General features: G+C 58.3%; 181 protein-coding genes, 1 tRNA gene and 1 riboswitch (1 of these 183 only partly in view). Of the genes, 97 read left to right on the top strand and 85 right to left on the bottom strand.

Going from position 1 to position 190,917, the window contains the following annotated elements:
* Positions 1-353 precede the first annotated feature (353 nt).
* Both katG and ACR0KS_RS12380 read right to left on the bottom strand, forming a co-directional pair.
* Positions 354-2,555, bottom strand: coding sequence for a catalase/peroxidase HPI (katG, locus tag ACR0KS_RS12385; protein ID WP_170564741.1), 2,202 nt, complete (start codon positions 2,553-2,555; stop codon positions 354-356).
* A gap of 247 nt (positions 2,556-2,802) precedes the next feature.
* On the bottom strand, positions 2,803-3,648 hold the full coding sequence (locus ACR0KS_RS12380; protein ID WP_170564737.1) for an SDR family oxidoreductase: 846 nt from the start codon (positions 3,646-3,648) through the stop codon (positions 2,803-2,805).
* A 90-nt stretch (positions 3,649-3,738) separates the two neighbouring features.
* On the opposite strand from ACR0KS_RS12380, the gene ACR0KS_RS12375 reads away from it, so the two are divergent.
* Complete coding sequence (locus tag ACR0KS_RS12375; RefSeq protein ID WP_170564734.1) at positions 3,739-4,371, top strand: class I SAM-dependent methyltransferase; 633 nt, start codon at positions 3,739-3,741, stop codon at positions 4,369-4,371.
* Here ACR0KS_RS12375 and ACR0KS_RS12370 read toward each other — a convergent pair.
* From ACR0KS_RS12370 to ACR0KS_RS12360, 3 genes are read right to left on the bottom strand one after another with little or no spacing between them, the layout of a single operon-like run.
* Positions 4,368-5,147: a carnitinyl-CoA dehydratase gene (locus ACR0KS_RS12370; RefSeq protein ID WP_170564731.1), complete on the bottom strand. Its 780-nt coding sequence runs from the start codon at positions 5,145-5,147 to the stop codon at positions 4,368-4,370. The genes ACR0KS_RS12375 and ACR0KS_RS12370 overlap by 4 nt on opposite strands.
* Positions 5,144-7,162, bottom strand: a complete 2,019-nt coding sequence (locus tag ACR0KS_RS12365) for an acetate--CoA ligase family protein (protein WP_170564728.1) — start codon at positions 7,160-7,162, stop codon at positions 5,144-5,146. The genes ACR0KS_RS12370 and ACR0KS_RS12365 overlap by 4 nt, the downstream gene beginning before the upstream one ends.
* Positions 7,159-8,319 carry an acyl-CoA dehydrogenase family protein gene (locus tag ACR0KS_RS12360; protein WP_170564725.1) on the bottom strand — a complete coding sequence of 387 codons (1,161 nt, stop codon included), beginning with the start codon at positions 8,317-8,319 and terminating at the stop codon, positions 7,159-7,161. The genes ACR0KS_RS12365 and ACR0KS_RS12360 overlap by 4 nt, the downstream gene beginning before the upstream one ends.
* A gap of 77 nt (positions 8,320-8,396) precedes the next feature.
* On the opposite strand from ACR0KS_RS12360, the gene ACR0KS_RS12355 reads away from it, so the two are divergent.
* On the top strand, positions 8,397-9,338 hold the full coding sequence (locus ACR0KS_RS12355) for a GlxA family transcriptional regulator (protein WP_170564722.1): 942 nt from the start codon (positions 8,397-8,399) through the stop codon (positions 9,336-9,338).
* Here the strand turns inward: ACR0KS_RS12355 and ACR0KS_RS12350 are convergent.
* Both ACR0KS_RS12350 and ACR0KS_RS12345 read right to left on the bottom strand, forming a co-directional pair.
* The gene (locus tag ACR0KS_RS12350) at positions 9,335-10,324 is read right to left on the bottom strand and encodes a sterol desaturase family protein (RefSeq protein WP_170564719.1); all 990 of its coding nucleotides are present in this window, start codon (positions 10,322-10,324) and stop codon (positions 9,335-9,337) included. The two genes, ACR0KS_RS12355 and ACR0KS_RS12350, sit on opposite strands and share 4 nt — an antisense overlap.
* A 13-nt stretch (positions 10,325-10,337) precedes the next feature.
* Positions 10,338-11,093, bottom strand: coding sequence for a class II aldolase and adducin N-terminal domain-containing protein (locus ACR0KS_RS12345; protein ID WP_170564717.1), 756 nt, complete (start codon positions 11,091-11,093; stop codon positions 10,338-10,340).
* 116 nt (positions 11,094-11,209) lie between these two features.
* Between ACR0KS_RS12345 and ACR0KS_RS12340 the strand changes: the two genes are divergently transcribed.
* The 4 genes from ACR0KS_RS12340 (at position 11,210) to ACR0KS_RS12325 (ending at position 15,908) form a co-directional block, all read left to right on the top strand.
* Positions 11,210-12,085: a LysR family transcriptional regulator gene (locus ACR0KS_RS12340; RefSeq protein ID WP_170564714.1), complete on the top strand. Its 876-nt coding sequence runs from the start codon at positions 11,210-11,212 to the stop codon at positions 12,083-12,085.
* 142 nt (positions 12,086-12,227) lie between these two features.
* On the top strand, positions 12,228-14,030 hold the full coding sequence (gene ade / locus ACR0KS_RS12335) for an adenine deaminase (protein WP_170564711.1): 1,803 nt from the start codon (positions 12,228-12,230) through the stop codon (positions 14,028-14,030).
* Positions 14,027-15,490, top strand: coding sequence for an AMP nucleosidase (locus ACR0KS_RS12330; RefSeq protein ID WP_170564695.1), 1,464 nt, complete (start codon positions 14,027-14,029; stop codon positions 15,488-15,490). The genes ade and ACR0KS_RS12330 overlap by 4 nt, the downstream gene beginning before the upstream one ends.
* A gap of 130 nt (positions 15,491-15,620) precedes the next feature.
* Positions 15,621-15,908 carry an HU family DNA-binding protein gene (locus ACR0KS_RS12325; RefSeq protein ID WP_068341148.1) on the top strand — a complete coding sequence of 96 codons (288 nt, stop codon included), beginning with the start codon at positions 15,621-15,623 and terminating at the stop codon, positions 15,906-15,908.
* Positions 15,909-16,059: 151 nt separating this feature from the next.
* On the opposite strand, the gene ACR0KS_RS12320 is transcribed toward ACR0KS_RS12325, so the two are convergent.
* Positions 16,060-17,268: a BCCT family transporter gene (locus ACR0KS_RS12320; protein ID WP_480693222.1), complete on the bottom strand. Its 1,209-nt coding sequence runs from the start codon at positions 17,266-17,268 to the stop codon at positions 16,060-16,062.
* Between the two features lie 180 nt (positions 17,269-17,448).
* Between ACR0KS_RS12320 and ACR0KS_RS12315 the strand changes: the two genes are divergently transcribed.
* The 3 genes from ACR0KS_RS12315 (at position 17,449) to msrA (ACR0KS_RS12305) (ending at position 19,382) form a co-directional block, all read left to right on the top strand.
* Entirely contained in the window at positions 17,449-18,327 is an 879-nt protein-coding gene (locus ACR0KS_RS12315) for a DMT family transporter (RefSeq protein ID WP_170564692.1), read from the top strand.
* Positions 18,328-18,426: 99 nt separating this feature from the next.
* Entirely contained in the window at positions 18,427-18,876 is a 450-nt protein-coding gene (gene msrB / locus ACR0KS_RS12310) for a peptide-methionine (R)-S-oxide reductase MsrB (RefSeq protein WP_170564689.1), read from the top strand.
* Positions 18,873-19,382, top strand: coding sequence for a peptide-methionine (S)-S-oxide reductase MsrA (gene msrA / locus ACR0KS_RS12305; RefSeq protein WP_170564686.1), 510 nt, complete (start codon positions 18,873-18,875; stop codon positions 19,380-19,382). Before msrB ends, msrA (ACR0KS_RS12305) begins: the two co-directional genes overlap by 4 nt.
* Before the next feature lie 19 nt (positions 19,383-19,401).
* Here msrA (ACR0KS_RS12305) and ACR0KS_RS12300 read toward each other — a convergent pair whose 3' ends face one another.
* From ACR0KS_RS12300 to ACR0KS_RS12265, 8 genes are all read right to left on the bottom strand, one after another.
* Positions 19,402-21,405 carry a hydantoinase/oxoprolinase family protein gene (locus ACR0KS_RS12300; RefSeq protein WP_170564683.1) on the bottom strand — a complete coding sequence of 668 codons (2,004 nt, stop codon included), beginning with the start codon at positions 21,403-21,405 and terminating at the stop codon, positions 19,402-19,404.
* Positions 21,406-21,477: 72 nt separating this feature from the next.
* Entirely contained in the window at positions 21,478-22,515 is a 1,038-nt protein-coding gene (gene queG, locus ACR0KS_RS12295) for a tRNA epoxyqueuosine(34) reductase QueG (RefSeq protein ID WP_170803190.1), read from the bottom strand.
* A 72-nt stretch (positions 22,516-22,587) separates the two neighbouring features.
* Positions 22,588-23,253, bottom strand: a complete 666-nt coding sequence (gene fzlA, locus ACR0KS_RS12290; RefSeq protein WP_170386802.1) for an FtsZ-binding protein FzlA — start codon at positions 23,251-23,253, stop codon at positions 22,588-22,590.
* Between the two features lie 58 nt (positions 23,254-23,311).
* Entirely contained in the window at positions 23,312-24,046 is a 735-nt protein-coding gene (gene mtgA / locus ACR0KS_RS12285) for a monofunctional biosynthetic peptidoglycan transglycosylase (RefSeq protein WP_170564677.1), read from the bottom strand.
* Positions 24,047-24,085: 39 nt separating this feature from the next.
* The gene (locus ACR0KS_RS12280) at positions 24,086-25,036 is read right to left on the bottom strand and encodes a Hint domain-containing protein (protein WP_170564673.1); all 951 of its coding nucleotides are present in this window, start codon (positions 25,034-25,036) and stop codon (positions 24,086-24,088) included.
* A 183-nt stretch (positions 25,037-25,219) separates the two neighbouring features.
* The gene (gene gltB, locus ACR0KS_RS12275; protein ID WP_170564671.1) at positions 25,220-29,752 is read right to left on the bottom strand and encodes a glutamate synthase large subunit; all 4,533 of its coding nucleotides are present in this window, start codon (positions 29,750-29,752) and stop codon (positions 25,220-25,222) included.
* On the bottom strand, positions 29,749-30,186 hold the full coding sequence (locus ACR0KS_RS12270) for a GFA family protein (RefSeq protein ID WP_170564667.1): 438 nt from the start codon (positions 30,184-30,186) through the stop codon (positions 29,749-29,751). Before ACR0KS_RS12270 ends, gltB begins: the two co-directional genes overlap by 4 nt.
* A gap of 23 nt (positions 30,187-30,209) precedes the next feature.
* Positions 30,210-31,643, bottom strand: a complete 1,434-nt coding sequence (locus ACR0KS_RS12265; RefSeq protein WP_170564664.1) for an NAD(P)-dependent oxidoreductase — start codon at positions 31,641-31,643, stop codon at positions 30,210-30,212.
* 230 nt (positions 31,644-31,873) lie between these two features.
* On the opposite strand from ACR0KS_RS12265, the gene ACR0KS_RS12260 reads away from it, so the two are divergent.
* On the top strand, positions 31,874-32,677 hold the full coding sequence (locus ACR0KS_RS12260) for an undecaprenyl-diphosphate phosphatase (RefSeq protein WP_170564661.1): 804 nt from the start codon (positions 31,874-31,876) through the stop codon (positions 32,675-32,677).
* Here the strand turns inward: ACR0KS_RS12260 and ACR0KS_RS12255 are convergent, their stop codons facing one another.
* A complete protein-coding gene (locus ACR0KS_RS12255; protein ID WP_170564658.1) occupies positions 32,678-33,661 on the bottom strand; it encodes a complex I NDUFA9 subunit family protein in 984 nt (327 codons plus the stop codon).
* Between the two features lie 197 nt (positions 33,662-33,858).
* Between ACR0KS_RS12255 and ACR0KS_RS12250 the strand changes: the two genes are divergently transcribed.
* Positions 33,859-33,945 (top strand) — tRNA-Leu (locus ACR0KS_RS12250).
* Positions 33,946-34,015: 70 nt separating this feature from the next.
* On the opposite strand, the gene ACR0KS_RS12245 is transcribed toward ACR0KS_RS12250, so the two are convergent.
* From ACR0KS_RS12245 to ACR0KS_RS12190, 12 genes are all read right to left on the bottom strand, one after another.
* Positions 34,016-34,996, bottom strand: a complete 981-nt coding sequence (locus ACR0KS_RS12245) for a hypothetical protein (RefSeq protein WP_170564655.1) — start codon at positions 34,994-34,996, stop codon at positions 34,016-34,018.
* 118 nt (positions 34,997-35,114) lie between these two features.
* Entirely contained in the window at positions 35,115-35,567 is a 453-nt protein-coding gene (locus ACR0KS_RS12240; protein ID WP_170564652.1) for an SRPBCC family protein, read from the bottom strand.
* A gap of 106 nt (positions 35,568-35,673) precedes the next feature.
* Complete coding sequence (locus ACR0KS_RS12235; protein WP_170564649.1) at positions 35,674-36,477, bottom strand: XdhC family protein; 804 nt, start codon at positions 36,475-36,477, stop codon at positions 35,674-35,676.
* A gap of 12 nt (positions 36,478-36,489) precedes the next feature.
* A complete protein-coding gene (locus ACR0KS_RS12230; protein ID WP_170564646.1) occupies positions 36,490-37,677 on the bottom strand; it encodes a VWA domain-containing protein in 1,188 nt (395 codons plus the stop codon).
* On the bottom strand, positions 37,677-38,477 hold the full coding sequence (locus ACR0KS_RS12225; RefSeq protein WP_480693225.1) for an AAA family ATPase: 801 nt from the start codon (positions 38,475-38,477) through the stop codon (positions 37,677-37,679). Before ACR0KS_RS12225 ends, ACR0KS_RS12230 begins: the two co-directional genes overlap by 1 nt.
* A 170-nt stretch (positions 38,478-38,647) precedes the next feature.
* The gene (locus tag ACR0KS_RS12220; RefSeq protein WP_170564640.1) at positions 38,648-41,065 is read right to left on the bottom strand and encodes an aerobic carbon-monoxide dehydrogenase large subunit; all 2,418 of its coding nucleotides are present in this window, start codon (positions 41,063-41,065) and stop codon (positions 38,648-38,650) included.
* Entirely contained in the window at positions 41,062-41,556 is a 495-nt protein-coding gene (locus ACR0KS_RS12215) for a (2Fe-2S)-binding protein (protein ID WP_170564637.1), read from the bottom strand. The genes ACR0KS_RS12220 and ACR0KS_RS12215 overlap by 4 nt, the downstream gene beginning before the upstream one ends.
* Positions 41,557-41,568: 12 nt before the next feature.
* On the bottom strand, positions 41,569-42,402 hold the full coding sequence (locus ACR0KS_RS12210; RefSeq protein ID WP_170564634.1) for an FAD binding domain-containing protein: 834 nt from the start codon (positions 42,400-42,402) through the stop codon (positions 41,569-41,571).
* A gap of 139 nt (positions 42,403-42,541) precedes the next feature.
* On the bottom strand, positions 42,542-43,636 hold the full coding sequence (locus ACR0KS_RS12205; RefSeq protein WP_170564631.1) for an MHYT domain-containing protein: 1,095 nt from the start codon (positions 43,634-43,636) through the stop codon (positions 42,542-42,544).
* Positions 43,637-43,783: 147 nt separating this feature from the next.
* Positions 43,784-44,788 (bottom strand): ABC transporter substrate-binding protein, encoded by a 1,005-nt coding sequence (locus tag ACR0KS_RS12200; protein WP_170564628.1) that lies wholly within the window; start codon positions 44,786-44,788, stop codon positions 43,784-43,786.
* On the bottom strand, positions 44,767-46,134 hold the full coding sequence (locus ACR0KS_RS12195) for a sensor histidine kinase (protein ID WP_170564625.1): 1,368 nt from the start codon (positions 46,132-46,134) through the stop codon (positions 44,767-44,769). The genes ACR0KS_RS12200 and ACR0KS_RS12195 overlap by 22 nt, the downstream gene beginning before the upstream one ends.
* Entirely contained in the window at positions 46,124-46,792 is a 669-nt protein-coding gene (locus ACR0KS_RS12190; protein ID WP_170386842.1) for a response regulator transcription factor, read from the bottom strand. Before ACR0KS_RS12190 ends, ACR0KS_RS12195 begins: the two co-directional genes overlap by 11 nt.
* A 108-nt stretch (positions 46,793-46,900) precedes the next feature.
* Here ACR0KS_RS12190 and ACR0KS_RS12185 point away from each other — a divergent pair, with 108 nt between their 5' ends.
* From ACR0KS_RS12185 to ACR0KS_RS12165, 5 genes are all read left to right on the top strand, one after another.
* Positions 46,901-47,884 carry a tripartite tricarboxylate transporter substrate-binding protein gene (locus ACR0KS_RS12185; RefSeq protein WP_170386845.1) on the top strand — a complete coding sequence of 328 codons (984 nt, stop codon included), beginning with the start codon at positions 46,901-46,903 and terminating at the stop codon, positions 47,882-47,884.
* Positions 47,885-47,950: 66 nt separating this feature from the next.
* Positions 47,951-48,433 carry a tripartite tricarboxylate transporter TctB family protein gene (locus ACR0KS_RS12180; RefSeq protein WP_170386847.1) on the top strand — a complete coding sequence of 161 codons (483 nt, stop codon included), beginning with the start codon at positions 47,951-47,953 and terminating at the stop codon, positions 48,431-48,433.
* A 1-nt stretch (position 48,434) separates the two neighbouring features.
* Entirely contained in the window at positions 48,435-49,946 is a 1,512-nt protein-coding gene (locus tag ACR0KS_RS12175) for a tripartite tricarboxylate transporter permease (protein WP_170386849.1), read from the top strand.
* Positions 49,936-51,123, top strand: coding sequence for a CoA transferase (locus ACR0KS_RS12170; RefSeq protein WP_170564622.1), 1,188 nt, complete (start codon positions 49,936-49,938; stop codon positions 51,121-51,123). Before ACR0KS_RS12175 ends, ACR0KS_RS12170 begins: the two co-directional genes overlap by 11 nt.
* Positions 51,120-51,893 carry a citryl-CoA lyase gene (locus ACR0KS_RS12165; RefSeq protein ID WP_170564619.1) on the top strand — a complete coding sequence of 258 codons (774 nt, stop codon included), beginning with the start codon at positions 51,120-51,122 and terminating at the stop codon, positions 51,891-51,893. Before ACR0KS_RS12170 ends, ACR0KS_RS12165 begins: the two co-directional genes overlap by 4 nt.
* A gap of 39 nt (positions 51,894-51,932) precedes the next feature.
* Here the strand turns inward: ACR0KS_RS12165 and ACR0KS_RS12160 are convergent, their stop codons facing one another.
* The 3 genes from ACR0KS_RS12160 to ACR0KS_RS12150 are packed head-to-tail and all read right to left on the bottom strand — an operon-like array spanning position 51,933 to position 55,434.
* On the bottom strand, positions 51,933-53,429 hold the full coding sequence (locus tag ACR0KS_RS12160) for a heme biosynthesis HemY N-terminal domain-containing protein (RefSeq protein WP_170564616.1): 1,497 nt from the start codon (positions 53,427-53,429) through the stop codon (positions 51,933-51,935).
* Positions 53,430-53,439: 10 nt separating this feature from the next.
* On the bottom strand, positions 53,440-54,666 hold the full coding sequence (locus ACR0KS_RS12155) for a COG4223 family protein (RefSeq protein ID WP_480693221.1): 1,227 nt from the start codon (positions 54,664-54,666) through the stop codon (positions 53,440-53,442).
* 54 nt (positions 54,667-54,720) lie between these two features.
* On the bottom strand, positions 54,721-55,434 hold the full coding sequence (locus tag ACR0KS_RS12150) for a uroporphyrinogen-III synthase (RefSeq protein ID WP_170564819.1): 714 nt from the start codon (positions 55,432-55,434) through the stop codon (positions 54,721-54,723).
* A gap of 96 nt (positions 55,435-55,530) precedes the next feature.
* Between ACR0KS_RS12150 and tsaD the strand changes: the two genes are divergently transcribed.
* From tsaD to ACR0KS_RS12130, 4 genes are read left to right on the top strand one after another with little or no spacing between them, the layout of a single operon-like run.
* Complete coding sequence (gene tsaD, locus ACR0KS_RS12145) at positions 55,531-56,628, top strand: tRNA (adenosine(37)-N6)-threonylcarbamoyltransferase complex transferase subunit TsaD (RefSeq protein ID WP_170564611.1); 1,098 nt, start codon at positions 55,531-55,533, stop codon at positions 56,626-56,628.
* Positions 56,625-57,587 (top strand): NAD(P)H-dependent glycerol-3-phosphate dehydrogenase, encoded by a 963-nt coding sequence (locus ACR0KS_RS12140; protein ID WP_170564608.1) that lies wholly within the window; start codon positions 56,625-56,627, stop codon positions 57,585-57,587. Before tsaD ends, ACR0KS_RS12140 begins: the two co-directional genes overlap by 4 nt.
* A gap of 1 nt (position 57,588) precedes the next feature.
* Positions 57,589-57,858: a YciI family protein gene (locus ACR0KS_RS12135; RefSeq protein ID WP_170564605.1), complete on the top strand. Its 270-nt coding sequence runs from the start codon at positions 57,589-57,591 to the stop codon at positions 57,856-57,858.
* Positions 57,858-58,280: an EVE domain-containing protein gene (locus tag ACR0KS_RS12130; RefSeq protein ID WP_170564602.1), complete on the top strand. Its 423-nt coding sequence runs from the start codon at positions 57,858-57,860 to the stop codon at positions 58,278-58,280. The genes ACR0KS_RS12135 and ACR0KS_RS12130 overlap by 1 nt, the downstream gene beginning before the upstream one ends.
* Positions 58,281-58,480: 200 nt before the next feature.
* On the opposite strand, the gene ACR0KS_RS12125 is transcribed toward ACR0KS_RS12130, so the two are convergent.
* On the bottom strand, positions 58,481-58,822 hold the full coding sequence (locus ACR0KS_RS12125) for a DUF2853 family protein (protein ID WP_170564599.1): 342 nt from the start codon (positions 58,820-58,822) through the stop codon (positions 58,481-58,483).
* A gap of 187 nt (positions 58,823-59,009) precedes the next feature.
* Between ACR0KS_RS12125 and ACR0KS_RS12120 the strand changes: the two genes are divergently transcribed.
* Positions 59,010-59,657, top strand: a complete 648-nt coding sequence (locus ACR0KS_RS12120; protein WP_170564596.1) for a DUF899 family protein — start codon at positions 59,010-59,012, stop codon at positions 59,655-59,657.
* 63 nt (positions 59,658-59,720) lie between these two features.
* Here ACR0KS_RS12120 and ahcY read toward each other — a convergent pair whose 3' ends face one another.
* Together ahcY and ACR0KS_RS12110 are read right to left on the bottom strand one after the other, a co-directional pair.
* Positions 59,721-61,109, bottom strand: coding sequence for an adenosylhomocysteinase (ahcY, locus tag ACR0KS_RS12115; protein ID WP_170387182.1), 1,389 nt, complete (start codon positions 61,107-61,109; stop codon positions 59,721-59,723).
* 105 nt (positions 61,110-61,214) lie between these two features.
* On the bottom strand, positions 61,215-61,529 hold the full coding sequence (locus tag ACR0KS_RS12110; protein WP_170386873.1) for a hypothetical protein: 315 nt from the start codon (positions 61,527-61,529) through the stop codon (positions 61,215-61,217).
* A gap of 205 nt (positions 61,530-61,734) precedes the next feature.
* On the opposite strand from ACR0KS_RS12110, the gene ACR0KS_RS12105 reads away from it, so the two are divergent.
* On the top strand, positions 61,735-62,328 hold the full coding sequence (locus tag ACR0KS_RS12105; protein WP_170564593.1) for an HD domain-containing protein: 594 nt from the start codon (positions 61,735-61,737) through the stop codon (positions 62,326-62,328).
* Here the strand turns inward: ACR0KS_RS12105 and ACR0KS_RS12100 are convergent.
* From ACR0KS_RS12100 to ACR0KS_RS12060, 9 genes are all read right to left on the bottom strand, one after another.
* Positions 62,325-62,696 carry a VOC family protein gene (locus tag ACR0KS_RS12100; protein WP_170554240.1) on the bottom strand — a complete coding sequence of 124 codons (372 nt, stop codon included), beginning with the start codon at positions 62,694-62,696 and terminating at the stop codon, positions 62,325-62,327. The two genes, ACR0KS_RS12105 and ACR0KS_RS12100, sit on opposite strands and share 4 nt — an antisense overlap.
* 85 nt (positions 62,697-62,781) lie before the next feature.
* The gene (locus tag ACR0KS_RS12095) at positions 62,782-63,336 is read right to left on the bottom strand and encodes an ActR/PrrA/RegA family redox response regulator transcription factor (protein ID WP_142637470.1); all 555 of its coding nucleotides are present in this window, start codon (positions 63,334-63,336) and stop codon (positions 62,782-62,784) included.
* 188 nt (positions 63,337-63,524) lie between these two features.
* Positions 63,525-64,163, bottom strand: coding sequence for a TadE/TadG family type IV pilus assembly protein (locus ACR0KS_RS12090; RefSeq protein WP_170564590.1), 639 nt, complete (start codon positions 64,161-64,163; stop codon positions 63,525-63,527).
* 1 nt (position 64,164) lies between these two features.
* Positions 64,165-64,761: a TadE/TadG family type IV pilus assembly protein gene (locus tag ACR0KS_RS12085; protein WP_170564587.1), complete on the bottom strand. Its 597-nt coding sequence runs from the start codon at positions 64,759-64,761 to the stop codon at positions 64,165-64,167.
* A 21-nt stretch (positions 64,762-64,782) separates the two neighbouring features.
* Positions 64,783-66,315, bottom strand: coding sequence for a Tad domain-containing protein (locus ACR0KS_RS12080; RefSeq protein ID WP_170564584.1), 1,533 nt, complete (start codon positions 66,313-66,315; stop codon positions 64,783-64,785).
* Positions 66,316-66,812: 497 nt separating this feature from the next.
* Positions 66,813-67,184: a cupin domain-containing protein gene (locus tag ACR0KS_RS12075; RefSeq protein ID WP_170564581.1), complete on the bottom strand. Its 372-nt coding sequence runs from the start codon at positions 67,182-67,184 to the stop codon at positions 66,813-66,815.
* A gap of 116 nt (positions 67,185-67,300) precedes the next feature.
* Complete coding sequence (locus ACR0KS_RS12070) at positions 67,301-67,813, bottom strand: toxin-activating lysine-acyltransferase (RefSeq protein WP_170564579.1); 513 nt, start codon at positions 67,811-67,813, stop codon at positions 67,301-67,303.
* Complete coding sequence (locus ACR0KS_RS12065) at positions 67,810-68,775, bottom strand: Hint domain-containing protein (RefSeq protein ID WP_170564576.1); 966 nt, start codon at positions 68,773-68,775, stop codon at positions 67,810-67,812. Before ACR0KS_RS12065 ends, ACR0KS_RS12070 begins: the two co-directional genes overlap by 4 nt.
* Before the next feature lie 181 nt (positions 68,776-68,956).
* On the bottom strand, positions 68,957-69,577 hold the full coding sequence (locus ACR0KS_RS12060; RefSeq protein ID WP_170412768.1) for an SCO family protein: 621 nt from the start codon (positions 69,575-69,577) through the stop codon (positions 68,957-68,959).
* Between the two features lie 92 nt (positions 69,578-69,669).
* Here ACR0KS_RS12060 and regB point away from each other — a divergent pair, with 92 nt between their 5' ends.
* The 10 genes from regB to ACR0KS_RS12010 all read left to right on the top strand — a co-directional run bounded on the left by regB (position 69,670) and on the right by ACR0KS_RS12010 (position 82,272).
* On the top strand, positions 69,670-71,067 hold the full coding sequence (regB, locus tag ACR0KS_RS12055; protein ID WP_170412765.1) for a sensor histidine kinase RegB: 1,398 nt from the start codon (positions 69,670-69,672) through the stop codon (positions 71,065-71,067).
* Positions 71,068-71,131: 64 nt separating this feature from the next.
* Positions 71,132-72,640, top strand: coding sequence for a PAS-domain containing protein (locus tag ACR0KS_RS12050; RefSeq protein WP_170564573.1), 1,509 nt, complete (start codon positions 71,132-71,134; stop codon positions 72,638-72,640).
* Positions 72,641-72,681: 41 nt separating this feature from the next.
* On the top strand, positions 72,682-73,155 hold the full coding sequence (tsaE, locus tag ACR0KS_RS12045; protein WP_170564570.1) for a tRNA (adenosine(37)-N6)-threonylcarbamoyltransferase complex ATPase subunit type 1 TsaE: 474 nt from the start codon (positions 72,682-72,684) through the stop codon (positions 73,153-73,155).
* Positions 73,152-74,156 carry a phosphotransferase gene (locus tag ACR0KS_RS12040; RefSeq protein ID WP_170564567.1) on the top strand — a complete coding sequence of 335 codons (1,005 nt, stop codon included), beginning with the start codon at positions 73,152-73,154 and terminating at the stop codon, positions 74,154-74,156. The genes tsaE and ACR0KS_RS12040 overlap by 4 nt, the downstream gene beginning before the upstream one ends.
* Positions 74,153-74,839, top strand: coding sequence for a nucleotidyltransferase family protein (locus ACR0KS_RS12035; RefSeq protein ID WP_170564565.1), 687 nt, complete (start codon positions 74,153-74,155; stop codon positions 74,837-74,839). Before ACR0KS_RS12040 ends, ACR0KS_RS12035 begins: the two co-directional genes overlap by 4 nt.
* A complete protein-coding gene (addB, locus tag ACR0KS_RS12030; protein WP_170564563.1) occupies positions 74,832-77,759 on the top strand; it encodes a double-strand break repair protein AddB in 2,928 nt (975 codons plus the stop codon). The genes ACR0KS_RS12035 and addB overlap by 8 nt, the downstream gene beginning before the upstream one ends.
* Positions 77,756-81,115, top strand: a complete 3,360-nt coding sequence (addA, locus tag ACR0KS_RS12025) for a double-strand break repair helicase AddA (RefSeq protein WP_170564560.1) — start codon at positions 77,756-77,758, stop codon at positions 81,113-81,115. The genes addB and addA overlap by 4 nt, the downstream gene beginning before the upstream one ends.
* 60 nt (positions 81,116-81,175) lie before the next feature.
* The gene (gene trxA / locus ACR0KS_RS12020; RefSeq protein ID WP_170386904.1) at positions 81,176-81,496 is read left to right on the top strand and encodes a thioredoxin; all 321 of its coding nucleotides are present in this window, start codon (positions 81,176-81,178) and stop codon (positions 81,494-81,496) included.
* Positions 81,497-81,562: 66 nt separating this feature from the next.
* Positions 81,563-81,913, top strand: a complete 351-nt coding sequence (locus ACR0KS_RS12015) for a Lin0512 family protein (protein WP_170564557.1) — start codon at positions 81,563-81,565, stop codon at positions 81,911-81,913.
* Positions 81,913-82,272 carry a Lin0512 family protein gene (locus ACR0KS_RS12010; protein WP_170564554.1) on the top strand — a complete coding sequence of 120 codons (360 nt, stop codon included), beginning with the start codon at positions 81,913-81,915 and terminating at the stop codon, positions 82,270-82,272. Before ACR0KS_RS12015 ends, ACR0KS_RS12010 begins: the two co-directional genes overlap by 1 nt.
* A gap of 58 nt (positions 82,273-82,330) precedes the next feature.
* On the opposite strand, the gene ACR0KS_RS12005 is transcribed toward ACR0KS_RS12010, so the two are convergent.
* Entirely contained in the window at positions 82,331-82,525 is a 195-nt protein-coding gene (locus tag ACR0KS_RS12005; protein ID WP_170386910.1) for a DUF1127 domain-containing protein, read from the bottom strand.
* Between the two features lie 197 nt (positions 82,526-82,722).
* On the opposite strand from ACR0KS_RS12005, the gene hslV reads away from it, so the two are divergent.
* Positions 82,723-83,283 (top strand): ATP-dependent protease subunit HslV, encoded by a 561-nt coding sequence (gene hslV / locus ACR0KS_RS12000; protein ID WP_170412742.1) that lies wholly within the window; start codon positions 82,723-82,725, stop codon positions 83,281-83,283.
* Here the strand turns inward: hslV and ACR0KS_RS11995 are convergent.
* Positions 83,272-84,513 carry an MFS transporter gene (locus ACR0KS_RS11995; protein WP_170564551.1) on the bottom strand — a complete coding sequence of 414 codons (1,242 nt, stop codon included), beginning with the start codon at positions 84,511-84,513 and terminating at the stop codon, positions 83,272-83,274. The genes hslV and ACR0KS_RS11995 overlap by 12 nt on opposite strands.
* Positions 84,514-84,705: 192 nt before the next feature.
* Between ACR0KS_RS11995 and hslU the strand changes: the two genes are divergently transcribed.
* The 3 genes from hslU (at position 84,706) to ACR0KS_RS11980 (ending at position 88,427) form a co-directional block, all read left to right on the top strand.
* Positions 84,706-86,013, top strand: coding sequence for an ATP-dependent protease ATPase subunit HslU (hslU, locus tag ACR0KS_RS11990; RefSeq protein WP_170564547.1), 1,308 nt, complete (start codon positions 84,706-84,708; stop codon positions 86,011-86,013).
* Between the two features lie 99 nt (positions 86,014-86,112).
* On the top strand, positions 86,113-87,210 hold the full coding sequence (locus ACR0KS_RS11985) for an alpha/beta fold hydrolase (RefSeq protein ID WP_170564544.1): 1,098 nt from the start codon (positions 86,113-86,115) through the stop codon (positions 87,208-87,210).
* Entirely contained in the window at positions 87,207-88,427 is a 1,221-nt protein-coding gene (locus tag ACR0KS_RS11980) for an MFS transporter (RefSeq protein ID WP_480693220.1), read from the top strand. The genes ACR0KS_RS11985 and ACR0KS_RS11980 overlap by 4 nt, the downstream gene beginning before the upstream one ends.
* Here the strand turns inward: ACR0KS_RS11980 and ACR0KS_RS11975 are convergent.
* Genes ACR0KS_RS11975 through ACR0KS_RS11965 form a run of 3 tightly spaced genes read right to left on the bottom strand, consistent with a single transcriptional unit; the run spans position 88,424 to position 90,701 of the window.
* Positions 88,424-89,011: a Smr/MutS family protein gene (locus ACR0KS_RS11975; RefSeq protein ID WP_170564541.1), complete on the bottom strand. Its 588-nt coding sequence runs from the start codon at positions 89,009-89,011 to the stop codon at positions 88,424-88,426. The genes ACR0KS_RS11980 and ACR0KS_RS11975 overlap by 4 nt on opposite strands.
* On the bottom strand, positions 89,011-90,045 hold the full coding sequence (gene mltA / locus ACR0KS_RS11970; protein WP_170564538.1) for a murein transglycosylase A: 1,035 nt from the start codon (positions 90,043-90,045) through the stop codon (positions 89,011-89,013). The genes ACR0KS_RS11975 and mltA overlap by 1 nt, the downstream gene beginning before the upstream one ends.
* Positions 90,042-90,701, bottom strand: coding sequence for a Tim44/TimA family putative adaptor protein (locus ACR0KS_RS11965; protein ID WP_170386923.1), 660 nt, complete (start codon positions 90,699-90,701; stop codon positions 90,042-90,044). Before ACR0KS_RS11965 ends, mltA begins: the two co-directional genes overlap by 4 nt.
* A gap of 107 nt (positions 90,702-90,808) precedes the next feature.
* Here ACR0KS_RS11965 and ACR0KS_RS11960 point away from each other — a divergent pair, with 107 nt between their 5' ends.
* Both ACR0KS_RS11960 and secB read left to right on the top strand, forming a co-directional pair.
* Entirely contained in the window at positions 90,809-91,300 is a 492-nt protein-coding gene (locus ACR0KS_RS11960; protein WP_170564535.1) for an FxsA family protein, read from the top strand.
* Positions 91,301-91,364: 64 nt separating this feature from the next.
* Positions 91,365-91,862, top strand: coding sequence for a protein-export chaperone SecB (gene secB / locus ACR0KS_RS11955; RefSeq protein WP_170386927.1), 498 nt, complete (start codon positions 91,365-91,367; stop codon positions 91,860-91,862).
* Between the two features lie 27 nt (positions 91,863-91,889).
* Here the strand turns inward: secB and dnaQ are convergent, their stop codons facing one another.
* From dnaQ to ACR0KS_RS11935, 4 genes are read right to left on the bottom strand one after another with little or no spacing between them, the layout of a single operon-like run.
* Positions 91,890-92,612 carry a DNA polymerase III subunit epsilon gene (dnaQ, locus tag ACR0KS_RS11950; protein WP_170564531.1) on the bottom strand — a complete coding sequence of 241 codons (723 nt, stop codon included), beginning with the start codon at positions 92,610-92,612 and terminating at the stop codon, positions 91,890-91,892.
* Positions 92,605-93,198 carry a dephospho-CoA kinase gene (coaE, locus tag ACR0KS_RS11945; protein ID WP_170564528.1) on the bottom strand — a complete coding sequence of 198 codons (594 nt, stop codon included), beginning with the start codon at positions 93,196-93,198 and terminating at the stop codon, positions 92,605-92,607. The genes dnaQ and coaE overlap by 8 nt, the downstream gene beginning before the upstream one ends.
* Positions 93,195-94,028, bottom strand: a complete 834-nt coding sequence (locus ACR0KS_RS11940) for a shikimate dehydrogenase (RefSeq protein WP_170564525.1) — start codon at positions 94,026-94,028, stop codon at positions 93,195-93,197. The genes coaE and ACR0KS_RS11940 overlap by 4 nt, the downstream gene beginning before the upstream one ends.
* Positions 94,025-94,624 (bottom strand): nucleoside triphosphate pyrophosphatase, encoded by a 600-nt coding sequence (locus ACR0KS_RS11935; RefSeq protein WP_170564522.1) that lies wholly within the window; start codon positions 94,622-94,624, stop codon positions 94,025-94,027. Before ACR0KS_RS11935 ends, ACR0KS_RS11940 begins: the two co-directional genes overlap by 4 nt.
* 404 nt (positions 94,625-95,028) lie before the next feature.
* Here ACR0KS_RS11935 and ACR0KS_RS11930 point away from each other — a divergent pair, with 404 nt between their 5' ends.
* The 7 genes from ACR0KS_RS11930 (at position 95,029) to ACR0KS_RS11900 (ending at position 102,418) form a co-directional block, all read left to right on the top strand.
* Positions 95,029-95,478 carry a CopD family protein gene (locus ACR0KS_RS11930; RefSeq protein WP_170564518.1) on the top strand — a complete coding sequence of 150 codons (450 nt, stop codon included), beginning with the start codon at positions 95,029-95,031 and terminating at the stop codon, positions 95,476-95,478.
* A 148-nt stretch (positions 95,479-95,626) separates the two neighbouring features.
* On the top strand, positions 95,627-96,898 hold the full coding sequence (gene rho / locus ACR0KS_RS11925; RefSeq protein WP_170412710.1) for a transcription termination factor Rho: 1,272 nt from the start codon (positions 95,627-95,629) through the stop codon (positions 96,896-96,898).
* Between the two features lie 30 nt (positions 96,899-96,928).
* A complete protein-coding gene (gene mnmE, locus ACR0KS_RS11920; RefSeq protein ID WP_170564515.1) occupies positions 96,929-98,215 on the top strand; it encodes a tRNA uridine-5-carboxymethylaminomethyl(34) synthesis GTPase MnmE in 1,287 nt (428 codons plus the stop codon).
* Between the two features lie 12 nt (positions 98,216-98,227).
* Positions 98,228-100,096 (top strand): tRNA uridine-5-carboxymethylaminomethyl(34) synthesis enzyme MnmG, encoded by a 1,869-nt coding sequence (gene mnmG / locus ACR0KS_RS11915; protein WP_170564512.1) that lies wholly within the window; start codon positions 98,228-98,230, stop codon positions 100,094-100,096.
* Complete coding sequence (gene rsmG / locus ACR0KS_RS11910) at positions 100,093-100,707, top strand: 16S rRNA (guanine(527)-N(7))-methyltransferase RsmG (RefSeq protein ID WP_170564509.1); 615 nt, start codon at positions 100,093-100,095, stop codon at positions 100,705-100,707. The genes mnmG and rsmG overlap by 4 nt, the downstream gene beginning before the upstream one ends.
* Positions 100,700-101,500 (top strand): AAA family ATPase, encoded by an 801-nt coding sequence (locus tag ACR0KS_RS11905; protein WP_170386946.1) that lies wholly within the window; start codon positions 100,700-100,702, stop codon positions 101,498-101,500. The genes rsmG and ACR0KS_RS11905 overlap by 8 nt, the downstream gene beginning before the upstream one ends.
* Before the next feature lie 24 nt (positions 101,501-101,524).
* Positions 101,525-102,418: a ParB/RepB/Spo0J family partition protein gene (locus ACR0KS_RS11900; protein WP_170564506.1), complete on the top strand. Its 894-nt coding sequence runs from the start codon at positions 101,525-101,527 to the stop codon at positions 102,416-102,418.
* Here ACR0KS_RS11900 and ACR0KS_RS11895 read toward each other — a convergent pair.
* From ACR0KS_RS11895 to rph, 4 genes are read right to left on the bottom strand one after another with little or no spacing between them, the layout of a single operon-like run.
* Positions 102,408-102,761, bottom strand: coding sequence for a YbaN family protein (locus ACR0KS_RS11895; protein WP_170386950.1), 354 nt, complete (start codon positions 102,759-102,761; stop codon positions 102,408-102,410). The two genes, ACR0KS_RS11900 and ACR0KS_RS11895, sit on opposite strands and share 11 nt — an antisense overlap.
* Positions 102,762-102,764: 3 nt before the next feature.
* Positions 102,765-103,919 (bottom strand): radical SAM family heme chaperone HemW, encoded by a 1,155-nt coding sequence (hemW, locus tag ACR0KS_RS11890; RefSeq protein ID WP_170564504.1) that lies wholly within the window; start codon positions 103,917-103,919, stop codon positions 102,765-102,767.
* Positions 103,909-104,523, bottom strand: a complete 615-nt coding sequence (gene rdgB / locus ACR0KS_RS11885) for an RdgB/HAM1 family non-canonical purine NTP pyrophosphatase (RefSeq protein ID WP_170564501.1) — start codon at positions 104,521-104,523, stop codon at positions 103,909-103,911. Before rdgB ends, hemW begins: the two co-directional genes overlap by 11 nt.
* The gene (rph, locus tag ACR0KS_RS11880; RefSeq protein WP_170412685.1) at positions 104,520-105,233 is read right to left on the bottom strand and encodes a ribonuclease PH; all 714 of its coding nucleotides are present in this window, start codon (positions 105,231-105,233) and stop codon (positions 104,520-104,522) included. Before rph ends, rdgB begins: the two co-directional genes overlap by 4 nt.
* Before the next feature lie 112 nt (positions 105,234-105,345).
* Here rph and hrcA point away from each other — a divergent pair, with 112 nt between their 5' ends.
* Together hrcA and ACR0KS_RS11870 are read left to right on the top strand one after the other, a co-directional pair.
* On the top strand, positions 105,346-106,410 hold the full coding sequence (gene hrcA / locus ACR0KS_RS11875) for a heat-inducible transcriptional repressor HrcA (protein WP_170386958.1): 1,065 nt from the start codon (positions 105,346-105,348) through the stop codon (positions 106,408-106,410).
* A gap of 10 nt (positions 106,411-106,420) precedes the next feature.
* A complete protein-coding gene (locus ACR0KS_RS11870; RefSeq protein ID WP_170386960.1) occupies positions 106,421-106,984 on the top strand; it encodes a nucleotide exchange factor GrpE in 564 nt (187 codons plus the stop codon).
* A gap of 58 nt (positions 106,985-107,042) precedes the next feature.
* Here ACR0KS_RS11870 and mutS read toward each other — a convergent pair whose 3' ends face one another.
* Positions 107,043-109,658 carry a DNA mismatch repair protein MutS gene (gene mutS, locus ACR0KS_RS11865; RefSeq protein WP_170564812.1) on the bottom strand — a complete coding sequence of 872 codons (2,616 nt, stop codon included), beginning with the start codon at positions 109,656-109,658 and terminating at the stop codon, positions 107,043-107,045.
* 160 nt (positions 109,659-109,818) lie between these two features.
* Here mutS and ACR0KS_RS11860 point away from each other — a divergent pair, with 160 nt between their 5' ends.
* Together ACR0KS_RS11860 and ACR0KS_RS11855 are read left to right on the top strand one after the other, a co-directional pair.
* Positions 109,819-112,074 carry an NADP-dependent malic enzyme gene (locus tag ACR0KS_RS11860; protein ID WP_170564498.1) on the top strand — a complete coding sequence of 752 codons (2,256 nt, stop codon included), beginning with the start codon at positions 109,819-109,821 and terminating at the stop codon, positions 112,072-112,074.
* Between the two features lie 3 nt (positions 112,075-112,077).
* Positions 112,078-112,947, top strand: coding sequence for a ribokinase (locus tag ACR0KS_RS11855; protein ID WP_170564495.1), 870 nt, complete (start codon positions 112,078-112,080; stop codon positions 112,945-112,947).
* Here the strand turns inward: ACR0KS_RS11855 and msrA (ACR0KS_RS11850) are convergent.
* The 4 genes from msrA (ACR0KS_RS11850) to ACR0KS_RS11835 form a co-directional block, all read right to left on the bottom strand.
* On the bottom strand, positions 112,944-113,615 hold the full coding sequence (gene msrA / locus ACR0KS_RS11850) for a peptide-methionine (S)-S-oxide reductase MsrA (RefSeq protein WP_170564492.1): 672 nt from the start codon (positions 113,613-113,615) through the stop codon (positions 112,944-112,946). The two genes, ACR0KS_RS11855 and msrA (ACR0KS_RS11850), sit on opposite strands and share 4 nt — an antisense overlap.
* An 88-nt stretch (positions 113,616-113,703) precedes the next feature.
* Positions 113,704-113,985: an SCP2 sterol-binding domain-containing protein gene (locus ACR0KS_RS11845; protein ID WP_170412675.1), complete on the bottom strand. Its 282-nt coding sequence runs from the start codon at positions 113,983-113,985 to the stop codon at positions 113,704-113,706.
* A gap of 77 nt (positions 113,986-114,062) precedes the next feature.
* Positions 114,063-114,503 carry a DUF1810 domain-containing protein gene (locus ACR0KS_RS11840; protein WP_170564489.1) on the bottom strand — a complete coding sequence of 147 codons (441 nt, stop codon included), beginning with the start codon at positions 114,501-114,503 and terminating at the stop codon, positions 114,063-114,065.
* Complete coding sequence (locus ACR0KS_RS11835) at positions 114,500-115,726, bottom strand: argininosuccinate synthase (RefSeq protein WP_170564486.1); 1,227 nt, start codon at positions 115,724-115,726, stop codon at positions 114,500-114,502. The genes ACR0KS_RS11840 and ACR0KS_RS11835 overlap by 4 nt, the downstream gene beginning before the upstream one ends.
* A 142-nt stretch (positions 115,727-115,868) precedes the next feature.
* Here ACR0KS_RS11835 and ACR0KS_RS11830 point away from each other — a divergent pair, with 142 nt between their 5' ends.
* On the top strand, positions 115,869-116,630 hold the full coding sequence (locus ACR0KS_RS11830) for a hypothetical protein (protein ID WP_170564484.1): 762 nt from the start codon (positions 115,869-115,871) through the stop codon (positions 116,628-116,630).
* Between the two features lie 59 nt (positions 116,631-116,689).
* The gene (gene ilvA, locus ACR0KS_RS11825) at positions 116,690-117,916 is read left to right on the top strand and encodes a threonine ammonia-lyase IlvA (protein WP_170564481.1); all 1,227 of its coding nucleotides are present in this window, start codon (positions 116,690-116,692) and stop codon (positions 117,914-117,916) included.
* Here ilvA and ACR0KS_RS11820 read toward each other — a convergent pair.
* Positions 117,913-118,242: an Hpt domain-containing protein gene (locus tag ACR0KS_RS11820; RefSeq protein WP_170564478.1), complete on the bottom strand. Its 330-nt coding sequence runs from the start codon at positions 118,240-118,242 to the stop codon at positions 117,913-117,915. The two genes, ilvA and ACR0KS_RS11820, sit on opposite strands and share 4 nt — an antisense overlap.
* A 156-nt stretch (positions 118,243-118,398) precedes the next feature.
* Here ACR0KS_RS11820 and ACR0KS_RS11815 point away from each other — a divergent pair, with 156 nt between their 5' ends.
* Positions 118,399-119,670, top strand: a complete 1,272-nt coding sequence (locus ACR0KS_RS11815) for a PP2C family protein-serine/threonine phosphatase (RefSeq protein WP_480693219.1) — start codon at positions 118,399-118,401, stop codon at positions 119,668-119,670.
* On the opposite strand, the gene ACR0KS_RS11810 is transcribed toward ACR0KS_RS11815, so the two are convergent.
* Complete coding sequence (locus ACR0KS_RS11810) at positions 119,667-120,110, bottom strand: NUDIX hydrolase (protein WP_170564470.1); 444 nt, start codon at positions 120,108-120,110, stop codon at positions 119,667-119,669. The two genes, ACR0KS_RS11815 and ACR0KS_RS11810, sit on opposite strands and share 4 nt — an antisense overlap.
* A gap of 76 nt (positions 120,111-120,186) precedes the next feature.
* Here ACR0KS_RS11810 and hslO point away from each other — a divergent pair, with 76 nt between their 5' ends.
* From hslO to ACR0KS_RS11770, 8 genes are all read left to right on the top strand, one after another.
* Complete coding sequence (gene hslO / locus ACR0KS_RS11805) at positions 120,187-121,164, top strand: Hsp33 family molecular chaperone HslO (protein ID WP_170483173.1); 978 nt, start codon at positions 120,187-120,189, stop codon at positions 121,162-121,164.
* Positions 121,118-121,753 (top strand): CoA pyrophosphatase, encoded by a 636-nt coding sequence (locus ACR0KS_RS11800; RefSeq protein WP_480693218.1) that lies wholly within the window; start codon positions 121,118-121,120, stop codon positions 121,751-121,753. The genes hslO and ACR0KS_RS11800 overlap by 47 nt, the downstream gene beginning before the upstream one ends.
* The gene (locus ACR0KS_RS11795) at positions 121,750-122,904 is read left to right on the top strand and encodes a CCA tRNA nucleotidyltransferase (RefSeq protein ID WP_170564467.1); all 1,155 of its coding nucleotides are present in this window, start codon (positions 121,750-121,752) and stop codon (positions 122,902-122,904) included. Before ACR0KS_RS11800 ends, ACR0KS_RS11795 begins: the two co-directional genes overlap by 4 nt.
* Positions 122,905-123,095: 191 nt before the next feature.
* Positions 123,096-124,934 carry an ABC transporter ATP-binding protein gene (locus ACR0KS_RS11790; protein ID WP_170564465.1) on the top strand — a complete coding sequence of 613 codons (1,839 nt, stop codon included), beginning with the start codon at positions 123,096-123,098 and terminating at the stop codon, positions 124,932-124,934.
* Complete coding sequence (locus ACR0KS_RS11785; RefSeq protein ID WP_170564462.1) at positions 124,931-126,763, top strand: ABC transporter ATP-binding protein; 1,833 nt, start codon at positions 124,931-124,933, stop codon at positions 126,761-126,763. The genes ACR0KS_RS11790 and ACR0KS_RS11785 overlap by 4 nt, the downstream gene beginning before the upstream one ends.
* A 105-nt stretch (positions 126,764-126,868) precedes the next feature.
* Positions 126,869-128,098 (top strand): RsmD family RNA methyltransferase, encoded by a 1,230-nt coding sequence (locus tag ACR0KS_RS11780; RefSeq protein WP_170564460.1) that lies wholly within the window; start codon positions 126,869-126,871, stop codon positions 128,096-128,098.
* 15 nt (positions 128,099-128,113) lie between these two features.
* Complete coding sequence (locus tag ACR0KS_RS11775) at positions 128,114-128,899, top strand: ion transporter (RefSeq protein ID WP_170483183.1); 786 nt, start codon at positions 128,114-128,116, stop codon at positions 128,897-128,899.
* Positions 128,900-128,959: 60 nt separating this feature from the next.
* Positions 128,960-129,478: a L,D-transpeptidase family protein gene (locus ACR0KS_RS11770; protein WP_170387012.1), complete on the top strand. Its 519-nt coding sequence runs from the start codon at positions 128,960-128,962 to the stop codon at positions 129,476-129,478.
* Here the strand turns inward: ACR0KS_RS11770 and ACR0KS_RS11765 are convergent.
* The 7 genes from ACR0KS_RS11765 to cysQ form a co-directional block, all read right to left on the bottom strand.
* Complete coding sequence (locus ACR0KS_RS11765) at positions 129,462-130,907, bottom strand: sulfotransferase family protein (protein ID WP_170564457.1); 1,446 nt, start codon at positions 130,905-130,907, stop codon at positions 129,462-129,464. The two genes, ACR0KS_RS11770 and ACR0KS_RS11765, sit on opposite strands and share 17 nt — an antisense overlap.
* A gap of 6 nt (positions 130,908-130,913) precedes the next feature.
* Positions 130,914-132,614, bottom strand: a complete 1,701-nt coding sequence (locus tag ACR0KS_RS11760) for a DUF5927 domain-containing protein (protein ID WP_170564454.1) — start codon at positions 132,612-132,614, stop codon at positions 130,914-130,916.
* Positions 132,611-133,597, bottom strand: coding sequence for a glycosyltransferase family 2 protein (locus ACR0KS_RS11755; RefSeq protein WP_170483189.1), 987 nt, complete (start codon positions 133,595-133,597; stop codon positions 132,611-132,613). The genes ACR0KS_RS11760 and ACR0KS_RS11755 overlap by 4 nt, the downstream gene beginning before the upstream one ends.
* Positions 133,598-133,764: 167 nt before the next feature.
* Positions 133,765-134,799, bottom strand: a complete 1,035-nt coding sequence (locus tag ACR0KS_RS11750) for a glycosyltransferase family 2 protein (RefSeq protein WP_480693217.1) — start codon at positions 134,797-134,799, stop codon at positions 133,765-133,767.
* 7 nt (positions 134,800-134,806) lie between these two features.
* Positions 134,807-135,790: a UDP-glucose 4-epimerase GalE gene (gene galE / locus ACR0KS_RS11745; RefSeq protein WP_170564451.1), complete on the bottom strand. Its 984-nt coding sequence runs from the start codon at positions 135,788-135,790 to the stop codon at positions 134,807-134,809.
* 58 nt (positions 135,791-135,848) lie between these two features.
* Positions 135,849-136,649, bottom strand: a complete 801-nt coding sequence (locus tag ACR0KS_RS11740) for a 3-deoxy-manno-octulosonate cytidylyltransferase family protein (protein ID WP_170564449.1) — start codon at positions 136,647-136,649, stop codon at positions 135,849-135,851.
* Positions 136,649-137,446: a 3'(2'),5'-bisphosphate nucleotidase CysQ gene (cysQ, locus tag ACR0KS_RS11735; protein WP_170564447.1), complete on the bottom strand. Its 798-nt coding sequence runs from the start codon at positions 137,444-137,446 to the stop codon at positions 136,649-136,651. Before cysQ ends, ACR0KS_RS11740 begins: the two co-directional genes overlap by 1 nt.
* 122 nt (positions 137,447-137,568) lie before the next feature.
* Here cysQ and ACR0KS_RS11730 point away from each other — a divergent pair, with 122 nt between their 5' ends.
* On the top strand, positions 137,569-138,390 hold the full coding sequence (locus ACR0KS_RS11730) for an ABC-2 transporter permease (protein ID WP_170564445.1): 822 nt from the start codon (positions 137,569-137,571) through the stop codon (positions 138,388-138,390).
* Here ACR0KS_RS11730 and ACR0KS_RS11725 read toward each other — a convergent pair.
* Positions 138,387-138,989, bottom strand: coding sequence for an alpha-ketoglutarate-dependent dioxygenase AlkB (locus tag ACR0KS_RS11725; protein WP_170564442.1), 603 nt, complete (start codon positions 138,987-138,989; stop codon positions 138,387-138,389). The two genes, ACR0KS_RS11730 and ACR0KS_RS11725, sit on opposite strands and share 4 nt — an antisense overlap.
* A 212-nt stretch (positions 138,990-139,201) precedes the next feature.
* Here ACR0KS_RS11725 and dnaK point away from each other — a divergent pair, with 212 nt between their 5' ends.
* From dnaK to radC, 13 genes are all read left to right on the top strand, one after another.
* Positions 139,202-141,109: a molecular chaperone DnaK gene (gene dnaK / locus ACR0KS_RS11720; protein WP_170564438.1), complete on the top strand. Its 1,908-nt coding sequence runs from the start codon at positions 139,202-139,204 to the stop codon at positions 141,107-141,109.
* 74 nt (positions 141,110-141,183) lie between these two features.
* Positions 141,184-142,332, top strand: coding sequence for a molecular chaperone DnaJ (gene dnaJ / locus ACR0KS_RS11715; protein WP_170698160.1), 1,149 nt, complete (start codon positions 141,184-141,186; stop codon positions 142,330-142,332).
* 171 nt (positions 142,333-142,503) lie between these two features.
* Positions 142,504-142,610: riboswitch (TPP riboswitch) on the top strand.
* Between the two features lie 47 nt (positions 142,611-142,657).
* Positions 142,658-143,461, top strand: coding sequence for a bifunctional hydroxymethylpyrimidine kinase/phosphomethylpyrimidine kinase (thiD, locus tag ACR0KS_RS11710; RefSeq protein WP_170564432.1), 804 nt, complete (start codon positions 142,658-142,660; stop codon positions 143,459-143,461).
* Positions 143,458-144,435: an FAD-dependent oxidoreductase gene (locus tag ACR0KS_RS11705; protein WP_480693216.1), complete on the top strand. Its 978-nt coding sequence runs from the start codon at positions 143,458-143,460 to the stop codon at positions 144,433-144,435. The genes thiD and ACR0KS_RS11705 overlap by 4 nt, the downstream gene beginning before the upstream one ends.
* On the top strand, positions 144,419-144,613 hold the full coding sequence (gene thiS / locus ACR0KS_RS11700) for a sulfur carrier protein ThiS (RefSeq protein WP_170564427.1): 195 nt from the start codon (positions 144,419-144,421) through the stop codon (positions 144,611-144,613). The genes ACR0KS_RS11705 and thiS overlap by 17 nt, the downstream gene beginning before the upstream one ends.
* 2 nt (positions 144,614-144,615) lie before the next feature.
* A complete protein-coding gene (locus tag ACR0KS_RS11695) occupies positions 144,616-145,380 on the top strand; it encodes a thiazole synthase (protein WP_170564424.1) in 765 nt (254 codons plus the stop codon).
* Positions 145,377-145,973, top strand: a complete 597-nt coding sequence (locus tag ACR0KS_RS11690; protein WP_170564421.1) for a thiamine phosphate synthase — start codon at positions 145,377-145,379, stop codon at positions 145,971-145,973. The genes ACR0KS_RS11695 and ACR0KS_RS11690 overlap by 4 nt, the downstream gene beginning before the upstream one ends.
* Entirely contained in the window at positions 145,970-146,932 is a 963-nt protein-coding gene (locus tag ACR0KS_RS11685; RefSeq protein WP_170564418.1) for a HesA/MoeB/ThiF family protein, read from the top strand. The genes ACR0KS_RS11690 and ACR0KS_RS11685 overlap by 4 nt, the downstream gene beginning before the upstream one ends.
* Before the next feature lie 19 nt (positions 146,933-146,951).
* Entirely contained in the window at positions 146,952-147,887 is a 936-nt protein-coding gene (locus ACR0KS_RS11680; protein WP_170412570.1) for an ABC transporter substrate-binding protein, read from the top strand.
* Complete coding sequence (gene tenA / locus ACR0KS_RS11675) at positions 147,884-148,558, top strand: thiaminase II (protein WP_170564415.1); 675 nt, start codon at positions 147,884-147,886, stop codon at positions 148,556-148,558. The genes ACR0KS_RS11680 and tenA overlap by 4 nt, the downstream gene beginning before the upstream one ends.
* Positions 148,555-149,280: an ABC transporter ATP-binding protein gene (locus ACR0KS_RS11670; RefSeq protein ID WP_170564412.1), complete on the top strand. Its 726-nt coding sequence runs from the start codon at positions 148,555-148,557 to the stop codon at positions 149,278-149,280. The genes tenA and ACR0KS_RS11670 overlap by 4 nt, the downstream gene beginning before the upstream one ends.
* Positions 149,277-150,011 (top strand): ABC transporter permease, encoded by a 735-nt coding sequence (locus ACR0KS_RS11665; RefSeq protein ID WP_170483221.1) that lies wholly within the window; start codon positions 149,277-149,279, stop codon positions 150,009-150,011. The genes ACR0KS_RS11670 and ACR0KS_RS11665 overlap by 4 nt, the downstream gene beginning before the upstream one ends.
* Positions 150,012-150,047: 36 nt before the next feature.
* The gene (gene radC, locus ACR0KS_RS11660; protein WP_170387054.1) at positions 150,048-150,803 is read left to right on the top strand and encodes a RadC family protein; all 756 of its coding nucleotides are present in this window, start codon (positions 150,048-150,050) and stop codon (positions 150,801-150,803) included.
* A gap of 3 nt (positions 150,804-150,806) precedes the next feature.
* On the opposite strand, the gene ACR0KS_RS11655 is transcribed toward radC, so the two are convergent.
* The 3 genes from ACR0KS_RS11655 to secA all read right to left on the bottom strand — a co-directional run bounded on the left by ACR0KS_RS11655 (position 150,807) and on the right by secA (position 156,137).
* On the bottom strand, positions 150,807-152,363 hold the full coding sequence (locus tag ACR0KS_RS11655; RefSeq protein WP_170564408.1) for a phosphate ABC transporter substrate-binding/OmpA family protein: 1,557 nt from the start codon (positions 152,361-152,363) through the stop codon (positions 150,807-150,809).
* A 26-nt stretch (positions 152,364-152,389) separates the two neighbouring features.
* Positions 152,390-153,319: a hypothetical protein gene (locus ACR0KS_RS11650; RefSeq protein WP_170564405.1), complete on the bottom strand. Its 930-nt coding sequence runs from the start codon at positions 153,317-153,319 to the stop codon at positions 152,390-152,392.
* 100 nt (positions 153,320-153,419) lie between these two features.
* Complete coding sequence (secA, locus tag ACR0KS_RS11645) at positions 153,420-156,137, bottom strand: preprotein translocase subunit SecA (protein ID WP_170564402.1); 2,718 nt, start codon at positions 156,135-156,137, stop codon at positions 153,420-153,422.
* A 176-nt stretch (positions 156,138-156,313) separates the two neighbouring features.
* On the opposite strand from secA, the gene ACR0KS_RS11640 reads away from it, so the two are divergent.
* Genes ACR0KS_RS11640 through mutT form a run of 3 tightly spaced genes read left to right on the top strand, consistent with a single transcriptional unit; the run spans position 156,314 to position 158,790 of the window.
* Positions 156,314-157,162, top strand: coding sequence for a peptidylprolyl isomerase (locus ACR0KS_RS11640; RefSeq protein ID WP_170564399.1), 849 nt, complete (start codon positions 156,314-156,316; stop codon positions 157,160-157,162).
* Between the two features lie 6 nt (positions 157,163-157,168).
* Complete coding sequence (gene argJ / locus ACR0KS_RS11635; protein ID WP_170696467.1) at positions 157,169-158,395, top strand: bifunctional glutamate N-acetyltransferase/amino-acid acetyltransferase ArgJ; 1,227 nt, start codon at positions 157,169-157,171, stop codon at positions 158,393-158,395.
* Positions 158,392-158,790 carry an 8-oxo-dGTP diphosphatase MutT gene (mutT, locus tag ACR0KS_RS11630; RefSeq protein ID WP_170412541.1) on the top strand — a complete coding sequence of 133 codons (399 nt, stop codon included), beginning with the start codon at positions 158,392-158,394 and terminating at the stop codon, positions 158,788-158,790. Before argJ ends, mutT begins: the two co-directional genes overlap by 4 nt.
* A gap of 64 nt (positions 158,791-158,854) precedes the next feature.
* On the opposite strand, the gene ACR0KS_RS11625 is transcribed toward mutT, so the two are convergent.
* Complete coding sequence (locus tag ACR0KS_RS11625) at positions 158,855-159,067, bottom strand: hypothetical protein (RefSeq protein WP_170483233.1); 213 nt, start codon at positions 159,065-159,067, stop codon at positions 158,855-158,857.
* Positions 159,068-159,324: 257 nt separating this feature from the next.
* On the opposite strand from ACR0KS_RS11625, the gene ACR0KS_RS11620 reads away from it, so the two are divergent.
* From ACR0KS_RS11620 to ACR0KS_RS11575, 10 genes are all read left to right on the top strand, one after another.
* Positions 159,325-161,268 carry an AMP-binding protein gene (locus tag ACR0KS_RS11620; protein WP_170564803.1) on the top strand — a complete coding sequence of 648 codons (1,944 nt, stop codon included), beginning with the start codon at positions 159,325-159,327 and terminating at the stop codon, positions 161,266-161,268.
* Between the two features lie 78 nt (positions 161,269-161,346).
* Positions 161,347-162,165, top strand: coding sequence for an ABC transporter ATP-binding protein (locus ACR0KS_RS11615; RefSeq protein ID WP_170387071.1), 819 nt, complete (start codon positions 161,347-161,349; stop codon positions 162,163-162,165).
* 29 nt (positions 162,166-162,194) lie between these two features.
* Entirely contained in the window at positions 162,195-163,181 is a 987-nt protein-coding gene (locus ACR0KS_RS11610; protein WP_170387073.1) for a branched-chain amino acid ABC transporter permease, read from the top strand.
* Positions 163,182-163,183: 2 nt separating this feature from the next.
* Positions 163,184-163,441, top strand: a complete 258-nt coding sequence (locus tag ACR0KS_RS11605) for a hypothetical protein (protein WP_170387075.1) — start codon at positions 163,184-163,186, stop codon at positions 163,439-163,441.
* Positions 163,442-163,444: 3 nt separating this feature from the next.
* Positions 163,445-164,521 (top strand): branched-chain amino acid ABC transporter permease, encoded by a 1,077-nt coding sequence (locus ACR0KS_RS11600; RefSeq protein ID WP_170412535.1) that lies wholly within the window; start codon positions 163,445-163,447, stop codon positions 164,519-164,521.
* 72 nt (positions 164,522-164,593) lie between these two features.
* Positions 164,594-165,874 carry an ABC transporter substrate-binding protein gene (locus ACR0KS_RS11595; RefSeq protein ID WP_170387079.1) on the top strand — a complete coding sequence of 427 codons (1,281 nt, stop codon included), beginning with the start codon at positions 164,594-164,596 and terminating at the stop codon, positions 165,872-165,874.
* A 73-nt stretch (positions 165,875-165,947) separates the two neighbouring features.
* Positions 165,948-166,781: an ABC transporter ATP-binding protein gene (locus tag ACR0KS_RS11590; protein WP_170564394.1), complete on the top strand. Its 834-nt coding sequence runs from the start codon at positions 165,948-165,950 to the stop codon at positions 166,779-166,781.
* Positions 166,782-166,800: 19 nt separating this feature from the next.
* Complete coding sequence (locus ACR0KS_RS11585) at positions 166,801-168,018, top strand: acyl-CoA synthetase family protein (protein WP_170564391.1); 1,218 nt, start codon at positions 166,801-166,803, stop codon at positions 168,016-168,018.
* A 120-nt stretch (positions 168,019-168,138) separates the two neighbouring features.
* On the top strand, positions 168,139-169,806 hold the full coding sequence (locus ACR0KS_RS11580; protein ID WP_170564388.1) for an ABC transporter permease: 1,668 nt from the start codon (positions 168,139-168,141) through the stop codon (positions 169,804-169,806).
* 72 nt (positions 169,807-169,878) lie between these two features.
* A complete protein-coding gene (locus ACR0KS_RS11575) occupies positions 169,879-170,229 on the top strand; it encodes a DUF2794 domain-containing protein (RefSeq protein WP_170387086.1) in 351 nt (116 codons plus the stop codon).
* On the opposite strand, the gene ACR0KS_RS11570 is transcribed toward ACR0KS_RS11575, so the two are convergent.
* The 3 genes from ACR0KS_RS11570 to ACR0KS_RS11560 form a co-directional block, all read right to left on the bottom strand.
* Positions 170,226-170,963, bottom strand: coding sequence for an NlpC/P60 family protein (locus tag ACR0KS_RS11570; protein ID WP_170564385.1), 738 nt, complete (start codon positions 170,961-170,963; stop codon positions 170,226-170,228). The two genes, ACR0KS_RS11575 and ACR0KS_RS11570, sit on opposite strands and share 4 nt — an antisense overlap.
* Positions 170,960-172,342, bottom strand: a complete 1,383-nt coding sequence (locus tag ACR0KS_RS11565; RefSeq protein ID WP_170564382.1) for a M17 family metallopeptidase — start codon at positions 172,340-172,342, stop codon at positions 170,960-170,962. Before ACR0KS_RS11565 ends, ACR0KS_RS11570 begins: the two co-directional genes overlap by 4 nt.
* A 64-nt stretch (positions 172,343-172,406) precedes the next feature.
* Positions 172,407-172,790 carry a hypothetical protein gene (locus ACR0KS_RS11560; protein ID WP_170483250.1) on the bottom strand — a complete coding sequence of 128 codons (384 nt, stop codon included), beginning with the start codon at positions 172,788-172,790 and terminating at the stop codon, positions 172,407-172,409.
* Between the two features lie 270 nt (positions 172,791-173,060).
* On the opposite strand from ACR0KS_RS11560, the gene ACR0KS_RS11555 reads away from it, so the two are divergent.
* The 7 genes from ACR0KS_RS11555 (at position 173,061) to ACR0KS_RS11525 (ending at position 181,101) form a co-directional block, all read left to right on the top strand.
* Positions 173,061-173,534: a phosphoribosyl-AMP cyclohydrolase gene (locus ACR0KS_RS11555; protein ID WP_170564379.1), complete on the top strand. Its 474-nt coding sequence runs from the start codon at positions 173,061-173,063 to the stop codon at positions 173,532-173,534.
* A gap of 254 nt (positions 173,535-173,788) precedes the next feature.
* On the top strand, positions 173,789-174,943 hold the full coding sequence (locus tag ACR0KS_RS11550) for a LacI family DNA-binding transcriptional regulator (RefSeq protein WP_170564377.1): 1,155 nt from the start codon (positions 173,789-173,791) through the stop codon (positions 174,941-174,943).
* Positions 174,940-176,295, top strand: coding sequence for an extracellular solute-binding protein (locus ACR0KS_RS11545; protein WP_170564374.1), 1,356 nt, complete (start codon positions 174,940-174,942; stop codon positions 176,293-176,295). Before ACR0KS_RS11550 ends, ACR0KS_RS11545 begins: the two co-directional genes overlap by 4 nt.
* Positions 176,296-176,361: 66 nt before the next feature.
* Positions 176,362-177,594 (top strand): carbohydrate ABC transporter permease, encoded by a 1,233-nt coding sequence (locus ACR0KS_RS11540; protein WP_170564371.1) that lies wholly within the window; start codon positions 176,362-176,364, stop codon positions 177,592-177,594.
* Positions 177,594-178,802, top strand: a complete 1,209-nt coding sequence (locus ACR0KS_RS11535) for a carbohydrate ABC transporter permease (RefSeq protein WP_170698156.1) — start codon at positions 177,594-177,596, stop codon at positions 178,800-178,802. Before ACR0KS_RS11540 ends, ACR0KS_RS11535 begins: the two co-directional genes overlap by 1 nt.
* Positions 178,803-178,807: 5 nt before the next feature.
* Complete coding sequence (locus ACR0KS_RS11530; protein ID WP_480693215.1) at positions 178,808-180,055, top strand: MGH1-like glycoside hydrolase domain-containing protein; 1,248 nt, start codon at positions 178,808-178,810, stop codon at positions 180,053-180,055.
* Positions 180,055-181,101, top strand: coding sequence for an ABC transporter ATP-binding protein (locus ACR0KS_RS11525; protein ID WP_170564362.1), 1,047 nt, complete (start codon positions 180,055-180,057; stop codon positions 181,099-181,101). The genes ACR0KS_RS11530 and ACR0KS_RS11525 overlap by 1 nt, the downstream gene beginning before the upstream one ends.
* A 90-nt stretch (positions 181,102-181,191) precedes the next feature.
* Here ACR0KS_RS11525 and ACR0KS_RS11520 read toward each other — a convergent pair whose 3' ends face one another.
* From ACR0KS_RS11520 to ACR0KS_RS11510, 3 genes are all read right to left on the bottom strand, one after another.
* The gene (locus tag ACR0KS_RS11520; RefSeq protein ID WP_170387108.1) at positions 181,192-182,214 is read right to left on the bottom strand and encodes an aspartate-semialdehyde dehydrogenase; all 1,023 of its coding nucleotides are present in this window, start codon (positions 182,212-182,214) and stop codon (positions 181,192-181,194) included.
* A 111-nt stretch (positions 182,215-182,325) separates the two neighbouring features.
* Positions 182,326-183,360 (bottom strand): glycosyltransferase family 4 protein, encoded by a 1,035-nt coding sequence (locus ACR0KS_RS11515; protein WP_170564359.1) that lies wholly within the window; start codon positions 183,358-183,360, stop codon positions 182,326-182,328.
* A gap of 20 nt (positions 183,361-183,380) precedes the next feature.
* Positions 183,381-184,553, bottom strand: coding sequence for an MFS transporter (locus ACR0KS_RS11510; RefSeq protein ID WP_170564356.1), 1,173 nt, complete (start codon positions 184,551-184,553; stop codon positions 183,381-183,383).
* Positions 184,554-184,695: 142 nt separating this feature from the next.
* Here ACR0KS_RS11510 and ACR0KS_RS11505 point away from each other — a divergent pair, with 142 nt between their 5' ends.
* Positions 184,696-185,838: a DUF3095 domain-containing protein gene (locus ACR0KS_RS11505; protein ID WP_170564353.1), complete on the top strand. Its 1,143-nt coding sequence runs from the start codon at positions 184,696-184,698 to the stop codon at positions 185,836-185,838.
* Between the two features lie 4 nt (positions 185,839-185,842).
* On the opposite strand, the gene ACR0KS_RS11500 is transcribed toward ACR0KS_RS11505, so the two are convergent.
* A complete protein-coding gene (locus tag ACR0KS_RS11500) occupies positions 185,843-186,613 on the bottom strand; it encodes an HpcH/HpaI aldolase family protein (RefSeq protein WP_170564350.1) in 771 nt (256 codons plus the stop codon).
* A gap of 10 nt (positions 186,614-186,623) precedes the next feature.
* Positions 186,624-188,036 carry a pyridoxal-dependent decarboxylase gene (locus ACR0KS_RS11495; RefSeq protein ID WP_170564347.1) on the bottom strand — a complete coding sequence of 471 codons (1,413 nt, stop codon included), beginning with the start codon at positions 188,034-188,036 and terminating at the stop codon, positions 186,624-186,626.
* 207 nt (positions 188,037-188,243) lie between these two features.
* Between ACR0KS_RS11495 and hpaR the strand changes: the two genes are divergently transcribed.
* Both hpaR and ACR0KS_RS11485 read left to right on the top strand, forming a co-directional pair.
* On the top strand, positions 188,244-188,690 hold the full coding sequence (gene hpaR / locus ACR0KS_RS11490) for a homoprotocatechuate degradation operon regulator HpaR (RefSeq protein ID WP_170412484.1): 447 nt from the start codon (positions 188,244-188,246) through the stop codon (positions 188,688-188,690).
* Positions 188,691-189,176: 486 nt separating this feature from the next.
* Positions 189,177-189,875, top strand: a complete 699-nt coding sequence (locus tag ACR0KS_RS11485; RefSeq protein WP_170564344.1) for a fumarylacetoacetate hydrolase family protein — start codon at positions 189,177-189,179, stop codon at positions 189,873-189,875.
* A gap of 3 nt (positions 189,876-189,878) precedes the next feature.
* Here ACR0KS_RS11485 and ACR0KS_RS11480 read toward each other — a convergent pair whose 3' ends face one another.
* Positions 189,879-190,917, bottom strand: the 3' portion of a protein-coding gene (locus ACR0KS_RS11480; RefSeq protein ID WP_170564340.1) for a DNA glycosylase AlkZ-like family protein. Its footprint extends 173 nt past the window's final position; only the last 1,039 of its 1,212 coding nucleotides appear in the window; the start codon falls outside the window, past its right edge; it ends in the stop codon at positions 189,879-189,881.

The following is a 190,917-nucleotide window of genomic DNA, read 5'->3' as shown; positions in this document are numbered from 1 at the left end:
CAATCATTCCCTCAAGATGCCCCCAGTCTCTCCTGAGCGTCTCCGCCGCTTCCGCCGCGTCCCAGCGCCTCAGCAGCGCCGGTGAGGGGGTATTTACGGATTAGGTCTGAGACCTGCAACCCCCATTTTGAAAAAACTTCACTTTTCTCGGCAGAAACTTACACACCTTAATAAAAACAACATGTTAGCTTTACAATTCCCCCTTCGGTCCCAGGAATTTAAGGTTTGAAGGGCAGTATCGAATGGCCTTTCGGTGGAATCGTACCCAATGCTTGGTATGCCCACAGGAAGTGGGCCAAGAAAATGCCGCCCGAGTCTCCCCGCGCGGCACAATCATTGTACATGGCGTGTGCTTATTTCAGGTCGAAGCGGTCGGCATTCATCACCTTGTTCCAGGCGGAGACAAAGTCGCAGACGAATTTGCCCTCTGCGTCAGCTTGGCCATAAACCTCGGCCAGCGCACGCAGTTGAGAGTTTGAGCCAAAGACCAGATCAACCCGGGTACCCGTCCATTTGACCTCGCCGCTTGCCCGGTCACGGCCTTCATAAACACCTTTGCCCGACGGCTTCCATTCTGTGCTCATGTCAAGCAGGTTGGTGAAGAAGTCATTGGTCAAGGCTCCGACGCGATCGGTAAACACACCGTGTTTGGCGTCACCGAAGTTCGCACCCAGAACACGTAGGCCGCCGACAAGCGCCGTCATCTCAGGCGCGGACAAGGTCAACAGTTGGGCCTTGTCGACCAGCAATTCCTCTGGCGAGACTGAGTAGTCGCCTTTCTGGTAATTGCGGAAGCCATCTGCGATGGGCTCCATAACAGCAAAGCTGTCGGCATCTGTCTGGTCTTGGGTCGCATCGGTGCGGCCCGGAGCGAACGGAACCTCAACGTCCTGACCTCCGGCCTTGGCGGCCTGCTCGACACCGACGTTACCTGCCAGAACAATCACATCTGCCAGCGAGACTTTCTTGTTGCCCGACTGTGCATCGTTGAACGCGGCCTGAACGCCCTCGAGCACATCCAACGCCTTGGACAGCTTCATCGGCTCGTTCACATCCCAGTCCTTTTGCGGCGCAAGGCGAATGCGTGCGCCGTTGGCACCGCCGCGTTTGTCCGACCCGCGGAAACTCGAGGCCGAGGCCCATGCAGTCGAGACCAGTTCGGACACCGACAAGCCCGACGCCGCGATCTTGGCTTTCAGGTCGGCCACATCCGCGTCGTCGATCAGGTCGTGATCCACGGCGGGGACGTTATCCTGCCAGATCAGTTCTTCGGTCGGCGCTTCCGGCCCGATATAGTTCGAGCGCGGGCCCATGTCGCGGTGGGTCAGTTTGAACCAGGCGCGGGCAAAAGCATCTGCGAATTCATCCGGGTTCTCGTGGAAACGTTTCGAGATCGGGCCATAGATCGGGTCCATGCGCATCGCCATATCAGCGGTGGTCATCATGGTTTTGACCTTCTTGGACGGATCGTGCGCTGCCGGGGCCATGTCTTCTTCTTTGACGTTCACCGGCTCCCAGATATATGCACCCGAGGGGCTTTTCGTCAGGTTCCAGTCATAGCCGAACAGCAGATCGAAGTAACCGTTGTCCCATTTGATCGGGTTCGCGGTCCATGCGCCCTCGATCCCCGAGGTCGTGGTGTCGTCGCCCTTGCCCGAACCGAACTTGTTGATCCAGCCAAAGCCCATCTCTTCGATCGGAGCGGCCTCAGGGTCCGGCCCAACCAGATCGGGATCACCCGCGCCATGGGCTTTACCAAAGGTATGACCGCCAGCCACCAGAGCGACGGTTTCCTCATCATTCATCGCCATCCGGCCAAAGGTCTCGCGGATATCCCGGCCCGAGGCCAGAACATTCGGCTCTCCATCCGGGCCTTCAGGGTTCACATAGATCAGACCCATCTGCACGGCGGCCAGCGGGTTCTCCAGATCGCGCTCACCCGAGTAACGGCTGTGCGGATTCTCTGTCGGGGCCAGCCATTCGGTCTCCGAACCCCAATAAATATCTTCCTCGGGTGCCCAGATGTCTTCGCGGCCACCGGCAAAGCCAAAGGTCTTGCCGCCCATGGATTCAATGGCGCAGTTACCCGCCAGGATCATCAGGTCAGCCCAGGAGATCTGGTTGCCGTATTTCTGCTTGATCGGCCACAGCAGGCGGCGCGCTTTATCAAGGTTGCCGTTATCGGGCCAACTGTTGAGCGGCGCAAACCGCTGGTTCCCGGTCGAAGCTCCACCACGGCCATCCGCTGTCCGGTAGGTCCCGGCGCTGTGCCACGCCATACGAATGAACAGACCGCCATAATGACCGTAGTCAGCAGGCCACCAATCCTGCGAATCCGTCATCAGCGCATAGAGGTCTTCCTTCAACGCTTTCATGTCCAGCTTCTTGAACGCTTCGGCATAGTCGAAGTCAGCGCCAAGGGGATTCGACACCGAGGTGTTCTGGTGCAAAATCGAAAGGTTCAACTGGTTTGGCCACCAGTCCCGGTTGGACCGGGTTCCAGCACCGTGCATCACAGGGCATCCGCCCGACTTAGGGTTATCACTTCCGTCCATAACGATCTCCAATCCTGGCTGGGTTCCGGCAGGTTCGCGCGGTCAAAACTCGGTCGATCAAGAACACATATAGATGACACCAACATCCGGCCCAAACGCACAGAAAGGGGCGTGCGTCTTAGGCGCGGACGATCGGCGACTCTTTGCCTTGTCATTGCAGGTTCTATCAAATTCAAACCATGCAAATAAGTTTTGTTTATGGATCGAAGCGATAAGGAAAAGCTATCACTTATCGATCAGCCATTTGCTAGCTATCGTTGATCAGAGACTCCAGCCCCACCCGGTAATTCGGATAGTGCAGCGTCACGCCAAGCTCATCTTTGATCCTGTCATTCCTGACGCGCTTGTTTTCATTGTAAAAGCTGCGGGCCATCGGGGTCAGATCGGCCTCATCAAAAGGCACTGCAGGCGGAAGGGGCAGACCTTGCAGCTCGGCCGCATAGGCGATCACATCCTGCGGCGGCACAGGCTCGTCATCGCAAACATTGTAGATCGCGCCGGGATTTGGGGCCGCCATCGACGCCACCAGCACCTGCGCAATATCTGCGACGTGGATTCGGGAAAAGACTTGGCCCGGTTTGATAATGCGACGCATCCCAACGCGTTTGAGCTTGGAAAACGGGCCGCGACCCGGTCCGTAGATACCAGCCAGGCGAAAGATATGCGTCGGCAGTCCCGGTATTTCCTGCCATTGGGACTCGGCCCGTATTCTCCACCTGCCGCGCTCGGCTGTTGGCGCAGGTGGGGTTGTCTCATCAACCCAGCCGCCCTGATGATCGCCATAGACTGCCGTGGTGGACAGATACCCGACCCATTCAAACTGCGAAGCGCGCTCTGCGATCTCATCCCGCAGGGCCGCCAGAACAGGATCGCCCTGCGCAGTCGGAGCCGTCGAGATCAGCAGATGCGTGACCCCGTTCAGGTCCGGCGTCTGACCGGGCCAGACAACAGGTTCGGCCCCCGATGCCTTCAAAACCGGTGATTGCGCAGGGTCCCGCGTGGTGCCCAGAACCCGCCAGCCCATCGGCTTCAACAGCCGGGAAACTTCCTGCGCCGAATAGCCGTGACCAAACGAAAAAAGAGTGCCTGTCATGCCGCCCTTGATGATCTGCAAACTCGGCAGATGCAAGCTTGGGTGCCGAGATACTTGATTCGAATCCCTCAATGCGCCTTTCTTTTAGGCATGAGCACCAAAACACCTGACCTGCACACCGCCTATGCGCTGGAGTCGCCAGAGGATCACAAGCGGCTTTATGCAGAATGGGCCGGCGATTACGATGAAGGGTTCGCCGCGCGCGAGGACTATCAACTGCATGTCCACACCGCGCGGGCTTTTGTCAGCACCGGAGGCCAAGGCCCGGTACTGGATGTTGGCGCGGGAACCGGGTTGTGCGGCGCCGTTCTTGCCGGTTTAGGCGTTGGCCCCATAGACGCCACAGATATCAGCGCCGAAATGCTGGACCGCGCCATGCGCAAGGATATCTACCGCGATGCGATCGAAGCTGATCTGAACAAAGGTATCCCCGTGCCGCGCGAAAGCTATTCCGGCGTCGTATCATCCGGCACGTTCACCCATGGCCACCTTGGACCAGAAGCCCTTCCAGCATTGCTGCGCGTCGCCCGCCACGCGGCGCAGTTCGCACTGTCTATCAATGCGCAGCATTATGAGAAATTGGGTTTCGCGGAAGCCCTGCACAAGATGGCGCAGGGTCAGATTCAAAACCTGACTCTGACCGAAGTCCCCATTTACGGCGATCTGGCCGCTGGCCCAAACAAGGACGACACGGCCCTGATCGCCCTGTTCGAGCGCGTCTAGCGCCCCTTCCAGACCGGATCACGCTTTTCAGCAAAGGCACGCGCCCCTTCCAGATTGTCCTCGGACCCATACAGCGTATCGACGGTCGGCAATTGCCGCCTCGTGATCCGGTTCATGACGTCCTGGAACTTGGAATCCTCGGCCTCGCGCACGATCTCCTTGATTGCCGCATAAACAAGCGGGGGACCGCTGGCCAGAAGACGCGCCAGCTCCCAAGCGCGATCCATCAACTGTTCAGACGGCACGATCTCATTGATCAGACCCCAGTTCTTTGCTTCTTCCGGCGTGAACCAGCGCCCGGTCAGCAGAAGTTCCATCGCGACATGGTAAGGGATCCGCTTGGGCAGCTTGACGCTGGCCGCATCCGCCACTGTACCGGACCGGATTTCTGGCAGGGCAAAACTTGCATGATCGGCGGCAATGATCATGTCCGCGCTCAGGGCCAGTTCCAGCCCACCGCCGCACGCGATGCCATTAACGGCTGCGATGACCGGCTTGTTCATATCGCGCAGCTCTTGCAAACCGCCAAAGCCGCCGACGCCGTAATCACCATCGACCGCATCACCGTCCGCTGCCGCTTTCAGGTCCCAGCCGGGGCAAAAGAACTTGTCTCCACCCCCCGTGACAATGGCGACCCGCAGGTCTGGGTCGTCACGGAAGTCGCGAAACACGTCCCCCATCACGCGGCTGGTGGCCAGATCAATCGCATTTGCTTTTGGCCGGTCCAGTGTGACCTGCAGGATCGCGCCCTCGCGCTTGGTTTTGACCGGGTTCATGAGCTTGCCTTTCGGATCAGAGCATCCACCGCTACCGCCCCATCGGGGCAGCAGATGAGCGGATTGATTTCAACTTCGCTGACATGGGCTGCATTGGCAATGACATAGGCTTGCACCGCATCAACCGTATCCAGAATCGACTGCATGTCCGCTGCCGGTTTGCCGCGGTAGCCCGCCAGCAAGGGTGCGCAGGCCAAATTGCCCAGCGCCTTGCGGACCGCCTGACGCGACGACGGGATCAACAAAGAGACCGAGTCCCTCAGAATTTCCGTCAGCACTCCACCCGCGCCCATCGTCAGCACATAGCCATGAGCCGGATCGCGCGTCACGCCGATCAGCAATTCAGCAACCCCGCCTGGCGCCATTTCTTCGATCAGAATCTCCGCCGTTCCAATCTCGGACGCGGCGCGGGCCACGTCCTCAGGGTTCACATTCAGCCGAACGGCCCCCTGGTCGGATTTATGCGCGAGACCGACACCTTTGACCGCAAATGGACCCGCCAATTTCTCGGCCGACTGCCGCGCCAGTTCAGGCTGCGTTACGACGCTTTTCGGCACTCGTACACCGAATTTCGCGAGGGTTCGTTTCGCCTCAGCCTCGGTCAGAATGACATCCGAGTCGGCACAGGACGGCATCAGAACAGGGTCCGCTTGGGTATCGAATGATCGGGATGCGGCTTCAACGGCCGCCAGCGCTTCGTGCAACCCTGCAAAGGGCACTACGCCTCCGTCCAGCAGCCGTTGGGCAACATCCTCGGGCATCAATTCCGGCAAAGTAGCAGTCACCGCAAACGGGCGGCCCGAGCGCGCCACGCAGTTCAAGGCAGCCTGCGTAGCGCAGTCCCAATCTGTCGAATCCGTGTGGGGATAATCGACGATTGCCATGGTCAAACCCTGCTCTGGGCCTATCATGGCGGCCCATGCCTGTGTCATGGCCTCAGTGTCGCGCCAGATATACGTGTGATAATCCAGCGGGTTCGCCAATGCCACCATTGGCCCCAAGGCGTCCCTCAGGTCGGCCCGTTGCGTCGAAGACAGCGGCGGAAAGTGCAGGTCCCGGCTTGTGGCCATATCTGCGGCAAGACTGGCCTCTCCTCCGGAACAGCTAATGGTGCTCAAGCCGTTGCTATCTAGCGGTCCGGTCACATGCAGCAGCTTGAGACACTCCAAAAAGCTCGGAATGTCGTCCAGCCGCGCGATTCCCAACCGGTCCAGCAAGGCCTGCGCACCAGCATCGCCACCAGCCAAGGACGCCGTGTGCGAGATCGTCGCTGCCTGCGCATGAGCAGACCGGCCCATCTTGAGCGCAACAATCGGTACACCCCGAACCCGCGCTTTGCTGGCCAAAGCCTCCCATTTGCGCAGATCACCGAAACCTTCGATATGCACGCCAATGGCTGTGATGCGATCATCGTCCAACAGAGCCAAAGCAATATCGGCCTGATGTGTCTGGGCCTGATTTCCGCAGGTCAGCATAAAGGCCAACGGCAGCGCGCGGCGCTGCATCGTCATGTTGATGGCGATATTGGAACTTTGCGTCAGGATCGCGACACCCCGATCCACGGGCCGCATTCCGTGCTGATCGGGCCAAACGGCCACGCGATCCAACCCGTTCACGAATCCATAGCAGTTCGGGCCAAGGATCGGCATATCCCCCGCTGCCGCGATCAACTGTTCCTGAAGGTCCGCACCTGCGTCGTCTTCGGCCTGCGCCTCGGTAAAGCCCGAGGCGAAACAGACCGCCCCTCCTGCGCCCATCGCGGACAGGACCTCAACCGCTTGAATTGTGGCATGCCGGTTGATCCCCACAAAAGCCAGATCAGGCGGTGTCGGCAGCGACTCTAGTGAACCGAAGGCCCGTTCCCCGGCAACTTCAGCCGCCTTGGGATGTACGGGCCAGATATCGCCCTTGAACCCGAACCTGCGCGCTTGCTGAATGACCGAGGCACACCACGCTCCACCCCCGATCACAGAGATGGACTTAGGGGTTAGCGCACGGGCCAGCGCTGCGGTCATGCGCCCAGTGCCCGCAGCAGATCGCGGCTGATGATGTGGCGCTGAATTTCGCTGGTGCCGTCCCAGATGCGTTCCACACGAGCGTCCCGCCAGAACCGCTCTAGCGGGTAGTCATCCATCAGACCCATGCCGCCATGCACCTGAATCGCCGCATCCGTCACCCGCGCCAGCATTTCCGAAGCATAAAGTTTGGCCGAGGCGATCTCGCGGTTGGAGGGCAGCCCCTTGTCCAGCCGATCAGCGGCAGCGAGGGTCAGCAGATCGGCGGCATCAATCTCGGTAATCATATCGGCGATCTGGAACGAGACGCCCTGAAACTTGCCGATCTTCTGGCCGAACTGTTCACGCGTGGCGGCATAGTCCAGCGCATAGTCGAACGCCCGCCGCGCGCGCCCCACGGACATGGCAGCAACGGTGATCCGCGTGGCATAAAGCCATGTGTTCATCACCTCGAACCCGCCATCGACCTCACCCAGAACCTGAGCGTCGGGTAGGCGGCAATCGTCAAAATCCAGCACCATGTTCTTGTATCCACGGTGGCTGACCGACTTGTATCCATCGCGGATCGTGAAACCGGGGGTGCCGCGATCAACCAGAAAGGCAGTGATGCGCTTCTTGGGGCCCTTGGGCGTCTGATCCTCGCCGGTTGCGATGAAGACGATGATGAAATCTGCATGCTCCGCGCCCGAGATGAAGTGCTTGGTGCCATTGACCACCCAATCGCCACCGTCCCGCACGGCCGCACATTTCATCCCCCGCACGTCTGATCCCGCACCCGGCTCGGTCATCGCCAGCGCATCCATCTTTTCACCGCGCACGGCGGGCATCAGATAGCGGTCGATCTGATCGCCCTCACAGGCCATCAGGATGTTCTGCGGACGCCCGAAGAAATGGTTCAGCGCCATCGACCCCCGCCCGAGTTCCCGCTCAACCAGCGCAAACTCCAGATGGTTCAGCCCCGCGCAACCAACACTTTCCGGAAAGTTGCAGGCATAAAACCCCAGCTCGATGGTCTTGCGCTTGATCTCGTCGGCGATCTCTTTCGGCACCTCACCTGTGCGTTCGACCATGTCTTCATGCGGGTAGATTTCATTTTCGACAAAGCTGCGAACGGTTGAAACGATCATCTCTTGTTCGTCGGACAGGCCGTATTGCATTTGGGATCTCCACATCTGAGGTTGACCATATCCTGACGCGGGTTGATCTTTTCATCGTGCGGAAATAGTCATCAGATATGCAGAAATGGACCAAATCACCCTCTGCACCGCAGCAATTCGGGGTGCTTCTGTTCGACGGGTTTTCAAACCACTGCCTCGCCAACACGGTCGAGCCACTGCGCGCGGCAAACACGATTGCCGGACAGAAACTGTATGACTGGAACTTCCTGTCGCTGGATCGTGCGCCCGTGACGTCCTCTTCAGGTTTGCAGGTTGCACCGCACCAGACCCTTCAAGACGCCCGCGGGGATATTCTGTTCGTCATGCCTTCTTACGGGTTCCGGGCGCATGGCGGGTGGCGCACCTTGGCCGGGTTGCGCGCTTCTGCTGGTCGTTATGCAAAACTGGCCGGATTGGACACCGGAAGCTGGCTGCTGGCGCTTGCGGGGTTGTTGGACGGTCATCGCGCTACGATCCACTGGGAAGAACTCAACAGCTTTACCGAGCGGTTCCCAGACATCGACACCCGGCGCGAGCGGTACGTCATTGATCGCAACCGCATCACCTGTTCCGGGGCCATGGCCGCCTTTGATCTGGTCCTGCACCTAATCGGGCAAGATCACGGGCAAGCCCTCGCGCTGGAGGTGGCGCAGTTGTTCATGACCCGCGATTCTGCACGCTCGCATTCCGGAGGCGCGGGCGCGACCAGCGGGTACGTGAACAAGGCGCTGGCATTGATGCAGGAGAATCTGGAAACGCCGCTGGCTATCACAGAAATTGCCCGCCGCGTTGGCCGTTCACACAAGGCCCTATCGGTTCGGATGCACGCGGAACTGGGCGCGGGGCCAGCGCAGGTCTACCGCCGCCTGCGCCTGAACCTTGCGCGCAAGCTGGTCGCCGAAACCGACCTGACGATTGCAGAAGTCGCTCTGCGGGCCGGCTATGACGACCCCAGCGCGCTGACCCGTGCATTCCGGGCCGAGTTCGGCGTCACGCCACGCGCGTTACGAGCCAGCTAGGTATACATCTGTTTCTTGAATGCACGCGTTCGGGTCGTCGCGTCAGCCGATCCATCATGATAGGTGCCAAACCACTTATCGAACGGGATTTCGGACGTGCCATAGTTGCACTCGAAATACCGGTGGTGGAGTTGGTGAAAGAAGTCCCCGGCACGGGCGGCATCCGTGTCTCCGGCCCTGAGCTTTTCAAACCCTGAATGCGACAGCACCGGGCTGATCTGCTGAAAATACGTATGAAACAGCAGATGCAGCGGGTGCGACGGCACGATCAGGTGAATGAAATAGGTCGTGAAGTACAAAAGGTTTTCGTACCAGTGGTTGGAAATGCCCGACCATGGCCCGATGTTCACGTTACGATGGTGAACCGCATGGACGTGTTTATATAGCTTCGGGTGATGTTCCAGCCGGTGAACCCAGTAGAAATGCAGCCCTGACCACATCGGGATGAACAGCATCCACACCACACACCAAACCGGCGCACTGGCCCATGTCACGGTCGGCACATATCCGTTCGCCATCGCCCAGTAGATCACCCACTGATAAACGGTGGCGACCGTCATCGCGCTACCCAGCGTCCACCAGATGTTATCCCAGACCTGATTGCGGAATGTGAAGTTGCCGTTGTTGCGAGTCAGGTCCCGGCGATCAAATTTCTTATACATGCCCTGCCCTTTGCGCATGTACAGCCACCAATGAAGGCCGCCCGCGACCAGGATCTGCGGCATCATGTTCAGCAACCAGATGCGAAACATCCAGCCGGGCGCGAAACTCTGCATCGTTTCCAGAGTAGGGAAGAAAAACACGTAAGCCGTCACCGCCAGAACCATGCAAAGCGTCAGCGACGTGATCTGCAGCCAAGCGCCACTATACCACTGCAAAACGGCTGCGGGACGCGGCGGCCAGTTGAATAATGGGTTCAATCCCACCGGCCCGTCAGGGTGATAGTGCCAACGGGCGGCTTCGGGGTCCTGAGACGCGTTGGTCATCGCGGCCTCCTGCTTATGTGGCGTAGTCTGAACCTTCGGCATCCAGCAGAGATTTGATCTCGCGCAGGTGCGCTTGGGCCTGATCGGGATAGTCGTCCAGCTCTTGCGCGGTCTTTTCGGCAATCTCGTCTGACAACACGCGCAAGGGCAGCCCGGTTTGAAGCGCGCGAATGTACGTTTCGGCTGCACGTTCAAAATAATAGAGTCTGTTAAAGGCATCCGCCGGGTCGCTGCCGATGACCAACACCCCGTGATTGCCCATGATCATGACCTTCTTTTTCGGGTCCGAAAGCATGGCAGCGCAGCGCTCACCTTCGCTTTCAAAGGCCAGTCCGCCGAATTCCTCATCTACCACATATCGGTCGTAGAAAGTTGCCGTGTTCTGGTCGATTGGCGGCAGGGTACTGTCAGCAAGCGAGGCGAGAACCGTCGCGAAAATGGAATGCACATGCATCACACAGCGCGCATGGGGGCAGCGTCTGTGGATAGACCCGTGCAAACCCCATGCTGTCGGGTCGGGGGCGCCGGGCTGGGTCATGACATCCGGGTCGTTTGCATCCAGAAGCAACAGGTTCGACGCCTTTATCCGAGCGAAATGCATCTGGTTGGCATTCATCAGGAACTGCGTTCCGTCTGAATTGACCGCCAGGCTGAAATGGTTGGCCACGCCCTCATGCATGTTCAACCGTTCCGTCCACCGGAAAGTCGCGGCAAGGTCAACGCGCTCGGACCAGTGGTCGATATTGGGCCGCAGATTGGTGACGCTCATGTCAGGCTCCTGTCGGGTGGCTTCGGACTGCAAAAAGCCTGCCTTCGCTGCGGAAATTTGACCAACGAAAAAAACGCAACTAATTCATTAGTCAAACTTATGCTTGAGTTATGCCAATGCAGAAATCTCTTCCTCCGCTGGGGTGGCTGCGCACGTTCGAGGCCGCAGCACGCCATCTGTCATTCACCGGTGCCGCGCGGGACCTGAACATGACGCAAAGCGCGGTCAGTCAGCAAATCAAGTCGCTCGAGGGGTATCTGGGTCAGCCCTTGTTCTTGCGAAGGCCGCGCGCACTGGAACTGACGGAAGCCGGAATAACCTACCTGCCGGTTGTGCGTGATGCCTTCCGAACTCTGGTTCGGGGTACACAGGCCGTCACCGGCACGCAGCAGAACGCAGTGCAGGTTCAGAGCAACATAACTTTTGCGGTGAACTGGCTTGCCCCGCGACTTCCGAAATTTCGGGCGCAACAACCCGAGGTTCAGTTGAACATCTTTACCGAACTCTGGGAACCGCGGGAAATGGCCGAGGGCGCTGCGGTTGAAATCCGATACTCTCTGCGCCCCTCCGACACGGTGCGCACCGAGCTGCTGAGGACTGATCACTACTATCCCGTCTGCGCGCCGGAGTATCAGGTTACGCTGGAAACTTTGCAGCAACATCCGCTGTTCGATTGCTCGAACCTGTTGTCGAATTGGGAGAGCTGGGTCGAAGAACAGGGTCTAATATGGGAAAAACCGCCCATAACTTACTCGACAACCTATCTGGTCAGCCTCTCGGTGGCGATGGCAGGCGGCGGGCTGTGCCTGTCACATGATACCATTGCCCGCAGGTTAATTGACGAGGGCAAACTCATCGCGCCCTTCGATCATCGCGCGGCAATGCCCGAAGCCTATTACCTGCTGCTGTCACCCCAAGCCGAAGAAACACCCGGTGCACTGGCCTTTGCCGATTGGGTGCGGCGCGAGATTGAGAGCGATATTCAAGCATAACGGAACGCTCCCGCCCATCGGCAATGCCCGCAAGGGGCATCTTCTCTGGTTGGGCCGGGCAGCGCTGACGCGCTGCGTGACGGTTTTATGATAGCTGTTCGGCAGGGGTTGAACCTTTCCCGGCATTCGGGAAAGTTGGGCCATGGAATACACACCTTTCCCAAGTTGGCCCGATGTCGCCCCCCGTTTGATCGCCGTCGCCGCAGGGCGCGAGGTCGCTGACCTTATCATACGCGGCGGATCGTGGGTAAACGTGCATAGCCGCGAAATTCTGCCAGATCACGACATCGCCATTGCGTCCGGGCGCATTGCCTTTGTTGGACCGGACGCTTCGCATTGCGTCGGACCCGATACCCGGATCATCGAGGCAAACGGTCGCTTTATGCTGCCCGGCCTGTGCGATGCCCATATGCATATCGAATCGGGAATGCTGACACCGGCCGAATTCGCCCGTGCAGTCATTCCGCACGGAACGACCAGCATGTTCACAGATCCGCACGAAATCGCCAATGTGCTGGGGCTGGACGGTGTGCGGATGATGCATGACGAAGCGCTGCTGCAGCCTGTGAATATCTACACACAGATGCCATCCTGCGCGCCATCTGCGCCCGGTCTCGAAACCACGGGCTATGAGATCACCACGCAGGACGTTGCCGAAGCCATGTCCTGGCCCGGCATAATCGGGCTGGGTGAGATGATGAACTTTCCCGGCGTGATCAATGGCGACCCCAAGATGCTTGCCGAGATCGCAGCAACGCAAAATGCAGGGAAAACAGTGGGCGGACACTATGCTTCGCCTGATTTAGGGCCTGATTTCGCGGCATACGTCGCAGGCGGTCCGGCAGACGATCACGAAGGAACCTGTGAAGCGGACGCAATCGCGCGGGTTCGGCAAGGTATGCGATCGATGATGCGGTTGGGGTCGGCATGGTTCGACGTGGAAAGCCAAATCACAGCCGTTACCGAGAAAGGGCTGGACCCAAGGAATTTCATCCTGTGCACGGATGATTGCCACTCGGGGACATTGGTCAATGATGGTCATATGAACCGGGTTGTGCGCCATGCCATCGCCTGCGGGTGCGATCCGTTGATCGCGTTGCAAATGGCCACGATCAACACGGCCACGCATTTCGGACTTGAACGAGAGATCGGCTCGATCACTCCGGGACGGCGGGCAGATATCATTCTCAGCTCTGACCTGACCGAACTGCCGATTGAAATGGTCATCGCCCGCGGTCAGGTTGTGGCCGAAGGCGGGACAATTACGGTGGATTGCCCGCATCTCGACTGGCCCGAGACCGCACGGAACACCGTCCATCTGGGGCATACGCTCGCCGCTGGTGATTTTGAGATCGAAGCGCCCGCCGGGGCCAATCGCGTGCAGGCCAACGTGATTGGCGTCGTTGAAAATCAGGCGCCAACCAAGGCGCTCAAGGCCGAGTTGCCGATCATCGAAGGATTGGTGGAAGGCGAAGGTGAGGTCTGCCAGATCGCGCTGGTCGAACGCCATCGCGCGACCGGAGGGGTCACGAACGCCTTTGTCTCGGGGTTCGGCTATCAGGGCAAGATGGCCATGGCGTCCACCGTGGCACATGACAGCCACCACATGATCGTTGTGGGAACCGACCGCGCTCAGATGGCCCTGGCCGCGAACCGACTGGCCGAAGTTGGGGGCGGGATCACCATATTCCGTGATGGCGCGGAATTGGCATTGGTCGAGTTACCGATTGCCGGACTGATGTCCGACAGTCCCGCCGCTGACGTGGCGGCCAAGGCTGAACAAATGGTCGAGGCGATGCAGGCCTGCGGCTGCACCCTCAACAATGCCTATATGCAGCACTCGCTTTTGGCCCTTGTCGTGATCCCCGAATTGCGGATCTCCGACCTCGGGCTGATCGACGTGCGTACATTTGAAAAAATTGACCTTCTGGAACCACTTGCATGACAATAATAAAAACACCCGACGTGCCCAGCGCCGAGAAGTTTACCGACCCTGCCGCCGCCGTCGCCCGGCTAGAGCAACTGTATGAACAGGCAACGCGCTTTCTGTGCGACAGCTTTGCCCAGGCGATGGAACAAGGCACGCCGACCGAACGGTATAGGGCTTTTTACCCTGAAATTCGGATCAAGACCTCGTCTTATGCGCAGGTCGACAGCCGTCTGAGCTTTGGCCATGTTTCCGAGCCCGGAACACATGCAACCTCGGTCACGCGGCCCGATCTGTTCCGGTCGTACCTGACCCAGCAAATCGCGCTGTTGATCAAGAACCACGATCAACCGGTGACGATCGGAGCCTCAGATACGCCGATCCCGGTTCATTTCGCGGTGGCGAACAATCCCGATCTGGTCGTTCCCCATCAGGGTGCCGCCGGTTTCACACTGCGCGACGTCTTCGATGTTCCGGACCTGACCACCACAAATGACGACATCGTAAACGGTGTTCACGATCACGAAGACGAGGACGGCCCCCTGTCTTTGTTTACGGCCCAACGGGTCGATTATTCGCTGGCGCGTCTGGCCCATTATACGGCAACCGATCCCAGCCATTTCCAGAACCACGTGCTGTTCACAAACTACCAGTTCTATGTGTCCGAGTTCGAGAACTACGCGCGCGAACAACTGGCCGATCCCGATAGTGGCTATATCAGCTTCGTATCGACCGGGAATGTGCAGATCACCACAGCGGATGGAGTTCTGGATCAGCCGCTGAAACTGCCGCAGATGCCGACCTACCACCTGAAACGAGAGGACGGGTCGGGCATTACGCTGGTCAATATCGGGGTTGGACCGTCGAATGCCAAAACCGCCACGGATCACATCGCGGTTCTGCGGCCTCATGCGTGGCTGATGGTCGGTCACTGCGCTGGTCTGCGCAACACTCAGGCCTTGGGTGATTTCGTTCTGGCGCATGCCTATCTGCGCGAAGACAAAGTGCTGGACGATGACCTGCCGGTCTGGGTCCCGATCCCTCCGCTGGCCGAGATTCAGGTGGCACTGGAACGTGCCGTGGCCGAGGTCACGGAACTTGAGGGATATGAACTGAAGCGGATCATGCGCACGGGCACCGTCGCCTCGGTCGACAACCGTAATTGGGAACTGCGGGACCAGTCCGGGCCAGTGCAACGCCTCAGCCAGTCGCGCGCCATCGCGCTGGATATGGAAAGCGCCACCATTGCCGCGAATGGCTATCGATTCCGCGTCCCCTACGGCACCTTGCTGTGTGTGTCAGACAAACCGCTACATGGGGAATTGAAGTTGCCGGGAATGGCCTCGTCGTTCTATACCACACAGGTCAGCCGTCATTTGGCGATCGGAATACGAGCGATGGAGCATCTTCGCGGCATGCCGCTGGAACGGTTGCACAGCCGGAAATTGCGTTCTTTCGACGAAACGGCCTTTCTCTGAAGCAAAAAAGCAACGTTTTCCCCATATTTTTAGGGTTTTCGGCGCTACTATTCGTTGTGTTCGGCCACAATATCCCGTTACAGTTACGCGGTGAGGCCCTATTTATCGGGCACGTTAAGGAGACCAAGAAATGGCAAAGCCTATGACAAAGACTCAGCTGGTTGCTGCTCTCGCTGAGGAAATGGGGACAGACAAGAAAGCCGCCAACAGCGCGCTTGAGGCCATCACCGGCCTGATCACCCGCGAAGTATCCGCCGGCGGCGCAGTGACCCTGCCCGGCGTTGGCAAAATCTACTGCCGCGAGCGCCCCGAGCGCATGGTACGCAACCCTGCCACCGGTGAACAGTTCAAGAAAGAAGCTGACAAAGTGGTCAAGATGACCATTGCAAAAGCTCTGAAGGACAGCGTGAACGGCTGATCCCAGCCTGTACCGCTAAGTGATTGAGGGTCGCCTGCAGGTGGCCCTTTTTCTTTGCTCTGGCCTATTTCTCAAGGCCCGTCCAACGGCACGCCCGGAAAAGAAAAAGGGTGCCCACTTGAGCACCCTTGTGACGCAGAACGGGCTTGGATCAGTGAACCGTTTCCACTTTGTGGAAGTCCAGATTGCGGTCTTCTGGCATTGCCGTGATGCTTAGCACCTCGCGCCGTTTGGCGATCAGGATATAGACCACGCAAGCCAGATAGAGGCCCACGACCACTGCTCCGATCCACTGGATTTGCAACCATTGGCTCTGGAACAACAAGGTCAGGCCGAACAGCAGTGCCACGTTTCCGCCGATATATCCCAGCTTGCCCAGACGCTGGACCGTCATGTTCAGATTGTCGGTATAGAGACGGATCAGTGAGTCCAGAGAGTTGATCACGAAAGTCACGCCAACGATTACCATCGCGATGTTGGTGATGCCTGCGGTGCTGATCTCGTTCAGGTGGTAGTAGTAAAGAACCGAGAACCAGATCGCCAGCGGGATCGACGGGAAGATCAGCAACGCCGCCAGCAACTGCCACGTAGTCAAGCCGCCCACGAAGCGCGAGGTAAACTGACCGATCATGATCGACCACGCGAACCACCAGAACAGGTAGAAGGCGTGATAGTCGGTCAGCGGCAGGACGAATTTGTGGATGTTGGCAAAATACGCACCGATATTGCTGCTGGTTTCCAAGAAACCCGATACACCCATACCCGCCGCGGCCCACATACCAAGGATCAGCGCAAGGAACAGAAAGGTCGAGCCGACCGACAAAATGCGGACGTATTTCAGGTCAGTCGAGGAATAGGCCGCCGCCAGGATCACCGCGAAAACAACCGCATAGAAGGCCGGGATGACTGTTTCACCGTCGCCGATCTCGGGGATGTAGCCGGGCAGGTAGATCAGGAACAGGCTGGCCGTGAAGGCGCAAGTTCCGATGATCACCACGTTGTTGATAAGTTTGACCAAGGGGATTTCAAAGAACTGCACACGAGGTTCTATGACGCAGAAATAGAACGCGGTCAGGAAGTAGAACGCCCAGATCAAAAAGCCCCAGAACCCGAACTCGATCGCCAGGGGGTTGGCAAAGGCGTAGGCCGGGTCCTCGGCATAGCCGCCGAACTCGGTCAGTGGAAACATGATCAGACCTACGTCCAGGCCGGACGTGAACAGGATCGCGATGAAGGTGAACAAATGCACCGGTGTCACACCAACGATCCGCAGATTCCACCACTTTACCACAAAGAACGCGACCAGACCCAAGGCCAGCAGGACGCCGAACGACAGTATGTATTCCAATAGCACCAACATATCTCCCTTGATGTGTCAGGTTTGGATGCTGCTATCTTTTATTGGCTGGTCAATCAACAAAAACGACACCTCTGAAAGTGGCGCGACATGGCTGTGTCTTTTTTAACGCAAGAAGTGGCGCTTGTTGCAGCTTTCGACAAATTGGGGAACAGTGCTCGAAAATAGATGGAAGGGGCGGCGATGGACCTGCGCGCCATGGCCATGGGGCTGACATTTGCGTTTATCTGGTCGTCGGCCTTTACCTCGGCGCGGATCATTGTCGTGGACGCTTCGCCTTTGTTTTCCCTCGCGCTGAGGTTTCTGATTTCAGGGCTTATCGGCGTCATGATTGCAAGGGTCATGGGCCAAAGCTGGCACCTGACCCGGTCGCAGTGGTACGCCACCATATTGTTCGGAATTTGCCAAAATGCCCTTTATTTGGGTCTGAACTTCTACGCCATGCAAACGGTCGAGGCATCGGTCGCCGCGATCATCGCCTCGACCATGCCCCTATTGGTCGCGCTCGCGGGCTGGCTGCTGTTGGGCGAACGGCTACGACTCATGGGTATCGCGGGCTTGTTTGCCGGATTCGCCGGAGTCGCCCTGATCATGAGCAGCCGCATCAGCGCCGGTGTGGATATGTTCGGTGTCATGCTCTGCGGTCTCGGCGCACTGGCGCTGACTTTCGCTACGCTTGCTGTTCGCGGTGCGACTTCGGGTGGAAACTTCATGATGGTTGTGGGGTTGCAGATGCTGGTTGGGTCCGCTGTCTTGTTTGTGGCAGCACCGGTTTTTGAAACGATCTACATTCATCCAACGATACCGCTGGCGCTGGCCTTTACCTACACGACGCTATTCCCCGGTTTGCTTGCGACCTTGATCTGGTTTCTGCTGCTGGACCGGATCGGAGCAACGCGGGCTGCCACGTTTCATTTCCTCAACCCCGTCTTCGGCGTCACAATCGCCGCGATATTACTGGGTGAGAAATTGGGGCCACTGGATGCAGTTGGCGTTGGCGTGACCACGTTGGGAATTCTGGCCGTACAGCTTTCCCAGCAACCCGCGCCAAAACCCGGCTGATACCCGCACATCTGCGCGAGGAAGGCAAAACCCCCTTTGCTTTCGTCGTTCAAACCCCATTTATTAGGCCAAAGCTATTTCCACACGTCCCGAGGACCAATGACCCGCTATACCAAAGACCCCGAGGCGATCGCTGCCCTGTCACCCGAGGAATACCACGTCACGCAGAACAGCGGGACAGAGCGCCCCGGAACCGGCAAGCTGCTGAACAACAAGGAACCGGGGATTTACGTCGACATCGTTTCGGGCGAACCGCTGTTTGCCTCGACCCACAAATACGAATCCGGTTGCGGCTGGCCCAGCTTTACAAAGCCCATCGTGCACGAACACGTTGAGGAGTTCACCGACCGAACACTGGGTATGATCCGAACCGAGGTCCGGTCGAAACACGGGGACAGCCATCTTGGGCATGTGTTCCCCGACGGCCCGCGCGAACATGGCGGGCTGCGCTATTGCATCAACTCGGCCTCCTTGCGGTTTATCCATCGCGATAACATGGAGGATGAAGGCTATGGCGAATACCTGATTCATGTGGAGGACACCCAATGACCGAACAACGCGCCGTTCTTGCAGGTGGCTGCTTTTGGGGCATGCAGGATCTGATCCGCAAATTGCCCGGCGTATCCAGTACCCGTGTGGGATACACCGGCGGTGACGTACCAAACGCCATCTATCGCAATCACGGCACCCACGCCGAAGGGATCGAGATTTTCTTTGACCCTGCGCAGATCACTTTTCGCGACCTGCTTGAGTTCTTTTTCCAGATTCACGACCCGACCACGGTCAACCGACAAGGCAACGACATCGGCATGAGTTACCGGTCCGCCATCTACTTTGTGGATGATGACCAGAAACAGGTCGCTCTGGACACGATTGCCGACGTGGACGCCAGTGGCATCTGGCCCGGCAAGGTCGTTACCAAAGTCGAACCCGTAGGCGATTTCTGGGAGGCTGAGCCGGAACATCAAGATTATCTTGAGCGTATCCCGAACGGCTATACCTGCCATTTCCCGCGCCCCGACTGGGTTCTGCCAAAACGCAACGCGGCCGAATAGTGGTTGGCCCCAACCTGGGCTAACCTGACGCCACCCGCGGGCGGCCGCTGGCTTCGACCGTTACGGTTGCTTCAACAAAAACGTCCCGAGCCTCAATTCGCGCGGTCCGGATATCGCGGTCCACGATCACCCGGATATCTTCTGCACCCGCCTGACGGATTTCGCTTTCGGCCTCGTCTTTCAGGGCGGCCTGCAAAACCTTCAACGCTTCTTGGGATTCGGTGAAATCCTGCGGCCCGGTCTCAAGGTGCACCCTATAGCGCCCCTCTGACGGTGACGTTACGGTCCCTGATCGGCGCAACGTCAGCCGACCCACCACAGCCCCGATCGCATTGGCCACGCCGGTGTGTTCGGGCAGGATCATTTTGCAATGCAGCCGCTCTCCTACCGCTGGGTAATAGCTGGGCGCCGACGCCCCAAGGCCGATCACATCCACATTCAGGGCCGCATCCAGTGCCAGCAAACCGCGGTGCCGATCCAACCCTTTTTGCGTCAGAACATGGCGAGCCAGGTCTGTTGCAGACAGCCCAAAATCCTCAGCTTCTTCTGCAAAAGCAGTCTCTAATAAGGTCAAAGAGGTCTGCTCGGTCAACTGAGTCACGATCATCTCGGCCAATGCTTCCGGTGTTGCAGCCAAGACATCCCCGGTTCCAACTCGCTTGCGCGCCATCAACTCCAGCGCTTTTCGCGCCGCCTCAGTGTCCCACGAGGTCAGTCGACCAAGCACATGGGACGCATCAGACGGAGTGACGCCACTGACCTGAACGATCCCGCGATCCACAAGCCGCGTCAGCGCGCCGCTTTCCATCCGGGTTTTCAGCAAGTCCGACAATGGCACAACCCGATCCCCGAGCCTTTCCAAAATCGCGTCTTCCCGTGGCCCCAGACCTTCGGCATGAAGGCCCGGAACGCGACGTGCAAAGCGCGTGTCATGCTCACCCACCGTTGTCGCGCGTAGTTGTGCATCAAGAACCGGGTGAACAATTTCGGGATGCTCAGCCGCAATCAGCGAGACAGGTAAAACCCGCCGCGGTCCAAGGAACACGCCGCCTGCCAAGCCTTCGGTCCTCACATGCACCTGACTGTCACCGCCCAGCCCATGCGTCCGCATGGCCACGGCCTCGACCATTGTGCGAAATCCGCCCACCTGCGCTCCGGCCGGGTTAATCGCCGGCTTGCCATCCCGGATCAACGCAATATCCGTAGTCGTACCCCCGATGTCCGAGACCAAAGCGCTCTCGGCCCCGGTCAGCCAACTCGCCCCTACAATCGACGCGGCAGGCCCACTCAGAATGGTTTCAATCGGCCTGTCCCGGGCCTGTTCCGCGCTCATCAAGGCGCCATCACCGCGCACAACCATCATTGGCGCCGAAATACCAAGCTCTACCAGTTGATCCTGCGCGCGCCCGATCAGCCGGTCGATCATTCCAATCAACCGGGCATTCAACACGGCGGTCACGGCGCGTTTTGGGCCATTCAGCTTGGCGGACAGATGATGCGAACACGTAACCGGCGCGCCTGTCTTTTCTGCAATGATCCGCGCGGCCTCAAGCTCATGCGCCGGGTTCCGCGTCGCAAACTGCGCCGCCACCGCAAACCCCGACACACCTGTATGTGAGTCTAAAAAGGACAAAAGCGCCTCGGTATCCAGAGGGGCAGCCTCAGCCCCGGCATGCGTGTGACCCCCGTTCAGTACCACGGCCGGATCACCTTTCAAGGCATCCTTCAGCCCGTGCCTGTCCAGATCTGACTGTTTGAACCCGATGTAAACAAGCGCAACGCGCCCACCCTGCCCTTCGACAAGGGCATTAGTGGCCAGCGTCGTGGACAGTGACGCCATCGAGATCTGATCCGGCGAGACCTGCGCCTGTTCCAACACGGCCGAGATCGCTTTGCCCACACCGATCGCCAAATCCGCCCGTGTGGTCAGAGATTTGGCCGAGGCTATCACATCCTTTTCGTCCCGAATAAGGACTGCATCCGTATAGGTTCCGCCTGTATCCACCCCCAAAGCCAACGCCATCGGGACCTCCTCACTGTTCGCTGAAGATCGGTGTAGCGGTTCGCAGCGACACGTCCACCCCGTTTGCGGCACTCAAGCCAGTTGTTTCACCGCCCAACGCGCGGCATCGGCCACGGTCGGATCGGGATCGTCGACCAGCCGCGCCGCAACTGGCCTTAATTCCGGCAATCCGGAATTTCCGATTGCATATAGAACATTCCGCACAAAGCGATCCCGCCCGATCCGCTTGATGGGCGACCCCGAGAACTTTTCGCGAAACGCCGCGTCATCCAAACCAGCCAGTTCCGCCAAGGGCGGAGACTTCAACTCGGGACGTGCCGCATATCTCAGATCGCTTACGGCGACGGCAAACTTGTTCCAGGGACACGCGGCTAGGCAATCGTCGCAACCATATATTCGATTTCCCATTTTCCCGCGCAGCTCTTCATCAACCGGACCCTTGTGTTCGATGGTCAGATAAGAAATGCAGCGCCGCGCGTCCAACTGATACGGCCCCGGAAAAGCGTCAGTCGGGCACACATCCAGACAGGCCCGGCATGATCCGCAATGATCAACTTCCGACATATCTGATGGCAAATCCAAAGTGGTGAAAATAGACCCTATGAAAGCCCAATTCCCCCAGTCTCGGCTAACTAGATTGGTATGTTTCCCCTGCCATCCCAGCCCGGCCGCATGGCCCAGCGCCTTTTCCGGCACCGGTGCGGTATCGACAAACACCTTCACCTCTCCTCCGGCTTCGGCGATCAACCACCGCGCCAACCGTTTGAGGCGTTTTTTGACCAGATCATGATAATCTTTGTTCTGCGCATAAACAGAAATCGCCCCGCGTTCCGCGTACTGCAATACCTCGGTCGGATCATGTTCGGGCGTATAACTTTCGGCCAGCATGATCACCGAGCGCGCCTCGGGCCACAAAGCTGCCGGATCACCGCGCCAATGGGTCCGCTCGGCCATCCAACCCATCTGACCGTGGTACCCGGCATCCAAAAACGCCTTCAACCGAGCGGGCACCTCGGGTACATCCCAAGGGCGGCAGATACGACAGGATACAAACCCCTCACTTAGGGCCTGCGCCACCAGCTTTTCCTTTAAACCCGATCCGTTCTTCATCTGGCCAAAAATATCCTCGGGGGGAATCGCGCCCCGGCGCGATGGGGGGCAGACAGCCCCCCTGCTACCCTATCAGAAATCCAGATCAGCGTAATGAGGCGGTGGCCGGAAACCCGGCACCTGATCCGCCAGAATCGACCGAAACGCAGGGCGTGACTTGATCTTGGCGTACCAATCCTTCACCGCCGCGGATCGGTTCCAATCCACGTCCGAGATATAATCCAGCGCCGACAGATGCGCAGCCGCTGCAAAATCCGCCAGCGTCATCTGATCTCCGGCCAGCCAGCGGCGATGATCCAACAGCCAGGCCATGTAATCCAGATGATACTTGATTGCCTTGGCACCTTCCTTGACGTTCTTGCTGTCCGGATAGCCCTCGCCGGTAACCTTCTTGTTCACCCGCTCATACAATAGCTTCGAGGTGACCTCCTGGTGAAACTTGTCGTCAAACCACGCAACCAGACGCCGAACCTCATACCTGTCTTCCGGCGTCTTAGGCAAAAGCGCAGGTTCCGGTCGTGTTTCTTCGATATACTCGCAGATGGCTGTGCTCTCGGACATGATCTTTCCGTCCAGCCGTAGAACCGGAACTTTCCCCGCCGGGTTTCGGCGTAGGAAGTCCGGGTCTTTTTCCCAGTACCTCTCTTCCACCAGCTCTACTTCGATCTTCTTTTCCGCCAGAGACAGGCGAACCTTGCGACAGTAAGGGGACAGGGGAACGTGAAACAGACGCGCCATGATCTTCCAATCGAACCAGTGAATACTCTTCTGCTTTAGCCTTGCGAGGCCGTGGGTTTCAATCCTCGAAACAATTTGCGCGACCATCTGCGCGAATGGTGGCCGCTCCATCCAGGATCGCAGCAGCGCGGCGGCGCGTCCGAACCGAGGGGTCCGTGACCGACTTGTTGCGCGGCGAAGGCAGGATGGCGGCTATACGGGCGGCCTGCACCGGAGAAAGGCGCGAAGCTGGTACATTAAAGTTTTTCTGGGCTGCCGCCTCTACGCCAAAGACCCCATTTCCGGTCTCGGCCACGTTCAGGTAAACTTCGACAATTCGCTGCTTGCTCCAAAAGATTTCAACGACCGGGGTGATCGTGGTTTCCAGCGCTTTGCGGACCCAGCTTCGCCCCTGCCAAAGAAAGACATTCTTCACCACCTGCTGAGTGATCGTCGACGCCCCGCGCGTACCGCCATCTTCAAGCGCATCGCGAATGGCTTCTACGTCAAAGCCCCAGTGCAGGCAGAAATTCGCATCCTCAGCCGCCACAACAGACCGCACCATGACCGGAGAGATGTCTTCAATCGGCACCCAGTCTCTTTCAACTTTGCCCAAACGCCGCCACTCAGACCAAATCGTATGCGTGATCGGCGGATTGACCACAGAATAAAGCAGCACCAAAGCCACCATGAAAGCGACCGCTGCCAACGCGATCCGGCCCACCCAGAGCCGGACGCGTGGGATCATCGTTTTCTTGGATTTGGACGCCTTGCTTTTCTTACCGCTCGATTTGCGCGCTGCTTTCTTTGCCATGCAGTTGCTATACGACGCGGAGCGCGAGTTTGGAACGGTTTATATGGCGATTGTGCGCGCTTCGCGGGGGCGCACCACCGGGCGGGCTTTTTCTGGCAAAACCGAGTTTCTCCGACGCAACTCGGGAAAGAGGGTCAGCATCTCAGCTTGAATGTCCTTGTCCGCCTGCGCAATCGCGTGGCCGGGGTAGTAGCTTTCTGTTTTTGCGCCATTGGCAAAAACGATCTCATGGCGTGAAAATAGCAGGTGAATATACTCCACCTGACCGCCCTCGACGCGTTTGACCGTGGTTCCGTTGGTCAGACAATGGGCTGCAATGAGAACTTCGGAATGGCCAAACAGGAAAGGCGCACGCCAATCCTCTATCAACATTCTATGCTGAGGGGATACAGTGAGCGGGTGATCCAAGCCCAAGACCCCGGCCTCAAATCGAATGGGGGCCAGTTTTCCCTCGGCTGGCACAGTCGTTTTACCCACCCACAGCAAGGGCTGTGCTCCGTTGTCGGCCGTTGTTACCTGATCTCCGGGCTTCAGCACTTCAATCCGCCGGGGGCCGTTCGGAGTGTCGATAAGGGTTCCCGGTGTAAAACACGGCGGCCCCAGATCATCATTGGCTATGCTGACCGAGCCAAACGAGTTTCCCGTATCGCTGAAATCCGTGACCGATGAGCTGACAAAGGTTCCATCCTGCAAAACCTTCCCGTCCGTTGGGGTAAAGACCTCGCGGCCATCGGCAAGATAGAAGGTCACGCCCGTGTAGGTGATCTGCGTCCCATCCGACAGTTGGATGGTGACCACATCGTCAAAAAAGGATGATCGGATGTCCGATCCGTCGACCGAGTCGCCATTCAGCCTATTGACCAGACCGTTGTCATTCTGGTCCACGATATCGAACTTCTGAACGGTGAGAGTTGATCCCGGAACCGTCCCCGTTGCATCCGGGTTGGCCGGGTCAAATACATAGAACTGGTCTGTATAGGTCGTGGGCATTTTGGTGCTCCTGCGAACTCGTAAAGCCGGGCCGCAGCAAGGCTGAAAACCCTCAAAACATTATGATCCGAACTAGGCCCGAATACAGGGATAACACAAGAAAACCGTTGGAATTGCAGAGAAATAGGAAAACCCGCGTGTTTTTGATGACACGCGGGTTTATTTGTTCAGATTTCAGGCAGCTTATTCCGCGGGAACGGCTGTTGCCTCGTTGGTCAAGGGATGGCTGAGCTTGTTCAACATCTCTTTCGGGCAGACCTGCAGGAAGTTGGATTTCTCAACATCCCAATGCTGTAGAATATCCGCGGCCTTGCGGCTGTGGGTCTCGGCGTGATGGGTCTCGATCAGCGACTTCAGCTCTGCTTCCCAATGGTCCACAGTCACTGGGCAAGTCACCAGCGTTTCCATGTTCATCAACGCCTGCGCCTTGCCTTCGGGGTCATACAGATAAGCCATGCCGCCCGTCATGCCTGCGCCAAAGTTGGCCCCAATGTCTCCGAGGATCACCGCAACACCGCCGGTCATGTATTCGCACCCGTTCGAGCCACAGCCCTCGATCACCACCTTGGCACCCGAGTTCCGCACCGCAAACCGTTCACCGGCGCGGCCTGCCGCGAACAGGTGGCCATCGGTGGCACCGTACAGAACGGTGTTGCCAATGATTGTGTTGTCATCTGCCTTCAGCGGGCTGACCTGCGGCGGGCGCACGATGACCATGCCGCCAGACAAACCCTTGCCAACATAGTCATTGGCGTCACCGGACACTTCCAGCTTCAACCCCGGAGCCGCAAAAGCCCCCAGTGACTGACCGGCCGAGCCCTGCAGCTTTACATGCAGGTGGTCGGACTGGAACGTGTTCCGCATCCCGAAATTCTGCACGATATGGCTGGAAACCCGCGTGCCCACCGTCCGGTGCGTGTTCTGGATGGCGTAAGACAGCTGCATCTTCTCACCATCTTTCAGGAACCGGGCTGCATCGCGCACAATCTCGGCATCCAGCGTGTCAGGCACCGCGTTGCGATCCTTGCGGCGATTATAAACGATGTCCTGCGCACCATCGACGGTGATCAGCAACGGGTTCAGGTCCAGATCGTCCAGATGCGCCGAACCCCGGCTGACCTGTGCCAGCAGATCGGCCCGCCCGATGATCTCATCAATCGAGCGCGCACCGAGGCTGGCCAACAGTTCACGCACTTCCTGCGCGTAGAAGGTGATCAGGTTGACGACCTTATCTGCGTTGCCGGTGAACTTGGCGCGCAGGGATTCGTCCTGCGTACACACACCAACAGGGCAGGTGTTCGACTGGCACTGACGCACCATAATACAACCCATCGCGATCAGGGCGGCGGTGCCGATGCCGTATTCCTCGGCCCCCATCATCGCGGCCATGACAATGTCCCGCCCGGTCCGCAACCCGCCATCGGTGCGCAGGGTCACGCGGTCGCGCAGGTTGTTCATCGCCAGAACCTGATGCGCCTCGGTCAGACCCATCTCCCAGGGTAGACCGGCATATTTGATCGAGGTCGCGGGCGACGCACCCGTGCCACCATTGTGACCCGAAATAAGGATAATATCCGCTTTCGCCTTGGCCACACCTGCCGCAATCGTACCAACGCCCGAGGACGCGACCAGCTTGACCGTCACCTTACAGCGCGGGTTGATCTGCTTCAGGTCGTAGATCAGCTGCGCCAGATCCTCGATCGAGTAAATGTCGTGATGCGGCGGCGGTGAGATCAGCGTCACACCTTTGGTCGAGTGCCGCAGACGCGCGATCAGGTCGGTCACTTTCATGCCCGGCAACTGGCCACCCTCACCGGGTTTTGCACCTTGGGCGACCTTGATCTCAAGCTCTTCACACTGGTTCAGATATTCGGCCGTCACACCGAACCGGCCCGAGGCCACCTGTTTGATCTTGGCCGACGGGTTGTCGCCATTCGGCTCCGGCACGAAATGCGCCGGATCTTCGCCGCCCTCACCCGAGTCAGACTTGGCACCGATCCGGTTCATCGCCACGTTCAGCGTCTTGTGCGCTTCGGGCGACAGCGCACCCAGCGACATGCCCGGCGTGACAAAGCGTTTGCGGATCGAGGTGATCGACTCGACCTCTTCAATCGGCACCGGCTTGCCCAGCGGTTTGAAATCCATCAGGTCGCGCAGATGGATCGGCGGGTTCGACTGCATCTTGGCCGAGTACTGCTTCCACAACTCATAAGACGCACGATCACAGGCCATCTGCATCATATGCATCGAGGTCGCTTCCCACGCGTGGGTCTCACCCGATTTACGCGCCTTGTAGAAACCACCGATGGGCAACACGTCCAGACCGCTGTCCCAGCCCTTGGCGTGGATTTCCTCGGCCTTGGCCTGAATACCGGTCACACCGATGCCGGAAATCCGGCTGGTCATGCCCGGGAAATACTCGGCCACCATCGCACGGCTGAGGCCAACGGCCTCAAAGTTCAAACCGCCGCGATAGGAGGAAATCACCGAGATGCCCATCTTGGCCATGATCTTCAGCAGACCTTGATCGATTGCCTCGCGATAGCGCGCCACATTTTCCGTCAGCGTTCCATCCAGCAGGCCGCGATCAATGCGGTCGGCCAGCGAATCCTCGGCAAGATAGGCGTTCACAACGGTCGCACCGCACCCGATCAGCACGGCAAAGTAATGCGGATCGACACATTCGGCGGAGCGCACGTTCAGCGAACAGAAGGTCCGCAGCCCCTGACGGGTCAAATGCGAATGCACGGCGCTGGTTGCCAAGATCATCGGCATCGCCACGCGGCCCTCGCCCGAGTTCATATCGGACAGCACCAGATGGCCGGCGCCCGAACGCACGGCTTCTTCTGCTTCGGCTCTGATACGGGCCAATGCAGCGTTCAGAGCACCGCGACCGGGCTCAAAGCTACAGTCGATTTCGGCGAGTGGTGAGTTGAAGGTCTCGACCAGCTTCTCCCACTGGGCGTTGCCGACAAAGGGGCTGCCCAAGGTGATGATCTCGGTCTGGCTGCTGTCTTCATCCAGCACGTTTTTCAGGTTTCCGAACCGAGTCTTCAGCGACATCACGCGGTATTCGCGCAGGCTGTCGATCGGCGGGTTGGTCACCTGGCTAAAGTTCTGGCGGAAGAAATGGCTGAGCGGGCGGTACTGCTTGGACAATACTGCCGACGGGGTATCGTCGCCCATCGAGGCGATGGATTCCTTGCCATCCTCGGCCATCGGCGCGAGGATTTGCTCCAACTCTTCAACCGAATATCCTGCCGCGATCTGACGCTTGCGCAGCTCCTCACCGCTGAATTTCGCGGTTTCGGTCACGCCCGCCAGCGATTCATCCAGATCATTGATCTTGCCAACCCACTCTCCAAACGGCAGGGCGCGCGCCAGTTTGTCCTTGATCTGCTTGTCGCGATAGAGCTTGCCGCGCTTCATATCCACGGCCAGCATCTGACCCGGACCCAAAGCGCCTTTTTCCGTCACCGAAGCCTCATCAATCGGCACCATCCCGGCCTCGGACCCGGCGATGACCAGACCATCGCCCGTCACGACATAGCGCATGGGGCGCAGACCGTTGCGGTCCAGACCGGCGCAGACCCAGCGGCCGTCTGTCATGGCCAAGGCTGCGGGGCCGTCCCACGGTTCCATCACCGAGTTGCAGTAGGAATACATGTCGCGCCACGCTTGCGGCAGCTCGACCGCCTGCTTGGACCAGCTTTCCGGCACCAACATGGTTTTCGCCATCGGAGCCGAGCGGCCCGCGCGGACCAGAACCTCAAAAACCGAGTCTAATGCGGCCGAATCCGACGATCCACCAGCGATGATCGGTTTGATATCTTCGGCATAGTCGCCAAAGGTCGAGGACGCCATGCGGATCTCATGGCTTTTCATCCAGTTTACGTTGCCTTTCAGCGTGTTGATCTCGCCGTTATGGGCCAACATGCGGAAGGGCTGCGCCAGCCACCATTGCGGGAAGGTGTTGGTCGAATAGCGCTGGTGGTAGATCGCAAAGGCAGATTCGAACCGTTCGTCCATCAGGTCGGGGTAGAAGACAGCCACCTGCTCGGCCAGCATCATGCCCTTGTAGATGATCGAGCGGCACGACAACGAGGCCAGGTACAGCCCGGAAATCCCCGCGGCCAAGGCTGCTTTTTCGATGCGGCGACGGATGACATAAAGCTCACGCTCAAAGGTTTCTTCGTCCACGCCTTTGGAATTGGAAATCAGGATCTGCTCGATCTCAGGCCGGGTCGCGTTGGCCTTTTCACCCAGACAGGTCACATCGACGGGCACGTGACGCCAGCCGTAGATGTAATAACCCATGCGCAGGACTTCGGTTTCCACGATGGTCCGGCAGCTTTCCTGTGCGCCAAAATCTGTACGTGGCAGAAAGACCTGACCAACCGCGATCAGCTCATCCAGATTGGGCTCGTGCCCGGTGCGGCGAATCTGGTCATAAAAGAAGGGAACAGGGATCTGCACGTGGATACCAGCGCCATCGCCGGTCTTGCCATCTGCATCCACGGCACCCCGGTGCCAGATCGCCTTGAGGGCGTCGATCCCCGCATCAACAACCTTGCGCGATGGCTTGCCGTCAACGGATACAACAAGGCCCACACCGCAGGAAGAATGCTCTTCTTCCTCGGAATAGAGACCGTTTTCCGCCATCCACTGACGTTTGGCTTCTTCGGCGCGCACCCAATCGGCATCGTATTTGGTCATTGGCTGTCTCCTTCTTCCGGTTGGGCGTACATGGCTTCGACCTCGGCTTTGGTCATCTGCCGGCGCTCGCCTACAAACGCGTACCCTTCGGGCTTTTTGTCGATATAGAGTTCTAGTTTCAGCGGGCCGCCTGCGGCGTTTTCAAACAGGCCAGCCGCCATTTGTGTATGTCCGTGCATCTCACCCGGCAAAGTGATCCGATACCAAAGCGCCGAGCCACATTCGCTACAAAATGCTCGTTCGGCCCAGTCTGACGACGTAAAGGTCTTAACCGGTCCCAACGCGGCATAGCCGGGTTCGGTTGGAAAGGTCATCAACATCGAACTGGTCCAGCGGCGGCATTGATCGCAATGACACGCACCCAGCGCGTCCTGCGCCGGGGTCGCGGTTACAGTGACTGCACCGCACATGCATTGGCCTTGCAACTCGGGCATCCTGCCCCTCCTGATCGCTGAGCTTACTCGGCTGCGACCGCAGCCTTGGCGTTGAATCGATCGATGATCGCATCGGCACAGTCGCGACCGTCACGGATCGCCCACACGACCAGAGAGGCCCCGCGCACGATGTCACCGATGGCATAGACGCCGTCCATCTCGGTCTCACCGGTCTGGAACGCGGCCTTGACGGTGCCCCAGCGGGTCACGGACAGGTCTGGCTGGCCGAACAAGGTGGGCAGGTCTTCGGGCTCGAACCCCAGCGCCTTGATCACCAGATCGGCGTCTTCGACATAGTCCTCGCCTTCGATCACCTCAGGGGCTTGGCGCCCGGTGGCGTCGGGCTGACCCAGACGCATTTTCTGCACCATCACGCCAGACACCTTGTCGTCTCCGGTAAAGCCCTTGGGCGCACTAAGCCATTCAAAAACCACGCCTTCTTCTTCGGCGTTCTGCGTTTCGCGCTGCGAGCCCGGCATGTTGGCACGGTCGCGGCGATACAGGCATTTGACCGAGGTCGCGCCCTGACGGATCGAGGTGCGAACGCAATCCATCGCGGTATCACCGCCGCCGATCACGACAACTTTCTTACCCTCGGCGTTCAGGCGGCCATTGTCGAAATCCTCGACAGCATCCCCAAAGCTCTTGCGGTTCGAGGCGGTCAGGAAGTCGATCGCCTTTTCGATCCCGCCCAGACCGCTGCCCGGCATGGACAGATCGCGAGACTTGTAGACGCCCGTCGCGATGATCACCGCGTCATGCTTCCCACGAATTTCGTCGAATTTCGCAGCGTCGACGTCGCAGTTCAGAACAAACTCAACTCCGCCATCGGCCAGCAGATCATTGCGGCGCTGAACAATATCTTTTTCCAGCTTGAAACCCGGAATGCCGTACATCAGCAACCCGCCCGCACGGTCATAACGGTCATAAACAGTGACCTGAATTCCCGCCCGACGCAGCATGTCAGCGGCGGCCAGCCCACCCGGGCCAGCACCGATGATGCCTACACTTTCGCTACGCTCTGCACCCGGCACGACGGGTTTCACCCAACCTTTGTCCCAGGCGGTGTCGGTGATGTATTTTTCGATCGTTCCGATCGTTACAGTGCCGTGGCCGGACTGTTCGATCACACAATTCCCTTCGCACAAGCGATCCTGCGGGCAGATGCGGCCACAGATCTCGGGGAAAGTGTTGGTGGCCTGACTGGTTTGATAGGCTTCTTCCAAACGGCCAGTCGCGGTCAGGCGCAGCCAGTCGGGTATGTTGTTGTGCAGCGGACAATGCGACTGACAATACGGCACACCGCATTGGCTGCAGCGGCTGGCCTGCTCTTCGGCCTTGGCCGAGGCAAATTCCGAGTAGATTTCGTCAAAGTCTTCCTTGCGCGCGTCCGCGGCGCGCTTTTCGGGCATGGCGCGATCGACTTGCACAAATTTCAGCATCGGTTGCTTGGCCACGGGTCAGACTCCATGAATTGGCTTGGTCGAGCTTCTTTAAGAGATACATGATCAGATGAAAAGTCAATTATACTGACCTACTTTGAAAAATATCCTCAGGATCGGCCAGCCAAATGAAAAAACTTTATCTTTTTAGTTCCGATTCGGACCTAATTGCGCGCTTTTCTTTTCGGCACCACACTTATACCCATTGGTCGCAAAGAATACGTGACGGCGGCACGGGCAGGTAAATGAGCCTTTTTCAACTGATTCTCGCAGCAATCATTCAGGGTATAACCGAATTTTTGCCGATCTCATCCTCTGGGCATCTGATCCTTTTGCCCAGCCTGACCGGCTTGGACGATCAGGGGCTGGCCATTGACGTTGCGGTACATGTCGGCACGCTGGGCGCGGTGGTTCTGTATTTCTGGTCCGAGGTGAAGCAGGCCGCCTCTGGCCTGCCTCGTGCCTTGACCGGGCGCACCGACTCTGCCGAGGCGCGTCTGGCCATGGGCCTTATCATCGCGACGATTCCAACCATCATCGTCGGTGCCATCCTGTTCAAAACCGGCCTCAGCCAATCGCTGCGCTCGATTGCAGTAATCGGGTGGATGATGCTGGGATTTGGTCTGTTGCTCTATTGGATGGATCAAAAGGGGCCGCAAACGAAGAAGGCCGGAGACTGGGGCATCAAAGACGCAGCCATCATGGGCCTTTGGCAAGTGTTGGCGCTGATACCGGGTACGTCGCGGTCAGGGATCACCATCACGGGCGCGCGGCACTTGGGTTATACCAGAGAGGACGGCGCACGGATCGCCATGCTGATGTCGATCCCGACAATTCTGGCATCAGGAACCTTGCTGTCGGTCGATGTGATCCGCGAGGCCGATGCGCAACTGGCCATTGACGGGGCTATCGCCGCCATCTTTGCATTCATTTCGGCGCTACTGGCCCTGACCCTGATGATGCGCCTGTTGCGAAGCGTCAGCTTCACGCCTTACGTGATCTATCGTGTCGTACTGGGCGCAGCATTGCTGATCATCGCCTATAGCTGATCAGATCTTCAGGTTCTTCGCCGAATTCTGAATGTCGTCATACTGACCCAAGGGGCGGAATTTCCACAGGTATTCAGGCAACACCGATTCCAAAGTGGTCGGCTCAATCCCCAGATCAGAAAATCCCATCGCACCTTCAGATACAACATTGTCGCGCCGCAGGTTCTTAAGCTGATCACGGGTCAGGATGTTGTTTGGGAAAAGCTGGAAACTGACGAATTTCACGATATCCAGAACGCCGGCCATGATCCGCGCCGCCCAGAATGGCATTCCTATAATGACCCGACGGCGGTGAATCACGTCGAGCATCTGCTGCATTAATGCCCGGAAAGTCTTTACCTCTGGCCCGCCCAGTTCACACACGCCAGCCGGTGCCTGCCCCAGAACACCTTTTACGGCGGCTTTGGCCACGTCGTCCACGAAAACAGGTTGGAACTTTGTCCCTGCGCCCACCAACGGCAGGAACGGGCTCATCCGCGTCATGCCCGCAAAGCGGTTGAAGAACTGATCTTCGGTCCCGAAAATGACCGAAGGGCGCAAGATAACCGCGCCCGGCATATGCTCCAGAACTGCAGCCTCACCCTGCGCCTTGGTTCGAGAATACTGGCTGTCCGACTCTGCATCCGCACCGATTGCAGAGATATGCACCATCTGCGCGACCCCCTGCTGTGCAGCCAGCCGCGCAATACGCTCGGCACCATCGGCCTGCACAGCGTCGAACTCATTCTTGCCCAGCTCGTTCAGCACGCCAACGCAGTTGACCACTGCATCTGCGCCCTGCATCGCCAGCGCAACCGAGGCGTCATCGCGGATATTGCACAGAATGGGCTCAACCTGGCCCACAACACCGTATGTCTTGACGAACATGGCCTCATTTGGTCGCCGTACGGCCACCCGGACGCGCCACCCTTCACCTGCCATACGCCGGGCGACGTATCGGCCAACAAATCCGGATCCGCCATAAATCGTGACCAGTTTGGACATGCGAGGGCTCCTGCTGATGGGTCTAACACGATCTACCCCTCAAAGCCCAAGCAAACAAGGCGCAATAACGCCGCGCATTTCGGAAATCGAGGCCCAGTTCCGTCGACCTCGGACGTCAGTCAAAAAACTTTCAAAAAACTTCCCGAATCTGGTTGACGCCCACCGCCAGTAGGCTTAAACGCCCCTCCACGACACCTGCCCAGGTGGCGGAATTGGTAGACGCGCTAGCTTCAGGTGCTAGTGTCCGTATGGACGTGGAGGTTCGAGTCCTCTCCTGGGCACCAGATCACCCGAAATTTGAAGCAACGAATGCAAAAAGCGGTTTTTTTGTCTTTTGAATTGGCCTGCCAAATCTCAGGACATCGCGGCAAGCTCTGTCAGCTCGGCGTTTCTCTTCGATGCTTGCGCCTTGACCCGCTTCGCGAACTGAACTGGCAAATCGGGACCGCCCTGAGCGGCATAGGCACCTGCCGTGTCATCCCCAATCAACTCGGCATATTTGGTCCAGGTTCGCAAAACGAACACGTCGCGCAGACTGACGAAGGGCTTTGAGTAGGCTTTGGCCTGCGGTTTGGGAAACTTCATGCCCTTGAAGTATTTCTCTTCGATTCCCGCCCAATCTGTCGGCGTTTCAAATTCGGTCTGTTCCGAACTCTCAGAATACTTGAACGCAGGGTATTCAAGCCCGTATTCCGAACAGCCGTGAGAGATCTTCAAATGAAGGCCCGTCACACCAAACTCTGCCAGCTTGACCTGAAACGCCGCAAGGCAGGCTTTGGCTTCATCCGCGCTGTTGCAATAGATGTAACCCTTGTACGGGTATTTGACCCCGTCGCGCAGTTCGATCATGCATTTTCTGGTATTGTCGCCCGGAAGATCAAGGTTCAGCAGCAACAGATAGGCCTGGATCATCTTCTCGAATGTTTCAGGCAAAATCTGCACCTTATAGCAACCGTGGCACAGCGCCGGGATTACCTTGGTTTCTGCAAAGAACTTCAGGCGCGCGTCGCAATAAGGGGTTTCGCCCCGAACCTTCAACACCTGCCCTGAAAACACCTGAGCAACCGGCACTGCGTGCTTGATGCGCGCGGATTTCAGAACATTCAGCCATCCTCCGTACGCCTGAGCACATTTCGACGGGTCCAATAACGTCTGTTGCCAGTCCTTGGGCAGTGTGGATGCAACCTTGGACTGGGCCCGTCCAAAGGCACCGGAACCGCGATGCGCGCCATCCGACATATCCAGAAGCGTGACCAGACGGCGGATCGCCTGCAAGTCACCCGGCCTGACCGCAATCCAGTTTTCCAGTTGTTCCAGCACCGCGCTGTTCTTCACCGAAGCCTCCTGCCACGAGCATCCCGTCCATAGCCATGGTGATTGCGCCGATTGCGTTTGCCGTCAACTGAATTGCGTCCGACTTGGCCGGGCACTTGGCCCGACCAGCCCAATCCAGTCAGGAAACAGCCTGTTCCGATACAACCTCACCAAACTTGGTGAAGAACTTGCCCGAGAGCTTCTTGGCCGTGCCAGCAATCAATCGGCTGCCAAGCTGGGCGATCTTGCCGCCAACCTCGACCTTGGCGGTATAGGCCAGCACGGTCTCGGCCCCGTCTTCAGTCAACGTCACTTGGGCCCCGCCCTTGGCAAAGCCAGCAGCGCCCCCTTTGCCTTCGCCGGTCAAAGAAAACCCACCGGGCGCATTCGAGTTGTCCAACGTGACCTGTCCGGCAAACCGTGCTTTGACCGGGCCAATCTTCAGGACCACTTTGGCCTCAAGCTCCTCGGGTGAATGCTGGACCAGCTCCTCGCAACCCGGAATACACTCCTGCAGAATCTCGGGCGTGTTCAACGCCTTGTATACAACATCCCGAGGGGCCGCGATGCGGATTTCGTCAGACAGTTCCATTCACATTTCCTTTGTTCAACAACATTTCGGGAAAACCAAAAGCGCGGTTTCCGTCGCCTGTTTGGGGGTTTGTTCGATGCGCGTCGGCCACAATGCCCGCACGTGTTTAAGCAAGTTTTTCATCCTCAGACACCTCCCTTGTCTTGTCCGTGTTCCGCCACATGACGATTTCGGCCAGGATCGACAGGGCGATCTCATGCGGATCAATGGCGTGGATATCCAATCCGGCCGGGGATTTCAGTTGTCCTGCGCGCGCCGGATCAAGCCCATTTGCCACCAACTTGTCGATCAGTGCGTCCGCCTTGCGGCGACTGGCAACCATGGAAACACGCCGCGCCGGTGTGTTCAGAGCAGCCTCAAGCGCCACGGCGTCACCGCGCCCCTGAGACGCCACGACCACGAAATCCCGGGCCTCAAGCCCCAGATCATTGACCGAATCCGGTTCAAAATGCGTGTGTGTGCCGCCGGTTTCGGTGACACAGACCCGAAACCCGGCCAACGCCGCGTGATCTGCAAGGGCAGACGCGATTGGCGACCCGCCGAAAATCACCACGCGCGGCGCATGCTGATACGGCTCCACCAACAGATCGACCGTTCCACCCGAGGGGCAGCCGCTTTTGAAAGTCTGCACGCCATCCGGGTCCGTCATGTTCACCACCTTGTCCGAAGGTTTGATGCGGATCATCTGCGGGGCACCGCTGGCCAGCGCATCCTGCGCCGAGGTCCTGACCGCACGCTGAACGCACGCGCCACCCAAATGGCCCAGTATCCGCCCATCCCGTGTGATCGCCGCCTTACCACCCGCCTTGGCCGAGGTCGCATCCGCCGTTCGTAAAACCGTCGCCACGCAGAACGCGTCACCCGTCCGGCGAAGCTCATCTATCGTGTCGAATATGTCGAAATTTGCCATTCGGGGCTCCTTTCACAATTTCCGGAACTGCGGTTCAAGCGCCGCAAGCGCCTCAAGCGTATTGGCTGGAAGATGGGCATCCAGATACGGCTCGGCCGCCTGCATCGCAGCCGCGATGGGTTGATAGTTCTCCCACCCTTTCAACGGGTTCAGCCACACGATCCGCCGCGCCTTGCGCCGGATGCGCGCCAAAACCGCGCCCAGCGCCTGCGGGTCCGAACTGCAATACCCGTCTGACAGGATCAGCACGATCGTTCGACCATTCAACGCGCGTGCGCCATAGCCTGACACGAACCGCTCCAAACTGCCCGAGATATCAGTGCCGCCCCCGAACCCTTCGGCCATCAGCGACAACCGCCCCGCCGCACGCAAGCTATCGTGGTCGCGCAGCGCATCGGTGACGCGCATCAGGCGTGTGTGGAACAAATAGGCGTCTGCTTCCGTGCCGCTGCCAATCAACCCCTTCAGAAATGCCAGGAACACGCGGGAATAGACGGTCATGGACCCGCTGACATCGCACAACGCAACAATCCGCATCGGACGCGGAGGGCGCGTGCGACGGTACAGGTCCATCGGCTCTCCGCCCCGCGCAAGACTGGCCCGATGTATGCGCCGCAAGTCCAACGCCGGTCCCTTTGACGCCTGCTTGCGCCTACGCGACCGGCGATCGCGGATAGCGCGGGCGATCGACAGCGCAGCCCTTTCCGCCTGATTTAGAGCCTCATCATCCATTAATTCGCGCAGATCCCGGCGCGACAAGTTTGTCGTTCGAGTCGCAACCAGTTTACCATCCACCCCCTCAGCGTCTCCCTCGCCCGGATCAGGGGTGGTGGGTTGCTCTGGTCCAGATAACGCATCGTCACGCGCCTTACCCTGTTGCTGCCAGATCATCGGCTTGGTCGACTGCACGCGAACATGAGTCGTCTCGGACGACCCTTCCCGCTGTTTCCCGGCGTTAAACCAGTATGAGTCGAACAAGTCATCAAACCGACGCCAGTCATCGGCGTCACCCGCAAGAACGGCGCACAACGCACGCCGGGCCTGCCCTGCATCCGTGGCGTCAATCAAGGACAATGCGCTCAAAGCGCCCGCCGTTTCCTTCGGTCCGACCCGCATCCCATTCATCCTCAGATGCGCGACAAAGCCGGACATGCGATCCGCAAAGCCCAAGGCACGGGAGGGAAACCGCGTGACCTGCATTACGCGACCTTTCCAATCAAACGATCCATCACCTCGGGAGGGGCGGCATCATAGTCAGCTGCGGTTTTCAGCAAGCAGACAAGCGTTGCCTGTACCTCGTCCCGCGCCTTGGCCAGATCATTCACGCCCAACCCGGCCAAAGCTGCGGACCAGTCCAGCATTTCCGCAATGCCGGGCGTCTTCTCAAGGCCTTCTTTACGAAGCGCCTGCACCACACCCACAATCTGCCGCGCCAGAGCACCCTCGATTTCAGGCATACGCGCCTGCAAAATCGCCAATTCCGTCTCGCGTGACGGATAATCCAAAAAGCTGTAAAGACACCGCCGCCGCAGAGCATCCGACAAGTCACGCGTGCCGTTTGCCGTCAGGATCACGATTGGCCGAACCCGCGCCTCAATCGTCCCCAGTTCCGGAATCGTGATCTGAAAGTCTGACAGGATTTCCAGAAGATACGCTTCAAATTCCTCATCCGCCCGGTCAATCTCATCAATCAACAAAACCGGAGGTTTGTCTTCACGAATAGCCTCTAACAAAGGCCGTTTGAGCAGATATTCATCTGAGAACAACTGCGCTTCGCTGGTTCCTCCCTGCGCTTCACTCGCGCGAATGGCCAACAACTGACGCTGATAATTCCACTCATAAATGGCATGACTGGCATCCAGCCCTTCATAGCACTGCAACCGGATCAAACGCGTATCCCGCCAAGCCGCCATCGCCTTGGCAACCTCGGTCTTGCCAACCCCTGCCGGCCCTTCCAGCAACAATGGCCGCCCCAACGCCTGCGCCAAGTGCAACGCCATCGCCAACCGATCATCAGCAACATAGCCCTGCGCGGCCAATCCGTTCTGCACATCACTCAAAGTCAAAACCAGGATCCACTCTTCATCTGGCTAAAAATATCCCGGGGGAGGTTCGGAGGGGGCTGGCCCCCTCCGTTCGGTCGGACCGGCACCAGCCGGTCCGAACCCCATCACCCATGCATCCCCAGCCCGTTGGCAATCTTCCAGATTCGCCAATGGTCATGCGGCATGTGACTTTGCACCAACCCAAACGGCCGGAACGCATCATGCACCGCATTCGAGAAACAGGGCACGCCCCCCACGTTCGGGCTTTCACCCACACCTTTCGCGCCAATCGGATGGTGCGGAGACGGCGTGACCGTGTAGTCGGTGATATAGTTCGGCGTCTCCCACGCGGTGGGCAGGAAGAAATCCATTAGCGTGCCAGTCTTCACATTGCCCATATCGTCATAGGCAATCTCTTGCCCCATGGCGATGGCCAGCGCCTCGGTCACGCCGCCGTGGACCTGACCGTCAATGATCATCGGGTTGATCCGAGTGCCGCAATCATCCAGCGCATAGAACTTCCGAACCTCCCACTCGCCGGTATCCACGTCGATCTCCATAACGCAGATATAGGCCCCAAACGGATAGGTCATGTTCGGCGGATCGTAATAGCTCACGGCTTCCAACCCCGGCTCCAACCCCGGAATCGCCTGATTATAGGCGGCAAAGGCGATCTCTTTCATCGTCTTGAACCGCTCGGGCGCGCCTTTGACCGAGAACCGATCCACGTCCCATTCGACATCGTCGTCGTGGACCTCAAGCAAATAGGCCGCGATCATCTGCGCCTTGGCGCGGATTTTACGCGCGGCCATCGCCGTTGCAGCACCCGCCACCGGCGTGGACCGAGACCCGTATGTCCCCAGACCGTAAGGCGCGGTGTCGGTGTCACCTTCCTCCAGCGTAATGTCGTCGGCAGGCAGGCCGATCTCGCTGGCGATGATCTGGGCAAAGGTCGTGGCATGGCCCTGACCCTGAGAGATCGTCCCCAGCCGCGCAATCGCAGACCCTGTTGGGTGGATGCGGATTTCGCAGCTATCGAACATACCAAGCCCAAGGATATCACAGTTCTTCACCGGACCAGCGCCAACGATCTCGGTGAAATGCGTCAGGCCAATGCCAAGAAGTTTGCGAGTCTTACCAGCCTTGAAATCCTCGACCCGCTGCGCCTGTTCCGCGCGCAGACCTTCGTAATCAACAGCCTTCAGCGCCTTGTCCCAGGCGGTGTGATAATCGCCCGAGTCATATTCCCAGCCCAGCGCCGACTGGTAGGGGAACTGATCGGCCTTGATGAAGTTGATCCGGCGCAGCTCGGCCGCGTCCATGTTCAGCTTGATGGCCAGAACCTCGATCATCCGTTCTATGAAATAGGCGGCCTCGGTCACGCGGAAGGAACAGCGATAGGCCACCCCACCCGGAGCCTTGTTGGTATAAACCCCATCCACGGCCAGATACGCAGTCGGGATGTCATAGGACCCGGTGCAAATGTTCATGAACCCCGCCGGGAACTTGGTCGGGTCGGCACAGGCATCGAAACCGCCGTGATCTGCCGTGGTATGACACCATAGACCGGTGATCTTGCCGTCCTTGGTGGCGGCGATCTTGCCCTGCATCCAGTAGTCGCGGGCAAAGGCGGTGGACATCAGGTTCTCCATCCGGTCCTCGACCCACTTCACCGGCTTGCCTGTGACAATCGAAGCCACGACGGAACAGACATAGCCCGCATAAGCCCCGACCTTGTTGCCGAACCCGCCACCGATATCGGGGCTGATCACGCGAATATTGTGCTCGGCAATGCCCGAGATCAGCGACACAACGGTCCGGATCGCGTGCGGCGCCTGAAACGTGCCATACAGCGTCAGCTTGCCGGTCACCTTATCCATGCTAGCCACTGACCCGCAGGTTTCCAGCGGGCAGGGGTGGGTGCGGTGGTAATAGACCATCTCCTCGGCCACGACGTCAGCCTCGGCCAGAATAGCCTCGGTCGCGTCTTTGTCGCCCTGTTCCCAAGTGAAGATGTGGTTGTGATGCTTGCGGGGGCCGTGTGCGCCTTCGGTCTGGCCTTCCAAGTCTTCGCGCAGGACCACATCGGACTTCAGCGCCTCGAACGGGTCGGTCAGAACGGGCAGTTCTTCGTATTCCACCTCGACCAGCTCCACGGCATCCGCCGCGACATACCGATCTTCGGCCACGATAAAGGCCACTTCCTGGCCTTGGAACAGCACTTTGCCATCGGCCAGCACCATCTGCTTGTCACCCGCCAAGGTCGGCATCCAGTGCAGGCCCAGCGGAGACAGGTCCTCGGCAGTCAGAACCGCAATCACGCCGGGCAGGGCCAGCGCCGCCTCTTTATTCACGCTGACGACGCGAGCATGTGCATAGGGGGAGCGCACAAAGTCGCCGAACAGCATGCCATCCAGCTTGATATCATCGACATAGTTGCCCTTGCCTTGGGTAAAGCGGACATCCTCGACGCGTTTGCGCGAGCTACCCATGCCTTTGAGATTGGCGGCGCGTTCTTCGGGGGTCAGTGTCTGGTCGTTCATTCCGCGGCCTCCTTCTGAGCGTTCAGCAAGTCAGCCGAGGCCGAGATCGCCTTGACGATGTTCTGGTATCCGGTGCAGCGGCACAGGTTCCCGGCCATTCCAAAGCGAATTTCTTCTTCGGTCGGGTTCGGGTTTTCCTGCAACAGACGGTGCGCGCGGGTGATCATGCCCGGCGTGCAGAAACCGCACTGCAGCCCGTGATGTTCGCGGAACATCTCTTGCAACACACCAAGGCTGCCATCCTCATTGGTCAGCCCTTCGACGGTGGTGATATCGGCCCCGTTCACCTGCGCGACGAAAGTAGTGCAGGATTTGACGGATTTGCCGTCGATATCCACGGTACAGGCCCCGCAATGGCTGGTTTCACAGCCGATATGAGGGCCGGTGATTTTCAAATCTTCCCGCAGGAAGTGGATCAGCAACGTGCGCGGCTCGGCCAGTCCTTCGACCTCGCGCCCGTTCACGGTGAGTTTGACGTGCATTTTTGACATGGTTTCCCCTCCTCAACTCGCGCGGCTTTGCGCACGGTCGATGGCGCGGCGCAGCATCACGCCTGCCACATGTTTCTTGAATTCAACGGGGCCGCGATTGTCGGCCACAGGCTCAATCGCATCCAGCATCGCCGCGACGCAGCCATTCACATCACCATCTGCTAGCGCAGCGCTTGAGCCTTCGGACCAAATCGGCGTGTCGGCCAAATTGGTCATCGCGACCGAGGCCGTTCCATTGCCCACCATCACCGCAGCCGCAGCGGTGGCGTAATCCCCGATCTTGCGCTTTTGCTTTTCATAAGCCTGTCCAACACCCGCCCCCGGAACCGGGATCGAGATACGGGTCAGAATTTCCTCATCTTCGCGGGCGGTGAAATAGGCGGCCTCATAGAACTCGCGCGCGGCCACGCTGCGTGACCCATCGGGGCCGGACAGTTCAAACGTCGCGTTCAGGCATTGCATCAGCCCCGGCATGTCATTGCCCGGATCGCCATTGGCCACGTTGCCGCCGACAGTCCCGACATAGCGCACCTGCGGATCGGCGATCTGCAACGCCGCCTCGCGGATCAGAGGGATGGTCGAGGCCAGACCGTCATGGGTGATCAACTCGTGCTGCGTGACCATCGCGCCAAGCGTCACGGTATCAGACCCGACAGCGATCCCCTTCAACTCGTCAATAGCCTGAAGATCGACCAGATGGCCCATCTCGGCCATGCGCAGCTTCATCATCGGGATCAGGCTGTGCCCGCCCGCGATCACGCGCGCCTCGTCTCCGTGTTCCTGTAAAATGCCGATGGCCGAGGCGATGTCGCCTGGCCGGTGATACTCAAAACCGGCTGGTATCATGTTTTTCCTCCCTGGGTCCGAGCGATATGCCTTGGGGGACCTGCGGTAAGGAAAGAGCGGTCACATCAACCGTTCCAGCCAAGGGGAACGGGGCGCGTAGCTTGTTTCACGAAATGCGAATGAGCTGCACGAGTTGCGATCAAAGGCCCAGCGCGTCGCGAATGTCATTCAGGCGGGATCGGCTGACCGGAACCTTGTTCAAGGCGTCGACTCCGTCGAAATAGCAGGTACCGTTGTCCTTGTGGCGCTCGAAACTCGAGACATGTTTGGGGTTCACCAGATAGCTGCGATGCGCGCGAAGAAATCCGTTTGGCTTCAGGCGGGTTTCAGCCTCAGTAATGGACCACGGACAAAACAGCTTTTCGCTACCCATGTAGAGGACGGTGTAGTGCCCCTCGGCCCGGACAGCGGCGACGCGCGCGGGTTCGGCAAAGAAGGTCTGGCCTTCGCGCTCAAACGGAACACCTGCCCTCAGTGTCTTGGGCTGGGGTTCGGGGTCCGGTGGTCTGACCTGCGTCGTGTCTGCATTGGGTTCGATAAAGGTGACCCCGGTCAGAAGGAACGCACCGCAGATCAGGAACACGGCGACTGTGACGCCCATTGCCAATACCTGATTGTTCAGCGCGGGGCCGGCTCCTCCGGCGGCGTCGCTGGCCACAAAATCTGTCAGGCCCGTCGCCACGAAATGCATTGTGAACACCGCCAGACCAAAACACGCTGTCCCCAGCAGGATGTTGCGCTGTGTGCGATTGTCGTAGGCCACCCAAATCGCCAGCACGGACAGCACGACCGAGGCCAACGTCGCAATCGCCACATCCCATCCGGTGTAGACCGGGCGGCACAGTTCCATTCCGGCCATGCCCACATAGTGCATCACGACAATGCCCAGCCCGACGATTACGCCTGCGCCGATGATCGTCTGCATCGTTCTGGGCCGGAAGTGAAGCAATAGCAGCGCCAATCCAACCATCAGGATCGCAACCAAAGCCGAGATCAAGGTGATCAGCGCGTCGTAGTAGAAAAGGATCGGTAGTTGCAGCCCCAGCATGGCGACGAAATGCATCGACCAAATGCCGCCGCCCAGAATGATAGCTGCCAAAGCGACAATGAACTTGCGCCTTTGATCATCCAGCTTGGACGCCCCATGCGTGAGGTAGAGACCGGTAAATCCGGCCATCATCGCAACGGCCAAGGATGCCGCCACAAGCCAGGCGTTATGCGAGTAGTCCAGCATTTCGGTTTGCGCGCCCTCCCCGACGCGATGGCGACGTTAGCAAACGGATTTGATTGGGACAATCGGCTGCAGGCTACGAATACCAGGTTGCTGCCCGCCCAGACGCTGAAACCGTCCACGCTCAACATGAACCCGATCGTCGTTCGGCTACTGAATGACCGCATTTTCCCATGCTGACAGGAACTTTTTACGCTTTAGGTCGTCCAGAAATGTCAACAGCGCCGGATTCAGTCCTATTGTCTCGCGATCAGTCGCACCGCTCTGAGATGTCAGTGGCGGAAGCGAAGACCGGCTGTCTTGCGGCACAGGCTCTTCAGCGACCAAATAGCTGATAAACGCTTCGGCTGCGTCCGGCTTCTGCGTTTCCCTTGAGACCAAGGCCGTTCGCATCATCGTTGTTTGGAAATCCGTCGGCAAAATCACTTCAAGCGCATCCTTGCGCTCGGCGCGGACTGCCGCGTAACTCCCCAGGACATTATAAGCGACCAGGATTTTTCCGTCTGCCAAGTCGTTTATCATTTCCCCCGAACAGCAGTACAGGCGCACATCAAGACCGCCCATGACCTCCATCAGCCGCCAATAGGTTTCCGAGGCGCGCGCGTCCTGCGTTGCGAACAGATAGCCCAGCCCGGATTCGCGGACATCGTAGGTGCCGACCTTGCCGCGAAACTCCTCCGGTCGCTTGCGCAGCGCTTCGATCAAACTCTGCCGGGTATGCGGAATATCCTGACCTTCAAACGCTGCGCGGTTGATGACGATGGCGGCGGGTTCGGTCGTGAAGGCAAACAAACTGTGGTGCCACTGTGTCCACAATGGAGTCTCGATGTCGTCCAGCGCCAGCGCATAGCCGTCATTCGCCAACTTCAGCTGCAGGTCCATTGCGCTGGATACCACAACATCGAAATCACCCGGCGCCGCGCGAACGCGACGGTCGATATCCGCCGTTCCCGAAACGAGGTATTCAACACTTATCGAGGGGTTCCGAGCGACAAAGCCTTCTATCAACGGCGCAAACAGAACCGTGTCCGTGCTTGAGATAACTCGAAGGCGCGCGCCCTCTGCGCCCTCGTTGAAAATCAACTGGTCTTCCCAATCCTGCGCCCACACCAAGCAGGGACACAAAAGCAGAGCTAAAGCGATAAGATAACGCATGCGCCCCCCGTAGGCTTGTTCGTCAAAACCAAGGTTCCGCCATGGGCCGTCGCCACGTCCTGAGCGATGGTCAACCCCAGACCTGACCCAATTGTTCCGGCCGCGTTTTTGCCGCGCTCGAACCTGCGCGTCAGTTGTTCGATCTCTTCCGCTGGAAAACCCGGACCCGAGTCGCTGACTTTGACCTCAACATCTGGTGTGGCGGTAACCTCGATCTCGACGATGCTGTCAGCGGGCGCGTATTTCAGCGCATTGTCGATCATGTTGCGCACAGCGTTCTGAATCAGGATAGGGTCACCGGAATAGGGAACCGTGGGATCGCCTCTCAAGGAAAGCGAAAGCTCTTTCATTTCAGCAATCGGCGTCAACCGCTGCACAAGTTCGCGGATCAGTTCGACCAGATCGACATCTTCCCTCTCCAGATGATCGGCGCGAAACGTAATCATCGCATGATCCAATAACTGTCCAGCCGCGCGCGAACTTTCGTCGATCGCGCGGACCATCGCACGAAGTGCCTCTCGATTTTCTTTCTTTTCGACCCTGTGCAGGGTTGCCTCGGCATAAGACCGCACAGTCGCCAGCGGCGTGCGGACGCGATGGGCGGCTTCGGCGATGAAATCTTCGGATTGGCTGAGGGATTGATCCAAACGCCCCATCAGAGAGTTCAGGGACAAAACCAGGGGCGCCATTTCCCGAGGCACCGGCTTTTTGAAAGGACTCAGGTCCTGCGGCCCTCGCCGCGTGACCGAGGTTGTCAGTTTGTTGAGCTGCCCGATGGTGGTTGACGTGATCCAGAAAGACAGCGCCGCAGTCAGAAGAAAGAAACCAAGACCCAGAAATGCGGCATTGCGCGAAATCTGGTCCAGAGTTTGCGAAAGCGCGTCCTGCGTCTGGCCCAGCACGACCGCAATTTCCGTCTGCCGTCCCAACCCGACAAGTGTTCGACTTGCGCTGACCTGCCGAATGCGTTCGCCGCGCAGTTCACCGGATGTGAACACCCAGTCACTTTGTTCGGACGCCCCTGCCAGAAGAAGGTCTTCGTATCCCGACAAAAACGCACCGTCCTGATAAATGGCGTAAAACACCCGGTCGTCTGACGGGGTGGTCAGCATCGAGAACGCGGCATAGGGAATATCGACTTCCAGCACCCCGTCCCTCAGTGCGGCGGCATCAAGAATGGACGTTACGGATGCCTCAAGGATGTTGTCCTGTCCCTGCTGCGCCACCTGAGCCGCATAGTTCCGAACTGCAAAGAACAACAAGATAGCCAGAACCGCCGCACCGCCAATCAAGGCCAGCACAAGCCTGTTTCGCAGTGACCCTGACACGGTGGGATTAGTGGTCATGGTCCAACCTGTACCCCAGACCGCGCAGCGTGGTTATCTTCAGATCCGAAGGCTCGAGATGCCTGCGCAGTCGCCCGACATATACCTCGATCGCGTTGTCCGAAACGCTGTCGTCGTAAGAGAACAGCCTGTCGGCCAGCTTCTGTTTCGAGAATACGTGACCCGGCGCGTTGATGAACAACTCCATCATGCGCAGTTCCCGATTTCGCAGCGACAGGGTTTCCCCGGCCACGGTCAAATGACCGGCCACCGGATCAAACACGACACCGCCGATCTCGATCGTAGATTTCGCGCTGCCGGATTTTCGCCGCAGGACCGCGCGGCAGCGGGCCTCAAGCTCGGCATGATCAAACGGTTTGGTCACGTAGTCATCCGCACCCAGATCAAGCGAACCGATTCGATCCGAAACCTGACTGCGCGCGGTCAAAACGATCACCGGCGTGTCTAGGCGGCTGGCCCGGTGCCGCTTCAGAAAGTCTCGACCATCCCCATCCGGCAGCATGATATCCAGCAGGATCAGGTCATATTCCTCGGTTTCGACAAAGGCGGTTGCGTCTTCCAAATTCGCTGCGTGATCAATGACATGACCGTCCAGCCGCATGCGGGAACTGATCGCAGTTGCGAGGTCCATATTGTCTTCGACAAGCAGAAATTTCATCAGGCTCAACCAGTATTTTGCCGCGTGACAGGTTGATGTCAGGTTGGTGTGTTTTTGTTCCGTCCAATCTGAGCCGCCATGCGGCCGGTTGTCAAACGGGAGGAAACCATGACGACATTCAAACTGGGCCGTCGCGCCCTAATCGCAGCTGTGGCCGCATTCGGCTTGGCCGGACCTTCGCTGGCCGACGGCCATCAGGTCGTTGACAGCATCCACTTTCTGATTCCCGGCGGCGCTGGCGGCGGCTGGGACGGCACGGCCCGCGGCACGGGCGAAGCGCTAACCAATGCCGGTCTTGTCGGAACCGCGTCCTACGAAAACATGTCCGGCGGTGGCGGCGGCAAGGCCATTGGCTTTCTGATCGAAAACGCCGACAGTAACCACGGCACGCTGATGGTGAACTCGACCCCCATCGTGATCCGCTCGCTGACTGGCGTGTTCCCGCATAATTTCCGCGACCTGACTCTGGTGTCGGGCACGATCGGCGACTATGCGGCGATTGTTGTGGGCAAGGACAGCCCCATCAACTCGATGGAGGATCTGCTGGCTGCCTTTGATGCCGACCCTGCGGGTACGGCGATCGGCGGTGGCTCGGTTCCGGGTGGTATGGACCATCTGGTTGCGGCCATGGTGATGGAAGCGGCAGGCAAGGACGCTCTGGCCGTGAAGTACATCCCCTATGACGCAGGCGGCAAAGCCATGGCAGCCCTGCTGTCCGGTGAGATCGCTGCGCTGTCGACCGGTTTCTCGGAAGCCGTCGATCTGGCAAATGCGGGTGAGGTCAAGATCATTGGCGTAACCGCGGAAGAACGCGTTGACGCCGCACCTGACGCAATGACCATGATGGAACAGGGCATCGACACCACCTTCGTCAACTGGCGCGGTTTCTTCGCAGCCCCCGGCCTGCCCGAAGACAAGCTGGCCGCCTATCAGGATGCGATTGCCAAGATGTATGACACTCCGGAATGGGAAGAAGTTCGGGCGCGCAACGGTTGGGTGAACATCCACAACTCGGGTGCTGACTTCCAGACGTTCCTCGAGCAGCAGGAACAGCAGATCGGTGATCTGATGAAAAAGCTGGGCTTTCTCTAACTGACAATTGGCAGAGCGGACCGCCGCTCTGCCTTCCCCAAAGACAACAAAAAAGGAGGGGGCATCATGGCGTTGGATCGCTGGATCGCGCTCGTTCTGCTGGGTGTTTGTTTAACATATGGCTACGCCGCCTGGTTCACGATGGACAGTAGCCTTCCCCCTTTCATGCAACGAAATCCCATCTGGCCAAGCACCTTCCCCAAAGTGCTGTCCATTCTGGGAATCATCACCACAACGATCATCCTGCTGGGCTTTGAAAAGTCCGAGGTGAAAGAGGCCGATATCGACTATCGGCGTCTGGGCGACTACCACTTGGATCAGGCGCTGATGCTGCTGGCATTGATGGTGATCTACGCCCTGTGCCTGCGTCCTGTCGGTTTCCTGATTTCCACTTCGGCATTCCTGATCCTTGGCTCTTTCATTCTGGGCGAGCGCAAGTGGCATATCATGCTGCCCGTTGCCTTTATCGCGACCGGGGCGGTCTGGTATCTGGTTCAGGAAGTTCTTGGCATCTACATGCGCCCGCTGCCGGGCATTTTCGGAGGCTGACATGCTTGAAGGACTTCTGATCGGCCTGCAAACGGCATTCTCAATCCAAAACCTACTGATGGTCATCGCGGGATGTCTGATCGGCACGTTCATCGGGATGTTGCCCGGTCTCGGGCCGATGTCGATCATCGCCATAATGATCCCGGTTGCGATCTCGATGGGCGACCCATCCGCCGCGCTGATCCTGCTGGCCGGGGTATACTATGGCGCGATCTTTGGCGGCTCGACATCCTCGATCCTGCTGAACGCGCCGGGGGTCGCGGGCACCGTGGCCTCAAGTTTCGACGGCTACCCCATGGCGCGACAAGGCAAAGCCGGCAAGGCACTGACAATCGCTGCGATCGCCAGTTTTGCCGGCGGCACGCTGGGTGCTGTGCTGCTGATGGTGTTTGCCCCTGCCCTGTCATCAGTGGCGCTGTTGTTCCACTCGGCCGAGTATTTCGCCCTGATGGTTGTCGGTCTATCCGCCATCGCCGCATTTGCCGGCAGCGGACAGGTCGCTAAGGCGGTCATCATGACCGTCCTTGGACTGATCATGGCAACCGTTGGCGAAGGTGCACTGTTCAACCTGCCCCGTTTCACCATGGGAATCATGGACCTGCAATCCGGCTTTGGTTTCATCACGCTGGCCATGGCGATGTTCGCCCTGCCCGAGGCGTTGTTTCTGGTCCTGAAACCAAAGGACCTGAAAGGCGACGATGGTGAGATCAAGGACCTGCGCATCACCCGGGCAGAAGCCAAGGCCATCGCGCCTGTCGTGGGTCGCCAATCCGTGCAGGGTTTCTTTATCGGTGTTCTTCCCGGCGCGGGCGCGACAATCGCCAGCTTCCTTGGATATGCTGTCGAGCGCAACATCGCCCCGAAAGAGGAACAGGAAGAATTCGGCAAAGGCTCGATCAAGGGTCTGGCTGCCCCGGAAACGGCGAACAACGCCGCCTGTACCGGGTCTTTCGTTCCGCTGCTGACTCTGGGCATTCCCGGTTCGGGCACAACGGCGATCCTATTGGGTGCGCTGATTGCCTTGAACGTGACGCCCGGCCCGCGCCTGATGCTGGACGAGCCTCAGATCTTTTGGGCGGTGATCATGTCGATGTTCATCGGCAACCTTGTCCTGCTGATCCTGAACCTGCCGCTGATCCCCTACATCGCCAAGGTGCTGTCGGTTCCACGCAATTACCTGATCCCGTTCATTTTGTTCTTTACCCTGATGGGGGCGTATATCGGCCAGAACAATGCGACCGAGCTGTTGATCCTTGTCGGTTTTGGCGTCTGCGCCACGGCTTTGAAGTTTGCCGACTATCCGCTGGCCCCGCTTCTGATCGGGTTCATCCTTGGCGGCATGATGGAGGACAACTTTGCGAGGTCCATGCAGCTCTATGATGGGATCGCGTTTATCTGGGAACGTCCCATGACGCTGGGTCTGCTGGTGATCGCCGCGTTGCTGGTGCTGCTGCCCAGCTATCGCGCGCGCCGCGCACGGGCGCGGGCTGCCGGTATCGCCGATGGCGACTGAGCCTCTGGCAGGGATACGGGTTCTTGACCTGACGAATGTTCTGGCAGGCCCGTATTGCTGCTATCAGCTTGCCCTCATGGGCGCCGAGGTGATCAAGGTCGAACGTCCCGAGGGCGGCGACCTTGCTCGGGTGTTGGGGGCTGACCCTGATCGCAACAGGGCCGGGATGGGCATCAGCTTTCTTGCCCAGAACGCGGGCAAGAAATCCGTCACGCTGGATATGAAATCCGCCAAGGGCAAAGTTTTGCTGAAGAAGCTGGTTCAAACCGCCGATGTGCTGGTCGAAAACTTCCGGCCCGGCGTGATGGATCGCCTTGGCCTTGGCTATGAGGTTCTGCGCGGTGAAAACGCCAACCTGATCTATTGCGCGATCAGCGGATTTGGGCAGGACGGCCCTCGCAAAAAAGATCCGGCCTACGACCAGATCGTTCAGGGCATCAGCGGCGTCATGTCGATAACCGGAGCGGCCGATACAGCACCCTATCGCGTCGGTTACCCGCTGGCCGATACTGTCGGAGGGCTGACGGCTGCCTTCGCAGTCAGTGCCGCCCTGAACGCCAAGCCGCGCGGCGCCTTTCTGGATATCGCAATGTCCGAGGCGGTAATTTCGACCATGGGCTGGGTGGTGTCGAACTACCTGATCGGGGGCGTCACGCCGGGAGCGCATGGGAACGAAAACACCACGTCCGCGCCGTCGGGAACCTTTGCTACTGCGGATAACCCGATCAACATCGCAGCCAACCGCGACAAACAATGGCAGGCGCTTGCCCGACACCTTGGGCGGGACGATTTGCTGGGCAATCCTGACTATGCCACACGCGAAGATCGCAAGAGGAACCGCCTCGCCCTCAGGGACGATCTGGAAGCCACCCTGCGCACCCGGCCCTCCCGGGACTGGGTTGGTGAGTTAAACGCGATTGGCGTTCCGACCGGGCAGGTGATGACCGTGCCCGAGGCGCTGGCTGATGAACAGCTTGCGGGCCGCGGGTTGATTGGATCTCTGCCGGTTCAGAGCGAAGAGCTGAAACTGACCGGCAGCCCGGTCGTGATGGACGGTCAACGCAGAATGCCCCGAACCGCCCCGCCGGATTTGGGGGCGGATAATGCCGCGATCTGGTCAGAGCTTGGCCTGACCCGTGACGAAATCAACGCGCTGGTGAAGGAGGGTGTCATATGAGCGACGTCGCCGACTGGTGGTCAACAGCCATCATCGACATGGAACCCGGTCGAATAGACCTGCGGGGTACACCCATTCAGGACCTGATCGGCACCGTTGGTTTCGCGGAAATGATCTGGTTCATGGTGCGCGGTGACAGGCCATCCCCCGAACAGTTGAAATTGTTCGAGGCCGCCTTGGTTGCTGCCGTGGATCACGGGCCGCAAGCCCCTTCGATCGCAACCGCGCGCATGGCAGTGACGTGTGGGCTACCGCTCAACAATGCTATGGCTAGCGCGGTGAATATGCTGGGCGACATCCACGGCGGCGCTGGGGAACAAGCCGTGACTCTGTATCAGTTCGTCAACGCGCACCTATCCGCCGTTGGCCCCGCATTGGATGACTGGATCGCCGCGCAGGGAAAAATTCTGCCCGGGTTCGGTCACCGCTTTCACACCCCAACCGATCCGCGCGCCCCTCGTTTGATGAGCCTTGTGGACGAAGCGATTGGGGCGGGCGCTTGTGACGGGTGTTACAAGTCCGTTGCGACTGACATCGAAGGGGAACTGGCCCGACGCAAAGGCAAACCCGTTCCGATGAATATCGACGGTGCCACAGCAGTGATCTATGCCGAGCTTGGTTTTGACGCACCGCTGGCGCGCGGCCTGTTTTGCCTGTCCCGGTCCGTCGGCATTCTTGCTCATGCGTGGGAGCAAACTCAGCAGGGTGGCCGAAACAAGGGACCGACCCCGCCAAAGTATCGCTGGACGTATTTGCCCAGCGACACTTGATTGGTGATAGGGATTTAAAGGGTCTGTTGAAGCGCGTACTCAGACCTTTTCTTCGATCGCAGGCTCGACATCGGGACGCACGGGTTCGGCCTCCATTTCGATCACGTCAGGCGTACCCTCTTCTTCCGGCTCGTCAACCTCTGGCTCGGGTTTGTCCTCAAGCGCACCGACGATCAGCGGCAACATGTGAACGCCGGTGGCCGAAGCGATCTCGGGCGTTTGCGGGGTTTGCCAGCTCAGCGTGTCAAAGCTGCCGCAATTCTGACAGACCGGAGCCCACTCGGGCTGAATGTCGTGGCAGTTGTCACATACCCATTGCGGGCCGCGCGGCGCGTTCAGAGCTTTGGCCAGCCACCCCTGCACGACCGCGTCCGACGCGCCCTCGCCGCGTTCGATTGCTGCCATCAGTGTATAAGCCCGCGCATCTGCCTGCTTTTCGACGACATCGCCCAGTGCACGCCGGGCTTCGGGAAAGTCCTCGGCCACGATGTTCAGCTCGGCCAGGATCAGGCGGGTTTCCATGTCCTGCGGATGCACGCGGGTCAGCGCGGTAAAGCGATTGATGCGTTCTTCCGGGGTTTCATTCGGCGCGATCTCGGCAAAGGCGTGGGCCAGATCGGGGTGGGGCTGAACCTCCCACGCTTTCTTGAGGATCTTGGTCGCAGAGCGCGGCTTGCCCTTTTCGATATATGCACGCGCGGCCATTGCTGCCGCTGGCACCAGATCAGGAGAAAGACGATTGGCTTCAATCGCGTGTTCGCGTTGTTCAACCGTAGCGGATTCATCCAGAATCCCCTTGGCCTCGGACAATGCAAGCACCGCATCGCGGCGCTTGAATACATCGCGCGGCAAGTGGCCGGCCTTCAGCTTGGCGGTCAGGGTTGATCGGGCTCCGGCCCAGTCCTGCGACTTGGTTTGCAGTCCCAACAGAATATCCTGCGTTTCCTGGTGCCGTGGCTTGATCGCCAGCGCCTTTTCCGCAAGCTTGCGGGCGGTGTCATTATCGCCTTCGGCCAGTTTCTGTTTCAGGATACCGCGCACACCCACAAAGCGGGTGGCGTTATTTGTGACCAGCTTGCGATACGTCTCGGACGCTTTCTTGGTGTCGCCATTCATTTCGGCGGCCTGCGCAACCAGCAGGTTCGTCAATTCGGGTTTGTTCAATAGCTTTTCAGCCTTGGTCGCCTTGTTCATGGCAACGCGACCTTCACCCGAGGCCAGCGCCATCAACCCGTCGGCCAATGCCTGATACCCGCGCTGTTCCCGACTGCGGTCGAAATACCGCGACAACGCGGTTTCGTCACCGTTGAGGAATTTCAGCGTGGCGATCAGCAGAGTCAGCAGCTTGAAGAACAGCCAGATCGCAACGACCATCACGCCCAGCGCAATAACCGACTGCAACGGCCCCAGCGTGTATTCCATCCCACCTGCGGTGATCTGCACGCCACCGCTGGTCTCCATCAGGAACCCAGCGCCCACGGCCAGCAAGCCGACAATCGCAACGAAAACAAGGATTTTTAAAAGTGACCACAGCATGGCAGGTCCTTCAGTTCGAGTTTGCGCCAGAGGACAGCGCATCTGCGGCATCAACCGCGGAAACCCGCGTTTGTGCCGCTTGTTCCCATTCAGCCATCGCAGGCTTTGCCGCTTCGGGCAGGGACTTGAGTTCATTCAGCGCGCCGGACACGTCGCCATCCGCTAGAGCAGCCTGCGCGCGGGACAGGATTGCGTCCGGGCCATCGCCGTCCTGCGGTGTAACAGAACGCGCGCCGGTCTGTCGCTGAAAGAACGCGACCAAACCCGTGCCCTTGTCGGCCTCGCGCGCATCCGCAAGGGCCGCGCGTGCCGAGGGTTCATACGTCTCGCGCAGAGAAGCCACCGTCGCAACGCCCTTGTCCGCAGGTGCAGACAATTCACCTGGAACGGCAACCCCTCCGGCCGATAGTTCAGCGACAAGGTCGGCATAGCTCTGACCGGTATCCAATCGGCTGCGCAGTTTCGTAAGAATTGCTGCATTGGTCGCAGCCAGCGCATCAGCCGAGGCTTTCGCCTCAAGCGCCTGAGCATCAGCCACCATCTTTTCAACCTCGGCGCGCTGGGCGGCCAGCGAGTCCTGCAGTTTCTTCAACTCCGCTTCAAATGCAGCAGTGGCTTCGGGTGACGCGCCCTGGGTCAAAGCTCCACCCTCAAGCTCGGCAAGCCGTGACGACAAAGGGGCGACCGTGTCAGCCAACCCAGCCACGCTGGACTTTACAGCCTCAAGATCAGCAGAGAGCGGCGCAACCTGAGCGGTCAACGCATCCACTTTCGAGGACAGACCCGCGCCATCAGCCAAAGATTTGGCCAACGCGTCGATCTGGTTCGCCTGATCCGTCAGTTTAGCGTCCAGCGTTGCAATCGCATCCGCATCGCCAGAGGTCAGCATGCCGCTGTTGCCAACCGCAAAACCGATTGCCGCGGCAATTGCACCGCCCAGCAACGCGGGCAAAAAACCACTGCGTTTCTTGGTGCTGCGCTCATTAATTTTTTCCTTGAATCGTTCAAGGTTAGCTTCGGCTTCGGCTTCGGCTTCGGCTTCGGCTTCGGCTTCGGCTTCGGCTTCGGCTTCGGCTTCGGCTTCGGCTTCGGCTTCGGCTTCGGCTTCGGAAAGGGTTTCTTCTACGGGCAAAGACTCGTCAACCGGAGTGTCTTCGGTAGTGACGCCAGCTTCGGCCACGTCGTCCGTCTTGGGGTCGTCCACCGGCTTTTGATCGGTTTTGTCTTTACCAGCCAACGCAATATTCCCCCTAACGAATCCAAAATTACCTGAACAACAGACCCGACTAAGTTAATCTGTGGCCTCGCCGCCCTCAACCCGCAACGCATGTTTCACAAGCTTTTTAATGGCTTTCCGCATTTTCTTGGGCGTAGGTTCCTTGGCAATCTTCAGGCGCTGATAGCCCAAGGAATAAAGGGGTTCCGCTGTCGCGGTGCTGATTGCAGCCAGGAATAAGGGGGCTGATCCGCGCCAGATGTCGGCAAATTGTCGCGCTGTTCTGGGGGAAAAAATAGGGGCAATTACGGGCACTTTACCGGACGCAGCGGCGATCGCTTCGGATGTCAGCGGTAACAATCGCTGCTGATACACGGGCAGCTCGCGCACGGTGAGGCCGGATTCGGTCAACCGCTCGGCGACACTTCCGCGCGTATGCTCTCCGCGCAAGTGCAGAAGCGGGCTGTCGGGTCTGGCTTTCAACAGCGCGGCAACCAGTTCTTCGGCGGTCTGGCCCACCATCTGCGCCTGCCACCCCGCACCTATGGCTGTTCCGGTGGTCGCTGGACCTACACAGTAAGCTGGCAGTTCGCGATCCACGCCCATGGACGCGGCGGCGTTGACCGCATTGGCCGAAGTGAAAATCAGACCGCGCACATCCGTGTCGTTTACCTGAACCGGCAAGGGCTTGATTTCGAGGATCGGGGAATAGATGACCTGAACCCGTGACCTGATGCGGGTCGGTAGTTGCGCAACGAACCTTTCCGAGGCGGCGCGAGGGCGGGTCATCAACAAATACAACGGCGGTGCCCTTGGCCTTGGGATTGTTTGCATCCGCGCAGGGTGATACCCCGCTTTGCAATCAAGGTGTAACGGATCAGGCCAATGGTGCAAACACTTACTGTCCTCGGGCTGGAAAGCAGTTGTGACGACACAGCAGCCGCAGTCGTGCGTCAAAGTGACGGTGCAGCGGCCGAAGTGCTGTCATCGGTTGTCTTTGGCCAGACGGATCTGCACAGCGCGTATGGCGGTGTCGTCCCCGAGATCGCGGCCCGGGCCCACGCCGAAAAGCTGGATACCTGCGTGTTGCAGGCACTCGAATCCGCAGGGATGACCCTGAATGACGTCGATGCCATCGCCGTGACCGCTGGTCCGGGTCTGATCGGCGGGGTCATGTCCGGCGTCATGTGCGCCAAGGGCATCAGCGCGGCAACCGGCCTGCCGCTGATCGGTGTGAACCATCTGGCCGGTCACGCGCTGACACCTCGGATGACCGACGGGATCGCGTTTCCGTATCTTATGCTGCTCGTGTCGGGTGGGCATTGCCAGTATCTGATCGCCCACGGCCCGGAAAAGTTCACGCGGTTGGGTGGTACGATTGACGATGCCCCCGGCGAAGCGTTCGACAAAACCGCGCGGCTTTTGGGCTTGCCGCAACCCGGCGGCCCCTCGGTCGAGGCCGAGGCCCGAACAGGTGACCCGAAACGGTTTCGCTTTCCCCGGCCCCTGCTGGATCGGCCCGGCTGCGACCTGTCCTTCTCTGGCTTGAAAACGGCCCTTATGCGTATGCGCGACCAGATCGCTGCGGAAAAAGGTGGGTTAACCCGTCAGGACCGGGCAGACCTTTGCGCCGGATTTCAACAGGCGGTCGTGGATACTCTGGCCGAGAAAACACGCAGGGCCATTGACCTGTATCTGCAGGAAAGCCCGTCTGATCCCGTTATTGCCGTTGCGGGCGGGGTCGCGGCCAATTCTGCCATTCGATCCGCGTTAGAGACTGTTTCTGCCGAATGCGGCGCCCGTTTTACCGCGCCCCCGCTGCGCTTTTGCACCGACAACGCCGCGATGATCGCCTATGCCGGGATCGAGCGTTTCCGAACTGGTGCACGCGATGGTCTGGACCTGACCGCACGCCCGCGTTGGCCTCTGGACCAAACCAGCCCTGCCATGCTGGGCAGCGGTAAGAAAGGTGCCAAGGCATGAGTATTTCGGTCCTCGGTTCTGGTGCCTTTGGGACAGCGCTGGCGATTTCGTTGGCAGGGAAAGGGCCAGTCACTCTTTGGGCGCGCGACGCGGATCAAGCGCGTTTGATGCAAAGAGACCGTGAAAACACAGCGCGTCTGCCGAATGTGTCCTTGCCCGGCGCGATCTCCATTACCTCTGACATCGCAGAGGCGGCGCAGAACGAGGTTCTGCTGGTTTCCGTGCCCATGCAGAAACTACGCGGTGCCCTTTTGGATCACGCCGCTGCGCTGTCGGGAAAAACCCTGGTCGCTTGCTGCAAGGGCATTGAATTATCGACGGGGCTTGGGCCGATCTCGGTCATTCAGCAGGCCATCCCAGATGCGCGCCCTGCCCTGTTGACCGGACCGAGTTTCGCCGACGACATCGCGCGTGGTTTGCCGACGGCCCTGACACTGGCATGTGCCGACCTCGAACTAAGTCAAACCCTGCAGCACGCCCTGACAACGTCCAACCTGCGCCTGTATCGCACGACGGACGTCACCGGGGCCGAACTGGGCGGGGCATTGAAAAACGTGATAGCCATCGGATGCGGGGCCGCCATCGGTGCGGGGCTTGGCGACAGCGCCCGTGCCGCCCTATTGACGCGAGGCTTCGCCGAAATGCAGCGTTTTGCGCTTATGCGCGGCGCGCAGGTCGATACGCTGATGGGGCTATCCGGTCTGGGGGATCTGGTCCTGACCTGCTCGTCCGAACTGTCCAGAAACTACCGTTTTGGCCTGTCTTTGGGTCGAAATCTGCCTTTTGACGCCGCGACCACTGTCGAAGGTGTCGCCACTGCGCGCGCAATGTCGGACATCGCCACACAAGAAGGGCTGGATATGCCCATAAGCGCAACGGTGGCCGACTTGAGCCGGGGTGCCTACAGTGTACCCGAGGCCATTCAATCCCTGCTAAACCGACCCCTGAAGGAGGAATAATATGCTCATTGCCCTTATCGCCCGCGACAAAGACGGCGCACTGCAAACCCGTCTGGACAACCGCGCCGCGCATCTCGGCTATATCGAGGAAACCGGCGTTGTCGCACAGGCTGGGCCTTTGCTGGTTGGGGACGCGATGATCGGTTCGCTGATCATTCTCGAGGTCGAGGACATGGCTGCCGCCCAAGCCTGGGCCGACAATGACCCCTATGCCAAGGCCGGTCTGTTCCAGTCCGTTGACCTGATCGCGTGGAAAAAGGTCGTGGGCTGATGGCGTATTGGCTGTTCAAATCCGAGCCATCGACCTGGAGCTGGGACCAGCAGGTTGCCAAAGGGGACGCAGGCGAAGAATGGGACGGCGTGCGCAACTATCAGGCGCGCAATTTCATGCGACAGATGGCGGTCGGCGACAGAGGGTTCTTCTACCACTCGCAAAAAGACAAAGCGATTGTCGGCATCGTCGAAGTCTGCGCCGAGGCCCACCCCGACAGCACCACGGATGACGACCGTTGGGAGTGTGTGGACATCAAGGCGGTGCGGCCATTCACGACGCAGGTGACCCTGGACGATATCAAAGCGGATGAGCGTTTGGACGATATGGTTTTGGTCAAGAACTCGCGACTGTCCGTTCAACCGGTCACCGAGGCGGAATGGCAGGTGATCTGTGATCTGGGGCAGACGCAAGCGGACTAATAAAGGGAAGGCTCTGACGGATGCAGAACCTTCCCTACCCCGCGTGCTCCCTACTCACCACACGCGTATGGAAATGTCTGGTTCTGACCGTCCTGGTCACACGCTGACACTAGCCGAAGTATCGGGCCGGGTACAAACCTCAAGTATCTAAAATTTAAGTCGCCCTTTTGGTACGGCGGGCGCGACCGTGTCATGGCACCTTATCCGTAAGCCGACTCTTTCCCGAAATGCTTGGTCAGCATGTAGTAAACGACCGCGCGATATTTATTGCGCTCGGACTTGCCATAGGTTTCCAGAACCTTGTTGATGCCTTCCATCAGTTCGGGGCCATCTGACAGGCCCAGTTTCTTGATCAAAAAGTTGTTCTTGACCGTTTCAAGCTCACCTTCCTGAGTGGCCGCAACCGTTGACGCATCAGCGTCATAGATCGCTGGTCCACAGCCGATGGTGACTTTGGTCAGCAAATCCATATCCGCGTCCATGCCGCATTTGGATTTCAGGTCCTCTGCATACTTGGCAATCAGCTCATCGCGTTTTCCCATAGTCGTCTCCTGAATTGGGTAGATTTGAAATTCCCCATCACCCCGATCACGGTAATGGCCAAGCGGGTTTGCTCAAAGGGGAAAATCTGTGGCGTTCTCCCTAGACCCGTCCCTCAAGCGCAGGGTCTTGATTTCACACTGCCCTTTATTTAACATCAAGGTTAAATTATAAAGTCAGGAGATCGCCGTGACCGTTTCCTTGCCCAACGAAAGCCCCGCGTACCGAGAGGCACGAAACCGCCTGCTGGCCGCCGAAGTGGAATTGCGCGCCAAAATAGAAGACGTGGCCAATCTGCGCCGCCAACTTCCATCGGGTGGCCGGATTCCGCAGGACTACGCGTTCCGAAACCTTCAGGGCGATGGTGCGCCTTTGTCCTCGCTCTTTGGCTCACATGACACGCTTGCAATCTATTCGCTGATGTATGGCCCAAATGCAGAGCTGCCCTGCCCGATGTGCTCGGCCTTTCTGGACGGGTTGAACGGACAGGTTGCTCACCTTTCAAAGAAGATCAGCTTTGCCGTGGTTGCCCAGAATACACCGGAAAAACTGGCGGCGCTGCCAGCAAAGATGGAATGGCACGACCTGCCGCTATTTTCCGCGCTGGGCACCGAGTATCAGCGCGACTATCTGGCCGAAGCCGAAGACGGAAGCCAATTGCCCATTCTGAACGTCTTTCGGCGCTCACAGGACGGAATCCACCATTTCTGGAGTTCCGAGCTTTTCTTCCAGCCCAGTGACTGGCACCCCCGGCACGTAGATGCCGCTTGGCCGCTTTGGAATATTCTGGACCTGACGCCCGAGGGTCGCGGCGATTTCTTTCCGGCCCTGCGCTGAGTATCAGGCACAAAAAAACGGCGGCCCTACAGACCGCCGTTTCAATTCCGTTTTTCGCCAAAATCAATAGCGATAGTGTTCCGGCTTATACGGGCCTTCGGGTTTTACACCGATATAGGCCGCCTGGTCGCTGTCCATTTGGGTCAGCTTCACGCCGATACGGTCCAGATGCAGGCGGGCCACTTTCTCGTCCAGATGCTTGGGCAGGATATAGACCTTGTTTTCGTACTGATCCCCCTTAGAGAAAAGCTCAATCTGCGCCAGTACCTGATTGGTGAACGAGGCCGACATCACGAAAGACGGATGCCCGGTGGCGTTGCCGAGGTTCAGCAGACGACCTTCGGACAGCAGGATGATACGATTGCCCGAGGGCATCTCGATCATGTCCACCTGTTCCTTGATGTTGGTCCATTTGTGGTTCTTCAGGCTGGCCACCTGAATTTCGTTATCGAAGTGGCCGATGTTGCCGACGATGGCCATGTCCTTCATCTCGCGCATATGCTCGATACGGATCACGTCCTTGTTGCCGGTGGTGGTGATGAAGATATCCGCGCTGGCAACTTCGTCTTCCAGCAGTGTCACCTCGAACCCGTCCATCGCAGCTTGCAGCGCGCAGATCGGGTCAACTTCGGTGACTTTCACGCGGGCGCCTGCACCACGCAGCGAAGCGGCCGAGCCTTTGCCCACGTCGCCATAACCACAAACCACAGCAACCTTACCGGCCATCATCGTGTCAGTGGCGCGGCGGATACCGTCGACCAGCGATTCCTTGCAGCCGTATTTGTTGTCGAATTTCGACTTGGTGACGCTGTCATTCACGTTGATCGCAGGGAACGGCAGGTGGCCATCTTTGACCAGTTGATACAGGCGGTTCACGCCAGTCGTGGTTTCCTCGGATACACCTTGAATCTGGTCACGCATCTTGGTGAACCAGCCAGGGCTGGCCGCCATACGCTTGGCGATCTGCTTTTTGATCACTTCTTCTTCTTCCGAACCCGGAACTGGGATGATGTCCTCACCGGCTTCGGCGCGAGCGCCCAGCAGGATGTACAGCGTCGCATCGCCGCCATCGTCCAGGATCATGTTGGGGCCGTCGTCGAACAAGAAGGACTTGTCCAGATAATCCCAATGCTCTTCCAGCGTCTGGCCTTTGATGGCGAAAACAGGGATGCCTGCCTCAGCAATCGCAGCGGCGGCATGGTCCTGGGTCGAGAAGATGTTGCACGACGCCCAGCGCACATCCGCGCCAAGAGCTACCAGTGTTTCGATCAGAACTGCGGTCTGGATGGTCATGTGCAGCGATCCAACGATCCGCGCACCTGACAGAGGCTTGCTTTCGCCGTATTCCGCACGCAGGGCCATCAGGCCCGGCATCTCGGTTTCGGCGATGTCCAACTCTTTGCGGCCGAACCCGGCCAGCGAAATGTCTTTGACGATATAGTCCCCGGCCATCAGGTGCTCCATTCCGGTAAGATTAACTCCAGATTGCCACTAGCATCCCTTTGTGAAGGTGGCAACGAGGACGGCCGGAAACGGGAAAATCACGTTTTTTTTTGATTAACTTGGCGTCCCCTCAACCTTTATCTTGGGGATCGCCTCGAAAAAGTCAGTACCGACGGCGACAATGCAACTGATGCCGTTTGGACGGGTTACCAGAACGGTGTAGCTTCCCGTTTCCTTTGAGGTCCAAACCTCCATAACGGATCGCCCACTCTGGGACTTTTGCAAACCGCCAAAGGTCAGTTCTTCTGAATAGCTGTCCTGCAACTTGGCGATCACATGCTCGCGCTGGGCGCAGCTTTGTGCAAAAGCGGGGGGTGCAGTCGCGGCCATGCCAAAGGCACAGGCAATTCCCAACAAACGCTTGAACATAGCAAGCTCCTTTCGATACGAGTTACGATCGAGAGGGGCACACCGGGAGGAGCGTGCGCCCCCCTCGGTACTAGATGTCGGTATCACCACGCACCTGTTCAAAGCACGAATGCTCAAGAAAAAGTTGGCAGCAGGTGATCTTGACAGGTAAACCATACCACAAAAATGCGGCGCAATCGCGGCTGTTCATATGGGGCATGGCATAATGGCAACACAACCCAGAGCGTGGCAAAGGATGCTGTCCGGTCGCAGGCTGGATCTGCTGGACCCGACCCCCGTGGATATCGAGATCGAAGATATCGCGCACGGCCTAGCCTTTGTGGCGCGCTGGAACGGCCAGACAGCCGGGGATTTTGCCTATTCAGTCGCTGAGCATTCCCTGCTGGTTGAGGAGATTTTTTGCCGGATCGCGCCCAAAGCGCCCGTCAAATGGCAGCTCGCGGCTTTGTTACATGATGCGCCGGAATATGTGATCGGAGATATGATCTCACCGGTCAAATCCGCCGTCGGCCCCGACTACGGCGCGCTGGATGATCGGCTGGCGGCTGCGATCCACATTCGGTTCGGCCTACCCGCCGCAGTGCCCAAAACGGTCAAGCGCCAAATCAAGAAGGCCGACAAGATCAGCGCCTGGATGGAGGCCACCCAGATCGCCGGATTTTCCGAAACCGAAGCGACCAAGTTCTTTGGCCGTCCGGACAAGACCGTGATGGAGGGGCTAGAGATCGTTTTACGCCCACCGGTTGAGGTGCGGCAGGCGTATACGGACCGACATGCCGACCTGCTACGTCAGCTTTAGCCGAATACAAAGAAACACAGCTTATTGCCGTCCGGGTCACGAACATATGATCCGTAAAAGCGGTCCGGCACACGTTGACCGGGCTCTCCTTCGTCGGTTGCGCCCAGACTGATGGCCTTGTCGTACAGCGCCATGCTTTCCTCTTTGGACTGAGCGGCAAAGGCAACCATGCTGCCGTTACCAGCCGAACAATCGCCGCCATCATAGGGTTCGCAAACGGCCAGCATCGGCTCACCGGGTTTGCTGCCGATAAAGGCAATGCGCCCTGCGTCGATGATCACCTTCGCGTCGCGATCCGAAAAAAGGTCGGTATAGAATTTCTTTGCGCGCTCCATATCCGAGACGCCGATGGTCACATAACCGATCATGAGAGTATCCTTGTTTTGCGGTAAGTTTTCAGAAGCAGGCTTCCGGCAAAGCGCTTCAAGGTATCAGATCAAAAAGCGATGCCCGCTAGCGCGGGCTGCGCTTCGCCAATATCCGCTGCAAGGTCCGGCGATGCATGTTCAGGCGACGCGCGGTCTCCGAAACATTGCGATCGCACAGTTCATACACGCGTTGGATATGCTCCCAGCGCACGCGGTCCGCGCTCATGGGGTTTTCGGGCGGTGGCGGCAGCTCGTCGCCCTTGGCCAGCAGCGCGTTGGTGATGTCGGTGGCGTCGGCGGGTTTGGACAGATAATCCGTTGCACCGATCTTGACGGCAGCCACGGCGGTGGCAATGGCACCGTACCCGGTCAGAACCACGACCCGGCTGTCGGGGCGTTTTTCACGCAGCACTTCGACCACATCCAGCCCATTGCCATCCTCAAGCCGCAAATCCACAACCGCATAGGCAGGTGGACGTGCCGTGGAAATGGCGCGGCCTGCGGCGACCGACCCTGCGGTTTCAACCTCAAAGCCGCGCTTTTCCATGGCCTTGGCAAGACGTCTCAGAAACGGCTCGTCATCATCTACCAGAAGCAGGGATTTGTCCGGGCCGATATCGAGATCAGAGCTGTCCGCCATATTCTATTCTTTCCGCTATTTCACGCCTTTGGCTTGAACAAGAGTAATAGCAGCGCCATGAGAAAGGTCAAACAACGCTTGATTGCGGCACGGACTTTAAAATCTCGTGTTGAAATTTGGTCCTCTGACCGGCGGAAACCTTGGGAAAAAACAGCAGTGGGACAGCCCATAAGCTGCCGAAGGGTATACTAGTTGTTGAAGCAGTCCCTGATGATCGCATTTCCATCCGTGTCCACTGCACCGGTATCGAATTTGATCTGTCCGGCAATGCGTGGACGTGTAAACGCCAGCGTCTCGTAGGTACGCCGGGACAGGATGAAGTCGCCAAACATTGGTGTGTAATCCAAAAACGCCTCGGTCATGAGAAGCGTGTCACCTTCGGTAAATAGCGGCGTGTTTGCTGCGTAGAATGCAATCTCGTCGTTGGTCAAAGCCTGCAAACCAGAGGAGGGATGGGACCAGCAGAACTCGAGCACACGCTCGGCCTCGTTTTCACAATCGGCCGTGCATTCAATCGTCGAAATGCGCAACTCGCTAGGGTGTTTGTCGCCGAGTATGTACTTGAAAACACTGTTCAACCCATCAAAGTAACCGGAGTCGATCAGGCTGTCTTCACGGCTGACCATATCTGATACGGTGTAAGCCGCATTTGAACGCAGGTAAGACATCCTGACAGCATCCTGTACGACCAGCGCACCGCAGGTCAGAAGGATCAGCATCGGCAGGGCGATCCCCATTTCAACAAGCGCGGCACCGCTTGTGTCGCGTGTAAAGCGATGTACTGAGCGCTGAATTCGGGCTGAAATACTCTTAAACCGGATAAACATATCAAAATGGCTCGTTTACAAAGGCCGACCTCGACACCAAAGCGAAATTGCCCAAGTCGTCATATCGGGGAAGCGAAGCAAGCATCGGGATCGGGGGAAAAATGGAATTCTGAACCAAACATGCACGTGCAATCATCAATTGGTTTTCGATTCCCGCACTGAAAATGATGGGCGGCTCATAGCCGTCGGGCGGTGTTGTATCGATGCAAAGGACGTCAGCCAGATTCAATGACCAGTCTGACTTTTCGACCTGCCGCACTTCCAAAAGCAGGTTTTCATCGCATCTCCACAACACGATCCGCGCCAGCGGTTTTGTGCAGATCGCTGTCTTGACCTTTTCGTGGTCTGGCTCGGGTATCAGGCCCAGCCGCAATTCGCGAAAGGTTTCGTCGGTTGCGCGGTCCAGTGAAACCTGCCGCATGATCAGGTAGCTGAACTCCAGTGTAATAAAGAGGAACAACAGAAGCACCGGCAGGCAAAGCGAATATTCGACCAGCGTGGTGCCGGTTTCGTCTCGCCATCCATTTTTGAGGCGGCTGGCAAGCGACGAAGTCGTCTGTTTACCTGAAGGCTGTGTATCGCGACGGGATTGTTTCATGACATCAAATCTCCGGCTCGGTCACTGCGTCAGGCGCAGTTTATTGATTTGACGCGCAATCGACGCGAAGGCCGACGCAATATCAAGGCTGTTGACGTCGTAGAAATATGCGGGGGACGAGGCGCAATCAGCCAAGGTTGCGTCACCCTGCCCATAGGTGTCCATTCCGATCGTGAAGACAACAACGCCGTTGTCTTTTGCTGCCTGGCAAATCTGCGAGGTTCGGTTGTTTTTCCACGAACCGCTCCTTTCCTGAACGATCCGGTCATAGTGGGCGTCTGCGCTGCGCCGGGTGTCGGCTCTGGACAGGATGCTGTCTACAAACCGTTCCACAGGCATGTCGGCCCAGACCTGCTGCCAGGTCATCCGTCTTGCCCCTCGGCCTGCCGTCCTGCTCCATTCTCTGTCAGACACCCGGTAGAAATCCCGGCTCGTCCCGCTTCGGTTGCGGTAATAGGCGTAGTTGTTTGAACCGGGCAAACGGAACAGCGGCGAGTCGCCCTCGCGATACGGTGCTTTGATGTCGTAGTTCAGTGTGTTTTCACCGTCAGACATCACGATCAGGTACTTGAGAGCGTCCGGGTTGTCGTAGTCATACGGCATACCGCGACCGGCAGGCCCAGACAGGTAATCATACCCCGCTCGTCCCGACATGGACGACAAAACAGGTCGCAGTGAAGGGTCCAGCATCGCCGCGCCCCATTTGGCGGCCATTTCGATCGATGTATATCCGTATGGTTCCATCGCCCGGATACGGGCTTTCAGAAGTTCGGGGTTCTCTGACCAAGCAAAGATATCGCGCACGGATGAATCCGTAGGGCAAACGGTGCTGTATGAAGTCAGATCCCAGCCCGAGGTCGCCGGATCATGATGCGCCGTTCGGGTCAACAAGGTGTCCGTCGGTACGGCTGTGACGCCGTAGTCGGAATTTGAGTTGAAGGTCACACAGTTGGATGTCGTGTGCTCGGATGTAACCGTGAAATTGCTCAGCAAATCCGCACCAACAGAAACCTGAGTGGCGAACGGAACAAGAGAGATCGTCGTGGTTCCCGGTTGCCCTGGTCTGGGCTGCACCGCGTCTACAAAAGCCTCTGCAGCCGGGATAAGCAGGTCCATACGTGATGGGTTCGAGGCCGGTCCGCTGGTTGATCCGGGCGCCCAGGACATCGAACCGGAGTTGTCCAGCGCAACTGCGATCTCTAAATCGCGGCGAGACTCGGTCGCGGCCCCGACAACCGGAACATCCCAGCCCGTGCGCCCCACAACCCTTGTAAGCAAGGCAGGAAGATGCGCTTCGGCTTCAACAGAAACCGTTCTCTCAAAGGCGGTGTTCACAATGGTGACGTTTTGCAGATTGTCCGCCAGACCAGCCTTGGCAAAGAAGTCGTTGACCACGGCCTCGGGGTCCAGAACCTGTTCCAAATCCGCCGATGCGAGGCTTGCTGAATCCGTTGTGTTCTGAAGTCTGACCCGGAGGTGCTCAGTCAGGGCAATTTCCATCGCGAACCCAACAAAAGCCATCATTGGAATAAGCATAACCGCAACAAAGACCATGACAGCACCGTCTGTCTTCTTGCGGAACCGCAGCAACAGACTGCTAACCCGGTTTTGTTCTTTGTGACTTGCTTTAATCTGGGACCCTGAAACAAAGCGCCCAGAGGGCTTTTTCCATTTCGTAACCATGTCAATCACTCACACACATCTGGTTCGGCCGAACATTTTGGCACAATCAGAACACTAAAAATCTTTAAACAACTTACCCCAATATGAATTGAAAATGAATTGAAAATGAACGGGTAAGATCGAATTATGGACATAATTTCGACACAAAGTCAAATTTTCGCAGATGTTCAGCGCGTTTGCCCGCCTGAAACTCGTCGGACATCAACAGAGAAATGAAAAGTGATTCTAGGGACTTAGCGTCTCTGCAGCCCGGTCGCTTCGTCCAGTGTATTTGGCCGGAACACATGTCGCGAGGTTCTGATCAATAGCGCCCTGAAAGTATCGGCCTCATAACCAATCGCCCAGCTTTTCAGGAATCGTGTACGCTCTCAGAACCCATCCGGCTTGTGTCCGAAGAAGACCTTGGTCACGTCCTCGACAATGTTCCACTCCACACGGCTGCCATTGCGGACAAAAAGGCTTTCTCCGGCGCTCAGGACGCTAACCTGTCCCGTCGTCTTGTCGGTCAGGCGACACTTACCGGACAAAATGGTCATCAACTCATCGCCCTGCTCCGTACACTCAAAAACGCCTTGCGTGCATCGCCAGATACCTGCCCGCGTCGTGTAACCCGGACCACCTGCATCCAGACGCCCAAAGACTTGTGGTGCGCCCTCAACAATCACGTAGTCGCTTCTTGGATCGTCGAATGGCCAAGGATCAAGCGCGCCCACATCGTCACCCGGCTTGTACTTGAGCATGATCTTCTCCGAATTTCCTGCTGGGGACCAGCCGTGCAGCCTGAGCGGTCGATTGACCTTTGGTGAATGGTCCCGGGCCGCTCTGTCCTATTCCCGAAGTGTCCCCGTCCAGACCTTCAAGAAAAGTCTTTATCCGTCAGGACGCGCTGTGTCTTGCCCGTTCGCCCAAAGTCAATGTCTACGATCTTTCGATTTCTGTCCTCGGTCTTGTGACGGCAGAACCGAAAACCGTCCGTGCTGACATTGCCCGGCACCATCGCCCAATTCCAAAGGCTCGGCATGAGTTTGCGGTACGGGGCGATCAAATCAATCACCCACATCCGCCCTCCTTCCGCTTTCCAGTCCTCTGGCATCAGCGGTTTTCCCTGAACGTGTTTCCTTTCTGCCTCGGGTGACAGAAAGGCCCAAGTGAAGATCGCGCGGGGAACCTCGTCAAAACGAAAAATCCTGTACTGGCCCAATACAAGGGGTGGTTCAAACGCCAGTCTCAGGTTCGCAACACTCATCTGATTGTGATAGCCGCTACGAAAGGCCAGAAACATGGCGTCGCCATAGGCGCGCAGGAGTTTCGCGTCCGGCGCTTCTTCTCGCGGCAGAGGTTTACCCGAGGCATCAAGTATTTTTTTCATGCTAAATCAGGGTTTTTGTTAAGCAAGGCGGCTTCCCACGGCTTGAGACCGGGCAAGGCCGAAGGGCCAAAGCTGCGCGAGTTGCTCCTCAGATTCGGGAAGATTTCAAAAAGCTCTTCGGCCGCATCAAGGTCAATGCCTTCCAGACTGGTCGGTCCGGGATGAAAACTCTCGGTCGCGAGTCCGTTGGTAATCATGACTTCGTGCTGATCGAACGCCAGATGGAAGTATTCGACTTCCGATACTTTCCGATCGACCGTGATCGTGGAATCGTTCAGCAAGCCCTTGGCCGGAGCCAAGACAACCGGATGGCCGAACAACATTTCAGCCAGCGGATCGCTAAGCTGCACCCGGTGTTGCGGGGAAACCAGCAGGTCGCTTTTGGGTTGCCCCGGACCTATTGCATCCCGGCAGATCCTAACAGGGTAAAGACGGGTGTTGCTGGCAAGTTCTTCGGCTTCAATGCGTCGGCTTCCGATCCAGCGAATCCTCTCGGCTCGCCCGTCTGCTGTCAGAACCTCATCGTCGATCATCAGGTCTTCGACCAAACGCTCACCGCTGGGGGTGTTGATCAAAGTGCCCTTGGTGACACAAATCAACAGCTCGATAACCACGGTGTCCGTGTCACTCGTTCCAAACGAACCGGTGGCCGTCACAGTGAAACTTATGACCTGATCTGATCCCGAAGCAATGACGGCAGCGCGATCGACGAAAAAGGTAAACTCGCCGGTGGCGGTGTCTGTCACCAAAGTACCGTAGGGCGTGACAAGCGGGCTGAAAACGTAACCGCCTGGCGCCTCACCCTCTCCGACGCCATCCAGGTCGTTATCCAGATCAAAATCGCCCGAGACCGTTGTCACACTGGGATCGCTGAGGTCGGCGGTGGTGGTCCAGATATCCAGACCCTGCTCACCGCTGCCGGTGAACCCGTCCACCTCACTGATGTTTAATACAAAACCCATCTTTCATCGCACCCGGTTCGGTCGCCGGGCGTGGACCGGCAAATCACGTGTCGTTACCTGAATACACGTCGCGGGTTTGTTTCTGCAATTAAACGGGCAGGCCACCCAATTTTAGATGGAAACTGTGTGAATATGGTCCAATCGACCCAAAAACTGAACAGAGTTTCGTGCCCAGCGCGGGTTAGAGCTGGTCCAGAAAGCAACCCACCTTGTCGGCCATCTGTTCGGCGGTATCGTTGCGATTGAAGAACTCGATAAAACCATCCTGTGGCGTCACCAGATAGGTAAAGGTCGAGTGGTCCACCAGATAGTATTCATCGCTTTTGTCATGGGCTTTGTAGTAGGTCTTGTAGGCTTGGCTGGCCGCCTTGACCTGCTCGGGCGATCCGGTCAGCGCGATGGTCTTGCCGCCAAGATTGAAGGCAAAATCACCCACCACTTCGGGCGTATCCCGGTCCGGATCGATCGAGATGAACAACGGCGTCACCGACTGGCCACGCTCGGCCAGAATGTCCACGGCTTCGGCGTTCCGTGACATGTCAAAAGGACAGACATCTGGGCAGAACGTATAGCCGAAGTAAACCAACGTCGGCTCGGTGATCACATCCGCGTCGGTGACTGTTTCGCCTGCTCCGTTGATCAGCTCGAACGGTCCACCAATCGCGGCCGACCCTCCAGCAATCTGGCTGGAACGGCATTGAGCAAACTTGTCATCTGACCCACCGCCCTGTGTCAGCAGCCACATAGCACCTATACCGATGGCCAGAACAACGGTCGCAAGAATGGCATACAGGCGGATCATGACGGGTTTCCTGACCAAAAAGGGGTTGTTGATCGTTTCGGCCGGGACACCTATCAAGATGAACAGCCGATGCAACAGGACATAATGGACAAATGGCAATTTCCAACATCACATTATGGCGCGGTCAGGAACGCAGTAGCTGGATCCGCCTGCGCACCCTCATTCTGTTGCGATGGGTCGCCATTATCGGTCAGATCACCGCGATCACCGTCGCCCAGCAGACCTATCAGGTGCAGTTGGATGCCACGCTGTGCTACCTGGCAATCGGCGTGTCGATCATGGGGAACCTGACGGCTATTCTTGTGTTTCCGCGAAACAAACGGCTGTCAGAGTTTGAAAACTTTCTGATGGTTCTGTTCGACCTGCTTCAGCTTACGATCCTGCTGTATCTGACCGGCGGCTTGAACAACCCCTTTGCACTGTTGCTGGTCGGGCCGGTGACGATCTCGGCCAGTGTCATGAGCACCCGCTCGACGATGATCATCGGCGGTGTCGCCATTGCCCTGACCACCCTGCTGGCGGAATTTCACGTGCCCCTGCGCACGGCGGTGGGCGTCGATCTGGACATCCCCGACATCCTGCTGTTCGGAAACTGGGCCGCCATCGTTATCGCGATCGTCTTTCTTGGTGCGTATTCCCATCGCGTCAGTACCGAGGTGCAGTCCATGTCAGAGGCGCTCTCGGCCACGCATATGGCGCTGGCCCGCGAACAGAAACTGACCGATCTGGGCGGGGTCGTGGCCGCTGCCGCGCACGAGCTTGGGACACCGCTGGCCACAATCAAGCTGACCAGTTCGGAACTGATCGAAGAGTTGGACGACCGGCCGGACCTAAAAGACGATGCTGCGCTGATCCGTGAACAGGCCAATCGATGCAGGGACATCCTGCGGGACATGGGACGCGCGGGCAAAGACGATCTGCATCTTCGGCAGGCGCCCTTGTCGACGGTCGTCCACGAAGCCGCCGAGCCTCATATCAATCGCGGCAAGATCGTTCATTTCGCTGAAGGTCCCGCAGGCGAAGGCGACGTGCAGCAACCGTCAATCCTGCGAAAACCCGAGATTATCCACGGCCTGCGAAACCTAATCCAGAACGCCGTGGATTTTTCGCGCGCCAATGTCTGGGTTGAGGCCGAATGGACCCCTGATCAGATCACGGTAGGCATCATGGATGACGGGCGCGGCTATCCTTCACAAATGATTGGCCGGATCGGAGACCCTTTCATGCGCCGTCGCCGCGCCGAGACCGAGCAACGCGCGCGGCCAGAATACGAAGGCATGGGCCTGGGTCTTTTCATCGCCAAGACCCTGCTGGAACGGAGCGGCGCAGAGCTGGAATTCGCCAACGGCTCGGACCCCTATCAAACCCTGTCCGACCACCCCGAGCGCCGAGGCGCGATCGTCAAGGTCACATGGCCCCGCAATCTGGTGGACGCCCAGATCGGAGATACCCCTGTTCCATCCGGTGCAAATCAACGCTTTCAGGTCTGAGTTAAGACCCCGTTAACCATTGGAAACCATAATCTGTACCCGTGATTTTCGTTGCGGGGCGCGCATGGTGGACTGGATCATTCTAGCCTTTATCAGCTTGGTATCTGCCGGTCTTGCCGCGCAGTGGTTGTTGCCGCGCCGCAGGCATCGGGGCGACAATTTCGGCCTGTCCTCGCCTTCCTCATTCTTCGACGTGGTGTTTCTGTTTGATGGCGACCGGCTGATTAGCCACTCGGACATCGCCCTTGATGGGTTTGAAGAGGTTCGCCAATGGGCCGACCTGCAACGCCTGCTGAAACGGGACTTTCCGACATTTCCCGAAACCCCGGATCGAATTCGGAAGGAAGGAAATCTGGTTATTCCGGCTATCGACTGCACGGTCGAGCGTGACGTTTTATGCGAATGGATAGACGGCGTTGTCCGCGTCCGGCTGCGCGACAACAGGGGTGGTCAGCAAGCTGTTCCTCAGGGGGCGAGTGACCCTATTCGCATGGCGATGGAGCGTGCGCCCTATCCCGTCTGGCTGCTTGATCAGCAGGACAATGTCCGATGGTGTAACGCGGCGTATGTGTCATTGGTACGCAAGGTTCGGGGTCAGGATACCGACCTCACGGCACCTTTGTTTCCGGGCGCAGAGGGCAACACAGGGTTGCGCACCAAAACACGTGTTTCGATCTCGCCGGAAGACAGTGCAAACAAGCTCTGGTTCGACCTGACACTGGTAAACCACCCGGAAGGGTACTTGTGCTATGCCGTGGACATCAACGCCATTGTCGATGCCGAAACCGCGCAACGAAAATTCGTTCAGACAATGACGAAAACATTTGCCCAGCTTTCGATCGGGCTGGCCATATTCGACCGCAATCGCCAACTTGCTCTATTCAACCCGGCCCTGATTGACCTGACCGCCCTCCCCCCTGATTTTCTGAGCTGCCGCCCAAGCCTGTCCAGTTTTTTCGACCGGCTGCGCGACCAGCACATGATGCCTGAGCCCAAGAATTATCGTAGCTGGCGGAGCCAGATGAACAGCCTGCTCGAAGCGGCAGAGGACGGAAATTACCATGAGACGTGGTCATTGCCCTCAGGCTCAGTCTATTCGGTCAGCGGGCGTCCGCACCCAGACGGCGCAGTGGCCTTTTTGTTCGAGGACATCACGGCCGAGATCACGCTGACTCGGCGGTTCCGCTCAGAGATGGACCTGATGCAATCGATTCTGGATAAACTGGCCGACGCCATCGCCGTTTTTGGCGATGATGGCACGCTGGCATTCACCAATTTCGCTTACCAACAGCTTTGGGGCGAACCATCTGACGTGGGGTTTGACTCGGACACCGTGCTCGAAGTGACGCGAGGCTGGCAGACACAGTGCACGGCGACGCCTATCTTGGGTGAAATTCGCGATTTCGTTGAAATGCGCGAAAACCGCGTCGAATGGAATGGCACTTTGCAAATGCGCAACGGCACGCATCTGACTTGCATGATCAGCCCGCTGCAAAACGGTGCCACAATTATACGCTTTTCCTCGGACGCAGACGCCCTGCAACCGGCAGAGATACGGCAGATCAGCGCCTGAACCGGGTTGCGGCCAACCGGACACAGGGCCATTGTGGCGCCATGACGACGACACCGCTGACGATTGCCCTGAATTCCCCAGAAGAAACAACCGGGTTTGCCACTCGGTTAGGTTCAACTTTGCTGCCCGGAGACACCCTGTTGCTTGAAGGTGAGATCGGCAGCGGCAAAACCCATTTCGCGCGCGGTCTGATCCAGTCACTGTTGACCACCCCCGAGGATGTGCCCTCTCCGACGTTTACGCTGGTGCAGGTTTACGACACCGAGTCCACAGAGATCTGGCATTGCGACCTGTACCGTCTGAGCGCCGTGGAAGAAGTAGAGGAGCTTGGCCTGACCGAGGCGTTGGACTCGTCGATCTGCCTGATAGAATGGCCGGAAAAGCTGGGTCCGCTTCGACCTGATACCGCCCTCACAATGACGTTTGAAACAGACCCTGACACAATGGAAAAACGAATACTGACCCTATCGTGGTCGGACCCAAAATGGGCCCAAAGGCTGGAGTCCTGCTCATGACCAACCGTGCTGTTCTGGCCGAAGCCCTGATCGCACAGACGCCTTGGGCCGACGCGCAGCGTGCGCCTCTGGCCGGGGATGCCTCGAACCGCCGATACGAGCGTCTGACCGACCCGAAAACCGGCAAAACCGCCGTTCTGATGGATTCCCCTCCGGGCCAGGCCGAACCTGTTGAGGCATTTGTCCGCATGGCCGAATACCTGCGGTCCATTGGCCTGAGCGCACCCGAAATCTATGCCGAAGACACAGAGTACGGGTTCTTGTTACTTGAAGATTTGGGCGATGATCTGTTCGCGCGCGTTCTTCGGCAATATCCGCAGAAGGAACGTGAACTGTACGAAGCGGCAACAGACGTTCTGATCACGCTACATGATGCGCCTACCCTGTCGCTGCCATCTTATGGTCCATCGTTGATGACCGAGCTGGCCGCGCTCTCGTTCACAAAATACGCGCAGGCCGTTCAGGGCAGTTATGACGAAGACGCACGGGATCGGTTCGAGCATCGGTTCTCGGACATCCTGCACAGTGAGGCATCTGGGCAGAAGGTCGTTGTTCAGCGTGACTACCATGCCGAAAACCTGATCTGGCTGCCGGAACGTAACGGCGTGCAGCGCGTGGGCCTTCTGGACTTTCAAACAGCGATGCTGGGACATCCCGCATATGATCTTGTATCGCTGTTGCAGGACGTCCGCCGCGACGTGGCACCGGGCACCGAGATGCGGATGGTCGACCGATACATCGCGGCAACAGGGGTCAACGATCATGACTTCCGTACGGCTTACGCCGTTCTAGGTGCACAGCGGAACCTTCGGATACTCGGAGTATTCGCGCGTTTGGCGACCGAGTTCGGAAAGCCGCAATATATAGACCTGATCCCCGCGACCTGGGCCCACCTGATGCGGGATCTCGAACATCCCGCCCTGGTGACGGTTGCAGATCTTTTGCGCGACGCCCTGCCCGCACCGACACCCGAAGCTCTGGAAAGGCTCAGACAGGTATGACTCGATCTCCTGATGCCGTCATGCTGTTCGCAGCAGGGTTCGGCACACGTATGGGCGCGTTGACCAAAAACACGCCCAAGCCGCTCATTAAAGTTTCGGGCCGGGCCTTAATCGACCACGCGCTTGATCTTGTGGACGAAATGCACCCAAAGCGGGTTGTCGCTAACCTTCACTATCTGCCGGATCAACTTGAGGCGCATCTGACCCCGAAAGATGTGCAGTTGTCGCTGGAACAGCCGGACATTCTAGACACCGGGGGCGGATTGCGCGCCGCTTTGCCCTTGCTGGGGTCTGAGCCGGTTTTCACCCTGAATTCAGACGCGATCTGGTCTGGTCCGAACCCGCTGAAGCTGCTGCGCAATGCGTGGGATCCCGAGCGAATGGATGCCCTTCTGATGTGCGTGCCCGTTGCCCAGACGATCGGCTACAGCGGGACAGGCGATTTCACCGCCGACGCTACAGGCCGGATCACCCGCGGCCCCGGTTTGATTTATGGCGGCGTACAGATCACCAAGACCGAAAGGTTGAAAGAATTCCCTCAGAAGTCATTTTCACTGAACCTGCTCTGGGACCGGATGCATCAGCAGAACCGTCTGTTTTCGCTTTCGTATCCTGGTCGCTGGTGTGATGTAGGTCACCCGGAAGGGATCGCACTGGCCGAGGGGCTTTTGGCCGATGTTTAAGCCTGTTGACCAGCCCCGAGTCTTTGCCGTCCCACCGGGCACGGACTTTCCCAAAGCGCTGGTTCAGGGGCTAAAAACCCGGTGCGCGGATCAGCCGCCCGAAGCGCTGGCCCGGGTTCAGCTTGTGGTCAACACCCGACGCATGGCCCGCCGGGTACGCAGCCTGTTCGATCAAGGCCCGGCTTGCCTGTTGCCTCGGCTTTCGCTGGTGACTGATCTGGGTGAAAGCGTCGATCTTGCCAGTGTCCCACCAGCCATCCCGCCCCTCCGACGCAGGCTGGAGCTGACACAACTGGTTTCCAAGCTCTTGGACCAACAGCCCGATCTGGCCGCGCGGTCGTCCTTGTTTGACCTTTCTGACAGTTTAGCCGCGCTCATAGACGAGATGCAGGGTGAGGGCGTATCGCCCGATGCGATCCGAAAACTGGACGTCAGCGACCTTTCAGGTCATTGGGCGCGGGCGCAGGCATTTATCGGAATTGCAGATAGCTTTATCAATCCCGGTGGCGATGCGCTGGACGCTCAGACCCGGCAGCGTCGCGTGGTAGAGAACCTGATCCAGCGCTGGCAAGATGATCCACCGCGTCACCCTGTGCTTCTTGCAGGGTCTACGGGTTCTCGGGGGACAACCCTAATGCTGATGGAAGCCGTCGCGCGATTGCCGCAAGGCGCCTTGATCCTGCCGGGGTTTGATTTTGACCAGCCCGAGCGTGTCTGGACCGATCTTGATGATGCGCTGACGTCGGAAGATCACCCGCAATACAGGTTCCGAAAGCTGATGACCCAACTTGGGGTGAAACCAAATCAGATTGAACCCTGGACACCGGACGCGCCCCCCTCGCCCGCCCGTAACCGTCTGGTTTCATTGGCATTACGCCCAGCGCCGATCACGGATGCCTGGATGTCCGAAGGCCCAATGCTGAGGGATCTGGACCGTTCGACAAACGACCTGACACTGGTCGAAGCCCAATCTCCTCGCGCCGAGGCGCTGGCCATTGCCCTGCGTTTGCGTCAGGCCGCCGAGACCGGTCAGACCGCTGCCCTGATAACCCCGGACAGGATGCTGACACGTCAAGTCAGTGCCGCGCTGGATCGGTGGAACATCCTGCCCGATGACAGCGCCGGCCTGCCCCTGCAACTTTCTCCGCCCGGACGTTTTTTGCGGCACGTTGCCAACCTGTTCACACGACGGTTGGATGGTGAAGCTCTGCTGACGTTGCTGAAGCACCCCCTCTGTCACGATGGCGGGGGTCGGGGTGAGCATCTTTTGCACACCCGTGACCTTGAGTTGGACCTGCGGCGTCACGGTCCTCCGTTTCCAGACAGCTCCAGCCTGACCGCTTTCGCCATCCGCAAAGAGGTTCCGGGTGACTGGATGCAATGGCTCGCGCGGCATTTCTGCGACCAAGAGGTCTCGACCGAATTGCCCCTGTCGGATTGGGTTGCCCGTCTGCGAACGTTGGCCGAAGCTATCTCAGCCGGCAGTGCGGGCGACACCGGAACGCTTTGGGACAAAAACGCGGGTCAAAAGGCGCAATCCGTTCTCACCTCGCTCGAGTCCGAGGCACACCATGGTGGGTCAATGGACGCACATGACTTCACGGACTTGCTAGGGGCTTTGCTGGCCGGAGAAGAAGTGCGCGATCGGGACGCGCCACATCCACATATCATGATCTGGGGAACGCTTGAGGCCCGCGTACAAGGGGCCGATCTGCTGATTCTCGGCGGCCTGAACGAAGGTAGCTGGCCGGAAGCGGCCGCACCCGACCCGTGGCTGAACCGCCAGATGCGCGACAAAGCGGGGCTTTTGCTACCGGAACGGCGGATCGGCTTGTCGGCGCATGACTTTCAACAGGCTATTGGCGCGCCCGAGGTCTGGCTGACGCGCGCGATCCGGTCCGATGACGCCGAAACAGTGCCTTCGCGCTGGCTGAACCGGCTGACAAACTTGTTGCAGGGTCTGCCAGATCAAGGTGGTCGCGACGCGTTGTCAGGCATGCGTTCCCGTGGTCGGCAATGGCTGCGCTGGTCCGAGCAGCTTGAAACCGCCCCGCATATCAAAGCTGCCCCACGACCATCGCCGCGCCCGCCCGTTGCGTCGCGCCCACGCCGTCTGAGCGTTACGGAAATCAAGCGCCTGATCCGCGATCCATACGCGATCTATGCCAAACACGTGCTGCGCCTAAAGCCTCTGGACCCTCTGGTGCAGGCACCGGACGCGTTGCTGCGCGGGATCGTGATCCATGAGATCCTCGAGCATTTCGTCAAGGACAGCTTGCTGGACTCGGCGCTTCTGTCGCGTGACAACTTTTTGAAACGCGCCGAAAGCCTGCTGGAACAGCATGTTGCATGGCCGACAGCCCGCAAGCTCTGGCTGGCGCGACTTGAACGGATTGCTGATGACTTTTTGAAAGCTGAGGCCTCACGGCACGGCGATGGTGGCCCCGTGGCGTTTGAGGCCGCGATGAAACTGGTACTGTCGCCTCTGGACTTTACGATTTCGGGTCGCGCTGATCGTATCGACCTAAACAGCAGGGGTGCGCTGCGACTGGTCGACTACAAAACCGGCACTCCGCCTAGCGAAAGCCAGCAAGCCAAGTTTGACAAACAATTGCTGATCGAAGCTGCAATGGCCGAGCAGGGCGGGATTGAGGGGATTGACCCACTGCCAGTGGCAGAAGCCATCTTTGTCGGTATGGGAGGGGCTTATAAGGAAGTTCCCGCGCCACTTGGCAAGGAACCGCCCGACAAAGTTCTGGCTGAGCTGAAAGAGCTGATTTCAGCCTATTTAGAGCCTGAACAAGGCTATTCTTCGCGCCGTATGCTGCATAAGGACACCGACATTGGCGACTACGATCACCTCGCTCGATTTGGCGAGTGGGACCGGACGCACGAAGCAAAGCCCGAGGATCTGAAATGAGCCCGCGAAACGACGCGACCGAACGTCAGGTGCAGGCCGCGCGACCCGAAGCCTCAACTTGGTTGGCGGCAAATGCCGGTTCGGGCAAAACCAGGGTGCTGACCGACCGGGTGGCGCGATTGTTGCTGGACGGTATTCAGCCGCAGCACATTTTGTGCCTGACCTACACAAAAGCCGCCGCCAGCGAGATGCAAAACCGCCTGTTCAAACGACTGGGTGAGTGGGCGATGCTGCACGATGACCGGCTACTGGCGCAATTGACCGATCTGGGCGTTCCGGGTGTCATCGACCCCGACCGGCTGGCGCAGGCTCGCACGCTGTTTGCGCGCGCCATCGAAACGCCCGGTGGGTTGAAAATACAGACAATCCACTCGTTCTGCGCGTCTCTCTTGCGCCGCTTTCCGCTTGAGGCTGGCGTCAGCCCGCAATTTTCCGAAATGGAAGACCGCGCCGCCGCGCTGCTGCGCGAAGAAATTGTCGAAGATTTTGCAGAGGGGCCGCAAGCCGCGCTGATCGAAGATGTGGCCCGGTTCGTGACGGATACCGGATTTGAAAAGCTGACGGCCGCAATAACGCAAAAGCGAAACCTGTTTGCGAAGCCCCTGAATTGGGACGAGATTCAACGGCAATTCGACCTTCCCGAAGGGTTTGACGAAGAGACGTTGCTGTCCCGCGTTTTTCTGGGCGGCGAGGTTGATCTGATCCGCTCGATCCTGCCCGCCATGCTCGAAAGCGGTGGAAACAACGCGAAGGCCGCAGCAAAGCTGGCCGGATTCACCGAGCCCCGAACCAGCATCCTGCCAACTTTGGAAGGGGTCTTCCTAACCGGAAAGTCGGCGAAGGAACCGTTTTCAGCCAAAATCAACAACTTTCCGACCAAAGCGCTGCGTGAAGGGGCTCTGGCAGACCGAATGTCGCAACTCGAAGCCTTCATGTTGCGGGTTGAGGCAGCCCGGGAACAACGGCTGGCTTTGACGGCCGCGCGTAAAACACATGTACTGCATGGGTTTGCAGCGGCTTTCCTACCGGAATACGAACGGCGCAAACAGATACGGGGGTGGCTGGACTTTGACGACCTGATCCTGCGTGCGCGCCAAGTTCTGAACGATCCGGCCGTCGCGGAATGGGTGTTGTATCGACTGGATGGAGGTATCGACCATATCCTTGTGGACGAAGCGCAAGACACAAGCCCCGACCAATGGGACGTGATCGAGAAGCTGGCCCAGGAATTCACCAGCGGAGAGGGCGCCCGATCGGGGGTTGAGCGGACGATTTTCGTGGTCGGCGACAAGAAACAGTCGATCTATTCCTTTCAGGGCGCCGACCCGCAAGCCTTTGACCGGATGCAGCTTGAATTCGGGCGGAAGTTGGCGGAATCAGGCTCTAAATTGTGGGATTCCACGCTTGAATACTCGTTTCGGTCCTCCAGCGCGATCCTGTCCCTGGTGGATATTCTGTTTGAAAACCAAGTAGAGGCAGGGTTCCACAAAGAAAGCCTTCACCGTGCGTTCAAAGCCGATCTTCCGGGGCGGGTTGATCTGTGGCCCGTGGTTGAAAAGGTCGAGGAAGACGAAGACGGTGACTGGACCGACCCTGTGGACCGGCCCGGCGCGCGGCATCACACCGTTATTCTGGCCCAACAGGTGGCAGAGTCGATCAAGGCGATGATCGAGCGCGGCGAAACCATTCCCGATGATAGCGAAACGCCGGGAGAGTTTGTACGACGCAAGGTGCAACCGGGGGATTTCCTGATCCTGGTTCAGCGTCGCTCGGACCTGTTCGCTGAAATCATTCGGGCGTGCAAAGCCGCTGACCTGCCAATCGCCGGGGCAGACCGGCTGAAAGTCGGCGCGGAACTGGCGGTTAAGGACCTGGCCGCGCTGCTCAGCTTTCTGGCAACGCCGGAAGACAGCCTTTCGTTGGCGACAGTGCTCAAATCCCCGTTGCTGGGATGGACTGAACAGCAGCTTTTCGATCTGGCCCATCGCCGAAAAGATCCGTTTCTTTGGGCCGCGCTGCGCCGCCGCGCCGATGAGTTTCCCGACACGCTTGCCGTATTGAACGACTTGCGCGGGCAGATCGACTTTCTGCGCCCTTACGACCTGATCGAACGTATCCTGACCCGCCATGACGGGCGACGCAAACTGCTTGGACGGTTGGGGGCAGAAGCCGAAGACGGCATCAACGCGCTGTTGTCGCAGGCGCTTGCATACGAGCGCACCGATATTCCCAGCCTGACCGGGTTTCTGGTGTGGATGCAGACCGATGACCTTGAGATCAAGCGACAGATGAGCGGTGTCGGCAACATGATCCGGGTCATGACAGTGCATGGATCAAAGGGGCTGGAAGCGCCAATCGTAATCCTGCCCGATACGGGTAAACGGCAAGCCCCACGTGATGCCGAAATCATGGTGGCAGAGGGGATACCCTTGTGGAAAGTCCCGGCAGATGGTTCACCGGCCTTGATTGCCAGCGCCCGCCAAAAGGCGCGCGAACGGGAAGAAAACGAGCGGTTGAGATTGCTCTATGTGGCTCTAACACGGGCCGAAAAGTGGTTGATCGTGGCCGCAGCCGGGGATGTCGGCAAGGATGGGTCAAGCTGGTACCAGATGGTTCAGGCCGCGATGGAACGGGCAGGTGCCACTTCAGAGCCGGGTTCAGAAACGCTAAGGCTGTCGCATGGTGAATGGCTTGACCCGCCTCTGATCGAACATGCAGAACCAACGATCGAGCGTGTAGACCTTCCGCAAGCGTTTCTGGCTGAGGCAGCCACGCCCGAGCCAGAAACCGAAACGCTCAGCCCATCGGATCTGGGTGGCGCGAAAGCCTTGCCGGGCGACAGTGGGCAGGATGAGGAGGCCGCAAAGCTGCGCGGAACCCGGCTGCACCTTCTTCTCGAGCACTTGCCTTCGGTTGCGTCCGAATTCTGGCCGCAGCTTTGCGCAAGGGTTCTTCCCGATATGCAGGATTCGGAACGCGATGCGCTGTTTTCCGAGGCGCAGACCGTACTGTCCGCAGACCATCTGCAGGACATATTCGGCCCAGACTCTCTGGCCGAAGTTCCGGTATCCGCCGATTTGAACGGGCGTCGGATGCACGGGGTCATCGACCGGTTGATCGTAACGGACAAAGACGTTCAGGTCATTGATTTCAAATCGAATATGATTGTGCCGGACACCGCAGCCGCGTGTCCTGACGGCCTGCTGCGACAGATGGGTGCGTATTCCTGTGCGCTGTCACAGATTTACCCCGACCGCGACATCAAAACTGCGATCCTGTGGACCCGCACGGCTCAGTTGATGTGGTTGCCACACGATCTGGTGACGGATGCGCTGACGCGTGCGTCGATGCCTTGACCTTGGAAAACCCCGCACCTAGTTTCAGTGACCAAGCATTCCCCATTCAGGAGACAGAATATGTCGACCGTAGCCGTAACCGACGATACCTTTGACGCCGAAGTCAAGAATTCCGACATCCCCGTTGTTGTCGATTTCTGGGCCGAGTGGTGTGGCCCCTGTAAACAAATCGGTCCCGCCCTGGAAGAGCTGGCGGTTGAGTATGGTGACAAGGTCAAGATCGCCAAGGTTGACGTGGACAGCAACCCTAACGCCGCTGCCGCGATGGGCGTGCGCGGTATTCCTGCGCTGTTTATCTTCAAGGACGGTCAGGTTGTCTCGAACCGTGCAGGCGCCGCGCCGAAGGCCGCCCTGCAAAGCTGGATTGACGAATCCATCTGATCCGTTTGGATACGCAAAAATCAGGGGCGCCTCATCCGGGGCGCCTTTTTCATGCCGGAGGATCACATGGCGAAAACACGCGTTCTTGTTGAGTTTGGCATGGGCACCTCGCTGCGCCGCGAAGACTATACCGAGGCCGCTTTGCGGGCCATCAAAGACGCGCTGTGGCACAACTCGGTCAACATGGCAGAGCTGTTCGGCTTTCCCAAAGAGGCCATGATTATCGACGCCGAAATCGGGGTTGCCCGCCCAGAAAAGGTCGACACCGAAGCGCTGATGGCGGTGTTTCCATATGGCCAACCAAACATCCGCGTGACTCGGGGCGGGTTGGACATAAAGAAACCGGAAACCGGCGGCCACACGGTAATTGCAAATGCGGCGATCATCGTGTCGTTCGGCATGGAGGCCGAACTGTAATGGAAAAACGCATCATTCTGGAAATGGGAACCGGCAACGATCTGTACGGACAAGACTATACCAAAGCTGCGCGACGGGCCGTGCAGGACGCGCTGCATCATTCGTCGATCACGTTGTTTTCCAAGCTGGGCGTAGACCACCATCAGATGCGTGTGCGGGTAACAATAGGGGTTCAACAGCCAGACGCCGTGGATTGCGAACTTGTCGCAGGCGATCTTCCACGCGGTCGCGCCGAAGTACGGGCGGTCACCGGAGGACTGGATGTAGAGGACCCCGAGGACGGCAAGCGCCACGTCATCGCAACTGCTGCGGTCGAGGCATTTCTTCCCGATATGGATGGGCTTTTTAAACTGTCCTGACAAAGAAAAAGCCGCCCAGATCTGAGCGGCTCATCTTAACTGTCGAATGTCTCGCGGATCAGATGTTTCTGATATCCGCGCGGCTCAGGCCGATGTCGTCCAGTTGAGCGTCGCTGAGGACCGACAGGGCCTTGCGAGTTTTGCGGGATTCATTCCACGCAGTTGCTTTTTCAAATGTTCCGAAGAACGCGTCCACTACATGCAGGATGGTAGCTGCTCCGAGCGGCGCATGGATATTTGCAGTAGTTGCCATTTGCGCATTTCCTTGTAACTGAAACAGCCGACCTCTTGTCGGTTGTGAGGCTCATGTAGGAGCATTGGCTGAGTCTCACAATTGCTAGTCCGGTAACCCCGAATTGCATTTCTTGCATATCTTTTGGGCGATTTGTGAACTGTTGCGCTGTGGATGGGTCCGGCCCATATAGGGTGCAAGAAAAAACGGAGGCTTTCATGGCAGACAGCGATTTTCCCGGTTGGCACGGCACAACGATTATTGGCGTCAAGAAAGGCGGCCAGGTGGTGATCGCCGGGGACGGGCAGGTGAGTCTCGGTCAGACGGTCATCAAAGGCACCGCCCGCAAGGTTCGTCGCCTGTCTCCGGGCGGGTTCGAGGTTGTTGCAGGCTTTGCCGGATCAACCGCAGACGCGTTCACTCTGCTAGAGCGGCTGGAGGCCAAGCTGGAGGCCACACCCGGCCAGCTTGCCCGGGCCTCGGTAGAACTGGCCAAGGACTGGCGCACCGACAAGTACCTGCAAAAGCTCGAGGCGATGCTGATCGTCACCGACGGCAATGATCTACTGGTGATCACCGGGGCAGGGGATGTGCTGGAGCCCGAACATAACGTGGCCGCCATCGGTTCGGGCGGCAATTTCGCACTGGCGGCTGCGCGCGCGATGATGGACGGCGACAAACCCGCCGAAACGGTGGCGCGTGAGGCAATGGCGATTGCCGCCGATATCTGCGTTTATACCAATGGCAACCTGACGGTTGAGGAAATCTCAGGCCAGTAGCGCCTTGATCTCTTTTCCCTTCCAGCGCCGGTGCATTCCAATCAGGCCGCATATCGCGGCAGCGATCACGATGTAGTATGGCACCCGGATGTCGATGCTCATCAGCCCGCCACCGATCAGGGACATGACGCCTCCGGCCAAACAAAAGACGGCTGTGGTCACGCCCATGACCCAGCCCTGATCTGCCTCGCTGACGCTGGACGAAAAAAGGCCCAGAAGGGTCGGGTAGGCCACGCCGAACAGGAAATAGAAGAAAAAGACCGGGACATAGCTGAACACTCCGCTGGGGCTGAAGGCGAAGGCAAAGCCGCACATCACCATAACGATCAGCGACGCATAGATGATCTTGTGCTTGCTAAACCTTTCCTGCGCGGGTTTGACAAGGAAGGTGCTGGAAAACGCAAGCGCCACGCCTATGACCACCATCGCCACGCTGCCTCCGATCACGCCATAGCCGAACTTGCTGGTCAGGAAATTGTCAACGAATACATAAAACGTGACGTTGGCTATCATAAAGAACGAATAGACGGGCAGGATTTTCAAAACCGTCGGGTGACCCTTCACCGCGATCAGGCTGTCGGTAACATCGCGCGGGCGAAAGACAAAGGCAGCGCGTTCGGTTCGTGTGTCCTTGAAGAAAATCAGGACCAGGAAAATGGCGATCAGAACCAGAACGAACGCGCCGTAGAATGGCGTTTTCAGTGTGGCTATGCTGCCCAGCAGGGCGGCGTCGGACAGGACCGCGCCAATTATCGGCCCGCCGACAAGTCCGAAACTGACGCCGGTCACGATATATCCCATATTTCGGTCGCGGTCGGCCGCATCGGTACTGCCGTCAATCATGGCTGCCTGTGCGATAGGCTGGTTCCCGGCAGTAAACCCAGTGATCGAACGTCCAAGGATCAACAGCAGCAGGCTGTTCATATACAGCGCCGCTATGGTGATCGCATAGCCGGCCAGCGCCCCTCCCAGACAGACCAGCAGCGCATTCTTGCGTCCGATCGAGTCCGAAACCTTGGACACGTAAACCACGCCAAGAAACCACGACAAAAAGAAGCAGCCGATCACAAGCCCATAGTAGAAATGCCGCCGTCCCATCGGCGTATTCTCAGGTAGGAATCCGGATTTCGTCTCCATGATCAGCGAGTTGATGATGGGAAAGACAAGCCCTTGTCCAATCAGGTCAACAAACACAACGAACAACAGAGTGATCTTCGCAATTTTCGTCATATCCGCGCTCCTGACCCTCAACGCCTTGAAATCACTGTATCAGAGGGCGCGCGTTTCACCTATGGAAAGCATTTGCAAACCGGATGGACGGTTGTTAACCAACGCTGCCAATGAAAGTAGCTTGGTTGTTTTCGCCCACGCGGTGACTACCTAAGCCGCATCTGACCCACGCCGACCGAAAGGACCGCCCCCGTGACTGACCTGACCCCGCGCGAGATTGTCTCGGAACTGGATCGTTTTATCATCGGGCAAAAAGACGCCAAACGCGCGGTCGCCGTGGCATTGCGCAACCGCTGGCGGCGCAAACAACTGGCGGATGACATCCGCGATGAGGTCTACCCCAAGAACATCCTGATGATCGGCCCGACCGGGGTTGGCAAGACCGAGATCAGCCGCCGACTGGCAAAACTCGCCCGTGCGCCGTTCATCAAGGTCGAGGCCACCAAGTTCACCGAGGTCGGCTATGTGGGGCGCGACGTGGAACAGATCGTGCGTGATCTGGCGGATGCCGCGATTATCCAGACCCGCGAGTATATGCGCGAGGATGTGAAAGCGCGCGCCTATCAAGCCGCCGAAGATCGCGTGATCGAAGCCATCGCAGGCTCTGACGCACGCGAAGGCACGCGTGAGATGTTCCGCAAGAAACTGAAAGCGGGCGATCTGGACGATACGGTGATCGAGCTGGAGTTGTCCGACAGCTCGAACCCGATGCCGATGTTCGACATTCCCGGTCAACCCGGCAGCCAGATGGGGATGATGAACCTGGGCGACATCTTCGGAAAGGCGTTCGGCGGACGCACGGTCAAGAAGAAGATGACTGTCGCCGAAAGCTATGACGCGCTGATCGGGGAAGAGGCCGACAAGCTGCTGGATGATGAAACCGTCAACCGCGTGGCTTTGGAATCGGTTGAACAGAACGGGATCGTGTTTCTGGATGAGATCGACAAGGTCTGCGCGCGATCTGATGCGCGCGGTGGCGATGTCAGTCGGGAAGGGGTGCAGCGCGACCTGCTGCCCCTGATCGAGGGCACGACTGTCAGCACCAAACATGGCCCGGTGAAAACCGACCACATCCTGTTCATAGCCTCGGGCGCGTTCCACATCGCCAAACCCTCGGACCTGTTGCCCGAATTGCAGGGCCGTCTACCGATCCGGGTTGAACTGCGCGCACTGACCGAGGAGGATTTTGTACGAATCCTGACCGAGACGGACAACGCCCTGACCCGCCAATATACCGCCCTGATGGGCACTGAAGAAGTAACTGTCAGCTTCACCGAAGATGGCATCGCAGCCTTGGCCAAAATCGCAGCGGACGTAAACCAAAGCGTCGAAAACATCGGTGCGCGGCGGCTTTACACGGTGATGGAGCGCGTGTTCGAGGAACTCTCCTTCACTGCCCCAGATCAGGCAGGGGCCGAGATCACGGTCAACGCGCAATTCGTCGATGACAATCTGGGCGAACTGACCAAGTCCACAGACCTCAGCCGTTACGTCTTGTAATATGTGCAGCCGGATTCCGCCGGAATTTCTGTGCGGCACCGCTGGACCTTAGACAAAAATCCGATAGCGTGGGCGCATATTGTCCCGAGGGCCAACCCTGTGCTGCGCTATTTTTTCATTTTCCTGTTGGCGGTGCCCCTGACCGCTTGTGTTGACCGAACGATATCCGAAACGGTGCCAACCGCGCTGTCTGTAGGAAGTCCCGAAACCGTATTTGCGACAACGACTCGAGCGAGAGAGCCCGACGGCTCCTACGGATTTAAGCGGGGTGAGACGTTGCAATATCTGGAAATGACGGTGTCGATTCCACCCAATCACACGCCCGGTACGCTTGATTTTTCCTATTCCAATCCCGACCCCGAAAAGCAGTTCGTCATGGCCAGTGTGGACGAGTTGAAAGGGCCGAGTGAGATGAAAGCGCGATTGGGGGGTAAAGATGAAGTTTCCATCTTTATTCACGGCTACAACACGACCCAGTTCGAGACCACGTTCCGCGCGGCGCAGCTCAGCCGCGACGTCAACATTCCCGGCGCCATCATGGTGTATTCCTGGCCCAGCCAAGCCAAGGGTGCCGGGTATGCCTATGATCTGGACAGTATGCTTTTTGCCCGCGATGGGCTGGAACAGACTGTTCGACAGTTAAAGGCGATGGGCATAAGGCGCGTCGTGCTCGTGGCGCACTCGATGGGAACGGCCCTGACGATGGAGATGATGCGACAAGCCGAATTGCGAGAACCCGGATGGTCCAGCAAGAACATCGAAGGTGTTGTCCTGATCGCCCCTGACCTGGATATTGATTTGTTCCGGTCACAAATGGATACGATCAAAACGCCGCCCGACCCTTTCATCGTTATGGTGTCGCAGAAAGACAAGCTGCTGAACATCTCGGCCCGGCTGCGCGGTGTTGAAGAGGGTAAGCGCCTTGGCAATATCGACTCTGCTGAGGCGTTGGCCGACTACAAGATCAACATTCTGGACACGACGGCCTTCAACCGGGATGCCGAGTCCTCGCATTTCGTCGCTGCGACGTCGCCCGCGCTTTTGGCCATTATCAATTCCGCCCGCAGGGTCAGCAGCACGTTCGACCCGGATGGGCGTGGATTTGACATAATCGCACCGACCAGCATTCGGAACCCGTCAGGGGCAACTGAAATCGTACTGAGCGAAACGGGGCAGGCGCGGGTCAGCTCTCCGTGACTGGGTTCCGTTTGGGCCAATACCTTCGGAACAACGCGACATGGTTGGGTGCTGGGGTCTTGCTGACCTTCATGTCCAGCTTTGGGCAGACCTTTTTCATTTCGATCTTTTCCGGGGAAATTCGCGCCGCCTTTGGCCTTAGCCATGGCGCGTGGGGCGGACTGTATTCGCTGGGCACCACCGTATCGGCTGTCGTGATGATCTGGGCCGGGGGACTAACCGACATCTTTCGAGTTAGGGTTCTAGGCCCAGCGGTTCTGGCAGGTCTGGCACTGGCAACCGTGGCGATGGCAATGAACACTTGGCTTGTTCTGCTGCCTGTCGTGGTATTTCTGTTGCGGCTTTTTGGGCAGGGGATGAGCACCCATCTGGCGCTGGTGGCCATGGCGAGGTGGTTCACCGCCACGCGGGGCAAGGCACTGGCGATCGCGTCGGTTGGATTCTCGGTGGGCGAAGCATTGCTGCCAGTCACTTTCGTGGCTGCTATGGCCTTGCTGGATTGGCGTTGGCTTTGGGTGATTGCTGCCGGTGTCACCCTTTTGGGCATCCCAATCCTGTTGCGCCTGCTCCGTCAGGAAAGAACCCCGCAAAGCCTGTCCAGCGAATATTCGGCTACGGGCATGGACGGCCACCATTGGACCCGGAAAGAAGCGATCTTTCATCCGCTGTTCTGGTTCATGGCACCGGCCTTGCTGGGTCCATCTGCTTTTATCACCGCCTTTTTCTTTCATCAGGTCCATTTGGCGGGCTCCAAGGGTTGGCAGCATATCGAGTTGGTTGCCCTGTTTCCGATTTTTACCAGCGTCTCCCTGCTGTCGATGTTTGCGGCGGGTTGGGCACTGGATAGATGGGGCACGGCTAGGATCATGCCATTTTATCAACTGCCGATGGCCGTTGGGTTTGGGATCGTGGGGCTGACGTCGTCGATCGGAGGGGCAACGCTGGCCCTGATGTTTCTGGCGCTGACGGTTGGTGCCAACAGCACCTTGCCCAGCGCGTTCTGGGCCGAGTTCTACGGCACCCGGCATATCGGCGCGATCAAAGCCATGGCAACAGCAGTCATGGTTCTGGGGTCGGCCATCGGGCCGGGATTGACCGGCTTGTTGATTGATCTGGGGATGCCGCTGGACATCCAGTTCCTGTGGATCGGAGGCTTTTTCGTTCTGGTCTGCGTCCTTACGCGCATCGGCATAGCCAGAGCCGTTCAGACGCTTTAGCGAATGCGGCGCAAATACACGTAATAAGCCCCGTCACCGCCATGGCTGATATGGGCAGGTGTCACTTGCAGAACAGCCTGCGCCAAGGGTGGCAGGGACAACCATTGCGGCACTTGATTGCGCAACACACCGCGCGGAGTGGGAATGGGGCCGGGTTCATCACGATCCTTGCCCTTTCCGGTCACGACCAGAACCAGACGCTTGCCTGATGCCTGCGCCGATAGGATGAATCGGATCAATGCCGGGTGCGCGGTATCTACGCGCATCCCGTGCAGGTCCAGCTTGCCTTCGGGCTTCAGCTTGCCCCGTTTCATGCGGCCGAACGCCTTTGTATCCATCTGAACCGGCGTCGCGCGCAGGCTTTCGGTCACTGTGGGCTTCAACGCGTTTCGCGCAGGTTTGCCCAAGGCGTTCTGCCCGACCTCAAACCTCTCAATCCGTACCTTGGGGGTCTTGGTTGGCTTGGGCTTGGGTAAAGTGGTCGGGTGCACTGACTGAGGTATCTCGGGATGCAGGCGCTCGGCCTGATTGGTCACCTTGCGCCACAGCTCAATCTCTTCCAGGGTCAGTTTACGGCGCGACATCAGAACTCATCCGGCAACAGCGCATAGGCGCGTTGAATCGGCAGCAACAGCACCATCCGGCCGGGATCTTTCAATCGACCGGCGGCTTCCCCGGCCTCATCCCCCGTGCCAAAGAAGATGTCCGCGCGTTGTGCGCCCTTGATGGCAGCGCCTATGTCCTGCGCGATCATCAATCGGCGGAACGGAGCCTTGCCTTCTTTCTCAACCCAGACCGGCGCGCCCAGAGGCGTATAGGACGGATCAGCTGCAATACTGCGCATTGTGGTGACGGAACGGTTCATTGCGCCCAGCGGACCCAATTCTGGCGCGACGCGGTTCACTTCGCGGAAGAACACATATGACGGATTGTGGAACAGCAATTCCGCGCCCGCTTCGGGGTTCTTGCGCACCCAGGCTCGGATCATCTGTGCGCTGACCTGATGCGCCCCCAGCGCACCGCGGCGGATCAGTTCCGCCCCGATGGACCTATAGGGGTGGCCGTTCGCCCCACCATACCCGACGCGGACTGCGCCGCCATCCGGCAACCGAATGCGGCCAGAACCCTGAATTTGTAGAAAAAACAGTTCGACCGGATCATCGACCCACGCAATCTCCAGACCTCGGCCAGTCATGCTGTCGCCGGTCAGTATTTCCCGGCGGCTCAGCCACGGACCGTCGGCGCGTGCTTCTGGCGGCATCTTGTAAATCGGGTATCGGAAACGCTCGGATCGGGTCAGGGATCCGTCCAATTCGGGCTCGAAATAGCCGGTGAACAAGGCATCCTTACCGTCTTCAACCAGAACAGGGCGGAAGAACAGCTCAAAGAACGACCGGGCGGCATCGGGTTCATAGGCTCGGGCCACACCACACAGCGCACGCCAGTCCGGGTCGTTCAGATCACCGCATGTGTTCAGAAATACCGATAGGGCTGCGCCGTGGTCATCCTCGGCCCAGCCATCAAGATCGTCAAAAGTCAGAATGGAACGCGTCGCTTCGGCGCTGGCAGAGGTTGCCATCACAGCCCCCAGCAAAAACGACCGAAGCGCAGCAATCATGCGTCCGTGGCGACAAGCAGCCAGTTCGGATCGTCCGCGCCCATCACGCGGGCAAAGGTCCAGCTGTCCTTCTGGCGTTTGACAGTGTTGGGGTTGCCCTCGATGATATCGCCGCCGCGATCACGCACGACCGAGGTCAGCTCACCGACAAACTTCATGGTGATCTCAGCCTCGTTCGTATCCTTGTCGAACTTCACATCTGCGAGGGATGTCTCGCGCACGCCAATAAACTCGGCCTCGATGGTCAGCCCCTTGTCTTCCCGATCGGCAACGACGGAAACAAAGGTGTCGAACACTTCTTCGGACAGGAAGGGTTGGATTTCATCCAGGTTGCCCTTTTCAAACCCCATGACGATCATCTCGTAGGCACCGCGCGCGCCCTGCACAAACTCACTGACGGAAAAGCTGGGCTCAACCCGCTTCATTGCGGTCAGGGTTTGCGCCTGCTCGCTGTCTTCAGCGACGTGGTCAGTGATGTCGTGATCCGGGCCGCCTTCGATCACCTCGAAGTCACGGCGCGACTTGTGCGCCTCTGGTTGCTGCTGAACCGGGGGCTTTTCAAAACCCTCACGCGTACCCAGCACGCTTTTAAGGCGCAGGATCAGGAAAACGGCAATTCCGGCCAGGACCAGCAACTGGATCATCGGTTCGTTCATTTCATCCTCTTTTCGGGCCACGACTTTGTATACGCAGCCTCATGCCACTATGTAGGTGACAGTTCCGGGCAAGTCCACCGCCCGGACCACGGTAAAGGAAAACACGAATGTACCTGTTCCTGGCATTTTTATTGGTCCCGATCATCGAGATCGCCCTGTTCATTCAGGTTGGCGGTTTGATCGGCCTATGGCCCACGCTGGCGATTGTAGTCCTCACGGCCGTTCTGGGCACTGTTTTGGTTCGGACACAAGGTCGCATGGCGCTGGAAAACCTGCAGCGGTCTTTTGCCGAATTGGATGACCCGACCGAGCCGCTGGCCCATGGCGCAATGATCCTGCTGTCGGGCGTATTGCTGCTGACGCCGGGGTTTTTCACCGATGCCGTTGGTTTTGCTTTGCTAATTCCCGGCGTTCGGGTTGCTGTGTTCCGGTACCTCAAATCCAAAGTTACCATCACGCAGTTTCAGATGGGAACGGGCGCTCAATTCCGCACCGGGCCTGATCCATTTCAACAGGATGACGTAATCGATGGCGAGTTTACCGAAGTTCGTCCACGTCAGGACCCGTCAAAACCATCGAAATGGGTCGAAGGGCCGTGACCTGCATTGAGGTGTCTGCCCCAACTTGTTAAGCAGTGACGAATTTTATTTTCGGAGTAGATCCATGGCCGACGAAGACGCCAAAGAAAACACCGCGGCCCAGGCCGCCCCGCAAATCCAGATGCGCGTTCTAGGACAATTCATTCGTGACCTGTCTTTTGAAAACGTGATGGCCCAAAAAGGCGTATCGGGCGATGTCCAGCCCGAGATCGCAGTTCAGGTCAATCTGGATGCGAAAAAGCGCCCGGCCGAGCATCAGTACGAAGTGTCGATCAAGCTGAACCTCAAGTCCAAGGCCAAAGGTCTGGAAGACATCCTATTCCTGTGTGAGCTGGACTATTGCGGCCTGTTCCACGTGGAAGGCGTTGCCGAAGATCAGCTGCATCCGTTCCTGATGATCGAATGCCCCCGGATGCTGTTCCCGTTCCTGCGCCGCATCGTCAGCGATGTGACCCGCGACGGCGGCTACCCGCCGGTAAATCTGGACAATATCGACTTTGTCAGCTTGTACCGCAATGAGCTGATGCGCCGTCAGGCCGAAGCCCAGAAAACCGAAGCCTAAAGTTCCGGTCCCGCGCCAGGATATTTCTCAGGCGCGGGTCCACAAGGCGTTTTCGCCCAGTTTTTCCACGAAAGCATCATGCGCGGCACGTTCGTCCTCGGTAATACGGGACGCAAGCGCGTTTGGACGGGCCGACGGACGCCATTCCTCAACACCGCCCGCAGATGAGGACGCCGCAGTCGACAATCCGAAATCCGGCTGTCGCCCCCCGATCAGTTCCAGATAAACCTCGGCCAGAATCTCAGAGTCGAGCAGCGCCCCGTGCAGCGTTCGGTTCGAGTTGTCGATATTGAACCGGCGGCACAACGCATCCAATGATGCAGGCGAGCCGGGAAACCGTTTGCGCGCAATGGCCAGCGTATCCAGCGCCTGCTCCATCGGGATCGGGGGCAGACCCATCCATTTGAGTTCCGCGTTCAGGAATTTCATATCGAACGAGGCGTTGTGGATCACAAGCCGTGAATCCTTGATGAAGTCGCGAAATCCCTGACCGACCTTGGCGAAAACCGGCTTGTCCTTCAGTGTCACCTCGCCCTTTTCCGGCGGGCGCGGGTTCTCAAGCAGGTCCGGCCCGATGCCGTGCACACCAAAGGCTTCCTCGGGCATCGAGCGTTCAGGGTTGATATAGACGTGGTAGGTTTCGCCCGTGGCCACGTGGTTCCACAGTTCGACCGCCCCGATTTCCACGATCCGGTCACCGCTTTCGGGATCGAACCCCGTGGTTTCGGTATCAAGTACAATCTCACGCATCTGCCAGCCCCGTTCGTATCTGTTTGACCACATACTGCACCTGCGCGCGGGCATGGTCCAGACTGTCTGCCACGATCACAAAATCCGACCGTGCGCATTTTTCTTCATTCGGCATCTGCTTGGCGCGGATCTGTTCAAACTGCGCCTCGGTCATTGTGCCGCGATCCATCACACGACGTTTTTGCTCAGCAGCCGGGATCGATACACAGGCGACAGCATCCATTGCTGCATCGCCCCCGGTTTCAAACAGCAAGGGGATGTCGAAAACCAGAATATCCGCGGTCGCATCTTGCCGAAATGCCGCGCGATCTGCCGCGACCAGTGGGTGAACGATCGCTTCGATCTGTTTCAATGCGGACACGTCCCGCGCAATGATCTGTTTCAACGCATCACGGCTGACCGCGCCATCGACGATTACGTCTGGAAAAGCGGCCTGCATCGGCTCAACAGCCGCTCCGCCCCTTGAATAGAGTCTATGTACGGCAGCATCCGCATCCCACAGCGCACAGCCTTGGTCGACGAACATCTGAGCCGTCGTGCTTTTTCCCATCCCGATCGAACCGGTCAGGCCCAGTGCAAAACTCATGACAAAACGGCCGCGCGCAGGTCCAAATTCACCTCGGGCCTTACCCCGAACCAGCTTTCAAATCCGGGAACGGCCTGATGCAGCAGCATACCCAGCCCATCCACCACCGTGCATCCGGCTTCTTCGGCCGTTTGCAAAAGGTGCGTTTTCAGCGGCGCGTAAACCAGATCGGTGACAACAGCACCCGGCTGCAACCCATCCAGAGGAACCCGCAGCTCAAGCTGTCCCTGCATCCCGAGTGACGTCGTGTTGACCACTAGTTCGGCGTCTTCAATCACGTTTCCGGCCTGCACCCAATCGACCACAGTAATGGTTTGGCCGAATTCATCCTTCAGCTTGTCCGCCCTGGCCCGTGTTCGGTTGGTCAGCATAATTTTAGGCACTCCGGCCTCGACCAAGGCTTGCAAGACGGCGCGTGCGGCTCCACCAGCGCCAAAAACCACGGCCGGACCGTCGCCCGGCGTCCAATCCGGTGCCCCGCTGCGTAGGTTTTCCATAAATCCGTAGCCGTCGGTATTGTCGGCATGGATTGTACCGTCTTCGCGAAAGACCAGCGTGTTCGCGGCACCGATCTTCCTTGCCCGATCCGATACGTCATCCGCCAATCGCAAGGCCGCTTCTTTATGGGGCACTGTCACATTTGCCCCAACAAAACCGGCCTTGGGCAAACTGCGCAGGACAACCTCAAGATCATCCGGGGCTACATCCATCGGAACATAGTGCCCAGCCAGCCCGTAGGACTTTAACCAATGCCCATGAAGCGTTGGAGATTTTGAATGCGCAACCGGGTGCCCAATCACGCCTGCCAGAGGAATACGGTCTTTACTCATTGATCAATAACCCCTTTGACCGCCAGAAAATTCAATAGCTCCAATAGGGGCATACCCAAGACGTTAAAATAGTCTCCGTCAATAGTTGCGAACAGACGCACGCCTTCTTCTTCCAATTTATATGCCCCGACCGCGTGCCGGATACTGTCCCAGTTACGATCAACGTAGTTACGCAGATACGCGTCCGAGCTCATCCGCATCCGCAATCGCACCTGACCCACATGTCGCCAGATGGGCTCCCCGTCCTGATAGATCACCGCGGCGGACAACAGCATATGCCGCTTACCGCGCATCGCCCTGAGCTGCGCCAGTGCATCCGCTGGCGTTTCAGGCTTGGACAGCAGCCGACCGTCAAAGTCCAGCACCTGATCACAGCCCAGCACCATCGCGCCCGGAGTCTTGTCACTGACTTTGCGTGCTTTCATTTCGGCCAGAGTGTCCGCAATATCGCGCGGGCTTGCATCCTCGGCCAGTAATGCCCGCTTAGCCGTGTCTTCGTCCACGCGCGCGGTTTGCACGGTGAAGGGCACGCCAGCATTCTCAAGAAGCTGCGCTCGTATCGACGACCCAGAGGCCAGAATGATGGGGACAGACATGTGGAAAACCCCTTGAGTAAACCGTTAGCTATTCCGGGATGGTTTGTATGGTTTTCCAGTTGACACGCAAGCCCGGGATTTTCGCGCCAAACTTCCCAGATTCGCCCGAACACTGTCCAAACGGGACAAGGATAACTTGGAACACGGGGATAAGCGATTTTTCATGCGTTACCCAAAGAGTTATCCCCAGATTTCCCATCTTAATGAAGATATAAGTACCTGATCTTATTGTGAAATAAATTCCTTCTACAGAATCACCTATTCTTGAGGGGATTCTATCCACCTGGGGAAAACACTTGTGTAAAAAAGTAATCCACGGATTTTGTTCACCCTACAAAACCATCTTCCTTTTTCTTTTCTTATTTTTTTATTAGGGAGAGTTCCGAGCAACCTTCGGAGCCGAGATGACGGATCTTCTTTTCACGATTTACCCATGGGTGAAGTCACTTCACATCATGGCGGTAATCTCGTGGATGGCAGGACTGTTCTATTTACCCCGACTGTTCGTCTATCACGTCGAAAAAGCGCAGGCTATCGATAAGGCAGAACCAATCTTCTTTGAAATGGAAGAAAAGCTGCTACGCGTGATCATGCGCCCCGCGATGATCGTGGCCTGGGTCTGTGGCCTGATCATGGTGTTTACACCTGGCATCGTCGGGTGGGATTTTGCATGGCCTTGGGTCAAGGGTGCGGCCGTCATTGGCATGACCTGGTTTCATCATTGGCTGATGGCACGCCGTAAAGACTTCTTAGAGGGGCGAAACAAGCTCACTGGGCGGCAGTATCGCATGATGAACGAGGTTCCGACGGTTTTGATGGTGATCATCGTTCTGGCGGTCATTCTGAAGTTCTGAGGGCGTTTTTACGCGTAAGGGGCAGGCGGGCGGTTTGACTCCGCCAGACGCCACGCTTATGTAGGGGTCAACACGCCCGTCCGGGCGGCGTATCTTCCGTACTGAAATTCCACTTCGTGCCGCGCTGACAGCGGTGAAGGTTTGTATCATGTCTACTGAATCCCTGAATCTGGCCGATCTGAAGGCCAAAAGCCCCAAAGACCTTCTGGCCATGGCCGAAGAGCTGGAGATCGAAAACGCCTCGACCATGCGGAAGGGCGAGATGATGTTCCAGATTCTGCGCGAACGCGCGGATGAGGGCTGGACCGTCGGAGGAGACGGTGTTCTGGAGGTTCTACAGGACGGGTTCGGTTTTCTGCGCTCGCCCGAAGCGAACTATCTGCCGGGGCCAGACGACATCTATGTCTCGCCTGACATGATCCGCCAGCATTCCCTTCGGACCGGCGACACGGTTGAAGGTGAGATCAAAGCGCCTGATGACAATGAGCGTTACTTTGCGCTGATCAAAGTCACGAAGATCAACTTTGAAGAGCCTGAGAAGGCCAAGCACAAGATCCTGTTCGACAACCTGACGCCTCTGTATCCCGACGAGCGTCTGAAGATGGAAATCGAAGATCCTACCATCAAAGACAAGTCGGCCCGCGTGATCGATCTGGTTGCGCCCATCGGTAAGGGTCAGCGGTCGTTGATCGTGGCGCCTCCGCGGACCGGTAAAACAGTGATCTTGCAGAACATCGCCCATTCGATCGAACAGAACCATCCTGAGTGCTACCTGATCGTTCTGCTGATCGACGAACGACCAGAAGAAGTGACGGACATGCAGCGCTCGGTAAAGGGTGAGGTTGTGTCCTCGACCTTTGACGAACCGGCAACGCGCCACGTGGCCGTATCGGAAATGGTTATCGAAAAAGCCAAGCGTTTGGTCGAGCATAAACGAGATGTTGTTATCCTTCTGGATTCGATCACAAGACTTGGTAGGGCGTTTAACACCGTCGTGCCGTCCTCGGGTAAAGTTCTGACCGGTGGTGTGGACGCGAATGCTCTGCAACGTCCCAAGCGGTTCTTTGGTGCGGCGCGGAATATCGAAGAGGGCGGTTCGCTGACCATCATCGCCACCGCGCTGATCGACACCGGCAGCCGGATGGACGAGGTGATCTTTGAAGAATTCAAAGGCACAGGTAACTCGGAAATCGTTCTGGATCGCAAGATTGCTGATAAGCGCGTGTTCCCGGCCATCGACATCCTCAAATCCGGTACAAGGAAAGAGGATCTTCTGGTCGACAAGGGCGATCTGGCCAAGACCTTCGTCCTGCGCCGTATCCTCAACCCGATGGGTACGACCGACGCGATCGAATTCCTGCTGTCCAAGCTGAAGCAGACGAAGACAAATGGTGAGTTCTTCGATTCGATGAACACCTGATACAGGTCTTAACCAACGCGGGGCCTACGAATGGATACGATATTCGCCTTGGCCAGCGCGCAGGGCAAAGCAGGGGTGGCGGTCATCCGCCTCTCTGGTCCTCTGGCGCATTCTGCTGCTGCTGAATTGACCGGTCATCCGCTGCCGCCCCGTGGTATGCGCTTTCGGTCACTTCACGCATCTGATGGGTCGCGTCTGGATGACGGCCTGGTCCTTACTTTTGAAGCACCTGCGAGTTTCACTGGCGAGGATGTAGTTGAATTTCAGATTCACGGCAGCACTGCCACGGTGGATGCTGTGATCCGCTGTCTTTCCGATACAGAAGGCTTGCGTCTTGCAGAGCCGGGCGAATTTACGCGCCGGGCTCTTGAGAACGGCAAGATGGATCTTACGCAAGTCGAAGGTCTGGCTGACCTGATCGACGCTGAAACTGAGGCACAGCGGAAACAAGCTCAGACCATCCTCGCGGGGGAGCTCGGCTCTTTGGCGGAACGGTGGCGAGGTGACCTGATCCGTGCTGCATCCTTGCTAGAAGCCGTGATCGATTTTGCGGATGAAGAAGTCCCGACAGATGTGACCCCAGAAGTTCGTCAACTGGTGAGCGGCGTTATGTCAGACCTTCAACGCGAGGCCGAAGGAGTGCGGATTGCCGAGCGTATTCGGACTGGGTTTGAGGTCGCAATCGTTGGGCTTCCAAATGCGGGTAAGTCTACACTGCTGAATGCTCTTGCCGGGCGTGATGCAGCTATTACATCTGAATATGCAGGGACGACCCGTGATGTGATTGAGGTTAGAATGGACCTTGATGGATTGCCTGTTACTTTGTTGGATACGGCAGGGCTGCGCGAGACTGAGGACCATGTCGAAAGTCTTGGTATCGAGCTGGCCCGAAAACGCGCTGAAACCGCTGATCTACGAGTCTTTCTGACAGAGAATCCTTCGGAACTGGGCGTAGCCATGCGCGAGGATGATATCCAGGTTTTGCCCAAAGCTGATCTTAGAAAAGGGTCAGGTGATGGAATATCTGGTAAAACGGGTCAGGGATTGGATCAATTGGTAAACAATATATCGCGTATATTGAACCAACGGTCCACTAGTTATGGTATAGCTACGCGGGAACGGCACCGTATCGCACTCAATAACGCCCGAGATTCACTAGGTGCTGCAATGTCTGTTCTGGAATCGGGCCCGGATTTGTATGATATCGCAGCGGAAGAATTGCGCACGGCCATTCGTGCGCTAGAGGCTTTGGTAGGCAGGATCGGTGTTGAAGACCTCTTGGATGAGATATTTTCAAGTTTCTGCCTTGGAAAATAGGGAGTGTTTCACGTGAAACATTCGAGTTTCGACGTTGTAGTGATTGGTGCCGGACATGCTGGAACTGAAGCCGCGCATGCAGCGGCCCGAATGGGTGCCCAAACTGCTTTAGTTACGCTTTCATCAGCGGACATAGGCGTTATGTCCTGTAATCCGGCAATCGGTGGGCTGGGAAAAGGTCATCTGGTTCGCGAGATAGATGCGCTGGACGGTGTTATGGGGCGTGTCGCTGATCAGGCCGGCATCCAGTTTCGACTTTTGAACCGGCGAAAGGGTCCGGCGGTACAGGGGCCAAGAACACAGGCAGATCGCGCGTTGTATCGAGCTGCCATGCAGCAGGAAACCAGTGCCCAGCCTAATCTTTCGATAGTTACCGGAGAAGTTGTTGACTTTCTAATGGATGGTCACCGCGTCGCAGGGGTGAAACTCGCGGATGAGTCCGAAATTGGCGCTAAAGCGGTTATTTTGACATCGGGAACTTTCCTGCGTGGTGTCATACACATAGGGGACGTTTCGCGCCCGGGTGGACGGATGGGGGATAAGCCGTCCGTCAAGCTGGCCGAAAGATTGGATAGCTTTCAATTCCCACTTGGAAGATTGAAAACTGGGACTCCACCCCGGCTTGATGGGCGCACGATAGATTGGTCAGATTTGGAACGACAGGATGGCGATGATGATCCGACGCTGTTCTCATTTATGTCCTCGGCTGTTGTAGCGCCTCAGATTTCCTGCGGAATCACACACACGAATGCGCGAACACATGAAATTATTGAAAAAAATCTAAGTCGATCGGCGATGTATGGGGGGCATATTGATGGGGTCGGCCCCAGGTATTGCCCTTCGATCGAAGACAAGATCGTAAGGTTCGCCGACAAAGAGTCTCACCAAATATTTCTGGAGCCAGAAGGTGTCAACGACCACACGATTTATCCCAACGGTATTTCGACGTCTTTGCCACAAGATGTGCAGCTGGACTATGTTCGGTCGATCAAAGGGCTGGAAAAAGCCGAGATACTTCAGCCTGGATATGCTATCGAATATGACTATGTGGATCCCCGCGTTTTAACTTCATCTTTGGCCGTCCCAGAAGTTCCAGGTCTATATCTTGCGGGTCAAATCAATGGAACAACAGGATATGAGGAGGCGGCTGCCCAAGGATTGGTGGCAGGTCTGAACGCGGCACTGTCTGTTTTTGGGCGAGATCCGATCCAGTTCACTCGAGCTGATAGTTATATTGGCGTGATGATTGATGATTTGACGACACGCGGTGTTGCGGAACCCTACCGTATGTTCACATCTCGAGCAGAGTTCAGATTATCTCTACGCGCTGACAATGCAGATCAACGACTAACACCAATCGGTATGGAGTTGGGATGTGTAGGAGAGGCCAGAATAAAATCGTTCTCCGAAAAGATCGAAAAGCTGACTGAAGTCAAATCCAGGCTTTCAGAACGAACTTATACTCCGAAGGAAATGCGCTCTGTCGGTATAAATGTCAATCAGGACGGAAACCGTCGTGATGGAATGGCAATCTTGGCGTTTCCTGATGTTTCTTTCTCTGACTTGCTTCCGCTAATTCCGGAACTTGGAAATGTAGATCCCGAGATACGCCAGCAAGTCGAGAGAGACGCGCTATATGCAAACTACATTGCTCGTCAGAAACGGGATGTCGAAGCAATGAAGCGTGATGAATCCTACGAAATTCCACTTGATTTCGACTATTTTGCCCTGGATGGTCTATCATCTGAGATGAAGCAGAAGCTTTCAAACGCGCGGCCAGAGAACGTGGCCCAAGCAAGTAGGGTCGAAGGGATTACTCCAGCAGCTTTGACGCTTGTTCTTGCGAAGCTCCGCCGAGAACAAAAGGTCAGAAAAGTATGAGTGAAGGAGTATTGGGTGATCTGAATGTTTCACGTGAAACATTCGAGCGTCTGACCAAATATGTTGAACTGGTAAAACGATGGAATCCAAAGATCAATTTGGTATCGCGTAACAGTCTGAATGACATTTGGACCCGTCATATCAAAGATTCCGTTCAGGTTTATCGTTGTGCCGGTACCTTTTCCAATTGGGTAGACCTGGGCAGCGGCGGAGGTTTTCCGGGAATGGTTTGCGCAATAGTGGCCATTGAAGAAAACCCAAGTGCACAGTTTACACTTATCGAAAGCGATCAGCGAAAATCAGCCTTTTTGCGCAACGTTGCCCGTGAATGTCAGGCAAATTGCAGGGTCATTTCCAAACGGATTGAGGCGGTCGATCCGCTTGGCGCAGATATTCTATCCGCCCGAGCGCTAGCTGAGCTGGGCGTGTTATTGTCCTTTTGTGACAGACATTTAGGGGATTCAGGTGTCGCGCTGTTGCCTAAAGGCGCAACCTGGAAAAAAGAACTGGACGACGCGCGCAAAGAATGGAATTTCCAGGCTGAGCCGATTACAAGTTTAACTGAACCTCAGGCCGTTATCCTTAAAATTAAAGGAGTATCACGTGGTTGATCTGTCTCGTCCCTCAGGGCCCCGGATTATCGCCGTTGCCAATCAGAAGGGCGGAGTAGGCAAAACCACAACAGCGATTAATCTTGCAGCGGGCCTGGCAGAGGCCGGTTGTCGGGTTTTAGTTGTTGATCTGGACCCGCAAGGGAACGCCTCGACCGGGCTGGGGGTGGAAGACAGAGATTGGACGACCTACGATCTGATACTGGATGACGCACCTCTTGAAGCTGTCATTCAGGAAACAGAAATTGGCGGTCTATACGTTGTACCGGCAACGGTTGATCTGAGTTCAGCAGATATCGAACTTATCTCGAACGAAAAGCGCAGTTATCTGTTGCACGATGCGCTCAGGCAGACAGCAATCGACAAGTTCGAGTTGGACTTCGTGCTGATAGATTGCCCGCCATCCCTGAATTTGCTGACTGTCAACGCGATGGTTGCAGCTCATTCCGTACTGGTGCCGCTTCAAAGCGAGTTCTTTGCGCTTGAAGGTTTGTCGCAACTCATGATGACGATTCGAGAGGTCCGCCAAACCGCGAATCCGGACCTGAGAATCGAAGGTGTTGTGTTGACCATGTATGACAACCGCAACAACTTGTCCCGTCAGGTCGAAAAAGACGCGCGTGACAATCTGGGTGAGATGGTATTTAAAACCAAAATACCCAGAAATGTGCGGGTCAGCGAGGCGCCGTCATACGCGTTGCCCGTACTGCAATATGATTCCGGGTCTCTGGGTGCGATGGCCTATCGTCATTTGGCCCGCGAAGTCATGCATAAGAATAAAAATGCCGCGTAAGCGGCAGTAGGAGGGGAGGGTCCAGTGGCAGCTAAGAAATCAAAACCCAGGGGATTGGGTCGCGGCCTGTCTGCTTTGATGGCGGATGTCACGCAAGAGACAGAAGGGCTTAGACCGTCAGAACCTCGCCGCCCGGATATGAAAGTTCCGATTGAAAAGCTGCACGCGAACCCAAATCAGCCGCGCCGCACCTTTTCGCGCGACCAACTGGATGAACTTGCGACTTCGGTTAAGGAAAAGGGCATTATTCAACCTCTGATCGTCCGCGAGATAGCGGAAGGCGATTATGAGATTGTCGCGGGTGAACGCCGCTGGCGTGCAGCGCAAATGGCGCAACTGCATGATATTCCCGTCATTGTCCGTGATTTCGACGATACCGAAGTGCTGGAAGTCGCGATTATCGAGAATATTCAACGCGCTGACCTGAATGCAGTTGAAGAAGCGGCCGGCTACAAGCAGCTTATGGATCGTTTCGGACACACGCAGGAAAAGCTGGCCGAAGCCTTGGGTAAAAGCCGCAGCCACATTGCAAACCTTCTGCGTTTGCTTTCCCTACCGATGGATGTGCAGCAACTTGTCGTCGAAGGTAAGCTGTCGGCTGGACACGCGCGTGCATTGATCACAGCGGAAAACCCCTCGGAATTGGCGAAAATTGTTGTGCGCGACGGTCTTTCCGTTCGGGCGACTGAGGCGCTTGTGAAGAAAGAGCAGGCCGATCCTGCTAAATCCGTGCCGAAGTCCCGGAATCTGAATGCAGGAAAAGACGCAGACACACGCGCGTTGGAAAAGGATCTTTCTGCGATTCTGGCTATGAAGGTAGCGATCAATCACAAGGCCGGGACAGAGTCTGGGCAGGTGGTTCTAACCTATGAAAACCTGGATCAACTTGATGACCTGTGCGCAAAGCTCAGCCGTTAGGACGGGTCCAGATAAAGGTCATCACACCACCTAATACAATCGCCTGAATGATTAGCACGTGATCGGGCACTTGGATAAGAACTGAAATTCCAAAGACGGCGGCAATCGAGAGGGTTGCTGCCTTTTTTGCTTTTGGGCGTATGGCGCCGGAGTTCTGCCAATCCAAGATCATTGGGCCAAAGGTTTTATGAGTGATAAGCCAGTTGTGCAGGCGGGATGACGACCGAGCGAAGAAAAACGCGGCCAGCAGCAGGAAAGGGACGGTGGGAAGCAAAGGCAAAGCAATACCGACCACCGCAAGGGCAACGCTCAATAATCCCAATGCTGCCCAGAGATATTGCATCCGCTAACCCAAAAGTTCCCGGATGACCGAGTTCAATACCGCGCGCCCGTCTTGTGTGGCGATCAAGCGCCTGTCTTTTTGTTCGATCATGCCGATATCGGTCAGATGTTCCAGCTTGGTTTTTGGCAAAGGCTGGCCAGATAAAGAATTAAATCGATCAATATCTAGACCTTCTGATACCCTTAACCCCATCATAAGGTATTCATTGGCCTGATCCTGCGCAGAAAGTTCAGTGCGTTCCTTTTCTCCGCTACCTTGATCGACGGCTTGTAGCCACCTGTTCGGAGATAAGTAGGTTTCGGTTGCCAGTTTCTTTCCATCTCGGGTGATACGACCATGTGCACCAGGGCCAATTCCAACATAGTCGCCGTACCGCCAGTAAATCAGGTTGTGTTGAGATTCCGCTCCGGGTCGGGCGTGATTGGAAACTTCGTAAGCGGGTAAGCCGTGCGCTTCGCAGATTTCTTGCGTGGCAAGATACATATCGGCGGCGCTGTCATCCTCGGGCAGGCCACGCAGCTTTCCAACGGCGTATCTGTCACCGAATGCGGTGCCTTCCTCAATGGTCAGTTGGTACAAAGACAAATGGTCAACGGCCATGGACAAGGCGTCAGACAGTTCTGCGCGCCAAGCTGCCAGGGTTTGATGCTGGCGGGCGTAGATCAAGTCAAAGCTGACCCTGTCGAAACAGGCTCTGGCGATATCAAACGCAGCCTGCGCCTCGGCGACCGAGTGGATTCGACCCAATCGGCGCAGGTCGTCGTCATTCAGCGCTTGTACGCCCATCGATATCCGGTTCACCCCTGCGTCGCGATAGGCGGCAAACCGTCCAGCCTCGACCGAGCCGGGATTGGCCTCAAGCGTGATTTCCATGTCATTGGCAGGCCGCCACAGGCTGCGGGCCTCATCAATAACGGCAGCAACGGTGTCCGGGAGCATTAGCGAGGGTGTGCCACCGCCAAAAAAGATCGTATTCAGCACCCGATCTGGTGTGTCCAAAGCAGAGCGGCGCAGTTCGTCTAGATAATTGTTAAGCCATTGTTTTTGATCTATATTTTTAGACACATGGCTGTTAAAGTCGCAATAGGGGCACTTGGCCTCGCAAAAGGGCCAATGCACATACAGGCCAAAGCCCCCGTTGCGCCAATCATCCGCCAAAGCAGCCTTTCACGAACATCTCAACCGCGCGACCGCGATGGCTGATCTTGTTCTTTTCCCAGCGATCCATTTCGGCAAAGGTAATGTCATGCCCGTCGGGGACAAACATCGGGTCATAGCCGAACCCATCCTTACCCCGGATCGGCCAGACAAGGTGGCCGGGGGCGATGCCCTCGAACACTTCGTCATGACCATCGGGCCAGGCCAAAACCAGAGTGCACCGAAACTGGGCCGTTCGGGGGTGGGCCGCGTTTTTTGCTTCCAGCTCATCATGCGCACGGGTCATGGCCATCAGGAAATCACGGCCATTTCCGGTTTCCGCCCAATCCGCGGTGTATACGCCGGGTGCACCGTCCAGCGCATCAATCGTAATCCCGGAATCGTCCGACAGGGCAGGCAGCCCGGTGGCCTTGGCCGCGGCATGAGCCTTGATCCGGGCGTTGCCGACGAAAGTATCCTCGGTCTCCTCCGGTTCGGGTAGGTTCATCTCACCTGCGCCGACAACGGTCACGCCAAAGGGTTCGAGAAGATGCGCCATCTCCTCGAGCTTGCCTTTGTTATGCGTGGCCACCAGTAGCCTGTCGCAGTCGAACTTGCGGGTCATGCGGTGGCGGCCTTTTGCGCGGCTGCCAATTCGCCGACGCCTTTTTCGGCCAGATCCATCAGTTGATCCATTTGCGCCCGGCTAAAGACCGAGCCTTCGGCGCTCATCTGTACTTCGATCAGTTTGCCCGATCCGGTCATGATAAAGTTACCGTCGACGCCAGCCTCGCTGTCTTCAGGGTAATCTAGGTCCAGTACCGGCTGACCGGCGTAAATGCCACAAGACACGGCGGCCACCGGATCGACCAGCGGGTCAGAGATCACATCGCCCGCTTTCATCAGCTTGTTTACGGCCAGACGCAGCGCAACCCAACCCCCGGTGATCGAGGCGCAGCGGGTGCCGCCATCGGCCTGAATGACATCGCAGTCCACGGTGATCTGACGTTCACCCAACGCAACCCGATCCACACCGGCGCGCAGGGCGCGACCGATCAGGCGTTGGATTTCCACGGTCCGACCGCCTTGCTTGCCGCTGGCGGCTTCGCGCCGCATCCGGGTGTTGGTTGCGCGGGGCAGCATGCCGTATTCCGCCGTCACCCAACCCAGACCCGAGCCTTTGATAAAGGGTGGCACGCGATCCTCGATCGTGGCGGTACACAGCACATGGGTGTCGCCCATTTTGATCAGGCAGGAACCTTCGGCATGTTTGGTAAAGCCTGTCTCGATTGAAACGGCGCGCATTTCGTTTAGATCACGTCCTGAGGGTCGCATGGAAAATCCTTTGTTTGCTGGGTTGGGGATACCGCCCCGTGGCGTTACGATGCAACCCCGATTGACCTTTCATTTGCCTGCGATTTAATGACGACCCAGCAGGGGACCGCCGATGAGCGAAGCAAGCAAAATTCTGAACGAGATGAACGACCGGTCGCGTGAGGTGTTTCGGTTGATCGTCGAAAGCTATCTGGAAAGCGGTGAGCCGGTGGGCAGCCGGACCCTGACACGCACCCTGTCGGAAAAAGTCAGCGCCGCGACGGTACGCAACGTGATGCAGGACCTAGAGTTTCTGGGATTGCTGGACAGCCCCCATGTCAGCGCGGGGCGGATTCCGACGCAGCAGGGGTTGCGGATGTTTGTCGATGGATTGCTTGAGGTCGGCGATCTGGGGGCGGATGATCGGCAAAAGCTGGATGAGACTTTAGGCTCTAACGCAGGCGATGTGGGCGGGATGCTGGACCGGGTGGGATCGGCTTTGTCACACGTGTCACATGGCGCGTCTTTGGTTTTGACGCCTAAGCAAGAGTCCGAGATCAAGCACATCGAATTTGTTTCACTGGCCCATGACCGCGCCCTGGTCGTTCTGGTATTTGCGGACGGGCATGTGGAAAATCGCCTGTTTACACCTCCTCCGGGGCAAACGCCCAGCTCTATGCGCGAGGCGGCGAATTTCCTGAACGCCTTGATCGAAGGGAGGACGCTTGGCGAGGTCAGGCGCCAGATGCAGACACAAATCGCCGCCCGCAAGCAAGAGATCGACGTGCTGGCCCGCGAGATGGTTGAAAGCGGTATGGCGGCCTGGGACGGAGACGGCGGAGACTCGGCCCGGCTGATCGTGCGTGGACGCGCGAATCTGTTGGGCGACTCAGGTCAGGAAGAGGAACTGGATCGCATTCGCACTTTGTTTGACGATCTGGAACGTAAGCGCGATATTGCCGAATTTTTGGAATTAACCGAAGAAGGTGAAGGCGTTCGCATTTTTATTGGTTCTGAGAACAAACTTTTCTCACTTTCGGGTTCCTCTTTGGTGGTGTCTCCATATATGAACGCTGATCGAAAGATAATCGGTGCGGTCGGGGTTATCGGACCTACGCGACTGAATTATGGACGGATCGTACCGATCGTGGATTATACGGCGCAACTGGTCGGCAAGCTGATTTCCGACCGGAGCTAGAGGGTAAGAGATGGCAGAACCCAAAAACGAAGATTTCCTGGACGATATCGCAACCGCCGAAGCGGAAGAATTGGCGGAAGAATTTGCTGAGATCAGCGAAGAAGAGCTAGAGCTTGAAGCGCTGCGTGCTGAGCGAGACGAGTTCAAGGACAAGTTCATGCGCGCGCTGGCAGATGCCGAAAACGCGCGCAAACGCGGTGACAAGGCGCGTCGTGACGCCGAACAGTATGGCGGATCGAAACTGGCTCGGGATATGTTGCCGGTTTACGACAATATGAAGCGCGCTTTGGAAGCAGCGACAGACGAGCAGAAAGAGGTTGCCGCCGGACTTCTGGAAGGGGTCGAACTGACCATGCGTGCCCTAAAGGACGTATTCCAGAAACACGGGATTCGAGTGATTACTCCGGAAGTTGGCGACCGGTTTGACCCAAATCTCCACGAAGCCATGTTCGAGGCTCCTGTTCCTGGCACCCGTGCCGGTGATATTATTCAGGTGTCCGCCGAAGGCTTCATGCTGCATGACCGGTTGCTTCGTCCGGCACAGGTGGGTGTGTCTTCGACACCTGCAAGCTGATTGGCCTCTGCGAGGCCAAGCCTCCGGCGGAAGTATTTTTGAACAGAAGAAGGGGCGGTCAGGATTTGGCCGCCTCTTTCAGTTTGTAGACCAGGTCGAGCGCTTCTCGGGGCGTCAGTTCATCTGGTAGGATTTCGTCCAGCATGTTCGTAAGCGGGGACGCCTTGGGCGCGGGGGGCGGAGGCGGCGGCGCGGCGGAAAACAGGGGCAGGTCGTCGATCAGAGCCTTTTGTTTGCCACCTTCGCGTTCGGTTTTTTCCAATTGGTCCAGAACAACGCGGGCGCGTTCAACCACGGATGCGGGGAGCCCGGCCAATTGCGCGACCTGAACACCATAAGAGCGGTCGGCGGCACCTTTGTGGACCTCGTGCAGAAAGATGACCTCGCCCTCCCATTCCTTGACGGCGACGGTGGCGTTTTCGACACCTTCCAGCTTGCCCGCCAAAGCGGTGAGTTCATGGTAGTGGGTGGCGAACAGCGCCCGGCATTGGTTTGCGGCGTGTAGATGTTCCAGCGTGGCCCAGGCGATCGACAGGCCGTCATAGGTGGCCGTTCCCCGTCCGATTTCGTCCAGAATGACCAGAGCGCGATCATCTGCCTGGTTCAGGATTGCGGCGGTTTCAACCATCTCAACCATGAAGGTTGATCGCCCGCGGGCCAGATCGTCCGACGCTCCGACACGGCTGAACAGTTGGCTGACGATGCCGATATGAGCCTGCTCAGCCGGGACATAGCCGCCCATTTGCGCCAATAGCGCGATCAGGGCGTTCTGGCGGAGAAAGGTAGATTTACCGGCCATGTTTGGGCCGGTCAACAACCAGATCGCCGCGCCTTGATCCGCGCTCAGATCGCAGTCATTGGCAATGAAGGCGTCGCCCGATTGCTGACGCAGTGCGTGTTCGACCACCGGGTGGCGACCACCTTTCACGTCGAACGCACGCGAATTGTCTACCTGCGGACGGCACCAATTTTCTCCGCGCGCCAGATCAGCGAGTGCTGTGGTCAGGTCCAGCTCGGCCAGCCCTCGGGCGGCCTGGCTCAGTCGCGCGGCGAGGGCTAGAATTTCGCCAGAAAGCCTTTGATAGAGCCGTTTTTCGATCTCCAACGCCAGATTACCCGCGTTTAGGATGCGGGTTTCGATCTCAGACAATTCCACGGTTGTGAACCGCACCTGATTGGCGGTTGTCTGGCGGTGGATGTAGGTTTCACTGAATGGCGGGTTCAGCATTTTTTCGGCATGGGTGGCCGTGGTTTCGATGAAATAGCCCAGCACGTTGTTGTGTTTGATCTTCAGCGAAGTGATGCCGGTGTGTTCCGCGTATTTCTGCTGGAATCCCGCGATGACCGAGCGGCCTTCGTCGCGCAGGGTGCGGGCCTCATCTAGGTCTGTGTCGAAACCGGGCGCGATGAAGCCGCCGTCACGGGCCAGCAAGGGTGGTTCAGCGACGAGGGCTTCGTCCAATAGGTTCAGCAGATCATCAAAGCCGACAAGGTTCTGCACTGCGGTCGCCAAGAGGACGGGAAGATCCTGACTTTCGCACATTTCAGCGATTGCCGATGCCTGTGTCAGCCCATTTCGGATGGCGGCCAGATCGCGGGGGCCGCCGCGCTCGAGCGATAGGCGCGACAGGGCACGGTCCAGATCGGGGGTTTTGCGCAACGCCTCGCGCAAGTCCGAGGTGGTCAGACTGTCATCAGCGGTGAAACTCACCGCATCCAACCGGGCGTGGATCACATCTAGATTGCGCGACGGGCTGGACAGGCGTTGTTCCAGCAGCCGCGCACCACCCGGCGTAACAGTGCGATCAACCACCGACAGCAGTGATCCGGCGCGGCCACCAGACAGAGACCGGGTCAGCTCCAGGTTGCGGCGCGTGGCGGCGTCGATCTGCACCACGCGATCCTCGGATTCCTTCAGTGGCGTTTGCAGCAGCGGCAGTTTGCCCTTTTGCGTGATTTCAAGATAGTCGATCAGCGCGCCCATAGCCGACACTTCGGCCCGGCCAAAGGACCCGAACGCATCCAAGGCGCCAACGTGAAACAGACCGCAGATGCGTTTTTCGGCAGCCGTGCTATCGAAACTGGCGCGTCCGATCGGGGTCAGCGAAATCCCCAGATCGCGCACCGTTTCGTTCAACGCCTGCTCCATCCCGTCGCCCACGATCAGTTCGGACGGGGCCAGCCGTGCCAGTTCGGGGCTGAGCCGCACGGACGTCAGAGGCATCACGTGAAACGCGCCGGTTGAAATATCGGCCCAGGCCAAAGCGGCCTCATCCCGAACCTCGGCGTAAGCGGCCAGAAAATTGTGGCGGCGGGCCTCTAGCAGCGCATCTTCGGTCAGCGTGCCCGGCGTCACCAAACGCACAACATCGCGCCGAACCACCGATTTAGAGCCTCTTTTCTTCGCCTCAGCCGGGCTTTCCATCTGTTCGCAGACGGCGACGCGGAACCCTTTGCGGATCAGGGTCAGCAGATACCCCTCGGCCGAATGGACCGGCACGCCGCACATGGGAATGTCCTCTCCATTGTGCTTACCTCGCTTGGTCAAGGCGATGTCCAGCGCCTCGGCCGCGTTTACAGCGTCCTGAAAAAACATCTCGTAGAAATCACCCATGCGGTAGAACAGCAGGGCGTCGGCGTGGGCCTCTTTGATTTCAAGATATTGCGCCATCATCGGCGTTGCTGTGGACAAAAGCGGCCCCCTTCTGGCGTATTCCGGTCGCGACCTTACAAATCCCCCATCCGCGACGAAAGGTGAAAACGTATTGTCGTTGAGGCGCAGCCCTGCCTGCGTTATGACGCATCAGCCCGAATTCATGGAAACGACCGACAAGATGCCCAAAACGAAAATCACCAAAGAAGAGGCACTGGCCTTTCACCTGGACCCCACCCCCGGCAAGTGGGAGGTGCAGGCCACCGTTCCCATGACCACGCAGCGCGATCTGTCGCTGGCCTACAGCCCCGGTGTGGCCGTTCCTTGCGAAGCCATCGCCGAAGCGCCCGAGACCGCCTATGACTATACCAACAAGGGCAATTTGGTCGCCGTGATCTCGAACGGGACGGCTGTTTTGGGGCTTGGCAATCTGGGCGCGCTGGGCTCGAAGCCCGTGATGGAAGGAAAATCCGTCCTGTTTAAGCGCTTCGCCGACATAAACTCGATCGATATCGAACTGGACACCGAAGACCCGGATGAGTTCTGTCGCGCCGTGCGACTGATGGGGCCGACCTTTGGCGGGATCAACCTCGAAGACATCAAGGCGCCCGAATGTTTCATCATCGAACAGCGCCTGAAGGAAGAGATGGATATCCCTGTCTTCCATGACGACCAACATGGCACGGCGGTGATCTGTGCGGCAGGTCTGATCAACGCGCTGCATATCTCGGGCAAGAAGATCGAGGACGTGAAGATCGTACTTAATGGTGCGGGTGCTGCGGGGATCGCCTGTATCGAATTGCTCAAGGCGATGGGCGCGCAGCACGACAACTGCATCGTTTGCGACACCAAGGGCGTGATCTATCAGGGCCGGACCGAGGGGATGAACCAGTGGAAATCGGCCCACGCCATCACCACTGATCTGCGCACCCTGGAAGACGCCATGAAGGGCGCGGATGTGTTTCTGGGTGTGTCGGTCAAAGGGGCCGTGACCCAAGAGATGGTTAAGTCGATGGCTGACAACCCGGTGATTTTCGCCATGGCTAACCCCGACCCCGAGATCACACCGGAAGAGGCGCACGAAGTTCGTGTAGATGCGATCGTTGCCACGGGTCGCAGTGACTATCCGAACCAGGTGAACAACGTGCTGGGCTTCCCCTATTTGTTCCGCGGCGCGCTGGATATCCACGCGCGGGCAATCAATGACGAGATGAAGATTGCGTGCGCCCACGCGTTGGCACGTCTGGCGCGCGAAGATGTGCCGGATGAGGTCGCAATGGCGTATGGCAAGTCGCTGACCTTTGGTCGCGACTATATCATCCCCACGCCGTTCGATCCGCGCCTGATCCACCGCATTCCGCCCGCCGTTGCCAAGGCCGGGATGGATACCGGGGCTGCGCGCCGTCCGATCATCGACATGGACGCATACGAGCTGAGCTTGAAATCCCGCATGGACCCGACCGCCAGCATCCTGCGTGGTCTGAACGCCCGTGCGCGTCAGGCGCAAAGCCGGATGATCTTTGCCGAGGGCGACGATCCCCGTGTCCTGCGTGCCGCTGTCACCTACCAACGCTCGGGCTTTGGCAAGGCGCTGGTTGTGGGTCGCCCCGATGACGTGAAGGCCAAGCTGGAAGAGGCCGGTCTGGGCGATGCCGTGCGCGAGCTTGAGGTGGTCAACGCCGCCAACACCGCGCATCTCGATACCTACTCGAACTTCCTGTACGAGCGGCTTCAGCGTAAGGGTTTTGACCGCAAGGACATTCACCGCCTTGCTGCGCGGGACCGTCACGTGTTTTCCTCGCTGATGCTGGCGCATGGGCATGGCGATGGTCTTGTGACCGGGGCCACGCGCAAATCGGCGCATGTTCTGGACCGGATCAATCACGTATTCGATGCGGATGCAGCGCATGGGGCGGCTGGCGTGACGGCGCTGTTGCACAAGGGGCGGATCGTGCTGATCGGCGATACGCTGGTCCATGAATGGCCCGATGAGAATGATCTGGCCACTATCGCCGAACGCTCGGCTGCCGTTGCACGCCACATGGGGCTTGATCCGCGTGTGGCTTTCGTCAGCTTTTCGACCTTCGGCTATCCGGTGTCGGAGCGGGCTGAAAAAATGCACCGCGCACCTGCGGTTCTGGATCAGCGCGGCGTTGATTTTGAATATGAGGGCGAGATGACCGTGGATGTCGCCCTGAATGTCGATCAGCAAGCCAGCTATCCGTTCCAGCGTCTGACGGGTCCTGCGAATATCCTGATCGTACCCGCGCGCCACTCGGCATCGATCTCGACCAAGCTGATGCAGGAAATGGGCGGTGCGACTGTCATTGGCCCGATCCTGTCGGGTGTCGATAAGCCGATCCAGATTTGTTCGACCGTCTCCACGGCGAATGACATCCTGAACATGGCTATTTTGGCGTCTTGTGACATTGGATAAGCCATGACGATCTGGAACCTCGGCTCGATCAACGCGGACATGATTTACGACGTGCCGCACCTTCCCGGGCCGGGGGAGACGCTCTCGGCCAACCGTTTGGATCGCTTTCTGGGCGGCAAAGGGGCGAACATGTCCGTGGCCGCGGCCCGGGCTGGCGCGCAGGTGGCCCATATTGGGGCCGTGGGGTCGGACGGGCGCTGGGCGCTGGATCGCTTGACGGAATATGGCGTGGATACGCGCCGTATCGCTCTGGTTGATGTGCCGACAGGCCACGCCATCATCGCCGTGGATTCCAAGGGTGAGAACAACATCATCCTGTTTCAGGGGGCGAACCACGCCATTTCAACCGATCAGTTGGGGCAGGCGCTGTCTTCAGCCTCGCAGGGTGACTTGCTGGTGATGCAGAACGAAACCAACCTGCAGGTTGAGGCCGCGAAGATGGGGCGCGAGATGGGTTTGACCGTCTGCTACGCTGCAGCACCGTTTCAGGCTAAGGCGGTGCAGGCCGTGCTGCCCTACCTGGATTTCCTGATCCTGAACGAGGTTGAGGCCGAACAACTGCATCAAGCCACCGGCCAATCCGTCACGGATTTGAAGGTCGAGCATGTGATCGTCACTTTGGGCTCGAAAGGTGCGCGATACTATCATCGCGCTGCGGCGTCGGATTTTCCGGCCCACAAAGTGAAGGCCGTGGATACGACCGGCGCGGGGGACACGTTCACCGGCTATGTTCTGGCCGGTATGGATCGTGGGATGCCGATAGCGCAGGCAATTTCACAAGCAAATCGTGCCGCGGCCCTGATGGTCACGCGGCACGGTACAGCCGATGTCATCCCGGATCTGAAAGAGGTCCGGGACGCGCAGTTCGATTAAGACCCGGCAAACGGCGCGTCGCTACCCCAAAGTTGTTTCACTCGGGCGTCCCGACCGCAGGCTTTGCGGTATGCCTTGTATGCGCTGTGCTGACGTTTGGGGCCAAACCGCGTGAGAACCAGCTTGGACCCCTTGTAGTAATCCTGATGATACGCCTCGGCTGGGTAAAACGCGCCGGCCTGCAGGATCGGAGTAACCACAGTCTGCCCCAGCGCACGTTGTGCATCGGCTTTGGCCTGCTCAGCAGATGCTTTTTCGCCTGCGTTAGAGACGAAAATCGCGGTTCTGTAGCTGTCGCCCCGATCGCAGAACTGACCGCCTGCATCGGTAGGGTCGACCGAGCGGAAAAAGAGGCTCAACAGCGTTTCACGGGAAATGACCGATGGGTCAAAGGTGATCTGAACGGCCTCGTAGTGACCTGTACCCCCTTTTGTGACTTGATCGTAGGTCGGGCTTGCAGTGGTGCCGCCGGTATATCCGGAAACTGCCCCTGTCACGCCTTTCACCGATTCAAAGTCGGATTCGACGCACCAAAAACACCCGCCAGCCACCGTCAGGGTTTCAGTTCCGGCAGCGGGTGCCGGGGTTGCGCGCAACAGTGCGGCAATTGCGATCAAGACAAACAGAAGCGTCGGTTTGACGTAGTCGAGATAAGCGATGCGGGTCATGGCAGGTCTCCTTCCAAGATTAGGCTGCCCTGTCTTTTCGCCCTGCGCAATCACCTGACATCGTTTGTCACGCGCTGGTGAGAGGAGTTTATCCCAGCAACTGCCCCAGTTTCATCGCAACGCCCATATTTCCCGAAATCTTGAGCTTGCCCAAAGCCACGCCCGTCATAGGGTTCAGTTTGCCGGTCAGCAGCTTGGTCAGGTTCTTCTGCGAGATGCGGATGGTGCAGTCGGTGTCCTGATCCTGGGTGGTGGCCTGATTGTCGGACAGGACGATCACGCCGTCATCGCCACAATCGAATTTCAACGAACCCTCAAAGCTCTTGCCAACCAGGTTTTTCTGAATGTCGTCTGCAATAGATTGCATCATGGTATCTCTCCTTGGTTGACCTGTGCGTAAAGCTAAACAGGTTAACCAAGCAAGGATGACGCAACGGGAACCTGAGGCTACGAGCGTTGCAAAAGCTGGTCGGTGCGTTCGCAGCGCTGGCCGTCATAGAATGCGTCAAGAACGGCCTTAAATTCCTGTGGCGCGCCGGGTACAGACGAGAACAGAGTCATGCACGACCGCAGTTTCTTGGCATCAATCCCGCCCAGAATGTCCGAGGCGTCGCGCCCCTTGTGCAGCAGCATCAACCGCGCTGTTTCCGTCAGGCGTTCGCGCAGTTCTGGATGATCCAGATAGGCGGTTGCCTCGTCCAGATCTTCAATTCCATATAGTTGCGCCATATCGGATCGGCCAAGCTCGGCCAGTTGCGGAAAGACGAACCACATCCAATGGCTGGTTTTCTGCCCCTGCTTCAGTTCGCGCAGGACGTCGGACCAGACCGTGTCCTGCGCTTCGATGAACAGATCAAGCTCATCGCTGATGCCGTCGTCCTCGATCACTTGGACAAACGCTTGTCTCGGGCTGCCAGCAGTTTCAGACGCAGGGCGTTCAATTGGATAAAGCCTGCCGCATCTGTCTGGTCATATGCGCCCGCGTCATCCTCAAAGGTCACATGTTCCTCGGAGTAGAGCGAGTGATCCGACCAGCGGCCCACGGTCGAGGCCAGACCTTTATACAGCTTCACCCGCACGGTGCCGGTGACGTGTTCCTGGCTCTTGTCGATTGCTGCCTGCAACATTTCGCGTTCGGGCGAGTACCAGAAGCCGTTATAAATCAGCTCGGCATACTGCGGCATCAACTGGTCTTTCAGATGCATCGCGCCACGGTCCATGGTGATGGATTCGATGCCACGATGCGCTTCCAGCAGGATGGTGCCGCCGGGCGTTTCGTAGATGCCGCGCGATTTCATGCCCACGAACCGGCCTTCGACCAGGTCGAGACGGCCAATGCCGTGCTTGCCGCCATATTCGTTCAGCTTGGTTAGGATGGTGGCAGGGCTCATCGCTTCGCCATTGATGCTGACCGCGTCGCCTTTTTCAAAGCCGATCTCGATGAATTCAGGCTCGTTCGGCGCGTCTTCGGGGTGGACGGTGCGCTGGTAGACGTAGTCAGGCGCCATATCTGCGGGGTCTTCCAGAACCTTGCCCTCGGACGAGGTGTGCAGCAGGTTCGCATCGACCGAGAACGGAGCCTCGCCGCGCTTGTCCTTGGCGATCGGAATCTGATGCGCCTCGGCCCATTCGATCAGACGGGTGCGGCTGGTCAGGTCCCATTCACGCCACGGCGCGATCACCTTGATGTCTGGGTTCAGGGCGTAAGCGGCCAGTTCAAAACGAACCTGATCGTTGCCCTTGCCGGTTGCGCCATGCGCCACAGCGTCGGCACCGGTTTCGGCAGCAATCTCGACCAGACGTTTCGAGATCAGCGGACGCGCGATGGACGTGCCCAGCAGGTACAGCCCTTCGTATTGAGCATTGGCGCGGAACATGGGGAAGACGAAATCGCGGACGAATTCCTCGCGGATGTCTTCGATATAGATGTTCTCGGGTTTGATCCCCAGCATCTCGGCCTTTTGTCGTGCCGGTTCCAGCTCCTCACCCTGACCCAGATCGGCGGTGAAGGTCACAACTTCACAGCCATACTCGGTCTGCAACCATTTCAGAATGATCGAGGTATCAAGGCCACCGGAATAGGCCAGAACAACTTTCTTGGGCGCGGACATCTGACTTCCCTTTATGCGTAGAACGATTGGCCCCTAACGGGTTTTGAAAGCGGGGGCAAGTTATCAGCGTTGACGCAGGCAGCGATTTGAGATGAAACATTCTTGTATTGTACAAGGATTGGTTGAAAGGGCAGTTTTGACAATGTTGGGTTGGCAGATTTTTACGCATTCGGTGCGGATGGTCTTTGGAAATCTCAAACAGGTATTGCAGATCACTTTCGGGCCCGCGCTCGTGGCTACGGCGGTTATCGTTGCACTGTTTCTGGTTCTGGACGTTCCGTTGGATCAATTCGACCCGGAATCGGGTCAGTTGCCTCCGGGTACGTCCTACGGCTCGTTTGTCGTCTTTATCATCGGGCTGGTTGCCGTGACGGTTGTTACGATGTTCTGGATCGCCGTGTCTTGGCACCGCTTTATCCTGTTGGAAGAATACCCACGCGGGATCTTCCCAACCTTCAGGTTCGACAGAATTCTTGCGTATCTGGGGCGCGTGCTGATGCTTGGCATCTTTATGGCCATCGCCTTTTTGCCGCTGAGTTTGGTCGTCGCGGCCTTGGGAAGCGGAGCGTTGGCCTTCGCGGTCATTGCGGTCTACGCCATTTTTCTGGTCGTTTGTTTCTATCGCCTCTCCATTATTCTGCCGGCGGCCGCGATCGGCCATCAGACAACCATTGGGGACGTCTGGAAAAGTACCGAAGGCACGACCGGAGCGATTGTCGTTCTTCTGATCGTGAACTTCCTGTTTCAGTTTCTGGTGCAGCTTTTGTTCACCGCGCTCGCGTTCATTCCGTTGCTGGGCATCTTGCTGACCCTGTTCTTCGGAACTTTGGTATTGCCCCTGATCAACGTCAGTATTCTGACCACGATGTTTGGCGTCTTCATCGAAAAGCGTGAACTGGCTTAACGGCTCGTACACATATGTATTCCTTGCGCTTTCGGCGGTGATGCGGCACTGAAACCGTCATGAGTGATTTCATGACCCGTGCCCGCGCCGCCGAACAGGAAATGCGATCGGTTTTTCCGCCGACTCCCTTGCAGCGCAATGCTCACATGTCCGACCGCTATGGGGCTGATATCTGGCTCAAGCGAGAAGACCTCAGCCCGGTACGATCCTACAAGATCCGCGGCGCTTTCAATGCCATGCGCAAGCAGCAAGGGCGGGACCTGTTCGTCTGTGCCAGCGCGGGCAATCACGCGCAGGGCGTGGCGTTCATGTGCAAACATCTGAACGTGCGCGGTGTGATCTTCATGCCGGTGACGACGCCGCAGCAGAAAATTCAGAAAACCCGCATCTTCGGCGGTGACAATATCGAGGTTCATCTGTCCGGGGACTATTTCGACGACACTCTGGCGGCGGCGCAGCAGTGGTGTGCGCAGCAGGGCGGCTATTTCCTGTCGCCCTTCGACGATGAGGACGTGATCGAAGGGCAGGCGTCCCTTGCTGTTGAGATCGAAGCGCAACTGGGCCGCGTACCGGATCACGTCATCCTGCCGGTTGGGGGCGGGGGAATGTCATCAGGTGTGGCGACGTGGTTTGGGGACCGAACACATTGCCTGTTTGTGGAACCCAAGGGTGGGGCGTGCCTGCATGCGGCGATGGCAGCGGGTCACCCCGTTTTGCTGGATCACGTAGATAATTTCGTTGACGGTGCCGCGGTTGGCCGGATTGGTGCCAAGCCGTTTGAATTGCTCAAGTCGCGCCACCTTTCGGATGTGCTGGTCCTGTCCGAAGATCGCATCTGCACCACGATGATTGAAATGCTGAATGTCGAAGGCATTGTTCTGGAGCCTGCCGGTGCCCTTGCGGTCGAGGCGGTTGCCGATGTGCAAAGCTTCATTCGCGGCAAGACCGTGGTTTGCGTCACCTCGGGCGGGAATTTCGACTTTGAGCGTCTGCCCGAAGTGAAAGAGCGGGCGCAGCGCTACTCGGGCGTGAAAAAGTATTTTATTTTGCGGTTGCCCCAACGTCCCGGAGCGTTGAAGGAATTTCTCAATATCCTTGGCCCGGATGACGATATTGCCCGGTTTGAGTATATGAAGAAATCGGCGCGCAATTTCGGTTCGGTCCTGATTGGTATCGAAACCCGGAAGCCAGAGAACTTTGCGCGTTTGTTTGCGCATCTGGACGAAGCGGGTTTCACCTATACCGACATCACGGACGACGAGGCGCTGGCGCAGTTTGTCATCTAAGCCAGTTTTTGCGTCTTTTCCGACAGGAAACATGTGCGCGACTCTTCAAACGCTGCCAGAATTGCCGGCAGGTCAACATCGACAGCGTGGCCAGAGGCCGCCGACCGCTCACCGTCCTGGCATAGCCGCGAGAAGTGATCAAACCCAAGGCTCAGGGCGCTGCCCTTGAGGAAATGCAGGTTTTGTTCCAGATCGCGTCGCGCCTGGTCCTGTTCCAAACGCTCGATCGCCTCTTGAACTTCGTCCAGAAAGATTTGAACGACCTCATCAAACTCTGCGTTGCCGACCTCGTTCCGCAACTGAATGACCCTGGACCAGTTGATCATGTCCGCATTCTCCACAAAAATCGCGATGTGAATTTGCTAGCGCTTTGCCGGTAAAGGGCAGGTTAAGCGATGCGAAGATCGACCTTCACCTGATGTTAAACAGCCCACGCTTAGGGTCTTCTTGCGCGGGAGATGGCTACGGAACAGAGGATTCGGGTGGCAGAGGTCAGTCAAGCAGAAACCAGGTCTGAACTGGATTTTGGAGTCATCCAAAAAGTGCTTGTCGTGGATGACAGCAGGCTGCAGCGTCGTATTCTCGTGGCTTCGCTCAAGAAATGGGGGTTTCAGGTTCTCGAGGCGGACAATGGCGATGCGGCGTTGGAAATCTGTGCAAACGAACCACCGGACCTGGTTCTAAGCGATTGGGTCATGCCGGGGATGAGTGGCCTGGAATTCTGTCGGGCATTCCGAGCGCTGAATCGTGAGCAATACAGCTATTTCATCCTTCTGACCTCCAAAAGCGAAAAGCAGGAGGTGGCGCGGGGACTGGACGCCGGGGCAGACGACTTTCTGATCAAACCGCTTGAGGCGGACGAGCTGCGCGCACGTATTTCGGCGGGTGCGCGAATTCTGGATATGCAGCGCGAATTGTCCGAGAAAAATCGCCTGATCGAATCCGCGCTGGAAGACCTGAAACTGGCGCATGACGCGATCGACAAAGATTTGATTCAGGCCCGTAAGATTCAGGAATCTCTGGTGCCAGAGCAGACGCGGGATGTAGGAAAGTCGCGTGTCAGCGTTCTTTTGAAACCCTGTGGACATATCGGCGGTGACCTCGTGGGAATGTTCTCGCCGGGTGTGAACAGGCTTGGGTTCTACAGTATTGACGTGTCGGGCCACGGCATCACTTCGGCCATGATGACGGCACGCCTTGGGGGGTACCTGTCCAGCAAGCATTTCGAGCAAAACGTGGCTATGGAAAAGCGGTTCGACAAGTTTTATGCGCTGTTGCCACCCGAACAAGTGGCAGAGATGCTGAATTCAAGGTTGATGGCGGATGCAGGGATCGAGGAGTATTTTACAATGGTCTATGCCATTGTTGACCTGCGCAACGGTCATCTGAAAATGGTTCAGGCCGGGCACCCTCATCCCCTTTTGTTGCGAGAGGACGGCAGTACCGAATTCCTTGGCGAAGGTGGACTACCGATCGGGTTGCTGCCGGACGCGACATTTCAGCGGATCGAAACGTACATGAAGCCCGGCGAAAAGCTGCTGTTGTATTCCGACGGCTTTACTGAATGTAGCATGGCGGATGGAAACCTTCTTGAAGAAGAGGGTTTGCGCAAGATGGCGACCGAATGTGCCGCGCTGTGTGATGGGTCCGAGTTTTTGGATACCATGTTCACGCGGCTGACTCGGGCGATGAAGCCGGGACCGGGCATGGATGACGATGTCTCGGCCGTCTACTTTGAATACGGCGGCCCCTAAAGTGCTTGCAGGTGCAGGCCGGCAAAATGGCGGTCCCCCGCATTCCCCAACATCTGAACCGCGTCGGATGTGTCCATCCAAAGTGCTTCGTGAAAAGGCTCGGTCGGCGCACTGATATTGCGGACGGGACGCGCGCGGTAGATCAGGCAGACTTTTTCTGCCCATAGGTCATATTCCGGCATATAGGTGAACCGGCGAAACGCACCGATACGACGCGGGTCTGCGACCAACCAACCGGTTTCCTCGAAAACCTCTCGGTGCAGGGCCGTGACGGGCGACTCGCCGGGATCAATGCCGCCACCGGGCAGTTGCAGATCGGGTCCGGGTTCCATTTGGCAGGTCAATAAAAGGTGCCGACCGCGGGGAAGCAATGCGTAGACGCCAACGCGCCGTGTGTATTTCCGCCCCGCTTGTGGGGTTTCACCAAACCGTCTGATCATGTATGGCCCCTTACAACCCGATTTGTTCGACCTATATGGTGGCGGTATGCCAACCTGTGGCGTGTAAGGAAACCCCATGTCTCTTGGAACCAAAATCGCGTGGGACGATACCGTCCTGCCCTTTCAACTCGATGTATCGGACATGCGTGGCCGTGTGGCCCGTTTGGACGGGGTGCTGGATGGCATCCTGAAACAACACGACTATCCCGAAAAGGTCGAAGCTCTGGTCGCTGAGATGGCGCTGTTGACTGCGTTGATCGGTCAGACGGTTTCATTGCGCTGGAAGCTGTCCCTTCAGGTTCAGTCCAAGGGCGCCGTCCGCATGATTGCCACCGATTATTATGCGCCCTCTGAGGAAGGTGAACCGGCGCGCATCCGGGCCTATGCCAGCTTTGACCGCGACAGGCTGACCGATGCCAGCCCGTTTGATCAGGTGGGCGAAGGGTATTTTGCGATCATGATCGACCAGGGCGAGGGTACGCATCCCTATCAGGGGATCACTCCGTTGGCTGGCGGGTCGCTCAGCGCCTGTGCCGAAGCCTATTTCGCCCAGTCCGAGCAGTTGCCGACCCGGTTCTCGCTGAGCTTTGGGAAATCGACCGAACCCGGCGTTGGCGAACACTGGCGCGCGGGCGGGATCATGCTGCAGCATATGCCCAAAGCCTCGCCTTTTGCGGCAAAGGGTGAAGGCACCGGCGACATCCTGACGGCAAGCGATCTGGTCGACGGCGAAGAGGGTGAAAACTGGGGCCGCGTCAATATCCTGCTGGATACGGTCGAGGATCTGGAGCTGATCGGCCCGTCAATTGCGCCGACCGATTTGCTGGTGCGTTTGTTCCACGAGGAACAGCCCCGCGTTTATGACGCGCAGTCGGTGCAGTTCGGGTGTACCTGTTCCGAGGATCGCGTGCGGCAGAGCTTGTCGATCTATTCGGCGAAGGACATCGAGAAGATGACGACGCCCGAAGGCGAAGTTACGGCCGACTGCCAGTTTTGCGGCGCACATTATGTGTTGGATCCCAGCACCGTTGGTTTTGATGCTGACCGGGCCTGATCCGACAGACTTGCTGCGGGCGGCGCTGAGTCGCCCCGGCCACCGGTCAAGCGATTTTGACCTGAATCCCGACACTGTACTGCCCGCAGGTCGCAAGCTGCGCCCGGCCGGAGTGCTGGTTCCGGTTTCCGTTGTCGGAAACACCCCGCGCGTGATCCTGACCAAGCGTTCGTCGGCGCTCAAGCATCATCCGGGTCAGATCGCCTTTCCGGGCGGCAAGCAGGATGAGGGTGACGCCGATGTCACCGCCACCGCCCTGCGAGAAGCGCAGGAGGAGATCGGTTTGCCCCCGGACATGCCGGACATTCTGGGTCATTTGCCGACCCATGAGACGGTGACATCCTTTACGGTCACTCCGGTGATCGCCATTCTACGGGACAGGTTCCAAGCAGTGCCCGAACCGGGCGAAGTGGATGAGGTTTTCTCGGTCCCGCTGACGCATGTCCTTGATCCTGCAAATTATATCGTTGAATCCCGCCGCTGGCGGGGTCAGAAACGGTATTATTTCACGGTGCCGTTCGGTCCCTACTATATCTGGGGCGCGACGGCCCGCATGTTGCGGGGTTTGGCCGCGCGGGTGAGCGAATGACGCAAATTTCCGAAAGCTGGGTGTCTGATCCGGCGACGCAAAAGGTCTGTGCGGCTTTGACGAGTGGCGGAGCGCAGGCGTTGTTTGTGGGCGGCTGTGTCCGAAACGCGCTTTTGGGTGCGCCCGTGTCCGATATCGACATCGCAACGGACGCCCGTCCGCAGCAGGTTGTCGAACTGGCGCAGAATGCGGGGCTGAAAGCGATCCCAACCGGGATTGATCATGGTACCATCACGGTAGTCTGCGACGGCATCCCGCACGAGATCACCACCTTCCGCCGTGACATCGAAACCGATGGCCGCCGTGCGGTGGTGGTGTTTTCTGACAATATCCAAGAGGACGCAGCACGCCGGGATTTCACCATGAACGCGATTTATGCGCAGCCTGACGGGACGGTTTTGGATCCGCTGAACGGTTTGCCGGACTTGCGGGCGCGGCGAGTGCGTTTCATCGGAACCGCCGAACACCGCATCCGCGAAGACTACCTGCGGTCTTTGCGCTATTTCCGGTTCCACGCCTGGTACGGTGATACAGAGGCTGGGTTTGACGCCGACGCTCTGGCGGCGATTGCGTCCAATCTGGAGGGCTTGTCCGACTTGTCCCGCGAACGCGTTGGGGCCGAGCTTTTGAAATTGCTGGGCGCCCCCGATCCTGCACCGTCTGTTGCGGCCATGCGCAGCGTTGGTGTTCTGGCGCAGCTTTTACCGGGGGCGGATGACCGTGCTCTTGCGCCCCTGATCATGTTAGAGCAGCAGGCTGGCACCGCGCCAGAGCCGATCCGACGGCTCGCCGCGATTGCAACGCCCGAAATTGCAAAGACCTTGCGCCTGAGTAAGGCGCAGCTTCAGCGCCTTACCCGGATGCGGGACGAGGCAAGCGGCACTGCGTCAATCGCAGAGCTGGGGTTCCGTTATGGAGAAGAAAGCGGTTTGCACGAAGTGCTGCTGCGCTGCGCCTTTCTGGAACAGCCCTGGTCCGATGAGATGCGCACCGACCTTCACGCAGGGGCCAAGGCTGATTTTCCAATCAGCGCCTCAGACCTGATCCCCGAATTCACCGGTCCCGCGCTGGGCCGGAAACTGGCCGAGCTTGAGGCCCGCTGGATTGCTTCGGGTTTTGCCCTGACCCGCGACGATTTGCTGGGCAGCTAGACCCAAGTCTCAAAAAGGGATGACAAGTTGCGGTCTTTGTGCTTACGTTCGCCTGTCACATAAATGGAGGGATGCGAATGTATTACGGGATCTGGTTCGGCTAAAGCCTGGACACATTGACCCGTAAGGGTGGTGTTCTGGCGCCATCTTTCTTCGCATGACCTATATTCTGCTCAATCGGAGCACTCTCCATGTTTCGCTATTTTGAAAACCTCGTTGACCCTTTTGTCACCTACAAGGAATCTGACACGCCGCCCACGCGGTTGTGGCCCTTTATGCTGGAATACTCCAAGCCGTTCTATCGAGTGTTCTTCTGGGCCGGGCTGATCTCGGTCATCGTTGCGGCGGTTGAGGTCGGGTTGATCTACTATATGGGTCGCGTGGTTGACTTGTTGTCCGGTCCGCCCACCGAGGTTTGGCAGGCGCACGGGACCGAGCTGATCCTGGTGGCTGTCTTTGTTCTTTTGCTGCGGCCCCTGTTGCATGTCGTGGACGTTCTTCTGTTGAACAACACGATTCTGCCGAATTTTGGCACTCTTATCCGTTGGCGTGCGCATAAACACGTTCTGCGTCAGTCGGTGGGCTGGTTCGAGAATGACTTTGCGGGCCGTATCGCCAACCGGATCATGCAGACGCCCCCGGCAGCAGGCGAGGCGGTGTTTCAGGTATTCGACGCGATCTCTTTCTCGCTGGCCTATCTGATCGGGGCTGCGGTGCTGCTTATGGCGGCTGATCCGCGCCTTTTGCTGCCATTGCTGGTCTGGTTCGTTCTGTACGGTCTGCTGGTGCGCTGGACGGTTGCGCGGGTGGGGCCCGCGTCGCAGGCGGCGTCCGATGCGCGGTCTGCCGTGACGGGCCGGGTGGTCGACAGCTACACCAACATCCACTCGGTCAAGATGTTCGCCCATGACGCGCAGGAACTGGACTATGCCCGCGAAGCCATCGAGGAAACGCGCCGCACGTTCCAGATCGAGATGCGGATCTTCACCATTATGGACGCTGTTCTGGTTGCCCTGAATGGTCTGCTGATCGTCGGCGTTGTCGGATGGGCGATTGCCCTGTGGATGCAAGGCAGCGCGTCCGTCGGGGTGGTCGCGGCGGCAACGGCTTTGACTTTGCGGCTGAACGCGATGACTGGCTGGATCATGTGGGCGCTGACCAGCTTCTTCCGTCAGCTTGGTGTCGTGGCCGAGGGGATGGAGACGATTGCCCAACCCATCGACCTGCTGGACGTCCCCGATGCCAAACCTCTGCACCTGAGCAACGGACAGATCGACATCCGCGATCTGTCGCACCACTACGGGCGCAAGACCGGCGGTCTGGATCACATCAATCTGACCATTCAGCCGGGTGAAAAGATCGGTTTGATCGGCAGGTCAGGTGCCGGAAAATCGACCCTAGTAAAGCTGCTTTTGCGGTTTTACGACGTCGAGCAGGGCGCGATCCTGATCGACGATCAGAACATTGCTCAGGTCACGCAGGACAGTTTGCGCAGCCATATCGGTATGGTGCAGCAGGACAGTGCCTTGTTGCATCGTTCGGTCCGCGACAACATCCTTTACGGTCGTCCCGACGCGTCCGAGGCGCAGATGATCGCCGCTGCGAAACAGGCCGAAGCCCATGAGTTCATCCTCGATCTGCAAGACCCACAAGGGCGCACCGGCTATGACGCGCATGTGGGTGAGCGGGGCGTGAAACTGTCCGGCGGGCAACGTCAGCGGGTGACTTTGGCACGCGTGATCCTGAAGGATGCGCCGATCCTACTGTTGGATGAGGCGACATCCGCCCTAGATTCCGAGGTCGAAGCGTCGATACAGGAAACTCTTTACGGCATGATGCAAGGAAAAACCGTGATCGCCATTGCCCACCGGCTAAGCACCATTGCCCAGATGGACCGCATTCTGGTCATGGACGGCGGTCGCATTGTAGAGCAGGGCGGCCATGCCGAGCTGCTGTCCCAAGGCGGGCTTTATGCCCAGTTCTGGGCGCGGCAATCTGGCGGTTTCCTGAACCCGGAGGCTGCGGAATGAGGATAGCTGACCTCATAAACCCGTTCAAAAACATCGAAACGCCCCCGCCGCAAACGTTGGGGGCGTTCATTCGCTGGTGCTTGTCCGGCGCGTGGCCCATGCTGTTTGTCGCGGCCTTCTTTTCCGCAACCGCAGGCGCGATGGAGGCCGGAACCGCCTGGATTCTGGGATTGGTGGTTGACGTTGCAACCTCGGGCGGGCCCGAGAACTTTCTGACCGCCAGCAATATGTGGATGATCCTTGGCGCAGTTGCCTTTTTCATGCTGCTGCGCCCGGCCTTGTTCGGACTATCCTCACTGTCGAACAATTACATCGTGATGCCCAATATCACGCCGCTGGTTTTGGCCAAGCTGAACCGTTGGACACTGGGGCAGTCTGTCACCTATTTCGACGACGACTTCGCGGGCCGGATCGCGCAGAAACAGATGCAAACCTCGAATGCGATGGCGTCAGTCGTGTCCGAAACCATCAGCGCGATCGTCTTTGCGCTTGCCTCGCTTGTGGGCTCTTTCCTTTTGTTAGGGTCTATTCACCCGCTGGTTATGCTGCCCTTCACGGCTTGGCTTGCGGTCTATTTCTTGCTTATCCGCTGGTATTTGCCGCGCATCCGAAAACGCTCGGCCGCGCGGGCTGGGGCGCGGGCAATGGTGTCGGGACAGGTGGTCGACACGATCACAAATATCAAAACCGTCAAGTTGTTCGCGCATTCTGCCTATGAAGATCAGGCCGCCCGGAATGCGATGGTTGATCTGCGAGAGAGGTCGCTTGAGTTCGGCAGCCTGTCAGCCAGTTTCAGGTTTATTCTGATGACGCTGGCCGGGGTGCTGCCAGTTCTGCTGATGGGTGCCACGCTATGGTTGTGGCAGGCGGGAAGCGCGACGGCGGGTGATATCGTTGCGGCGGGTGCGGTTTCGATCCGTATCGCCCAGATGACAGGCTGGGTCAGCTTCACGCTGATGGGTCTCTACGCGAATGTCGGTGAAGTTGAGAACGGAATGAAGACACTCGCCAAGCGGGACCGGGTTGAGGACGCGACAGGCGCGTCTGATCTGCAGGTGCCGGATGGTCGGATCGAGTTTGACCAAGTCAGCTTTGCCTATGGGCGCGATATTGGCGGCGTAAGCGATGTGAACATGACCGTATATCCGGCTGAGAAACTGGGCATCGTCGGTGCATCGGGGGCGGGAAAGTCGACCTTGGTTTCGTTGCTGTTGCGGCTCTATGACGGGGAGAAGGGCGCAATTCGCATCGACGGCCAGGACGTTGGCCAAGTGACACAGGACAGTCTGCGCAGGCATATCGGTATGGTCACGCAGGAAACCGCGATGTTTAATCGGTCCGCGCGTGAAAACATCCTGTACGGCCGTCCCGATGCCACAGAAGACGAGATGATCGCTGCCGCAAGGAAGGCTGAGGCGCATGAGTTTATTCTTGGGCTGCAGGATGCCCATGGTCGCACGGGGTATGATGCCCATCTGGGTGAGCGTGGCGTAAAACTCAGCGGGGGCCAGCGGCAGCGGATCGCCTTGGCGCGTGCGATACTGAAAGACGCGCCGATCCTTGTATTGGATGAGGCAACATCTGCGCTGGATTCCGAGGTTGAAGCCTCGATCCAAGCCGCCCTGCACCGTGTGATGCGGGGCAAGACCGTTCTGGCGATTGCACACCGGCTTTCGACTCTGCGTGAGATGGACCGGATTATCGTTTTGGATCAGGGACGCATTGTGGAATCCGGCAGTCATGACGATCTGCTAGAGCAGGGCGGCCTTTACGCGCGCTTTTGGCACCGTCAGTCAGGCGGATTCATTCAAGCTGAGGCCGCGGAATAGCGTTTGGCTGAAAAAGCCGGCACCAACGGCGTATTTTTGTTCAAGCCGACCTTGGTGGTGTCTAAGGGGTTTTGTTGCGGGCAAAGCCCCGGTATCAGGCGCTCCATGACTCAGACATTCACTATAACCCGCCTTGGCCATCAGGGTGATGGCATTGCCGAAGGCCCCGTTTTTGCGCCGCGCACCTTGCCGGGCGAAGTGGTCAGCGGCACCACTGTCGGGCAGCTTTTGACCGAGATTCGGGTCGAAACTACCTCGGATCAAAGGGTTAAGGCGCCTTGTCGCCATTACAAGTCTTGTGGTGGGTGTCAGCTGCAACATGCATCAGACGCGTTTGTCGCTGACTGGAAGGTCGAAATTGTGCGCAAGGCGCTTGATGCGCAGGGGATCGAAGCGGACATGCGCCCCATCCATACCTCACCCGAACGGTCCCGGCGTCGGGCAACCGTTGCCGTGCGGCGGACGAAAAAGGGCACTTTGGCCGGGTTCCATGGCCGCGCATCCGATACGATTACCGAGATTCCGGATTGTCACTTGCTGCATCCTGATCTGATCGCTGCGATCCCGGTGGCCGAGGCGCTGGCCCTGTTGGGGGGCAGCCGCAAAGGGGTTCTGGCCGTGACCCTGACCCTGTCCGAGGGTGGTCTGGACGTAGCAGTCAAGGGCGGCAAGCCGCTGGACGGCCCGCTTGAGCTGGCTCTGGCACAGGCAACCGAACACCATGGGCTTGCGCGGCTCAGTTGGGATGATGAGGTAATCGCCACGCGCCAGCAGCCGGTTCAACGCTTTGGGGCGGCCGAAGTCGTGCCTCCTCCGGGTGCGTTTCTGCAGGCCACCAAGGATGGAGAACAGGCTCTATTACAGGCCGTTTTGAAGGCAACTGAGGGCGCAAAGCGCGTTGTCGACCTGTTCGCCGGCAGCGGTACCTTTTCACTTCCACTGGCGCAGACCGCCGAAGTTCACGCCGTTGAAGGCGAGGCCGACATGACCGCCGCGCTGGATCAGGGGTGGCGCAAGGCCAAGGGGCTGAAGCGAGTGACGACCGAGGCGCGCGACCTGTTCCGCCGCCCCTTGATGCCGGATGAACTCAGGCATTTTGACGCGATCGTGCTGGACCCGCCGCGCGCGGGGGCCGAGGCGCAGGTGTCCGAGCTGGCGCAGGCAAAACGCCCGGTGATTGCCTATGTCTCGTGCAATCCGGTTACATTCGCCCGTGATGCAAAAACGCTGGTTAACGCGGGCTATACCCTTGAATGGGTACAAGTGGTTGACCAATTTCGGTGGTCGTCACATGTCGAACTTGCCGCGCGCTTTACTCTGAACTCAAAACCCTGACAGGAGAGCACCCGAATGGGGATCACCCAACGCCTGCAGACCATCATCGACGCCCCGACTTTTGGGCATTTCATCACCGGAGTCATCCTGTTCAACGCGGTCCTGCTGGGGATGGAGACATCTCCGACTCTGATGGAGATGGCGGGTCCGGTGATTGTCACGTTGGACCAGTTGTGTCTGGCCATCTTTGTTGCCGAAATCTCGATGAAACTGATCGCAACGGGGCGGAACTTTTTCAAGAACGGGTGGAACAACTTTGATTTCCTGATCGTTGGCATCGCCCTAGTGCCCAGTGCAGGCAGCCTGTCAGTCCTGCGGGCGTTGCGCATTCTCAGGGTGCTGCGTGTGATTTCGGTTGCGCCCCGTTTGCGCCGGGTGGTCGAAGGGTTCATTTCAGCCCTGCCGGGTATGGCCAGTGTGTTCCTTCTGATGGCGATCCTGTTCTATATCGGCGCGGTGATTTCGACCAAGCTGTTCTCGCAGTCTTTCCCGGACTGGTTCGGTGATCTTGGCCTGTCGGCCTATACGCTGTTCCAGATCATGACGCTGGAAAGCTGGTCGATGGGCATCGTGCGCCCGGTCATGCAGGTGTATCCCTATGCGTGGGTGTTCTTTGTACCTTTCATCATGGTCACGACCTTTGCCGTCGTGAACTTGCTGGTGGGTTTGATCGTGAACTCGATGCAGGACGCCCACCATGCCGAGGATGAGGTGAAGACCGACGCCTATCGCGATGAGGTGCTGGAGCGTCTCGAATCCATCGAACGTCGCTTAATTGAGCAATCGAACATCAAAAAGTGATTTCAGTTTTCCGGATTTCTGGCATAATCCTGAAAAAAACAGAGCAGCAGGCAGTGAAACATGGATCGTCGAGCATTTGGATTGGGTGCTATGGCAACGCTGGGCCTATCGGCCTGTGCTTCGGCAAGCCCCAGATTTCTGACATATGATGGACCTGAGGTGACTTCTTTGGTCATCAACAAAAGTGCGCGGAAGATGTATCTTCTGCATCACGAACACGTTCTTAAGGAATACAAGGTTGATCTGGGTTTTGCGCCCGCTGGAACCAAGACCAAACGCGGGGACGGCCGCACGCCTGAGGGCACGTATCTGATCGACCGCCGCAATCCGAACAGCAGCTATCATCTGTCGCTGGGGATTTCTTACCCGAACTCAGAAGACGTTGCGCAGGCGAAGGCAGCGGGTGTTGATCCGGGCGGCGATATCTTTATTCACGGCCAGCCCAACAAGCGATCTGAACGCAAACGCGCGAAAAAGACGCCGGATTGGACTGCCGGATGCATTGCGGTCAAGAATGATGAGATCGAAGAAATCTACGCGATGGTAAATCGCGGAACGCTGATCACTCTGCGCCCTTAACGGGTTTCCACGCGCCAAAGCCAAACTGCATATAGTCGCGCTGGTAGGCCTCTGCCGCCAGCGTCTCGAGCGTTTCGTCGTAGATATCACCCAGCGTGTATGGACTGTCAGGTTCGGCTGCGGCTGGCACCGGCGGGGTTTCGTGCCCGAAAGTCCGGGCCAGTTCGGGAAGGGACGATGCCAGTTCGTCTTCCCTCAGGATCATATCGGGCAGGGCAAAAGACGCCATTCCTTCCAGAACCTGTGCCTGGCTGCACCAAACTCCGTCAACACGAACGGGTGTCTGCCCTGCAAGGTTCTGGCGCAGAAACTGCAAGAAGGCGGAAAACGCTTCGATGTGCTGATCGAGAGGGTAGTTGTCTTTACGTAGTTGCCCGGGGATGGGAACCTTGAACCGATTGCGCAACATGTTTCGGATTTTCAGATAAGCACCCGGTTCGGTGCTCAGGATATAGGAGCAAAAGGCCGAATGCGCACGGGCCAGCGGATGCCGCAGCACTGTGAATTTCCGGTGGCCCGGGTGGGAAATCATCCAGTTCCGCGTCCGCTTTCGGTTCTGATTGGTGATCAGGGCATCTGTGCCCACCCCGTCCAGATCGGCCAGCCATTGTGAAACCTGCGCCTCTACCCCGCCGCGCACGGGCAGATACATCAATGGTGTTTTAGGAGCGGCCACGTAGTTGGCGACTGCCGGACCACGTCGGGGTTCAAAGTTGGGGGTCCGATGCAGATTGAACCTGTCGATCGCGGGCAGCTCCTGCTCCATCCGGTCCGGGTTTGTCACCTTGGACAAGGGCGGTTCAGGATTTTGTGGTTTCAGCGAGTCATCAAGGGCCGATAACCGGCTATCAATACCCAGCCATGCCGCCAGACCATTTAATGTGTCCAGGCGGAGCAAGTCGTCATATGCGATGTAGAAAGGGGTTTGGCCAGTCGCCTGAAGGTGATGCAAAAGCATCAACTGGAAGTCCTGCTGTTGATCCAGGTAGCTCTCGAATGCGGCCACATCGAATTCAACGCGCGCTTCGCGCCGGCGCTTGACGTTCTTCAACTGCCACTGCTTCGTTTCCCGCGCGATCTGCAGTGATACGAAACTGTCCAAAGGGTTTCGGGTCAGAATGATCTTGGCGCAGCGTGGATCGTTCAAAACAGGCTCTAACACACGTGGATCGTGACCGTCGAAAAAGCGAAAGCCGCTCAGTTTGCCCGGTGCTTCTCGGATCGCGTCCAACAGATCGACCGGGTTTTTATCCCGGTCCTCCAGTGAAATACCAAGCAACTCCTCGGTCTTGAGCCGACCTATGAAATGCGGGTTGAAAGCCTCACCGTGGCTGGTGACCCCCTCCAAGGCATTCAGATTGGCCTCGAGCAGGTTCGAGCCGGTGCGCATGGCTGCGAGAATGACGAAATAGTCGAATTTTGAACGCATCTCGGACTATTGCACCAAGTAAGGTTTTCGGTATGGCCTGACCTGTTTTCCAAACACATCGTCCGTAGGGAAATCACCCATGAGATAGGGATGCATCCCCTGGTTCTTGAGGTTCTGCAGAAATTGACCAAAGCCCGAAAGGTCAACCATGGTTGGGGCCGTTGTCAGGTGGCTTTGATGCTGAATCCCGATTTCTCCGATCACTTCTTGCAGCGGCTCCATCGGCGTTTCTATGAAATCCGCCAGCGACCAGGTCCGCAGGCGGGCCTTGGTCCAGACCGAGTTCAAAACTTCAAGCTGTTTGGTTTCGATCTGCTGCAACCGGGCGGCTTCGTTGCGAATATCCGAGAAGTTCAGGTTTGATCGGAACAGCGGTATCGCCCATGCGCCGGTAATGACCGAGATTTGGGCATTCTTGTCACGCGCCAGAAACCAATTGATTGCCTGGGTGTCGCGCGGCCCGAACTGCAAACACTGCCGTTCTCCGCGCGTGTTCCAGATCAGGTTCGACAGGAACGCCGTTGGGTTATAGTCCCGCAGAGTGGCGCAATCGCTTAGTGCACCGTTCGTGATGGTTTCACCGCCCGAGAACTCTGCCCGGTTGGGCGCGAAAAGGTGGCCGTGCACGCGCGCACCAGTCGTTTCTGACAGCCATGGCTCAAAATCCTCGAACAACTCGGCAAAGCCCTGAAACACGGAATAGGGAAAACAGGTCAGGCCATTCTCGCTTCCGTGGCGGGGAAAGCGGCTTTGCATATAAAGGCCATCCCGCCCGCGTGTCCGGCGCTCGACCGCCTTCGAGAATACGCGGTCGATTTTCCCCGGATTGGGTTCTGCCGGTTTCATTGCACCAGTTTGATCCGTGAGAAAGGATTGATACAGCCGATCCGCGTCGCGCCAAACCTTTCGGGCAACAAAACAGTCAGACCTGCGCAAAAGCTGCAGGTGATCGTCGTAGAAGATATGCGGCCGCCCTTGATAGTCGAACTTGGACAGGGTGAGAGACCGGCTTTCGATATGGGTCGAGTAGAGTCGAGCCAGCGTCTGAAAATAGCTTTCATCAGGTATCCAGACGCGACGGAAATAGCTGTCATAAACCTTGCGCTTGGGATCTTGCAAAATAGCGGACAGAGTCTGACGGGTCAGACACCACCATTGGCTGCCCATATGCGGCACCAGCCCCTTTGGGATACGGCGGCGCATTCTCAGGGCACGCTGCAGTTTCACGTAGCTGTCGAACAGTTTGCGGTGTCTGCGCCACGAAAACGGAAATCTGAGCGTGAATCTTTCCTGATCCAAACCACCAATCGTCCAGCTTACGTCGGCAGTGGTGGCACTTTCGATGAAATCGACGCGGGGGCGCTGTACCAAGTAGTCCACCAGTTCGGAAACCGGACGCAGTGGCAGGCAGGCACCCGAGGACAAATACACGTGGTGTACATCGGGAAACGCGTCGAGCATCAGTTCTGAGGCGGCTTGAGTGGCCTCAACGATGCTCCACCTTCCCCAGTCGCATGTGTACCGATCCGAGAACCGGATCATGGAGTTGTCCGCGCAAGAGGAGACAAGATCAGAATAGGCGTTGTCCGAAACTTTCTTGTCCACGTGGATAACAACCGGACAACCAGCAGCGGCCCAATGACGAGCGACCTGCTCGACCCGGTGCAGAGCAGTATGGACGAGCATGACAACGCCAAGACTGCTCATGCCCAGTTTCCTTTTGACATCAGACCCAGGATTTCAAGCTGACGCCAGTTGATGTATTTCTCGGACCAGTCGCACCAGAATACCGGCTGATCGTCCAGCCCTTGGGCATAAGCGCGGTATTCGCCTGATCTTCGGTAGTGCTGACCCCGCTCCATTTCCTCGCGGGCCTTGGTGCCCAATGTGTCAATCAGCTTGGCATGCAGCAAAGCACCGCTTGTCTTTTCACCGCCCCATTCGTCATAAACTTGGTTCAAACCCCGCGGCAGAAGCGAATGGGTCGAGCTGACATAGACGTAGCGCCGGTCCCATTTCACCAAGGGTATCTTGTTCAGCGCTGGTGCCTTGGACGGGTTATCCCGGAAAAACACCCGCGCCCGAGGGCCGCCCTGAATCCACAAATTCCCGTAGTCGGGGTTCTTCGTGATCATGTAGTTGCCCGAGTCGAACCAGCGGGCGATTTCAAACGGATCCTGACCTTCGTGATAGGGTTCGGCTTCAACCGGGCCACGCGGGTACATATCGATCAGCATCGTGCCAAAACTGCGCACTGCGCATCCGTCCAGCCAGTCGGTCAGCGCCCGCACGGGGCGTGTGTCACAGAACGGGTAAATGAAGAATTCATCCGGGTCGACTGTCAGAACCCAGTGACCATGCGCGTATTTGCGCAGCAGGTAGTTCGACCAATCGATACCGAATGTGGCCCGCTTATAGCTTGCATCGGCCCGCCAGACAGAAACATCCGGTTGATCGGCCAGAAACTCGCGTGTGCCGTCATCACTGTCATTGTCCACAAAGAGAAAGTGATTAACCCCCAGACGGCGGTAATAATCCAAAAAGAACGGCAGGCGAATTTTTTCGTTTCGCACCACGCTCATCAACAGGACATCGCGCTGTTTTATGGTTCTGGTTTTATTGGAAACTGCTGAAAGATCACGACGTTTGCGTAAAGAACGCAAAATACGGCGCTTGCGCCGCAATCTCATTCGGTAAGAATCCAACAGGCCCACGTGACTGCCCTACCTCTTAATTTACGCGAGCATACCCGGGGCCTGGATCAGCCAGAGTGGTGCCGGGTCATTATCGGGTTATGCCACTTTTCCATCTATCGAGGCAACGCATTTACAAGCCGTTAGCCGAAGATGCTGAAATTTCAATCAATACTGCCCATCAGCCCGAGTTGCTGAAGCTGCCTCCAGCCCGTGTAGCGCTCTGATTGGGGTGTCCACATTAAGGGGCGATTAATTATCCCGTCATAATAGCCCGCGAACTGATCGGGGTTGTGGAAATGCTGCCGCCGGGTTTTCTCGATCTTCGATTTCTCGATTACCTCGGGTAGAAACTTGGTGTGCAGCAATACGCCCGACGGCCTGCTATCGCCCGGACCGTCATAGGCCGCGTTCAGCTTTCGCGGCAAAGCCGAATGGCACGAGTTTACATAAGCGTATCGCTGGGACCACCGAACCAGAGGAAGCTTGTTCAACGTCGGGGACCGCTGAGGGGTGTCGGCAAAGAACATGCGTTCGCGCGCGCCGCCCTGCACCCATAGATTTCCCATAGGAGACTGTCGTTTAGCGCGGTAGGGACCGGTGTCGAACCAGTTCAAAACTGCGGTTGGGTCAGTGTCGGGGTCGTAGTCCTTTACCCCAAGCGGGTCCTTGGGGTAAAGGTCCAGCATCAGCGCGCCAAAGGCGTCGCGGCCTTGTCGATCCAGAAGGGACGTCAGATCGCGCAGTGAACGCGTATCATGCTGCGGGTAGATCAACAGCTCATCCGCATCCACCATCAGCGTCCAGTGCCCGTGCCCATGCCGCATCTGCAACCAGGTCAGCCAATCCAGCCCGTAGCGCGCATCGCGATAGCTGCCATGCGTCTGCCATAGCGACACGTCCGGCTGGTCGCCAAGAAACGCGACCGACCCGTCATCGCTGCCGTTGTCCACGATCAAGAACTGATCCACACCCAAGGCTCGGTAGTGCCGCAGGAACCAGGGCAGGCGGGTGATCTCGTTCCTAAGGGTGGTAAAGGCCAGAATGTCGCCCGGTTTGATCGCGCGGGTTCGATTCAATAGCGGAGTCAACTGACGGCGGCTGCGAAACGATCTCCATAACAGTCGCCGCCGTTTCAGGCGTAACCGGTACTTCTGCACCCATGACAGGGACGGCAGAGTATCCTCGGTACCGGTCACAGGGGGCTCATTTCTCGTAGTGACCGTTTTGGTGCCAGCGCCACGCGTCCGAGATCATCGTCTCTAACGTGGATCTTTTGGGCGTCCAGCCAAGTTCCTCACCGGCGCGCACCGATCCTGACACCAGTTTGGTACAGTCCCCGACCCGGCGCGGTCCGATGGAATAAGGCACGTCGCGATTGGTGACGGACTTGGAATGGCCGATAACTTCCATCACAGAAAAACCGCTGCCTGTCCCAAGGTTGAACACACGGCTGCCTTTGCCCTGCTCTAGCCAGTTCAGGCCCAGAACATGCGCATCAACCAGATCGCAGACATGCACGTAGTCGCGGATGCAGGTTCCGTCCGGCGTGTCGTAATCGGTGCCGAACACGGTCAGGCCGTCGCGCTTGCCGTCGATGGCGTCCAGCATCAAGGGCACCAGATGCGTTTCAGGGCGGTGGAATTCGCCCACTTCACCGTCTGGGTCAGCGCCAGCCACGTTGAAATACCGGAAAATCACGTGGTTCAGACCGTGCGCCGCCTGAAAGTCGCGCAGAATGTCCTCGATCGCCCGTTTGGACGCGCCATATGCGTTGAGCGGTTCCTGCGGCGTGTTTTCGTCCAGCACGACATTGTCGTGTTCGCCATAGGTGGCGCAGGTCGACGAGAACACGAAGTTCAGGCATCCGGCGGCAACGGCGGCCTCGATCAGGGACAGCGATCCGGTGACATTGTTGGTCCAGTACTTACCCGGCTCCGACATCGCCTCACCCACCTGGCTGAGGGCAGCGAAATGCATCACGGCGGCGGGCTGATATTTGGCAAAAACCTCGTCCAGCCGGGCGCGGTCCAAAAGATCGCCCTGTTCAAAGGGGCCGAATTTCACAGCGTCCTGCCAACCAGTAATCAGGTTGTCAAAGGTCACAGGCGTGTACCCTGCTTGCGACAGCGCTTTGCAGGCATGCGACCCGATGTAGCCGGCACCGCCGGTCACAAGGATATTAGTCATTCAAAATTCCAGTTTGTCTTGCCGCCCAAGAGGGCTGTTAAATTCAATAGTTACGCGATCAGTCCAGCCCCATGGCGGCCATCATTTGCTCCAGCTTCAGCACGTCCTGCGGGTTGTTCAGTTCCCAGAACTGGCGGCCCTTGGCCTCGACCTCGACGCAAAGAACCTTGCGCCCGTTTTCCATGAAGCGCAGTTGCTCCAGCCCCTCCAGCTGCTCTAGCGGGCCAACGGGCCATGTGGGGTAAGCGGCCAACGCATCGGGGCGATAGGCGTAAACGCCGACGTGGTGAAACACCGGGGTCTCGTCTGCCTCCGCATAGGTCTGAGCGGTGTAAGGAACGACCTCTTTCGAGAAATACATGGCGCTGTGATCTGCGGCGAAGACGGCCGTTGTGCCGCCGACGCGCCCGTGCTTGCGATCGTTCAGCAGGCTGTTGAGCGCATCGCCATCACAACGCAGCACCGGCGTGGCGACACCGGCATCCGGTGCGGCGCGCAGCCCTGCGATCAGGTCTTCCACAAACCAATGCGGCGTCAGTGGCGCGTCGCCTTGAAGATTGACCACGATATCATAGCCCATACCCAGATTGGCGTGAGTTTCGGCGCAGCGCTCGGTGCCATTGCCGCAGGAGTCCGAGGTCATGACAACCTCGGCCCCGAACCCTTCCGCCGCTTCGCGGATACGGTCGTCATCGGTGGCGACAACCACCTTGTCCACTCCGGATACGGAACAGGCCGCGCGCCAGGACCGTTCAACCAGCGTCATGGACTTGCCACTTGCGCCGGTCAGCGGAACCAGAGGTTTGCCCGGATAACGGGTCGAGGCATAGCGGGCGGGAATGGCGATCAGAACGGACATCAAGCCTCCTTCAGGTCAACACCCGGAGCGTAGGCGATGAAGAACGGGTTTGCATAGCCATCCTTGCCATAGGTCAGGGGTGTATGGTCGTCAAAGCGAACCACGTTGCCGCCTGCACCCGTCAGAACGGCATGGCCTGCGGCTGTGTCCCACTCCATCGTGCGGCCGACGCGGGGGTAGAGATCGGCCTCACCCGTAGCCACCAGACAGAACTTGAGCGATGAGCCGGCGCTTTTGCTGTCCTGCACCTGATACTTATTGATGTAGTCCTCGGTTGCCTGATCCCGGTGGGATTTCGAGGCTACGATCAAAAGTGCGGAATTGTCTGGTTTAGAGACTGAAATCGGAGTTGTCTCGCCGATATTTTCCCTGTCCAGCGCGCCGGTTTCCTCGACCGATTGTCCGTCGGGCTGCGTGTAGAACATGCGCCCTTTGGCTGGGGCATACACCACACCTCGGGTCGGCGTGCCGTTTTCAACCAGCGCGATGTTCACGGTGAAATCACCGCGGCGGTTGATGAATTCCTTGGTTCCGTCCAGCGGATCGACGATCAGGAACGTGTCACCTTTTTCCGAATGCGAGGCCGCCTGTTCTTCGGTGACCAGCAGAATATCCGGGAAAGCGTCGCGCAAACCGGCCGAGATCAGGGCGTCTGCGGCCTCATCCGCTTCGGTCACGGGGCTGGAGTCGGATTTGACCTTCACGTCGAAATCATCCGAATTGTAGATCTGCATGATCTTGTCGCCAGCTTCCAAAGCCAAACGGCGGATGACGGGGATAAGGGCGTCGTAGGTCACAAAAATGCTCCGTTCCTGTGATTTGTTGATCGAATATGCTGACGGCCTTATGATGTGCCGGTTACGGATCGGCAAGAATTTCGTGTCAGTTTGCAAGCGATTAAGCGGGAAAGAGCGCGCGGGTGTTTTATTTTAAGCGAAATCAGACGCTTTTGGGGGGCGCGTTCACGACGGCTGAACTGGTGTTTCACGCTGTTGTGCGAAACATTCGGTCACGCCATTCCAACGCCGTGATCGCGATCGTTATGAACATCGTCCAGATTTTGGCGCTGGTGACGGTTTTCTATTTGCTCCTGAGTTTGATGGGGACACGGGTCGCCAAAATCCGGGGTGAATTCATCCTATTCCTGCTGTCTGGCGTGTTTCTGTTCATGACGCACATCAAATCCGTCAGTTCCGTGGCCGGAGTGGGGACGGGCAATAATCCGATGATGCTGCATTCTCCGATGAATATGATGGTGGTTCTTTTGGCCTCGGCCTTTGGAACCCTTTATACGCAGCTCGTCTCGATTTTCGTGATCCTGTTTGGGTATATGGTCTTAGTCGCTCCGCTGGAAATTCAAGACCCCGGCGGCGCGTTCTACATGCTGGTTCTGGCTTGGTTTACCGGTTGCGCGGTTGGCGTGGTTTTCATGGCGATGAAACCTTGGCTGCCAACAACATCAACTATTCTGAACACGATTTACCGCAGGCTGAACATGATCTTCTCGGGGAAGATGTTCGTCGCGAACGCGCTGGGCGGGTTCATGCTGACAATGTTCGCGTGGAACCCGTTGTTTCACATCATCGACCAGTGTCGCGGCTTTGTTTTCCGCAACTACTTTCCGCGCAACACCAACTGGGAATACCCGCTGTGGGTGGGGTTGGCGCTTTTGATGATTGGTCTGCTGGGAATTTTCTACACCCGCAAGCAAATCTCGCAGAGCTGGGGCGCGCGCCGTTAACTGGCGATGCGCAAGGTCAGGTTGATCCGCCCTCCCTTGGGCAATAGCTTGGATGACCCGAACCGGATGCGGTCCACGCCGTGATAGGTCAGGCGTGCCGGTCCACCCATGATCACGACATCGCCCGAGTTCAGCCAGATCGACTCGGTCTTGCCGCCCCGGGTGTTGTTGCCGATGCGGAACAGCGCGTCGTCCCCAAGAGAAATCGACAGGACTGGCCATGAAAAATCCGCCTCGTCCTTGTCCTGATGTAAACCCATTCTGGCCCCTTCGCCATAGTAGTTGATCAGACAGCAATCCGGGTCCCGTTCGGCGCTGGCCAGATCGCGCCAGATATCGAGAATGGGGTCTGGAATTGCTGGCCAGCCACCCCCTTTGGGATGCTGCGCCTGATACCTGTAGCCGGCGCGATCCGTCACCCAACCCAGCGCCCCGGCCGAAGTCATGCGAACCGACATTTCCTTGCCCGAGGGCGTAACGGGCCGGAACAAAGGCGCAGATTTCAGAATCGGACGCAGTACCTCGATCAGCCGCGTTTGCGCAGTGCTGTCCAAATAGGCTTTTCTGATGTCGAAATCGCGCAAAATAAGCCGCGCCATCTAAGAATCCTCAATCCTTGCCAAAACCTTGCGAAAAAAGGCCACAGAATCCCGAAAACCTGCGATTTACACCGCTTGCAGGCTTTTGGTCCCGCCCTTATATACGCCGGGACGCGTAATGGTGTAGGGCTGTTGCGCAAATCAGATCGGGGCCGGGTGCCATAACGGGTCCGGACCTCGGACATCGCCTTGAAGAGAAAGGGATTGAACATATGAGTAAAGTAATCGGGATTGACCTCGGAACCACCAACTCGTGCGTGGCCATCATGGACGGCTCGCAGCCGAAGGTCATCGAAAACGCAGAAGGGGCGCGGACCACGCCCTCGATCGTCGCCTTCACCGAAGATGAGCGGCTGGTCGGTCAGCCTGCCAAACGTCAGGCGGTCACCAACCCCGACAACACGATCTTTGGCGTCAAACGTCTGATCGGTCGTCGCGTGGATGATGCAGAAGTCGAAAAAGACAAGAAAATGGTGCCGTATGCCATCGTCAATGGCGGCAACGGTGACGCGTGGGTTGAAGCCCGCGGTGAAAAGTACTCCCCAAGCCAGATCTCGGCCTTCACTCTGGGAAAAATGAAGGAAACCGCTGAAAGCTATCTGGGTGAGGAAGTCACGCAAGCCGTGATCACCGTTCCGGCATATTTCAACGACGCACAGCGTCAGGCCACCAAAGACGCCGGTAAAATCGCCGGTCTGGAAGTGCTGCGGATCATCAACGAACCCACAGCGGCTGCGCTGGCCTATGGTCTGGACAAGGAAGAAACTCAAACCATCGCGGTCTATGACCTTGGCGGCGGTACCTTTGACGTGACCATTCTGGAAATCGACGACGGCCTGTTCGAGGTCAAATCGACCAATGGTGACACCTTCCTGGGTGGTGAAGACTTTGACATGCGCATCGTCAACTACCTGGCGGATGAGTTCAAAAAGGAACACGGCGTCGATTTGTCCAGCGACAAGATGGCTCTGCAGCGTCTGAAAGAAGCTGCTGAAAAAGCCAAGATCGAGCTCAGCTCGACCTCGCAGACCGAGATCAACCAGCCGTTCATCTCGATGGGCGCAAACGGTCAGCCGCTGCACATGGTCATGAAGCTGACCCGTGCCAAGCTGGAATCGTTGGTCGGCGATCTGATCAAGAAGTCGATGAAGCCTTGCGCGGCCGCTCTGAAAGACGCGGGTCTGTCCGCTGCTGACGTGGACGAGGTTGTTCTGGTCGGTGGCATGACCCGGATGCCGAAAGTCATCGAAGAGGTCACCAAGTTCTTCGGTAAAGAGCCGCACAAAGGTGTGAACCCGGACGAAGTGGTTGCCATGGGCGCCGCAATTCAGGCGGGTGTTCTGCAGGGCGACGTCAAAGACGTGGTTCTGCTGGACGTGACTCCGCTGTCGCTGGGGATCGAGACGCTGGGTGGCGTGTTCACCCGTTTGATCGACCGCAACACGACGATCCCGACCAAGAAATCTCAGGTTTTCTCGACTGCCGAGGACAACCAGAACGCCGTGACCATCCGCGTGTTCCAGGGTGAGCGTGAAATGGCTGCGGACAACAAGATTCTGGGTCAGTTCAACCTCGAAGACATCCCGCCTGCACCGCGCGGCATGCCTCAGATCGAGGTGACGTTTGACATCGATGCCAACGGTATCGTTTCAGTTTCGGCCAAGGACAAAGGCACCGGCAAAGAGCAGAAGATCACGATCCAGGCTTCGGGCGGTCTGTCTGACGCGGATATCGAAAAGATGGTCAAGGACGCCGAGGAAAATGCCGAGGCCGACAAGGAACGTCGCGAGCTTGTGGACGCCAAGAACCAGGCGGAAAGCCTCATCCACTCGACCGAGAAGTCGATGGAGGAACACGCCGACAAGGTCGACCCGACCACCATCGAAGCCATCGAGCTGGCGATCGCCGCACTGAAGGACGAACTGGAAACCGAGAATGCCGACAAGATCAAGTCGGGCATCCAGAACGTCACCGAATCGGCCATGAAGCTGGGCGAGGCGATCTACAAGGCGCAGTCGGACGAGGCCGAAGATGAGCCTGCAGCGGCAGACGCAGCTCCGGGCGACGATGACATCGTCGATGCCGAGTTTGAAGATCTGGACGACGACAAGCGTAACTAACGGGCAACCGGGCCAATTCGGGCCGGTCCGGTTGTCGGGCCGGCCCGATTACGTTGAGGCAGAAGGAAATACTGATGTCAAAACGCGACTACTATGATGTGCTCGGCGTATCAAAGGGCGCATCGGCGGACGAGATCAAGAAAGGCTTTCGCAAGAAAGCCAAGGAATTGCATCCCGACCGCAACAAGGACAACCCGGATGCCGAGGCACAGTTCAAAGAAGCGAACGAAGCCTATGACGTACTGCGCGATGCCGAGAAAAAGGCCGCGTATGACCGCTTTGGTCACGCCGCGTTTGAGAACGGCATGGGTGGCGGTCGTCCCGGTGGCGGGTTTGGCCAGGGCGACTTCTCTAGCGCATTCTCTGACGTATTTGACGACCTGTTCGGCGATTTCATGGGCGGTCAGCGTGGCGGAGCTGGTGGCGGCCGTCGTGCCGCACGCGGATCAGACCTTCGCTACAACCTGCGCGTGTCGCTGGAAGAGGCGTTTTCGGGACTTCAGAAAACTATCAACGTCCCCGCTGCCGTAGTCTGCTCAGCCTGTGACGGCTCGGGTGCCGAAGGTGGCGTGGAGCCAACGATGTGCCCGACATGCTCGGGTATGGGAAAAGTGCGGGCGCAACAGGGTTTCTTCACTGTCGAGCGCACGTGTCCGACTTGTTCGGGCTTGGGACAGATCATCAAGAACCCCTGCAAGTCCTGTCAGGGCGCTGGCCGCGTAGAAAAAGAGCGTGCCCTATCCGTGAACATCCCAGCTGGCGTTGAAACCGGTACCCGTATCCGCCTTGCGGGTGAGGGTGAGGCCGGGATGCGCGGGGGGCCTCCGGGTGATCTCTACATTTTCGTCGAAGTTTCAGATCACAAGCTGTTTGAGCGCGACAGTGTAAACCTCTATTGTCGTGTGCCGGTCAGTATGGCCAAGGCAGCGCTGGGTGGCTCGATCGAAGTGCCGACAATCGACGGTGGCCGCGGTCGCGTGCAGATTCCGGCTGGCAGTCAGTCAGGCCGCCAAATGCGCCTACGCAGCAAGGGTATGCCTGCCCTGCGCGGCGGTGGGGTTGGTGACATGTTCATTGAACTGGCCGTTGAAACACCTGTAAACCTGACCAGCCGCCAGAAAGAGCTGCTGCGTGAGTTTGATGACCTGGGCGAAGATAACCACCCGGAATCAAAAAGCTTTTTTTCGTCCGTTAAATCTTTCTGGGACGGGATGAAAGGCTGAACCTTCGGTTAGGGGGCTCTGCCCCCGCCTCCCTTCGGGAGACTCCCCCGGGATATTTTTAGCCAGATGAAGCAGGGGATCCGTACTTCATCTGGCCCCAAATATCCCGGAGCGCGAGGCAGAGCCTCGCAAAAAATACTTGATTCTTGCGGACCTCCCTGAGATGGTCCGCGCCAACCGTTGGGGTGCCCTGTCTACAGGGCTGAGAGGTGCGAACGCGTCAACCCATCGAACCTGATCCGGGCAATACCGGCGGAGGGAACGGTCGTACACTTTGCAGACGTTTTCCACGCCACCGTTGCCCCAATTGAACCGGAGCAACCATATGGCGCCTATTGCATTGACAATTGCAGGATCGGACAGCGGCGGAGGGGCTGGAATTCAGGCCGACCTGAAAGCGATGTCGGCTCTTGGCGTGTTTGGCGCGAGTGTTATCACGGCGGTGACGGCGCAGAACACCCGTGCGGTGATCGCCGTGCATGGAATTCCCCTGGATGTTATCGCGGCGCAGATCGATGCGGTTCTGACTGATTTGGACGTTGGTTCCATCAAGATTGGAATGTTGGCGACGCCCGAGATTATCCGTACCGTGGCCGACAGTATCGCAGCTTTTGAAGGTCCGATCGTCCTGGACCCCGTGATGATAGCGAAGTCCGGCGATTCCCTGTTGGCGGAGGACGCAGTTCAGACCTTGCGTGATGTGCTCTTACCCCGAGCTTCAGTGTTGACGCCAAATCTGCCGGAGGCTGCGTGTCTGTTGGACAGCGCAGCCGCCGCGTCGCCTGTAGAGATGGCGGATCAGGGGCGTAGCCTGTGCGCATTGGGGGCAAAGGCAGTATTGATGAAGGGCGGGCATGGCGCAGGGGATATTTGTCACGATATCCTGCTGGACGCTTCGGGTGTCTTAGGTGAATACACGGCCCCCCGTGTGGATACGCGCAACACGCATGGCACCGGATGCACGTTGTCGTCGTCGATTGCTGCGGGGTTGGCAAAGGGTCTGGCGCTGTCCGATGCGGTCGCACAGGCGCATGACTATCTTCAGCGGGCCATCGCCAAGGCGGATGAGTTGAATGTCGGGCAGGGCCACGGGCCGGTCCATCACTTTCATCGGGTGTGGACGGCGTGACGCTCTGGTCGGTCATAGGGGCCGGTGTTGCCGGTTTGACCGTCGCCAGCGAGCTTGTGTCACGCGGCGTGAAGGTGCAGGTTTTTGATCCTGGCGGACCTCCGGGTGCCCATGGGTGTTCCTGGTGGGCTGGCGGAATGTTGGCTCCGTGGTGCGAGTTTGAAAACGCCGAGGAACCAGTGCTGCGTCTGGGGCAAGGCGCGTTGGAGTGGTGGGGCTCGCGCACTCAGGTCCATCGGCGCGGTACTCTGGTTGTTGCCAATTCAAGAGACCTGCCTGATCTGCGCCGGTTCTCGCGCCGGACGCACGGGTTCAAGGATGTAAATCAGGCAGGAATCCCTCAATTAGAGCCTGACTTGGCAGGCTTTTCCAAGGGCTTGTTCTTTTCGGATGAGGCGCATTTAGATCCGCGCCGGGCGTTGCTGGATCTGTATCGGCAGTTGCACGCAGAGGGGGTCGTATTTCATCAGAAACTGGCCCCGGCCAGATTGAAGAACGCCATTGATTGCCGGGGGCTGCACGCGCGCGAGACATTGCATGACCTTCGCGGGGTCAAGGGTGAGATGCTGGTGATCCGGTGTCCTGATGTAACCCTGTCTCGCCCCGTGCGTTTGTTGCACCCACGAATGCCGCTTTACATCGTGCCACGCGGCGACGGCGTCTACATGCTAGGCGCAACAATGATCGAGTCAGAGGACAGCAGCCGCATCACCGCGCGATCCATGTTGGAACTGCTGAGCGCCGCATACGCGCTGAACCCCGCCTTCGGAGAAGCCGAGGTGCTGGAAATCGGTGTCGATCTGCGCCCGGCTTTCCCGGACAACCTGCCGCGTATCCGGCGTCTGGGGCATACGATCTATGCCAATGGCCTCTATCGTCATGGTTACCTGTTGGCTCCGGCGCTTGCACAGGGTGTGGCTGATCTGGCGCTTGAAAACAAACATTCGGAGATGGTGGATGAAGATCGTGCTTAACGGTGAGCCGCGCGAGGTGCGTGCCGAAACCTTGTCGGGCGTGTTGTTGGAATGCGGGTTTACCGGTCGCGTTGCGACGGCTGTCAACGAAGAATTCGTGCCTTCGTCCCTGCGCGTCGCCCATAAACTAACCGACGGCGACAGGGTCGAAGTTGTTGCGCCGATGCAGGGGGGCTGAAGATGAAGACGTTCTATGGCACCAAGCTGCCGAATCCACTGATGCTGGGGACGGCGCAGTATCCCAGTCCGGCGATACTTGAGACGGCATTTCGGGAAAGCCGGGCCGGGGTCGCCACCGTGTCCTTGCGGCGCGAGTCCGGTGCCGGGCAGACGTTTTGGCAAATGATCCGCGATCTTGGCGTATTGGTCCTGCCCAACACCGCTGGCTGTCATACAGTCAAAGAGGCCGTGACCACTGCGCATATGGCACGCGAGGTGTTTGATACCCGGTGGATTAAACTTGAACTGATCGGTCATACCGACAGCCTGCAACCGGATGTGTTTCAGTTGGTCGAGGCCGCACGCATTCTGACCGAGGATGGGTTTCAGGTTTTCCCGTACACCACCGACGATCTGATAGTGGCGGAACGCCTGTTGGGGGCTGGGTGCGAGGTGCTGATGCCGTGGGGCGCTCCGATTGGGTCGGGGCGCGGGCTGAACAACGAATACGCTCTGCGCGCAATGCGGGCTGAGTTCGCCGATGTGCCGTTGGTCATTGATGCGGGGATCGGCCTGCCAAGTCACGCGGCGCACGCGATGGAGCTGGGCTATGACGCCGTTCTTTTGAACACAGCGGTGGCGCGGGCAGGTGATCCGGCGGCGATGGCGCGGGCGATGATGCTGGCGATTGAGGCGGGGCAACTGGCGCATGAGGCCGATCCGATCGAGGCCCGAGATATGGCCGAACCTTCGACTCCGGTGATCGGAAAGGCGTTCCTGTCATGACGCTGGACCGGTTCTATCCGATTTTTGATCATTCCGACTGGTTGCGGCGCATGTTGCCGCTGGGGGTGAAGCTGGTTCAACTGCGGATCAAGGATCAGCCGGATGAGGTGGTGCGGGAGCAGATCTCCGCGTCACGTGACCTCTGCCGCGCTTATGGTGCCGTGTTGGTGGTGAACGACTACTGGCAGGCCGCCATTGATGCGGGGTGTGACTGGATTCATCTGGGTCAAGAGGATTTGGACGACGCCGATCTGAAAGCGATCCGGAAAGCTGGGCTTAGACTGGGCGTGTCCACCCACGACGATGATGAGCTTGAACGTGTTCTGGCAATGGACCCGGATTATGTGGCGCTTGGCCCGGTCTATCCGACCATCCTCAAGAAAATGAAATGGGAACAACAGGGTTTGCCGCGCGTGACAGAGTGGAAAGCACGGGTGGGCGACATTCCCCTTGTCGGTATTGGCGGGATGAGCGTTGAACGCGCCGAGGGCGTGTTGCAGGCAGGTGCGGATATTGTTTCGGTCGTGACCGACATCACCCTGAACGACGACCCCGAAGCCCGCGTGCGCCAATGGATCGAGGTCACGCGATGAGCCGGTACGCGCGTCAAACCCTGTTGCCCGAAGTCGGGGCCGAAGGTCAGGCGCGCTTGTCCGATGCGCGGGTTCTGGTGATTGGTGCCGGAGGTTTGGCGGCCCCGGTTCTTCCCCTACTTGCCGGGGCCGGTATCGGGCAGATCACGATTGTCGATGGCGATACGGTTGCCCTGTCAAACTTGCACCGCCAGACGCTGTTTACCGAGGCAGATTGCGGGCGGCCCAAAGCCATCGTCGCCGCCGAGCGGTGTCGCGCGTTGAATGGTGAAATCAACGTATCTGCGGAAAAACAGGCTCTAACAAGCGAAAATGCCGCCGATTTTGTGGCGCAGGCGGATGTGGTTCTGGATTGTGCCGACAGTTACGCCGCCAGCTATATCTTGTCGGATACGTGTTTTGCCGCAGGAAAACCACTGATCACCGCGTCGGTTCTGGGCCTGTCGGGTTATGTTGGTGGATTCTGCGGCGGTGCCCCGTCGCTGCGCGCTGTGTTCCCGGATGCGCCAGACAGTGGGGCAAGCTGTGCAACTGCGGGCGTTTTGGGTCCTGTTGTGGGATTGATTGGTGCGATGCAGGCGCAGATGACGCTGAACCTGATCCTGGGGCTGGACCTCTCGCCTTTGGGCCAGATGGTTCAGTTCGACGCACGAACACTGCGCAGCACCACGTTTCGTTTTGACAATGCGCCGGAACCCGAGCGGCACTTCAGATTTGTCTCCGCAGGAGAACTGACCGGGGACGATTTGATCATAGAACTGCGTAGCGAAGATGAAGCACCGAAACCGGCGCATCCAAATGCACAGCGCCTGCCGCTCACCACCCTTAAATCAGAGCCTAACAAGGGCCAAACACTGGCTTTGTGCTGCGCCACTGGTTTGCGCGCGTGGCGCGCTGCCGAAGAAATACAACCGGATTGGTCCGGCGAGATTGTCCTCGTCGCGGCCGCAACCTCGTGAACAGAAGGAAACGCGAGACATGAAAAAGCTGATCACAGCCATCGCTCTGCTGGCCGCCGCGCCCGCATGGGCCGAGGACAAGATGACCGTGCTGCTGGACTGGTTCATCAACCCCGACCACGGTCCCATCATCGTCGCTCAGGAAAATGGCTACTTCGCGGATGAGGGGCTTGAGGTCGAGATAGTCCCGCCTGCGGACCCGTCTGCGCCTCCGCGTCTGGTTGCTGCGGGTCAGGCGGACCTGGCCGTTTCTTATCAACCGCAACTGCATCTGCAGATCCACGAGGGGCTGCCGCTCAAGCGTGTGGGCACTCTGGTTGCGACCCCGCTGAACTGCCTGCTGGTGCTTGAGGACGGCCCGATCAAATCGCTTGCTGACCTCAAGGGCAAGAAGGTCGGATTCTCGGTCGCAGGCGTGGAAGAAGCAATCCTGACGGCGATGCTGAACGCGCATGGTGTTGCACTGGACGATATCGAGTTGATCAACGTGAACTTCTCGTTGTCGCCATCGCTGATGACCGGTCAGGTCGATGCGGTGATCGGTGCGTTCCGTAACTTTGAGCTGAACCAGATGGATATCGAAGGCGTCGCAGGCCGCTGTTTCTATATCGAAGAAGAAGGCGTTCCACCCTATGATGAGCTGATCTATGTCGCCAATCCCGACAAGATGGACACCGACATGATCGCGCGTTTTCTGGCTGCGACCGAGAAAGCCACCCAGTTCATCGTCAACAACCCTGAAAAAAGCTGGGAGATTTTCGCCGCCACGTCGTCCGAGCTGCAGGATGAGCTGAACGCACGCGCATGGGTCGACACTCTGCCCCGTTTCGCGCTGCGTCCGGCGGGTTTTGACGCTGGCCGGTATGCCCGGTTCGAGGAATTCCTCAAGGACAGCGGCATGATCGACAGCATCAACCCGGTCAGCGACATCACCATCGACGTGACCGCGCAATGAGCGAGTACGGCAAAGCCTTCGCGCTGATGCGCGACGTGGCGCAAGGGCCGTGGCGGGACTATACCCGCCACGCTTTTGTCGAAGGGCTGAAGGACGGAAGCCTGCCGCGTGAGGCCTTCCTGCACTATCTGCGTCAGGACTATGTGTTTCTAATCCATTTCTCCCGTGCCTGGGCGCTGGCGGTGGTGAAGTCGGAAACCCATTCCGAGATGCTGACCGCCGTCGGCACTGTGAACGCACTGGTGGCCGAGGAAATGCAACTGCATATCGGTATCTGTGAGGTCGAAGGCATCTCGGGCGAGGAACTGTTCGCCACCCCCGAACGCGCCGAGAATCTGGCCTATACGCGGTTCGTGCTCGAGGCGGGCTATAGCGGCGATCTGCTGGACCTGCTGGCGGCCCTTGCGCCTTGCGTGATGGGCTATGGCGAGATCGGAGCGCGCCTGGCGTCCGAGGCCACGTCCGAGACGTATCGCGACTGGATCAACACCTATGCAAGTCCCGACTATCAAGAGGCGTGCAAGGCGGTGGGATCATTGCTGGATCAGGCTCTAACACGGCGCATTGGGCCGGATTTTGAAACCTCACCCCGGTGGGGCAGGCTGTGCCAGACCTTCCGAACCGCCACAGAGCTAGAGGTCAATTTCTGGCAAATGGGCCTGACACCATGACCCCTGCACCCGACCTGACCATTAGCGGCACGGCCACCATCGACGGAGCGACGCTGTTCGCGCCGCTTAGCCTGACCCTTGGGTCGGGGCAGTGGACCTGTTTGTTGGGGGGATCGGGTGTTGGAAAAACAACGGTTTTGCGTCTGATCGCAGGGCTGGAAACGGGCGCGGATTTCAACGGTCAGATTACCGCAAGCGATGGTCAGACTGTAGCGGACCGCGTCGCGTATATGGCGCAGGACGATCTGCTGTTGCCGTGGGCGACGGTTGCGCAGAACGTGTCACTGGGCGCTCGGCTGCGTGGTGAGACCCCCGACATTGAACGCAGGGACCGTTTGATCGAACGGATGCGCCTTCAGGATCACATGGCCAAGAAACCGTCAGAGCTGTCCGGCGGGCAGCGCCAGCGGGTCGCGTTGGCGCGTACCCTAATGGAGGATCGGCCCATCGTTCTGTTGGATGAGCCGTTCTCGGCCCTCGATGCGCGTACTCGTGCCGACATGCAGGACCTTGCTGCCGATGCGCTGAGGGGCAGGACCGTTCTTTTGGTGACCCATGATCCGGGCGAGGCCGCGCGGCTGGGTCAATCCATTGTGGTGATGACACCGCAGGGGCTGACCTCATGCGATCCGCCAGCCGCGCCTGCGCCGCGCCACGTGGATGATCTGGAAACGTTGGAAACGCAGGGTGCTTTGTTGCGACTGCTGAGAGAGGCGGCATGAAGATCCTCTCGGCCCTTGCAGCAACCGTGTTCGCGCTGGCTATATGGCAGGCAATCGTCAGCCTGACCGGGTTGCCGAAGTTCATCCTGCCCGGCCCGGCACTAGTTGCCGAGACTTGGTGGCAGAACCGCTGGATCATCGCGGAGCACACGTGGATCACGGCGGTCGAGGTTGTGATCGGTCTGGCCTTCGGGACGGTTTTGGGTGTTCTGACCGCCCTGCAACTGGCCAATTCACGTGCGGCCCGAGTGTTGGTGCAGCCGATGCTGGTCTTTACGCAGGCATTGCCGGTTTTCGCGTTGGCACCTTTGCTGACGCTCTGGCTTGGATACGGGTTGTGGTCCAAGGTCGCCATGGCCGTGTTGATCATCTACTTTCCGATCACGTCCTCCTTCTTTGATGGGCTGATGCGGACGCCACAAGGGTATCTTGACCTTGCGCGCACCATGCAGGCCAGCCCCCGCGCCGTGTTGTGGCACATTCGTATTCCCGCCGCGCTGCCCTCGCTGGCCTCGGGGATGCGGCTGGCGGCCGTTTATGCTCCGATCGGGGCCGTGATTGGCGAATGGGTCGGGTCATCGCAAGGGCTGGGCTATTTGATGTTGCTGGCCAATGGGCGCGCCAAGACCGATCTGATGTTTGCCGCAATGCTGACGCTGGGTGTGTTTTCCATCCTTCTACACCTGATTGTCCGACGGGCCACCGCACGCATGGCGGGTGAGGCACGTTAACCTTTCAGAAACTGATTCTAAGCCAGTCTCTGGGGCATGACTCAGGACGCCTTTGCCGAAGCCCCCTCATTGTTTGAAACTGATGAAGCCCCGGTGCAGCCATTGCCACAGGGGAAGTTACCGTCCTATATCAAGGACCACCGCAAACGGCTGCGCGAACGGTTCATGGCGGGCGGATCGGCTGCCATGCCAGATTACGAATTGCTGGAACTGGTTCTTTTTCGCTCGATCCCCCGGCAGGATGTGAAGCCCTTGGCGCGCGCCCTGATGGACACATTCGGTGATTTCAACCGCGTGCTGACCGCGCCCGAGGAACGGTTGCGGCAAATCAAGGGCGTGGGCGATACGGTGATCACGGACCTCAAGATACTCGAAGCCTGCGCCCACAGGATGGCACGGGCGCGGGTGATGCAGCGGCACGTGATATCGGGTTGGGATGCGTTGCTGGACTATTGCCACACAACGATGGCGCACCGCGAGACTGAACAGTTTCGGGTCTTCTTCCTGGATCGCAAGAATGTCCTGATCGCGGATGAGGAACAAGCCAAGGGCACAGTGGACCACGTGCCAGTCTACCCGCGCGAGGTCGCCAAACGCGCGCTTGAGTTAAACGCCTCGGCGCTGATCCTTGTGCACAACCATCCCTCGGGTGATCCGACGCCGTCGCAATCGGACATCGACATGACAAACCGAATTCAGGATGCGTGCACAGCCTTGGGGCTGACGCTGCACGATCACCTGATCATCGGAAAATCGAATGAGCTGAGTTTTCGGTCCGAAGGCTATCTGTAGCTTTTAGTCGACCCAAACCTCGACCCTGCGATTGACCTTGCGGCCCCAGTTCGTGTCGTCGCAGGCCATTGGCATCGCCTCCCCAAATGCATCCACATTCAGTTCGACGCTGTCTGGCACCGTGGTCTCGACGGCTGCCAGCACCGCATTGCGAAACGTTTTCGCGCGCAGCAGGGCGATACGCGCATTGCCTGCGGCGGGGCCGTCGCCGTCGCTGAACCCAACAAATGTCAGCTTGCGCGCATCAAACGCCCCGGACTCAATCTGTTGCGCCAGTTGCCGAATATTAGACCGCGATTGCGCATCGGGCCGGGACGATCCCGCCTCGAACCGAAAGGACAGCGACAACCGTGACAGGGGACGCAAGGTTTCGATCATGCGCTGCAATTCGTCCAGCCCAACCTCGGGGCCGCCAGACGCCACGGCATTTGCCAGACGGTCCCCCTGTAGCCCGATCCGCATCGTTTCGGGCGCCTGATCGACAAAGCCAGAGTTTCGGATCTGCAACTGCGCCGCATCGCTTTGGGTATAGGCCAGAAACTGCCTTGCGATCCGGGGCAGGCGGCGGTTGGGCAGATACAGGAACATGGGCGAGGTCAGCGGATAGTCCTCGGTCTTGATGGTTTGCCGCGTGGCTGAAAGCGCATGACCGCAGCCTCCGGTCAGCGGCAGTGCGCGGACTGAGTCCAGTTCGGCCTGACTTGCAATGCCGATCGCGAAAGGGTCACTCGCAACTTGGCGTACCAGTTCTGCACTGCGACCGTGCCGAGTGATTTCGTCGGACAAGACCGCTTGGGATGGTGCAAGCAACTGATCCTCGACGAATTGGGCCAGGCCCGACCCGGCATCCGGCAAGTGCAACGAAATCGGCGCGTCTGGGCCGCCAAGCTCGGACCAGTTGGTGATCTGGGCAGCAAACACCCGCGCCAGATCAGAAGGTGAAATTTGTCGAACAGGATTTTCAGTCGCAACAATCGGTACCAACGCATTCAGTGCGACGACACGTGACCGGCGTGCGCCAGTCAGGTCCCCTAAGCCTGCGTCATCTGCGGCCTTCTGTTCCGCTGGGCGCACTTCGCGCAGGGCCATGACGATATCGGTTTCGTTGTTGGTCAGATCAGTGAACCCCTGACCCGTGTTGTTCGGACTTAAAAAGAACCGGCCTAGCGGAGTGTTCCGCTCGGGTTTGTGAAACGTGTATGTCAGCCTTCCCGAGTTCAAATCCTGCGGTACGGCCGAAAGCCCCTCTTGCCTTGCAAATCCCATGATAAGGGCGGGCAGAACTTTTTCGGCCATGACAGACGAACCCGAAAACCGAACCTCGGCCACGAAATCGGTCAGGTTCGGGCAGGCAGGACCCTCGCAGGTCACGCCTGATCCATCAACGGTCAGGTGTCCGAACTTGGTGTCCACTCTGTAGAATTCACCATCGAATCCAAGCAAGTTGCCGACAACTTCGACTTTGCCGTCATGAGAGGTGAGCGTGATGTCTTGGGCTGACGCGCCTGACGTCAGTGCCAACGAAACGAGTGCAGCCGCCGCCGCACGAAAGAAAATCATAAGTTGCCCGAGCCTGCTGCCTGATTTTAGTTGGCCGCGATTGTCAGGTCTTCGATCAGATTATTCAACACCAGAAACTCACCCGCCTGCGTACAATTCGGAAGGTTGAGTGTCAGTTCCCGCGACCGAAGACGTTGATCGGCGCGCAGTTCAAAAGACTGAACGATCAGGTCGCGGTCACAGTTCACGTCTGTCACCTCGGCTTCGACGGTCAGGGCGATAGAGCCGGTCCGGTCAGTCTGACCGTAAGGAAACGAATACACCTCGACGTTCTGGGCGTCGTCGAAACCGGCCGACCCGAGCGTTACGACGCTGCCTGCGCCTTGCGCGTTTGGATCCGAGAAGACATGGCCTTTGCCGCCATAGCTGGCACCAAATTCAAGAGCGTGGATTTGCAGGTTTGTGTCACCGGCCCATTGCAAGGCAATCCGGTTATATTCGGTCAGGTCGGGAATATGAGTCGTGGCGACTGTCCCGCTCTGGTCATCGACCGAGATCAAAAAGATCGCGTATTCCGACAACGCTGGAATCGTCAGTTCCATCGCGCCGTTTTCATCCGTCATCTGCGTAACCGTCAAGCCGCTGTGCAGCACATTGACTGGCTCATTCGCATGGCAGGGTGCCTTGATCGTCAGCACGGCAGATGCGCCGGGCACAGCCCTTGCGCGCGCGCTGAGGCCGCAATTTACCGGTTCTGAGGGGGCTGACCGGCTGGGTTGCAGGGTGCGCTGCTGGGGATGACTGGAATCGGTCGCATCCGGGGCTGAAGACGAGGAGGTCAGAACAATATCCTCCAGCCCGACGATGATCGAAGCATGGTCAGTTATTGATGTAGCATTGGCCGCCGTCTGCGCACCGTTCGGCTGCACAGGCGTTCCATTCTGCATCAGGTAACCGATCGCAAGGGCACAGGCGACCGTGCCTCCGGTGGTTACGTAGTTCTTAATAATAAACAAGACACCCTCCCCAGTTGAAGGAGCGAGTCGGATATTGTCCGCGAATCACGGCCAATATGTGGCCGTGAAACGGACTCATTGTGTCTGAATTACGTCGGCGTCAGGTCAGGCGGCCGTGGCAATGCTTGAACTTTTTCCCCGATCCGCAGGGGCATCTGTCATTGCGTGACGGGTTGCCCCAAGTGCTTGGGTCGTCCTCGACAAAGCCGGGACGCGCATCGCCCGAGGCTTCGGCCTCGGCCACGGCTTCGGCTTCATCCACCGCCTGATCGACGGCTTGTTGTGCCTGTGCCTGCTGTGCCTGCATTTGCGCCAACATCTCGCGCTGTTCTTCCTCGGTCAGCGGGCGGACGCGCGACAATTGCTGGGTCACGGTTTCCCGCAGACTGTCCAGCATGCTTTCAAACAACTGGAAGCTTTCGTTCTTGTATTCGTTCAGCGGATCGCGCTGGGCGTAACCGCGGAAGCCAACGACTGAGCGCAGATGCTCGAGCGTCAGCAGATGCTCGCGCCACTTGCTGTCGATGGTGTTCAGCAAAACCTGCTTTTCGATGTTGCGCATGTTTTCAGGGCCAAAGGCTGCGGCCTTCTGCGCCATCATCTCGTCCGAGGCGTTGATCAGGCGTTCACGCACCTGTTCGTCGTCCACGCCTTCTTCGGCTGCCCAGTCCTGTACGGGGGCGTCGATGGTCAGCTTGTCCTTGACCGCTTCGTGAAGGCCGTCGGTGTCCCACTGATCGGCGTAGGATTTCGGCGGCATGTATTCGTCGATCAGGTCGTCAATCACCTGTTCACGCATATCCGACACGATTTCGGACAGATCATCCGAGGACATGATCTCGCGCCGCTGGCTAAAGACCACCTTACGCTGGTCGTTCATCACGTCATCGAATTTCAGGACGTTCTTGCGCATGTCGAAGTTGCGCCCTTCGACCTTTGACTGCGCGCGTTCGAGGGATTTGTTCACCCATGGGTGAATGATCGCCTCGCCTTCCTTCATGCCCAGCGTGTGCAGGACCTTGTCCAGACGTTCCGAGCCGAAGATGCGCATCAGGTCATCCTCAAGGCTCAGGTAAAACACGGTGCGGCCCGGGTCACCTTGCCGACCGGAACGGCCGCGCAACTGGTTATCGATGCGGCGGCTTTCGTGGCGTTCGGACGCCATGACGTAAAGACCTCCGGCGGCCAGTACCTTTTCTTTCTCTTCCGCGTGGCGGGATTCTTCAGCGGTGCGCAGCTCGGCTGGATCGGCCTCGGGGTTTTCAGCTAACGCTTGCAGAACCTTCATCTCGACATTGCCGCCCAGCTGAATGTCGGTGCCACGTCCCGCCATGTTGGTGGCGATGGTGACGGCTCCGAACCGGCCTGCATCGGCAACGATCTGCGCCTCTTGCTCGTGCTGGCGCGCGTTCAGAACATTGTGCTCGACACCTTCCTTGGTCAGCATCTGGCTCAGAAGTTCGGACTTTTCGATCGAGGTGGTGCCCAGCAGGACAGGTTGCCCGCGTTCCTGCGCTTCCTTCGTTTCCTGGATCATCGCGCCGTATTTTTCACCGGCGGTGCGATAGACCTGATCGTCTTCATCCGCACGAGCAATCGGCTTGTTGGTCGGAACCTCGACAACGCCCAGACCGTAAATTTCCTGAAATTCCTCGGCCTCTGTCAGCGCGGTGCCGGTCATGCCGCCCAGCTTGTCATAGAGGCGGAAATAGTTCTGGAAGGTCACACTGGCCAGCGTCACGTTTTCCGGCTGGATTGGCACACCTTCCTTGGCTTCGATGGCCTGATGCAGACCTTCCGACAGGCGGCGCCCCGGCATCATACGGCCGGTGAATTCGTCGATCAGAACCACGTTGCCATCACGCACGATGTAATCCTTGTCGCGCGTGAACAGTTTATGCGCGCGCAGACCCTGATTGACATGGTGAACAACCGTGGTGCTTTCGGGATCGTACAGCGAATGGCCTTCAGGGATCAGCCCGCCGGCGATCAGTTGCTGTTCGAGGAACTCGTTGCCCTCATCCGTAAAGGTCACGCTGCGGGATTTTTCGTCCAGCGAGAAATGGTCGTCCTGCAAGGACGGGATCAACGCATCAATCGCGGTATAAAGCTCGGACCGGTCCTGCGACGGGCCCGAGATGATCAGCGGCGTCCGCGCCTCGTCAATCAGGATCGAGTCCACCTCGTCCACGATCGCAAAGTTGTGGTGGACCTGATAAATCTCGGCCAGATCGGCCTTCATGTTGTCGCGCAGGTAATCGAAGCCCAGTTCGTTATTGGTGGCGTAGGTCACGTCACAGGCATAGGCGGCCTTCTTCTCGGCGTCGGGCTGGCCCGACCAGATCACACCGGTGGTCATGCCGACCGCGCCAAACACCTTGCCCATCCATTCCGAGTCGCGCTTGGCCAGGTATTCGTTCACCGTGACCACATGCACGCCCTTGCCGGTCAGCGCGTTCAGATAGGCGGGGAAGGTGGCGACAAGCGTCTTGCCCTCACCCGTTTTCATTTCCGAGATGTTGCCCTGATGCAGGAAGGCACCACCCATAAGCTGCACGTCAAAGGCGCGCAGACCCAGCGCGCGCTTGGCCCCTTCGCGGACGTTGGCAAAGGCTTCGGGCAGCAGGGCATCCAGGCTTTCGCCGTCCAGTGCGCGTTTGCGCAGCTCGGCGGTCTTTTCGATCAGACCCTCATCGGACAATTTCTCGAACTCGGGTTCCAACGCATTGATCTGTTCGATCAACGGGCGGGTCGCCTTGATCTTGCGGTCGTTCGGTGTTCCGAACACCTTTTTGGCGAGCGTTCCGAGTCCCAGCATGTTCACTCCAGCGGATCTGTTCTTGTCTTGGTTGCGACAGGCTTGCCCACCTTGCGCGCAACCCATAGATACGGGGGGTGAAAGGCGGCCCTGTCCAAGGCTTCAAAGCGATGTAAGCGGCAGGTTCCTGAGTGTCAACGCTGCGCCCTGTCGCGGCAAAGAAATAGGATGATTCCATGCCCAAAGGCTTCACTTTTCTGCCATCTCTGGCGCTTGCTGCCGTTTTGGCCCTGCCGTTGGCCGCCGAAACCAAGCCTGACGCCAGCACGGTTGTGGCCCGCGTAAACGGGGACGAGATCACTTTGGGTCATGTCATCGCTACGGTTGCGACCCTGCCACCCAACTATCAACAGATCGAAGACGACGTTCTGTATGATTTCGTCATCGAACAACTGATCCAGCAGCAACTTCTTGGACAGCAGCAGGAGGCGCTGACGGCATTGAACGCCCTTGCGCTGGCGAATGAGACCCGCTCGTTGCTGGCGGTTCAAACCGTGAATGCGCTGGTCGAAGATGCCGTCACCGACGAGGCCATCCAATCTGCTTATGACGCGCAATTCGCTGAGTTCGAGGGCGAGGATGAGTTCGACGCCAGCCACATCCTTGTGGCGACTGAAGACGAAGCGAAAGAGATCAAGACACTGTTGGACGACGGCGCGGATTTCGCTGAACTGGCCATAGAGAAATCGACAGGTCCGTCCGGACCCAATGGTGGTTCACTGGGGTGGTTCGGCAAAGGCCAGATGGTGCCCGAGTTTGAGGCCGCGGTTCTTGCATTGGAAAAAGGTCAGGTTTCCGACCCCGTACAAACCCAGTTTGGCTGGCATGTCGTGACATTGAATGACAAACGCAAGTCCGAAGCCCCTGAACTGGACGCCATCCGCGATGAACTGGCCCAGACGATTCAAAACGAGGCGATTCAAGCCCGCATCGAAGAATTGACACAGGCGGCTCAGATCGAGCGGCCCGAACTGGAAGGGGTAAGCCCCGACGTTGTTCGCCAGATCGAGCTGATTCAGGAGTAAGCGACCGTGGCGACGATCACCAAAGTTTCGCCGCTGGCTCCGGCGGCGTTTCCTGAATTGCCAGCGATTGACGGTGTGCGATTTGCGACCGTCGAGGCGGGCGTGCGCTATCAGGGTCGGACCGATGTGATGCTGGCGGTGTTGGACCCCGGCACGTCTGTGGCTGGGGTGTTCACACGCTCGGCCACACGTGCGGCCCCCGTGTTGGACTGTCAGGACAAGATCGGCGGGGCCAGCGATGGCCCTGCGGCGATCCTTGTGAATTCGGGCAATGCCAATGCCTTCACCGGACATTACGGTCAGACCTCGGTGGCCGAGGTGACTCAGGCCGTTGCCAAAGCCACTGGCGTGGCGGTGGAGCGGGTGTTCACCTCGTCGACCGGCGTGATCGGTGAACCGCTGCCCCATGACAAAATCACGGCCCAGCTTGAGGTGTTGAAAGCGGGCCTCAGCCGCCACGCGATCGAAGACGCGGCGCGGGCGATCATGACCACCGATACCTTCCCGAAAGGAGCCTCGGCGCAGGTCGAGATTGACGGCAAAACAGTCTCTATTGCAGGGATTGCCAAGGGGTCGGGCATGATTGCGCCGGATATGGCGACGATGCTTGTTTACATCTTCACCGATGCGCAGGCCGAACAATCGGCGCTGCAAGCGATGCTGGGCGCGCAGACGGATCGTACCTTCAACTGTATCACCGTGGACAGCGATACCTCGACCTCGGACACCCTCTTGTTGTGCGCGACTGGCGCTTCGGGCGTGGATGCAACCGGCAACGCAGCTTTCGCTCAGGCACTTGAGACAGTGATGCTGGACCTTGCGCAGCAGGTGGTGCGCGACGGGGAAGGGGCCACGAAATTCGTGGAAATCCGCGTGACCGGCGCGGCCTCGGACGCGGATGCCAAGGTGCATGGGCTGGCGATTGCCAACTCGCCGCTGGTGAAAACGGCGATTGCGGGTGAAGACCCGAACTGGGGCCGTGTGGTCATGGCCATCGGCAAATCCGGTGCCGCCGCCGACCGCGACCTGCTGAGTATTTCTTTCGGAAATATTCTTGTGGCCGAGAAAGGCTGGGTCAGCCCCGATTATCGCGAGGAAGACGCCGCCGCATATATGAAAGGTCAGGATTTGGTGATCACCGTCGATCTGGGGCTGGGCGAGGGCGCATCGACCGTTTGGACCTGCGACCTGACCCATGGCTATATCGAAATCAACGCGGATTATCGTTCATGAAGACCGTTTTGGTGTCGGCCGTCGCCCTGATCGACGTCGAAGGCCGGGTGCTGTTGGCGCAGCGCCCGGAAGGGAAATCCATGGCCGGTCTGTGGGAGTTTCCGGGCGGCAAAATCGAACCCGGCGAAACCCCCGAGGTCGCCCTGATCCGCGAATTGCACGAGGAACTGGGCATCGACACCTGGGCCTCGTGCCTCGCGCCGCTGACCTTTGCCAGCCACAGCTATGACGATTTCCACCTGCTTATGCCGCTGTTCGCGTGTCGCAAGTGGGAGGGGATACCGCAGTCCAAGGAAGGCCAGGCCCTGAAATGGGTGCGTGCGAATGACCTGCGGAATTACCCGATGCCTGCGGCGGACGTACCGCTGATCCCGATTTTGCGGGATTGGTTGTAGTGGAAAAACTAAATCTTCCCCGAGGAGTGTTAGGTTCAGAAAGATCTTTCAGCAAGAATAGAGTTCAGTCGATATCTGTTCCCAAAATCCGATGAGAAACAACATTGCCAGCGTAGATAAAAACCGCTGAGAACGTGATCCAGAATACTGCGCCCGCGATGCTCAATTGGGTGGCGAATGCGCAGGCAGAAATTGCAAAGAATGCAGTCTTTGAAGCCAATGCACTTTTTAATGCACGCTTCTCGCGGTTTGTTAATGGCTTCATTTCAGAACTCATCTGTTGTCTGACAATGGATATTCAGGACTACGTGGATGCCAAGTAATTTTTATCGCTCGGGAAATCTCCACTCCACCCCTGTTACAATTCGTAAGAATTGAGAAAACATCAGGCAAAACTTGCCGCTGATCTTGCCCAAGCTCCTTATCGGAGCGCTGGCGTTCGGGCTGAGGTCCGGGTTTGCCGTTTCCGGCCCGGGGAGGGGTCGGATTGGGAGGAGAAAGAGATTGGCTCAGACGCAGTCGGGCGCCGATGGGATGAAGTCCCTTCCGGCGCTGCTACACCGCAATGCGACGCAGTTCGGGGATTCCCCGGCCTACCGGGAAAAAGAATTCGGAATCTGGCAGTGCTGGACCTGGGCCGAGGCCTCAGTTGAAATCCGCAAGCTGGCGCTGGGGTTCCTGGAAATCGGCGTGGAAAAGGGTGACCATATTGCCGTAATCGGGCGCAACCGTCCGGCGCATTACTGGTCGATGGTCGCAGCCCAAATGGTGGGCGCGGTTCCGGTTCCGCTCTATCAGGACTCGGTCGCCGAAGAGATGGCCTATGTTCTGGAACATTGCGGCGCGAAATATGTCGTCTGCGGCGATCAGGAGCAGGTCGACAAGGTCATCGAGATTCAGGAAAACCTGCATCAGGTCAAACACATCCTTTATACCGACAAGCGCGGGATGCGGAAATACGACCACAGCCAGATGAACGCGCTTGAGGACATCATGGCCGAAGGTGGCGCGGGACACGCTCGTTTTGACGCCGAGCTGGACAAGCGGATTTCCGAAATTTCGTATGATGACACCTGCGTGATGCTCTATACCTCGGGCACGACGGGCAAGCCGAAAGGCGTTGTGCTGTCGAACCGCAACGTGATCGAAAGTGCCAAGAATTCCTCGGATTTTGATCACCTGACCCGGAATGAAGACATCCTGTCCTACCTGCCGATGGCGTGGGTGGGTGATTTCATCTTCTCGATCGCTCAGGCCTATTGGTGCGGGTTCTGCGTGAACTGCCCCGAAAGCGCTGACACGATGATGACTGACCTGCGCGAGATCGGTCCGACCTATTTCTTTGCGCCGCCGCGCGTGTTCGAGACTCAGCTGACCAATGTGATGATCCGGATGGAGGACGCAGGCAAGCTGAAGCAGCGCATGTTCCACCACTTCATGGACCACGCCAAGAAAGTGGGCGGTCTGTTGTTGGATGGCAAACCGGTTGGGTTTGCCGACCGGATGAAATACGCGCTGGGCAATATGCTGGTTTACGGTCCGCTCAAGGATACGCTGGGCTATGGCCGGTTCCGCGTGGGCTATACGGCGGGTGAGGCCATCGGGCCCGAGATTTTCGATTTCTACCGCTCGTTGGGGATCAACCTGAAACAGCTTTACGGCCAGACCGAAGCGACCGTGTATATCACCATCCAGCCCGATGGTGAGGTCCGCGCCGACACGGTGGGCGTGCCTGCGCCCGCGGTCGAGTTGAAGATCGACGACAAGGGCGAGATCCACTACCGCTCGCCCGGGGTGTTTGTTGAGTACTACAACAACCCGGACTCGACTGCCTCGACCAAGGACGCCGAGGGCTGGGTGGCCACAGGGGATGCCGGGTTTATCGAGGAAAGCAGCGGCCATCTGCGGATCATCGACCGCGCCAAGGATGTGGGCAAGATGGCCGACGGGTCGATGTTCGCGCCGAAATATGTCGAGAACAAGCTGAAATTCTATCCCGACATTCTTGAGGTCGTGCTGTTCGGCAATGGCAAGGATCGCTGCGTAGCCTTTATCAATATTGACCTGACAGCGGTCGGCAACTGGGCCGAACGCAACAACGTGGCCTATGCGTCTTATCAGGAACTGGCCGGTCATCCGCGTGTGTTAGAGACGATCAAGGCCCATGTGGAAGAGGTGAACAAGTCGATCGCCGCAGACGAGATGCTGTCGGGCTGTCAGGTGCATCGCTTTGTAGTTCTGCACAAGGAACTGGATGCCGATGACGGTGAAATGACCCGGACTCGCAAGGTGCGCCGTGGGTTTGTTGAGGAAAAGTTCAACGACATCATCACCGCACTTTATGACGGCTCGCCCAGTGTCTCGACCACGACCGAAGTGACCTATGAGGATGGGCGCAAGGGCTCGATCAGCGCAACGCTGGATATCGTTGATGCGGCGGTTGCGCCATCGACACAGCACAAGGTGGCGGCGGAATGAGGGCCGTTCGAGCGCCGCTCGACCTGCGGTCGTCGCCCCGCCCTCCGTCCCGTTTTTGCGCAAGTCAGGGAGTGACTGATGCTGGATAATTCCGAAGGATATGTCACCGAGGACGGCCGCAAGATCGGCGGCGTGGTGATGGAGATGAAAAACATCACGCTGCGTTTCGGCGGTGTGGTCGCGATCAAGGATATCTCGTTCGACATCCGCGAAGGTGAGATCCGCGCCATTATCGGTCCGAACGGGGCGGGGAAGTCCTCGATGCTGAATGTGATCTCGGGGTTCTATGTCCCGCAGGAGGGCGAGGTTTGGTTCCACGGTGCCAAACGCCCGGCGATGCGGCCCTTTGAGGTGGCGCAGCAGGGGATCGCGCGGACCTTCCAGAATATTGCGCTGTTTGAAGGCATGAGCGTTCTGGATAACGTCATGACCGGGCGGTTGGGCTACATGAAGACCAACATTTTCCAGCAGGCGCTGTGGAAAGGGAAGGCCGAGGCGGAAGAAACCGAAAACCGCGAGGCTGTCGAGAAGATCATCGACTTTCTCGAAATCCAGCACATTCGGAAGACACCGGTGTCGCGCCTGCCTTACGGCTTGAAGAAACGCGTGGAACTGGCACGCGCGCTGGCAGCCGAACCCAAGCTGTTGCTATTGGACGAACCGATGGCGGGCATGAATGTCGAGGAAAAAGAGGACATGAGCCGCTTTATCCTGGATGTGAACGACGAATTCGGCACAACGATCGCCCTGATCGAACACGACATGGGCGTTGTGATGGATCTGAGCGACCGGGTGGTCGTGATGGATTACGGAAAGAAGATCGGGGACGGCACACCGGATGAGGTGCGCAACAACCAGGAAGTCATCGACGCCTATCTGGGGGTGAGCCATGACTGACCAACTGACAGACATGAGAGGGGGCGCACATGCCTGATCAGCTGATTTTCGCGATGGAGGTCATCCTGAATGGCCTGATGGCAGGGGTTCTTTATGCGCTGGTCGCGCTGGGCTTTGTGCTGATCTACAAGGCTTCGGGGATTTTCAACTATGCTCAGGGTGTTATGGCCCTGTTCGCGGCCATGACCCTTGTCGGGATCATGAAGGGGCAAGTGCCGTTCTCGCACCTGATCAACGCGATCTTCGGGACGCATATCCATTACTTCGGTTGGAATGTCCCGGCGCTGCTGGCGATCCTTCTGACGATGGCGGTAATGGTGTTCCTGGCCTGGGCGGTGCAGCGGTTCGTCATGCGCCATCTGGTTGGCCAAGAGCCGATCATCCTGTTCATGGCGACCATCGGTCTGGCCTATTTCCTTGAAGGCGTGGCCGACCTGATGTGGGGGTCCGAGATCAAGACGCTGGATGTGGGTCTGCCGCAGGGCATCAACCTGTGGATCGACGAGACCACGTTCAACATCTTTGGCTATGGCTTCTTCATCGACAACCTCGACATCGTGGCGACCGTGATCGCGGCGCTGCTGGTGGCTGCGCTGGTGGTGTTCAGCCAGTACACCAAGCAGGGCCGGGCGATGCGCGCGGTGGCGGATGACCATCAGGCCGCGCTGTCGGTGGGTATTTCGCTGAACTTCATCTGGATCATGGTCTGGTCGGTCGCGGGGTTTGTCGCGCTGGTCGCCGGGATCATGTGGGGCACCAAGTCGGGCGTTCAGTTCTCGCTGTCGCTGATCGCCCTCAAGGCGCTGCCGGTGCTGATGCTGGGCGGGTTCACCTCGATCCCCGGAGCGATCGTGGGCGGGCTGATCATCGGCGTGGGTGAAAAGCTGTTTGAATTCGCAATCGGCCCGATGGTCGGTGGCGCGACCGAGAACTGGTTCGCCTATGTTCTGGCGCTGATCTTCCTCGTGTTCCGGCCGCAGGGTCTGTTCGGTGAGAAGATCATCGAGAGGGTGTAGCGATGCAGAAGGTGATCGCCATCATCAATGTGATTGCATGGGCGGGGTTCTGGGCCTTTGGCTATATCGCCGTCACCTCGGACGATCTGACGGCGAGCCAACTTGTCGTCGCAGCGATCCTTGCCTTTGCCGGGCTGGTCACGGGCATCATGGCCTACATGAAACTGGTGCGCGCGTCTGAGGCGAGCGGATATGCAAAAGGGTCCAACCAACTGGACGCGGCAGCCCGGAACCGGGCGCAGGAACAATGGGGAAAGTGACACATGTTCTATCGTGAGGCCGGAGACTTCAAAGTTTCCTATGTGGATGACAGCCAGACTTTCCCGATCAAGTTCGACCGGTATCGGTACTACGTGGTTCTGGCGGTGGCGTTTGGGATCATTCCATTCATCATCAACGATTATTGGGCCAACGCTCTTTTGCTGCCGTTCCTGATCTACGCGATCGCGGCGATCGGCCTGAACATCCTGGTGGGATATTGCGGACAGGTCAGCCTTGGTACGGGCGGTTTCATGGCGGTGGGGGCTTATGCCTGCTACAAGCTGATGACGGCCTTCCCCGATGTCAGCATGTTCATCCACGTCATTCTCGCTGGCGGGATTACAGCCATTGTCGGCGTTTTGTTCGGTCTTCCATCACTGAGGATCAAAGGGTTCTATCTGGCGGTGGCGACACTGGCCGCGCAGTTCTTTCTTGTGTGGCTGTTCAACCGTGTGCCGTGGTTCTATAACTACTCGGCTTCGGGTCAGATCAACGCACCGGAACGCGACGTGTTCGGGATCATCATCACTGGACCGAATGCTCCGGCATGGGCGACGTATCTGTTCTGCCTGATCTTCCTGACCGTCTGCGCCCTGATCGCACGCAACCTGACACGTGGCACCACCGGGCGCACGTGGATGGCGATCCGCGACATGGATATCGCGGCCGAGATCATCGGGGTAAACCCTCTTAAGGCGAAACTGACCGCCTTTGCTGTCAGCTCGTTCTTTGTGGGCATCTCGGGGGCGTTGTTCTTCGCGGTCTACCTCGGCGCGGTTGAGGTCGGCGAGGTGTTCGGCATCAACAAGTCGTTCCTGGTTCTGTTCATGATCATTATCGGCGGACTGGGCTCTATCTTCGGATCTTTTGCGGGGGCGGCGTTCCTTGTGCTGCTGCCGGTGGTCCTGAAAGTGGTCGGTGCCGACATGCTGGGCTGGCCCACGGATATCGTGGCGCATTTGCAGCTGGTGATCGTTGGTGGGCTGATCATCATGTTCCTGATCCTCGAACCACATGGGCTGGCGCAGCTGTGGCGCGTCGCCAAAGAGAAACTCAGACTCTGGCCGTTCCCGCACTAGGGGCAGGCCCAATCAGATAACGGGTGCAAAGCCCGAGCCCAACATCGGACCAACCAAGGGAGGAGACACCCGATGAAATTGAAACTGGCAACCGTGGCGCTGGGCGCCGTAATGGCGGCAGGACCGGTTATGGCCGACCTCGTGTTCCCGTCACTCAGCTACCGGACCGGGCCTTATGCGGCGGGTGGCATTCCGTTCGCGGATGGCTATGCGGATTACTTTACCCTGCTGAACGAGCGTGATGGCGGGATCGGTGGCGTTCCGGCGAAAGTGATCGAGTGCGAAACCGGATATAACACCGAAAAAGGTGTGGAATGCTATGAGTCGACCAAGGGCGAAGGCGCTCTGGTTTATCAGCCGCTGTCGACCGGTATCACTTATCAGCTGATCCCCAAGGCGACCGTGGATAACATCCCGATTCACTCGATGGGCTATGGCCGTACGTCTGCCAAGAACGGCGATGTGTTCAGCCACACGTTCAACTATCCTGCGAATTACTGGGATGGTGCCTCGGGCGCGGTGAACTACCTGCTGGAAGAGAATGGCGGAGACCTGAACGGCAAGAAAATCGCGCTGGTCTACCACAACTCGGCCTACGGCAAAGAGCCGATCCGCACGCTGGAGGAGCTTTCGGCCAAGCATGGCTTTGAACTGGTTGCCCTGCCGGTTGACCACCCGGGTCAGGAACAGAAATCGCAGTGGCTGCAAATCCGTCGCGACCGTCCTGACTATGTCCTGATGTGGGGCTGGGGTGTCATGAACCAGGTGGCCGTTCAGGAAGCTGCCAACATCCGCTTCCCGATGGAAAATTTCATCGGCATCTGGTGGTCCGGTTCGGAAAACGACGTGCTGCCGGCGGGTGAGGCCGCAAACGGCTATAAGGCGCTGACCTTCCACAACGTGGGTACGGACTTCCCGGTCTTTGACGATCTGAAGACACATGTTGTCGACGCGGGCAAAGCTGCCGGTGCTGGCGATCAGGTTGGTACGGTTCTCTACAACCGTGGTCTTTATGCAGCGATGCTGGCGGCCGAAGCTGCCAAGAAAGCGCAGGAAATCCACGGGACTGCCGACATCACCGCTGCGATGATGCGCGACGGTATGGAAGCGCTGGAAATCACCGAAGCCAAGATGACCGAACTGGGTCTGCCTGGTTTTGGTCCGGCATTCTCGGTCTCGTGTGAGAACCACGGTGGTGACGCTCTGGTTGGTGTGACCCAGTGGGATGCGGCCAACAAAACCTGGAGCCTGATTTCCGAGTTCAAGGCAACCGATGGTGACGTGATCGGCCCGCTGATCGACGAAGACTCGAGCGCCTATGCGTCCGAAAACAACATCGAATCGCGTTGCTGATCCGATGCACTGAAACCCGGGGCGGCGGCAGACCGCCGTCCCGACCCCAACACTCGCACGAGGACACGCGCTGATGCTGGATGCGGCTCAAACCACTGACGTGCAGGCGGAAACCCTGCTTGAGGTCAACAATATCGAGGTGATCTACAACCATGTGATCCTCGTCCTGAAAGGTGTCAGCCTGACCGTTCCCAAAGGCGGTATTACTGCTCTGCTCGGCGGTAATGGCGCGGGCAAGACGACGACGCTCAAGGCGGTGTCGAACCTGCTGCATTCGGAACGGGGCGAAGTCACCAAAGGATCGATCAAGTATCGCGGGTCAAGCGTGCATGAAAGCGACCCGGCCGATCTGGTTGAAAAAGGTGTGATCCAGGTGATGGAGGGCCGCCACTGTTTTGAACACCTCACGGTCGAGGAAAACCTTCTGACCGGAGCTTATACCCGCAAGGACGGCAAGGCTGCGATCCAGAAAGACCTTGAACTGGTCTACACCTATTTTCCGCGTCTGGCTGAACGTCGCCGGTCGCAGGCGGGCTATACCTCGGGCGGTGAGCAACAGATGGTTGCCATGGGCCGGGCACTGATGTCGCGGCCGGAAACGATCCTGCTGGACGAGCCTTCGATGGGTCTGGCCCCGCAGTTGGTCGAAGAGATTTTCGGCATCGTGAAGGATTTGAACGAAAAAGAGGGCGTGTCCTTCCTGCTGGCCGAACAGAATACAAACGTGGCCCTGAGGTTTGCGCATTACGGCTATATCCTGGAATCCGGCCGCGTCGTGATGGACGGCCCGGCCGCCGAATTGCGCGAAAACCCGGACGTGAAAGAGTTCTATCTGGGCATGTCCGATGAAGGCCGAAAAAGTTTCCGCGATGTACGCTCATACCGCCGCCGCAAGAGGTGGTTGTAAGCGGATGGAGGATCTGGAGATGACTTACTTCGACGCACTCGAGACCCGATCAGCAGACAAGCGCGCCGACGAACAGGGTCAGGCTCTGCGTCTACAGATTGAACGGGCATTGTCCGCCCCTGGATTTGCGTCGCACCTGAGCGACGCGGATACTGGCGGGGTGATGACGGCTGAAGATCTGGTAAAGCTACCTGTTCTGCGGAAATCCGATCTGGCGCAGGCGCAGGCGGCGCGCCCTCCGTTTGGAGGGTTTACCGTCAAACCGGCGCGGCATTTCCATCATGTTTTCCAGTCCCCGGGTCCGATTTACGAGCCGGGAAGCGCAGATCATGACTGGTGGCGCATGGGCCGTTTTGTACATGCGGCCGGGATTGGCCAAGGCGACATCGTGCAAAACTGTTTCGGCTATCACCTAACGCCTGCGGGCATGATCTTTGAAAGCGGTGCACGGGCGGTTGGCGCGGCCGTTCTGCCCGCCGGAACCGGTCAGACGGAATTGCAGGTAACTGCCGCGCGCGACGTGGGCTGTACCGCCTATGCGGGCACACCGGACTATTTGAAAGTGATCCTCGACAAGGCCGACGAGATGGGCGTTGCGCTCAACTTCTCGAAAGCGGTTGTGGGCGGGGGTGCGCTGTTTCCGTCTCTACGTCAGGATTATGCAGATCGGGGTATTGTTTGTTTGCAATGTTACGCTACTGCTGATCTAGGTAATATTGCATATGAAAGCCCCGCGATGGAGGGGATGATCATAGACGAGCATGTCATCGTCGAGATTGTCACTCCGGGCACCGGAACACCGGTGGCGGCTGGAGACGTGGGTGAGGTTGTGGTGACCTCTCTTAATCCTGATTACCCGCTGATCCGGTTTGCCACCGGTGACCTGTCGGCCATCATGCCGGGCACGTCACCTTGTGGACGCACAAACGCGCGGATCAAGGGCTGGATGGGTCGCGCCGATCAGACAACCAAGATCAAGGGCATGTTCGTGCGCCCCGAGCAGGTTGCCGCGCTGGTCGACAAACATGCCGAGATCGTGAAGGCGCGGGTCATTGCTGCCCGACAGGGCGAGATGGACACGATGACCGTTCAGATCGAAAGCACGGGTGGGGACGATATGGTCTATGCCAAATCCGTTGTCGAAGTGCTGAAGTTGAAGGGCGCAATCGAGGTCGTCGCCCCCGGCTCGCTGCCCCGAGACGGGTTGGTGATCGAGGATCAGCGCGTCTACGAATGATAAACTAGCAGGTCTGCGGCAGTATGTGTCGCAGATTTGTCCTCCGGCCTACTGGTGTTTCTTAGCGTTTTGGTCGATTAAAGATCAACTCTGCGCTCTAGCCAGGTACAAGCCGGGAACATGGCCGAAATCGAACTTTCAGAACACGGAGCGCGCAATCGCGGCGCGTTTGGCACTCGGCTGGTTGGTACGATGGCCTGCCTTGTTGCGGCTGCCTGTCTTCTGCCAATGGTGGCCGTTGTTCTGGCCTCGGCAACGGGTGGCACCGAAACGATCTCTCACCTAATGAATACGGTTCTTCCGCGTTATGCGCTGACTACCGTGATCCTTGTCGTTCTGGTGGCTGCCGGAACCTTCTCGATCGGAGTGGGCGCGGCCTGGCTGGTGACGATGACGCGCTTTCCGGGGGTGCGGTTTCTTGAGATCGCCCTGGTTCTGCCGCTGGCCTTTCCTGCCTACGTTCTGGCCTATGCCTACACGTTTATTCTGGACCATCCCGGTATCTTGCAGACCACATTGCGGGATATAACCGGCTGGGGCCCCCGCGACTATTGGTTCCCCGAGATCCGCTCGACCGAGGGGGCTGCTGTGATGCTGATCCTCGTTCTGTACCCTTATGTCTATCTGTTGGCCCGTGCCGCCTTTCTTCAGCAAAGCGCCACGGCATTTCTGGCGGCTCGCGCGTTGGGCAAAAGCCCGTGGCTGGCCTTTTGGCACGTGTCGCTGCCAATGGCGCGCCCCGCAATCGCCGGAGGTGTTCTGCTGGCGATCATGGAAACCATCGCCGATTTTGGCACAGTCGCCTATTTTGGTGTTCAGACTTTTGCCACAGGTATCTACACAAGCTGGTTTTCGATCGGAGACAGAGCCGCCGCCGCCCAGCTTGCCCTGTGTCTGCTGGGTTTTGCGCTCGTGATGGCCGTAGCCGAGCGTATGCAGCGCGGCAGGGCGAAATACTATCAGGCAGGGAAAAGCCACGCATCGTTGCCCTCAGCGCAACTGAAGGGCTGGCAATCAGCCGCCGCCGTTACCCTTTGCGCCATTCCTGTCCTGTTTGGGTTTTTGCTGCCAGTGTTTATCCTTGTTCAGATGGGGCTGGAGTCCGAGCAGAACCTTCTGTCGCGGCGTTATGTAGGTTTCATCCAGAACTCTTTGACTTTGGCAGGTGTGGCGGCTGTTGTGACCGTTTGCGCGGCAATCTGCGTTGGGTTTTTTCAGCGATTGCGGCCGGGGCGCGTTTCGTCTGGCACCAGCTATATGGCGCGGCTGGGTTATGCGGTTCCGGGTGGCGTAATCGCCGTTGGACTGATGGTGCCATTTGCCAGTTTCGACAATGCGTTGGATGCGTGGATGCGGCAGACATTCGACGTCTCGACCGGGCTGCTGGTCACCGGGTCCATCTGGTTGCTGGTCGCAGCCTATATGGTGCGCTTTCTGGCTGCTGCCCTCAGCGCATATGAAGGCGGGCAGAGCACGGTACATGCAAATATGGACGCGGCTTCGCGGTCTTTGGGTCAGACACCGCTGGGTACCCTACGCCGGGTGCATTTGCCTATTCTGACACCTTCGTTGCTGACCGCCCTTCTGATCGTGTTCGTGGATGTGATGAAAGAGCTGCCCGCGACGCTGATCATGCGGCCGTTCAACTTTGACACGTTGGCAGTTCAGGCGTACCGGCTGGCTTCGGACGAACGTCTTGAAGGGGCCGCGGTCCCCTCTCTGGTCATTCTGGCCGTGGGATTGCTACCGGTCATTCTGATCTGTCGGCAGGTCGGCCAGAGGCGCTAGGGCGGTCCAAAAATACCACACCCCTTAGTAGGTGGGCTTGATTTACACGCAATTTCCGGCAAGGCTTGGGGTATGAACATGCAGCCTCCCAGCCGGTTCTCTGCAAACTCGGCCCAGATGCCCGTCGCGTTTAATCGGCATGAGATGTCCCATATCCTGTCCGTCTATGGCCGGATGGTCGCCGCCGGAGAATGGCGCGATTACGGTATTTCCAACCTGCGAGATATGGCCGTGTTCTCGATCTTTCGCCGAACTGCGGAACATCCCATCTACCGGGTCGAAAAACATCCCCGCCTTCGGCAAAAGCAAGGGATGTACTCGGTCGTGGGTATGGATGGCCGTATCCTGAAACGCGGGCATGATCTGCGCACGGTGCTGCGCGTGCTTGAGCGTAAGCTGATCCGCTCGGTTGACCTTGGTTAGAGCCGTTTGTGGGCCGTCACCGGCCCGTCACCCTGATCCATAATCCGCGTAATCGCCTGCTCTAAAGGTTCAAATGTCACGTCCATGTGGAAGGCATTGGCGTGCAGCAGCATGTCCTCGGCATAGACCCATGCCACATGCCCCTTCCAGAACAGCAGATCGCCGCGCTGAGGGGGCGTGCCTTGGGGCAGCAGGTGACCAACCTCGCGTTCTTGATCGCCACTGTCGCCGGGGCAGGGCTGTCCGCAGGCCAGCAGCCCGGCTTGCACAAGCCCCGAGCAATCCAACCCGAACCGGCTGTTTCCACCCCAAAGATAGGGCGTGCCCAGAAAAAGTTCGGCCACTGCAACAGGATCGGTGAGCGTAACGCCAACATGTTTGGCGTGAACGGACGGGATGAACCCAAGCTCGGTTTCCAGAAAACCATTCACCTCGGATGTGGCCGCAATCCTGCTACCAAAACTCAGGGACGTCCGGTCGTGGCTTTTCATGTCTGGCTGCACATAGGCGTGGGTGGCTGGTGCGGTGATCCAGTGCGTTGCGCTCAGCTCTGGGCCAAGCTGTTCCGACCGAACCCAGCCCGCATAGCCATCTTTTTCCGCGGTGACCCGGGTCCAGCCGTTTGCCTGATCGGAGACTTCGACGGCGTCACCAAAAAGTAACTGCCGATCGCGCGGACCATTTGGTTCGCGCAACAGGTCTGTGACCGGTTGGATGATGCGTTGGCGTGTCATAGGCCCAGCATCTCGGGCAACGCCGTCAACAAGGCGCGCGGCCCCTGACCAAACCCGCCCTTGCTGCGGCCGGGCTCGTTGCTGCGCTGCCATGAGAAGATGTCGAAATGCATGTAGCGGCTGTCGCCAACGAAGCGGCGCAGGAACAGCGCTGCGGTGATTGAGCCGCCAAACCCACCCGCGGGGGCGTTGTCCAGATCGGCGATGCCCGGTTCGATCAGCCCCTCATAAGGGTCATGGAATGGCATGCGCCAGACCGGATCAGCGGCTTTGCGCGCGGCGCGGGTCAGCGCGTTTGCCGCGTCGTCGCTGTCAGTGAAATAGGGTGCAAGATCGGTTCCAACCGCGACACGCGCAGCCCCGGTCAGCGTCGCCATCGAGATCACGAGGTCCGGTTTTCCTTCGTCAGCCAGCGCCAGTGCGTCGGCTAGCACCAGCCGCCCTTCGGCATCGGTATTGTTGATCTCGACCGTCAAACCCTTGCGCGAAGTCAGGATGTCGCCGGGCCGGAAGGCGTTTCCGGCCACCGAATTCTCGACAGCCGGGATCAGAACGCGCAGTCGCAGCGGCAGCTTCAGCGCCATGATCATCCGGGCCAGACCCAGAACATTGGCGGCACCGCCCATGTCTTTCTTCATCAACCCCATCGACGCGCCGGGTTTCAGGTTCAGACCGCCCGTGTCAAAACACACACCTTTTCCGACCAAGGTCAGCTTTGGCCCCGCCGTACCCCAGTTCATCTCAATCAGTCGCGGCTCTTGCGCCGCGGCGCGGCCAACCGTGTGGATCATCGGAAAGTTCTGATCCAGCAGCGCATCGCCAGTTATCACCGAGCAGGACGCGTCGAATTCCAACGCAAGGTTCTCGGCGGCGGCCTGCAACTGTTCCGGTCCCATGTCCGACGCGGGTGTGTTGACCAGATCCCGGGTCAGGGCTTCGGCCTTTGCCAAAATCTCAAGGCGCGCGGTATCAACGCCGTCGGGTGCGACCAGCCGGGCCTTGGCGGGTGACTGGCTGGCATAGCGGTCAAACGCGTAACCGGTCATCAGCCAACCAAGGCATTCGGTTTCCAGCGCATCCTTTGGAACGCCCGATGCGATGTGATAGGTGCCTTCCGGCAGCGCCTCGGCCGCAGCCGCCAGCGGAAAACGCTTTCGGGCGCGGCCAGCGGGTTTGCCATACCCCGCCAGCGCGCAAAGCGGAGCCTCACCGGTTCCCGGAACCAACAAGGTTTGGCCCATCGCCCCGGTAAAACCGTTGTTCGAGACCCAGGCCTGCACCGCGTCAGACTGATCTTTCACCCAATCTTCCAGATCGGGTTGGGCGATCACGTGCAGCGGGACAGAACGGTCAGAGGGCGAGGCAAAAGTCAGGGTCATGGGTAACTCGGCTGGTTCGATTTGCGCCCAGCCTAGTCGCCCACACTCTATCCGCAAGCCCCCGTCAGACCGAAAGGTCCTGCTGATCCCAGATAACGGTCAGGGATTTTTCACCCACACGGATCAGGCGCGACAGGGTGGCGCCAGTGGCGACAGCGTCGCCGGCATCCACGTTTCGGGCCACGTCGCCTGCGACGCGGGCCAAAGCTGTCATGCCGATCTGTTCTGCGATTGCCACCAAAGACCGCGAACATTTGCGCAACCCGGCCCAATCGCGCTGCCGCCAGAACCGTTCGCAATTCGACAGGCGAACGGCCAACTCCTCAACCGTGCGGCACAACACGTCCAATGCGTTCTTTTCCCCAAGCTGCCGGTACAACCCGTTCAGGCGATCCGGGTCCAGTCGGACGGTTTCCTTGTGTTCAAGCGTGATAATCTTTTCCACCACATATTCCCCAATTCACTATACCCCCACGGTACAATCGGAATGTGGCGTTGAATTCCTTTGCAAAACCTTGCGGCCAAGGGGGATAATGTCTCGAATTTAGCTAGAATTCAGGCGGGCCGCTGATCTCACCGTGCCAACGGACGCGGCGAAGTACCCGATCAACATCATGCGCCGCTTGGGGATCTGGGACCCTCGACGGCGTGGTAATACTTGCTTTGATATTCTCTAGCTGCCATTTACGGCCCGAATTCAGGCGGAGGGGACAAGAAGATGCCAATTACCACTGATGAGTTGACCGCCGCGCGCGAAGCCTGGGGAGAAGGGCTGATCGCAATCTCAAAGGCTTATGAAGACGGTGGCATAGACGCAGCGCGCACGGTTGCCGAGGGGGTGCTGAATGCGGCCTATGGCTATTCTCTGGGACCGGTTCTTTTCAAACCGACAATGGCGTCCGGGGATCAGACGTTTCGCCCAACTCAAAAAGGCGCGTTGGCCTATTTCGTTGGGCATGATGCCGAGTATCCGCTAGACGGTGGGTTCGGAATCAAAGGCTGGCGCGCGATGGAAAGCGTTACATCCGCCACTTTCGTCGAAGGCGACGTAGGTTTGTGGATGGGTGCTGTCATTCTGACGGACAAGGACGGCAACGTCACGCAAGTGGACAAGAGCTTTGGTTACAAGAAAGACGCTGACGGTACGCTGAAGATCGTGCTGCATCACTCGTCGCTGCCCTACCAGCCTTGATGCCAACATTGACCTTGCAGCCAAGCGCCTGACGGCAAAAGCACGTATCGCCGCCGGATTTCCAAGGCGCACGAAAAACAAAGACGGCGTGGATATATTTCCGCGTCGTTTTTTGTTTCGGGGTGGGTCAGCCTGTTTTGACCTTTGGATTTGGCAGTTCGCACCTTCTTTAGAAAACTTAAATTTTGGTCATTCTGCACTTTTTTTAACTTTTTCGTTGCCGAAACCGGTTTCGGTGCGAACAAATGTGAAGAATGACAGCGAATCTTTCATATCGGTCGCGCGACGTCGCTAACCGCCCCTCGGTCTCTGGGCGCGTCAAGCTGGACGAACTGGCCGCGCATCTGGGCTTGTCGAAAAGCACGGTGTCGCGCGCGCTGAACGGGTATTCGGATATTTCGGCTGTGACCCGCGCCAGGGTGGAAACGGCGGCGCGCAAGCTGGGCTATCGGCCCCTGAGTCATGCGCAGGCCATTCGCACCGGTCAGGTCCGCGCGATTGCGATGGTGTTGAACAGCGACGAACCTGATCGCCACAACCCGTTCCTGCAGGATTTTCTGGCCGGCGCGTGCGAGGCCGCCAGCCACCTTGACTGGACCATGACGATTTCAACTGCAACCTCGGAACGGGACACGCTGACAGTCCTCAGCAGATTGTTCGAGGAACGCAAAGCGGATGGTTTCATTCTGCCCCGCACCGCGGTCAAGGACGCCCGGATCGGCCTTTTGCGCAGCCTTGAAGTTCCGCATATCCTTTACGGTCGCACCGGTTACGGGCAACCGAACACGTGGGAGGAAACCTCGTGGTTCGACATTGCGGGCGAAACGGCGATGCGCAAGGCGGTTTTGCGGCTGGCCGGGTTTGGACATACGCGCATCGGCTATGTCGGCAGCGACCTCAAGTTCAACTACAGCCACCTGCGCCGTGACGGATATGCCGAAGGTCTGCACGAAGCTGGATTGCCCTTGGACCCCGAGTTGATCCGCGACGGCGCCAGAACGCGGGATGAGGGTGCAGCGCAGGCAAAGGCTCTGATGCAGATCGAACAGCCTCCGACGGCGATTGTCTTTGCCACGGATCTGGCGGCCTTGGGCTTTTATCCGGTCGCGCAGGACTTGGGGCTTGAGATCGGGCGTGACGTGTCCGTCATCGGCTATGACGGCATTCCCGAATCCCGATACGCGCGCCCGGCTCTGACCAGTTTTGCCGTGGATTCCCACATGGCCGGACAGCGTTTGGCGACGATGCTGATCCGGCAAATCCGGGGCGACGACCCCGCAGGTTTACGCGAACTGACCGAAGCCACTCTGGTCGAGTGTGGGTCGGACGGGTCGCCAACACGAACGCCACAGGAATTGGCGCGAATAATACAGACTGACAAAAATCAAAACCGGGGAGACCGATCATGAAACTTACACCCAAGATGTCCCACCTGATGCTGGGCACGTCGATGGCAGTGATGCTTGGCGCGCTGTCTGCACAGGCGGATACGATCCGCTTTTGGACCACTGAGGAACAGCCAGAACGTCTGGCCAAGCAGCAAGAGATGGCCGACCAGTTCAAAGCCGAAACCGGAACGACGGTCGAAGTGATCCCTGTCACCGAAAGCGATCTGGGCACCCGAGCAACCGCAGCCTTTGCCGCCGGTGATCTGCCGGACGTCGTCTATCACACACTGCAATACGCTCTGCCCTGGGCCGAGGCGGGTATTCTGGATACCGAAGCCGCAACCGAAGTGATTGAAGAACTGGGCGCGGACACATTCGCCCCCGGCGCGCTGGCTATGGCGGCGTTCAATGGCGAAACGGCCTCGGTCCCGGTTGATGGCTGGACCCAGATGGTCGTCTACCGCAAAGACCTGTTCGACGAGGCCGGTCTGGAAGCCCCAAGTTCCTATGCCAATGTTCTGGCCGCGCTGGACAAGTTGCATAACCCGCCGGAAATGTACGGCTTTGTCTCGGCCACGAAGGTTGACGAGAACTTCATGAGCCAGGTGTTGGAGCATGTTTTCCTTGCCAACGGCGTTTCGCCCGTTGGACCGGATGGGTTCCAGCCTCTGGACGAGGCCAAGACCACCGAAGTTCTGGATTTCTACAAGGCGATTTCCAAAGCCTCACCTCCGGGTGAGCTGTTCTGGAAGCAATCGCGCGAGCTGTATTTCGATGGCAAGGCCGCGATGATCATCTGGTCGCCCTTCATTCTGGACGAGCTGGCCGGTCTGCGCGACAGCGCGCCGCCGACCATCAACGATGATCCGACCTCGCGTGATCTGGCGTCCAAAACGGGGATTGTCACCAACTTCTCAGGCCCGTCCAACCCGGATGGCGCGGCTTGGGGGGACGTGCGGTATTTCGGGATCACCAACGATGCCGATACTGACGCGGCGATGGAGTTTGTGAAATTCGCCATGGATGACGGCTATACCCAAACGCTGGCCATCGCGCCCGAGGGCAAGTTCCCGGTGCGTCGCGGCACTGCGGACAACCCAACGGCCTTTGCCGAAGCGTGGGCGGAATTGCCTGTCGGCGTCGATCGCAAAGCCCCGCTGGGTGAGTTGTACGATCAGGCGATGATCGACGAGATCGTCGGCGGTCTGGACGTGGCGCAGCGTTGGGGCGTGGCCGAAGGGCAGCTTTCGCTGGCGTCCAAGATGATCAACTCTCAGGCCATCAACCGGATCGTGCGCCAGTATATCGACGATGAGATCGACGCCGCCGCTGCCGTGGCTGCGATGAACGAAGAGCTCGCCAAGGTTCAGTAGACCCCTGCTTGACCGGCATCTGCAGCGGCGTGCGCGCCGCTGCACCTAACCCTCTGAGGTCCACCCATGTCTTCGGCTACCCCACCGACCGGAACCGGGGCGCTTGCCAAACGCGAGGCGCGTCTGGCCTGGGCGTTGCTTTCCCCGACCGTGATCAGTGTATCGCTTGTGGTGATCCTGCCTTTGCTGGCGATCTTCTGGATCAGCTTCAAGCCGTTCACCCTGTCTGACTTGCGTCCACCCGCGCCCGTTGTGCGTGAAAGCCTGCGCGGATCAGGCGAGGATTTGCGGATCGAATACCGCGTGCGCAATTCAAGCCAAGAGATCGCCATTGAAGGCGTGACCGTGACAGATGTGCTGCCTAATGGCGTAACGGCGGGCGAAGTCTCGGCCCCCTGTGTGCTGGATGGACGGAATTTGTTCTGTGACTTCGGCGCGTTGGAGGGTGGTCAGCGCGAACGCATCCGTATTCCCGTCACCGTGGACGGAGACCCTGACGCCTTTGAAGACCTGATCGAAGGGTCTGAACCCGACGTGACCGGCAGCGGCCCAAGTGTTCTGACCAATTTCGAGTTCAGCCTGGAGAATTTCGCCCGCGTTTTCGACGGGGATGAGTTTTGGGGCGTTCTCTGGGTCACGCTGTTCTACACGGTTTTCGGAACCATCGGAGCCTTGGTGATGGGCCTTTTCGCGGCCCTGTTGCTGAACAAAAGTTTCAAGGGCCAGGGGATCATACGGGGGCTTTACCTATTCCCCTACGTGGCCCCGGTGATCGCGGTGGCCTTTACGTGGGTCACGCTGTTTGACCCGTTCTCAGGCTCGGCCAATGCGCTGTTGGTGCAGATGGGGCTGAGCAGCGAGCCGATCAATTTCTTCGGCGAGCGGCCTTTGGCGCTGATCATGGTCACTGTGTTCGAGATATGGCGGTATTTCCCGCTGTCCTTCCTGTTCATCCTGGCGCGGATGCAGTCCATCGATTCCAGCATGTATGAGGCGGCGGATATGGACGGGGCGTCGCCCTTCCAGAAATTCTGGCTGCTCAGCATCCCGCAACTGCTGGGCATCCTGTCGGTGCTGTTCCTGCTGCGCTTTATCTGGACGTTCAACAAGTTCGACGACATCTTTCTACTGACCGGCGGCAATGCGGGCACGCGCACCCTGACCGTGAATGTCTATGAACAGGCCTTTGCGATCTCCAACATCGGGGCAGGCGCAGCAGTGGCCGTAGTGATCCTGATGTGCCTGATCGCTTTCAGCTTTGTCTTCTTCCGCTTCATCAGCCGAGAGGAGGGCCTGTGATGCGCAAAGGCTATATTACCGGCCCGGTTCTGGGCGCGCTCTGGCTGGTGGTGATTGCCACAACGGTTGCCATCACAATGTCCTTCTCGACCGGGGCGGCGTTTCGGCCACAGGTCTTGCTCTGCCTGATTTGGGGCGCGGTGGTCGGGCTGATCTATGTCCGGTTCCCGGCACAGCGCGCACCGGCGCGGTTGGGGGCCTCTGCCCTGTTGGGCCTGTCCGCCCTGACCGGGTTCGGGCCTGTCCTGATCGGTTCGGACACGTCTTTGCAGGCGGTGCTGGTCACGGTTCTTGCCATGGCCATCGTCACGCACCTGTCGATGGCCGCGATTCTGCGGGATACGCCCTTTGGCGACCTCACCCGGCATGAGTTCGAGGATGCGGTGATCCGGTTCTGCACCGGCTTTGGCTATATCTTCTTCACCGCGATCGTCGTCATTCCCTTCTACGTCATGGTGATGACCAGCCTGAAATCGCAACAGGCTCTGTTGCAGAACCCGCTGGATTTCTCGGTCGACCTGTCGCAGGGCTGGGCGCTGTTCCGCAGCTATACCGAGCTGTTCCGAGACTTCAATTTCGGCACTTACCTGTGGACCTCTTTCTATGTGTCGGTCCTGACGGTGTTCATCACCCTGCTGTTCAGCGTCCCCGGCGCCTATGCGGTGGCGCGGTTCCGGTTCAAAGGGCAAAAGGCGTTCTCGCGCTCGATCCTGCTGATTTACATGGTGCCGATGATCGTTTTGGCGCTGCCGATCTATATCGCTTTCTCGCTGACGGGTCTGCGCAACTCGATCCTGGGCATTGTGATGATCTACCCGGTCACCACGATCCCTGTCGCGCTTTATATGCTGCAAGGTTACTTCCGCGGGTTGCCGACCGAGGTAGAGGAGGCCGGTCTGATGGATGGCCTGTCGCGTCTGGCGGTGATCTGGAAGATCACCCTGCCGCTTAGCCTGCCCGCGCTGGCGTCGGTGTCGCTTTATGTCTTTATGATCGCCTGGAATGAATTCCTGCTGGCTTTCATGCTGCTGGACGACCCGTCGAAATTCACTCTGACCCGAGGGGTCACGATGCTGAACTCCTCGGAAATTCCCCGCCAACACCTGATGGCCGGGGCGGTGATTGCCACCGTTCCGATCATGGCTCTGTTCCTGGGGCTTGAACGTTTCATGACCAAGGGTCTGACGGCAGGCTCGGTCAAAGGATGACTGACATGAACTACTATACCACGCCGAGTGAATCGGCCCGCAACATCCTGATTGCCAATGACAGGGGCGGCTACACGATCCCCACCAGTGGCCTGTATCCCTACCAATGGAACTGGGACAGCGCGGTTGCCGCGTTGGGCTTTGCCGAGTTCGATATCAACCGCGCATGGGTTGAGCTTGAGACGCTGTTCTCGGGACAGTGGGCGGATGGCATGGTTCCGCATATCCTGTTCCACAAGCCCGATCCGGGCTATTTTCCGGGGCCGGACGTCTGGGGCGGCACGGGGCCGATCCCGTCTTCGGGGATCATTCAGCCTCCGTTAGCGGCAACGATGGCCCGTCGCGTATTGGATATGGATCCGGTGTCTGGAAAAGAACGGATGCGGGCGCTGTTCCCCAAGATGCTGGCTTGGCACCGTTGGATCATGGCGTGGCGGCTGGACGATCACGGCGCGGTCTGCACCACCCACCCGTGGGAGGCCGGGCGCGACAATGCCCCGGACTGGGACAATACGATGGCAGCGATTGATGCCTCGGACGTGGGTGAGTATCAGCGTCGTGACACAAGCCATGTCAACAGCGCCGACCGCCCAACGAAATACGACTATGACCGCTACATCAAACTGGTGAATATCGGCCGTGAGGCCGGCTGGGATCAGGCCAAGCTGCTGGAGCTGAACCCGTTCCGCGTGGCCGACCCGACCATGAGCTTCACCACCCTGCGCGCCGCCCGCGATTTGCTGGCCGTAAGTAAAGACCTCGGGCTTGAGGCCGAGGGGCTCAGCGCCGATATCGACCGGCTTGAGGCTGGTGCGCGGTCCCTTTGGAACAAGGCGCTGGGCGCGTTTGACGCACGTGACGCGCATACCGGCGAATGGGCGGAAAGCGTCTCTAACGCGAGCTATTTGTGCTGGTATGCGGGAATTGACTCGGCCCGGATGCTTGAACGGGTCAAGACCGTTCTGACCACCGTGCCGCATCCCATACCCAGCTATGATCCGCATATGCCCAAATTCGACGAACGCCGATACTGGCGTGGTCCAACATGGGCGTTCATGAACATGCTGACCGGCTTTGGACTGGCTGAAATGGGCCACGGGGTCGAGGCCGAAGCCCTGCGCCTGAAAACCGCGCGCCTGATCGCTGGACATGGCTTTGCCGAGTATTTCGATCCGCTTACCGGTGGGCCCGCGGGTGGCACTTCTTTCACATGGACCGCTGCCGTTTGGCTGCACTGGGCAGGGAGGAACTGATGGGCAGCATCGAACTCAAAAGCGTCGAGAAATGGTTCGGCGAGGTGCAGGTGATCAAAGGGATCGACCTGCAGATTCAGGAAGGTGAGTTTGTCGTCTTTGTCGGCCCCTCGGGGTGTGGCAAATCCACTCTGCTGCGCATGATCGGCGGGCTCGAGGACATCTCGCGCGGGGGGCTTCTGATCAATGGGGCGGACGTGACCGATCACCCGCCCTCGAAACGCGGGCTGACGATGGTGTTTCAGTCCTATGCTTTGTATCCCCATCTGACCGTGGCCGAGAATATGGGATTCTCGCTGAAAGTGGCGGGTGTGTCCAAGGCCGATATCGCCGAGCGTGTTGGAAAAGCGGCCGAAGTCCTCAAGTTAGAGCCTTATTTGGAGCGCCGCCCCAAGGATCTGTCCGGCGGACAGCGTCAGCGCGTGGCCATAGGTCGGTCCATCGTGCGCGACCCGACCGCGTTCCTGTTTGACGAACCCTTGTCCAACCTCGATGCCGCCCTTCGGGTCGAAATGCGGTACGAGATTGCCAAGCTGCATCAAAGCCTGAACCGAACCATGATCTACGTGACCCACGATCAGGTCGAGGCGATGACACTGGCCGACCGTATCGTGGTGCTGGAGTTCGGCAAAATCGCGCAGGTCGGCACCCCGCGCGAGCTGTACGAACGCCCGGCCAACCTGTTTGTGGCGCAGTTCATCGGCAGCCCGAAAATGAACGTCCTGCCCTGTACCGTGGCCGGGGATCAGTTCCGTCTGGAAAACGGTGGCAGCGGTCCTTTTGACCGGACGGGTAAGGCGACACGGCTGGGTATCCGCCCCGAACATATCAGCGTGGTCGAACCAGGCGCGGGCCATAGTGACGGCGTGGTCGAGGTTGTCGAATACCTTGGCGCTGACATGTTCATCATCGTCGATTGTGGCACCGAAGAAAAAGTCACCGTCCGGCTTGGTGGAGATACCGAAATCAAGGCCGGGGCGCAGATCGGTCTGCACTTTGCCCCCGAGAAATTGCAGTTCTTCGATGCAGAGGGTCAGGCTTTGTGAGCCGATCGTTTCACGCCGAAGCTCAACCGGGCGACAAAAAACCCCGCTGCGAAAACAGCGGGGTTTCCAAAGCATTGCTTTTTAGTTGCCTCAGCCCTTTTTCAGAACCTCACGGCCCAGCAGTTCGGCGATCTGCACGGCGTTCAGGGCGGCACCTTTGCGCAGGTTGTCGCTGACGCACCACAGGTTCAGGCCGTTTTCCACGGTTGAATCCTGACGGATGCGGCTGATGAATGTGGCGAAGTCGCCCGCGCATTCGATGGGCGAGACGTAGCCACCGGCCTCGCGCTTGTCGATCACCATGATGCCCGGAGCCTCGCGCAGGATGTCGCGGGCCTCGTCTTCGTCCAGGAATTCCTCGAACTCGATATTCACGGCCTCGGAATGGCCAACAAAGACCGGCACGCGGACACAGGTTGCGGTGACCTTGATCGACGGATCGACGATCTTTTTGGTCTCGACCACCATCTTCCACTCTTCCTTGGTCGAGCCGTCTTCCATGAAGACGTCGATCTGCGGGATGACGTTGAAGGCGATCTGCTTCTGGAACTTGTTCGGTGGTACGTCCGTTGTGGGGTTGTAGACAGCTTTGGTCTGATCCCACAGTTCGTCCATCCCCTCTTTACCCGCGCCGGAAACCGACTGGTAGGTCGAGACGACAACGCGCTTGATCTTGGCGCGGTCATGCAGCGGCTTCAGCGCGACAACCATCTGCGCGGTCGAGCAGTTGGGGTTGGCGATGATGTTCTTGTTCTTGTAGTCGTGGATCGCCTGCGGGTTACATTCCGGAACGATCAGCGGGATGTCCGGGTCGTAGCGATACAGCGACGAGTTATCGATCACCACGCAGCCAGCCTCAGCCGCTTTGGGCGCATAGACCTTGGTCGCGTCCGAGCCGATGGCGAACAGCGCCATGTCCCAGCCGGTGAAGTCGAAGGTGTCGATGTCCTGGGTGGTCAGTGTCTTGTCGCCAAAGCTTACCTCGGTGCCCAGCGAACGACGGCTAGCCAGAACGGCAAGTTCATCGACGGGGAACTGGCGTTCCGCCAGGATGTTCAGCATTTCGCGGCCCACGTTACCCGTGGCGCCGGCGACAACGACGCGATAGCCCATTTCATGTCTCCAAAGTTAAGGACGCGCGTTCATAGCCGCGTTGCAGCAAAGAAAAAAGAGTTTTCGGGGCATATTTCGCGCAAAGACACCGATTTGACGCGGCGCATCGCCTCAGTTTTCGGTCAGAAGCCGTTCGTAGAGGGCGACAAGGGTCTTTGCCTCGCCGTTGATATCGAAATTCTGTTCGACATGGGCACGGGCGGCGAAGCCGGATTGGGCGAGGGAATCGCGGTTCTTCAGCATTTCGGCGCTGGCTTCAACCATGGCGGGGATATCGTCCGGCGGTATGATGCGGCCCAGCGTGGGGTCGGTCACAATTTCCGAGAACGCTCCGACGTCAGTTGCGACAACAGGAACGCCACAGGCCATCGCCTCTAGTGGGGTGAGGCCGAACCCTTCCCACCGCTGCGGAGCGACAAAGAGGTCCAGAACCTGATACCATTCAGCGATTTGGTCAACGGTGACTTCGGGCATGAACAGGATGCGATCAGACAAACCGGCTGTTGCGACCTTGTCTTTCAATTCGGCCAGAAAAGCAATGTGTTTCTCGGTCGCGCGGCCCATGACGATGCCGTGGGCGTCATCGAACCGGCCACACAGGTCGATCATCGCATCGACAAAAGCGTCAGTGCCTTTCTGATGACGGATGCGGCCATAGCAGCCCAGCAAAAGACCATCCGGCAGACCCAGACGGGCGCGAACCGCCGCTTTGTCCTCGGGCGGGGTGAAATCCTGCAGGTTGATGCCATGCATGATCACCTGCGCGTCCCGGTCCAGATACCCGGCGGTCTTGCGCGAGGTGGCGACCACCGCATCCATCTTTTCGATCAACCACTTGGTATAGCCGGTATGGGCGCGTTGCGAGGCGCTGGTGAACAGCAGCTTCAACCGCAGGCGCAGAATGTTGCGCAGGAACAGGCCCAACAGCATCTCGGTGTTGCGGCGCGCGTGCCAGACACGCAGGGTTTTGCGCGACAGAAAGGGCAGGCGGCCCAGCGGGATATGCGGGATGTCGGCAGGCAGGCCCGGACCAGTGGCGGCAATGTCGATCCATTGCACCTGCAACGGTACCAGTCGCGCAATCGTCGCTGTCACGCCCGACAGCCTGCGTTTGAGATTGGGGGCGATGACGCGCGGTTCTGTCAAAGGGGCTCTCCCGAAGGGTCTCAGTCCAGGCTATCGCGGCTGAACAAGTAAATCACGCAGCCAAGCGCGACGGCTATGGCAAAAAAACCGAATATTGCTGTGTAAGGTGCGCTTGCGCCCATGTCCACCGTCGCTGCGTGGATCCGCCCCGAGGCAAACTGTGCCAGCCCAACGCCCCCGATGCCGAAAAGATTGAGCAACGCAACCCCGCGCCCCACAAGATGCGGAGCGATAAAAGCCCGCCCATGCGCCATGATGACCGGGAAGGCCGCGCCAAGAAAGCCGATCAGGGCCAGCAAAGCCACGGAAAGCCAGACGGATGCTTCAATCCAGAAACACATCGCCGTCAGCGCCAGGCTGCTCAGGACATTGCCGCCGAAAATGACCCATTTCCGGGTGCCCAACACGCGGTCCAATGGTCCATAGACGAAGATACCCGCGATCATCGCGGCCCCCATGAACAAAGTCGCCTGACCGATCTGCGACGTGGTCAGTCCGAACACCTCTTGCAGGTACGGGCCTGCCCACAAACCGCGCAGCGCTGCCGAAGGCGCATAGGCCACCAGCATTAAGGGCAGTATGGTCCAAAGCGCCGGTTCCCGGAGTAGGTCAAGCACGGACCCTTTTTGTTCAGTTTCGATCCGCTGGGGATCGCGCACCGTTGAAAGAATACCCAGCGCCACAATTGCCGAAACCACGGCCAGCGTCCAAAGCGTATTGCGCCACCCCATCAATTCCACGGCAAGCGCTGTCGGGTATGAGGCCACCAGATTTCCGACCGACCCGACTCCCATCATCAAAGCCGCAAGGGTCGCGAACTTGGCAGGCGGAAACTCACGCGCGAAGATGTAGTAAGAGGCCATCAGCACCGGAGAACACCCAACGCCGATCAGCCCCATCGCAAGGGTAATGTGAAACGGCGTGGTGGCCACGGCAAACAAGCCCGCGCCACCTGCTCCGCCGACCAGCAGCAAAACCGCAGCCGTCAGGCGGGGACCGACCCGATCCAATGCCCAGCCCACGGGCAGTTGCATGGCCGCAAAGACCAGAAACCAAAGACCCGATGCAAAGGCCAGATCCTCGGGCGTTGCGCCAATGTCGCGGCCAAGATCGACGGTGAGAACGGCAAGGAAAGCACGAAAAAACTGGCTGAGCACATAGCCCAGACACAACACCACCAGACCTGCCTTCATGTATCGCCCCTCTTCCCCAACGGCTGACCGGACCTGATTGGCACGTCCAACCGCTGCACACAAGCACGTGTGTCGTGACGATTTCACGGGACAGCAAGCGCAATCGCACTACACTAAGCGTTAATTTCTGATTGAGGCGATTATGAAAGACGCTCAGGCCGCGTTTTATGACAGTCTTCCTTTGCTGCGCGACTTTGCCCGGCTTGCCGATCCCGTGCAGTTTTCAGCGCTTCCTGACGATTGGGTCGTCGGGGTGGCGGATATTGTTGATTCAACGGGCGAAATTGCCAAGGGCCGCTATAAAACCGTGAATATGGTCGGTGCTGCGGTCATCTCTGCCATGATCAACGCCATGAAGGGCAACGACTTCCCTTATGTGTTCGGCGGAGACGGTGCGGGCTTTGCCGTCCCCGCAAGCGCCGCCGATGACGCGCAATCCACGCTAGCCGCATTGCGGCGCTGGGCGGAGGAGGAGTTTGGGATATCCTTGCGCGCCGCGTTGATGCCTGTTGCTGAAATCCGTGCCGCGGACCGGGACCTGCGTGTCGCCCGTTATGCACCCTCTGACGGCGTGGACTATGCCATGTTCTCGGGCGGTGGGTTGGCCTGGGCCGAGGCGCAGATGAAAGCGGGTGCGTTTGCCGCGTCTGTTGCGGAACCCGGCGCTCAACCGGATCTGACTGGCCTGTCCTGTCGCTGGTCGAATATCAAGGCGGCTCATGGTCGGATCGTATCACTGGTGATCGAGCCGACCCCGCACGCGACCGAGAGCGATTTTGCGGATCTGGCGCAGTCCGTACTGGCCGCGTCAGAAGGGTTGGAGAGGGCTGGCCATCCTGTGCCAGTGAATGGCCCGCCGATAAACTGGCCTCCGCCGGGTTTGGATATCGACGCGCATGTGTCCCGACGGGGCCGCAATGTCACAGTGCAGAAACTGGGCTTGCTGGTGCAGAACCTGCTGATTTACCTGTTGTTTAAGGCTGGGCGGCCCATGGGCAACTTCCAGCCCGAGCACTACAAGCAGATGGTCAGCCGCAACGCGGATTACCGAAAATTCGACGATGGGTTGAAGATGACGCTGGATTGCGACGAGGCGACCCTGTCGCAAATCCGTATAATGCTTGAACAGGCCCGTGGACAGGGAAAGATCCGCTATGGCCTGCATGCGCAGGATGAGGCGATGATGACCTGCTTTGTTCCCTCGGCCACGCGCGACGACCACGTTCACTTTGTGGACGGCGCATCCGGAGGATATGCTCAGGCGGCAGCTGCCATGCAAGGCTGAGGCGCTATTTCCCTTTCCATTGCGCAGCCAATGCACGCGCGGCCTGAGCCAGCAACATGACATCAATGCCGACCGCCAGAAACTGCGCACCCATATCCAGATAGGCTTGATTGGCCTCATCCGTTGTTCCCAGAATGCCCGGAGCCTTGCCCGCAGCCTTGATCCGCGTCATGGCATCGGCGATCACGGTGCGGACTTCGGGTGCGGTACTGTCGCCCTGAAAACCCATGTCGGTGGACAGATCCGCAGGCCCGATAAACACGCCGTCGATGCCTTCGACCTTCAGAATTTCGTCCAGAGCCTTTATCCCCGCGCGATTTTCCACCTGAACCAGCAGGCATATCTGGGCGTCTGCGGTTTGAATATAGTCGGTGGCCGTTCCGTACATCGTCGCACGCGAGGCCATGGCCCCGACGCCCCGCACGCCTTGAGGCGGGTAGCGGCACGCGCGCACCAATTCCCGCGCCTGTTGTGCGCTTTCAACCATCGGAACCAGTATCGTTGGCGCCCCGGCGTCCAACACCATCTTGATCAAAGCGGTGTCACCTACGGGCACCCGGACAACGGGATGGGTGGGGCTGGACGACAACGCCATTAGCTGATCGCGAATGGATCGGATGTCGTTTGGCGCATGCTCTCCATCAATCACCAGCCAGTCGAATCCGGCCGTGCCCATGATCTCGGCCGTGACAGCCTCGGCAAAGCTGCTCCAGCAACCGATCAGGCGATCGCCGTTTTTCAGAGCCTGTTTAAAGGTATTTGTGGGCGTGGGCATGTCGAAACCTTCAAGTCAGAGAGCGGGCGATTTCAGTTATAACGTCAAATGCCATGCGGACATCCTCTTCAGTGGTTTCAAACTGACCGGCTTGAAAGCGGATCGCGAGCGTACCATCGACGCGGGTTTGGGTCAGGTAGATGCGGCCATCATCGTTGATGGCGTTGACCAGCCGCAGGTTCAGCTCGTCCAGGTCGGCCTGCGCATCAGGGGCATATCGAAACGTCCAGAGCGACCACATCGGCTGTGTGACAATTTCAAAATCCGGTTCGGTCGCCAATCGGTGATGGAGATCAACGGACCATTGCACATGGTTTCGCAGCCGCTTTCGCAACCCCTCCAGCCCATAGGCCCGCATCACGAACCATAACTTGAGCGCCCGGAACCTACGGCCCAAAGGGACGGACCATTCCGAATAGTTGATTATCCCGTCCTTACCGTGGGTCTTTAGGAATTCCGGGCTGATCGCCAGTGTCTGAACAAGATCATCGGGGTTTTTCAGGAAATGCGCGCAGCAGTCGAACTGAACCCCAAGCCACTTGTGTGGGTTGAACACGATGCTGTCGGCCTGTTCGATTCCGGGCCAGTAGTGGCGAAATTCAGGGCAGATCATGGCCGATCCCGCCCAGGCCGCGTCTACATGGGAATAGAGGCCGTATTTGCGGGCGATTTTTAGACATTCGTCGATCGGATCAGCCGCGCCTGTGCTTGTTCCGCCGACGCACAGAATAACTCCGGCTGGATGCAAACCAGAGTCTAAGTCAGACAAAATCGCCGCTTCCAAGGCCGCCGGGTCCATGCCGCGCCAGTCGCCCTTGATTGGGATGCGGATCAAATTGTCCTGTCCGATCCCGGCAACCCAGATGGCGCGATCCACCGACGTGTGAACTTCGGCGGAGCAATATACCCGTAGGGGCTTTTGCCCGAACAGCCCCTGCTGGTTGCCCTGCCATTTCAACGCTTTTTCCCGCAGCGTCAGAACGGCCGCCAACGTCGCCGAGGAGGCCGAATCCTGAATAACCCCGGCGAACCCATCTGGCAGGTCCAGAGCGTGCCGCAGCCAATCCATCATGCGTGTTTCCATCTCGGTCGCGGCAGGCGAGGTTTGCCACAGCATGCATTGAGGCGCGATCGCGCTGGCCAGAAACTCGGCCAGAACTGACGGCGCAGATGCATTCGAGTTGAAATAGGCAAAGAACCGAGGATGCTGCCAATGCGTGATTCCGGGCATCACGATTTGCTCAAAGTCCGAAAAGATGTCCTCCATCGCCTGCGCGTGTTCTGGCGGGTGTTCTGGCAGTGCGTTCAGAATGTCGCCCGGTTGGGTCTGGGCCCGGACAGGTTTGTCGCCAACGGTCAGGTGATAATCCTGAGTCCACTCCGAGATTTTCTTGCCCCAGTCCGAAAACTCATCCCATTTCATACCGATCTCCACCCGTTCAGCCTCACCAAGAATCCGGCTGTGATGGCTGCAGTCCAAGTGATGGTCATTCGATGCCAAAGGTCAATCGTATTAAGAGTGTCTTCAATCCGGGTTGTGGGGCATGACCGACAAAACAGGCTCTAATACGGTGAATTCCCCGATTCAGGGACCGGTTGCAGTCTGATGTGAATTCGTCCAAGATTCCTCATGACCAGCGATTTGCCCCTGACATCCCGCTCTTTACCAATTGCTTTGCTGCGTGCGCGGGAACGCGTGATGGGCCCCGTTCGCAAAATGCTGTCAGACGCAGGCGTCACCGAGCAACAATGGCGGGTTCTGCGCGTGCTCAAAGAGGAAGGCTCGCAAGAGCCGACACATATTGCGGAACGTGCATGCCTGCTGTTGCCAAGCCTTACGCGAATCCTTCAAAAGCTGGAAACCAAGGGGTTGATCCGCCGTCATACCCATCCGGGTGACAAACGCCGCCAGATTGTGGAAATCACGGACCGGGGCGCAACGATCATTGAGGACAACATCGATGTGACGCTGCAGCTTGCAGAGGAAATCAAAGCCCAGTTGGGACCAGAGCGGCACGAGGCATTGCTGGATCTTCTCAACGACCTGCACGATTTGAAAACTGAGGAAACGGATTAAGACCCCGCCAGAGGCATAGGGGGGCACCCTCTGGCGGGGTTGGCCAGACGAAGACTGGACTGCGTGTCTGACCCGTGGCCGCAGCGCCGGGTATTCCCCCGCGAACGGCTCACGCTCCGAAGATCCGGCCAACCTGAAAATATGGATGACGCTCGGCACAGAATTCCTAAGGGGAAGGAACGCTGGCCATGGTTCTCCGAAACTTATGCGCCCGGGTCAGGTCGCGAGACGCGGCCTGTTCGGGTCACGGTCGTCCTTGCCCTTGGACAGTTGGCTGCCACAGGCGGAATTCATGTTTTTTGATATTAAAACCGCGTTACATGCCTCATCTAGCCCGATGTACCTGAATTCCAAGGGCCCGGCGTGACATAAACCGCGCTGTCGCGTGCAGCCTCTGCGCGGGAAAGGGTATTGGTCGCTGACATGCCTTGCTCTGGCGGGTTTGTCCCCTAAGATACAGGTCTCTCAACCGAAAAAGGGGCGATGATGCCGGATAGTTTGTTCTTGTTGCCCAAGCCGATCGCAATCCCGATTGAGGGCCTCGCGACCCCTTATCCGGTGGGGCGCATTTTCTGCGTCGGGCGCAACTACGCGGCGCATGCGGCCGAGATGGGCCATGAGGTTGATCGCGAAGCGCCGTTCTATTTCACGAAATCCGCCGCCAATGCAGTTTTGTCGGGTGCGACAGTGCCCTTTCCACCGGGGACAGATAACTTTCATCACGAGATGGAGCTGGCCGTAGCAATCGGCAAACCCGTTTTTCGTGCGTCCCAAGCTGAGGCCGCAGATGCCGTGTATGCCTACGGGTGCGCATTGGACATGACCCGCCGTGACCTGCAGATACGAGAGAGAAACAAGCAGCGCCCCTGGGATCTGGGCAAAGACCTTGAGAACGGGGCCGTCTTTGGCCCCCTGACGCGTGCCACGGACTGGTCGCCGGATGACGACAAGCGTATCTTTCTAAGCGTGAATGGCGATGCGCGTCAGGACGCAACGCTGCACGAATTGATCTGGAAGATCGACGAAATTATCAGTCATCTTTCAGGCTATTACCATCTGCGGCCCGGCGATCTGATCATGACGGGTACCCCGGCGGGCGTTGGGCCGGTGCAAGCTGGCGACAGGCTGGAGGGCGCGATTGACGGTTTGCAACCGATAAGCTTGGCCCTGTCCGAGGCTGAATAGGCTCTAAACAGGGGCTTTTAGCCAGTTGTCCGCAAACTCGACGCGGCTAAGGTCGGCGAACCTGCGTACCCGGTCTAGTTCTGATTCCAACCGTCCTGTCCGCGCCGCAGACCAGCGGACCGAGCGTTCCGGCCACACAGCACTGACCCGCAGTGCGTCGTCGTCGCGGTGGGCCTTCATGTCGATGCGGCCGATCAATCGGTCGCCTTCCAACAGTGGAAACACGTAATAGCCATAGGTTCGTTTCGGGGCGGGTACGAACACCTCGATCCTGTAGTGAAACCCAAACAGCTTTTCGGCCCGGTTGCGATCGCGAAGCATGGGGTCAAACGGACTAAGCACACGGATGCGGCCCGGCGGCTTGCTCAACTGGCCTACGTCTTCCGCGCCGGGCCGAGACAGCATCTTGCGCGTCCGGCCATCGGCACAGGTGATTTCGACTTCCTCCAGTTCCCCTTTTGTTAGAGCCTGTTTGCACCATTCCCGTGCTTCGGTGGTGCTTACCGTGTCCCAAAACGCGGCCAGTTCGCCCGAGGTTGCAAACCCCAGCCGGTCCATCGCCGCATTGCACAGCCAGTCAACGGTTTCCTCCGGGTCGATCTGCAGCGCCCCGGGGCAAAGGTGGTCGTCGATCACACGTTCTGTCAGGTCATAGCGTTTTTGAAATCCCTGCCGTCCAATCACGGTCAATGCCCCGGACCGCCAGAGGAACTCCAGCGCCGTTTTGGAGGGGTGCCAGTCCCACCAGCCGCCCGATCCTTTCTTTTCGTCTTTGCCGACATCCGACGAAGACACTGGCCCGTGGTCGCGGGTATGCTGCAAGACGGCTTCAAATCGCTGCTCGAACCCATCACGGCGCCAATTCTTCCACCGGGATTTCAACAAGTCCGCGTCACGTTGAAACCTGAGATGCCAATGCCGGTAATACTCCATTGGGATAACGGCAGCGTCATGGGTCCAGTGTTCAAACAACGCCCGGTCGCGTTCGTACAGATGCTTCAGATTCTTCGAGCGGTAGCTGGGTCTGCGGGAAAACAGGATC

It is taken from the genome of Ruegeria sp. BC7 (assembly GCF_056539165.1).
This window is presented reverse-complemented; position numbering and strand designations above follow the sequence as displayed.

Excerpts from the sequence above, each read along its gene's own strand:
- ACR0KS_RS12005 (WP_170386910.1), bottom strand. The coding sequence starts at position 82,525 with ATGGCAACTACTGCAAATATCCATGCGCCGCTCGGAGCAGCTACCATC.
- ACR0KS_RS12375 (WP_170564734.1), top strand. The coding sequence starts at position 3,739 with ATGAGCACCAAAACACCTGACCTGCACACCGCCTATGCGCTGGAGTCG.
- ACR0KS_RS12190 (WP_170386842.1), bottom strand. The coding sequence starts at position 46,792 with ATGAAATTTCTGCTTGTCGAAGACAATATGGACCTCGCAACTGCGATC.
- ACR0KS_RS11570 (WP_170564385.1), bottom strand. The coding sequence starts at position 170,963 with ATGACACGCCAACGCATCATCCAACCGGTCACAGACCTGTTGCGCGAA.
- ACR0KS_RS12160 (WP_170564616.1), bottom strand. The coding sequence starts at position 53,429 with ATGCTGTGGTCACTTTTAAAAATCCTTGTTTTCGTTGCGATTGTCGGC.
- msrB (WP_170564689.1), top strand. The coding sequence starts at position 18,427 with ATGACCCGCTATACCAAAGACCCCGAGGCGATCGCTGCCCTGTCACCC.
- dnaQ (WP_170564531.1), bottom strand. The coding sequence starts at position 92,612 with ATGCGTGAGATTGTACTTGATACCGAAACCACGGGGTTCGATCCCGAA.
- ACR0KS_RS11595 (WP_170387079.1), top strand. The coding sequence starts at position 164,594 with ATGAAATTGAAACTGGCAACCGTGGCGCTGGGCGCCGTAATGGCGGCA.
- fzlA (WP_170386802.1), bottom strand. The coding sequence starts at position 23,253 with ATGGCGCGTCTGTTTCACGTTCCCCTGTCCCCTTACTGTCGCAAGGTT.
- ACR0KS_RS11800 (WP_480693218.1), top strand. The coding sequence starts at position 121,118 with ATGTGTTGGATCCCAGCACCGTTGGTTTTGATGCTGACCGGGCCTGAT.
- ACR0KS_RS11500 (WP_170564350.1), bottom strand. The coding sequence starts at position 186,613 with ATGCCCACGCCCACAAATACCTTTAAACAGGCTCTGAAAAACGGCGAT.
- ACR0KS_RS11965 (WP_170386923.1), bottom strand. The coding sequence starts at position 90,701 with ATGAACGAACCGATGATCCAGTTGCTGGTCCTGGCCGGAATTGCCGTT.
- ACR0KS_RS11780 (WP_170564460.1), top strand. The coding sequence starts at position 126,869 with ATGACTCAGACATTCACTATAACCCGCCTTGGCCATCAGGGTGATGGC.
- ACR0KS_RS11810 (WP_170564470.1), bottom strand. The coding sequence starts at position 120,110 with ATGATCAGACGGTTTGGTGAAACCCCACAAGCGGGGCGGAAATACACA.
- mtgA (WP_170564677.1), bottom strand. The coding sequence starts at position 24,046 with ATGGCAAAGAAAGCAGCGCGCAAATCGAGCGGTAAGAAAAGCAAGGCG.
- queG (WP_170803190.1), bottom strand. The coding sequence starts at position 22,515 with ATGAAGAACGGATCGGGTTTAAAGGAAAAGCTGGTGGCGCAGGCCCTA.
- mnmE (WP_170564515.1), top strand. The coding sequence starts at position 96,929 with ATGGATACGATATTCGCCTTGGCCAGCGCGCAGGGCAAAGCAGGGGTG.
- ACR0KS_RS12350 (WP_170564719.1), bottom strand. The coding sequence starts at position 10,324 with ATGACCAACGCGTCTCAGGACCCCGAAGCCGCCCGTTGGCACTATCAC.
- ACR0KS_RS12060 (WP_170412768.1), bottom strand. The coding sequence starts at position 69,577 with ATGATCCGCCTGTATGCCATTCTTGCGACCGTTGTTCTGGCCATCGGT.
- ACR0KS_RS11535 (WP_170698156.1), top strand. The coding sequence starts at position 177,594 with ATGCGCAAAGGCTATATTACCGGCCCGGTTCTGGGCGCGCTCTGGCTG.
- ACR0KS_RS12230 (WP_170564646.1), bottom strand. The coding sequence starts at position 37,677 with ATGCAGGTCACGCGGTTTCCCTCCCGTGCCTTGGGCTTTGCGGATCGC.
- tsaE (WP_170564570.1), top strand. The coding sequence starts at position 72,682 with ATGACGACGACACCGCTGACGATTGCCCTGAATTCCCCAGAAGAAACA.
- ACR0KS_RS12130 (WP_170564602.1), top strand. The coding sequence starts at position 57,858 with ATGGCGTATTGGCTGTTCAAATCCGAGCCATCGACCTGGAGCTGGGAC.
- ACR0KS_RS12210 (WP_170564634.1), bottom strand. The coding sequence starts at position 42,402 with ATGATACCAGCCGGTTTTGAGTATCACCGGCCAGGCGACATCGCCTCG.
- ACR0KS_RS12135 (WP_170564605.1), top strand. The coding sequence starts at position 57,589 with ATGCTCATTGCCCTTATCGCCCGCGACAAAGACGGCGCACTGCAAACC.
- regB (WP_170412765.1), top strand. The coding sequence starts at position 69,670 with ATGGCAATTTCCAACATCACATTATGGCGCGGTCAGGAACGCAGTAGC.
- dnaK (WP_170564438.1), top strand. The coding sequence starts at position 139,202 with ATGAGTAAAGTAATCGGGATTGACCTCGGAACCACCAACTCGTGCGTG.
- ACR0KS_RS12050 (WP_170564573.1), top strand. The coding sequence starts at position 71,132 with ATGGTGGACTGGATCATTCTAGCCTTTATCAGCTTGGTATCTGCCGGT.
- ACR0KS_RS11795 (WP_170564467.1), top strand. The coding sequence starts at position 121,750 with ATGACGCAAATTTCCGAAAGCTGGGTGTCTGATCCGGCGACGCAAAAG.
- ACR0KS_RS12220 (WP_170564640.1), bottom strand. The coding sequence starts at position 41,065 with ATGAACGACCAGACACTGACCCCCGAAGAACGCGCCGCCAATCTCAAA.
- ACR0KS_RS12100 (WP_170554240.1), bottom strand. The coding sequence starts at position 62,696 with ATGATCGGTTATGTGACCATCGGCGTCTCGGATATGGAGCGCGCAAAG.
- ACR0KS_RS11835 (WP_170564486.1), bottom strand. The coding sequence starts at position 115,726 with ATGTCCGCGCCCAAGAAAGTTGTTCTGGCCTATTCCGGTGGCCTTGAT.
- ACR0KS_RS11640 (WP_170564399.1), top strand. The coding sequence starts at position 156,314 with ATGCCCAAAGGCTTCACTTTTCTGCCATCTCTGGCGCTTGCTGCCGTT.
- ACR0KS_RS12345 (WP_170564717.1), bottom strand. The coding sequence starts at position 11,093 with ATGAGCGTCACCAATCTGCGGCCCAATATCGACCACTGGTCCGAGCGC.
- ACR0KS_RS12095 (WP_142637470.1), bottom strand. The coding sequence starts at position 63,336 with ATGGCGGACAGCTCTGATCTCGATATCGGCCCGGACAAATCCCTGCTT.
- ACR0KS_RS11625 (WP_170483233.1), bottom strand. The coding sequence starts at position 159,067 with ATGAGTTCTGAAATGAAGCCATTAACAAACCGCGAGAAGCGTGCATTA.
- ACR0KS_RS12125 (WP_170564599.1), bottom strand. The coding sequence starts at position 58,822 with ATGGGAAAACGCGATGAGCTGATTGCCAAGTATGCAGAGGACCTGAAA.
- ACR0KS_RS11860 (WP_170564498.1), top strand. The coding sequence starts at position 109,819 with ATGCCCAAAACGAAAATCACCAAAGAAGAGGCACTGGCCTTTCACCTG.
- ACR0KS_RS11895 (WP_170386950.1), bottom strand. The coding sequence starts at position 102,761 with ATGCAATATCTCTGGGCAGCATTGGGATTATTGAGCGTTGCCCTTGCG.
- ACR0KS_RS11845 (WP_170412675.1), bottom strand. The coding sequence starts at position 113,985 with ATGATGCAATCTATTGCAGACGACATTCAGAAAAACCTGGTTGGCAAG.
- ACR0KS_RS12035 (WP_170564565.1), top strand. The coding sequence starts at position 74,153 with ATGACTCGATCTCCTGATGCCGTCATGCTGTTCGCAGCAGGGTTCGGC.
- ACR0KS_RS12170 (WP_170564622.1), top strand. The coding sequence starts at position 49,936 with ATGGCGACTGAGCCTCTGGCAGGGATACGGGTTCTTGACCTGACGAAT.
- addB (WP_170564563.1), top strand. The coding sequence starts at position 74,832 with ATGTTTAAGCCTGTTGACCAGCCCCGAGTCTTTGCCGTCCCACCGGGC.
- ACR0KS_RS12105 (WP_170564593.1), top strand. The coding sequence starts at position 61,735 with ATGGCAACACAACCCAGAGCGTGGCAAAGGATGCTGTCCGGTCGCAGG.
- ACR0KS_RS11530 (WP_480693215.1), top strand. The coding sequence starts at position 178,808 with ATGAACTACTATACCACGCCGAGTGAATCGGCCCGCAACATCCTGATT.
- ACR0KS_RS12365 (WP_170564728.1), bottom strand. The coding sequence starts at position 7,162 with ATGACCGCAGCGCTGGCCCGTGCGCTAACCCCTAAGTCCATCTCTGTG.
- ahcY (WP_170387182.1), bottom strand. The coding sequence starts at position 61,109 with ATGGCCGGGGACTATATCGTCAAAGACATTTCGCTGGCCGGGTTCGGC.
- ACR0KS_RS12165 (WP_170564619.1), top strand. The coding sequence starts at position 51,120 with ATGAGCGACGTCGCCGACTGGTGGTCAACAGCCATCATCGACATGGAA.
- msrA (WP_170564492.1), bottom strand. The coding sequence starts at position 113,615 with ATGACCCGCATCGCTTATCTCGACTACGTCAAACCGACGCTTCTGTTT.
- ACR0KS_RS12040 (WP_170564567.1), top strand. The coding sequence starts at position 73,152 with ATGACCAACCGTGCTGTTCTGGCCGAAGCCCTGATCGCACAGACGCCT.
- ACR0KS_RS11765 (WP_170564457.1), bottom strand. The coding sequence starts at position 130,907 with ATGCGTTCAAAATTCGACTATTTCGTCATTCTCGCAGCCATGCGCACC.
- ACR0KS_RS12065 (WP_170564576.1), bottom strand. The coding sequence starts at position 68,775 with ATGGGTTTTGTATTAAACATCAGTGAGGTGGACGGGTTCACCGGCAGC.
- ACR0KS_RS12320 (WP_480693222.1), bottom strand. The coding sequence starts at position 17,268 with ATGTTGGTGCTATTGGAATACATACTGTCGTTCGGCGTCCTGCTGGCC.
- mltA (WP_170564538.1), bottom strand. The coding sequence starts at position 90,045 with ATGATTGCTGCGCTTCGGTCGTTTTTGCTGGGGGCTGTGATGGCAACC.
- dnaJ (WP_170698160.1), top strand. The coding sequence starts at position 141,184 with ATGTCAAAACGCGACTACTATGATGTGCTCGGCGTATCAAAGGGCGCA.
- ACR0KS_RS12325 (WP_068341148.1), top strand. The coding sequence starts at position 15,621 with ATGGCAAAGCCTATGACAAAGACTCAGCTGGTTGCTGCTCTCGCTGAG.
- ACR0KS_RS12070 (WP_170564579.1), bottom strand. The coding sequence starts at position 67,813 with ATGAAAAAAATACTTGATGCCTCGGGTAAACCTCTGCCGCGAGAAGAA.
- ACR0KS_RS12215 (WP_170564637.1), bottom strand. The coding sequence starts at position 41,556 with ATGTCAAAAATGCACGTCAAACTCACCGTGAACGGGCGCGAGGTCGAA.
- ACR0KS_RS12370 (WP_170564731.1), bottom strand. The coding sequence starts at position 5,147 with ATGAACCCGGTCAAAACCAAGCGCGAGGGCGCGATCCTGCAGGTCACA.
- ACR0KS_RS12180 (WP_170386847.1), top strand. The coding sequence starts at position 47,951 with ATGGCGTTGGATCGCTGGATCGCGCTCGTTCTGCTGGGTGTTTGTTTA.
- ACR0KS_RS11830 (WP_170564484.1), top strand. The coding sequence starts at position 115,869 with ATGTTGGGTTGGCAGATTTTTACGCATTCGGTGCGGATGGTCTTTGGA.
- ACR0KS_RS11995 (WP_170564551.1), bottom strand. The coding sequence starts at position 84,513 with ATGACGAAAATTGCGAAGATCACTCTGTTGTTCGTTGTGTTTGTTGAC.
- ACR0KS_RS12080 (WP_170564584.1), bottom strand. The coding sequence starts at position 66,315 with ATGGTCTTTGTTGCGGTTATGCTTATTCCAATGATGGCTTTTGTTGGG.
- ACR0KS_RS12140 (WP_170564608.1), top strand. The coding sequence starts at position 56,625 with ATGAGTATTTCGGTCCTCGGTTCTGGTGCCTTTGGGACAGCGCTGGCG.
- secB (WP_170386927.1), top strand. The coding sequence starts at position 91,365 with ATGGCCGACGAAGACGCCAAAGAAAACACCGCGGCCCAGGCCGCCCCG.
- rsmG (WP_170564509.1), top strand. The coding sequence starts at position 100,093 with ATGAGTGAAGGAGTATTGGGTGATCTGAATGTTTCACGTGAAACATTC.
- ACR0KS_RS11695 (WP_170564424.1), top strand. The coding sequence starts at position 144,616 with ATGAAGACGTTCTATGGCACCAAGCTGCCGAATCCACTGATGCTGGGG.
- ACR0KS_RS11975 (WP_170564541.1), bottom strand. The coding sequence starts at position 89,011 with ATGTCGCGCCGTAAACTGACCCTGGAAGAGATTGAGCTGTGGCGCAAG.
- ACR0KS_RS11585 (WP_170564391.1), top strand. The coding sequence starts at position 166,801 with ATGACTTACTTCGACGCACTCGAGACCCGATCAGCAGACAAGCGCGCC.
- rho (WP_170412710.1), top strand. The coding sequence starts at position 95,627 with ATGTCTACTGAATCCCTGAATCTGGCCGATCTGAAGGCCAAAAGCCCC.
- ACR0KS_RS12205 (WP_170564631.1), bottom strand. The coding sequence starts at position 43,636 with ATGCTGGACTACTCGCATAACGCCTGGCTTGTGGCGGCATCCTTGGCC.
- ACR0KS_RS12235 (WP_170564649.1), bottom strand. The coding sequence starts at position 36,477 with ATGGCAAATTTCGACATATTCGACACGATAGATGAGCTTCGCCGGACG.
- ACR0KS_RS11940 (WP_170564525.1), bottom strand. The coding sequence starts at position 94,028 with ATGAGTAAAGACCGTATTCCTCTGGCAGGCGTGATTGGGCACCCGGTT.
- ACR0KS_RS12380 (WP_170564737.1), bottom strand. The coding sequence starts at position 3,648 with ATGACAGGCACTCTTTTTTCGTTTGGTCACGGCTATTCGGCGCAGGAA.
- ACR0KS_RS11755 (WP_170483189.1), bottom strand. The coding sequence starts at position 133,597 with ATGAGATTGCGGCGCAAGCGCCGTATTTTGCGTTCTTTACGCAAACGT.
- ACR0KS_RS12280 (WP_170564673.1), bottom strand. The coding sequence starts at position 25,036 with ATGCCCACGACCTATACAGACCAGTTCTATGTATTTGACCCGGCCAAC.
- ACR0KS_RS12090 (WP_170564590.1), bottom strand. The coding sequence starts at position 64,163 with ATGTTTATCCGGTTTAAGAGTATTTCAGCCCGAATTCAGCGCTCAGTA.
- ACR0KS_RS11855 (WP_170564495.1), top strand. The coding sequence starts at position 112,078 with ATGACGATCTGGAACCTCGGCTCGATCAACGCGGACATGATTTACGAC.
- ACR0KS_RS11775 (WP_170483183.1), top strand. The coding sequence starts at position 128,114 with ATGGGGATCACCCAACGCCTGCAGACCATCATCGACGCCCCGACTTTT.
- ACR0KS_RS12340 (WP_170564714.1), top strand. The coding sequence starts at position 11,210 with ATGCAGAAATCTCTTCCTCCGCTGGGGTGGCTGCGCACGTTCGAGGCC.
- ilvA (WP_170564481.1), top strand. The coding sequence starts at position 116,690 with ATGAGTGATTTCATGACCCGTGCCCGCGCCGCCGAACAGGAAATGCGA.
- ACR0KS_RS12200 (WP_170564628.1), bottom strand. The coding sequence starts at position 44,788 with ATGCGTTATCTTATCGCTTTAGCTCTGCTTTTGTGTCCCTGCTTGGTG.
- ACR0KS_RS12075 (WP_170564581.1), bottom strand. The coding sequence starts at position 67,184 with ATGCTCAAGTACAAGCCGGGTGACGATGTGGGCGCGCTTGATCCTTGG.
- ACR0KS_RS11485 (WP_170564344.1), top strand. The coding sequence starts at position 189,177 with ATGCCGGATAGTTTGTTCTTGTTGCCCAAGCCGATCGCAATCCCGATT.
- ACR0KS_RS12175 (WP_170386849.1), top strand. The coding sequence starts at position 48,435 with ATGCTTGAAGGACTTCTGATCGGCCTGCAAACGGCATTCTCAATCCAA.
- ACR0KS_RS11740 (WP_170564449.1), bottom strand. The coding sequence starts at position 136,649 with ATGTCCGTTCTGATCGCCATTCCCGCCCGCTATGCCTCGACCCGTTAT.
- ACR0KS_RS12150 (WP_170564819.1), bottom strand. The coding sequence starts at position 55,434 with ATGACCCGCCCTCGCGCCGCCTCGGAAAGGTTCGTTGCGCAACTACCG.
- ACR0KS_RS11870 (WP_170386960.1), top strand. The coding sequence starts at position 106,421 with ATGGCAGAACCCAAAAACGAAGATTTCCTGGACGATATCGCAACCGCC.
- ACR0KS_RS11935 (WP_170564522.1), bottom strand. The coding sequence starts at position 94,624 with ATGTCTGTCCCCATCATTCTGGCCTCTGGGTCGTCGATACGAGCGCAG.
- mutT (WP_170412541.1), top strand. The coding sequence starts at position 158,392 with ATGAAGACCGTTTTGGTGTCGGCCGTCGCCCTGATCGACGTCGAAGGC.
- ACR0KS_RS11605 (WP_170387075.1), top strand. The coding sequence starts at position 163,184 with ATGCAGAAGGTGATCGCCATCATCAATGTGATTGCATGGGCGGGGTTC.
- ACR0KS_RS11540 (WP_170564371.1), top strand. The coding sequence starts at position 176,362 with ATGTCTTCGGCTACCCCACCGACCGGAACCGGGGCGCTTGCCAAACGC.
- ACR0KS_RS11725 (WP_170564442.1), bottom strand. The coding sequence starts at position 138,989 with ATGGCGCGGCTTATTTTGCGCGATTTCGACATCAGAAAAGCCTATTTG.
- hslV (WP_170412742.1), top strand. The coding sequence starts at position 82,723 with ATGGCAGACAGCGATTTTCCCGGTTGGCACGGCACAACGATTATTGGC.
- ACR0KS_RS11505 (WP_170564353.1), top strand. The coding sequence starts at position 184,696 with ATGAAAGACGCTCAGGCCGCGTTTTATGACAGTCTTCCTTTGCTGCGC.
- ACR0KS_RS12015 (WP_170564557.1), top strand. The coding sequence starts at position 81,563 with ATGGCGAAAACACGCGTTCTTGTTGAGTTTGGCATGGGCACCTCGCTG.
- ACR0KS_RS11960 (WP_170564535.1), top strand. The coding sequence starts at position 90,809 with ATGTACCTGTTCCTGGCATTTTTATTGGTCCCGATCATCGAGATCGCC.
- ACR0KS_RS12185 (WP_170386845.1), top strand. The coding sequence starts at position 46,901 with ATGACGACATTCAAACTGGGCCGTCGCGCCCTAATCGCAGCTGTGGCC.
- ACR0KS_RS11685 (WP_170564418.1), top strand. The coding sequence starts at position 145,970 with ATGAGCCGGTACGCGCGTCAAACCCTGTTGCCCGAAGTCGGGGCCGAA.
- ACR0KS_RS11575 (WP_170387086.1), top strand. The coding sequence starts at position 169,879 with ATGAACATGCAGCCTCCCAGCCGGTTCTCTGCAAACTCGGCCCAGATG.
- ACR0KS_RS11610 (WP_170387073.1), top strand. The coding sequence starts at position 162,195 with ATGCCTGATCAGCTGATTTTCGCGATGGAGGTCATCCTGAATGGCCTG.
- ACR0KS_RS12355 (WP_170564722.1), top strand. The coding sequence starts at position 8,397 with ATGCAGAAATGGACCAAATCACCCTCTGCACCGCAGCAATTCGGGGTG.
- msrA (WP_170564686.1), top strand. The coding sequence starts at position 18,873 with ATGACCGAACAACGCGCCGTTCTTGCAGGTGGCTGCTTTTGGGGCATG.
- ACR0KS_RS11820 (WP_170564478.1), bottom strand. The coding sequence starts at position 118,242 with ATGATCAACTGGTCCAGGGTCATTCAGTTGCGGAACGAGGTCGGCAAC.
- ACR0KS_RS11790 (WP_170564465.1), top strand. The coding sequence starts at position 123,096 with ATGTTTCGCTATTTTGAAAACCTCGTTGACCCTTTTGTCACCTACAAG.
- ACR0KS_RS11620 (WP_170564803.1), top strand. The coding sequence starts at position 159,325 with ATGAAGTCCCTTCCGGCGCTGCTACACCGCAATGCGACGCAGTTCGGG.
- thiS (WP_170564427.1), top strand. The coding sequence starts at position 144,419 with ATGAAGATCGTGCTTAACGGTGAGCCGCGCGAGGTGCGTGCCGAAACC.
- gltB (WP_170564671.1), bottom strand. The coding sequence starts at position 29,752 with ATGACCAAATACGATGCCGATTGGGTGCGCGCCGAAGAAGCCAAACGT.
- hslO (WP_170483173.1), top strand. The coding sequence starts at position 120,187 with ATGTCTCTTGGAACCAAAATCGCGTGGGACGATACCGTCCTGCCCTTT.
- katG (WP_170564741.1), bottom strand. The coding sequence starts at position 2,555 with ATGGACGGAAGTGATAACCCTAAGTCGGGCGGATGCCCTGTGATGCAC.
- ACR0KS_RS11510 (WP_170564356.1), bottom strand. The coding sequence starts at position 184,553 with ATGAAGGCAGGTCTGGTGGTGTTGTGTCTGGGCTATGTGCTCAGCCAG.
- mutS (WP_170564812.1), bottom strand. The coding sequence starts at position 109,658 with ATGATGGCGCAATATCTTGAAATCAAAGAGGCCCACGCCGACGCCCTG.
- thiD (WP_170564432.1), top strand. The coding sequence starts at position 142,658 with ATGGCGCCTATTGCATTGACAATTGCAGGATCGGACAGCGGCGGAGGG.
- trxA (WP_170386904.1), top strand. The coding sequence starts at position 81,176 with ATGTCGACCGTAGCCGTAACCGACGATACCTTTGACGCCGAAGTCAAG.
- addA (WP_170564560.1), top strand. The coding sequence starts at position 77,756 with ATGAGCCCGCGAAACGACGCGACCGAACGTCAGGTGCAGGCCGCGCGA.
- ACR0KS_RS12360 (WP_170564725.1), bottom strand. The coding sequence starts at position 8,319 with ATGCAATACGGCCTGTCCGACGAACAAGAGATGATCGTTTCAACCGTT.
- ACR0KS_RS11680 (WP_170412570.1), top strand. The coding sequence starts at position 146,952 with ATGAAAAAGCTGATCACAGCCATCGCTCTGCTGGCCGCCGCGCCCGCA.
- ACR0KS_RS11655 (WP_170564408.1), bottom strand. The coding sequence starts at position 152,363 with ATGATTTTCTTTCGTGCGGCGGCGGCTGCACTCGTTTCGTTGGCACTG.
- hrcA (WP_170386958.1), top strand. The coding sequence starts at position 105,346 with ATGAGCGAAGCAAGCAAAATTCTGAACGAGATGAACGACCGGTCGCGT.
- ACR0KS_RS11555 (WP_170564379.1), top strand. The coding sequence starts at position 173,061 with ATGCCAATTACCACTGATGAGTTGACCGCCGCGCGCGAAGCCTGGGGA.
- ACR0KS_RS11525 (WP_170564362.1), top strand. The coding sequence starts at position 180,055 with ATGGGCAGCATCGAACTCAAAAGCGTCGAGAAATGGTTCGGCGAGGTG.
- coaE (WP_170564528.1), bottom strand. The coding sequence starts at position 93,198 with ATGAGTTTTGCACTGGGCCTGACCGGTTCGATCGGGATGGGAAAAAGC.
- tenA (WP_170564415.1), top strand. The coding sequence starts at position 147,884 with ATGAGCGAGTACGGCAAAGCCTTCGCGCTGATGCGCGACGTGGCGCAA.
- ACR0KS_RS11670 (WP_170564412.1), top strand. The coding sequence starts at position 148,555 with ATGACCCCTGCACCCGACCTGACCATTAGCGGCACGGCCACCATCGAC.
- rdgB (WP_170564501.1), bottom strand. The coding sequence starts at position 104,523 with ATGACCCGCAAGTTCGACTGCGACAGGCTACTGGTGGCCACGCATAAC.
- ACR0KS_RS11590 (WP_170564394.1), top strand. The coding sequence starts at position 165,948 with ATGCTGGATGCGGCTCAAACCACTGACGTGCAGGCGGAAACCCTGCTT.
- ACR0KS_RS12085 (WP_170564587.1), bottom strand. The coding sequence starts at position 64,761 with ATGAAACAATCCCGTCGCGATACACAGCCTTCAGGTAAACAGACGACT.
- ACR0KS_RS11545 (WP_170564374.1), top strand. The coding sequence starts at position 174,940 with ATGAAACTTACACCCAAGATGTCCCACCTGATGCTGGGCACGTCGATG.
- ACR0KS_RS12255 (WP_170564658.1), bottom strand. The coding sequence starts at position 33,661 with ATGTCCAAACTGGTCACGATTTATGGCGGATCCGGATTTGTTGGCCGA.
- ACR0KS_RS11770 (WP_170387012.1), top strand. The coding sequence starts at position 128,960 with ATGGATCGTCGAGCATTTGGATTGGGTGCTATGGCAACGCTGGGCCTA.
- ACR0KS_RS11520 (WP_170387108.1), bottom strand. The coding sequence starts at position 182,214 with ATGGGCTATCGCGTCGTTGTCGCCGGCGCCACGGGTAACGTGGGCCGC.
- ACR0KS_RS11550 (WP_170564377.1), top strand. The coding sequence starts at position 173,789 with ATGACAGCGAATCTTTCATATCGGTCGCGCGACGTCGCTAACCGCCCC.
- ACR0KS_RS11665 (WP_170483221.1), top strand. The coding sequence starts at position 149,277 with ATGAAGATCCTCTCGGCCCTTGCAGCAACCGTGTTCGCGCTGGCTATA.
- radC (WP_170387054.1), top strand. The coding sequence starts at position 150,048 with ATGACTCAGGACGCCTTTGCCGAAGCCCCCTCATTGTTTGAAACTGAT.
- ACR0KS_RS11580 (WP_170564388.1), top strand. The coding sequence starts at position 168,139 with ATGGCCGAAATCGAACTTTCAGAACACGGAGCGCGCAATCGCGGCGCG.
- ACR0KS_RS12300 (WP_170564683.1), bottom strand. The coding sequence starts at position 21,405 with ATGGCGTTGGCTTTGGGGGTGGATACAGGCGGAACCTATACGGATGCA.
- galE (WP_170564451.1), bottom strand. The coding sequence starts at position 135,790 with ATGACTAATATCCTTGTGACCGGCGGTGCCGGCTACATCGGGTCGCAT.
- ACR0KS_RS12315 (WP_170564692.1), top strand. The coding sequence starts at position 17,449 with ATGGACCTGCGCGCCATGGCCATGGGGCTGACATTTGCGTTTATCTGG.
- ACR0KS_RS12270 (WP_170564667.1), bottom strand. The coding sequence starts at position 30,186 with ATGCCCGAGTTGCAAGGCCAATGCATGTGCGGTGCAGTCACTGTAACC.
- hpaR (WP_170412484.1), top strand. The coding sequence starts at position 188,244 with ATGACCAGCGATTTGCCCCTGACATCCCGCTCTTTACCAATTGCTTTG.
- ACR0KS_RS12010 (WP_170564554.1), top strand. The coding sequence starts at position 81,913 with ATGGAAAAACGCATCATTCTGGAAATGGGAACCGGCAACGATCTGTAC.
- rph (WP_170412685.1), bottom strand. The coding sequence starts at position 105,233 with ATGCGACCCTCAGGACGTGATCTAAACGAAATGCGCGCCGTTTCAATC.
- ACR0KS_RS12110 (WP_170386873.1), bottom strand. The coding sequence starts at position 61,529 with ATGTTCAAGCGTTTGTTGGGAATTGCCTGTGCCTTTGGCATGGCCGCG.
- secA (WP_170564402.1), bottom strand. The coding sequence starts at position 156,137 with ATGCTGGGACTCGGAACGCTCGCCAAAAAGGTGTTCGGAACACCGAAC.
- tsaD (WP_170564611.1), top strand. The coding sequence starts at position 55,531 with ATGGTGCAAACACTTACTGTCCTCGGGCTGGAAAGCAGTTGTGACGAC.
- ACR0KS_RS11495 (WP_170564347.1), bottom strand. The coding sequence starts at position 188,036 with ATGAAATGGGATGAGTTTTCGGACTGGGGCAAGAAAATCTCGGAGTGG.
- ade (WP_170564711.1), top strand. The coding sequence starts at position 12,228 with ATGGAATACACACCTTTCCCAAGTTGGCCCGATGTCGCCCCCCGTTTG.
- ACR0KS_RS12330 (WP_170564695.1), top strand. The coding sequence starts at position 14,027 with ATGACAATAATAAAAACACCCGACGTGCCCAGCGCCGAGAAGTTTACC.
- ACR0KS_RS11760 (WP_170564454.1), bottom strand. The coding sequence starts at position 132,614 with ATGAGCAGTCTTGGCGTTGTCATGCTCGTCCATACTGCTCTGCACCGG.
- ACR0KS_RS11600 (WP_170412535.1), top strand. The coding sequence starts at position 163,445 with ATGTTCTATCGTGAGGCCGGAGACTTCAAAGTTTCCTATGTGGATGAC.
- ACR0KS_RS12225 (WP_480693225.1), bottom strand. The coding sequence starts at position 38,477 with ATGGCGTTGCACTTGGCGCAGGCGTTGGGGCGGCCATTGTTGCTGGAA.
- ACR0KS_RS12195 (WP_170564625.1), bottom strand. The coding sequence starts at position 46,134 with ATGACCACTAATCCCACCGTGTCAGGGTCACTGCGAAACAGGCTTGTG.
- ACR0KS_RS12260 (WP_170564661.1), top strand. The coding sequence starts at position 31,874 with ATGAGCCTTTTTCAACTGATTCTCGCAGCAATCATTCAGGGTATAACC.
- ACR0KS_RS11930 (WP_170564518.1), top strand. The coding sequence starts at position 95,029 with ATGACGGATCTTCTTTTCACGATTTACCCATGGGTGAAGTCACTTCAC.
- ACR0KS_RS11615 (WP_170387071.1), top strand. The coding sequence starts at position 161,347 with ATGCTGGATAATTCCGAAGGATATGTCACCGAGGACGGCCGCAAGATC.
- ACR0KS_RS11690 (WP_170564421.1), top strand. The coding sequence starts at position 145,377 with ATGACGCTGGACCGGTTCTATCCGATTTTTGATCATTCCGACTGGTTG.
- ACR0KS_RS12240 (WP_170564652.1), bottom strand. The coding sequence starts at position 35,567 with ATGGAACTGTCTGACGAAATCCGCATCGCGGCCCCTCGGGATGTTGTA.
- ACR0KS_RS11785 (WP_170564462.1), top strand. The coding sequence starts at position 124,931 with ATGAGGATAGCTGACCTCATAAACCCGTTCAAAAACATCGAAACGCCC.
- ACR0KS_RS11565 (WP_170564382.1), bottom strand. The coding sequence starts at position 172,342 with ATGACCCTGACTTTTGCCTCGCCCTCTGACCGTTCTGTCCCGCTGCAC.